At 33.6% G+C, this 230,686-nt stretch carries 218 protein-coding genes, 2 pseudogenes and 1 riboswitch (1 of these 221 cut by a window edge); of the genes and pseudogenes, 149 read left to right on the top strand and 71 right to left on the bottom strand.

Going from position 1 to position 230,686, the window contains the following annotated elements; all coding sequences use genetic code 11:
• The 17 genes from FS935_RS15920 to FS935_RS15840 all read left to right on the top strand — a co-directional run.
• Nucleotides 1–1,074: the 3' portion of a cache domain-containing sensor histidine kinase gene (locus FS935_RS15920; RefSeq protein WP_146949640.1), read on the top strand. 693 nt of this gene lie to the left of the window's left edge; only the last 1,074 of its 1,767 coding nucleotides appear in the window; its start codon lies beyond the left edge, outside the window; the stop codon is at nucleotides 1,072–1,074.
• 303 nt (nucleotides 1,075–1,377) lie between these two features.
• Nucleotides 1,378–2,673, top strand: a complete 1,296-nt coding sequence (locus FS935_RS15915) for an ABC transporter substrate-binding protein (protein ID WP_146949639.1) — start codon at nucleotides 1,378–1,380, stop codon at nucleotides 2,671–2,673.
• Nucleotides 2,674–2,825: 152 nt separating this feature from the next.
• Entirely contained in the window at nucleotides 2,826–3,749 is a 924-nt protein-coding gene (locus FS935_RS15910; protein ID WP_146949638.1) for a carbohydrate ABC transporter permease, read from the top strand.
• The gene (locus tag FS935_RS15905) at nucleotides 3,742–4,566 is read left to right on the top strand and encodes a carbohydrate ABC transporter permease (protein WP_146949637.1); all 825 of its coding nucleotides are present in this window, start codon (nucleotides 3,742–3,744) and stop codon (nucleotides 4,564–4,566) included. The genes FS935_RS15910 and FS935_RS15905 overlap by 8 nt, the downstream gene beginning before the upstream one ends.
• A gap of 193 nt (nucleotides 4,567–4,759) precedes the next feature.
• Nucleotides 4,760–7,807, top strand: coding sequence for a beta-galactosidase, LacZ type (lacZ, locus tag FS935_RS15900; RefSeq protein WP_146949636.1), 3,048 nt, complete (start codon nucleotides 4,760–4,762; stop codon nucleotides 7,805–7,807).
• Nucleotides 7,808–7,917: 110 nt separating this feature from the next.
• Complete coding sequence (locus FS935_RS15895; RefSeq protein WP_146949635.1) at nucleotides 7,918–10,143, top strand: alpha-galactosidase; 2,226 nt, start codon at nucleotides 7,918–7,920, stop codon at nucleotides 10,141–10,143.
• Nucleotides 10,144–10,456: 313 nt separating this feature from the next.
• Entirely contained in the window at nucleotides 10,457–12,745 is a 2,289-nt protein-coding gene (locus tag FS935_RS15890; protein WP_146949691.1) for a glycoside hydrolase family 65 protein, read from the top strand.
• Nucleotides 12,746–12,754: 9 nt separating this feature from the next.
• The gene (gene pgmB / locus FS935_RS15885) at nucleotides 12,755–13,423 is read left to right on the top strand and encodes a beta-phosphoglucomutase (RefSeq protein WP_146949634.1); all 669 of its coding nucleotides are present in this window, start codon (nucleotides 12,755–12,757) and stop codon (nucleotides 13,421–13,423) included.
• Between the two features lie 15 nt (nucleotides 13,424–13,438).
• The gene (locus FS935_RS15880; RefSeq protein WP_146949633.1) at nucleotides 13,439–14,920 is read left to right on the top strand and encodes a glycoside hydrolase family 32 protein; all 1,482 of its coding nucleotides are present in this window, start codon (nucleotides 13,439–13,441) and stop codon (nucleotides 14,918–14,920) included.
• An 840-nt stretch (nucleotides 14,921–15,760) separates the two neighbouring features.
• The gene (locus FS935_RS15875; RefSeq protein ID WP_146949632.1) at nucleotides 15,761–16,150 is read left to right on the top strand and encodes a hypothetical protein; all 390 of its coding nucleotides are present in this window, start codon (nucleotides 15,761–15,763) and stop codon (nucleotides 16,148–16,150) included.
• Nucleotides 16,151–16,306: 156 nt separating this feature from the next.
• Nucleotides 16,307–17,248 (top strand): HD-GYP domain-containing protein, encoded by a 942-nt coding sequence (locus FS935_RS15870; protein WP_146949631.1) that lies wholly within the window; start codon nucleotides 16,307–16,309, stop codon nucleotides 17,246–17,248.
• 299 nt (nucleotides 17,249–17,547) lie between these two features.
• On the top strand, nucleotides 17,548–18,498 hold the full coding sequence (locus FS935_RS15865) for an ABC transporter permease (protein WP_146949630.1): 951 nt from the start codon (nucleotides 17,548–17,550) through the stop codon (nucleotides 18,496–18,498).
• Nucleotides 18,491–19,432 (top strand): iron chelate uptake ABC transporter family permease subunit, encoded by a 942-nt coding sequence (locus FS935_RS15860; RefSeq protein ID WP_146949629.1) that lies wholly within the window; start codon nucleotides 18,491–18,493, stop codon nucleotides 19,430–19,432. Before FS935_RS15865 ends, FS935_RS15860 begins: the two co-directional genes overlap by 8 nt.
• On the top strand, nucleotides 19,426–20,184 hold the full coding sequence (locus FS935_RS15855; RefSeq protein ID WP_146949628.1) for an iron ABC transporter ATP-binding protein: 759 nt from the start codon (nucleotides 19,426–19,428) through the stop codon (nucleotides 20,182–20,184). The genes FS935_RS15860 and FS935_RS15855 overlap by 7 nt, the downstream gene beginning before the upstream one ends.
• Nucleotides 20,185–20,503: 319 nt before the next feature.
• Nucleotides 20,504–21,490: a siderophore ABC transporter substrate-binding protein gene (locus FS935_RS15850; protein ID WP_146949627.1), complete on the top strand. Its 987-nt coding sequence runs from the start codon at nucleotides 20,504–20,506 to the stop codon at nucleotides 21,488–21,490.
• A 403-nt stretch (nucleotides 21,491–21,893) separates the two neighbouring features.
• Nucleotides 21,894–23,945: a GAF domain-containing protein gene (locus FS935_RS15845; protein WP_338036931.1), complete on the top strand. Its 2,052-nt coding sequence runs from the start codon at nucleotides 21,894–21,896 to the stop codon at nucleotides 23,943–23,945.
• A gap of 354 nt (nucleotides 23,946–24,299) precedes the next feature.
• A complete protein-coding gene (locus FS935_RS15840) occupies nucleotides 24,300–27,884 on the top strand; it encodes a CheR family methyltransferase (protein WP_146949625.1) in 3,585 nt (1,194 codons plus the stop codon).
• Here FS935_RS15840 and FS935_RS15835 read toward each other — a convergent pair.
• On the bottom strand, nucleotides 27,867–28,496 hold the full coding sequence (locus FS935_RS15835; RefSeq protein ID WP_146949624.1) for a hypothetical protein: 630 nt from the start codon (nucleotides 28,494–28,496) through the stop codon (nucleotides 27,867–27,869). The genes FS935_RS15840 and FS935_RS15835 overlap by 18 nt on opposite strands.
• 228 nt (nucleotides 28,497–28,724) lie before the next feature.
• The gene (locus tag FS935_RS15830; protein WP_146949623.1) at nucleotides 28,725–29,381 is read right to left on the bottom strand and encodes a cobalamin B12-binding domain-containing protein; all 657 of its coding nucleotides are present in this window, start codon (nucleotides 29,379–29,381) and stop codon (nucleotides 28,725–28,727) included.
• 410 nt (nucleotides 29,382–29,791) lie between these two features.
• Here FS935_RS15830 and FS935_RS15825 point away from each other — a divergent pair, with 410 nt between their 5' ends.
• Together FS935_RS15825 and srtD are read left to right on the top strand one after the other, a co-directional pair.
• Nucleotides 29,792–30,370 carry an NAD(P)H-dependent oxidoreductase gene (locus tag FS935_RS15825; protein WP_158638623.1) on the top strand — a complete coding sequence of 193 codons (579 nt, stop codon included), beginning with the start codon at nucleotides 29,792–29,794 and terminating at the stop codon, nucleotides 30,368–30,370.
• Between the two features lie 180 nt (nucleotides 30,371–30,550).
• A complete protein-coding gene (gene srtD, locus FS935_RS15820) occupies nucleotides 30,551–31,129 on the top strand; it encodes a class D sortase, LPxTATN-specific (protein ID WP_146949621.1) in 579 nt (192 codons plus the stop codon).
• 64 nt (nucleotides 31,130–31,193) lie between these two features.
• Here srtD and FS935_RS15815 read toward each other — a convergent pair whose 3' ends face one another.
• Complete coding sequence (locus tag FS935_RS15815; protein ID WP_146949690.1) at nucleotides 31,194–32,093, bottom strand: RluA family pseudouridine synthase; 900 nt, start codon at nucleotides 32,091–32,093, stop codon at nucleotides 31,194–31,196.
• Between the two features lie 117 nt (nucleotides 32,094–32,210).
• Here FS935_RS15815 and FS935_RS15810 point away from each other — a divergent pair, with 117 nt between their 5' ends.
• The gene (locus FS935_RS15810; protein WP_146949620.1) at nucleotides 32,211–32,666 is read left to right on the top strand and encodes a DUF5365 family protein; all 456 of its coding nucleotides are present in this window, start codon (nucleotides 32,211–32,213) and stop codon (nucleotides 32,664–32,666) included.
• A 56-nt stretch (nucleotides 32,667–32,722) separates the two neighbouring features.
• On the opposite strand, the gene FS935_RS15805 is transcribed toward FS935_RS15810, so the two are convergent.
• On the bottom strand, nucleotides 32,723–33,190 hold the full coding sequence (locus tag FS935_RS15805) for a thioredoxin family protein (RefSeq protein WP_146949619.1): 468 nt from the start codon (nucleotides 33,188–33,190) through the stop codon (nucleotides 32,723–32,725).
• Nucleotide 33,191: 1 nt separating this feature from the next.
• Nucleotides 33,192–33,623: a disulfide oxidoreductase gene (locus FS935_RS15800; RefSeq protein ID WP_146949618.1), complete on the bottom strand. Its 432-nt coding sequence runs from the start codon at nucleotides 33,621–33,623 to the stop codon at nucleotides 33,192–33,194.
• Nucleotides 33,624–33,854: 231 nt separating this feature from the next.
• Here FS935_RS15800 and FS935_RS15795 point away from each other — a divergent pair, with 231 nt between their 5' ends.
• The 8 genes from FS935_RS15795 to FS935_RS15760 all read left to right on the top strand — a co-directional run bounded on the left by FS935_RS15795 (nucleotide 33,855) and on the right by FS935_RS15760 (nucleotide 42,229).
• Nucleotides 33,855–34,280: a CBS domain-containing protein gene (locus tag FS935_RS15795; RefSeq protein ID WP_146949617.1), complete on the top strand. Its 426-nt coding sequence runs from the start codon at nucleotides 33,855–33,857 to the stop codon at nucleotides 34,278–34,280.
• A 255-nt stretch (nucleotides 34,281–34,535) separates the two neighbouring features.
• Complete coding sequence (locus FS935_RS15790; protein WP_146949616.1) at nucleotides 34,536–35,192, top strand: HAD family hydrolase; 657 nt, start codon at nucleotides 34,536–34,538, stop codon at nucleotides 35,190–35,192.
• A 153-nt stretch (nucleotides 35,193–35,345) separates the two neighbouring features.
• Nucleotides 35,346–36,890 (top strand): bifunctional GNAT family N-acetyltransferase/carbon-nitrogen hydrolase family protein, encoded by a 1,545-nt coding sequence (locus FS935_RS15785; protein WP_146949615.1) that lies wholly within the window; start codon nucleotides 35,346–35,348, stop codon nucleotides 36,888–36,890.
• Nucleotides 36,891–37,204: 314 nt separating this feature from the next.
• Nucleotides 37,205–38,950, top strand: coding sequence for a phospho-sugar mutase (locus FS935_RS15780; protein ID WP_146949614.1), 1,746 nt, complete (start codon nucleotides 37,205–37,207; stop codon nucleotides 38,948–38,950).
• A 177-nt stretch (nucleotides 38,951–39,127) separates the two neighbouring features.
• Complete coding sequence (locus FS935_RS15775; RefSeq protein WP_146949613.1) at nucleotides 39,128–39,694, top strand: hypothetical protein; 567 nt, start codon at nucleotides 39,128–39,130, stop codon at nucleotides 39,692–39,694.
• Nucleotides 39,695–39,887: 193 nt separating this feature from the next.
• Complete coding sequence (locus tag FS935_RS15770; protein ID WP_439116664.1) at nucleotides 39,888–41,021, top strand: GAF domain-containing sensor histidine kinase; 1,134 nt, start codon at nucleotides 39,888–39,890, stop codon at nucleotides 41,019–41,021.
• A gap of 5 nt (nucleotides 41,022–41,026) precedes the next feature.
• On the top strand, nucleotides 41,027–41,677 hold the full coding sequence (locus FS935_RS15765) for a response regulator (RefSeq protein ID WP_146949611.1): 651 nt from the start codon (nucleotides 41,027–41,029) through the stop codon (nucleotides 41,675–41,677).
• Between the two features lie 21 nt (nucleotides 41,678–41,698).
• A complete protein-coding gene (locus tag FS935_RS15760; protein ID WP_146949610.1) occupies nucleotides 41,699–42,229 on the top strand; it encodes an NADPH-dependent FMN reductase in 531 nt (176 codons plus the stop codon).
• A 51-nt stretch (nucleotides 42,230–42,280) separates the two neighbouring features.
• On the opposite strand, the gene FS935_RS15755 is transcribed toward FS935_RS15760, so the two are convergent.
• Nucleotides 42,281–42,523, bottom strand: coding sequence for a YhdB family protein (locus FS935_RS15755; RefSeq protein ID WP_146949609.1), 243 nt, complete (start codon nucleotides 42,521–42,523; stop codon nucleotides 42,281–42,283).
• A gap of 161 nt (nucleotides 42,524–42,684) precedes the next feature.
• Here FS935_RS15755 and FS935_RS15750 point away from each other — a divergent pair, with 161 nt between their 5' ends.
• A complete protein-coding gene (locus tag FS935_RS15750) occupies nucleotides 42,685–43,665 on the top strand; it encodes a M14 family zinc carboxypeptidase (RefSeq protein ID WP_146949608.1) in 981 nt (326 codons plus the stop codon).
• Nucleotides 43,666–43,780: 115 nt separating this feature from the next.
• Nucleotides 43,781–44,131, top strand: a complete 351-nt coding sequence (locus FS935_RS15745; protein ID WP_158638622.1) for a DUF3889 domain-containing protein — start codon at nucleotides 43,781–43,783, stop codon at nucleotides 44,129–44,131.
• A 75-nt stretch (nucleotides 44,132–44,206) separates the two neighbouring features.
• Here FS935_RS15745 and FS935_RS15740 read toward each other — a convergent pair whose 3' ends face one another.
• Nucleotides 44,207–44,659, bottom strand: a complete 453-nt coding sequence (locus FS935_RS15740; RefSeq protein ID WP_146949606.1) for an RrF2 family transcriptional regulator — start codon at nucleotides 44,657–44,659, stop codon at nucleotides 44,207–44,209.
• A gap of 197 nt (nucleotides 44,660–44,856) precedes the next feature.
• On the opposite strand from FS935_RS15740, the gene hmpA reads away from it, so the two are divergent.
• The 7 genes from hmpA (at nucleotide 44,857) to FS935_RS15710 (ending at nucleotide 51,430) form a co-directional block, all read left to right on the top strand.
• Nucleotides 44,857–46,077 (top strand): NO-inducible flavohemoprotein, encoded by a 1,221-nt coding sequence (gene hmpA, locus FS935_RS15735; RefSeq protein WP_146949605.1) that lies wholly within the window; start codon nucleotides 44,857–44,859, stop codon nucleotides 46,075–46,077.
• Between the two features lie 97 nt (nucleotides 46,078–46,174).
• A complete protein-coding gene (locus tag FS935_RS15730; protein ID WP_146949604.1) occupies nucleotides 46,175–47,590 on the top strand; it encodes a SpoVR family protein in 1,416 nt (471 codons plus the stop codon).
• A gap of 141 nt (nucleotides 47,591–47,731) precedes the next feature.
• Nucleotides 47,732–48,709 (top strand): stage II sporulation protein P, encoded by a 978-nt coding sequence (locus FS935_RS15725; RefSeq protein WP_146949603.1) that lies wholly within the window; start codon nucleotides 47,732–47,734, stop codon nucleotides 48,707–48,709.
• Between the two features lie 114 nt (nucleotides 48,710–48,823).
• The gene (locus FS935_RS15720; protein ID WP_146949602.1) at nucleotides 48,824–49,555 is read left to right on the top strand and encodes an urease accessory protein UreH domain-containing protein; all 732 of its coding nucleotides are present in this window, start codon (nucleotides 48,824–48,826) and stop codon (nucleotides 49,553–49,555) included.
• A gap of 227 nt (nucleotides 49,556–49,782) precedes the next feature.
• Nucleotides 49,783–49,911 (top strand): hypothetical protein, encoded by a 129-nt coding sequence (locus tag FS935_RS24255; RefSeq protein WP_275669620.1) that lies wholly within the window; start codon nucleotides 49,783–49,785, stop codon nucleotides 49,909–49,911.
• Complete coding sequence (locus tag FS935_RS15715) at nucleotides 49,908–50,657, top strand: multicopper oxidase family protein (protein ID WP_275669622.1); 750 nt, start codon at nucleotides 49,908–49,910, stop codon at nucleotides 50,655–50,657. Before FS935_RS24255 ends, FS935_RS15715 begins: the two co-directional genes overlap by 4 nt.
• A gap of 191 nt (nucleotides 50,658–50,848) precedes the next feature.
• Nucleotides 50,849–51,430 (top strand): YdhK family protein, encoded by a 582-nt coding sequence (locus tag FS935_RS15710; protein WP_146949600.1) that lies wholly within the window; start codon nucleotides 50,849–50,851, stop codon nucleotides 51,428–51,430.
• 66 nt (nucleotides 51,431–51,496) lie between these two features.
• On the opposite strand, the gene FS935_RS15705 is transcribed toward FS935_RS15710, so the two are convergent.
• From FS935_RS15705 to FS935_RS15695, 3 genes are read right to left on the bottom strand one after another with little or no spacing between them, the layout of a single operon-like run.
• Nucleotides 51,497–52,468: a F510_1955 family glycosylhydrolase gene (locus FS935_RS15705; protein WP_146949599.1), complete on the bottom strand. Its 972-nt coding sequence runs from the start codon at nucleotides 52,466–52,468 to the stop codon at nucleotides 51,497–51,499.
• Nucleotides 52,469–52,491: 23 nt separating this feature from the next.
• Complete coding sequence (locus FS935_RS15700) at nucleotides 52,492–53,178, bottom strand: response regulator transcription factor (protein ID WP_146949598.1); 687 nt, start codon at nucleotides 53,176–53,178, stop codon at nucleotides 52,492–52,494.
• Nucleotide 53,179: 1 nt separating this feature from the next.
• A complete protein-coding gene (locus FS935_RS15695; RefSeq protein ID WP_146949597.1) occupies nucleotides 53,180–54,553 on the bottom strand; it encodes a sensor histidine kinase in 1,374 nt (457 codons plus the stop codon).
• 157 nt (nucleotides 54,554–54,710) lie between these two features.
• On the opposite strand from FS935_RS15695, the gene FS935_RS15690 reads away from it, so the two are divergent.
• Nucleotides 54,711–54,995 carry an AbrB/MazE/SpoVT family DNA-binding domain-containing protein gene (locus FS935_RS15690; RefSeq protein ID WP_146949596.1) on the top strand — a complete coding sequence of 95 codons (285 nt, stop codon included), beginning with the start codon at nucleotides 54,711–54,713 and terminating at the stop codon, nucleotides 54,993–54,995.
• Between the two features lie 276 nt (nucleotides 54,996–55,271).
• On the opposite strand, the gene FS935_RS15685 is transcribed toward FS935_RS15690, so the two are convergent.
• Complete coding sequence (locus FS935_RS15685; protein ID WP_338036928.1) at nucleotides 55,272–55,580, bottom strand: DUF305 domain-containing protein; 309 nt, start codon at nucleotides 55,578–55,580, stop codon at nucleotides 55,272–55,274.
• Between the two features lie 297 nt (nucleotides 55,581–55,877).
• On the bottom strand, nucleotides 55,878–56,207 hold the full coding sequence (locus FS935_RS15680; RefSeq protein WP_146949595.1) for a four-helix bundle copper-binding protein: 330 nt from the start codon (nucleotides 56,205–56,207) through the stop codon (nucleotides 55,878–55,880).
• 152 nt (nucleotides 56,208–56,359) lie between these two features.
• On the opposite strand from FS935_RS15680, the pseudogene FS935_RS23965 reads away from it, so the two are divergent.
• Nucleotides 56,360–56,557, top strand: a pseudogene (locus FS935_RS23965) (stage V sporulation protein R); the annotation flags it as partial.
• 298 nt (nucleotides 56,558–56,855) lie between these two features.
• Here FS935_RS23965 and FS935_RS24250 read toward each other — a convergent pair.
• From FS935_RS24250 to sigZ, 4 genes are all read right to left on the bottom strand, one after another.
• Nucleotides 56,856–57,035, bottom strand: coding sequence for a YjcZ family sporulation protein (locus FS935_RS24250; protein ID WP_146949594.1), 180 nt, complete (start codon nucleotides 57,033–57,035; stop codon nucleotides 56,856–56,858).
• A 165-nt stretch (nucleotides 57,036–57,200) separates the two neighbouring features.
• On the bottom strand, nucleotides 57,201–58,496 hold the full coding sequence (locus FS935_RS15665; protein ID WP_146949593.1) for an APC family permease: 1,296 nt from the start codon (nucleotides 58,494–58,496) through the stop codon (nucleotides 57,201–57,203).
• Between the two features lie 192 nt (nucleotides 58,497–58,688).
• Nucleotides 58,689–59,945, bottom strand: a complete 1,257-nt coding sequence (locus tag FS935_RS15660; protein ID WP_146949592.1) for a voltage-gated chloride channel family protein — start codon at nucleotides 59,943–59,945, stop codon at nucleotides 58,689–58,691.
• Nucleotides 59,946–60,076: 131 nt separating this feature from the next.
• On the bottom strand, nucleotides 60,077–60,649 hold the full coding sequence (gene sigZ / locus FS935_RS15655) for an RNA polymerase sigma factor SigZ (protein WP_158638620.1): 573 nt from the start codon (nucleotides 60,647–60,649) through the stop codon (nucleotides 60,077–60,079).
• Nucleotides 60,650–60,954: 305 nt separating this feature from the next.
• On the opposite strand from sigZ, the gene FS935_RS15650 reads away from it, so the two are divergent.
• The 11 genes from FS935_RS15650 (at nucleotide 60,955) to FS935_RS15600 (ending at nucleotide 70,157) form a co-directional block, all read left to right on the top strand.
• Nucleotides 60,955–62,361: an NAD(P)-binding domain-containing protein gene (locus FS935_RS15650; protein WP_146949590.1), complete on the top strand. Its 1,407-nt coding sequence runs from the start codon at nucleotides 60,955–60,957 to the stop codon at nucleotides 62,359–62,361.
• A 167-nt stretch (nucleotides 62,362–62,528) separates the two neighbouring features.
• The gene (locus tag FS935_RS15645; protein WP_146949589.1) at nucleotides 62,529–62,780 is read left to right on the top strand and encodes a helix-turn-helix domain-containing protein; all 252 of its coding nucleotides are present in this window, start codon (nucleotides 62,529–62,531) and stop codon (nucleotides 62,778–62,780) included.
• Nucleotides 62,781–62,916: 136 nt separating this feature from the next.
• Nucleotides 62,917–63,261 (top strand): ArsR/SmtB family transcription factor, encoded by a 345-nt coding sequence (locus FS935_RS15640; RefSeq protein ID WP_146949588.1) that lies wholly within the window; start codon nucleotides 62,917–62,919, stop codon nucleotides 63,259–63,261.
• 14 nt (nucleotides 63,262–63,275) lie between these two features.
• Complete coding sequence (locus tag FS935_RS15635; protein ID WP_146949587.1) at nucleotides 63,276–64,574, top strand: arsenic transporter; 1,299 nt, start codon at nucleotides 63,276–63,278, stop codon at nucleotides 64,572–64,574.
• 24 nt (nucleotides 64,575–64,598) lie between these two features.
• Entirely contained in the window at nucleotides 64,599–65,018 is a 420-nt protein-coding gene (gene arsC, locus FS935_RS15630; protein WP_146949586.1) for an arsenate reductase (thioredoxin), read from the top strand.
• Between the two features lie 176 nt (nucleotides 65,019–65,194).
• On the top strand, nucleotides 65,195–65,554 hold the full coding sequence (arsD, locus tag FS935_RS15625) for an arsenite efflux transporter metallochaperone ArsD (RefSeq protein WP_146949585.1): 360 nt from the start codon (nucleotides 65,195–65,197) through the stop codon (nucleotides 65,552–65,554).
• A 50-nt stretch (nucleotides 65,555–65,604) separates the two neighbouring features.
• Nucleotides 65,605–67,377, top strand: a complete 1,773-nt coding sequence (gene arsA, locus FS935_RS15620) for an arsenical pump-driving ATPase (protein ID WP_146949584.1) — start codon at nucleotides 65,605–65,607, stop codon at nucleotides 67,375–67,377.
• 40 nt (nucleotides 67,378–67,417) lie between these two features.
• Nucleotides 67,418–67,846, top strand: a complete 429-nt coding sequence (locus tag FS935_RS15615) for a dual specificity protein phosphatase family protein (protein WP_146949583.1) — start codon at nucleotides 67,418–67,420, stop codon at nucleotides 67,844–67,846.
• Nucleotides 67,847–67,864: 18 nt separating this feature from the next.
• Nucleotides 67,865–68,140, top strand: a complete 276-nt coding sequence (locus FS935_RS15610) for an adhesin (RefSeq protein ID WP_146949582.1) — start codon at nucleotides 67,865–67,867, stop codon at nucleotides 68,138–68,140.
• 493 nt (nucleotides 68,141–68,633) lie between these two features.
• A complete protein-coding gene (locus FS935_RS15605; RefSeq protein ID WP_146949581.1) occupies nucleotides 68,634–69,509 on the top strand; it encodes a pirin family protein in 876 nt (291 codons plus the stop codon).
• 57 nt (nucleotides 69,510–69,566) lie between these two features.
• Nucleotides 69,567–70,157: a nitroreductase family protein gene (locus FS935_RS15600; RefSeq protein ID WP_146949580.1), complete on the top strand. Its 591-nt coding sequence runs from the start codon at nucleotides 69,567–69,569 to the stop codon at nucleotides 70,155–70,157.
• A gap of 259 nt (nucleotides 70,158–70,416) precedes the next feature.
• On the opposite strand, the gene FS935_RS15595 is transcribed toward FS935_RS15600, so the two are convergent.
• Nucleotides 70,417–71,049, bottom strand: a complete 633-nt coding sequence (locus tag FS935_RS15595) for a helix-turn-helix transcriptional regulator (RefSeq protein WP_146949579.1) — start codon at nucleotides 71,047–71,049, stop codon at nucleotides 70,417–70,419.
• Between the two features lie 222 nt (nucleotides 71,050–71,271).
• On the opposite strand from FS935_RS15595, the gene FS935_RS15590 reads away from it, so the two are divergent.
• The 3 genes from FS935_RS15590 (at nucleotide 71,272) to FS935_RS15580 (ending at nucleotide 73,517) form a co-directional block, all read left to right on the top strand.
• The gene (locus FS935_RS15590) at nucleotides 71,272–71,889 is read left to right on the top strand and encodes a superoxide dismutase (RefSeq protein WP_146949578.1); all 618 of its coding nucleotides are present in this window, start codon (nucleotides 71,272–71,274) and stop codon (nucleotides 71,887–71,889) included.
• 83 nt (nucleotides 71,890–71,972) lie between these two features.
• The gene (locus tag FS935_RS15585) at nucleotides 71,973–72,956 is read left to right on the top strand and encodes an NAD(P)/FAD-dependent oxidoreductase (protein ID WP_146949577.1); all 984 of its coding nucleotides are present in this window, start codon (nucleotides 71,973–71,975) and stop codon (nucleotides 72,954–72,956) included.
• 12 nt (nucleotides 72,957–72,968) lie between these two features.
• Complete coding sequence (locus tag FS935_RS15580) at nucleotides 72,969–73,517, top strand: NADPH-dependent FMN reductase (RefSeq protein WP_146949576.1); 549 nt, start codon at nucleotides 72,969–72,971, stop codon at nucleotides 73,515–73,517.
• A gap of 495 nt (nucleotides 73,518–74,012) precedes the next feature.
• Here FS935_RS15580 and FS935_RS15575 read toward each other — a convergent pair whose 3' ends face one another.
• Together FS935_RS15575 and FS935_RS15570 are read right to left on the bottom strand one after the other, a co-directional pair.
• On the bottom strand, nucleotides 74,013–74,639 hold the full coding sequence (locus FS935_RS15575; RefSeq protein WP_146949575.1) for an FMN-dependent NADH-azoreductase: 627 nt from the start codon (nucleotides 74,637–74,639) through the stop codon (nucleotides 74,013–74,015).
• A 135-nt stretch (nucleotides 74,640–74,774) separates the two neighbouring features.
• The gene (locus FS935_RS15570) at nucleotides 74,775–75,200 is read right to left on the bottom strand and encodes a MarR family winged helix-turn-helix transcriptional regulator (RefSeq protein WP_146949574.1); all 426 of its coding nucleotides are present in this window, start codon (nucleotides 75,198–75,200) and stop codon (nucleotides 74,775–74,777) included.
• 247 nt (nucleotides 75,201–75,447) lie between these two features.
• Here FS935_RS15570 and wrbA point away from each other — a divergent pair, with 247 nt between their 5' ends.
• The 4 genes from wrbA (at nucleotide 75,448) to FS935_RS15550 (ending at nucleotide 78,715) form a co-directional block, all read left to right on the top strand.
• A complete protein-coding gene (gene wrbA, locus FS935_RS15565) occupies nucleotides 75,448–76,047 on the top strand; it encodes an NAD(P)H:quinone oxidoreductase (RefSeq protein WP_146949573.1) in 600 nt (199 codons plus the stop codon).
• Nucleotides 76,048–76,230: 183 nt separating this feature from the next.
• Complete coding sequence (locus tag FS935_RS15560; RefSeq protein ID WP_146949572.1) at nucleotides 76,231–76,722, top strand: PCYCGC motif-containing (lipo)protein; 492 nt, start codon at nucleotides 76,231–76,233, stop codon at nucleotides 76,720–76,722.
• 187 nt (nucleotides 76,723–76,909) lie between these two features.
• On the top strand, nucleotides 76,910–77,419 hold the full coding sequence (locus tag FS935_RS15555) for a hypothetical protein (RefSeq protein ID WP_146949571.1): 510 nt from the start codon (nucleotides 76,910–76,912) through the stop codon (nucleotides 77,417–77,419).
• Between the two features lie 204 nt (nucleotides 77,420–77,623).
• Nucleotides 77,624–78,715: a GGDEF domain-containing protein gene (locus FS935_RS15550; protein ID WP_146949570.1), complete on the top strand. Its 1,092-nt coding sequence runs from the start codon at nucleotides 77,624–77,626 to the stop codon at nucleotides 78,713–78,715.
• Between the two features lie 63 nt (nucleotides 78,716–78,778).
• Here FS935_RS15550 and FS935_RS15545 read toward each other — a convergent pair whose 3' ends face one another.
• Entirely contained in the window at nucleotides 78,779–79,636 is an 858-nt protein-coding gene (locus tag FS935_RS15545; protein WP_146949569.1) for a Cof-type HAD-IIB family hydrolase, read from the bottom strand.
• A 201-nt stretch (nucleotides 79,637–79,837) separates the two neighbouring features.
• Here FS935_RS15545 and FS935_RS15540 point away from each other — a divergent pair, with 201 nt between their 5' ends.
• Complete coding sequence (locus tag FS935_RS15540) at nucleotides 79,838–80,821, top strand: Gfo/Idh/MocA family protein (protein WP_146949568.1); 984 nt, start codon at nucleotides 79,838–79,840, stop codon at nucleotides 80,819–80,821.
• Between the two features lie 52 nt (nucleotides 80,822–80,873).
• Here the strand turns inward: FS935_RS15540 and FS935_RS15535 are convergent, their stop codons facing one another.
• A complete protein-coding gene (locus tag FS935_RS15535; protein ID WP_275669621.1) occupies nucleotides 80,874–82,454 on the bottom strand; it encodes a catalase in 1,581 nt (526 codons plus the stop codon).
• 244 nt (nucleotides 82,455–82,698) lie between these two features.
• Here FS935_RS15535 and FS935_RS15530 point away from each other — a divergent pair, with 244 nt between their 5' ends.
• The 6 genes from FS935_RS15530 to FS935_RS15510 all read left to right on the top strand — a co-directional run bounded on the left by FS935_RS15530 (nucleotide 82,699) and on the right by FS935_RS15510 (nucleotide 87,869).
• A complete protein-coding gene (locus FS935_RS15530; protein WP_146949567.1) occupies nucleotides 82,699–83,262 on the top strand; it encodes an RNA polymerase sigma factor in 564 nt (187 codons plus the stop codon).
• Nucleotides 83,255–84,007: an anti-sigma factor gene (locus FS935_RS15525; RefSeq protein WP_146949566.1), complete on the top strand. Its 753-nt coding sequence runs from the start codon at nucleotides 83,255–83,257 to the stop codon at nucleotides 84,005–84,007. The genes FS935_RS15530 and FS935_RS15525 overlap by 8 nt, the downstream gene beginning before the upstream one ends.
• An 86-nt stretch (nucleotides 84,008–84,093) precedes the next feature.
• Nucleotides 84,094–84,222 (top strand): hypothetical protein, encoded by a 129-nt coding sequence (locus tag FS935_RS24245; RefSeq protein ID WP_275580300.1) that lies wholly within the window; start codon nucleotides 84,094–84,096, stop codon nucleotides 84,220–84,222.
• Nucleotides 84,223–84,571: 349 nt separating this feature from the next.
• A complete protein-coding gene (locus FS935_RS15520) occupies nucleotides 84,572–85,927 on the top strand; it encodes a copper amine oxidase (protein WP_146949565.1) in 1,356 nt (451 codons plus the stop codon).
• A gap of 15 nt (nucleotides 85,928–85,942) precedes the next feature.
• Nucleotides 85,943–86,590 carry a class F sortase gene (locus tag FS935_RS15515; protein ID WP_158638619.1) on the top strand — a complete coding sequence of 216 codons (648 nt, stop codon included), beginning with the start codon at nucleotides 85,943–85,945 and terminating at the stop codon, nucleotides 86,588–86,590.
• A 199-nt stretch (nucleotides 86,591–86,789) separates the two neighbouring features.
• Nucleotides 86,790–87,869 (top strand): DUF3231 family protein, encoded by a 1,080-nt coding sequence (locus FS935_RS15510; RefSeq protein WP_146949563.1) that lies wholly within the window; start codon nucleotides 86,790–86,792, stop codon nucleotides 87,867–87,869.
• 320 nt (nucleotides 87,870–88,189) lie between these two features.
• Here FS935_RS15510 and FS935_RS15505 read toward each other — a convergent pair whose 3' ends face one another.
• On the bottom strand, nucleotides 88,190–88,939 hold the full coding sequence (locus FS935_RS15505; protein ID WP_146949562.1) for an STAS domain-containing protein: 750 nt from the start codon (nucleotides 88,937–88,939) through the stop codon (nucleotides 88,190–88,192).
• A 5-nt stretch (nucleotides 88,940–88,944) separates the two neighbouring features.
• A complete protein-coding gene (locus FS935_RS15500) occupies nucleotides 88,945–89,598 on the bottom strand; it encodes a cobalamin B12-binding domain-containing protein (RefSeq protein ID WP_146949561.1) in 654 nt (217 codons plus the stop codon).
• 349 nt (nucleotides 89,599–89,947) lie between these two features.
• Between FS935_RS15500 and FS935_RS15495 the strand changes: the two genes are divergently transcribed.
• The 6 genes from FS935_RS15495 to FS935_RS15470 all read left to right on the top strand — a co-directional run bounded on the left by FS935_RS15495 (nucleotide 89,948) and on the right by FS935_RS15470 (nucleotide 95,817).
• Nucleotides 89,948–90,823: a YitT family protein gene (locus FS935_RS15495; RefSeq protein WP_146949687.1), complete on the top strand. Its 876-nt coding sequence runs from the start codon at nucleotides 89,948–89,950 to the stop codon at nucleotides 90,821–90,823.
• A gap of 144 nt (nucleotides 90,824–90,967) precedes the next feature.
• A complete protein-coding gene (gene uptA / locus FS935_RS15490) occupies nucleotides 90,968–91,561 on the top strand; it encodes an undecaprenyl phosphate transporter UptA (protein ID WP_146949560.1) in 594 nt (197 codons plus the stop codon).
• Nucleotides 91,562–91,844: 283 nt separating this feature from the next.
• Nucleotides 91,845–93,473 carry an MDR family MFS transporter gene (locus FS935_RS15485; protein WP_146949559.1) on the top strand — a complete coding sequence of 543 codons (1,629 nt, stop codon included), beginning with the start codon at nucleotides 91,845–91,847 and terminating at the stop codon, nucleotides 93,471–93,473.
• Nucleotides 93,474–93,927: 454 nt separating this feature from the next.
• Nucleotides 93,928–94,089 (top strand): transcriptional regulator SplA domain-containing protein, encoded by a 162-nt coding sequence (locus FS935_RS15480; RefSeq protein ID WP_158638618.1) that lies wholly within the window; start codon nucleotides 93,928–93,930, stop codon nucleotides 94,087–94,089.
• Between the two features lie 104 nt (nucleotides 94,090–94,193).
• A complete protein-coding gene (locus tag FS935_RS15475; RefSeq protein WP_146949557.1) occupies nucleotides 94,194–94,871 on the top strand; it encodes an HAD family hydrolase in 678 nt (225 codons plus the stop codon).
• 526 nt (nucleotides 94,872–95,397) lie between these two features.
• Nucleotides 95,398–95,817: a universal stress protein gene (locus FS935_RS15470; protein WP_146949556.1), complete on the top strand. Its 420-nt coding sequence runs from the start codon at nucleotides 95,398–95,400 to the stop codon at nucleotides 95,815–95,817.
• 214 nt (nucleotides 95,818–96,031) lie between these two features.
• Here the strand turns inward: FS935_RS15470 and sda are convergent, their stop codons facing one another.
• Nucleotides 96,032–96,196 carry a sporulation histidine kinase inhibitor Sda gene (gene sda / locus FS935_RS15465; protein ID WP_146949555.1) on the bottom strand — a complete coding sequence of 55 codons (165 nt, stop codon included), beginning with the start codon at nucleotides 96,194–96,196 and terminating at the stop codon, nucleotides 96,032–96,034.
• Nucleotides 96,197–96,430: 234 nt separating this feature from the next.
• Here sda and FS935_RS15460 point away from each other — a divergent pair, with 234 nt between their 5' ends.
• Complete coding sequence (locus FS935_RS15460) at nucleotides 96,431–96,526, top strand: YhdX family protein (protein ID WP_146949554.1); 96 nt, start codon at nucleotides 96,431–96,433, stop codon at nucleotides 96,524–96,526.
• Nucleotides 96,527–96,656: 130 nt separating this feature from the next.
• On the opposite strand, the gene FS935_RS15455 is transcribed toward FS935_RS15460, so the two are convergent.
• The 6 genes from FS935_RS15455 to FS935_RS15430 all read right to left on the bottom strand — a co-directional run bounded on the left by FS935_RS15455 (nucleotide 96,657) and on the right by FS935_RS15430 (nucleotide 105,205).
• A complete protein-coding gene (locus FS935_RS15455) occupies nucleotides 96,657–97,703 on the bottom strand; it encodes a ribonucleotide-diphosphate reductase subunit beta (RefSeq protein WP_193559367.1) in 1,047 nt (348 codons plus the stop codon).
• Between the two features lie 66 nt (nucleotides 97,704–97,769).
• Nucleotides 97,770–100,055, bottom strand: a complete 2,286-nt coding sequence (locus FS935_RS15450) for a ribonucleoside-diphosphate reductase subunit alpha (RefSeq protein ID WP_146949553.1) — start codon at nucleotides 100,053–100,055, stop codon at nucleotides 97,770–97,772.
• Between the two features lie 136 nt (nucleotides 100,056–100,191).
• A riboswitch (cobalamin riboswitch) is annotated at nucleotides 100,192–100,367 on the bottom strand.
• A gap of 253 nt (nucleotides 100,368–100,620) precedes the next feature.
• Nucleotides 100,621–101,991 (bottom strand): Na+/H+ antiporter NhaC, encoded by a 1,371-nt coding sequence (gene nhaC, locus FS935_RS15445; RefSeq protein ID WP_146949552.1) that lies wholly within the window; start codon nucleotides 101,989–101,991, stop codon nucleotides 100,621–100,623.
• A gap of 693 nt (nucleotides 101,992–102,684) precedes the next feature.
• The gene (locus FS935_RS15440; RefSeq protein WP_146949551.1) at nucleotides 102,685–103,995 is read right to left on the bottom strand and encodes a globin-coupled sensor protein; all 1,311 of its coding nucleotides are present in this window, start codon (nucleotides 103,993–103,995) and stop codon (nucleotides 102,685–102,687) included.
• A 188-nt stretch (nucleotides 103,996–104,183) separates the two neighbouring features.
• A complete protein-coding gene (locus FS935_RS15435; RefSeq protein ID WP_146949550.1) occupies nucleotides 104,184–104,696 on the bottom strand; it encodes a universal stress protein in 513 nt (170 codons plus the stop codon).
• Nucleotides 104,697–104,887: 191 nt separating this feature from the next.
• Nucleotides 104,888–105,205, bottom strand: coding sequence for a hypothetical protein (locus FS935_RS15430; RefSeq protein WP_146949549.1), 318 nt, complete (start codon nucleotides 105,203–105,205; stop codon nucleotides 104,888–104,890).
• 205 nt (nucleotides 105,206–105,410) lie between these two features.
• Between FS935_RS15430 and FS935_RS15425 the strand changes: the two genes are divergently transcribed.
• Nucleotides 105,411–105,614, top strand: coding sequence for a hypothetical protein (locus tag FS935_RS15425; RefSeq protein WP_146949548.1), 204 nt, complete (start codon nucleotides 105,411–105,413; stop codon nucleotides 105,612–105,614).
• Nucleotides 105,595–105,912 (top strand): YbjQ family protein, encoded by a 318-nt coding sequence (locus FS935_RS15420; RefSeq protein ID WP_146949547.1) that lies wholly within the window; start codon nucleotides 105,595–105,597, stop codon nucleotides 105,910–105,912. The genes FS935_RS15425 and FS935_RS15420 overlap by 20 nt, the downstream gene beginning before the upstream one ends.
• A 567-nt stretch (nucleotides 105,913–106,479) precedes the next feature.
• Here the strand turns inward: FS935_RS15420 and FS935_RS15415 are convergent.
• From FS935_RS15415 to FS935_RS15410, 3 genes are all read right to left on the bottom strand, one after another.
• Nucleotides 106,480–107,100 (bottom strand): NAD(P)-dependent oxidoreductase, encoded by a 621-nt coding sequence (locus tag FS935_RS15415; protein ID WP_146949546.1) that lies wholly within the window; start codon nucleotides 107,098–107,100, stop codon nucleotides 106,480–106,482.
• A 532-nt stretch (nucleotides 107,101–107,632) separates the two neighbouring features.
• Nucleotides 107,633–107,755 (bottom strand): hypothetical protein, encoded by a 123-nt coding sequence (locus FS935_RS24240; RefSeq protein WP_275580299.1) that lies wholly within the window; start codon nucleotides 107,753–107,755, stop codon nucleotides 107,633–107,635.
• Nucleotides 107,756–107,937: 182 nt separating this feature from the next.
• Complete coding sequence (locus tag FS935_RS15410) at nucleotides 107,938–108,159, bottom strand: alpha/beta-type small acid-soluble spore protein (RefSeq protein WP_146949545.1); 222 nt, start codon at nucleotides 108,157–108,159, stop codon at nucleotides 107,938–107,940.
• 512 nt (nucleotides 108,160–108,671) lie between these two features.
• Between FS935_RS15410 and FS935_RS15405 the strand changes: the two genes are divergently transcribed.
• On the top strand, nucleotides 108,672–108,914 hold the full coding sequence (locus FS935_RS15405; protein ID WP_146949544.1) for a hypothetical protein: 243 nt from the start codon (nucleotides 108,672–108,674) through the stop codon (nucleotides 108,912–108,914).
• A 42-nt stretch (nucleotides 108,915–108,956) separates the two neighbouring features.
• On the opposite strand, the gene FS935_RS15400 is transcribed toward FS935_RS15405, so the two are convergent.
• Together FS935_RS15400 and FS935_RS15395 are read right to left on the bottom strand one after the other, a co-directional pair.
• Nucleotides 108,957–110,069 (bottom strand): ABC transporter ATP-binding protein, encoded by a 1,113-nt coding sequence (locus FS935_RS15400; protein ID WP_146949543.1) that lies wholly within the window; start codon nucleotides 110,067–110,069, stop codon nucleotides 108,957–108,959.
• 138 nt (nucleotides 110,070–110,207) lie between these two features.
• The gene (locus FS935_RS15395) at nucleotides 110,208–111,110 is read right to left on the bottom strand and encodes a PucR family transcriptional regulator (protein WP_146949542.1); all 903 of its coding nucleotides are present in this window, start codon (nucleotides 111,108–111,110) and stop codon (nucleotides 110,208–110,210) included.
• A gap of 147 nt (nucleotides 111,111–111,257) precedes the next feature.
• Between FS935_RS15395 and FS935_RS15390 the strand changes: the two genes are divergently transcribed.
• From FS935_RS15390 to FS935_RS15380, 3 genes are all read left to right on the top strand, one after another.
• Nucleotides 111,258–111,446: a hypothetical protein gene (locus tag FS935_RS15390; RefSeq protein ID WP_146949541.1), complete on the top strand. Its 189-nt coding sequence runs from the start codon at nucleotides 111,258–111,260 to the stop codon at nucleotides 111,444–111,446.
• A gap of 297 nt (nucleotides 111,447–111,743) precedes the next feature.
• The gene (locus tag FS935_RS15385; RefSeq protein ID WP_146949540.1) at nucleotides 111,744–113,075 is read left to right on the top strand and encodes an FAD-dependent oxidoreductase; all 1,332 of its coding nucleotides are present in this window, start codon (nucleotides 111,744–111,746) and stop codon (nucleotides 113,073–113,075) included.
• The gene (locus FS935_RS15380; protein ID WP_146949539.1) at nucleotides 113,065–114,051 is read left to right on the top strand and encodes a class I SAM-dependent methyltransferase; all 987 of its coding nucleotides are present in this window, start codon (nucleotides 113,065–113,067) and stop codon (nucleotides 114,049–114,051) included. Before FS935_RS15385 ends, FS935_RS15380 begins: the two co-directional genes overlap by 11 nt.
• An 84-nt stretch (nucleotides 114,052–114,135) precedes the next feature.
• Here FS935_RS15380 and FS935_RS15375 read toward each other — a convergent pair whose 3' ends face one another.
• The 6 genes from FS935_RS15375 to FS935_RS15350 form a co-directional block, all read right to left on the bottom strand.
• Nucleotides 114,136–114,324 (bottom strand): hypothetical protein, encoded by a 189-nt coding sequence (locus FS935_RS15375; RefSeq protein WP_146949538.1) that lies wholly within the window; start codon nucleotides 114,322–114,324, stop codon nucleotides 114,136–114,138.
• Between the two features lie 48 nt (nucleotides 114,325–114,372).
• Nucleotides 114,373–114,582: a YheE family protein gene (locus FS935_RS15370; RefSeq protein WP_146949537.1), complete on the bottom strand. Its 210-nt coding sequence runs from the start codon at nucleotides 114,580–114,582 to the stop codon at nucleotides 114,373–114,375.
• A gap of 65 nt (nucleotides 114,583–114,647) precedes the next feature.
• Entirely contained in the window at nucleotides 114,648–115,685 is a 1,038-nt protein-coding gene (locus FS935_RS15365; protein WP_146949536.1) for a YheC/YheD family endospore coat-associated protein, read from the bottom strand.
• Nucleotides 115,672–117,045 (bottom strand): YheC/YheD family endospore coat-associated protein, encoded by a 1,374-nt coding sequence (locus tag FS935_RS15360; protein ID WP_146949535.1) that lies wholly within the window; start codon nucleotides 117,043–117,045, stop codon nucleotides 115,672–115,674. Before FS935_RS15360 ends, FS935_RS15365 begins: the two co-directional genes overlap by 14 nt.
• Entirely contained in the window at nucleotides 117,038–118,135 is a 1,098-nt protein-coding gene (locus FS935_RS15355) for a YheC/YheD family endospore coat-associated protein (protein ID WP_146949534.1), read from the bottom strand. Before FS935_RS15355 ends, FS935_RS15360 begins: the two co-directional genes overlap by 8 nt.
• Before the next feature lie 45 nt (nucleotides 118,136–118,180).
• Nucleotides 118,181–119,536, bottom strand: coding sequence for a YheC/YheD family endospore coat-associated protein (locus tag FS935_RS15350; RefSeq protein ID WP_158638617.1), 1,356 nt, complete (start codon nucleotides 119,534–119,536; stop codon nucleotides 118,181–118,183).
• A 119-nt stretch (nucleotides 119,537–119,655) separates the two neighbouring features.
• On the opposite strand from FS935_RS15350, the gene FS935_RS15345 reads away from it, so the two are divergent.
• The 3 genes from FS935_RS15345 (at nucleotide 119,656) to FS935_RS15335 (ending at nucleotide 122,648) form a co-directional block, all read left to right on the top strand.
• A complete protein-coding gene (locus tag FS935_RS15345) occupies nucleotides 119,656–120,789 on the top strand; it encodes a DUF445 domain-containing protein (protein ID WP_439116663.1) in 1,134 nt (377 codons plus the stop codon).
• 401 nt (nucleotides 120,790–121,190) lie between these two features.
• Nucleotides 121,191–121,544, top strand: coding sequence for a YlbF/YmcA family competence regulator (locus FS935_RS15340; protein WP_146949531.1), 354 nt, complete (start codon nucleotides 121,191–121,193; stop codon nucleotides 121,542–121,544).
• Between the two features lie 234 nt (nucleotides 121,545–121,778).
• Nucleotides 121,779–122,648: a Cof-type HAD-IIB family hydrolase gene (locus FS935_RS15335; protein ID WP_146949530.1), complete on the top strand. Its 870-nt coding sequence runs from the start codon at nucleotides 121,779–121,781 to the stop codon at nucleotides 122,646–122,648.
• Between the two features lie 391 nt (nucleotides 122,649–123,039).
• On the opposite strand, the gene FS935_RS15330 is transcribed toward FS935_RS15335, so the two are convergent.
• Complete coding sequence (locus FS935_RS15330) at nucleotides 123,040–123,588, bottom strand: C40 family peptidase (RefSeq protein ID WP_146949529.1); 549 nt, start codon at nucleotides 123,586–123,588, stop codon at nucleotides 123,040–123,042.
• Nucleotides 123,589–123,925: 337 nt separating this feature from the next.
• Here FS935_RS15330 and FS935_RS15325 point away from each other — a divergent pair, with 337 nt between their 5' ends.
• Nucleotides 123,926–124,768 (top strand): phosphatidate cytidylyltransferase, encoded by an 843-nt coding sequence (locus tag FS935_RS15325; RefSeq protein ID WP_439116662.1) that lies wholly within the window; start codon nucleotides 123,926–123,928, stop codon nucleotides 124,766–124,768.
• Between the two features lie 86 nt (nucleotides 124,769–124,854).
• Here FS935_RS15325 and FS935_RS15320 read toward each other — a convergent pair whose 3' ends face one another.
• Nucleotides 124,855–125,172, bottom strand: coding sequence for a hypothetical protein (locus tag FS935_RS15320; protein ID WP_146949527.1), 318 nt, complete (start codon nucleotides 125,170–125,172; stop codon nucleotides 124,855–124,857).
• A gap of 370 nt (nucleotides 125,173–125,542) precedes the next feature.
• Between FS935_RS15320 and FS935_RS15315 the strand changes: the two genes are divergently transcribed.
• Together FS935_RS15315 and FS935_RS15310 are read left to right on the top strand one after the other, a co-directional pair.
• On the top strand, nucleotides 125,543–126,001 hold the full coding sequence (locus FS935_RS15315) for an STAS domain-containing protein (protein WP_146949526.1): 459 nt from the start codon (nucleotides 125,543–125,545) through the stop codon (nucleotides 125,999–126,001).
• Nucleotides 126,002–126,100: 99 nt separating this feature from the next.
• Nucleotides 126,101–127,606: a coproporphyrinogen III oxidase gene (locus tag FS935_RS15310; RefSeq protein ID WP_146949525.1), complete on the top strand. Its 1,506-nt coding sequence runs from the start codon at nucleotides 126,101–126,103 to the stop codon at nucleotides 127,604–127,606.
• Between the two features lie 411 nt (nucleotides 127,607–128,017).
• Here the strand turns inward: FS935_RS15310 and FS935_RS24550 are convergent.
• Nucleotides 128,018–128,328, bottom strand: a pseudogene (locus tag FS935_RS24550) (ATP-binding protein); the annotation flags it as partial.
• Between the two features lie 348 nt (nucleotides 128,329–128,676).
• Between FS935_RS24550 and FS935_RS15300 the strand changes: the two are divergent.
• Complete coding sequence (locus FS935_RS15300) at nucleotides 128,677–129,459, top strand: enoyl-CoA hydratase (protein ID WP_146949524.1); 783 nt, start codon at nucleotides 128,677–128,679, stop codon at nucleotides 129,457–129,459.
• A gap of 216 nt (nucleotides 129,460–129,675) precedes the next feature.
• Here the strand turns inward: FS935_RS15300 and FS935_RS15295 are convergent, their stop codons facing one another.
• Entirely contained in the window at nucleotides 129,676–129,861 is a 186-nt protein-coding gene (locus FS935_RS15295; RefSeq protein ID WP_146949523.1) for a YhzD family protein, read from the bottom strand.
• A gap of 126 nt (nucleotides 129,862–129,987) precedes the next feature.
• Here FS935_RS15295 and FS935_RS15290 point away from each other — a divergent pair, with 126 nt between their 5' ends.
• The 6 genes from FS935_RS15290 (at nucleotide 129,988) to FS935_RS15265 (ending at nucleotide 138,220) form a co-directional block, all read left to right on the top strand.
• Nucleotides 129,988–130,887 carry an ABC transporter ATP-binding protein gene (locus tag FS935_RS15290; RefSeq protein ID WP_146949522.1) on the top strand — a complete coding sequence of 300 codons (900 nt, stop codon included), beginning with the start codon at nucleotides 129,988–129,990 and terminating at the stop codon, nucleotides 130,885–130,887.
• Nucleotides 130,880–132,133: an ABC transporter permease gene (locus tag FS935_RS15285; protein WP_146949521.1), complete on the top strand. Its 1,254-nt coding sequence runs from the start codon at nucleotides 130,880–130,882 to the stop codon at nucleotides 132,131–132,133. Before FS935_RS15290 ends, FS935_RS15285 begins: the two co-directional genes overlap by 8 nt.
• A 449-nt stretch (nucleotides 132,134–132,582) precedes the next feature.
• Nucleotides 132,583–133,821, top strand: a complete 1,239-nt coding sequence (locus tag FS935_RS15280; RefSeq protein WP_146949520.1) for a metallophosphoesterase family protein — start codon at nucleotides 132,583–132,585, stop codon at nucleotides 133,819–133,821.
• Nucleotides 133,822–133,832: 11 nt separating this feature from the next.
• Nucleotides 133,833–136,811, top strand: a complete 2,979-nt coding sequence (locus FS935_RS15275; RefSeq protein ID WP_146949519.1) for an ATP-binding protein — start codon at nucleotides 133,833–133,835, stop codon at nucleotides 136,809–136,811.
• 116 nt (nucleotides 136,812–136,927) lie between these two features.
• A complete protein-coding gene (yhaM, locus tag FS935_RS15270) occupies nucleotides 136,928–137,872 on the top strand; it encodes a 3'-5' exoribonuclease YhaM (protein ID WP_146949518.1) in 945 nt (314 codons plus the stop codon).
• A 129-nt stretch (nucleotides 137,873–138,001) separates the two neighbouring features.
• Nucleotides 138,002–138,220, top strand: a complete 219-nt coding sequence (locus tag FS935_RS15265) for a sporulation YhaL family protein (RefSeq protein WP_146949517.1) — start codon at nucleotides 138,002–138,004, stop codon at nucleotides 138,218–138,220.
• A gap of 55 nt (nucleotides 138,221–138,275) precedes the next feature.
• Here the strand turns inward: FS935_RS15265 and FS935_RS15260 are convergent, their stop codons facing one another.
• Nucleotides 138,276–139,127, bottom strand: a complete 852-nt coding sequence (locus tag FS935_RS15260) for a peptidylprolyl isomerase (protein ID WP_146949516.1) — start codon at nucleotides 139,125–139,127, stop codon at nucleotides 138,276–138,278.
• A 528-nt stretch (nucleotides 139,128–139,655) separates the two neighbouring features.
• On the opposite strand from FS935_RS15260, the gene FS935_RS15255 reads away from it, so the two are divergent.
• The 4 genes from FS935_RS15255 to FS935_RS15240 all read left to right on the top strand — a co-directional run bounded on the left by FS935_RS15255 (nucleotide 139,656) and on the right by FS935_RS15240 (nucleotide 140,363).
• Nucleotides 139,656–139,739 (top strand): YjcZ family sporulation protein, encoded by an 84-nt coding sequence (locus FS935_RS15255; protein ID WP_146949685.1) that lies wholly within the window; start codon nucleotides 139,656–139,658, stop codon nucleotides 139,737–139,739.
• 109 nt (nucleotides 139,740–139,848) lie between these two features.
• Nucleotides 139,849–139,932 carry a YjcZ family sporulation protein gene (locus FS935_RS15250; RefSeq protein ID WP_146949684.1) on the top strand — a complete coding sequence of 28 codons (84 nt, stop codon included), beginning with the start codon at nucleotides 139,849–139,851 and terminating at the stop codon, nucleotides 139,930–139,932.
• Between the two features lie 175 nt (nucleotides 139,933–140,107).
• Nucleotides 140,108–140,194 carry a YjcZ family sporulation protein gene (locus tag FS935_RS15245; protein WP_146949683.1) on the top strand — a complete coding sequence of 29 codons (87 nt, stop codon included), beginning with the start codon at nucleotides 140,108–140,110 and terminating at the stop codon, nucleotides 140,192–140,194.
• An 85-nt stretch (nucleotides 140,195–140,279) separates the two neighbouring features.
• Nucleotides 140,280–140,363, top strand: a complete 84-nt coding sequence (locus tag FS935_RS15240) for a YjcZ family sporulation protein (protein ID WP_146949682.1) — start codon at nucleotides 140,280–140,282, stop codon at nucleotides 140,361–140,363.
• A gap of 195 nt (nucleotides 140,364–140,558) precedes the next feature.
• On the opposite strand, the gene FS935_RS23950 is transcribed toward FS935_RS15240, so the two are convergent.
• Nucleotides 140,559–140,738, bottom strand: a complete 180-nt coding sequence (locus tag FS935_RS23950) for a hypothetical protein (RefSeq protein ID WP_146949515.1) — start codon at nucleotides 140,736–140,738, stop codon at nucleotides 140,559–140,561.
• Nucleotides 140,739–140,934: 196 nt separating this feature from the next.
• On the bottom strand, nucleotides 140,935–141,471 hold the full coding sequence (locus FS935_RS15230; protein ID WP_158638616.1) for a DUF3267 domain-containing protein: 537 nt from the start codon (nucleotides 141,469–141,471) through the stop codon (nucleotides 140,935–140,937).
• Between the two features lie 270 nt (nucleotides 141,472–141,741).
• On the opposite strand from FS935_RS15230, the gene FS935_RS15225 reads away from it, so the two are divergent.
• Complete coding sequence (locus FS935_RS15225) at nucleotides 141,742–142,083, top strand: DUF1878 family protein (protein WP_146949513.1); 342 nt, start codon at nucleotides 141,742–141,744, stop codon at nucleotides 142,081–142,083.
• 4 nt (nucleotides 142,084–142,087) lie between these two features.
• Here FS935_RS15225 and FS935_RS15220 read toward each other — a convergent pair whose 3' ends face one another.
• Entirely contained in the window at nucleotides 142,088–142,675 is a 588-nt protein-coding gene (locus FS935_RS15220; protein WP_146949512.1) for an HTH-type transcriptional regulator Hpr, read from the bottom strand.
• Between the two features lie 248 nt (nucleotides 142,676–142,923).
• A complete protein-coding gene (locus tag FS935_RS15215; protein ID WP_146949511.1) occupies nucleotides 142,924–143,277 on the bottom strand; it encodes a YtxH domain-containing protein in 354 nt (117 codons plus the stop codon).
• Nucleotides 143,278–143,575: 298 nt separating this feature from the next.
• Between FS935_RS15215 and yhzF the strand changes: the two genes are divergently transcribed.
• Nucleotides 143,576–143,767: a membrane protein YhzF gene (gene yhzF / locus FS935_RS15210; RefSeq protein WP_146949510.1), complete on the top strand. Its 192-nt coding sequence runs from the start codon at nucleotides 143,576–143,578 to the stop codon at nucleotides 143,765–143,767.
• Nucleotides 143,768–143,930: 163 nt separating this feature from the next.
• Here the strand turns inward: yhzF and FS935_RS15205 are convergent, their stop codons facing one another.
• The 3 genes from FS935_RS15205 to FS935_RS15195 form a co-directional block, all read right to left on the bottom strand.
• A complete protein-coding gene (locus tag FS935_RS15205; protein WP_146949509.1) occupies nucleotides 143,931–144,452 on the bottom strand; it encodes a tryptophan transporter in 522 nt (173 codons plus the stop codon).
• Nucleotides 144,453–145,165: 713 nt separating this feature from the next.
• Entirely contained in the window at nucleotides 145,166–146,245 is a 1,080-nt protein-coding gene (gene serC, locus FS935_RS15200) for a 3-phosphoserine/phosphohydroxythreonine transaminase (RefSeq protein ID WP_146949508.1), read from the bottom strand.
• A 364-nt stretch (nucleotides 146,246–146,609) separates the two neighbouring features.
• Complete coding sequence (locus FS935_RS15195) at nucleotides 146,610–147,032, bottom strand: HIT family protein (protein ID WP_146949681.1); 423 nt, start codon at nucleotides 147,030–147,032, stop codon at nucleotides 146,610–146,612.
• 1,065 nt (nucleotides 147,033–148,097) lie between these two features.
• Here FS935_RS15195 and FS935_RS15190 point away from each other — a divergent pair.
• From FS935_RS15190 to FS935_RS15180, 3 genes are read left to right on the top strand one after another with little or no spacing between them, the layout of a single operon-like run.
• Nucleotides 148,098–148,844 (top strand): ABC transporter ATP-binding protein, encoded by a 747-nt coding sequence (locus FS935_RS15190; protein WP_146949507.1) that lies wholly within the window; start codon nucleotides 148,098–148,100, stop codon nucleotides 148,842–148,844.
• The gene (locus tag FS935_RS15185; RefSeq protein WP_146949506.1) at nucleotides 148,831–150,060 is read left to right on the top strand and encodes an ABC transporter permease; all 1,230 of its coding nucleotides are present in this window, start codon (nucleotides 148,831–148,833) and stop codon (nucleotides 150,058–150,060) included. The genes FS935_RS15190 and FS935_RS15185 overlap by 14 nt, the downstream gene beginning before the upstream one ends.
• The gene (locus tag FS935_RS15180) at nucleotides 150,057–150,773 is read left to right on the top strand and encodes an EcsC family protein (RefSeq protein WP_146949505.1); all 717 of its coding nucleotides are present in this window, start codon (nucleotides 150,057–150,059) and stop codon (nucleotides 150,771–150,773) included. Before FS935_RS15185 ends, FS935_RS15180 begins: the two co-directional genes overlap by 4 nt.
• Nucleotides 150,774–151,120: 347 nt before the next feature.
• Here the strand turns inward: FS935_RS15180 and FS935_RS15175 are convergent, their stop codons facing one another.
• Nucleotides 151,121–152,329 carry an amidohydrolase gene (locus tag FS935_RS15175; RefSeq protein WP_146949504.1) on the bottom strand — a complete coding sequence of 403 codons (1,209 nt, stop codon included), beginning with the start codon at nucleotides 152,327–152,329 and terminating at the stop codon, nucleotides 151,121–151,123.
• Between the two features lie 202 nt (nucleotides 152,330–152,531).
• On the opposite strand from FS935_RS15175, the gene FS935_RS15170 reads away from it, so the two are divergent.
• From FS935_RS15170 to FS935_RS15145, 6 genes are all read left to right on the top strand, one after another.
• Nucleotides 152,532–153,173, top strand: a complete 642-nt coding sequence (locus FS935_RS15170; protein ID WP_240050926.1) for a phosphatase PAP2 family protein — start codon at nucleotides 152,532–152,534, stop codon at nucleotides 153,171–153,173.
• 74 nt (nucleotides 153,174–153,247) lie between these two features.
• Nucleotides 153,248–154,108, top strand: a complete 861-nt coding sequence (locus FS935_RS15165; RefSeq protein ID WP_146949502.1) for a hypothetical protein — start codon at nucleotides 153,248–153,250, stop codon at nucleotides 154,106–154,108.
• A gap of 143 nt (nucleotides 154,109–154,251) precedes the next feature.
• Nucleotides 154,252–154,638 carry a GntR family transcriptional regulator gene (locus tag FS935_RS15160; RefSeq protein ID WP_205124304.1) on the top strand — a complete coding sequence of 129 codons (387 nt, stop codon included), beginning with the start codon at nucleotides 154,252–154,254 and terminating at the stop codon, nucleotides 154,636–154,638.
• Complete coding sequence (locus tag FS935_RS15155) at nucleotides 154,635–155,537, top strand: ABC transporter ATP-binding protein (protein WP_146949500.1); 903 nt, start codon at nucleotides 154,635–154,637, stop codon at nucleotides 155,535–155,537. Before FS935_RS15160 ends, FS935_RS15155 begins: the two co-directional genes overlap by 4 nt.
• The gene (locus FS935_RS15150; protein WP_146949499.1) at nucleotides 155,518–156,264 is read left to right on the top strand and encodes a hypothetical protein; all 747 of its coding nucleotides are present in this window, start codon (nucleotides 155,518–155,520) and stop codon (nucleotides 156,262–156,264) included. The genes FS935_RS15155 and FS935_RS15150 overlap by 20 nt, the downstream gene beginning before the upstream one ends.
• Nucleotides 156,261–156,986, top strand: a complete 726-nt coding sequence (locus FS935_RS15145; protein WP_146949498.1) for a hypothetical protein — start codon at nucleotides 156,261–156,263, stop codon at nucleotides 156,984–156,986. Before FS935_RS15150 ends, FS935_RS15145 begins: the two co-directional genes overlap by 4 nt.
• Before the next feature lie 189 nt (nucleotides 156,987–157,175).
• Here FS935_RS15145 and FS935_RS15140 read toward each other — a convergent pair whose 3' ends face one another.
• Nucleotides 157,176–157,730, bottom strand: a complete 555-nt coding sequence (locus tag FS935_RS15140) for a DUF3231 family protein (protein ID WP_146949497.1) — start codon at nucleotides 157,728–157,730, stop codon at nucleotides 157,176–157,178.
• Nucleotides 157,731–157,898: 168 nt separating this feature from the next.
• Between FS935_RS15140 and FS935_RS15135 the strand changes: the two genes are divergently transcribed.
• Complete coding sequence (locus FS935_RS15135) at nucleotides 157,899–158,882, top strand: aldo/keto reductase (RefSeq protein ID WP_146949496.1); 984 nt, start codon at nucleotides 157,899–157,901, stop codon at nucleotides 158,880–158,882.
• 54 nt (nucleotides 158,883–158,936) lie between these two features.
• Nucleotides 158,937–159,929, top strand: a complete 993-nt coding sequence (gene mgrA / locus FS935_RS15130) for an L-glyceraldehyde 3-phosphate reductase (RefSeq protein WP_146949495.1) — start codon at nucleotides 158,937–158,939, stop codon at nucleotides 159,927–159,929.
• Between the two features lie 619 nt (nucleotides 159,930–160,548).
• Here the strand turns inward: mgrA and FS935_RS15125 are convergent.
• On the bottom strand, nucleotides 160,549–161,058 hold the full coding sequence (locus tag FS935_RS15125) for an antibiotic biosynthesis monooxygenase family protein (RefSeq protein ID WP_146949494.1): 510 nt from the start codon (nucleotides 161,056–161,058) through the stop codon (nucleotides 160,549–160,551).
• Nucleotides 161,059–161,203: 145 nt separating this feature from the next.
• On the opposite strand from FS935_RS15125, the gene FS935_RS15120 reads away from it, so the two are divergent.
• The 8 genes from FS935_RS15120 (at nucleotide 161,204) to FS935_RS15085 (ending at nucleotide 174,037) form a co-directional block, all read left to right on the top strand.
• Nucleotides 161,204–163,348, top strand: coding sequence for a transglycosylase domain-containing protein (locus FS935_RS15120; protein WP_146949493.1), 2,145 nt, complete (start codon nucleotides 161,204–161,206; stop codon nucleotides 163,346–163,348).
• 190 nt (nucleotides 163,349–163,538) lie between these two features.
• Complete coding sequence (gene hemE / locus FS935_RS15115) at nucleotides 163,539–164,588, top strand: uroporphyrinogen decarboxylase (RefSeq protein ID WP_146949492.1); 1,050 nt, start codon at nucleotides 163,539–163,541, stop codon at nucleotides 164,586–164,588.
• 87 nt (nucleotides 164,589–164,675) lie between these two features.
• A complete protein-coding gene (gene hemH / locus FS935_RS15110) occupies nucleotides 164,676–165,614 on the top strand; it encodes a ferrochelatase (protein ID WP_146949491.1) in 939 nt (312 codons plus the stop codon).
• Nucleotides 165,615–165,776: 162 nt separating this feature from the next.
• Nucleotides 165,777–167,243: an amidase gene (locus tag FS935_RS15105; protein ID WP_146949490.1), complete on the top strand. Its 1,467-nt coding sequence runs from the start codon at nucleotides 165,777–165,779 to the stop codon at nucleotides 167,241–167,243.
• A 344-nt stretch (nucleotides 167,244–167,587) separates the two neighbouring features.
• On the top strand, nucleotides 167,588–168,337 hold the full coding sequence (locus tag FS935_RS15100; RefSeq protein ID WP_146949489.1) for a DeoR/GlpR family DNA-binding transcription regulator: 750 nt from the start codon (nucleotides 167,588–167,590) through the stop codon (nucleotides 168,335–168,337).
• Nucleotides 168,338–168,541: 204 nt separating this feature from the next.
• Nucleotides 168,542–170,839 (top strand): ammonium transporter, encoded by a 2,298-nt coding sequence (gene amt, locus FS935_RS15095; RefSeq protein WP_146949488.1) that lies wholly within the window; start codon nucleotides 168,542–168,544, stop codon nucleotides 170,837–170,839.
• 739 nt (nucleotides 170,840–171,578) lie between these two features.
• Nucleotides 171,579–172,562 (top strand): GMP reductase, encoded by a 984-nt coding sequence (gene guaC, locus FS935_RS15090; protein WP_146949487.1) that lies wholly within the window; start codon nucleotides 171,579–171,581, stop codon nucleotides 172,560–172,562.
• A 455-nt stretch (nucleotides 172,563–173,017) separates the two neighbouring features.
• The gene (locus FS935_RS15085) at nucleotides 173,018–174,037 is read left to right on the top strand and encodes a LacI family DNA-binding transcriptional regulator (protein WP_146949486.1); all 1,020 of its coding nucleotides are present in this window, start codon (nucleotides 173,018–173,020) and stop codon (nucleotides 174,035–174,037) included.
• Between the two features lie 241 nt (nucleotides 174,038–174,278).
• Here the strand turns inward: FS935_RS15085 and yhfH are convergent, their stop codons facing one another.
• On the bottom strand, nucleotides 174,279–174,413 hold the full coding sequence (yhfH, locus tag FS935_RS15080) for a protein YhfH (RefSeq protein ID WP_146949485.1): 135 nt from the start codon (nucleotides 174,411–174,413) through the stop codon (nucleotides 174,279–174,281).
• A gap of 241 nt (nucleotides 174,414–174,654) precedes the next feature.
• On the opposite strand from yhfH, the gene FS935_RS15075 reads away from it, so the two are divergent.
• The 6 genes from FS935_RS15075 to FS935_RS15050 all read left to right on the top strand — a co-directional run bounded on the left by FS935_RS15075 (nucleotide 174,655) and on the right by FS935_RS15050 (nucleotide 181,634).
• Nucleotides 174,655–175,392, top strand: a complete 738-nt coding sequence (locus tag FS935_RS15075) for an MBL fold metallo-hydrolase (protein WP_146949484.1) — start codon at nucleotides 174,655–174,657, stop codon at nucleotides 175,390–175,392.
• A 13-nt stretch (nucleotides 175,393–175,405) separates the two neighbouring features.
• Nucleotides 175,406–176,398, top strand: a complete 993-nt coding sequence (gene lplA, locus FS935_RS15070) for a lipoate--protein ligase (protein WP_146949483.1) — start codon at nucleotides 175,406–175,408, stop codon at nucleotides 176,396–176,398.
• A 595-nt stretch (nucleotides 176,399–176,993) separates the two neighbouring features.
• Nucleotides 176,994–178,550 (top strand): fatty acid--CoA ligase family protein, encoded by a 1,557-nt coding sequence (locus FS935_RS15065; protein ID WP_146949482.1) that lies wholly within the window; start codon nucleotides 176,994–176,996, stop codon nucleotides 178,548–178,550.
• Between the two features lie 296 nt (nucleotides 178,551–178,846).
• Nucleotides 178,847–179,857, top strand: a complete 1,011-nt coding sequence (locus tag FS935_RS15060) for an ABC transporter substrate-binding protein (RefSeq protein WP_146949481.1) — start codon at nucleotides 178,847–178,849, stop codon at nucleotides 179,855–179,857.
• 12 nt (nucleotides 179,858–179,869) lie between these two features.
• Entirely contained in the window at nucleotides 179,870–180,865 is a 996-nt protein-coding gene (locus FS935_RS15055) for an ABC transporter permease (protein ID WP_146949480.1), read from the top strand.
• Nucleotides 180,840–181,634, top strand: a complete 795-nt coding sequence (locus FS935_RS15050) for an ABC transporter ATP-binding protein (protein ID WP_146949479.1) — start codon at nucleotides 180,840–180,842, stop codon at nucleotides 181,632–181,634. Before FS935_RS15055 ends, FS935_RS15050 begins: the two co-directional genes overlap by 26 nt.
• 466 nt (nucleotides 181,635–182,100) lie before the next feature.
• Here FS935_RS15050 and nagB read toward each other — a convergent pair whose 3' ends face one another.
• Nucleotides 182,101–182,847, bottom strand: a complete 747-nt coding sequence (gene nagB, locus FS935_RS15045) for a glucosamine-6-phosphate deaminase (RefSeq protein ID WP_146949478.1) — start codon at nucleotides 182,845–182,847, stop codon at nucleotides 182,101–182,103.
• Nucleotides 182,848–182,906: 59 nt separating this feature from the next.
• Entirely contained in the window at nucleotides 182,907–184,115 is a 1,209-nt protein-coding gene (gene nagA / locus FS935_RS15040; protein ID WP_146949477.1) for an N-acetylglucosamine-6-phosphate deacetylase, read from the bottom strand.
• A 296-nt stretch (nucleotides 184,116–184,411) separates the two neighbouring features.
• Here nagA and nagE point away from each other — a divergent pair, with 296 nt between their 5' ends.
• Nucleotides 184,412–185,863: an N-acetylglucosamine-specific PTS transporter subunit IIBC gene (nagE, locus tag FS935_RS15035; protein WP_146949476.1), complete on the top strand. Its 1,452-nt coding sequence runs from the start codon at nucleotides 184,412–184,414 to the stop codon at nucleotides 185,861–185,863.
• A 223-nt stretch (nucleotides 185,864–186,086) separates the two neighbouring features.
• Entirely contained in the window at nucleotides 186,087–186,812 is a 726-nt protein-coding gene (locus FS935_RS15030) for a GntR family transcriptional regulator (RefSeq protein ID WP_146949475.1), read from the top strand.
• Between the two features lie 276 nt (nucleotides 186,813–187,088).
• On the opposite strand, the gene FS935_RS15025 is transcribed toward FS935_RS15030, so the two are convergent.
• On the bottom strand, nucleotides 187,089–187,841 hold the full coding sequence (locus FS935_RS15025; protein WP_146949474.1) for an SIS domain-containing protein: 753 nt from the start codon (nucleotides 187,839–187,841) through the stop codon (nucleotides 187,089–187,091).
• 150 nt (nucleotides 187,842–187,991) lie between these two features.
• Between FS935_RS15025 and FS935_RS15020 the strand changes: the two genes are divergently transcribed.
• The 6 genes from FS935_RS15020 (at nucleotide 187,992) to aceA (ending at nucleotide 194,238) form a co-directional block, all read left to right on the top strand.
• On the top strand, nucleotides 187,992–188,543 hold the full coding sequence (locus tag FS935_RS15020) for a helix-turn-helix domain-containing protein (protein ID WP_146949473.1): 552 nt from the start codon (nucleotides 187,992–187,994) through the stop codon (nucleotides 188,541–188,543).
• A gap of 51 nt (nucleotides 188,544–188,594) precedes the next feature.
• Entirely contained in the window at nucleotides 188,595–189,326 is a 732-nt protein-coding gene (locus FS935_RS15015) for an AzlC family ABC transporter permease (protein WP_146949472.1), read from the top strand.
• Entirely contained in the window at nucleotides 189,319–189,624 is a 306-nt protein-coding gene (locus FS935_RS15010) for an AzlD domain-containing protein (RefSeq protein WP_146949471.1), read from the top strand. Before FS935_RS15015 ends, FS935_RS15010 begins: the two co-directional genes overlap by 8 nt.
• A 93-nt stretch (nucleotides 189,625–189,717) precedes the next feature.
• A complete protein-coding gene (locus FS935_RS15005; RefSeq protein ID WP_146949470.1) occupies nucleotides 189,718–190,986 on the top strand; it encodes a M48 family metallopeptidase in 1,269 nt (422 codons plus the stop codon).
• A 282-nt stretch (nucleotides 190,987–191,268) separates the two neighbouring features.
• Nucleotides 191,269–192,858 carry a malate synthase A gene (aceB, locus tag FS935_RS15000; RefSeq protein ID WP_146949469.1) on the top strand — a complete coding sequence of 530 codons (1,590 nt, stop codon included), beginning with the start codon at nucleotides 191,269–191,271 and terminating at the stop codon, nucleotides 192,856–192,858.
• A 99-nt stretch (nucleotides 192,859–192,957) separates the two neighbouring features.
• Nucleotides 192,958–194,238, top strand: coding sequence for an isocitrate lyase (gene aceA, locus FS935_RS14995; RefSeq protein ID WP_146949468.1), 1,281 nt, complete (start codon nucleotides 192,958–192,960; stop codon nucleotides 194,236–194,238).
• A gap of 430 nt (nucleotides 194,239–194,668) precedes the next feature.
• Here aceA and FS935_RS14990 read toward each other — a convergent pair whose 3' ends face one another.
• On the bottom strand, nucleotides 194,669–194,905 hold the full coding sequence (locus tag FS935_RS14990) for an IDEAL domain-containing protein (protein ID WP_146949467.1): 237 nt from the start codon (nucleotides 194,903–194,905) through the stop codon (nucleotides 194,669–194,671).
• Nucleotides 194,906–195,060: 155 nt separating this feature from the next.
• Between FS935_RS14990 and FS935_RS24235 the strand changes: the two genes are divergently transcribed.
• The 3 genes from FS935_RS24235 (at nucleotide 195,061) to FS935_RS23675 (ending at nucleotide 196,663) form a co-directional block, all read left to right on the top strand.
• Complete coding sequence (locus FS935_RS24235; RefSeq protein WP_275669619.1) at nucleotides 195,061–195,183, top strand: hypothetical protein; 123 nt, start codon at nucleotides 195,061–195,063, stop codon at nucleotides 195,181–195,183.
• 129 nt (nucleotides 195,184–195,312) lie between these two features.
• Nucleotides 195,313–195,885, top strand: coding sequence for a competence protein ComK (locus FS935_RS14985; protein WP_240050922.1), 573 nt, complete (start codon nucleotides 195,313–195,315; stop codon nucleotides 195,883–195,885).
• A 607-nt stretch (nucleotides 195,886–196,492) separates the two neighbouring features.
• Nucleotides 196,493–196,663, top strand: a complete 171-nt coding sequence (locus FS935_RS23675; RefSeq protein WP_168714489.1) for a hypothetical protein — start codon at nucleotides 196,493–196,495, stop codon at nucleotides 196,661–196,663.
• Between the two features lie 75 nt (nucleotides 196,664–196,738).
• On the opposite strand, the gene FS935_RS14980 is transcribed toward FS935_RS23675, so the two are convergent.
• Nucleotides 196,739–197,098, bottom strand: a complete 360-nt coding sequence (locus FS935_RS14980) for a YhjD family protein (protein WP_146949465.1) — start codon at nucleotides 197,096–197,098, stop codon at nucleotides 196,739–196,741.
• Nucleotides 197,099–197,260: 162 nt separating this feature from the next.
• On the opposite strand from FS935_RS14980, the gene FS935_RS14975 reads away from it, so the two are divergent.
• The 3 genes from FS935_RS14975 (at nucleotide 197,261) to FS935_RS14960 (ending at nucleotide 200,294) form a co-directional block, all read left to right on the top strand.
• Nucleotides 197,261–197,872, top strand: a complete 612-nt coding sequence (locus FS935_RS14975) for a TVP38/TMEM64 family protein (RefSeq protein ID WP_420828025.1) — start codon at nucleotides 197,261–197,263, stop codon at nucleotides 197,870–197,872.
• 14 nt (nucleotides 197,873–197,886) lie between these two features.
• Nucleotides 197,887–198,390 (top strand): signal peptidase I, encoded by a 504-nt coding sequence (gene lepB, locus FS935_RS14970; RefSeq protein ID WP_146949463.1) that lies wholly within the window; start codon nucleotides 197,887–197,889, stop codon nucleotides 198,388–198,390.
• 734 nt (nucleotides 198,391–199,124) lie between these two features.
• The gene (locus tag FS935_RS14960; RefSeq protein ID WP_146949462.1) at nucleotides 199,125–200,294 is read left to right on the top strand and encodes a thiolase family protein; all 1,170 of its coding nucleotides are present in this window, start codon (nucleotides 199,125–199,127) and stop codon (nucleotides 200,292–200,294) included.
• A 287-nt stretch (nucleotides 200,295–200,581) separates the two neighbouring features.
• On the opposite strand, the gene FS935_RS14955 is transcribed toward FS935_RS14960, so the two are convergent.
• Nucleotides 200,582–201,736 carry an MFS transporter gene (locus FS935_RS14955; protein WP_146949461.1) on the bottom strand — a complete coding sequence of 385 codons (1,155 nt, stop codon included), beginning with the start codon at nucleotides 201,734–201,736 and terminating at the stop codon, nucleotides 200,582–200,584.
• A 367-nt stretch (nucleotides 201,737–202,103) separates the two neighbouring features.
• Here FS935_RS14955 and addB point away from each other — a divergent pair, with 367 nt between their 5' ends.
• From addB to hlpB, 5 genes are all read left to right on the top strand, one after another.
• Nucleotides 202,104–205,592 carry a helicase-exonuclease AddAB subunit AddB gene (gene addB, locus FS935_RS14950; RefSeq protein WP_146949460.1) on the top strand — a complete coding sequence of 1,163 codons (3,489 nt, stop codon included), beginning with the start codon at nucleotides 202,104–202,106 and terminating at the stop codon, nucleotides 205,590–205,592.
• Nucleotides 205,585–209,304, top strand: a complete 3,720-nt coding sequence (addA, locus tag FS935_RS14945) for a helicase-exonuclease AddAB subunit AddA (RefSeq protein ID WP_146949459.1) — start codon at nucleotides 205,585–205,587, stop codon at nucleotides 209,302–209,304. Before addB ends, addA begins: the two co-directional genes overlap by 8 nt.
• 348 nt (nucleotides 209,305–209,652) lie before the next feature.
• The gene (locus FS935_RS14940) at nucleotides 209,653–210,834 is read left to right on the top strand and encodes an exonuclease SbcCD subunit D (protein ID WP_146949458.1); all 1,182 of its coding nucleotides are present in this window, start codon (nucleotides 209,653–209,655) and stop codon (nucleotides 210,832–210,834) included.
• On the top strand, nucleotides 210,831–214,238 hold the full coding sequence (locus tag FS935_RS14935) for an SbcC/MukB-like Walker B domain-containing protein (protein ID WP_146949457.1): 3,408 nt from the start codon (nucleotides 210,831–210,833) through the stop codon (nucleotides 214,236–214,238). Before FS935_RS14940 ends, FS935_RS14935 begins: the two co-directional genes overlap by 4 nt.
• An 86-nt stretch (nucleotides 214,239–214,324) precedes the next feature.
• A complete protein-coding gene (hlpB, locus tag FS935_RS14930; RefSeq protein WP_146949456.1) occupies nucleotides 214,325–214,630 on the top strand; it encodes an HNH nuclease-like protein HlpB in 306 nt (101 codons plus the stop codon).
• Between the two features lie 558 nt (nucleotides 214,631–215,188).
• On the opposite strand, the gene FS935_RS14925 is transcribed toward hlpB, so the two are convergent.
• The 7 genes from FS935_RS14925 to FS935_RS14895 form a co-directional block, all read right to left on the bottom strand.
• Nucleotides 215,189–215,407 (bottom strand): spore germination protein, encoded by a 219-nt coding sequence (locus FS935_RS14925; RefSeq protein ID WP_146949455.1) that lies wholly within the window; start codon nucleotides 215,405–215,407, stop codon nucleotides 215,189–215,191.
• 108 nt (nucleotides 215,408–215,515) lie between these two features.
• Nucleotides 215,516–215,881: a spore germination protein GerPE gene (locus FS935_RS14920; RefSeq protein ID WP_146949454.1), complete on the bottom strand. Its 366-nt coding sequence runs from the start codon at nucleotides 215,879–215,881 to the stop codon at nucleotides 215,516–215,518.
• On the bottom strand, nucleotides 215,878–216,054 hold the full coding sequence (locus FS935_RS14915; RefSeq protein WP_146949453.1) for a spore germination protein GerPD: 177 nt from the start codon (nucleotides 216,052–216,054) through the stop codon (nucleotides 215,878–215,880). The genes FS935_RS14920 and FS935_RS14915 overlap by 4 nt, the downstream gene beginning before the upstream one ends.
• A gap of 23 nt (nucleotides 216,055–216,077) precedes the next feature.
• Nucleotides 216,078–216,683 carry a spore germination protein GerPC gene (gerPC, locus tag FS935_RS14910; protein WP_146949452.1) on the bottom strand — a complete coding sequence of 202 codons (606 nt, stop codon included), beginning with the start codon at nucleotides 216,681–216,683 and terminating at the stop codon, nucleotides 216,078–216,080.
• An 81-nt stretch (nucleotides 216,684–216,764) separates the two neighbouring features.
• Nucleotides 216,765–216,998: a spore germination protein GerPB gene (locus FS935_RS14905; RefSeq protein WP_146949451.1), complete on the bottom strand. Its 234-nt coding sequence runs from the start codon at nucleotides 216,996–216,998 to the stop codon at nucleotides 216,765–216,767.
• Nucleotides 216,999–217,129: 131 nt separating this feature from the next.
• A complete protein-coding gene (locus tag FS935_RS14900) occupies nucleotides 217,130–217,351 on the bottom strand; it encodes a spore germination protein (RefSeq protein WP_121664681.1) in 222 nt (73 codons plus the stop codon).
• Nucleotides 217,352–217,546: 195 nt separating this feature from the next.
• Nucleotides 217,547–217,696 carry an aspartyl-phosphate phosphatase Spo0E family protein gene (locus tag FS935_RS14895; RefSeq protein ID WP_146949450.1) on the bottom strand — a complete coding sequence of 50 codons (150 nt, stop codon included), beginning with the start codon at nucleotides 217,694–217,696 and terminating at the stop codon, nucleotides 217,547–217,549.
• A 570-nt stretch (nucleotides 217,697–218,266) separates the two neighbouring features.
• Here FS935_RS14895 and FS935_RS14890 point away from each other — a divergent pair.
• From FS935_RS14890 to FS935_RS14870, 5 genes are all read left to right on the top strand, one after another.
• On the top strand, nucleotides 218,267–219,046 hold the full coding sequence (locus FS935_RS14890; RefSeq protein ID WP_146949449.1) for a TatD family hydrolase: 780 nt from the start codon (nucleotides 218,267–218,269) through the stop codon (nucleotides 219,044–219,046).
• Between the two features lie 99 nt (nucleotides 219,047–219,145).
• Nucleotides 219,146–220,045 (top strand): fumarylacetoacetate hydrolase family protein, encoded by a 900-nt coding sequence (locus FS935_RS14885; protein ID WP_146949448.1) that lies wholly within the window; start codon nucleotides 219,146–219,148, stop codon nucleotides 220,043–220,045.
• Between the two features lie 419 nt (nucleotides 220,046–220,464).
• Nucleotides 220,465–221,403 carry an ABC transporter ATP-binding protein gene (locus tag FS935_RS14880; RefSeq protein ID WP_146949447.1) on the top strand — a complete coding sequence of 313 codons (939 nt, stop codon included), beginning with the start codon at nucleotides 220,465–220,467 and terminating at the stop codon, nucleotides 221,401–221,403.
• Between the two features lie 39 nt (nucleotides 221,404–221,442).
• The gene (locus tag FS935_RS14875; RefSeq protein ID WP_146949446.1) at nucleotides 221,443–222,801 is read left to right on the top strand and encodes an ABC transporter permease; all 1,359 of its coding nucleotides are present in this window, start codon (nucleotides 221,443–221,445) and stop codon (nucleotides 222,799–222,801) included.
• 229 nt (nucleotides 222,802–223,030) lie between these two features.
• Nucleotides 223,031–223,387, top strand: coding sequence for a YisL family protein (locus FS935_RS14870; protein WP_146949445.1), 357 nt, complete (start codon nucleotides 223,031–223,033; stop codon nucleotides 223,385–223,387).
• Nucleotides 223,388–223,907: 520 nt separating this feature from the next.
• Here FS935_RS14870 and FS935_RS14865 read toward each other — a convergent pair.
• Nucleotides 223,908–224,468 (bottom strand): DUF2777 family protein, encoded by a 561-nt coding sequence (locus FS935_RS14865; protein ID WP_146949444.1) that lies wholly within the window; start codon nucleotides 224,466–224,468, stop codon nucleotides 223,908–223,910.
• Nucleotides 224,469–224,677: 209 nt separating this feature from the next.
• Between FS935_RS14865 and asnB the strand changes: the two genes are divergently transcribed.
• The 4 genes from asnB to FS935_RS14845 all read left to right on the top strand — a co-directional run bounded on the left by asnB (nucleotide 224,678) and on the right by FS935_RS14845 (nucleotide 230,598).
• Nucleotides 224,678–226,528 (top strand): asparagine synthase (glutamine-hydrolyzing), encoded by a 1,851-nt coding sequence (gene asnB, locus FS935_RS14860; protein ID WP_146949443.1) that lies wholly within the window; start codon nucleotides 224,678–224,680, stop codon nucleotides 226,526–226,528.
• A gap of 247 nt (nucleotides 226,529–226,775) precedes the next feature.
• Complete coding sequence (locus tag FS935_RS14855) at nucleotides 226,776–228,302, top strand: phytoene desaturase family protein (protein ID WP_193559366.1); 1,527 nt, start codon at nucleotides 226,776–226,778, stop codon at nucleotides 228,300–228,302.
• On the top strand, nucleotides 228,299–229,765 hold the full coding sequence (locus FS935_RS14850) for a phytoene desaturase family protein (RefSeq protein WP_146949441.1): 1,467 nt from the start codon (nucleotides 228,299–228,301) through the stop codon (nucleotides 229,763–229,765). Before FS935_RS14855 ends, FS935_RS14850 begins: the two co-directional genes overlap by 4 nt.
• Nucleotides 229,753–230,598, top strand: coding sequence for a phytoene/squalene synthase family protein (locus FS935_RS14845; protein ID WP_146949440.1), 846 nt, complete (start codon nucleotides 229,753–229,755; stop codon nucleotides 230,596–230,598). Before FS935_RS14850 ends, FS935_RS14845 begins: the two co-directional genes overlap by 13 nt.
• The last annotated feature ends 88 nt before the right edge of the window (nucleotides 230,599–230,686 follow it).

Below are 230,686 nucleotides of genomic sequence, written 5' to 3'. Positions count from 1 at the left end.
GTATCAAGTAATCAGTCTGGTTTAATTGGTGATAAAGCTGAGGACCTATTGAGTTACACAAAAGAAAAAAACGATGATCGATACCTTATTGGAAATTTCATGGGTACAGACCAAATCATTTTTATGGAATACTTACCTTCTCTTGATATGTACCTATTTAACTTAATTGATAGAGAATCAGCTATAGGTGATTTAATAAATAAAAAACAAATTGTATTAATTTGTATATGTATCGTTGTAGTTGCACTTATTATAGTGTTTCTAATTTCAAGAAGAATGACGAATTCACTATCTAAGTTGGTTAAACAAATTGCAGATGCGTCCAAATATAACTTTGGTCAATATGTATCTGTAACAGGAACTTATGAAACAAGACAAATAGGGAAAGCATTTAATTCTATGCTTGACGAACTGAATGATTATTTAGAGCAACTCGTATTATTTCAAAAGCAAAAACGTAATGCAGAACTTGCTGCTCTGCAACAACAAATTAATCCACATTTTCTTTATAACACATTAACATCAATTAAATTTATGGTACAGCAGGGAGGAAGAGAAGAGGCGGAAGAGACGATTAATTCCCTCATCTCATTGCTTCAAAATACAATCGGTAATGTTAGTGAGACAATCACTGTTGAACAAGAAATAACAAACTTAAAAAATTATGTTCTTATTAATCAAAAAAGATACGGTGATCGAATTAAAGTAAATTATTTACTTGCACCGGATTGTTTGCACTATGAAATTCCGAAACTTATTTTACAACCGTTTATTGAAAACTCATTTTTTCATGGATTTAACCATAAAACCAATGGTTTTATAAATGTAATGGTATGGAAAGAACAAGATACGTTAATTTGTGAGGTTATGGATAATGGCGATGGAATGGATATTGGGTCAAAAAGCAAGCTTCCTAAAACAAAACGTAAAAAGCAACATTTCACAGGTATAGGTGTTAGAAATGTGAATGAAAGGATACAAATTTTATTCGGTCATAATTACGGAGTTTCAATAGACAGCAAACTAGGAGAAGGTACAAGAATAAAAATAACACTTCCTATTAATGTAAAATAATTGCTCTTGTAACAGAAATTTTATTTTGAATAACTGCCAAGCTTCCACGCTAATTGACATATTGGAGGCTTGGCATCCTGTTTTTTCAAAGCCTTTTTAGTTTGTAATTGACCAATAAAATAAAGAAAATACTATTATCTAAAATAAATACAAATCAAAAATGTTGAAAGCGTATACATCTATAAAAATATCACAAGTTTTTAAAAATATTGTCCTAAAGAAAATAGACATATAGATGCTAACATTATACCTGTAAGTAAGATAACGCTTACAAAAAAACACAGACAAAATGGGGGTATTTTTATGAAAAAGCTACTCGTATTACTGATGGCATGTATGATGGTTTTGGCAGCATGTTCTTCAGGATCAAAAGAGACTGTAGAATCTGAAGGAGAGAACACATCAGACTCAAAAGAAATTACAATTTGGGCATGGGACCCTAACTTTAATATTAAAGCTTTGAATATTGCAAAAGAAGCTTATCAAGCTGAAAATCCAGACTTAAAAATTAAAATTGTAGAGAATGCACAAGCTGATATAATCCAAAAATTAAATACCAGCTTAAGCTCTGGAACAACAAAAGGATTACCAAATATCGTGTTAATTGAAGATTATCGTGCGCAAAGTTTCCTACAAGCATATCCTGATTCTTTCCACGAAATTACAGGATCATATGTAGTGGATGATTTTGCATCATATAAAATTGCACCTACTAGTTTAGATGGGAAAAATTATGGTTTACCATTTGATACTGGTGTAACAGGCTTATATGTTAGAACGGACTATTTAGAAGAAGCAGGATATACGCTTGATGATTTAAAGGGTATCGACTGGAACCAATACATTGAAATTGGTAAAAAAGTCAAAGAAGTAACTGGTAAAAACATGTTATCACTTGATCCAAACGACCAAGGTTTAATTCGTATGATGATGCAATCTGCTGGCGCTTGGTATTTAAAAGAAGATGGTGTAACACCAATTATTGCTGGTAACGAAGCTCTTAAAAGATCTTTCGAAATGTATAAAGCATTGTTAGATGCTGACATTGTAAACCCAATCTCTGATTGGAGCCAATTCTTAGCAGGATTTAATAGTGGTGAGGTTGCATCGGTTCCAACAGGAAACTGGATCACTCCTTCAATTAAGGCTGAAGCATCACAATCAGGTAAATGGGCAGTAGTACCACAACCTAAACTTCCAGACGTAGAAGGTTCTGTAAATGCTTCTAACTTAGGTGGTAGTTCATGGTATGTACTTAATGTTGATGGTAAAGAAGAAGCGACTGATTTCTTAGCGAAAACATTTGGTTCAAATGTAGATTTCTACCAAGATTTAGTAACAGAAATAGGTGCAATTGGAACTTACATCCCTGCATCTGGTGGAGAAGAATATAAAGCAGCAGATGAATTCTTTGCAGGTCAAACAATTATCTCGGATTTCTCGCAATGGGTAGAAGAAATTCCACAAGTTAATTATGGTCTGCACACATATGCAATCGATGATATTTTAATTGTTGAAATGCAAAACTACCTTAACGGTAAGGACCTTGATAAAGTGCTAGAAGATGCACAACAACAAGCTGAAGCACAACTTCAGTAATATTTCCTACTAATCTTCTCATCTTAGAAATAGTATGAGAAGCAAAGCCTTGGAACCACATCTGCTTCTGAAAATAAGGATTACTTATTGAAGTAGCAATGTGTCTCCAAGGCTCTTATCTTATATTGACCAAGTTAAGGAGTTGACTTGAAATGATATCGGCAAAAACGAATCAAAATGCACCTTTTTCTTATACCAAGAGGAAAGTCTTTAATAAAAGTACAATAATTGGCTGGTCTTTTATTACTATAGCGTCACTATTAATTTTCTTATTTTATTTCTATCCAATGGCGCATGCACTAATTATGTCTTTCCAATCAGGCACCGGTACAAATTTAACGTTTACAGGATTTGATAACTATGCTCGGTTAATCAAAGATCCAACTTTTATAACAGCAGTTAAGAATACAGTTATTTATCTACTTATTCAAGTACCAGTCATGATTTTATTAGCTCTATTTTTATCAGTACTTTTAAATAATAAAAGCTTAAAATTTAAAGGGTTTTTCCGTACAGCAATTTTCTTACCATGTGTAACATCTCTTGTAGCATACTCGGTTATTTTCAAATACTTATTTGGATTAGATGGAATTATTAACATGATGTTAATGAAACTCTCTTTAATTGCCGAGCCAATACAATGGCTTACTGATCCGTTTTGGGCCAAGATGGCGATCGTAATTGCAATTACTTGGCGTTGGACTGGATATAATATGATTTTCTATCTTTCTTCACTTCAAAACATTGATCATTCAATCTATGAAGCCGCAAAAATGGATGGAGCATCTGCTTTTCAGCAATTCTTTAAAATTACAATACCTATGTTAAAGCCTATTATTTTATTTACGTCAATCACTTCTACAATTGGTACGCTTCAATTATTTGATGAAGTTATGAATATAACAAGAGGTGGTCCTGGTAATGCAACCATGACAATTTCACAATATATCTACAACCTTTCATTTAAATATACACCAGACTTTGGGTATGCAGCGACCGTATCCTATGCAATTGTAATTATGATCGTTATTTTCTCTATTATTCAGTTTAAAGTGGCAGGTGATCGAAATGACTAAAATGAAAAGCATATTTAGCTATAGTGTGTTAATTATTGCGAGTATTGTATCAATTTTTCCGTTTTTGTGGATGATTATATCAGCAACAAATAAGTCAGTCGATGTTACAAAAGGAAGATTATTGCCAGGGACCAACTTCATTGAAAATTTTAATAACCTAATGAATACAGTTGACATTGTGCCAGCGTTAATGAACTCGGCCAAGATTTCAATTTCTACAACACTGTTATCGCTATTAATTGCCTCACTAGCAGGATATGGATTTGAGATTTATAAAAGTAAAGCAAAAGATGTTGTTTTTAATATTTTACTTTTATCGATGATGATTCCATTTGCTGCACTTATGGTTCCATTATTCCGCATGTTCGGTACTATTTCTCAAACTGTTCCTTTCATGGGGATTGATACATTAACGGCAGCAGTATTACCAACATTAACAACAGCATTTCTTATCTTTTTTTTCCGTCAAAGCACAAAAATGTTTCCGAAGGATATTCTTGAAGCAGGTCGAATTGATGGATTAAGTGAGTTAGGTGTTTTCTTTAGAATATATGTCCCTACTATGAAAACAACATATGCAGCAGCTGCAATTATTACCTTTATGGCTAGTTGGAACAATTATTTATGGCCGCTAGTTGTATTGCAATCTCCTGAAAATCAAACAATTCCATTGCTAATTTCAAACCTTGGATCAAGCTATGCTCCTGATTTTGGTGTAATCATGACGGCGATTGTTATCGCGACTTTACCAGCGGCTATTATTTTCTTCATTATGCAAAAGCATTTCGTTGCAGGAATGATGGGGTCAGTGAAGTAATTAATATAATAGGATCTTAGAAAATAATAAAAGTATTATCTGAGGATCGATAGCCTAAAAAGATATTTTTACAAGACAAAGGTATCTAAATACTATAGGTCCTCGTTTTTTTATTAATAAGCAATTATGAAATTTATTCGATTAATGATTAACCCAGAACAAAATCAGAACAATGAGAGGAAGCGTGATCTTGATGACAACTAACCTTAATCCAACTACTGATTGGCTAACAGATGTGAATGTGTTTGCAGTAAACCGTCTTCCTGCACATTCAGATCACTTTTATTATGAAACTTTAGCAGAGGCAAAGTCAGCTTCTTCTATGAAAATGCGATATGACTTGAATGGACAATGGAAATTTAATTATGCGATTAATCCTGTAAATCGACCAGTGTCATTTTATCAGGAAGATTTTGATTGTGCTGGTTGGGGTGATATTCGTGTTCCTGGACATATTCAATTACAGGGTCATGGCAAACCACAATATGCGAATACAATGTATCCTTGGGATGGTCATAATGATATCCGTCCACCTGAAATTCCTACTGATCAAAACCCTGTTGGGAGTTATGTAAAGTATTTTAATGTTCCTGAAAATATGAAGGAAAAGCCTGTTTTTATATCTTTTCAAGGTGTTGAATCAGCATTCTACGTTTGGCTGAATGGTCAATTTATTGGTTATAGTGAGGATAGCTTTACACCAGCAGAGTTTGAGCTTACTCCTTTTTTAAAGGAAGGAGAAAATAAGTTAGCGGTGGAAGTGTATCAACGAAGCACTGGCAGCTGGCTTGAAGATCAAGATTTCTGGCGTTTTTCAGGGATTTTTAGAGATGTATACCTATATACTGTTCCAGAGATTCACGTATTTGATACGAATGTAAAAGCAACGTTAGATGAAACATTTACGGATGGGACACTTAAAGCTGACCTGAAACTATTGTCTGCAAATAGTGGATCTAAAGTCGTTGCTGAATTATTTGATCATAAGGGAAATTTGATAGAATCTGCAACAGCTTCAATTGAAGGGGAAGAATCTAGCTTCTCTATGACAGTTAACAAACCAAAGCTATGGAGTGCAGAAGAGCCTACACTTTATCAATTATATATCCAATTATTCAATGAATCTGGTGCATTAGTAGAGGTTATTCCTCAAAAGGTTGGTTTTAGAAGGTTTGAAATGGTAGATAAGATTATGAAATTAAATGGTGAACGAATTGTTTTCAAAGGTGTCAATCGTCATGAATTCAATTGTCGAAGCGGACGTGCGATTACTAAAGAAGATATGCTATGGGATATTAAAACATTAAAACAAAACAATATTAATGCTGTTCGTACTTCTCATTATCCAAATCAAAGCTATTGGTATGAGTTATGTGATGAATATGGAATTTATGTGATAGATGAAATGAACCTAGAAACACATGGTTCATGGCAAAAGATGGGTGCTGTTGAGCCTTCTTGGAATATTCCAGGTAATAAGCCAGAGTGGCAGGATATTGTTCTAGATCGTGCTATATCTATGTTTGAACGAGATAAAAACCATCCATCTATTTTGATTTGGTCTTGTGGAAATGAATCATATGCAGGAGAAGTTATTTTGAATGTGACAAAATACTTTAAATCAGTTGATGATAGTCGCCTTGTGCATTATGAAGGAGTGTTTTATGACCGAAACTATAATGACACAAGTGATATGGAAAGTAGAATGTATGCCAAGCCTGCTGATATAGAAAAGTATTTAAATGATGATCCTGAAAAGCCTTATTTAAGTTGTGAATATATGCATGCGATGGGAAATTCTTTAGGTGGAATGAATTATTACACAGAACTTGAAGATAAGTACCCAATGTATCAAGGTGGATTTATTTGGGATTATATTGATCAATCACTTATAAAAGAAGATCGTTATGGTAAAGAGTTTTTAGCATATGGTGGAGATTTTGAGGATCGACCAACAGATTATGGCTTCTGTACAAATGGAATTGTTTATGCGAATCGAGAAGTTTCTCCAAAAATGCAGGAAGTGAAATTCTTATATCAAAATGTAAAGCTTGATGTAAATCAATCTGGTGTCTTGATTACCAATGATAATCTTTTTATTGATACATCAGATTATTATTTAGAGTATAAATTGTTGCTTAATGGAAAAGAAATTTATCAAAATAGAAGTAATGTAGTTGTTCAGCCTCAAAGTAAAGAGAGAGTTGAATTTGAGTTACCAGAAAAGGTATTACAAAACTCTGGTGAATTTTGCTTACATGCTGCACTTAAATTGCAGGAAAATCCGCTTTGGGCACAATCTGGACATGAAGTTGCTTTCGGTCAGTTTATTATGGAAAAACAAAAAGTAGAAAATCCAATCGCTTCATCTAGTGACCAATTTAGAGTTGTTGAAGGTGATGTAAATATTGGAGTACATGGTAGAGATTTCACGATTATGTTTTCAAAGCAAGTAGGTAGCTTAGTTTCTGTTAACTATTCAGGCAAAGAAATGATCGCATATCCACCTGTACCACTATTTTGGAGAGCAACTACTGATAATGATCGTGGCTTTGCTCAAACATTTAACTCAGGAAGCTGGTATGCTGCAAGTTTAGCGAGAAAATGTACAAATATTGAGTTAAAGCAAGAAGCTAATAAAGTACAGGTTATATTTACGTATAAATTTTCTGTTTCTGCAAAATTAGAGGTGAAAACGAATTATACAGTTACCTCTGATGGAAGCATACATGTTAAATCATCTTATTATGGTGCAGAAGATTTGCCACAATTACCGATCTTTGCGTTATCCTTTAAAGTTCCAGCAAAATATGATCAGCTAGAATGGTATGCAATGGGGCCAGAGGAAAACTATTCTGATCGTTCGATGGGAGCGCGTCTTGGTATCTTTAAGAATACTGTTACAGATAATCTTTCTGGCTACTTGAATCCACAAGAATCAGGAAATCGTACAGGTGTCCGTCAACTAAGTGTGACAAGCAAGTATGGAGATGGAATAAAAGTATCATCTGTCGGAGATCCAGTTGAGTGTAATGTTTCTCCTTACACAGCTTTTGAATTAGAAAATGCTACACATCATTATGAGTTACCAAATGTTCATTACACTGTAATAACTGTTGCAGGAAAGCAAATGGGTGTAGGTGGCGATGATAGCTGGGGTGCTCCAGTACATGACGAGCATTTGCTTAAAGCGAATGAAGATATGGAGTTTGAGTTCTTAATCCAGCGCGTTAATTGTTGATTAGTAGAAAGTTACAGAAGGATTAAAAAAACAATAGAAAAGAGCTTGGTTTGTTCAAGCTCTTTATTTTTTGTTAGTAGAATTTTTAGATCACAAAGGAGTTGGATAAAGTGTATTTACATATTAATGAAGAGAAACAACAATTTCATTTAACAAATGGAGAAATCAGTTATCTGTTTCATGTTTTGAAAAATGGCAGCTTAGGTCAGTTATATTATGGTAAGGCAATTAGACATCGAGAGGATTTTTCTCATTTTCAGGTTAATTCTATTCCAACTCCAGCTAGCTGTCATTATTACAAAGAAGATCCGGCATTTTCACTAGAAACAACAAGACAAGAGTTTCCTGTTGCAGGAAAAGGAGATTTTCGAGAAGCGGCAATTGAAGTTGAAACACGTGATGGTCGAATTGGAAATGAATTTACCTACCAAGGGTATGAAGTGACTAGTGGAAAGCCTAAATTGAAGGGACTTCCAGCAACATATGCTAATGAAGAAGAAGCAACAACTCTAACAATAACGTTAGTAGATAAAAAGATAATGGCGAAGGTTTATTTATCATATACAATTTTTCATCATTATCCAGTGATAACAAGAAATGTGAAAATGCAAAATATCGGTGATGACCCAATCTTTATTAAAAAGTTAATGAGTGCCTCGATTGATTTACCTGATGATGATTATTCTATGATTCATTTATCAGGAACTTGGTCAAGAGAACGACATATTAAAGAACGTCAGCTTGTTCAAGGAATTCAATCGATTTCTAGTATTAGAGGAGCAAGTTCACATCATGATAATCCGTTTATTGCATTAAAAGGAAAAGAAACAACAGAGCATGAAAATGAAGTATATGGTTTTAATTTTGTTTATAGTAGCAATTTTTTAGCTCAAGTCCAGGTTGATCATTATCAAACATCAAGAGTAATGATGGGAATACATCCACATCAATTCAAATGGAAGCTATCAGAGCAAGAAAGCTTTCAAGCTCCTGAAGTAGTGATGGTGTATTCAGATAAAGGGTTAAATGGAATGAGTCAAGCATTCCATGATTTATATCGTAATCACTTAATACGTGATCCGTGGAAAACTGAGGAAAGACCTGTTTTAATAAATAACTGGGAAGCAACTTACTTCGATTTTGACGAAGAAAAGCTAGTGAATATAGCGAAAAGTGCTAAAGAATTAGGAATTGAGTTATTTGTATTAGATGATGGCTGGTTTGGAGCTAGAAATGATGATACTTCATCACTTGGTGATTGGTTTGAAAACAAAGCTAAATTACCAAATGGACTAGAATCATTATCAAATAAAATTGATTTATTGAATATGAAATTCGGTTTGTGGTTTGAGCCTGAAATGATCAATCCAATCAGTCAATTATATAATGATCACCCAGACTGGGTTGTAGGTAGACAAGGAGAGCATTTGACTCTTGGTCGAAATCAATTAGTTTTAGATTTTTCTAGACACGAAGTAGTAGATTTTATATATGAAAAGATGGCGGGCATTATTAAGAAAACAAAGCTCTCATATATAAAGTGGGATATGAATCGAAACATTACGGATGCTTTTTCACAAGCACTTAGTCAAGATCAACAAGGAGAGTTTTTCCATCGATATATATTAGGGGTGTATTCTCTATATGAGAAGCTAACTGAGGAATTCCCAGATGTTCTATTTGAATCATGTGCAGGTGGTGGTGGTCGTTTTGATCCAGGTATGTTCTATTATGCACCACAAGCCTGGACAAGTGATGATACAGATGCAGTTGAACGATTAAAAATCCAGTATGGAACTTCATTAGTGTATCCAATTTATAGTATGGGTTCACATGTTTCAGCTGTACCAAACCATCAAACATTACGCAACACACCTATTGAGACAAGAGCGAATACAGCATATTTCGGAACATTTGGTTATGAATTAAATCCTCTCGAATTAAGTGATGAAGAAAGAAGTGTCATTAAGAAGCAAGTTCAATTTTATAAGAAGCATCGTAAGCTGATTAGAGATGGAGATTTTATTAGATTAAAAAATCCGTTTGAAAATAATGAAACAGCTTGGATGATTACTTCAAAGAATAAAAAAGAGGCATTGGTTGGCTGGTATAAAGTACTTGCAGATGCAAATCCAAAGAAAGAACAAGTGCTTCTTTTAAAAGGATTAAATGAGAATTTACTTTATCAAGTTAATGAAGAAAAAGAGGGCTTCTATGGTGATGAATTAATGTATCGTGGATTGCCTTTACCAACAGAATTTAACGGAGCAAATGGATCATTTGCAAAACGTGGAGGAGATTATCAATCTGAAGTCTTTTATTTAGTAGGCAAGTAATAAGTGAAAAGAGGGTCGGCTCAAATGAGTCGATCCTCTTCTTTATCTTTTTCAAAGTGTAAGAAAATGCAAGGATATAGTACATAAATCATTTTAATTAAACGTTTGTTTAAGTATTTTTAAGCTCAACTTTTCTTAGAATTTAATTTAATGAATAAAATGAGGCGTTTCTCTAAAACTATTGATGTTAATATCTGCATTTTATATCAAGTGTAAAGCTATAATAAGGACTGTTTATTTTAGAGGTTTTAAAACAATTAACATTACAATAATGGATATCGTTATTCGTTTTTACGAAGAGGAGTTGAATGAAGTGACATGGACAATTAGTAGAAATGAGTTGTCTCAGCAAGAGCTTTTGAATTTAGAGAGTTTATTTTCATTAGCTAATGGCTATATCGGTGTACGTGGTAATTTTGAAGAAGGTTATGGTAGTGAGATGAATTCCATTCGTGGAACATATTTAAACGCGTTTCATGATATTACTGAAATTAATTATGGAGAGAAGTTATACGCTTTTCCTGAAACACAGCAAAAGTTGGTGAATAATATTGATGCCCAAACTATTGAAATCTACTTTGAAGGAGAACGTTTTTCCCTCTTTGAAGGTGAAGTTATTTCCTTTGAGCGATTTCTTTATTTGGACAAAGGCTATACAGAAAGAGTGATTACTTATAAAACAAAAAAAGGACAGCAAGTTAAATTACGTTTTAGGCGTCTTGTATCTTTTCACATAAGAGAGCTGTTTGCCATTGAATTGTTGATTGAGCCTGTTGATTTTACAGGTACAGTTAAGATTGTCTCTAAAGTAGATGGTGATGTATCAAATTATGTTAGTCGGAACGATCCACGTGTTTCTGCAGGACATGCAAAGTTATTGTCTGTTGGAAATGTAGGATATGACGAAAATATGATGTTTGTAGTAGATAAAACAGGAACATCTAATTTAGAAACAGCATGTGCAACAAAACACCAACTATCAATTGGATCAAATAAGGTTGTTGGGGAAGTTGATGTAAAGGAAAAATCTATTGATGTTACATACTCATTTGAGCTAACAGAATCTATCACTTTAACTAAGTACAATGTATATACAGATACATTAAGACATGAAAATGACTTAATTAAAAAAGGAAAAGCTATTCATGAGAGCCTAGCAACAATAGATTTTAATACGTTGATTGATGAGCAAAAGCAATATCTTGATGAATACTGGCAGGTTGCAGACATAAAAATTGGTGGAGAAGAAAAGCTTCAAGAAGGAATTAGGTTTAATCTTTATCACTTATTGCAATCAGCAGGAAGAGATAAATATAGTAATATTGCTGCCAAAGGTCTTTCTGGTGAAGGTTATGAAGGGCATTTCTTCTGGGATACTGAAATTTACATGATTCCTGTTTTTTTATTAACAAAACCTGATTTAGCGAAAAGCTTGATTGTTTATCGTTATTCGATTCTTGATGGTGCAAAAGAGCGTGCAAAAGAAATGGGTCATAAAAAAGGAGCACTATTTCCATGGAGAACAATTTCTGGTTCGGAATGCTCTGCTTATTTTCCCGCAGGAACAGCACAATATCATATAAGTGCTGATATTGCTTACAGCACAATTCAATATTACTTAGCTACAAAAGATGAACAATTTATGATTGAATACGGTGCAGAGCTATTAATTGAAACTGCAAGACTTTGGATCGATACTGGACATTATTATCATGATACATTCCGTATCGATGATGTAACAGGTCCTGATGAGTATACGTGTCTTGTTAATAATAACTATTATACAAATGTTATGGCAAAGCATAATTTAAAATGGGCGGAAATTGCCTGGAATCTTGTAAAAGAAAAAGATAAAGCTGTTCTAGAAGAACTGAAGGAACGAATAAATGTGTTGGATACTGAGCCAGACCAATGGAAGCAGGCAGCAGAAAAAATGTATCTTCCCTTTGATACTGATTTAGGAATTAATCCACAGGATGATACATTTTTACAAAAAGATGTATGGGATCTAAAGAATACACCAAAAGATAAGTTTCCATTATTACTACATTTTCATCCTTTAACTTTATATCGTTATCAAGTTTGCAAGCAAGCGGATACAGTTCTTGGGCACTTTCTTTTAGAGGATGAACAATCATATGACACAATTAAGAACTCGTATGATTATTATGAAAAAATAACAACGCATGACTCATCACTATCATCTGCAATCTTTAGTATTATGGCAGCGAAGGTAGGCTATAAAGAGAAAGCATATGATTACTTTATGGAATCTGCCAGACTTGACTTAGATAATACTCACGGTAATACAAAGGATGGCTTGCATATGGCCAATATGGGTGGAACGTGGATGTCAATTATCCATGGCTTTGGAGGAGTGAGAATCAAGGAAACAGGATTATCGTTAAGTCCATCGTTGCCAGCTCAGTGGTCACACTATGAATTTACACTGTTCTACTTACAAAGGAGAATTTCTGTAAAGGTAAATAAGGAAGATGTTACTTTGACACTTCTTGAAGGACAAGATCTAAAGGTAAAACTTTTTAATGATGAGCTTTTGTTAAATAAGGGAAAAGACAAAACAGTAAAAATATCAAATTAGGGGGTTGTGATGAGTACTCTTAAAGCATTTATTTTTGATTTGGATGGTGTAATTACAGATTCTGCCGAATATCATTATTTGGCTTGGAAAACACTTGCTGATGAATTAGGGATAACTTTTTCTAGAGAATTAAATGAGGAGTTAAAAGGTGTATCAAGAATGGATTCTCTTGAAAAAATCCTTGAATTTGGAAATAAGGAAACAGAGTTTACCAATGAAGAAAAAGAAGAGTTAGCTAAGAAAAAAAATGAGCATTATGTACAATTAATAAAGAAAATCTCACCGGCTGATATCTTACCAGGAATTGAGGAGCTACTTATTGAAATAAAGTCAGCTGGTTTAGGTTTAGGGTTAGCTTCTGCTAGTAAAAATGCATCTGCAGTTTTAGAATCACTTAATTTAAAGAAGAATTTTGATGTCATAGTAGATGTTAATGCTTTAAAGAAGGGTAAGCCTGATCCTGAAATATTCTTAAAAGCAGCAGAGTTACTAAATGTTCAACCGGATAATTGTATAGGTGTTGAAGACGCTATTGCTGGAGTGGAATCCATAAAATCTGCAGGGATGTTTGCGGTTGCGATTGGACCAAAGAATCAATTTTCAACAGCAGATATCGTTTATCAAACAACAGCAGAGCTGTCGTATAATGAGATCACAGAAAGATTTATAAATAGATAATGGATGTGTTTATGTATGGTTGAAGAAATCAGAATACGTGCTGCCCAACAAGAGTTAAATAAGCTCAAGCAAAAGGTTCATGAACATGAATGGCGTTTACAGTATCATGTGGCACCAATTGCGAACTGGATGAACGATCCAAACGGTTTTTGCTATTTTAAAGGAGAATATCACTTGTTTTATCAGCATCATCCTTATGTTCCTAAATGGGATACAATGTACTGGGGACATGTTAAAAGTAAGGATCTAGTGAATTGGGAACATCTTCCTCCTGCTTTAGCTCCAGGAGAAACATATGATAAAGATGGTTGTTTTTCAGGAAGTGCAATTGAGAAAGATGGAAAGCTCTACTTAATGTATACAGGAAATGTATGGACTGGTGAGAATTATGACGAAGATCTAAAACAAGTTCAAGCACTTGCTGTAAGTGAGGATGCTGTACGGTTTGAAAAATTAGAAGAAAATCCTGTTATTTCAGAGGCTCCTAAGGGAGAAGATATTCATCCATTTCATTTTCGTGATCCGAAGGTCTGGAAGCATGAAGAAAACTATTATTGTGTCCTAGGCTCCAAAACACATGATAATATTGGACAGGTTTTATTATATCGTTCAAAAGATTTATTGAATTGGGAGTTTATAAATATTATTGCTAAAGGTGAAGGAAACTTTGGGTATATGTGGGAATGTCCAGATTTATTTGAATTAAATGATAAGGATATTTTGATTATGTCACCTCAAGGTGTAAAGCCTGAAGGGAATTTATATCAAAACCTGCATCAAGCTGGATATGTTGTTGGAGAGCTAGATTATGTTAAAGGTAATCTTTCATATGGTGAATTCGAATTACTTGACTATGGCTTTGATTATTATGCACCACAAACAATGCTCGATAACAAGGATAGAAGAATTGTGATAGCATGGATGGACATGTGGGAAAGCAAAATGCCAACACAAGAGCACGGTTACTCAGGAGCAATGACTTTACCTCGTGTATTAGAACTGAAAAATAACAAGCTTATTACAAGTCCTGTTAAAGAAATAGAACAGCTAAGAACAAATGAGGTTTCATATGAGCAGCTTAAATTAATTAATGAAATGTCTTTAACTGATGTTGAAGGAGATTGTATAGAGCTTGATGTTACCTTTAAAATGAAGCAGCCAGCAACATTTGGTGTCAGACTTCGTGTTGATGATTCATTAGGTGAAGAAACAGTTTTCACTTATTACGGTCAAAAAGGCATTTTGGAGTTTGATCGTAATGAGTCAGGAAAAGGTCCTGGTGGAGTTCGCAAAACGAAGATTATGCTAGAAGAGAACAAATTACATTTAAGAATTTTTATTGATAAATCATCTATTGAAGTGTTTATTAATGAAGGAGAACAGGTGATGACTGGGAGGATTTATCCGAGTATAAATAGTAATAAAATCAGCTTTTTTTCTGATGAAGAAATTGAGATTAGTGAATTGAAAAAATGGGAGTTAAAACGATCGATTTAAGGTGTACTTGCTTTGAAAGTAAGATTTTAATTAGCAGACCAATCTAATATGGATTTGTCTGTTTTTTCTTTAATTTCGCTTTAGACATAAGATACAACAGTGTTTATGGTCATATAAGAAAAGGCAAGACAAGTAATTAATAAATTTTCAGATAGTAATAAATCCGTTTCATTTCGCTGCAGACACTCGCTTTCCACGGGGAGGAAGCTGAGCCTCCTCGCTACGCTTGCGGGGTCTCAGCCTTTCCTCTATTCCCGTAGGAGTCGAGTGTCTTCCGCTCCATTTCACTATAGGTTACTTCATATAGTTATAAACTTGAAAGAACAATTCTCATTTTATTAGTTACTTGTTTATTACTGTTTTTTAATTATTGTTAGATTAGGATAAAGACAAAACAAGATATGTAATTAATGAATTGTCAGGTAGCGATAAATCCGTTTCATTGCACTCAGAAAAATTACTTTTGCGCGGGGAAGAAGTCAAGCGTCTTCACCATATTACATTAGAAAAAATCAACAGCATTAATCTTTACTAAAATAACCTTACTAAAAGGAAAGCTGGTAATTTACTTTTTTTATCTAGTAAAAAACAATATTTTGATACAAGATATTGCTGTCAAAATTTTTATAAAGGATTTTTTCCTTAGTACGTTATTAACAACAAAAATTCACTGAAACATCCTAACCAAAACATAAATCTAGTTTAAACAGAGCTATATATAAATTATAATTACATAGGGTAACGACATTTAGAAAGATTTGTATTATAGCTTGCTACATTTATAACATCAATGATACATAACATAATTCCTACTAATAATTTCAGGGAAGGTAGAATGATATGAAAGAATTGAAATTTAAATCATACAAACAGTTTCAGCAGTTTATTGAGCACAAAGCAATGGAAAAGGCTGTAATGAAGGAATTACAAAATGAAGAGCTCTCAGATTTTGTTAAAGATTTTAGTGATAAATCAAACAAAATGTGGCGGGAAAATGAGTGTGACGCAGCAATAGAAAAGCAAGGCTATGTTGTGATTAGTGTTTGGAAAGATGAAGTTGGAAAGCGAAAAGTAGGCAGAGGTCGTCCGAAAAAACCAGAATCAGAAAAATATAATCATACGATTCATGTAAGATTAGATGATAGTACATATTCAACACTTACTAATTTTTGTAAGGAACATAATTTAGAAGTTTCAGAAGCAATTAGAGATATGATTAAGAAATTATGATAGTGATAGAGTCAAACTGTAGTGGCAGGATATACAGTTGATATTTTGAAGGATCTTTAGCTAATAACATATTCCTACAAAAGAAACAATCGGCAATTTATGACAAAAAACGATTCCTATGTTACAATTTTTTAAAAATTAATAATAGGAGTAACTATGAATATTTATCACGATGTACATCAGTCAGATCCTTGGATTAAGTTTTTTATTAAATTCAGATGGTTGTTCTATTTGTTAGCAGTTATTCTTATATTAATAGGGGGATTTTTACATTTTCATAGAAGCTTAGTAGTTGTTTATACCTTAGTTATGCTTTTATTAGGCCTTATTTATAACAGTAAAATCATCTTACTTATGCAAAGTGTTTTAGTAACAACAGCTAGATATATTTTTGTTCCTGAAAGTGTTCCTTACATAGAATCTTTTATTATTCTCTCTTTAACATATTTTGTAACTGGGTTAGTTGTATCGATATTAGTCAGTAATAATATAAATCAAAAGAAAATAAATATGGACTTAACAGTAAGTTTTTCAAAGCTGTTAGATTCAAGAGATAAATATACGGCTTTACATTCAGAAAATGTTGCAAGATATTCACGGATGATTGCAGAGGAATTGAAATTACCGAAACAAACGTGTGAGACAATTTACTTGGGTGGGCTCTTACATGATATTGGGAAAATTTCGATACCTGAAGCAATCTTAAATAAGCCTGCAAAATTAACTCAAGATGAATATGAAATTGTTAAACAACATCCTTCAACAGGCTATTCTATCATTAAAGATATCCCAAGTATGATGAAAACAGGGGTGTTGGATATCGTTTTATATCATCATGAAAGGTTCGATGGCACCGGATATCCTAAAGGACTAAAGGGTGAGAATATCCCTTATTTAGCAAGGATAACTGCTGTAGCCGATGCCTTTGATGCGATGATTTCTAGACGTGTTTATAGAGATGGAAAAGAAATGATCTTTGTTTTAGAAGAATTAAAGAAAAACAGAGGAATCCAGTTTGATCCAGAGATCACTGATATCTTTATAACATGTGTTGAAAAAATGAAGGATACATTTATTAATCCTAAGGAAATTAAGTAATAATATTATCAGATATTTTCTAGCAAAGATAGATATAAAGTTAGTTGTATATCTATCTTTTACATATTAGTAAAAATGTGGATTTCGTGTGAAAACTACATAGTTGATAAAAAAATCTGAAAATAAACCTTTTCACTTTTTATTTTTTGTGTTACATTAATTACTGTAGTTGATAATCAATCTCACTGATAGTGAAAAAGAAAAACTTGAGTAATTTACAAGCTATTTTTTTTGATTACTATTGATAATGATTATCAAAATTAATTACATAACCTATTTTAAGGGAAGTTAGGATATAAATGGCAAAAATAATTTTAAGCATTGCTTTGATCCTTCTATCATGCTGCTCGATTTTTATAGGTGTTTTAGATTTAACACCAAAGGATTTATTTCAATTGACTGATGAAAAAACACAAATTCTTTTGTTAAGTCGAATACCTAGATTAATCAGTCTTATTATTGCAGGTGTAAGCATGAGTATATGTGGTCTGATCATGCAGCAGCTTACAAGAAATAAGTTTGTTTCACCGACAACAGCAGGAACAATGGATTCGGCTAGATTAGGTATCTTAGTTTCAATGTTAGTATTTACCTCTGCTAGTCCTATCGAAAAAATGATTGTAGCCTTTATATTTGCGCTAGCGGGTACATTTATTTTTATGAAGATACTAGACAGAATTAAATTCAAGGATACAATTTTCATTCCACTTGTTGGACTTATGTTTGGTAGCATTATAGGCTCAATTACAACATTCTTTGCGTACAGATATGACTTAATTCAAAATATTGGATCATGGTTACATGGAGATTTTTCTCTCATTATGAAAGGCAGATATGAACTTTTATACATAACGATTCCATTTGTCATTCTAGCTTATGTATTTGCTAATAAATTCACAGTGGCTGGAATGGGTGAAGATTTTTCGAAAAATTTAGGTCTGCACTATCGAAAAATTGTGAATGTTGGTCTTGTAATTGTTGCTCTAATAACAACAAGTGTTGTTCTAACTGTTGGAGTCATTCCTTTTCTCGGATTAATCATCCCGAATATTGTTAGTATCTATCGAGGTGATCATTTGAGAAAGAGCTTGCCTGAAACAGCGCTGCTAGGAGCAGTATTTGTTCTACTATGTGATATTATCGGTCGAATTATTATATTCCCTTACGAAATATCTGTTAGTGTCATTGTTGGAGTAATTGGAAGTGTGATTTTTGTGTACTTGTTAATGAGGAGAAGGGCATATGCGTAGGAAATCTTTAATACTACTAGGAATGGTCATGATCGCAGTAGCGTGCTTTATTTTTTACGATATCGGACCAAATGTAGATTATGTCCTTCCTAGAAGAATAACAAAGGTTGCAGCGATTATTGTTACAGGTGCAGCGATTGCCTTTGCAACTGTTATCTTCCAGACGATAACAAATAATAGAATATTAACACCAAGTATTATTGGACTTGATGCCTTATATATTCTGCTACAAACAGTTATTATCTTTGTTGCTGGATCGATGTCATTTTTCATTTTAAATGATTATGTGAATTTCTTACTTGGCGTCGTGTTAATGGTTATCTTTTCAACATTGCTGTTTGGTTTCTTATTTAAAAGAGAACAAAATATTTATTTTCTGTTATTAATTGGAATTATTGTTGGTACTTTATTCGGAAGTTTGTCTACATTCATGCAAATATTAATTGATCCAAATGAATTTTTAATGGTTCAAGCTAGAATGTTTGCTAGCTTTAATAACATTCAAACAGATTTATTATTGATTTCTTTATTATTAATAGGAGTTGCACTCATATTTTATTGGCCGAATCATAAGTATTTAGATGTTCTGTCATTAGGCAGAGAACATGCAATCAACTTAGGTGTAGATTATGATTTAGTTGTAAAAAAGCTATTAATTGTTGTATCAATTTTAATTGCTGTTTCAACTGCATTAGTTGGACCGATTACGTTTTTAGGATTACTTGTAGTAAATGTAACTCATGAATTTTATAAAACGTATAAACATAAGCATTTAATTGTTGGCTCCATCTTAATTAGTGTTATAGCTTTAGTAGGTGGTCAATTCATTGTAGAAAAGATCTTTACGTTTTCAACAACTGTTAGTGTTATCGTGAACTTTGTGGGTGGCGTTTATTTTATCTATCTACTATTAAAGGAGAATCGATCATGGTAGAGGTAAAAAATATAACCAAAAGATATGGACAAAAAATAGTAGTAGATAATGTCTCACTACAGATTAAAAAAGGTAGTATTACTTCATTCATTGGACCGAATGGTGCTGGGAAAAGTACAGTGTTATCAGGTATCAGTCGCTTGATTTCAATGGATGAAGGAGAAATATATATTGGTGACCAAAATATACAGAAAACCAAAACAAATGATCTTGCCAAACAGATATCAATATTAAAGCAAACTAATTCTATTAATCTACGTTTAACAGTAAGAGAGTTAGTGAGCTTTGGGCGATTTCCCTACTCGCAAGGACGCTTAAATGATGAAGATTGGCAAGCAGTCGATGAAGCTATCTCTTATATGGGACTTAAGGACCTTCAGGAAAGGTTTTTAGATCATTTAAGTGGAGGGCAGAGACAAAGAGCTTATATTGCGATGGTCATTGCACAAAATACAGAGTATGTCTTGTTGGATGAACCACTTAACAATTTAGATATGAAACATTCTGTCCAGATTATGAAAAACTTGCGTAAGTTGGTTGAAGATCTCGGTAAGACAGTCATTATTGTTTTACATGATATCAACTTTGCTTCCTGTTATTCTGACTATATTGTTGGATTGAAAGATGGCAGGGTTGTACGAGAGGGTACAAAAGATGAAATGATGGAAACCCATGTTTTAAAAGAAATTTATGATATGGATATTCCAGTTCAAACAATTAATGGACAAAAGATTTGTGTGTATTTTACTTAATGGTAATAACGATTTTGTTCTGTAGGGGGGAAACCCCTTTATTTTAAAGATATCATTGATAATGATTATTATTATTAAAACAATGTTAAAGCTTAATGCTGATTTTTAGCACTTTGTTGATTGGAGTGAAAGGCATGAGACTCCTGCGGGAGAAGCGTGTCAAAGGGAGACCCCACAGGCGCGCAGCTTACGAGGAGGCTCCCGGACCGCCCGCGGAAAGCGAATGCCTGTAACGGAAATCAACAACAATGTTTAACAGTGCCATTATTAAAACTACAGAAACAAATCTATTATAAAAAAACTTTATGGGGTGAATTAGATGAAAAAATTATTTTCATTATTAATGGTAGCATTATTTGTATTTGTTGTAGCAGCTTGTGGTGCAGAAAAAACAAGTGAAGAACCAAAGGCAAAAGAAGAACCAGCAACAGAAACAGCTTCAGAAGAAACGACAGAAGGTGCAGAAGCAAAAAGTGAAGAAATTACAATTACTCATCAATTAGGTGAAACAACTTTAATGACAAATCCTGAAAAAGTTGTTGTGTTTGACTTTGGTATTCTTGACTCTTTAGATAAATTAGGAGTAAATGTAACTGGTCTTCCACAAGAAAATATTCCAGATTATCTATCAAAGTATGAAGGTGACGAATATACAAGTGTTGGTAGCTTAAAAGAAATTGATTATGAAAAATTAAGTGAAGTTGCACCTGACTTAATTATTATTTCTGGTAGACAAGGAGATTTCTATAAAGAATTATCAGAAATTGCTCCGACAATCTTTATGGGTGTGGACACAACAAAATATATGGAATCATTTGAAGAAAATATGAATACATTAGGTAAAATCTTTAATAAGCAAGAAGAAGTTGAAACAGAAATTGCAGCAATTAAAGAAACAATCTCTTCTGTAGGTGAAGCTGCAGCTGATAAAAAAGCTCTTGTTGTTCTTTTAAATGATGGATCTGTTAGTGCATATGGTTCAGGTTCACGTTTTGGTATTATTCATGATGTTATGGGTGTGCCTGCAGCTGATGAAAACATTGAAGCTTCAACTCATGGTCAAAAAGTAACATTTGAGTATATTGTTGAAAAAGATCCTGATTACTTATTTGTAGTAGACCGCACTGCTGTAGTTGGTGGAGAAACATCTGCTAAAGAAGCGCTAGAAAACGAATTAATTCAAGGTACAAAAGCATATAAAAATGATAATATTGTTTACTTAGATCCCGCTATATGGTATTTATCAGGTGGTGGATTAGTATCTGTAGCTGAAATGGCTAAAGAAATAGAAACAGGATTACAATAATTACAGTATGAAAAGTAAGCTGACTAAATTTCGATTTAGTTGGTTTGCTTTTTTTATTTAGGCTGTTTTCGTAAACTTTGTTGTTTTTAGTATCCTAATGGATACAACTCTGTATAAGGTCTAGTGGCATCTTTTCTTCTCCAAATTGTACCTTTTATGCGATGAAACACTTGTTGCAACAGATAAAGATGTCAATTAGCAACAATCTTTCAGAAAAGAGCCTATATTTATTTGTTTTTCATAGCATGTGTAATAGGTGTTACTTACGATCTATTTATATATCTAGAACGAGAAAATAGCATTGATTTTAGATCGATAATCACTCTATTTTGGACATTTTTGTGTTACGATAAATTTGTAAACTATCTGACATTAGGGTTAGCCTAATAAGGAGTGATTATTAATTTATAACGTAGATGAATTATTTAAAGAATTCGGAGCTTCTTTTATTGAAAGAGAAAAAAGAAGGTTAACAGAATTATATAAACTCAATCTTATATATACTCCATATGAAGATTCCTTTGATCGAATAACGGATTTAACAAGTAGACTGTTTCATGCACCTATTGCACTTTTTACTTTGATAACAGAAGAAAAGCAGTGGTTTAAGTCTTGTGTTGGTATTTCAGATGATCTAAAAGTAGAAAGGTCAACAGAACGAAGTGCAGCATTTTGTCACTATGTAGTTGTTGATAAGGAACCTCTTGTTGTGAATGATGCATTATTAGATGAGCGTTTTAGAAATAATAGGCTCGTTAAAGAAAAAGGGTTCCGTTTTTATGCAGGAGCACCAATTATTACGAAAAATGATAATGTTTTAGGATCACTTTGTATATTAGATTATAAGCCAAGGAATCTAAGTAGCGAAGAACTTAATAACTTAATAGATTTAAGTAAGTGGATCATTACTGAAATAGAACTTCGAACAGATTTAATCGAAAGAACATTAAGTGAAAAGTCAATTAGTTGCCTGTATGAAATTACGAGTAGTAATGAATATACATTTCAAGAGAAATTAAATAAATTACTGACTTTGGGATGTGAACGGTTTCAACTTCCAAATGGTCTTATTTCTTGTGTTGATGATAATAAATATAAGGTAATAAAAGAGAAATCGAAAACAGGAGTTTCACGATATGCCGGAGAGATTTTTGCATTAAATGAAATTTGTGCATTAAAAGTTGTTGAAAAATTAAAGCCAATACACCTCAAACCAGATTATTTGCAAGAAAGTAGTTATGTTGGAATAAAGGAATATGTGGGTGCACCTATATTTGTAAACAAAAAGCTGTATGGAACATTTTGTTTTTTTAGGGAGGAAGAAGAGAGGTTAAGAACAATAAACACATCAGATCTTGAATTTATTCAATTGATCACACAATGGGTTGGAAATGAGCTTGAGAGATTGCAAACTGAAAAAAGCCTCAAGGAAAGCCAAGAAAGGTTTCAGCAAATAGCAAACAATATTAATGAAGCTTTTTGGATTTATGATCTTGGTGAAATGAGACTATTATATAGTAGTAGAGTTATGGCTGAAATTTCAGGCTTGAGAGATGAAGAATTCCTTTCCCTTCAAGTATGGCATGACTTAATTCACCCAGAAGATAGAGAGTATGTTCAAAATCAAATTAAAACGATAACAAATAGTATTGAATTCGATTTTAGAATTATTAAAGGTAATGGAAAAGTTCGTTGGATACGTAGTCGTATAGTTCCTATCTATAATGAAGCTGGAAAAAAATATAGATTAGTTGGTGTAGCAGAGGATATTACAGAAGCAAAGTTAAATAGTGATCTACTACGAAAATCTGATAAACTTGCAGCAGTTGGTCAAATTGCAGCAAGTATTGCACATGAAGTAAGAAACCCATTAACAAGTATAAAAGGTTTTTTTCAGCTATTACAAGAGAATCAAATTCCATACCAGGAATTGATTTTATCAGAGTTTAATCAAATCGAAGAATTCATTAATGAAATACTCATCCTAGCTAATTCACATATGGAAACGAAGCGTGAAATAAATCATATTCCTCACCTTATCTTAGATGTTATAAATTTAATGAGAGATTCTGCAGAACATCAAAATATTTCGTTTACAATAAATGGCGATGACAACCTGCAGCCAATAAATAGTAATGAACATCAAATCAAACAGGTTTTCCAGCATATTATGAGCAATGCTATTGACGCAATGCCAGCTGGTGGAATAGTGAATGTAGAATTCGGAGAGGAAAACTCTGAATTTATTTATATTATAATTAGTGACAGTGGTGTAGGGATTCCAGAAGATCGAATTGCCAAGCTTGGTGAACCTTATTATTCAAATAAAGAAAAAGGTAGTGGGTTAGGATTAATGATAAGTTATCGGATTATTCAAAATCATAAGGGGCAAATTCATTTTAAAAGTCAATTAGATATTGGTACAAGCGTAAAGATCTTATTACCAATTTCGTAGAGCATACCATCGGGTCAGACCTCTAACTTAGAGGTTTAGGCCTTTTTGGGTTCCTTTAATTTTCCAATAACGAATTTAATATGGAGTGTACCTTGTAGAGAATGAAAGCACATATCTGAATTTTTTTCAAATAAGCCTATAAGAGATTCAGTTAAATAGTTTAATAAGTTACAATAGAAAAGGATTAAGTACAGTTTTTGTAGAATTATTACATACATTTAGCGTACTGAACATTTTGATATATAGATCCTATTGAAGTTTACTTCAATTTTTAAATATTAATCAATGAGCATTTTTATTGTGAATATCTTTCTAATATCAATGAGATAGAGAGATTGTAAAGGAGGATATAGTATGTCAAATGTAACAGAAGGGCAAGAGATTATTGAACATAATAATAAAGCTAACCATCTTGTTCCTTATATCGTTGGAATTGGTGCATCAGCAGGGGGGCTTGAACCTATTGAGCAGTTTTTTCAATCTATTAAAACTAATATAGATGCTGCATTTGTTATTGTTCAACATTTATCATCACAGTATAAAAGCTTTATGCCAGAGTTATTGAAAAAACATACCGACATGAAGGTCATTCAAGCAGAAGAAGGGATGATTTTAAAAGCGCGAACAGTTTATTTATGTCCACCTAATCATTACATTTATATTAAAGATGAGGGTGTTTTACAACTAGAAAAATACGATAAAGATAAAGCGATCAATTACCCGATCAATGGTTTTCTTACTTCTTTAGCATCATATGCTGAAGAACGGGCAATTGGGGTTATTTTTTCTGGTAAAGGATCAGATGGAACTAAAGGACTTAATGATATTCATGAAAAAAGTGGATTATGTCTTATTCAAAATAAGACTGCTAAATACTCTGATATGCCTGAAAGTGCTATAAAATCAGGAATTGCAGATTTTGTCATAAGTCCAACAGAAATGCCACAGCATATCATTAATTATATCGATGCAAAACCAGTTAGTTTTAATGAATCCACCCTGAATCAGGTATTAGTGATGATACAGAAGAAAAGTGGCATCGACTTTTCGATGTATAAAAGGAATACCGTTATACGTCGAATTGAAAGAAGAATGTCTCTGAATGAACAGTCTTTTTCAACACTAGAGGATTATAAAAACTATCTCTTAGAAAATCCACGGGAAATTAGGTATCTACAAGAAGATTTATTAATTGGAGTTACTCACTTTTTTAGAGATAGTGAGGCTTTTAACTATTTAAAACAAACATTAATACCTACAATGGTTGATGATAATTTGGTTAAAGGTCGTAAAAAAATGAGAATATGGGTAGCGGGTTGTTCAACAGGACAAGAAGCTTATTCATTAGTTATCCTATTTAATGAAGAAATTGAGAAAAGAAAAATAGATATGGATTTGCAATTATTTGCGACCGATATTGATCGTGATTCTGTAAAATTTGCAAGCCAAGGATGTTATTCAGAGCAAATCGTTACAACAATTCCTCAAGATCTTTTGTTAAAGTATTTTGATAGAGATGGTAGTGATTATCAAGTAAAACGAGAAATAAGGCAGAAGATAGTTTTTGCCCCTCATAATATGATTAAAGATTCTCCTTTTGTTAATATTGATATGATCAGTTGTCGAAATGTCATGATTTATTTTCAAGCAGAGCTACAGCAAAAGGTATTATCATTGTTTCATTTTGCACTAAAGGAAAAGGGATATTTATTTTTAGGACCTAGTGAAACAATAGGAAAGCTATCAAGCTTGTTTGGTCCAGTGAACAGTAAATGGAAGATATTCTCTAATAATTTAATGGAACAAAATCAGCATTTGCCACATGCATTAATTTCAACAAATAATTCACAGGGTGAAAATAGCAGAGATAAGTTAACGATAGAAGCATACAGAGATACTAAGCATTATCATTATGCTGATGAACTTTTCAATTCATTGATGGATGAGCTATTGCCACCTTCAATTATTATAAATGAACATAATGAAGTCGTCATTTCATCAGGAAATGCTGGAGCATACTTAAATCTTCCAAAAGGTAAACTTAACTATAATATATTTAATATGGTTCCTACCAATTTATCTGTCGCGATTGGTACTGCGATTAAAAGAGCACGTCAAGATGGAAAAGAAATTAAATACGAAAACCTTTTACTCAATAAAAGTGAAAGCAAACAGGTTCAATTGGTTGTAAAACCGTTATCTAATGTGAAAAAGGATTATATTGCTTTATTTATAGAAGAACATCGACCAGAATCTACAATTAAATTTAAAAGTGACTCTATTTTATTTGATCATGATACTGCATATAATCAACGTATTTTTGACTTAGAGCAGGAGCTATATTATACAAAGCAAGGCTTGCAAACAACAATTGAGGAATTAGAAACCTCTAATGAAGAGCTTCAAAGCACGAATGAAGAATTAATAGCTGCAAATGAAGAGCTTCAAAGCACAAACGAAGAAATGCAGTCTGTTAATGAAGAGTTAATTACAGTGAACACAGAATATGAGAAAAAGATAGCAGAACTGACAAATCTAAATAATGATATGGATAATTTATTAATCAATACTAATATTGCCACCATATTTTTAGATAAAATGTTAAATATTAAGCTATATACACCAGAGTCCACGAAAATTTTCCATCTTATTGAGCGTGATATTGGACGTCCGATTCATCATATTTCACATCGCTTAGATTATGAATATTTAATGAATGATATCCAGGATGTTTTAGTAACAGCCAAAACAATCGATAAAGAATTACCTTCAAAAGATGGAGAATGGTTTCATATCAAAATAATGCCTTATCGAACGAATCATAATTTAATAGAAGGTATTGTTATAACATTCGTAGATATTTCAGCCATTAGAAAAGTAAATCGTGAACTTCAGTTAAGTAAACAAGCAATTGAACTAAGCCCAGCGAATACAGTTGTTACAGATTTCCAAGGAAAGATCGAGTATGCTAATAGTAGATTTGCAAAGCAGCTTGGCATTAAACCACACGAGGTTATTGGAAAAAAACTAAAGGATATTTATACAGAATATTTCAAGGGTAGTGAGTTTGAATCATATTGGAAGAAGGTAAGAGCAGGAGAAGAATGGTCTGGAGAACTCTCTTATTTCGGAAAAAATGGTGAACAATTCTGGGAGAATTTAACGCTAATTCCTGTAGAAAATGAAGAAAATGAAGTTGTTCAGATTCTACGTGTTGGTGAAGATATTACCAAGAGGAAGAGCTCTGAACAGATGTTAATTAAATCTGAAATGCTTTCAGCAGTAGGTCAGCTTGCCGCAGGAATAGCACATGAAATCAGAAATCCACTAACATCACTAAAAGGTTTCTTGCAGCTAATGACACAAACGAAGTCTTACAGTGAGGAATACGCTGAGGTCATGATGTCAGAGTTTTTAAGACTAGAAGAAATTATTAATGAATTCCTTGTTCTTTCGAGATCAAAGTCAGTAACATATCATGAAGTGAATGTTAACAAGATTATTAAGGATGTTTCGAAAATTTGGGAAACCCAGGCTATTCTTAATAATGTATCAATAAAAACGAAAATTGAACCAGTTCTTTTTAAAGTTAATGGTATTGAGAATGAATTAAAGCAAGTTTTTATAAATATTGTTAAGAATGGAATAGAGTCTATGGAAGGATCAACAGGGATTTTATCTATAGAAACTCGACAAATTGAAAACGATAAAGTGTTAATTCGTTTTCAAGATCAAGGAAAGGGAATACCAAAGGAACAGTTGGAAAAAATGGGGGAACCTTTTTATACAACAAAAGAAAAGGGGACAGGCTTAGGGTTAATGGTTAGTTTAAAAATCATTGAAAGCCATAATGGGGAAATCGTCTTTTTAAGTGAACTAAATAAAGGCACAACAGTTGAAATAACATTACCTTTATCTAGCTCAATCAAAGCGGTCTAAAAGAGGCATTAGTGTAAGGTAGAAGTCAATTGAAGAACGTAAATCGTTTAGTTCATCAATAATCACTTCATAATGATCACTTTTTCCACTTTCAATAATATCAGGGCGGATTAGGCTTAAAAGATCTTCAATTTTCTCGAGCTTGTTGGGAAGAGCTTTTAAATTATCTGAAGAGCTTGTTAAATGATATAAGTCAGTATCATTTAAGAAAGGCTGAAACAAAGAAAGAATTTCCTTACGATGATGATATTCGAGCTTGTCCTTGTCAGTCACCATGAGTTGCTCACGTAGCATATGAACTTGGTGGCTGACTTTTTTTAGGTTGTCTTTCAAAGGAATACAAACAACATATAAATTCTCATCATGCGTTTTAGTTTGGTATAACTCAAAAAGCTCAATTTCATCATCACAAGTTATCAGGTTGGCCTCAAATTTTTCTTTTTCGTTCGATTGAAGAAAATAGGAAACTTTATTCTTACTATCAATGTCCACTAGTTGGAGGAAATTCCTTTGGCTTGGAAATAACTTTCTCACTACAGACGATGTTTGTAAAATATCAAGTTGTGAATTTAGTATAAAAACTGGAACTGGTACATTTTCAAGTGAGAACATTTTGTTCACCACACCTTTTTTAAAGTTGTATGTTTATGAATGGCTGTTTTCGTGAACTTTGTTGCTTTCGGTTACATTATGGATACAGCACTTTATCCAGTCTAGGAGTATTTCTTCTAATTAAACAAGCATCTTATATTCGTAAAAACACTGTTTATAACAAGTAATAAGATCAGTAACAATCTCTAGAAAAGAGCCTATAAATTGACTATTTGAAGTAAAGAAATATTAATAAGCCTTAGCAAGAACCTTTTGCTCTGTTATCCAGCTTGATAATTTCTCTAAATCTGAAATTACAATTGTATTTTTAGGTATGAACTTAGTAAGATCATATTTTTCAAAAAGTCTACTGCCTACAATAATTGTAGGTTTATGATCCAGTTCTGCTAGAGAAGTAATATAATTTGGTAAATTCTTTAATTGATTTGACATCGTAAGTGAAAGACAAATAACATCAGGTTTTGATTTGTTTGCAAAGTAAATAGCATGCTGAAGTGGTAAATTAGGTCCTAAATATTTTACATTCCAATTATGTTCTTTGAAAATGTTAGCCGCCATTTTGATTCCTATATAATGCTCTTCACCTTCAAGACAAAATAACATAGCTTGTTTTTGCTGATTGCTATGATTATCTCGTTCATTTACTAATAACTGTAGCTTCGTAAGAATAAAATCAGCAGTTCCAGTTGCTAGATGTTCATCTGCAACACCTATCTCATCAATTTCCCAAAGGTAACCTATATAATATAATGCATCTTTTATGATTTTTTCATAGATATATATAGAAGAATAACCATCTAAAAGTAACTTTTCTACTAACCTATAGGAACTAGTTGTATCAGCAAGTAAGAGGAAATGAGCAAACTTTTTTGTTAAATCAGTCACCTGATTTCACTCCTTTCTAACTTAATCTAGTACCTATTATACTAAATATCTACTAAACTTCATCAATATAAAACTTTCAAAAAACTAAAGTCTCTTTGTGCAATTATGGTTTAAACATAACATGATTTTCTTTACTTTGCTAATAAGAATACTCAAGCTGATATACTTCTACAGATATCTTAATTTCTATGTGTTAAAATGCAGGTTCCTTTGTTTATAGATTGTAAAATTGATTTTATCTGAGGAGTTACCTTCTTTGTGGATTTTTAATATCGATTTAATTAAACGTTTGTTTAAGTGAATAACGGCATTTTTTCTAGGTATACTAACTAAATCAAGATCGATATGCAGAACAGTAAATGATGTTCACAGTTTGAGTTGTAAGTGAAAATGTAGTTATGGAGGAAATAATGAAAACACTCATTATTCTAGCACACCCATGTGAGGATAGTTTTAATAGAGCAATCTGTGATGAAGTAAAACAGCATTTAGAGTATAAAAAACATGACGTGAAAATTCGTGATTTATATAAATTGAAGTTTGATCCAGTTTTAAAGGAAGATAATTATTCCAGCTTTTATCAAACTGAACTTCCAAAAGACATTAAGGAAGAGCAGGATTATATTACTTGGGCTGAAAATCTAGTTATGATCTTTCCAACTTGGTGGAATGGAATGCCAGCCATGTTAAAAGGATATATTGATCGAGTTTTTACAAATGGTTTTGCCTTTAGATTTACTAAAGGAGAATCAGAAGGTCTTCTTAAAGAAAAGAAAGCAGTCGTTTTTCAAACAACAGGTCAACCAGAGGATATAATGAAACCTAATCAGCTTGTATCTTCAATGGAGACAATAGTGGATGTGGGAATTTTAGATTATTGTGGTCTAGATGTAATCACACATAAGTTCTTCTTTTCTGTACAGCATATCAATAAAGAAGCTAGAGAAGTTATGTTAAAAGAAGTAAATGGAATAGTGGATATATTATAAATACACTTTATTAATCCAAGGTAGATTTTTTTGTCTATTATCTTTGTTGTTGAGTACTGTCATATCTTTACGAAATATTTACAATTGTTAGGTGGTTTTATCAAGATCAATAGTAAAATATAAATTTCCTCTATGTTATAATGAATGTATTAACCTTGGGGAAAGAGTGGTAGTAGATTAATGAAGAAACTATCATATTTATTAATTGTTGTAGGACTTTGTATTGTCGGATATGCAGTTTGGGAAATAGCTGATACGAAAATGCAAACAACGAACTCTTTAAATGAAGCAAAAGCTATTGTAGAAACACCACCAAGTAAGGATGTATACAAAGAAGAGGATGGTACATTCAAGCCCCCTATGGGAGAAGCTATCGGTATCTTACAAATCCCACGACTAAAGGCAGATCTACCAATTGTTGAAGGCACAGATCCTGATGATCTTGAAAAAGGTGTTGGCCATTATAAAGGCAGCTATTATCCTGAGGAAAACGGACAAATCGTTTTATCTGGACATAGAGATACTGTTTTTAGAAATGCTGGTGAACTTGAAATAGGTGATTCTCTTGAAATGGTTTTACCATATGGTAGCTTTGAATATGAAATAATTGATACGAAAATTGTAGAAGCTGATGATCTCAGCATTATTACTCTTCAAAATGAAAAAGAAGAGTTACTATTAACAACATGTTATCCTTTTAGCTATGTTGGAAATGCACCACAGCGATATATAATTTATGCGAAGAAAAAGGAAGTTTAAAATTAAAAACTAGAAGAGGTGATCAATTAGACGATCACCTCTTTATTTTCTCTTATATCGGAAATTACATAAGTATTAGCATATCCTTAGGTAATGGTGCTTCAACAGTCAATTTTTCATTTGAGAGCGGATGAGTAAGTGAAACCTTGGCAGAATGTAAAGCTTGTCTTTTCATTATATTCGTCTTTCCTCCGTATAATAAATCACCAGCAAGAGGATGACCAATGAAGCTTAAATGAACTCTTATCTGGTGTGTTCGACCTGTTTCTAATTGAAGTGAAATCGTGGATAAGTTGGTCTTTGGTTTGTATTCTTCAACCTGGTAATGAGTTATAGCTTGTTGTCCATTAGGAGAAACTCTTCGTCTTGTAGCATGATGTCGATCTTTTCCAATTGCTTTTTTAATAGTCCCTTTTGATGGGCTCACATTTCCTTCAGCAAGTGCTATATAAGTTCGTTTAATTTTTTTAGCTTGAAGAGCTTGATCTAAAAGAGAATGTGAAAGATCATGTTTAGCAAAAATGATCGCTCCTGATGTATCTTTATCAAGGCGATGAATATGTCTTACTCGTATATGTATGTTATGTTGCTGATAATGATAAGCTACAACATTTGCTAATGTACCTAGCTGATTCTCCTGATTTGGATGTGTGTCAATTCCAGCAGGTTTGTTTACAATTAACAAATGATCATCTTCATATAGAATAGAAAGAGTCTTTTTCTCTGGTAATACTCCGTATCCTTCTTCTTTAAATAAATGTAGAGAGAGGCAGTCACCAGGTTGAACTTTATGATTCACATCAGCTTTTTCATTGTTTCTTTTAATGGCTGAAGCTGAATTCCATTTCTGTATTGTTGCTTTTGAAACTCCTAAATGAGTTGTTAATGTATGGAAAACAGTTTGGTTCGCCCATTCAGTAGGTATCATTATTTCGAGCCATTCACCATTTCGTTTCAAGAATATCAATCCTTTACACACTAATTTTATCGTATAGAAAGTATACCTAACTCTGAATGGATGTACAATCTAGTTCCGGTAAGACTTACCTCTACCATGTTTAATAATCGAGTGGTATGCTTAATGAAGTTAAATATATTAGTAGTTTTAATAGGTGAAAAAAGGGTGATTTATTTGAAGGTTGTTGTTGCCTCTACAGAAGAGCAAGAAAACCATATTGCAGAGTTAGTAGATCAGATTTTTACTGAAATTCTTCCGAAATTCTTTCCAGATGATAAAATTATGGAGCTTAAAGAACAGAAAGTACTTCAGCCACAAGAAACTGATCAATTTTATAATGGTACTTTGAAGGATGCCTTCCATATCATATCAAGCTTACAAGCTGTTATTGCTGTGTTAGATTTAATTGAGGATTGCAGACATGAAAAAGAGTATCAAGAAATGTTCGAACGTAATTGTCAAACATTAAATGAATATGGATATTTCTTTCCGTTTTCTTTTACCCAATTTAGAGAAGCGGAGAGTCAAATCGGAGAATTTAGTCAATTTATAAAACCGGCTAACACATGGTTAGTTTAATTGTGAGATCAAAAAAAACGCGGATTTCCGCGTTTTTTTTTGATTTTCTTCAAATATTACTGCTTCCATTCCTCTAATAATGTACGATACGCTTCCTCTGTACTAGAGCCTTCAACACGATCAACTTCTTTTCCATCTTGATAATGAACAAGAGTAGGGGTACCAGTAATTTTATACTCATTCCATGAATCTTCAAATTCTAATAAATTTAATTGGTTAATCTCAACACCAACGTCTTCAGCGATTGGCATTAAAACAGGTGTTGTAGCAACACAATGCTCACAACGTGGGCTAAAGAAATAAACGATCGTGTCTTCTTTATTTTCAAGCTTTGTTTCAAGCTGATCTGGAAGAATAATGTTTTGATAATTCGGGTCATCTAATTGATCGATTGTAGCAGGATCTAAATTAGCTTTTCCATATACGTTGCCTTCAGCTTTTTGGCTATTTTGATACGTTGTAACAAACGCAAGACCTCCGAATAAAATTAAAATAACTGCACCAAATAGTAAGATTTTTTTCAAATTATTTACCTGCTTTCTTAAGAATTAATAAACTTGTTACAAATACAATAATGAATCCTGTTAATGCTAAGAAAGGTATTGTAATAAACCCAAGCCAATTGATATATTCACCTGAACATGGCACAATTCCACAAGAAATAGAGTTTTCTTCTACGAAATCTATCTTTTGAACTCCATAGTGGTAAAGTGAAATGCACCCACCAATTCCTGAAAGAATTAATGTATAAAGAGCAATAGAAGCATCTTTTTTGAAAATTCCTATCCCTAAGATAATCACAAGCGGGTACATAAAAATTCTTTGGTACCAGCATAAATCACACGGAGTAAATTTCATTACTTCAGAAAAATAAAGGCTTCCTAATGTTGCGATAAATGAAGCAACCCAACCAATGGATAGTAAATTTTCTATTCTTTTATTAAAAGAGACTGACATAGTATACCTCACACTTAGATTATTTCCTTAAATTATAAGCCTTCCTGAATCTCCTGTAAAATAGATAGATTGTGACAATCTTATGATGGTTTTTCATTATAATTATTTTTGGTTAAAACTTTGCTGAAATACTGATGAAGTGATTGGTAATTTTTAAACCAAATGCTTGAAATATTACATCTATAAAGTTTCCTTAACTGTTCATACTAACTATGAAAGGAGAGGATTATGTTGAATTCAATTCAAGAATGTATGACAACTAATGTTGCAACAGTATCTTCACAACAAACAATTAAAGAAGCTGCGACATTGATGGGGCAATCTAATGTAGGTTCAATTCCTGTTGTTGATAATGGGCAGCTAAGAGGAATTATTACAGACAGAGACATTACTCTTCGTACAACTGCAAAGGGGTTAGAAAATTCAACTCCTGTTTCACAGGTTATGTCAACAAACCTTGTATCAGGTCATACGTCTATGTCAGTTGAAGAAGCTGCGAAAATAATGGCACAGCATCAAATTCGTCGTCTACCAATTGTTGAAAATAATCAATTAGTAGGTATTGTTGCGTTAGGAGACTTAGCAACTAATGAAATGAGCGATCATGCTGCTGGAGTAGCATTAACAAACATTTCTGAACCGAACAAAACTTCTTAAGTAGGTTTTTGATGTTTGTCATTTAGTGTCGAAAAACTAATATATTGTTGATATTAGCAAATAAAGTAATGAAAACAGCAAATATATTAACAGTAGCAGCAAATATATAATGAAAAACAGCAAATAAACGATAACAAAGAGCAAATATCTCATTTGAGGTGTGACATTATGTCATACCTCTTTTAATTTTCAAAGGTGGAAACGTGAAAAAGAAGATCGTGTTTTGTATAATGTAGGAAGAGGAGATGATATACAATGATCAAGGCTATTATCTTTGATTTTGATGGGTTAATATTAGATACCGAAACACATGAATATGAAGTGTTATCAGAAATTTTTAAAGAGCATGATTGTGAGTTACCATTAAGTGTTTGGGGAAAAGTAATTGGGACGAAGTCTGATTTTAGTCCTTATACATATTTAGAAGAACAAGCAAACAAAGTAATTGACCATAACAGTATTAAGAAACAACTAGAAGAAAGATTTACAAAACGTATTCATCTTGAAGAAGCGAGACCAGGTGTAATAGATTATATTACTGCTGCTAAAAAGCTAGGATTGAAAATAGGTTTAGCATCCAGCTCTAGCTATAAATGGGTTTCCACACATTTAAAACGATTGAATTTGTTAGATGAGTTTGAATGCATTCGTACTTCAGATCATGTGGAGCAAGTAAAACCGAATCCTGCACTTTATGTAGAAGCAGCAAAATGCTTGAATGTTGAACCTGAGGAATGTATTGCATTTGAAGATTCAGCAAATGGGGCATTGGCGGCAAAACGAGCAGGAATGAAATGTGTGGTTGTACCGAACTCAGTAACTAAGAATTTAGATTTTTGTGAAGTTGACCATCGACTAGAAACAATGGCTCATATGGATTTAAAAGAGTTAGTTATGTTTTTAAATAAATAATAAAGGGTATTATACCTTTTTAATCAATATATTTTTGCATGAAATACCATTTAGTAAGGCGCTAGATAAAGCTGTCTCTAGAGAACTAACTAGAAAATTTAACAACATCTTTCAGAAAAGCTTTAACTATCTAGATTAAAGGAGTTAGTAAAAATGTCTGAAAAACTGGACTTATCCAAATTTGAAAAGAAAATGATTATTCGTAATATCCAAGAAAGTGATATTGATGAGATTTTAAAGCTACAATTAAAATGCTTTCCCGGAATGACACCATGGAAAAGAGAGCATTTAGAAAGTCACTTAGAACATTTTCCTGAAGGGCAATTTTGTGCAGAGTTTGAAGGAAAGATTATTGGTTCATGTTCTAGTCTTTTAGTCAATTTTGATGAATATGATGATCGACATACATGGGATGATATTACTGACAATGGTTACATCACAAACCATGATCCAGAAGGGTATAATATGTACGGTATTGAGGTTATGGTTCATCCAAATTATCGCCGAATGAAAATTGGTCACCGATTATATGAAGCAAGAAAAGACTTTGCAAGAAGAATGAATTTAAAAAGTATTATTATTGGTGGGCGTATTCCTAATTATTATAAATATGCAGATGAATTATCTCCAAGAGAATATGTACAACAGGTTTCATTACATAAAGTATATGATCCTGTTCTTTCCTTTCAGCTACTTAATGAGTTCACATTAATGAGAATAAACCCAAACTATTTAGCTGATGATATGGCTTCTTATCAATATGCGACTCTTATGGAATGGAATAATGTAGATTATCAACCAAATACAAAGCGATTTTACAAAACATCTTATCCTGTTCGTATTTGTGTTGTTCAGTATATGATGAAGCAGATTTCTTCGTTTGAAGAATTCGCTAAACAGGTGGAGTACTATACTGATGTTGCTTCTGATGCGGGCTCTGACTTTGCTGTATTTCCTGAAATTTTCACAACACAGCTTATGTCATTTCTAGATGAAAAGGTACCAAGTAAGGCTATTCAGCGATTAACAGAGTTCACTGAGGATTATATCGAATTATTTACAGAGCTAGCAGTACGTTACAATGTTAACATTATTGGTGGATCACATGTTGTTGAAGAAGAAGGGCAAATTTATAATATTGCTTATTTATTCCGAAGAGATGGAACAATTGAAAAGCAATATAAACTTCATATCACACCAAATGAAAGAAAGTGGTGGGGAATTAGTCGTGGTGATCAAGTAAAGGTATTTAATACAGATTGTGGAAAGATAGCCATCCAAATTTGTTATGATATTGAATTCCCTGAGCTTGCACGTATTGCTACAGATAAAGGTGCTAAAATTATCTTTACACCATTTTGTACAGAAGATCGTCAAGGCTACTTACGAGTTCGTTACTGTGCTCAAGCCCGTGCAGTTGAAAATCAAATTTATACTGTTATTGCTGGAACAGTTGGTAATTTACCGCAAACAGAAAATATGGATATTCAATATGCTCAATCTGCTATCTTTGCTCCATCTGATTTTGAGTTTGCAAGAGATGGAATCGTAGGAGAGTGTAATCCGAACATTGAAATGGTGATTATTGGAGATGTTGATTTAGAAATACTAAGACGTCAACGTCAATCTGGTACAGTGAATCAATTGAAGGATCGTAGAAGAGATATCTACTCTATTAGATATAAAAAGGAACAGTAATAGATCAAAGCTGACTTGGAGTTAAGAGTCAGCTTTTTTGTTTTTCTTAAAAAAAGTCATAACATCTTCACCTCTAAAGTCGAATTATGAAATATATTAAAAAAATAGTCCTATACTATCAACACAATACTTTATATGAGTATGTTAAATAAATATTGTTGTAAAATAACATTGCACGAAAATTTTGTATTAACTTGCATCAACCTTAGCTAATTTTGTAGAAAATCATTACTGTGGTAGATCCTAATATATGCTAAAATAAGGATGGTATTTATTATAGAAATTTGCTGGAAAATCACTCCTTGGAGGTAAATATGAGCTGGAAAAAAAGCTATCAACGTTGGATAAATAAACAGGATTTAGATCAAGAACTAAAAGGTTTATTAGATGAAATGGAAGGCAACGAGAAATTACTCGAAGATTGCTTTTATAAAGAATTAGAATTCGGTACAGGTGGTATGCGTGGAGAAATAGGACCAGGTACGAACCGAATGAATACATACACAGTTCGTAAAGCTTCAGAAGGACTAGCTTCATACATAGATTCTTACGGTGAAGAAGCGAAAAAACGTGGAGTTGTTATTGCTTATGATTCACGTCATAAATCACCGGAATTTGCGATGGAAGCAGCAAAAACAATTGCTTCCCATGGAATTCAGACATATGTATTTGAAGAGCTTCGTCCAACACCAGAGCTTTCATTTGCTGTTCGTCACCTAAATGGTTTTTCAGGGATTGTCATAACAGCAAGTCACAATCCTCCGGAATATAACGGTTATAAAGTATATGGAGAAGATGGAGGGCAATTGCCTCCGGCAGCAGCTGATACTGTTATATCATATGTAGGCAAGGTTGAAGACGAGCTTCTAATAGAAGTTGAAGACGAAGCTTCATTAAAAGAAAAAGGTTTAATTAAAATAATCGGTGAAGAAATTGACAAAGCATATACTGAAAAGCTAAAAACAATTTCAGTGAACCCTAATCTATCAAATGAGGTAGATATTAAGGTTGTTTTCACGCCTTTACATGGAACAGCTAACAAGCCTGTACGTTTAGGGTTAGATGCACTTGGTTATAAAAATGTAACAGTTGTTAAAGAGCAGGAGCTTCCAGATCCAAATTTCTCTACAGTCAAGTCACCTAACCCTGAGGAGCATGATGCCTTTACTTTAGCGATACGCGATGGTAAAGAAATCGATGCTGATGTGTTAATTGGAACAGATCCTGATGCAGATCGTCTTGGTGTGGCTGTGAAGAATAATGATGGAGAATATGTAGTGTTAACAGGTAATCAAACAGGTGCATTACTTCTTCATTACATTCTTTCTGAGAAGAAAGCAAAAGGAACACTACCTAAAAATGGTGTAGTACTCAAAACAATTGTTACATCAGAAATTGGTAGAGATATTGCAAGCTCATTTGACCTAGATACAATCGATACTTTAACAGGATTTAAGTTCATTGGAGAAAAAATCAATGAATACGAAAGAACTGGTCAATACGAATTCCTATTTGGTTATGAAGAGAGCTATGGTTACTTGATTGGTGATTTTGCTCGTGATAAGGATGCTGTACAAGCAGCTTTACTATCTGTTGAGGTTGCAGCTTATTATAAAAGTAAGGGTCTTACTTTGTACCAAGGCTTACTAGAAATTTTCAAAGAATATGGCTATTACAAAGAAGGCTTACAATCTTTAACATTAAAAGGAAAAGAAGGTGCTGAACAGATTCAAAGCATTCTTCAATCTTTTAGAAGTAACCCGCCGACAGATATTGCTGGTAAAAAAATCGTAGCCATTGAAGATTATCACACAAGTGAACGACAAGATATTGTTGCTGGAACAAAAGAAACAATCAATTTACCAGGATCAAATGTTTTGAAATATATCCTTGAAGATCATTCTTGGTTCTGTGTACGTCCATCTGGTACAGAACCTAAAGCAAAATTCTACTTTGGAGTTAACAGCGAGACGTTACAGCAAAGTGAAGAACAATTATCAGCATTAGAAGCTGGTGTAATGGATAAAGTAAATGAGCTAATTGCAGCTTTAAGCAAGTAAAAAATAAATAATACTAGGTCGAACAAATTAATTTGTTCGGCTTTTTTGTATTTAGGAAGAACCTTTCAATGGTCAAAGGCTCTAGAATGAAATGCTAAGCTTTACTGGTATTTGTATTGTAATGCTGTTACTGGAAATACTAACTGTGACGATGTCGAACATGTGGGAGGACGTCTTATGGAATACAGTGAATATTGGGATAAGATAGATTCTAAAAAGGAAGAATTAAATTCTTTAATTTCTTCTTACTGGGATAGTTATTCACATATGGGAACATGGCAGTTTTGGACGGTCGTTGCATTATTGCTTTTTCCGTTAGTAATTCTTTATTTTTTAGTAGATAGAAAAAGAATATTTGAACTTTTTTTCTTTGGGTACACAGTTCATGTACTATGGACGTATTTTGAAATTGCATTAGAAAGGCTTGGCTTATTTGTACATACATATTTTCTGACCCCGATATTTCCCTATGCACTTAGTATGACAGCATCTGCTTTACCTGTTGGATTTTTACTTGTGTATCAATATTGTACAAATCGTAACAAAAACTTTTATTTGTATACATTGGTACTTAGTGCAATCTTTGCATTTGGCTTTGCCTCTGTAGAAGATTATCTAGGTTTATTAAGCTTTGATAAAGGGATGAATCAATTTTATCTATTTTTAATTGATATTGTGATTGTATTTATTAGTTATAGGTTTACATTAATAGTAAAGGCGTTAAGTAATGGTAGATCTACCTAAGTTATAGAGTCTTTAGTAAAAACACTTATTTCTTAGAAGTGTTTTTTTTTGTCATACTATTGATTAGTTAAAGACCTCAATTTTCTCTAAAAGGATCTACTCCAAAAGTCGTAGAAAATTTCATTCAGATAGAGAAGGCTTTATCAAGCTTATACTTGTTATAATATGGATAAAGCTATTGTAGGGGAATGGAATAATGATGAAAGATAACCGAATTCACGAATTAACTACACTTAAAGTGATTGCAGAGAAATTAAATGAAGCCACCGATGTAAAAATAATGCTTAAAGATGTTTTGTGTGAATTATTGAAACTTACTGACCTTAACACAGGATGGGTATTTTTGATTGATAAACAAGGTGAGTATGAATTAGCTGCTGAGTATAATTTGCCAGCAGGTCTCTCTTGGAATAAAAAAATAGTTATGTGTGAAGGTGGATGCTGGTGTATTAATCGGTATTATGATGATCGATTAAATAAAGCAGCAAATATTATAAATTGCAAAAGAATAGAAGCAGCCATTAAGAATAATTGGGGAGAAACAAATGGAATTACACATCATGCTACTGTTCCTTTACAAGCTGGCAATGAAAAGTTTGGTTTGCTTAATATTGCCGCCCCAAATAAAAAGCATTTCACTGATGAAGAGCTTGCTTTATTAGAATCTGTCGCATTTCAAATTGGAACAGCTATTAACAGAATTCAACTTGTAGAAAAAGCTCGTAAACATGCATTAATAGAAGAAAGAAATAGACTTGCTCAAGATTTGCATGATTCTGTTAATCAATTGTTGTTTTCAATCATGTTAACCGCAAGAGGTACTAAGGAATTGACAATAGAAACTGAAGTGAAAGATATGCTTTCCTATATTCAGGAGCTTTCACAAGAGGCACTAACAGAGATGAAAGGTCTCATCTGGCAGCTTAGACCACAGGGCTTGGAAAATGGTATTGGCTCGGCATTATTAAATTATGCAAATGTACTTGGATTGAAAGCTGAGTTAAATATAGAAGGGGTATGTACACTTCCCTGTCATCTTGAAGAAGAGCTGTGGAGAATTGGTCAGGAAGCATTAAATAATTGCAAAAAGCATGCTGAAACAACTGAGGTTTTTCTTTCTATTACTCGTAAAAATTATACCGTTAAAATGATTATTGAGGATAAGGGGATTGGCTTTCAATATGATGAAAAAAATCACCTGCCTTCAATGGGGCTAAGGGGTATGAAGGAGCGTGCCAAGAAGATTAATGGAAACTTTAATCTAAGCAGCAGTCTTGGATCAGGTACAATTATTTCAATCACCATTCCATTACAGAAAGAAGTGTAGATAGCATGACAAAGATAAAGGTTCTAATTGCAGATGATCATCATGTTGTTCGAAGAGGCTTACTATTCTTTTTAAAAACGCAAAAGGATATTGAAATTGTTGGTGAAGCAACAAATGGCCTGGAAGCAGTAACTTTGGTTACAGAATTAAACCCTGATGTCGTGCTTATGGATTTATCCATGCCGAAAATGGATGGAGTTGAAGCTACTAAGGCAATACGAGAACTTAATGATAAAGTGAAAATCATTATTTTAACGAGTTATGCTGATCAAGATCATGTTATCCCAGCTATTCGGGCCGGTGCTTCAGGATATCAACTAAAAGATATTGAACCAGATGAATTAGTTCAAACTATTCGAGACGTTTTAAAGGGAGAAAGTAAACTACATCCGAAGGTAACTGCACATGTTATAACACATCTTTCTTTAGGTTCAAAACAAGAAACTATAAAGCTAAATGATTTGACGAAGCGTGAAAAAGAAGTTTTAAACGAGCTTGCCAAAGGGAAAAGCAATAAAGAGATAGCATCTGCGCTATTTATTACAGAAAAGACAGTGAAAACTCATGTTTCTAATATCCTTTCTAAGCTGCAACTTTCAGATCGAACACAAGCAGCATTGTTTGCAGTGAAAAATGGGTATACCGATGAGAATTAACTTATAAGGGGTAGATTTTTTATGAAAACTTTAGTTATTAATGGAAGTCCAAGAAAAACCGGACGAACGAGAATGGCTGCTTCATTTATTGCAAAAAAGCATAATGGAATTTTATTTGATCTGAGTACAAGAGAAGTTCCTTTGTTTAATGGAGAAGAAGAACAAAGTGAGTTAAAAGATGTTAAAGAATTAAAGAGATTAGTTAGTGAGTCAGATTCTGTCATTTTATTATCACCTGAATATCATAATGCTATGAGCGGTGCCTTAAAAAATGCGTTAGATTTTTTAAGTAGCAATCAATTTTCTCATAAGCCTGTAGGATTAATTGCCATTGCTGGTGGTGGTAAAGGTGGTATTAATGCTTTGAACAATATGAGAACAGTTATGCGTGGTGTTTATGCAAATACAATCGCAAAGCAGTTAATTCTTGATCCACATTGTTTCGATTATGATAAGAAAGAAGTGAAAGAAGACCCAGCTTTACTTATAGATCAATTAGTTGAAGAGCTGGCAGTTTATTCAGAAGCACTTAAGAGAATTAATCAAAACTAAGAAAAGACTGACAAGGTTTTAAGCCATTGTCAGTCTTTTTTTATGACACTTTTATATTTGTTGAACATACTCCATTTCTGGATGTTCAACAGCATGATCAATATATCGTAACAAGGAGTAAAGTTGTTTTTCTACCTCTTGATAGTCATGCTCAAAGTTATATGCATGAAGAAATTGTTCAATTTTTTTTGAAAGGAAATCGTCTTTTGTGCGAACCATTAATATGAGTAGGTTATCCCACTGAGATCGATGAGTGTAATATAAAGCTTTGTCATAATCCACACTGCTATCCATTAAAATCCCTCCTTCTTAAGGAGATATGCTTAGTGTGTGTGAAATGTTCCTGATCTTACTGTGAAAAACTTGGTTTTGTTGATATAAAAGGCTTGGAAGTGTTTACCCTTATAAAAAATAGTCTTAATGGAAACCTAAAAACAAAAAAAGGATTTTCTAATATGAAAAAAATTTCGGTAATTCTTATTGTTTTGTACATGGTTTTTATAAATCAACCAATATGTAGTAGAGCTACAATAGATATGTTTACATATGAAATAATGAAGGATCACTTGGTCATGCTTTCAGACAAACATGATTTAGAAATGAAGTCACTAGGTCAATCTGAGCTAGGTCGTGAAATTTTCGCAATAAAAATAGGGAAAGGAAAAAAGAATGTCCTAATTACAGGTAGTCATCATGGAAGAGAATGGCTAACAACACATATCATCATGGAGATGATAAAAGAGTATGCCTCTGCCTATAACAAGAAGTATTCATTATATGGACATAGCTTGAATATATTAGATCATGTTTCCATTTGGTTTGTTCCTATGGTGAATCCAGATGGAGTGACAATACAGCAAAAAGGTGTAGAACATTTGCCATTAGTATTGCAGGAAGTTTATGTGGATATGAATAATGGTGAAAGCAACTTTAAAAGGTGGAAAGCAAATGGGGTAGGTGTTGATCTTAATCGACAATACCCTGCAGGCTGGGAAGAAATACAAGGAGATTCGACTTATGCTTCTTATTCCCACTATAAAGGTGAAAAGCCCTTTGGTTCTAGTGAAACAAAATCTCTACTAACTTTTACAGAGGAAATCAAGCCTTTAGCATCAATTGCTTATCATACATCAGGTCGTGAGATTTTCTGGTATTACTATAATCAGGTAGAAAACCTATACCGTGATTATCAACTAGCTGAAATGGTATCAGACGTGACGGGCTATAAAATATCTTATCCTTCTAGCGATGCAGTAGGAGGAGGATATACAGATTGGTTTATTCAATGCTACCAGAAACCTGCCATGACAATTGAGTTAAGTTACTTGGTTGAGGAGACAAATCCACCATTATCTATTTTTGATGAAGAATGGAACAGAAATAAAACAATAGGTCTTATTTTAGCAGAGTATGCAAAAAAACATGTGGATAATTAGGATAAGCCTCATAAATTTGGGCAAGTTATAATCAATAACAAATGGCAGATATCACTGATTATGCAATCGTTAGTAGCGGAATGAAAAACCATAGGAAAAGGTAATGGAGGATTATATGAAGTTGAACTCACTATCTAAATTGATTTTCACATGTATTGCTTTTATTCTTATTTTATCAGTGGGGATAAAAGCATATGGAGAACATAATGATGATGATATAGATTACAAAAAGTGGAGTAAAATTGCTATCTCATCAGTACAAGAAAAATACCCAGAATCAGAGCTTATTGATTATAAATATGTGAAACGCGAGGAAGTTAATGAGCAAGAGGCAAAGGATATTTTTCATATTAAAGCCAGTAAACAGGGGAAAATCTTTGTTGTAAGTGTTGATGTGGTATTTAATCCAAAAACAGGAAAACTCATTACTGTGAAAATGACTGAGGGAAATGAGCGAGATTTTTAGAGCAATAAGCTAGCTGCTAGTAAAATGGCATAGCTTATTGCTTTTTTTGTAAGGCTAGGAGTATAAATCTGGTACTTAGTTTTGGTCTTTAGCTCCAATTGAGAAATAGGATAACAAAGCAGACTGGTTTTTCACTAAGTCAGCTAATGTATATTCATCTAACACAGCTAAATAAGCTTGTAAAGCTTTATTAAGAACATGCTTTAGTCCGCAAGCGGGAGATATGATACATTGGTTTCGCTCTTCATCAAAACACTCTACAATATGAAAATCTTCTTCCGTTTGGCGAACAACTTCACCAATATTAATTTCATCTGGAGAAATGGCTAAGCGGATTCCACCATTCCGTCCTCTGACTGTTTCAATAATATCCATCTTTCCTAACTCATATGTAACCTTCATTAAATGGTTCTTGGATATATTATAAATTTCAGCAATTTCTTTTATATTTGAAAGCTCTTCTTTTGGTTTAGTAGCCAAAAATACTAAAACTCGTAGAGAGTAATCTGTATATAAAGTTAGACGCATATAAAGGACCTCACATATCAATGACTTCTAATAATCGACTAGTACTTTAACTAATTTTATCATAAATTATTTTAAAATCTTAATTTCTGTTATCAAATGTGACAAATTTTTAAAGATGTATTTTAGATATTGCTTTTAGATTGTTACATACTCTATTATAAAGATGTATTTAAAATACATCTTTAGGAGATGATACAATGCTTTCTCAAAAAACAATTGATATCGTTAAATCAACTGCACCTGTTTTAGCAGAACGAGGAACAGAAATCACAACGTATTTTTACAAAACAATGTTCGAGGCACATCCTGAATTATTAAATATTTTCAATTCAGTGAATCAGAAAAAGGGCCGCCAGCAAACAGCATTGGCAAATACAGTTTATGCAGCAGCAACGTATATAGATCAATTAGAGGTTTTACTTCCTACTGTTAAACAAATTGCACATAAGCATAGAAGTTTAAATGTGAAAAAAGAACATTATCCAATTGTAGGGGAATTTCTACTTAAAGCAATTAAAGATGTACTTGGAGATGCGGCGACTCAAGATGTTCTAGAAGCTTGGGGAGAGGCTTATGGAGTGATTGCCCAAGTATTTATAGATGTTGAAGAAGAGATGTATGAAACAACTAAGGAGGTTGCATGGGAAGGCTTTAAGAACTTTAGAATTGTAAAGAAAGAAAAGGAAAGTGAAATTATTACTTCATTTTATTTAGAAGCTCAGGATGGAACAAGTATCCCATACTTTCAACCAGGACAGTATGTGACAGTTCGTCTAAATATTACAAGTGAAACACACTTATTAAATCGCCAATATAGTTTATCAGATGCACCAGGAAAGAATTATCTAAGAATTTCTGTTAAACGTGAAAGTGGTGAACATCTTGTCGAGGAAGGAATCGTATCTAATTACCTTCATAATCAATTGACCGCTGGAGATACAATAGAATTGACTGCTCCAGCTGGTGACTTTGTTATAGACAGTAGCAATGAAAATCCAGTTTATCTAATTAGTGGTGGTGTTGGTATTACTCCTATGATAAGCATGTTAAACGATATTGCTGAGAAACAGCCCAAGCGACCTGTCACTTTTATCCATGCAGCTAAAAGTGCAGATGTGCATGCTTTTAAACAAGAAATTGAAGTGAAATTGAATAAATTATTCAATGGTCGGAAGTACTACTACTACGATCAAGGTGTTAACGTTGATCTAGAAGATAATATCTTTGAAGGTAGAGTAGATCTTACTAAATTTAAGAATGAATTAATCCATAAAGAAAATTCATTTTATATATGTGGTCCAGCACCATTTATGAAAAGCATGATTGATCAATTAGAGTCACTAGGTGTAAGAGAAGAAGCAATTCGTTATGAATTCTTTGGCCCATCTATTAACTTAAAAGAAACACAAAATACTTAACATTTTATTTAGCAATTTTATAAATATAAACAAACCCTTTCATCTTTTCTCTCCTAAGCACATACATTTAGGATAACGATAGCTTAGGGGGGAGAGCATGAAAGAATCTGAACAAAAGGCTCTTGAATATGCAATTGCTGAAATAACAGAAGTAGCTACTGGCTTTGGACTTGATTTTTATCCTATGAGATATGAAATTTGTCCAGCAGATATTATCTATACATTTGGTGCTTATGGGATGCCAACAAGATTTTCACATTGGAGTTTTGGGAAGCAATTTCATAAGATGAAGCTGCAATATGATTTAGGTTTAAGTAAAATTTATGAACTTGTTATTAATTCAGATCCCTGCTACGCATTTCTTCTTGACACGAACTCTCTTATCCAAAATAAATTGATTGTAGCCCACGTTTTAGCTCACTGTGACTTCTTTAAGAATAATGCGCGTTTTGGAAATACAAAGCGTGAAATGGTTGAAAGCATGTCAGCCACTGCTGAACGAATAAAGCAATATGAAATCCAATATGGAAGACATGAAGTTGAGACATTTTTAGATGCTGTTCTTGCCATACAAGAACATATTGATCCGTCCTTGGTACGCCCAAAGCTGTCTTGGACAATTGATGATATTGAGTTTGAGGAGATGGAAGAAAAAACAAGTACTCCTTATGATGATCTTTGGAAGCTTGATGATAAACAAAAACCAAAGCACACAGTTAAAAAGAAGAAACGGAATTTTCCTCCAACACCAGAAAAGGATATTCTTTTATTTATTGAAGAATATAGTCGTGAACTAGAAGATTGGCAACGTGATATTTTAACAATGATGCGTGAAGAGATGCTATATTTCTGGCCACAGCTAGAAACGAAAATCATGAACGAAGGCTGGGCTTCGTACTGGCATCAACGAATTCTTCGTGAGCTTGATCTAACATCAGACGAATCCATTGAATTTGCTAAGCTTAATGCTGGTGTTGTACAGCCTTCAAAAACAAGTATTAACCCTTATTATTTAGGCTTGAAAATCTTCGAGGACATTGAAGAACGATATAATAACCCAACAGAAGAAATGAAAATGTTTGGAGCAACACCAGGATCTGGTCGAGAGAAAATGTTTGAGGTTCGTGAGGTTGAATCAGATATTTCCTTTATTCGTAATTATTTAACAAAAGACCTTGTTATGAGAGAAGATATGTATTTGTTTCAAAAACAAGGTAGAGATTATAAAGTAGTTGATAAGGAATGGGAAAATGTTCGAGATCAGCTTGTTAGTATGAGGGTGAATGGTGGTTTTCCTTATATTACAGTCAATGATGGAGATTACTTAAAAAACAATGAACTTTATTTAAAGCATTGGTTCGAGGATATTGAGCTTGATCTTAAATATTTAGAAAAAGTTCTTCCATATTTGTATCAGCTTTGGGGTAGACCTGTACACATGGAAAGTGTGTTGGAAGACAAAGCCGTTTTATTTTCATTTGATGGAAATAGTGTATCTAGAAAATACTTATAAAATGAGGAAGTCACTGAATATCAGTGGCTTTTTTCTTGTTTTGAAACTACATGCTTACAATAAGGTAGATCTTCACTTTAGAGTCTTTAAATGTAACCGATATATAAAGTAATAATCTATTACTTTATTAGAGGGATTAATATGAAAAGACTAAACATTAACACATTAAAAGTATTATTATTTATCGCAGTTACTTTATTCGTAGTGGTGTTAACAGTTATCTTCTTCCTTAATGGCAAAGAGGAGCTCCTAAATAAAAAAGAGAGTAATAGTGGAGAATTGAGAAATAAGGTAGATCTATCTTCAAAGCTATTAAATAATAAAAGCGATACTGAATCAGAAGTTTCAATTGAACTTGTACCAAACGAAAATTCACTTAAAATGGATGCTGAGCTAATTTTAGAAAAGGTTAATTCTTTTAATGAACAGGATATTAAAAGACCAGAAATTACTAAGAAAAACTTTCATAGCACATTTGGGAGAAAAGTGGTATTTATCTATTTTTCTCATACTAGAGAATCTTTTTTGCCTTACTTTAAAAAAGGAACTGCCCCAGAGAGTGCTTACCATTCCAAAGTAAATATATCACTGGTTGGAAACAGATTAGGAGACTCCTTGAGAAGCAATGGGATTTGGAATGAGGTTAGTCAAATCGATATAGTAAATATGTTACATGACAGAAACTTAACATTTGGTCGTTCTTATCAAATGTCTAGAGAAGTTATTGTGAATGAAATGCGTGAAAATAGAGATTTAGAAATGGCTTTTGATATTCATCGTGATTCATTACCAAGAGAACAATCAACAATTGAAATTGATGGAGAATCACTAGCTAAATTTTCATTCGTTATTGGAAGTGGACATGAAAATTATAAGGGGAATTTAGATTTTACGAATGATATTCATGAAGTTATTGAGAGGAAATATCCAGGTCTTTCTAGAGGAGTCATAATTAAAGATAAGTCTCAAGGGAATGGTGTCTATAATCAAGATGTACTACCTAATAGCGTTATTGTTGAAATAGGCGGTGTAGAAAATAGTCTGGAAGAACTTTATAGAAGTGCCGATATTTTAGGAAACGCTATAAGTGAATATTATTGGGGGAATGTCCATGACTAAAATGTTTCTGTGATATTTGTAATAATTTTTTAGCCAATCAACCCCTTTCACCTCCTTCATAAAATCTGCACATATTTGTACTAAGCTAATAAGGGTAGGAAAAGGGGGAAAGATGTGTACATTTTCATCAGCAAAATAAGCTCATGGTTAAGTCAACCATTTTTTAATATGGCAAATTCACTAGAAGGATTTCCGATTGCATTTGCATTTGTATTGGGGATTGTAGGGGCACTAGCTCCATGTCAATTTGTCGCAAATGTAAGTGCCGTTACTTTATACGGTAATCGTTCTCTGCAAAGTAGAATTGTATGGAAAGATATATTAGGTTTTATTTTGGGAAAGATTGTTGCCTTTTCTCTTTTAGGGATATTAATTTGGTTTTTAGGGAGGGAAATTGAAGGTGTTCTCACCATGTATTTTCCATGGATACGGAAACTAATGGGTTCACTGTTAATCATAGTAGGATTGGTTATGCTTGGTGTCATTAAATTAAGAGGTACTTTTAAATTGGTAAAACAAGCTGAAGATAAGCAACTCGAAAGACCATTTGCTTCCTTCCTATTAGGGTTTAGTTTTTCGCTTGCCTTTTGTCCTACAATGTTTGTATTGTATTTTGTAACCTTGATGCCAATTGTTTTATCCAGTTCCTATGGTCTTATGTTGCCAACTGTGTTTGCAATCGGCACGGTCTTACCATTAATTATTACGATTTTTCTAATATGGTATTTAGGAGGAAGTGGGGCTTTATTAAAGAAAGGTAGAAAACTTGGCACAAATATCCAAAATATTGCAGGAGTCTTAATGATTATAGTTGGGATAGTTGATACCGTTACATATTGGTCTTAATAAGTACCTTATTTAAGTTCAGGGCAAGTTGATGTAGAATTTGATCCTTCAGAAGTTCACTATTAAGGAAACAATTGATGATCAAGGTTATGATGTTGAATTAAAATAACGTACCAAGTGCTCGTTATTTTTTATTTAAGTATAAGTATTTCTATGATACTTTCTCATAATAGTTTAGTTCCTGTCATAAGTTTTAATAATGGACAAAACTAAATGGGGGAAATGTCATGAATTGGGAAAGTAGATTAATGATGCCAAATGGTTTGAAGGCACAATATCAAAAGGCTGGTAATACTAGATACTATAAATTAGTACCACAACCTTCACATCATACTATTGTTGATAAAGTAGAATAGAAGGTCTAGGATACAATAATTCTATACCTGGTCCTTTACTCGTGTTTAAACAAGGGGAAATGGTTCGGATTGAATTAGAAAATCGTCTAGATAAACCTACATCACTACATGTACATGGATTATCTAAGCTTGTTTTTCAGGACGGAATTCCTGAAATAGAACCTACTCCATCAATCAAGCCAGGCGAATCATACGTGTATCAATTTCCAGCATGGCAAGCAGGCACATTTTTTTATCATGCTGGAGATCCATCCCAAATCCCTCAAGGGTTATTGGGACCTTTTATTGTGTTGCCTAATGAAAACCAATTAACAGGTGGAGAAATTCCTTATCGTGATTATGTATTAGTTTTACAGCAATGGGATATCCCCCAAGAAAAAATAGGTGAAATTACACCAGGTGTATATAAACCTAGGAAGTTTGATACTGCCCCTAATTTTTTTACAATCAATGGAAAAGCATTTCCTGAAACTGAAGGACTTCGCACGAAATATGGGAAAAAAATTAGAATTCGCTTTATAAATAAGTCGAGTGCTTCACATTCCATGCATGTTCATGGTCATGATTTTCAAGTAGTAAGTGTCAATGGGTTTCCACGTTATAACATATACGATGACACAATTAATGTTGCTTCAGGTCAACGGATTGACATTGAATTTTTATCAATAAACCCAGGATCTTTACCAATAAACGGAACAAAAACATTTCACAAACGAATAATGGGAAAACACCAGGTGGTATGGTAACAAAATTAAATTATGAAAAATAAGGATAAACTAAGCAGTATGTAGACGAATTCTTTCTACTTACTGCTTTTTTATTTTTAAGTTAAAAATATTTACATATATGACACTAATTTTGCACACTTTCTGCAAAGTCTTTTGGTATTTTTACAGTATTAACATATCAATCATAAACAAAGAAGGAGCAGGCTGAAATGAAACATAAATTCATAATAGGTATTATGACAAGTCTATTAGCAATTTCTTTAGCTGCATGTAGTAATAATGGACAAGAGGCACAAAATGAAAACACAGACTCGAACACAAATACCGAAGAAAGTATGGAAATGGATCATTCTGAGATGAATCATTCAGGTTCTGGTGAAATTCCAGAAGGATTAAAAGAAGAAGAAAATCCAACTTATAAAGTTGGGAGTCAAGCTATTCTTGAAACAGATCACATGGAAGGTATGAAGGGTGCAGAAGCTACAATTGTTGGAGCATATTATACAAATGTTTATATGGTTTCTTATACTCCAACAACTGGAGGAGAAATGGTTGAAGATCATAAATGGGTCATCCATGAAGAAGTTGAAAATTCAGGAGATCAACCATTTGAACCAGGAACGGAGGTTGTGTTAAACGCCGATCATATGGAAGGTATGAAAGGTGCAACAGCTGTTGTTGACTCAGTCGAAGAAATGACAGTATATATGGTTGATTACACTCCGACAACTGGAGGCGAGGAAGTGAAAAACCATAAGTGGGTGACGGAAAGTGAATTGTCACCGAAATAGGAATGTGTGTGCTTAAAATAAAGAAAAGAACTTGGATTAATCCAAGTTCTTTTTTGGAGTATATAGCTATGATTGTATCTTGCCTTTCCTTACTAAATTAGTCCATGACTGACCATTATCTTTTGTTTGATAAATATCATTTTCGTAAGTAATTATAGTCATCACTTCCTCTATTTCTGGATGAGATGAAATGTACATCACAGGATTTTGCTCATTCACTTCTTTTGGAATAGGTATTGATTCCTCTTTTTCATTATTTAGTTCTTTTTTATAAAGCGATACCTTATCTCTTTTTAAAGTAAAATAGAGAAAGGAATTTTCTCTAAATACAACACTTGTAACTGGTTGAGATTGTGAGGCTAGAGCAAACGAATCACCATTATCATTTGAAGTGAATAAACCTTGATCTGTGGATATTGCCACAATATTCGCTTTGGTTGGATGAGTAGCTATATTACCAATATTATTAAATGAAAGCCCATTCATCTTACTTTTTGTCCAGTTTTCACCTTCATCTTCTGAGTAATAAAATCCGCTATTTAAACTTGAATTCTTTGCTTCATTCATTACATAGATCATATGACTCTTGTAACCTGCTGCTAAATAGTGAAAATCTGTTTCACCATAAAAATCAAGTTTGTCTAATGTTTTTCCATCGTCAGAGCTTTTGATAATCCCAAGAGGATTCTTTAAATCTGATCCCTGTTCAGGGTGTCCACTTGAATAGAAGCCTTCATCAGTAGCTTGAAAACCCATGTAATCATGTTTATTTTCAGTGATTTCAAACCATTTTTCATTTGAGAATCTTAATAATCCATCGTGTGAGGCAAGATACAATTCATCTTTATTCCCTGCATAGCCAATACCGTGTATATGCTCAATTTTTTCATCTTTTATTTCTTTATAAATGTCTACATAATCATCTTTTTCATCTGTATAAACTTCAATGTCATTTTCCGTAGTTTTTTCATTTTCTCCTTGTGAACAGGCACTCAGTAAAAAACATAACAGGAAGAATGAGCATGTTTTTTTTATCAAAATAATACCTCCTACATTATTGGTTATTTACTAGAAATCCATTTATAGCCTACTCCCCAAACTGTCTTTAAATATTTTTCTACTGGAAAGTTTGCTTGTCGTAGCTTTTCTCTCATGTTTCGTATATGCGAGTCAATGGTTCGATCTTCTGTTTCAGCCTTTAGTCCCCAAATGCTCATGAGTAAATGTTCTCGTGAAAATACTTTATTTAGGTTTTTCAAAAATAAGCTAAGCAATGCATATTCCTTTGGTGTAAGTACGATCTCTTTCTCCTGAAATGTAACCTGATACGTAGATTGATTTATTAACAAATCTCCAAATTTGATGATATCCTCAGAGTGAGATGTCCTGCTGGTTCTTCTCATAATTGCTTCTATACGTGCTAATAATTCTTCTTCATTAAATGGTTTAACGAGATAATCATCAGCCCCTTTTTTTAATCCTTTAACGATATCTTCCTTTTCACTTCTTGCTGTTAACATGATGATGGGTACATCAGAGAATTCTCTTATTTTTTCACAGGTTAACCATCCGTCCATTTCAGGCATCATAATATCCAGAATCACAAGATCGACTTTATTCTGTTGCAAAAATTCTATGCCTTCAGGACCAGAGTTCTTCTTAAAACATCTATATCCATAAGGTTCTATATATAAAGATAATAAATCGAGCATTCTTTGCTCATCATCTATTAGCAAAACTGTTTTCATCCTACTGCCCCTTCAGTGTAATCTTAAAGCATGTTCCTTTATCTATTCGGCTTTCCACCGAAATGGTTCCTCCATGAGCATCTACTATTTCTTTTACTATGGATAAACCTAATCCAAAACCTCCAGTTAACCTTGATCGTGATTTATCCACTCTATATAAACGGTCAAAGATATAAGGTAAATCTTCATCAGGTATCCCTGTTCCTTGGTCTTTAACAAATATGCTTATGAAATTCTTTTCATTTGTTATCTCAATTTTAGTCAATGAATTGATATCAGAGTATTTTAGAGCGTTATCCAATAAATTTAATAAGACTTGTTCAAACCTATTAGGATCAATATTTACAATAGCAGTGATTTTACAATCTAATACAAGGTTTACTCCTTTACTATCGAAAGCTGGTTTCATTTTATGGTAAATGGAGTGGATGAATGAGCAGATTTTTACTTTTTCCTTAGAAATGGAGAAGGTATTTTGATCCATTTTAGCTAAATCAAATAGTTCTTTTAGAAGGTCACCAACATGGTTTGATTCTTCATAAATAATATTTAAGTAGTTAAGCCGTTCTTTTTCTGATAAGCTGTCTCTTCGTGCAATATCTGTATAACCTTTAATGTAGGTAAGAGGAGTACGTATTTCATGAGAAATACTTGCTAAAAACTCGGTTCTCTCTTTTTTCAAATAATTTAAGTCATTTGCAAGTGTTTGAATAGAAGATGATAACTCGCCAATTTCATCATTTGAAGCCTTGGGTAAAGAGACTGAAAAATCCCCTTTGCTTATTCTTCTTGTTGCTTCCTTCATCGATATCAATGGTTTTGTTAGAGCTTTGGATAAAAAGAATATGGTAATCAACATGAAAAGTAGAATGAGCACTGAAGCCAGGATAAAATGTTCATTTAATCGTGAAATAAAACGTTTAATTTGGTCCGTACTTTTGAACATGTAGACATAACCAATATCTCCGTTTGGTGCTTTAAATGAGGAAACCGTAGAAATATATTGTGTGTCTTGCCAATCTGATTGTAGAATTAGTCCTTCATTAGGTGCTTCTAGATCAGCGTTATGTCTTGTTAATATCTTGTTCATCCCAGCATCTATTGGCTTAGATGATATCTTAATTTTCCCAATAGCATCTGTTACGATAACTTCTGTTTCGGTTTCTGTCTCCATAACTTGAATATGATGTAATGTCGTTTCATCATATGAAATTTCCAAAACATCACTATGACTATTTCCACGTGATTTTAATGACTCCAATTCTTCATTAACAAGAGAATGCACAACATTGCGATGTAAGAAGAACATAGAAGATGCTTCAATAATAAAAATACAGATAAAAAACCAAAGACCAAGTTTGATTGAAATTTTCATAAACTACACCTTTTTATCGTTATAAGAGTATTGTAATGGGAAATTGTTGAGAAAATATGCAGATTTGATTTGTAACTAATGAAATTCATTCAAATGCAAACTTTCTCCACAAATTTTTATTATCATAAAAAAAACCTTTGCTTTAGAGGTGGTTTCAATGCAAATAACACTAACTAAATTGGGACAAGTCTATCTTCCAAATTATATCAGAAAAGAGCTAAATCTCGAACCAGGCGACAATATCTATATTTTTGTGGATAATAAAGCAATTATTTTGGCAAAAGAAGCATGTGAGAAAGAAAATCAATGCATACTCAGCAATAGGGGGACACTCCATATTCCTGTTGAGATAAGAAGAATTTGTAAAATAACATCCGCAATGAAGTTTAACGCAATTCTAAACATAGAAGATAGGATAATTGTTTTAAGTAAAAGCGATTAGGAAATTGAAGGATAAAATAATAATTGTGGATAATACTCCTGTGAAAATTAGATTAAAGGAGTGCTTTTATATGAACAAAGTAGATCTTCTAGAATGTATTTCAGAATGCGAAAGTGCACTATCTCATCTGAAATAATGCAATTAGTAAAGCTCATGAGCAATCAAAGTAAAAAATGCAGCATGCTGTAAGAGACTTAGAAGAATGTATTGCAGAGTGTCGAAGCCTTCTATAATCAGTAAAAAACCTCCAATTGGAGGTTTTTTAGTAAGGTAGTATTATTCTTCATCTTCTAAATCCTCTATTAATTTCTTCATTTCATCAATTTCTTTACGTTGAGCTTTTATAATTTCATCTGCTAGTTCACGAACTCTTGGATCTGAAATTTTTGCACGTTCACTGGTTAGTATCGCAATAGAATGATGAGGAATCATGGCCTCCATATAGTCAGTATCATCTACGTAAGTTTGGCTTCGTAAAAGAAAAAGTGAAAGAGCAAAAACAAGAACACTTCCTACAGCAATTCCAATATTAACTTTTCGGTTTTTTAGCATACGGTACATAAACGCTAACATAATAATAGTCATTGTAGCCCCCATCAACAGAGACATATACAGCCTTGATTCACTAAAAAAGACATGGTCTAGACTGTATGTGTTTAAATATTTAAATAGAAACATGACAATAGTTGAGGTGATGATCATCCCAGCAAATTTAAGATATTGTTTAATGATAATTACTCCTTTCAAGACTAATTAAATAGTGCTTTACCCGATAATAAGGTAAGTATGCGTACTTTCTAGTAATTGAAAACTAATTGAAAGAGCAAAGTTAATTATGCTCTGCTCTTTAGAAATAAACTTTGCTAAAAATTCTTGCCCTATTTATGAAGCCATTTTGCGACATTCTTCTGCACATCTAAAGCAAGACTCGGCACATTTTTTACAATGTTCCTGATCATGTTTTTCACACTCTTTTCCACATGCCTCACATATTTCAGCACACAATTTACAAATTTGTTCAGCAAAAGGACTATTTGATTGCATAGCTTTTGCTGTAAAGCCACATATATCCGCACATTCTTTGTCAAGGCGAATACAGTATGACATCATTGCTACATCTTCTTCTTTAAGGCATGCACTATAACAAACATTACAAGCCTCCATGCATTCTAAACATGCTTGGATACATTCTTTATATTGTTGGTTTAACATTTGTGGAACCCCTCCTTATTTTATTACATTATTTATAGTACCCGTCCAATATCGAATATAACGTGGTTCTAACAAACTCCTTAGAATCTGCACAATTAATGAAAGCATACTAACATTACAAAACCACCATTACGATACGAAGGCTGGGCTATGATGGTGATTACTTAAAAAACAATGAACTTTTTTTAAAGCATCAGTTCGAGGATATTGAGCTTGATCTTAAATAATTACAAAAGGTTCTGCCTTATTTGTAATAGCTTTGGGGTAAAACCGTACACATGGAAAGTGTGCTAGAGGATAAAGTCGTTATATTTTCATTTGATGGAAAAAGTGTATCTGGAAAATACTAATAGTGTGGGAAAGTCACTGAATATCAGTGGCTTTTTTAAAGTCTCTTTTCTTAAAGAGTGTTGCTAAATGATCTTATTATCTGTTAGAAAAAGTATTTTATCGCATAAAAAGTACAATTTCTAAGAAGAAAAGATGCCACTAGACTTTATACAGTGCTGTTTACTTCAAATTCCTAAAAGCAACAACGTTTATACTAAAGCCTTTTTTCTATGTAACAAAAAGATGACTCGAAAGGGGTCTACAGAAGACCACTCTCAAGTCATCTTAAAATAATAGTCAATTGTTAGAAGCTAGCTATTAAACAAATGCTGCTCCGACAATAATTAGTAAAATGAATAGAACGACGATCAACGCGAATGATCCACCAGCGCCATAGCCACCTGCACCATAACCGCCTACACCAGCGCCATAGCCACCTGCACCATAGCCACCGAATCCTGCACCATAACCACCAAAGTTACCATATCCTAAACCCATAAATAATTCTCCTTTCATTTGTAGGATTAATAATAGAGTATTAAGGAAATGGAAAATTGACAGTACAAATGCCTAGTTATACCCAAGTTGGGTTTTCACCTAGCTATAATCTTAGTATATGCTTTGAATTATTGTTGTTCTTGAATTGTACTTTAGACATCCAAGTTAGTCAGATGTTTTTCTCAAAAAAGCATATTCTCCAATAAAAATGAAAGTAATCATAAGTATTGCCACAACTACAACAACAATATCTGATTGAAATTTCACCCAAAGAAAAGCACTAAGAACGATAAGATCTAAGACGATTGCTGAAACAACGATAAAGGGGTTTGCATTGACCTTTTTTCTTAAGTGTCTAAAAACTCCCCAGTGAATCATGATATCCATAACAAGATAGAGAATTGCACCTATTGAAGCAATCCGAGTTAAGTCAAAGGATACAGTTAAGACAATCGCTAACACAACTGTATAAACAAGAGTGTGCTTCTGAATAGAGCCTGGCATATGAAAATGTTTGTGTGGTATTAGCTTCATTTCAGTAAGCATCGCAAGCATTCGCGAAACAGCAAATACACTTGCAATAATTCCAGTTATCGTTGCGATAATGGCAAGTATAACCGTAAACCACACTCCAAAATCTCCAAATGCTGGTCTAGCAGCTTCAGCGAGTGCATAATCTTTAGCAGCAATAATTTCAGACAATGTTAAATTACTTGAAACAGCCCATGCAAGTAATAGATAAACAGATAGACTGACTAGTATGGAAATTGTAATAGCTCGTCCAACATTTTTCTTCGGCTTCGTGATTTCTTCCCCACTATTAGTGATCGTAGTAAAACCTTTAAAGGCAAGGATGGTTAATGCAATGGCAGCTACTGAACTGACAATTCCTATATCAGGTGGGTTGCTAGCTTTATTAGGAATGGTGAATGCAAAATCCGCAACTATAATTCCCGCAATTGCCATAGTAGATAATCCAATTATTTTAATCAATGAGGCAATTGAGGTAAATGTTTGAATAAAAGTGTTTCCCGATATATTGATGAGAAAAGAAACGACTATTAAACCTACACCTAGTAAAGGTACTAACCACTCCGTCTGAGCACCATCAAATAATTGAAGTGTGTATGTACCAAATGTCCTGGCGACAAGACTTTGATTAATAATCATAGATACAGCCATCATTAAAGCTGCAGATGCAGTGATCGTACCTTTTCCATAGGCTTTAACTAAAAACATTCCAATTCCACCTGCTGAAGGATATTCCTGACTCATCTTCACATAAGAATAAGCGCTAAAAGCTGTCACAATACTTCCTATAATGAAAATGAGGGGAAACCAAGAGCCTGAGAGCTCTGCTACTTGTCCAAGAAGAGCAAAAATACCAGCACTGATCATCACACCAGTCCCAAGACCTACAGCCCCAGTAAGTGAAATACTGTTTTTCTTGTAATCTGGCATTGTTTAAAACTCCTTCATTTCAATTACTTGTCCATACAATACCCGGTTCGTTAATATTTATAACATAATAGGTGGTACTTAATAATAGTCCCAAAACAAAAAACTACCTTCAACAAGATTTTGAAGGTAGTACTTATTTAGTATAAGTTTAAGTTTAGGTATAGTCGGTAAAAGGGCACCCCTGAGATTTTCTTACGGTGAGTTGTGATGTAGCTTCCCTTTTGAAATGCCAATTTGTTGAGAAGTATAAATTCCTGTGTGTCCTGAAAATAAATAGCTAATAATACAAACAAGAAATAAATATAGACTTGCCTCAGAACCAAAAAGCTCGATACCCATAATAAAGCATGCTAAAGGTGTATTTGTAGCTCCACAAAAAACACCGATAAAGCCTAAGGCGGCTAAAAAGGGAATTGATACATGAAGGTACTCACCAAGGAAACTTCCAAGTGTGGAGCCTATGGCAAATAAAGGAGTTACTTCACCACCCTGATATCCCGCACCAAGAGTTAGCGAGGTGAAAAGTAGCTTTGTGATAAAAGTTAAAGGTGAAACATTCCCTTCGAATGCATCATCAATTAGTGGAAGCCCTAAGCCAAGATATTTACGAGTGCCAATTAAGTAGACGAGGGCAATAATAACAAGTCCACCAACAAAGCTTTTAATCATAGGGTTTGGGAAAATTTTAGTGTATTGCTTTTTTAACCAATGTGTTAGCTGTGAAAATAATGTACTTGTTAAGCCGAAAAGAATGCTGGCAAGGATTATTTTTATTAACAATAGTATGGATAGTGTAGGAATTGTACCAATATCATAATGGTGATGGCCAACTCCCCATGCCGTTGTGACAAAATCTCCAACAAAAGCTGCGACAAAGGCCGGGAAAATAGCTTCATGCTTAATCAACCCTAAAGCTAAAACTTCTAATCCAAATACTGTACCTGCTAAAGGCGTACCGAAGACAGAGCCAAAGCCACTGCTGATTCCACAGATAATGATTATTTTCCGATCCACTGCGTCTAATTTAAATATCTTCCCAACTAATTCAGAAAATGCTCCACCCATTTGAACAGCTGTACCTTCTCGCCCAGCAGATCCACCAAATAAGTGTGTGACAATTGTGCCAAATAACACTAATGGAGCCATGCGAAATGGAATGCTTTCCTTTGCACCAGTTGCTTGCTCAATGATTAAATTATTTCCTTTTGCGGAGTTTAATCCATATTTCCAATAAAGAAAGCTAACAAGAATCCCACCAATTGGAAGTAAAAATAAAAACCATGAATAAGCTTCTCTTGTTTGGGCTGCCCATTCTAAACTTACTAAAAAAAGAGCTGAAGCAGATCCAGCTAGAATACCTACAAATCCAGCTAATATAATCCATTTGATCATGTATAACAATAAATGTACGTGTATCTGATTTTTAAGAACGTTTTTGATCGTGTGCATGATGTATCCTTTCAACATATACAAAACAAAAGAGAAACGATAACTAATGCGGCCACTAGATTACTAAGATAAGAAAGCAAAAAAACTGCACTTAGTTTTGGTGTCTTAGCTTAAGTCGCCTTGCACTTTTCTTAGGAATCACAGAAACAATCTCTTTTGTTTTTTGTATAGTTTATCACATTTCCTGTTTTATCTAATTCAATTGAACAGCATTCTAATAAAATATCTTTTAATTTTACTCGTCCTCGTTGAACTCGTGATTTAGCACCTGATAAAGAGATGCCTAGTTTTTCTGCCAGCTCTTTTTGAGTATGATTATGAAAATCGGTATAAAGTAATGCCTCTTTATAATGATTTGGGAGGGACTCTGTCATTTCCAACAGCCATGATGAAACAAGCAGATTTAGGTTTTCATCGTTATCGAGAGTAGGATTATCTGTGTTTCGTGAAAATTCTAAAAGGCTATTCGGGTTTTCGCGAATATCTTTTTCTCTTTTTTTATAAAAATCTACAATTTCATTTCGAGCAACTTTAAAGATCCATGCTTGAATTTTTTCTTCATCTTTCACACTCGATAGCTGTGTGTGGATTTTGATGAAGACGTTTTGGAGTATGTCTTCCGCATCCTGTGTGGTAGCGACTTTTCCTAAAATAAATCGAAATAAAGAATCATTGAATTGAGACCAAATTAAATTTTGTTCCATCATAATTCTCTCCCTATAAGTCAAATCGTGTCATTTAATTTCATTATATCGAATCTGTTTTTATTTTAGAATTTTTTGCGTCCTTTTAGAAAAAAAGAAGTCTTAATAGATAAGAGCTGTTTTTGTAAACTTTGTTGCTTTTAGTAACTTTAGGAAACAGCAGTGTATACAGCTAGTGGCATCTTTTCTTATTGTCCTAGAGACTTTTATTCGGAAAAAAACACTTTTTTAACATGTAATTGAACAAGTTAGCAACAATCTTTCAGAAAATAGCCTAGATAGATAAACAATTGGAGGGATTTATGATGGAAATTACGTTTGAAAAAGATCAAAATAAACTACCTGTTGCTATTATTGGTGGAGGACCTGTAGGTTTAGCTGCAGTGGCGCATCTTATTAGCAAAGGTGAAAAGGTACTCCTTTTTGAAGCAGGCAATTCTGTTGGTCACAGTGTACTAAAGTGGGGAAGCGTTAAAATGTTTTCGCCTTGGCAATACAATATAGATAAAGAAGCGGAAAAGCTGTTGGAGAAGAGTGGTTGGATAGCACCTGATTTAACTCAATTACCTACAGGAAGAGAATTGGTGGAAAGCTATTTAAAACCTTTAAGTGATATCCCCGAAATAAACAAGAGCTTGATTTTAAATGCAAAGGTAATTGGTGTAGGTAAAAAAGGATTGGATAAAGTAAAATCTTCAAACAGAGAAAATGTACCATTTATTATTTATGTGGAAAGTGATGAACATATATCAAACTATGAAGTTAAAGCTGTGATTGATGCTACTGGAACGTGGTCCAATCCTAATCCTGTTGCTTCTAATGGAATTTTTACAAAAAATGAAATAAATGCAAGGGAGCATATTTATTATGGTATACCTGATTTGAAAGGAGAAAAAGAAAGGTATGCAGGTAAAAAAGTTTTAGTTGTTGGAAGTGGTCATTCTTCTATAAACATTCTTCTTGAGTTAGCGAAACTAAAAGAAGAACATCCACAAACGGAAATTCTTTGGGCCATTCGAAAAGCAAATGTGGAAGAGGTATATGGAGGGAAAGAGAATGATCAATTAGCTGCAAGAGGGGAGCTAGGGAGTAGGGTTGAAAAATTAATTAACACGAATACTATTTCTACTTTTACTGAGTATCAAATTATTGATTTACACAAACATAATGAAAAAGTCAATGTTAAGGGAGTAGTAAAAGATAAGATAGTAGTGATTGAAGGTATTGATGAAGTGATTTCTGCTACGGGATCAAGACCAGATTTCTCTTTTTTGAGAGAAGTACGTTTGAACATAGATTCTGCTATTGAAAGTTCTTATGAGCTTGCACCATTAATTGATCCAAATATCCACAGCTGTGGAACAGTTCGACCTCATGGAGAAAAAGAACTAAGACATTTTGAAAAAAACTTTTACATTGTTGGAATGAAAAGCTATGGACGTGCACCAACTTTTCTACTGGCAACAGGATATGAGCAGGTTCGTTCAGTTATTGCGTATCTCACTGGAGATTTTCAAGGTGCAGTAGATGTGAAATTAGAGCTTCCGGAAACAGGTGTGTGTAGTGTTGGATTAGTCGATTGCTGTGGCGAAGAGACAGTAAATAACCGAAATAAAAGTTGTACTACAACTAAAAGTGTTGAAGCATCGGAATCAATTAGCTGTGTACAAATTAAACCAAAAGAAATTAATAATAATTCATGCTGTAGTTGAATTAATGTAAATAAGAGATGGATGATTGATGTTTATCGATCTCTTATTTTTATAGATAAGAAAGATTTACATAATCTTTACAAAAATATTCTTGAGGATTTTATATAAGTGAATTAACATATAAGCAAATAGTTATATATTAATCATATAAAGTGAGGGCGATTCTTATGTTAAAAGAACCATGTGTTGGATATGAAAATAAAATGAAAGAGTTAAGAGAAAAGATGTGTATCACAACCGAAGAATTATCTCTACTAACAGAAACAGAGCTTCGTATTATAGAGAAGCTTGAAAATGGTCAGCTTCATCCTAGTGATGATTTTATTGAACGTTTAGCCAATGCTTTTCAAATGAATCCTTTTGAGGTGAAAAAGTATATATGGTGTGAAGAAGACCAAAATGAATGTATACATAATTAAGATAAGAGTTTGGTAGTCTCCCGGATAGAATTTAAATTAGTGGGGAAATTAATAAAAGGGAATTAAAACAATTGCATTGAATATATAAGTATATTGTTATATAGTGATTTACAGATAAATAAAAGGGGGGGAACAAATGTCTGAGGCACTAATAGAGATAGAAAATGCAGCAACAATTTTAAAACTCTTAGGAGATAAAACAAGATTGACTATGGTGAAAATGCTAGATTCGAATGATTGTTGTGTGTGTGAATTTGTTGAGGTTTTTAAAGCAAGTCAGCCCGCCATTAGTCAGCATATTAGAAAATTAAAAGATGCAGGAATTGTAAAAGAAACTAGAAGGGGACAATGGATTATTTACTCGCTGAATAAAAATAGTGACTATTATCCACTTGTACAAAATTTATTACAGCATCTTCCTAATCAAGATTATCGAATCAAAGAATTGGAAGCTCAAGGTTTACGTATTTCGTGTGAATAAATGGAGGGGATAACATGACATCAGTAATACTAGCATCTGCCATCTTCATACTCACACTTACACTAGTTATTTGGCAACCTAAAGGATTGTCGATCGGTTGGTCTGCATGTGGAGGAGCAATATTAGCTCTTCTTGTAGGTGTAGTAGATTTTAATGATGTGATTGATGTAACATCAATCGTTTGGAACGCAACACTAGCTTTTATTGCCATTATTATTATTTCACTAATACTAGATGAAATTGGATTTTTTGAATGGTCTGCTTTACACATGGCACGAGCGGCAAAGGGTAATGGAGTTAAGATGTTTATTTATGTAAGTCTTTTAGGAGCGGTTGTGGCAGCATTTTTTGCAAATGATGGTGCAGCTTTAATTCTTACACCGATTGTATTGGCGATGGTAAGAAATCTTAACTTTAGTGAAAAAATGGTATTCCCATTCATTATTGCAAGTGGATTTATTGCCGATACAACATCACTACCATTAGTTGTTAGTAACCTTGTTAACATCGTTTCTGCTGACTTTTTTGGTATAGGTTTTGTTGAATTTGCATCAAGAATGATTATTCCTAACTTTTTCTCATTAGGAGCAAGTATTCTAGTTCTACTGCTCTTTTTCCGTAAAAGTATTCCGAAAAATTATGATTTATCGCAACTAAAGAAACCAGTCGAAGCAATTCGTGATGAAAAGATGTTTAAATTGTCTTGGTTTGTTTTAGGGATATTACTTATCGGTTATTTTGCTAGTGAATTTATTGGAATTCCTGTGTCAATTATTGCAGGTATTGTTGCAATCTTCTTCTTATTTATGGCGAAAAGAAGTTCTGCAGTTAACACGAAAACTGTCATAAAGGGTGCACCTTGGGCAATTGTTTTTTTCTCAATAGGTATGTATGTGGTTGTTTATAGCTTGCGAAATGTAGGGTTAACAGATGTTTTAGCAGATGTTATCCAAGCTACAGCAGATCAAGGCTTATTTGCTGCAACGATAGGAATGGGATTTATTGCAGCAATTTTATCTTCAGTGATGAATAATATGCCAACTGTTATGATCGATGCACTTGCAATTTCTGATACAAATACATCAGGAGTTATAAGAGAAGCGCTGATTTATGCTAATGTGATTGGTTCAGATTTGGGGCCGAAAATCACTCCAATCGGATCACTTGCTACATTATTATGGTTACATGTCCTTTCTTTGAAAGGTGTTAAAATTTCTTGGGGTACTTATTTTAAAACAGGTCTTGTTTTAACCATTCCGACTTTGTTTATTACACTTGTTGGTTTATATATTTGGTTACTTATTATTCATTAATTCAAATTAAAAGGAGCAATTATCATGTCTAAAAAAACAATTTATTTTCTTTGTACTGGAAACTCTTGCCGAAGCCAAATGGCAGAGGGTTGGGCTAAAAAGCATTTAGGAAGCGAATGGGAAGTGAAAAGTGCAGGACTTGAAGCACATGGTTTAAATCCTAATGCCGTAAAAGCAATGAACGAAACAGGAATTGATATTTCAAATCAAACTTCAGATGTGATTGATCAAGAAATTCTTAACAATGCAGATTTAATTGTTACGTTATGTGGCCACGCCGCAGACAATTGTCCAGTAACACCTGCTCACATTAAAAGAGTACACTGGGGCTTTGATGACCCGGCAAAAGCTGAAGGATCAGAAGAAGAAAAATGGGGATTTTTCCAACGAGTACGTGACGAAATTGGAGAGAGAATTGAACGTTTTGCTAAAACTGGAGAGTAAGTATCAGCTTTTTTAAGCACTAGATTAATAATTCACATGATGCCGTGAGAACTTCTCTCGGCTTTCTCTTTATAAAGGTGGCTTTTTCTAAGAGCTTAAGGAGAGTCTTAGAAAGCAACAAGGTTTATGAAAACTACTTTATAACAATCTAATTATTTCCTAAGGAGTTGTAACATATGAAAGTAGAAATATTTGATCCTGCCATGTGCTGTTCAACTGGTGTTTGCGGACCAAGTGTTGATCCAGAATTAACTCGTGTGGCTTCTGCGGTATATTCATTAGGAAAAAAAGGCTTTGATATTAAAAGATATAATCTTGCGAATGAACCAGATGCTTTTACCAATAATAGTGAAATAACAAAAATCCTTACTGAAAAAGGTCCAGATGCCCTACCGGTTGTTTTGGTTAATAATGAAATGAAAAAAAGCGGTACATATCCAACTAACAAAGAGTTATCAGAGTGGTTTGGGGTTAAGTCAGAAGAGTTACAGGAAAAGCCAAAGGTACGATTATCAATTGATTTAAAGCAAATGTGAAAAAAGGGAAGAGTTCACTATATTTTCTGATTTAGGAAGAAGGGATAACCATGTTTACATCCTATAATCCAACCAATTTGGTTAAAACACCATTTTTATTTTTTACTGGAAAAGGTGGGGTGGGGAAAACTTCTACTGCTTGTGCGTCTGCTGTTGCTTTAGCTGATGAAGGCAAAAAGGTGTTATTAGTCAGCACAGATCCCGCCTCTAATTTACAAGATGTGTTAGAGATGAGTTTAACAAATACACCCCAACAAGTGAAATCAGTAGAGAATCTTTATGCATGTAATTTAGATCCGAAAGAAGCTGCGAGAAAATATCGAGAAAATGTTGTTGGACCGTATCGTGGGAAACTACCTGATGCAGTTGTCGCTACAATGGAAGAACAACTTTCTGGAGCATGTACAGTTGAAATAGCTGCTTTCGATGAGTTTACAAATCTTATAGCTGATTCCTCAACTATAAGTGATTATGACACAATTATTTTTGATACGGCGCCAACAGGGCACACTTTAAGGTTACTACAACTTCCAACTGCATGGACTGGATTTTTAGAAGAAAGTACACACGGAGCTTCGTGCTTAGGACCTTTATCAGGTTTAGGAGAGAAAAAGGATTTATATTCAAGAACAGTTAAAGTGCTATCAGATCCAAAACAAACTACACTATGTTTAGTATCAAGGCCAGAGATTTCCTCAATAAATGAAGCAAATCGTGCATCTACAGAGTTGCGGGGGATTGGGATAAATAATCAAATACTGATTATGAATGGTGTACTACAAACATCAGTTTCAGATGATGCTGTATCTTCCTCATTTTTTCAGCGTCAACAATTAGCATTAAACCATTTTCCTAAGAAGCTAAAAGAGCTGCCGATATACGAAGTACCTTATGTTTCTTATTCATTAACAGGTATTGAAAATCTTCGTTATTTATTCTCTAATGAATTCTTACCAAGTGTGGAAGACGAAGTTAATGATATTCATACAGAGATTTCAATGCAAAAATTAAATGACTTAATAAATGATCTATCGACAAAAAGGATAATATTCACGATGGGCAAAGGTGGTGTAGGAAAAACAACGGTGGCATCAGCACTTGCCGTTGGACTTGTAGAGAAAGGTCATAAAGTTCATTTAACAACAACAGATCCTGCATCACATATTCAAAATATGTTTGCAGAAGATAGTTATAATAAAAATCTAACAATAAGTGCGATTAATCCAGTAGAGGTTGTTGAACAGTATAAAAAGGAAGTTCTATCAAAGGCAAGTACCGAGCTTGATGATGAAGGCTTAGCTTATTTACAAGAAGATCTAAATTCTCCTTGTACTGAGGAAATTGCTGTTTTCAGAGCATTTGCTGAAGTTGTTGCAAAATCAGAAGATGAAATTGTTGTGATTGATACAGCACCTACAGGACACACATTATTGCTATTAGATTCTGCACAAAACTATCATAAAGAGCTTGCTCGATCTACTGGTGATGTTCCTAACAGTGTTAAAGCATTACTTCCTAGATTGAGAAATCAAAATGAAACAAGTGTTGTGATTGTTACTTTAGCAGAAGCAACACCTGTCTTAGAAGCTGCTAGACTTCAAGAAGATTTAAAACGAGCTAACATAGAGCCAAAATGGTGGGTTATTAATCAAAGTCTATACGCAACTAAAACAAAAGATCAGACTCTACTGGGAAGAGCCCATGCTGAAAAAGCCTGGATAGATAAAGTGAAAAATGAATTAGCAGCACAATCTGCAATCATTCCTTGGATAGCTGAGGAGAAGATTGGTTATGAAGAAATAAAAGAGTATGTAGAGCTTTAGGATATTTTCTAATGCTAAAAAAGACTTGGAGGATAAATAAATGACAACAAAAAATTACAACGAACTAGTGAAGAACCGCATCTATATTGGTGGTGCTGACGATATTGACGAAGTGATGAAGAATGAAAAGATTGATGTTGCGTTTGATTTAAGAGCTGAGGCATCTCATGAAGATTCAGAATATAATCGTGTTCATAGCCCAATTGTTGACGATGCTGATAAACAAGATGAATCAGTGAAAAATTCAATCGACTCTGTTGTTACCGCATATAACGAGGGAGAAAATGTCTATTTTCATTGCCAGGGAGGAAGTAACCGTACAGGTACTGTAGCAATTGGCACTCTTTTAGCACTGGGACAAGCCGAAACAATTGAAGAAGCTGAAGAAATTGCAAAAAATGCACGTCCAAAAATCAAGGTGAAACCTGAAATGAAAGAAACATTAAAAAGAATCTATCCAAATGGGTAAAACATGGGGGAATTAGAAATGAAAATTACTAATGATGCAAAAGAGGTACTGGAGCAATTCCTAACTGAAAAAGGTGCTGAAGGTATTCGGCTAACATCTGTAGCTGGTTGCTGTGGACCACAATTCACAATTACTTTAGATGCACCGATTGAAACAGATAAAGTTAACACAATTAATGGAATCACAGTAGCTGTTGATGCACAAATTACAGATACAGATGAGTTAACTTTAGATATAGAAGAAGACGCAGATGGAGCTGGCTTGGTTTTATTAGGTGCGAGTAATTGCTGTTAAGAAAAGGTGTAGTGGTTGGTTATCAGGAGTGTCATTTTTTGTCGAAAAACTAATATATCTTGAGTTTTAGCAAATATATTGATCAAAATAGCAAATAAATTTAATAAAACAGCAAATATAACGAGAAAAGAGCAAATAAACGCCGTAAAATAGCAAATATCTGTATCTAATCCTATAATTCAGACAATTTAATTAGGTGTAAGCTTCTTTTAAAGGAGATTACACCTAATTAAAACAAAATACTTTTATCACATCTAAAATTCTTCCTGATATTATCTCCATTTTTGTCGTGTTTTTAATATACCTCATCTTATTACAGACGTATTTCTTGCAAATAAAAAATCAATATGTTCTAATTAAATAAGAAACTTTTTATACAAATTAGTATAAAAAGTTATTGGTGTAAAATAGTTGATATAGCAACTAAAGATGATATATAACCATAATTCTAATAAATTAACTTACCTCATAATATAGTTAAGGAGTGGTTCATGTGTCAAACGAACAACAAGACAATATAAAAAGATTAGTAAAAGATCATTGGTATGTAAAATATGAGGAAGTCGGCTTTCCATCTATTCAAAAGGGGTGGGTTTTACCTGTTGAACGCTGGGCTGATTTTGATCCGTTTATTTTAATGGCAGAAGATTGGTTTAAAAGAGGCACTTTTTCGGACCATCCTCATAGGGGCTTTCAAACAGTAACATATGTTATTGATGGGAGACTAGAGCATATAGATAATGCAGGTGGACGCGATATTCTTGAGCCTGGTGATGTTCAATATATGAACGCTGGTTGGGCCGCAAGACATGGAGAGGAAGGCGTAGGAGATGATATTGCTCACACCCTACAGCTTTGGTTGAACCTTCCAAAGCATTTAAAGAAAACAGATACTAGCTACCAAAATATTTATAGTGAAGATGCACCAACAGTTGATTTTGCAGGTGGCTCTGTCAAAGTATTTTCTGGCGATATAGCAGGAGTTAAAGGTCCGATGGAATCTGTTGTTCCTTTTACATTATCAGAAATCTCATTAAATGAAGGAGCAACATACACACACAAGCTACCAGAAACGCATAATGCATTTTTGTATGTATTATCAGGTGATATGGATTTTGGAGAAAATGAAGTGAACCTGACAAAACATGGAGTTGCTACTTTAAGTTTTAATGAGAGCGGTAATAAAGATATGATGAGTGAGTTTAGAATTAAAGCAAACAGTAGGCGCTCGAAAGTATTGATCTATTCAGGTACTCCGATCAAAGAAGAAATCGTTCCTTATGGTCCTTTTGTAATGAATACAATGGATGAAATTAAGGATGCATATCGTGACTTTCATAATGGAAAGTTCGGTCCTCCTGCAGTCTGAAAGTAAACATTTCATCTATATGAGACTCAAATTTTAAAATAAGTTGAGGTGTTTCTATTGGATATTTTTGAAGTGATTAAATCACGCAGAAGTAATGGACGTGTGACTGATGAGGCAATTCCGAAAGAAATCATTGAACAAATATTAGAAGCAGGCACTTGGGCTCCTAGCCATTTTAGAACTGAGCCTTGGCGATTTTTTGTCTTAAGAGGTGAGGGCAGAAAGAAGTTAGGTGAAGTTCTTGTGAATATTGCTCAACAGAAGATGGAAGATTACTTAAGTGAAGGAAATCAGAAAAAGCTTGAGAAGATTGCTGAGAAACCATTTAGGGCACCTGTTATCATAACCGTTGCTGTTGAGCCAAGTGAAAATCCAAAAGCAATTTCCAAAGAAGAGTATGGCGCAGTATACTCGAGTATTCAAAATATGTTATTGACTGCACATAGTTTAGGGTTAGCGGGATTCTGGAGAACAGGCGAACCTACTTATGATCCATTAATGAAAGAGTTTTTTGGTTTATCCGATAAAGGAGATGTATTAGGTTTCCTTTATTTTGGGTATCCAAAAAGATCGTTACCAGAAGGAAAAAGAAAGCTATTTTCTGAAGTGACCACATGGATAGGGGAAGATTCAGAGGAAGATAAGTAAAAATGAATTAACTCTAATTATGTAGTATTCTACAACATTAGCATTCATAATAAGCCGTAATTATACCAATTACTATATATTAGAGTTGATTTTTTGAATGGTTATGGTTAGAGCCATGTATATGCGAATACGTTATAATCATAACAAATCATTCTTGTAATTTCCGAGGGAGAAATCACAGGTTAAAAGTTGCTATAGCAACTAAAACAAAAGGAGCAAAACGTATGACGTTTTGCTCTCTCCCTAAGATGTTTCATTATTAGGAAATCTTTATTAAAAACTTACAATGACGATCTCCTTCAGTTTGACAACAAGTTCTATTAATATTATCTGTGCCAATGACTTCTTTAAACATAGCTGTTTCACATCGACATGCTACTTTGTACTCTTTGGCTACAGATAGAATTGGACAATTATATTCTGTTAGTTCATATGTGTTGTCATCTATTTTCAAGAGCTCAGCCATATAGCCTTTTTCGTTTTGGATGTTGACCATTTCATTAAGCTTTTCGAATGAATGATGTTTATTTTGCATTCGATTCTTATATTCTGTGCTTAGTCTTGCTTCTCTTTTTTTAAATAGAAGATCAATTGTTTCTTCTCCATGTAATTCTTTAATATCGTTAAGAAAATCAACACTCATTCCCTCATAGTTTTTTGGGAAATACTCTGCTGCTTTTTGTGATAAGAAGTAAATTTGGAGTGGTCTACCCATCGGCTGCTTTAGTTCAGATGACAATATAAAGCCATCTTTTTCGAGGCTTGTCAAATGCTTTCTTACAGCCATATGCGTAATATTTAGATGTGATGTTAATTCATTTACAGTTAAAGATCCTTCTTTTTTTATCAAATTAAGAATTTTATCTTTTGTACTTTTTTGTGCGACTGTCATTATAAAACCTCCTTTAGTTACAGTTAGGAGTAGGTAGAAATTTAGAATAGAGCTTTAAAAATAGTTAAATCTTATTATACCACAAGGTATAAAATGTTGAAACAAATTGGATGCTTCATATTTTCATAAGCAAATAAATTGATCATATTGAAAATTTGATTTACTATATTTTTATACTTATTATACTATAAAGTATAAAAACAATATTTGGAGGAATATCAAATGACAAAATACACTTTACCAGCTTTAAACTATGAATTTAACGCATTAGAACCTCATATCGATCAACAAACAATGGAGATTCACTACGGTAAACATCATCAAACATATGTGAATAATTTGAATGCTGCTCTAGAAGGCAAAGAAAAATTACAAGCAAAATCATTAGAAGAATTAGTGAAAAATTTAGATGATGTACCTGAGGAAATAAGAATAGCTGTAAGAAACAATGGTGGAGGTCATCTTAACCACTCTTTATTTTGGGAAGTAATCGCTCCAGCTTCAGGTCAAAACACAATCGCTACAAACTTGGAAAAAGCTATTCATGAGTCTTTTGGGAGCTTTGAAAACTTTCAAAAAGAATTTACTGCAGCAGCAACAACACGTTTTGGATCTGGATGGGCTTGGTTGATTATTAATGAAGATGGAAAGTTACAGGTAACAAGCACAGCTAATCAAGATCATCCAATTATGGAAGGAAACCAAGCAATTTTAGGCTTAGATGTTTGGGAGCATGCGTATTACCTTAATTATCAAAATAGAAGACCAGAATATATCTCAAGCTTTTTTAATATAATCAATTGGAATGTTGTATCTGAGAAATACGAGCAAAATATCTAGTATCTATCCTAAGAAGTAATAAGGTGCCATTTAGGCACCTTATTACTTCGTTAAATGTAGAAATTAACAAAGGGGTAATATATATGAATGAGCAAATAGTTGATATTACGATAATAGGTGGCGGTCCCACAGGATTATTTTCAGCTTTTTATGCAGGAATGAGAAAGATGTCAGTAAAAATAATTGATAGCTTAGGTCAATTAGGAGGACAGGTGGCAGAGCTTTATCCTGACAAATATATATATGATATAGGTGGTTTTCCTAAAGTATTAGGAAAAGACTTTGTCGAGAATTTAATCAACCAAGCTAATTATGCTTCTCCTGAGATTTGTTTGAATGAAACAGTAATAGATCTTGAAAAACATGGAGAAGTTTTCACATTAAAAACAAATAAGGGTGAACATTATACAAAGGCAATTTTAATCACTGGTGGAATTGGAGCTTTTGAACCAAGAAAATTAACTATTGATTCTGCATCTTTTTATGAAGGGAAAAATCTTCACTATTCTGTAAAAGATTTGCAAGAATTTAAGGATACTAAAGTTCTAGTTTGTGGTGGTGGAGATTCAGCTTTAGATTGGTCAATGATGTTAAACGAAATTGCAGAGACAGTTACTTTATGCCATCGACGAGGAGAATTCAAGGCACATGAAAGCAGTGTAGAGCAATTATATCAATCTGATATCAATATTAAGATTCCTTATGTTATTAAAGAGCTAATTGGAGATCAAGAGAAAATTAGCAAAGTCGTAATTGTTGATAAAGAAAATAATGAAGAAACAATAGAAGTAGATTCTGTGATTGTTAATTATGGGAATATCTCTTCACTAGGCCCAATAAAAAGCTGGGGCTTAGATATGGAGAAAAATTCAATTGTTGTGAATCCAAAAATGGAAACGAATATTGAGGGTATCTATGCTGCTGGAGATATAGCAACTTATGATGGAAAAGTAAAACTCATTGCAGTTGGATTAGGTGAAGCACCTATTGCCATTAATAATATAAAGAAATATATTGATCCAACATCAAGAGTTCAACCACTTCATAGCACAAGTGTATTTAAATAGGGGGGACAAAACATGAAGCTCGTTGGTATTTCTGGTTCAATAATAGGCTCTAAAACATCAAAAGCTGTTCATGAGGTGTTACAAACAGCAAAAGCAAAGGATGCAAGTATTATAACAGAATTAATTGATCTAAAAGATTACGAGGTTGAGTTTGTTAGCGGTAAACCATTTAATGAGTATAACAATGATACGCAAAAAGTAGTTACTGCCATTCTCTCAGCGGATTTTCTTTTGATTGGAACACCAATATATCAGGCCTCCATTCCAGGTGTGCTAAAAAATGTGTTTGATCATCTTCCGATTGATGCTTTAAAGTCTAAAGTAACAGGAATTGTCACAACAGGAGGAACTGAAAAACATTTTCTTGTAACAGAATATCAATTGAGACCAATTATAAATTATTTAAAAGGCGTTGTTCCAGTAGGAAATGTTTTTGTCCATAACAATGATTTTAGTAAAGATAATGAAATTACGAATATGGATATAAAAAACCGAATAGATAGATTGGTTGAGGAAATGATTTATCTTCAAAATGGGATAAGTAATAGAGTGGAAAATTAGTAACTAAAGTTATTTTCTTAATGAGAAGAGAGAGCTAAGATAAAAAGTAAAGGTACGTTTTGATGGTTTGTAAATTAATCGCATACGAATTCATAAGGAATTATGGTTTTTAGAGGTAGATAAACCCAAACGTATGGTCTTGCTAATAAAAGAATTCACATAAATAACCATACACTAAAACGCTGTTGATTTTGAATTCAACAGCGTTTTAAATATATTTCTTTGTAAACTTTGTTGCTTTATAACAAGTATCGCGATAGTTGATTTCCGCTACAGGTTGCTCGCTTTCCGCGGGGCGGGCGGTGAGCTTCCTCGGCGCTTAGCGCCTGTGGGATCTCACCTGTCCCGCTGCACCCGCAGGAGTCTCGCACCTTTCGCTCCAATCAACCTTAATTAGATATCTTTAAAATCTTCTAAAACAACTATCTTTTAAGAAGGCTATTTTCATAAACTAAGTGGCATAAAAGAAACATCCTTCAATATAAAAGAGCTAACTTAGAAAGTGCTTGCCGCTGTAGCTGCTTTTCTTAAGCCTTCTTCAATAATATCTTTTGCACGATCAGGATATTGATTATGACCTTCAATAATAACTTCTGTTGTATCAGTCACACCCCAGAAATTCAAAACTGTTTTCACGTAGTTTACTGACATCTCAGCTGCTTGTGCAGGACCTTCAGAATAAACTCCACCTCTTGCGTTTAACAAAGCAACTTTTTTGTCACCTTGAAGACCAATTGGGCCTTCAGCAGTATAACGGAAAGTTTTTCCTGCTTGACCTAGATAATCTAAGTAAGTGTGTAAAACAGCAGGAACAGAGAAATTCCATAATGGGAATGCAAATACTACTTTATCTACTGCTAGGAACTGCTCAAGGTATTTGTTCACTAAGTCTGTTGCTTTCTTTTCGTCAGATGTTAATTCAAGACCTTTACCTAGTTTGAACATACCGTTAATCATATCAGTGCTAAAATAAGGTAAGTTTTCTTTAAATAAATCTAGTTCAGTTATTTGATCATTTGGATTGGATTCCTTGTAACTGTCTAAAAATGCCTGATAAAGTTGAACACTAATAGCCTGTTCAATTGGTCTAGAGTTTGCTTTTATAAATAAAACATTTGCCATTTAAAAATACCTCCATATATTTTGTGTTTTAAAAGGTTGCTATAGCAACCTTTGTGCTTAGTTGAAATTTGAACATTGTTTATCTTAGCATCTATTAGTTGTTGTAGCAACTAATAAGTATTGATAATGTAAAATTTATAATACATTATCACGCATTTTAGTTAAAATTCTTTTTAATTCACATATTTCCTCTTTAGAGATACCTTGGCATACCAATTTATTAAAATCCTCAGTAATGGGCGTTATAGTAGCTCCGAGCTCTTTTCCTTTATCAGTTAGGTGTAACTGTAAAGAGCGGCGGTCACTTAGGCTAATAATTCTTTTTATAAATCCCTTATTTTCTAAATTAGAGACCATTCGAGCAATGTTCGTTTTATCCTTAACAAGCATCTCAGCTACTTCGTTTTGAGTCATTCCATCCTTTTCCCAAAGAAGCATCATAATCAAATTTTGTTCTGGAGCAAGATTAAAAGGAGCTAATTTATTTTTTACATAACTTGTTAAAGTAAGATCCGTTTTATGAATGAATATACTTATATAATCGTCCATAGAGAGTTTCATTATATCCCTCCGTTTATTATAAGGAATTTTATTTAAACATCAGCTTAATATAACTAATTGTAGGTTTATGGTAAAGAATTTTTTACATTCAATTATATTCATTATATCTATTTTCCAAAAAGATTAACAATAAGATTTGAATTACTATAATTTAAAAATGAGATGCATGATTTAACACTAGTTAAAACGGGTAAAGATTAAATAGTAGTGAAGGAATGAAAACTTTTAAAAAAGGAGATATAAATTCATGAAGAATGTTAAATTAGCCGTTATTTATTATAGCTCCACAGGTACTAATTATCAGCTAGCTCAATGGGCAGAGGCTGGTGGAAAAGAAGCTGGTGCGGATGTGAAGTTGTTAAAGGTACCAGAAACAGCACCTCAAGAAGCTATTGAATCTAATCCTGCATGGAAAGCACATTATGAGGCAACAAAGGATGTGCCTGAGGTTACTTTAGATGATCTTGAATGGGCAGATGCAATTATTTTCAGTGTACCAACTAGGTTTGGTAATATGCCATCACAAATGAAAGCCTTCTTAGATACTACCGGTGGGTTATGGTTTAATGGAAAACTTGTTAATAAGACAGTAAGTGCCATGACTTCAGCACAAAACCCACATGGTGGTCAAGAGTCGACTTTATTAGCACTTTATACAACAATGTATCATTGGGGAGCTATTGTTGCAGCACCTGGATACACAGATCCAGTTACATTTGCTGCAGGTGGAAATCCTTACGGTACAAGCGTGTCAGTTAATCAAGACGGAGAAATGGTTGAAGATGTTCAAGCTGCAGTAAAACATCAAGCCAAACGAACAATAACAATTGCAGCAAAACTAAAATAAATATACTTACTCTAAAAGATTACCAATTTAATACTTATAATAGGGATATCTCACACATATCTCAATTGGGGTCAGACCCCAATTGAGACTGTTGAGATATCCCTGTTTTATTATGGCAATTATGTTACATGTATTGTAGTAGTGGAGTGTAGAGCTTAGAATACTTATAGTGAGGTGAATGATGTGAATTACAAGAAAAAAGTAATCGTCGTGTTTACAGCTGTTGCTATTGTGAGTGGCTGTTCAAATACTAGTGGTTCTAATGATACTAGTGAGCAAGCTGAACATCATGAGCATGTGATAAATGATATTAGAGAAGAAACGACTGGAATAGATATTTTACCAACTTTTTTAAATGACAAACCTGAAAATATGCAAGTTATTTATCAAGCAGCTTCTCAGCATAAAGATCTTTTAGAAAAAATCCCTTGTTATTGTGGCTGTGGTGAGAGCGCAAATCATAAAAGTAGCTATGATTGTTTTGTGTTTGAAAATAAAAAAGACGGAAGTATTATTTGGGATGATCATGGAACAAAATGTGGAGTTTGTTTAGAAATTGCTGCTCAATCTATTGTTGATTTTCAAGAAGGAAAATCAGTGAAAGATATTCGTTCGAAAATTGATGAGATGTATAAAGAAGGATATTCAACACCAACTCCTACTCCAGAAGTCTAGAAAAAATTAAATGATGAATAAATGACTAAGTGAATGAACCTTTGAATTATCAGGTTAATTGTAACTTAGTTTTTTTTATTTGAAATGATCACTATTGAAAAATCTTATTTAGTAACTAACCGTGTTCTTAAAGCAAACTTATTTCTCATATAATCTAGAAAATGTGATTATGAGGAGAGGATATGGTTTGAGGTTACCAGCTTCAGATTTGGGTTTAATGGCAGAACATCTTGCAGCACATGAAGGAATAATAAATAAATGGAAAAGAGATTATTTAGTCATACAAAATCCTGCATTAAAACAGCTTCTTTATACTTCAATTACTATAATGAGAGATCATGTACGAGTAATGTTGGCTCTTATTGATCCACAACAGCATGGTCCTGTTCATTTGGCGCAAATTCCTATTAATCAAGAAAAGTTTGTTTATCATAACTTAACAGAACAAGAGAAACATATAGCCTTAGAAGCAAGATCAACCTCCATGTCAATGGCTAGTAATAACTTTACCTCTGCACTTAGGATGAAGGATGCCAATACAAAGCATGTGCATTTTAAAATGGCTGATCAGCAAGTTAAGCTTCAAGGGTTATATAATAACATCGTTTTGCAGACTAACAGTGACTATACACCAAAAGCAACAGAAAAGGAACAATTAAAGACACTACAGCATTACCTTCATATTCTAAATGAATAAAGGTCAAAGAGATACGCGTTGCAATTATAGCGCGTGTCTCTTTGTTTTTTTAGTTTAACTAACCATTTCACGACAATCATTAGTGAAAATTTTAAAACTTCATTGTAATGAAAATGTCCTATTTTCTACATAATCATCTATAAAATGGCATATATATCATGATAAAATAGTACTATAAAATTTCATAAATTAGGATGAAGTCAAATGCATATTGTTCGAGATTTATTCATTAATATTAATATCCTAGTAGCACTCATTTTTGTTTATAGTCAGTTGATTGATAGGAAAATATTTCGAAATTTAACACCCTTTACAAGAAAAATAGTTGGGGGAGTGGCAAGCGGAATATTAGGTGTTATACTAATGCAATTTTCTATTCAAGTAACATCAGATACAATTGTCGATTTGCGACATGTTCCCATTTTACTTTCCATGATTTACAGTGGCACCATTCCCGCTATTATTAGTGCAATTGTTATTATTATTGCGCGTTTTTTTATTGGTTTTAACTTATCTTCTATTGTTGCACTTTTATATGTAGTAGTTGTAACTATAGGATTCTATTTTATTAGAAATCATAAGATGAAAAGAGTGTATAAGGTTTTTTGGATGCTTTTTTATGCAAATACTATCTTTTCCTTTGTTATCAGTTATTTAGTACCTGAGTGGAATGTGTTAAAAACTTTGGTACCAATTTTTTGGATACTTTCTATTGTTGGTGGTTTGATAGGGTATTATTTTTCTGAACATTTACGGAAAACTCACAAGTTATTTCAACATTATAAGGCACAATCGACAAAGGATTTTTTAACTGGTTTAAGGAATGTTCGCTATTTTAATGAGAAGCTAATGTCAATAATTGAAGATGAACATGTAAAGGAACATTCACTTTTATACTTAGATATTGACCACTTTAAGAAGGTAAATGATACATATGGTCATAACGAAGGGGATGAAGTATTAAAGCAAATTAGCAATATTATGGTAAGTCTTGTAAGACCAATAGACAGCTGTTATCGTAAAGGCGGTGAGGAATTCAGTATTATCCTGCCTAATAGTCCATTAACGAAAGCAGAAGAAATTGCTGAACGAATTCGTAGAGCAGTTGAATTACATCCTTTTAAACTTACTAATGGAAAAGTGATATTTGTAACAATCTCGATTGGTATTTCCCATTTTCCATCGATATCAACAAATGGAAATGAATTAGTGGAGTTTGCGGATGAAGCATTATATTTATCAAAGAATAGTGGAAGAAATAAAGTGTCTATAGCAACAAAAAAACGACCTGCGTAGAGTAGTCAGAATCCTATAAACGGGATTCTAATTACTTCAAGGTCGTTTTTTTTTGCTAAATCATTACTGAGCTAGAACATATTTGTTAATAGCGTGTGCAACACCATTCTCATTATTTGTTAATGTGACAACATCAGCCATTTCCTTTACTGTTGGATCTGCATTCCCCATAGCAACAGAAAGACCTGCAACCTCAAGCATTGGTACATCATTAAAGTTATCTCCAATCGCAACTGTATGTTCAATCGGGATGTTGAAGTATTCAGCCATTACTTTAACACCGTTTCCTTTATGTCCATTTGTATCCATAATTTCAATATTGAATGGACCAGAAGTTGTGATCGAGATATTCTCAATAGTCTGTAGTGTTGCGATTAATTCATCTTTTCCTGAAAGTGTAGGAACAAAGAATTTTTGGATAGATAGATCCTGGTTGTTAAGTACATCATCTATTGTGGTAAATATCTTAATAGTGTCAGTTTCTTTCGGTTGCTCCGTCATAAATTTATATTCTTTTTCTGTTAATCCTGATGCGATATCAGGATTTTTTTCTAAGAAAACTAACATACGTTCAGACCAAGTTGAAGCAACATATATACCTTTACTTGTATATACTTTAAAAGGGAATTTATTTTCATTTAACGTCGTTGCAACATGCTTTGAAGTTTCTTTGTTGATTGAAACTTCACTTAATAACTTTCCATCTGCAATGACCATTGTCCCGTTGCTTCCACCAACTGGGCACTGCAGTGGAGTTTGACCAATCACTGTTTTAATATCTTCAGGAGCACGTCCTGAGCAAATCATCACGATATGACCAGCTTCTTGTGCCGCTTGTATTGCCTCAATATTTTCCTTTGAAATATCAATGTTTGAAGATAAAAGGGTTCCGTCAAGATCAATGGCGATTAATTTTTTCATTTTAGTTTCTCCTTTATATTTCATTTGAATTGTTTTATGTATGTAAGAAATGAAGAACTTAATTATCTATTATGACATATTTTTAAAAAATTATTGAGAAAAATGAATTAATGTTTTGATGAATTTTGTTGATGACTTTTGATTTCAATAAAAAAAAGATATACTTGCTAAGAAACAAGTACTAAGTAGGAGGGTTAATTTATGGTCCGTTTTGGTGTGATTGGGACGAACTGGATTACAGAGAGTTTCTTAAGTGCAGCAGGTAAGGTTGAAGACTTTGAACTTACTGCTGTTTATTCAAGAACTAGTGATAAAGCAGAAGAGTTTGCAAATAAATATGATGTACAACATACATATACAGATTTAGATGAGTTTGTTAAAAGTAATGAATATGATGCTGTTTATCTTGCAAGCCCAAATTCACTTCATGCTTCACAAGCAATTTTATGCATGAAAAATGGTAAGCATGTGATTTGTGAAAAACCAATTGCTTCTAATACAAAAGAAGTAAAAGAATTGGTTAAGGTAGCTGAGGAAAATTCAGTTGTGTTAATGGAAGCGATTAAGTCTACGCTATTACCCAATTTCCTAGCAATTCAAGAAAATCTTCATAAAATAGGGAAGGTAAGACGCTACTTTGCAAGCTATTGTCAATATTCTTCTCGCTATGATAAATATAAGCAAGGAACTGTATTGAATGCTTTTAAACCAGAGTTTTCAAACGGATCATTAATGGATATCGGCATATACTGTGTATACCCAGCAGTTACATTGTTTGGCGAACCAAAGAAAATTCAGGCATCAAGCTATATGCTTGAATCAGGTGTTGATGGTGAAGGTAGTATTCTACTTACTTATGAAGAAATGGATGCAGTTATTATGTATTCAAAAATTACAAATTCATTTGTTCCGTCTGAAATTCAAGGCGAAGATGGAAGTATCATAATTGATAAAATACATACTCCTGAAAGTGTGAAAATTCATTATAAAGATGGAACAGTTGAAGATATCTCAAGAGATCAAGACTCTGAAAGCATGTATTATGAAGCACAAGAATTTATAGAGCTTATTAAAGCTAAAAAACTGCAATCAAAACAAAACTCGCATCAAAACACACTTATTACAGCAACCATCCTAGAAACAACTCGTAAGCAAATTGGATTACATTATCCTGCAGATAAATAAAAATGGGGTCAGTCCCTCGCTACTTTAAAGTGGTGAGGGACTGACCCTTTTTTTAATAAGAATCTGTTGAGTGACCTTCATTTTCAGCTTGTTTTACTGCTGATTCTGCTTTTGTGTCAGTCATTTTTGCGTTTTTAAGACCTTGTTCTACTCTTTTGCCGTAGTCTTCGTCACATTTGTAGAACATGTCTACCATTGTATCTTTGATTTCTTGGTGACACTTTTTTAGATTTTCGACAATGTTCATAATAAGTTCGTCACGCTCTAAATCAGAGAATTCCCGGTATGTTTCACCAGCTTGTTTAAAGTTGTTTTCGCGATCGATTTTTTGACGAACTAATTTTCCTTCAACATGTGGTTGATGATCTTTTCCATCTTGTTTTGCTTCTTTTAGCCCACCAAGAATAGATGGTTCATAATTCACATGAGGATTTTGTTGTTTCCCCATATCAACTTTATATTCCATTTGACCATCACGTTGATTTGTTGCTACATGTTTTTTCGGTGAATTAATCGGCAATTGCAGATAATTTGAACCTACACGATAACGCTGAGTATCTGAATAAGAATAGGTTCTTCCTTGCAATAGCTTATCGTCTGAGAAGTCTAAGCCATCAACTAGTACACCTGTACCAAAAGCAGCTTGCTCTACTTCAGCAAAATAATTTGTTGGATTTTTATCTAAAACCATCTTACCTACAGGAACCCAAGGTATCTGATCCTTTGGCCAGATTTTAGTAGGATCTAAAGGATCAAAATCAAGTTCTGGATGATCATCATCACTTAAAATTTGTACGAACATCTCCCATTCAGGATAATCCCCGCGCTCAATTGCTTCATACAAATCCTGTGTACCATGATTGAAATTCTTTCCTTGAATTTCATCAGCTTCTTTTTGTAATAAGTTTTTAATACCTTGCTTTGGTTCAAAGTGATACTTAACTAGAACAGCTTCTCCATCTTTATTAACCCATTTGTATGTATTAACACCAGATCCTTGCATCTCACGATAATTGGCTGGAATACCCCAAGGTGAGAAAAGAAATGTTATCATATGCATTGCTTCAGGAGTTTGACTTATAAAATCAAAGATTCTTTCGCTGTCTTGAATATTTGTTACAGGATCTGGCTTAAATGCATGAACAAGATCCGGAAATTTTAGTGGATCACGAATAAAGAAAATTTTCAAGTTATTACCAACTAAATCCCAATTTCCGTCTTCTGTGTAAAATTTAACAGCAAATCCACGTGGATCACGTAATGTTTCAGGCGAATGTCCGCCATGGATGACAGAAGAAAAACGTACAAATACAGGAGTTTGCTTACCTTTTTCCTGGAAAAGCTTAGCACGAGTATATTTTGAGATAGCTTCTTCACCAAAAGATCCATAAGCTTCGAAATAACCATGTGCACCAGCACCACGAGCATGTACAACACGTTCAGGAATTCGTTCACGATCAAAATGACTGATTTTTTCTAGGAAATCATAATTCTCTAATGTTGTAGGACCACGGTTACCAACAGTACGAACATTTTGATTATCAGTTACTGGGTGTCCTTGTCTATTTGTTAATGTGTCATTACTTTCATTGCTGCTCATTCGTTTATCTAATGAATTACCAACACCTTCAATAGATGTTCCGAATTCTTCATTATTAGATTGATCCTTGTCCAATGTATTACCTCCTTATTCAAAATAAATCAACAGATACATTTATTCACTAATATAGGAAAGATTATACAGGTGCTTACCTTTTTATGATGATCTAAATTAAAGTTTAATTCGTATACTAATTAACCAGAAAACAGTTAAATCTATTATCATCAATTGGTAATGTGATATTCTTATAGAAAATATCAAGATAAAGGAGATTCATATGATCCAAAATGATGATGCATCATTATATAATAAGGCTATAAATAAAGATCGCATTGCTTTTGAAATATTATATGATCGTTATGAAAAGCTGCTTTATTCCTTTGCGTATCGACTAACAAATGATGCTTCTTTAACAGAGGAAGTTGTACAGGATGTTTTTCTGAAGCTTTGGAATGGTACAAACGTCTATGATGAAAGTAAAGGTAAATTATCTTCATGGCTATTAACGATTACAAGAAATAAAGCAATTGATGAGATACGAAAAAGGAAACGACATACTCACGAAGAAATAATTGATAAAGATTCACTTGTTCAGGATGAAGATTCGGTGGAAGATAAGATAGAATGGAATGAACAAAAAATTAACATACAACGAGCAATGAACAGCCTTAAGGAAGATCAACAACAAATAATTAATCTCTTTTATTTCAAAGGCTTGAGCCAACAAAAGATCGCAAATCAGTGTGAATTACCTTTAGGAACAGTAAAAGGCAGAATTCGAATCGCATTAAAGCATTTACGGAAAATGTTAGCTCAGGAAGGAGGGACATCAAATGAGTAACGAAAAGTGTTATCAGCTAATTGACTATTTTAATTCAACACTTACAGATGAGGAAATGGCACTTTTTGAACTCCATTTACAAACATGTGCAGAGTGTCAAAATGAATTAGAAGAGATAACTAGTTTAACGGAAGATTTACCTTACCTTTCTGAAGCGGTTGATGTACCAAAAGATATGAAAGCACGAATATTTGATGAGATTTTCAAAGAAGAGAAAGAAGATGAACCTCAGTATAATGAAAGTGAAAATAATCAACAAATAGGGATTGCTCAACCAAATAAACGAAAAACACCAAGATTTGTATTACCATCACTAGCTGCAGCATTAATACTTTCTCTTATAACAAATGCCTATTTATATAGTGAGAATAAAGAAAATCAACAAATCCAATCTGAGATAGCTGAAATAAAGCCTTCTTCACAAGTAACTTTATTACCTGTTGATGAAAGTATCGAAGCCGTTGCAATTGTTTCACTTTTATCTTCTGGCAATGAAGCATCGCTATTACTACAAGCATCCAATTTACCTAAGCTAAGTGATGAAGAGGTATATCAGGTTTGGGTGATTGAAGGAGAAAAACCTTATCCTGCTGGTGCTTTTGAACCGAATGAATCTGGTCAGGGAACGTTATCTTATTCATTAAAAGAGTTAGAAGGTAATTGGGATACAGTAGCGATCACTGTTGAAAAAGAAGCCAATTTACCGTTACCAGAAGGAAAAGTTGTTCTAGCGGGTGGAATATAAAAATACCCTTCTCGAGAATGATATTCTTCTTATTGTACAAAATAAGTTCTTGAAGAAGAATTATCAAAAGAAAAGAGGTTTTTTAAATGGCTCAAAGAGATAGTCATAAAAATCAACAATTAAAAATGAAAAAAGCAAGTGACGCAATTAATACCGATAAAGATTTCGGAAATGATTTAGCAGAAAGAAAGCATAATGAAAAAAAGGGTAAATAAATAGTAAGTAAAAGAAGCTTGAGTTGGTCTCTTTATTGAGGCAAACTCAAGCTTTTTATTTCGAAGGCCCTGTTAAACTTTGTTGTTGATTTCCGTTACAGGCATTCGCTTTCCGCGGGCGGTCCGGGAGCCTCCTCGGCGCGAGCGCCTGTGGGGTCTCCCTTTGACACGCTTCTCCCGCAGGAGTCTCATGCCTTTCACTCCAATCAACAATGTGCTAAAAATCAATATTAACCTTTAACATAGCCATTTCGAAAAATAAATTTATTAAAAATTATTTTAGAAAAAAGTGATCCAAACGAAAAACTAGTTCGTTAGCTTAATAGAAAACGTGAAAGGGGAAATTAAAATGAAACTTAACAAATCTTTATTAGCAATTCCATTAAGCTTATCGTTACTAGTACCAGTCCAAGGAGCTTTTGCACATGATCATGTAAACCATACTAAAATGAGTGGTAGTGAGGCAGTAGCTACTCCTGCTGCAGAGCTTCGCTCAACATTAGGTCATTTACTTAGTGAGCATGCTTACTTAGCTGTAGAGGTAATGAGAAACGGAGCATTAGGTGCAAAGGACTTTGAAGCATCTGTTGGGGCATTAAATGAAAACACAGTTGACTTATCAAACGCAATTACATCTGTTTATGGTGATGAGGCAGGACAACAATTTAAACAAATGTGGGAGGAACATATCGGATTTTTCGTTGATTATGTAACAGCAACAGCAGAAAATGATGAAACGAAAAAGGAAGAAGCACTTAATAATTTAGATACTTACCGTGAAAAATTTTCACAATTCTTAGAAACAGCAACAGGTGAGCGGTTAGAAGCAAGTGGTCTTGCTGAAGGATTACAAATGCATGTAAATCAACTAGTAGGAGCTTTTGATAGCTATTTAGCAAAGGATTTTAATAAAGCGTATGAATATGAAAGAGAAGCTATCCACCACATGCATATGGTAGCAAAAGGACTATCTAACGCTATTACAGATCAGTTTCCAGAGAAATTTGAAACAACAAAAGCAGTAACACCTGCTGTAGATTTGAGAGCTACATTAAATCATTTATTAACAGAGCATGCAGGGCTAGCAGTCGTAGCAATGCAACAAGGTGCTGATGGTGCAGAGGATTTTGAAGCTGCAGCAGGTGCATTAAATGCTAATACAGAGGATTTAACTGCAGCAATTGCTTCTGTGTATGGAGATGAAGCTGGCGAACAATTTAAAACAATGTGGTCAAATCACATCGGCTTCTTCGTTGATTATGTAAAAGCAACAGGAGCAAATGATGAAAATGCTAAGAAAGAGGCATTAGAGAATCTAGATGGCTATCGTGCAGAATTCTCAAAATTCCTTGAAACTGCAACAGATGGGCGCTTAAAATCAGATGCTCTTGCAGATGGTTTACAAATGCATGTTGAACAGCTAATTGCGGCTTTTGACTTCTATGTTGCTGGTGATTATGAAAAAGCATATGATTCAATTAGAGAAGCATACGGACATATGTTAAATCCTGCTAAAGGATTATCAGGAGCATTTGTTGATCAATTTCCAGAAAAGTTCACATCAATGATGCCTGACGAAATGCCGAAAACTGGTATGGGTGGCACAGATGATAGTATGATGGGGAATTATATTGTCTTTGGGTTAATTATGGCCATTTTCGCTAGTATGGGCTTAGTCATTCGTAAAAAACTTCAACAAAACTAATGAGGTGAAATGCAAATGTGGCGTGTAATCTATGCATTGGTTTTCTTGGTAGTTTTTACAGGGTGTCAGCAAAATGATTCTATCAAGAAATCCAAGACGGAAGATTCGACTGTTTTGCATGAAGCTGAAAAGACGGAGGAGCCAGCCTCGTCTGTAGTGAAGACTGAAAATACTCATGTGAAAAACGATGATCCAATTATTAAGGATATAAGGGAAAAGATAAAACCAGCCCAGATTACGATTCCTGCAATTAATGTAAAAGCTCAAATTGAAGAGGTAGGTTTACTTGATAATGGTCAAATGGGGGTACCAGAGGATATAAATCAAGTTGGTTGGTTTAAAGAAGGTGTAATGCCTGGTGAGCAAGGTAATGCAGTTTTAGCTGGTCATGTTGACAGCAAAACAGGTCCAGCTATTTTTTATCACTTAGAAAAGCTTGCTAAAGGTGATGAAATTATTGTAGCAGATAAAGATGGAAAATCTCTCACCTTTGTTGTTTATGATAAGAAAAGCTATGTAACAGAATCTGCTCCTGTAGATAAGGTTTTTGGATTTTCTTATCGAAGTCAGCTAAACCTTATTACTTGCACAGGATCATTTAATAGAGAAAAAGGAACACATGAAGAACGATTAGTTGTTTATACAGTTTTGAAAGATAATTAAAAATCATTGTTTTGGTAAAAGGATGAAATCTTATTGATTTCATCCTTTAATTTTTTTTTGAGCTATTTTTCTAAGTAAAGTTCTGTATTATTACATGCTTTGCGCAAGTCTTACTTAATAGATTTAATTTCTATACAACATATTTTATAAAAATTTATCCAATACTATTCTTAACGCTTTACAGGGAGGAAATTAATAAATGGAATCAAATACAACATCATATAGAGATAAAGAAGTTATGGAGAAAGTGAGTGAGCATCAACAAAATCAAAAGTTAATTTCATCAGAGCTAGGCGATTTATTTGCTAACTATTTGGGAGACTCTTTATCTTGTTGTATTTTCGAGCATCATCTTGAAGTAGTGAAAGATGATGAAATAAAAGAATATCTTGAATTTGCATTGAAAACAGCGAAAAAACATTTAAATAAGATGGAAGAGATTTATGAGAAAGAAAATATTGCTATTCCAGTAGGATTTGGAGACCAAGATGTAAGGAGAGGTTCTCCAAGATTGTTTAGTGATATCTTCATGATTTTTTACGTTGTAGAAATGTCACGAGCCGCTCTAGTAACATATGGTGGTGCACTATCGAGCTCATACAGACAAGACATAGTGGATTACTTCAAGATGTGTTTAGATGACACTGTTATTATATTTGAAAAGGGTCTACATTTAATGCTTCTTAAGGGGACAAATATGGTGCCGCCTACAATTCCTTATCCGAAAAAAGTGAATTTCATTGAACGGGAGTCATTTATTTCAATGATTGCTGGTAAATTCAGACCTCTTACAGCACTAGAGATTAAGCATTTACAAATAAATATCAATACAAATATATTAGGGAAATCATTGATGTTAGGATTTAGTCAAGTAGCATCATCTGAGAAGTTACGTAAGTATTTTCAGCAAGGAGCAAAGGTAGCTGATACTCAGATTAAACAACTAGGAAAGTATTTGATCAGTGATAATTTACCAGTTCCTACTTCTATGGATGCGCATATAAGTGATTCTACAACAGCACCATTTTCGGATAAATTAATGCTTTATCATGCTTCACTTGCAAACACAATTGGGATATCGAATTATGGATTAGCGGTCTCCAAGATGATGAGACATGATTTACATGCCATTATGGGTATTCTCATAGCAGATATAGGAAAATATGCAAATGAAGGAATGAATCTTATTATCGGCAATGGTTGGCTTGAAGAACCGCCTAGGGCTGCAGATAGGAAAAAGCTTTCTAAAGAAGCTACTAATATAAACTCAGGAGAATAACGGACCTACATAATCAAAATTTATCCGAATACCATAATTTGAGCTTTACTTCATTTTTAAAGTCTGTTTTCGTAATCTTTGTTGCTTTAACAACTCCAAGTAAACAGCACTATATAAAGCATAGTGGCATCTTTTCTTCATAGGATAGTACCTATTTTGCCATAACAACAATGTTGCCACTGCATAATTAGGTCAATTAGCAACAATCTATCAGAAAAGAGCCTTTTTAAAAGAAGAAGGAGCTTGGTTTCTAATTTACACAAAGTTCCTCGTTTGGTTTAATCTAATTTTCAATTTTCTTCGTTCTCTAAAGAAGATTTTCAAACAATAAATTTCCTTATTGCCTCATTTATATTTCTCATAAAATAGGATTCTGTTTTTATCCCACTTTTATGAATGAGCTGTGCATGATCTGGATGTAATCCAATGATATAAGGGAGAACACCCATAAGTGTTATTTGGGTGAGTAAGTTCCGTAATGCTACTATTCCTTCTGTTGTAATATTTCCAATTCCATGAAAATCAAATAAAATTCGTACTATTGCACTATTGTTATTAATTTGCTGTAAAATTCGCAGACTATTACTATCAATTAAATCCTTATTTAAATGGCCATAAAGTGGGATTAGGACAATGCCTTTTGTAAGGATTATATAAGGTGCAGATAATTCATTAATTAATGCAAGAGAGGTCTCAAGCTGCTCTTTTTTTTCAAGTAATTCAAAATTTGTTTCTGCTAGACGAAGTCGATGCTTGTTTACAGCTTCAATTAGCTCTTGAATACGGTCATCCTGCTCGATACAAATAACATGTCCAACTGAATCTGCCCAATTAACCTTCAACTTAAAAAGGAAATATGGGGAGGTAATTGTTTTCATAACTAACTCGGTTGTTTTCGTTTCATGTGAAGTAAGAATGCGCTCTGCTTTATCCTTACTTTCTCTATCAATGATATCTAAAAATAATGTAGCATCCCCAAAAGTTTCAATTGCAATATCTGAACACTGTAATATCGTAAGTCCTTTATCAATTAAAAAATATGGAACAGGGATAAATTTAACTGCTGACATTAGAATTACACTCCTTGTTTTGAATGTTCCATTAGCCAAGCTTTAAGTTCAATAAGAGATGGAAACAATCGGGTTTTGTCAGAACAGTATGAGGAAAAATCATAGTTTGATAATAACCTTCCACCTACTATTACTATTGGTTTGTGAGGTAGCTCTTCAAGTGCTTTTATGTAGTTTGCTAGAATCTCTGCATGGTACCAGATTGAAAAGGAAAGACCAATCACATGTGGTTCCCAAATACTTGCTGACTTTAAGGCATATTCTAGAGGTAAGTTTGCACCTAATAGTCGTGTTTTCCAACCATATTCTTCAAATAGCTGTGATGCCATTTTAAGTCCAATATCATGTTGTTCATTTTCTAAACATAAAAACAAGGCTTTCTTTTCTGAGAATTGTCGTATTTTTTGTTCTCTTTTCATATAATTATGAAATCTTGCTAAAATATATTCACATGTTGAAGTGGCAAGATGCTCATCTGCAACAGTAATTTGATCTGTTTCCCATAGATACCCTATATGTTGGAGTGATTTCGTGATTAATTCTTCGAATAATTCGGTTCTACCTTCAGCACGATTCACATTTGTTATTGTGATTTCCCAGGCAGAATCTTCATCACCATTAAGAAGAAAACGAGCAAATTCTTCAACTTCCCAAGCCATGTTATCACCTCTAGCTTCACAATTTCACAAAGGCTTCATTAATTGAATCAGAATTATTATATTTTATCATAATTTCTATTATACTATTAGATTCAAAAAGACTCTTTATTCAAAGTGAAGTGTAAGCATACTATACTGAAGCATGTCCTGAAAAGGGAAATTCGTATGAATCCACTATTGAAAAAATTTGAGTTATAATGATATAAGATAAAACAACACAGAAAATTTAAAGAAGTTATTCAACATTTAACCAACTAGGATAGGATTTTTAAAAAGACATGTATAGAGAGCTTCATATAAAAAAAGGGGGAGTTTTATGACTGAAGTTCCGTTAGAGGTTCAACAGGAAATGCAAAAGCAAATTAAAAAACATCAAGGTATGCCAAAATCTAAAATTCTAAAAAGAGTTTTATTCATTTTTATAGGCGCTGTATTGATGGCAGTTGGTCTTGAAATCTTCTTGGTACCTAATCAAGTTATCGATGGTGGAATTGTTGGTATATCGATCATACTTTCTCACTTGCTTGGTTGGAAGCTTGGTTTGTTTATCTTCTTACTTAATATTCCATTTTTCTTTATAGGGTACAAGCAAATCGGTAAAACGTTTGCTTTATCAACTGTTTTTGGGATTTCAATTTTATCAATAGCAACAGTATTATTGCATCCCGTACCAGCGTTTACTGAGGATGTGTTATTAGCAACTGTTTTTGGTGGCATTACTTTAGGTATTGGTGTGGGAATTGTCATCAGATACGGTGGTTCCCTAGATGGTACGGAAATCCTCGCTATACTTGCCAATAAAAAGCTGCCTTTCTCAGTTGGTGAAATTATCATGTTTTTTAATATTTTCATTTTGGGTAGTGCCGGCTTTGTTTTCGGATGGAATAGAGCGATGTATTCACTAATTGCTTATTTTGTTGCTTTTAAAACGATTGATATTGTGATAGAAGGTCTTGATGAATCAAAATCAGCATGGATCATAAGTGAACAATATCAAGAAATCGGTGATGCGATTATTGCTCGACTTGGAAGAGGTGTAACCTATCTAAACGGAGAAGGTGCTTATACAGGTGATGATAAAAAGGTTATATTCTGTGTAATTACCCGTTTAGAAGAAGCAAAGCTAAAATCCATTGTAGAAGATTTGGACACGTCAGCTTTCTTGGCAGTTTCAAATATTGCTGAAGTAAGGGGCGGTAGATTTAAGAAAAAAGATATTCATTAACTTTCAAACTCTGTGGAAATTTAACACAGAGTTTTTATTATGCATAAGGTTTTTCTAAGAATGGGTTAATATTATCAATAGCTTTGTCATATTCATATAGGAGATGGACAAGATTGTACATTTCTTTTAAGGATGTGAACATCGATGGAGGCAATAATTGTAGATGTATTGGAATGGCTAACAAACCTTGGTTATATAGGGATAGCAATTGGATTAATGCTCGAAGTTATTCCTAGTGAAGTTGTCTTAGGTTATGGTGGATATATGATAGTCTTAGGTAAAATTGGTTTTATTGGTGCAATTATAGCGGGAGTTATTGGGGGAACTGTTGCCCAATTAATTCTATATTGGATCGGTAGTATAGGTGGTCGTCCTTTTCTTAAGAAATATGGTAAGTTTTTATTAATTAAGAATCATCATATTGATTTATCGGAAAAATGGTTTGAAAAATATGGGTCTGGTGTGATTTTCGGAGCAAGGTTTATTCCTATAGTAAGGCATGCTATAAGTATCCCAGCGGGAATAGCAAAGATGTCTATATGGAAATTCACGCTTTATACTGTTGCAGCCATGATACCCTGGACTATTTTCTTTTTATATTTAGGAATGGAGTTAGGAAGCAACTGGATGTATATAAAAGAAGCGGCTAAACCATTTGTCATTCCTCTAATTAGTATTTCTTGCTTAATGGTTATTGCCTATTTTTTAGTGAAGAAATTTCAAATGAACAATACATAAAAGAAGCTAGCCAATTTGGTTAGTTTTTTTAGTGTTAACTATTAGTGAATGATAAGGAGGAAGGATAAAAGCTTTGGAAGTAGTATTGTGATTTGAAATATTTCTCATTGCTTTTATAAAAAGAAGAGAATATAATAACATAATGTTAACGAAGAAAAATATTAAGTTGGTAAACTATATAAGGTTTAAATCAGTGGTAAGTTAGTTAAAAGCCACTTTTTAAATGGTTATATAGTTAACTAAGTTAATTATTAATTATATATATTAATTTGAGGTGAGATAGATGGAACATTTAAGTCAAAAAGAAAAAGTAGCCATTATGATTGCAGTTATTGGTGCTATGTTTTTTGCAGCTGTAAATCAAACAATTGTAGGCAATGCCTTACCCAAAATAATCGCTGATTTAGGTGGACTGGATTATTATAGCTGGGTATTTACGATCTATATGTTAACATCTGCAATTACAACGATACTTGTAGGTAAGCTTTCTGATATTTATGGAAGAAGACCATTTATATTAATTGGTATCTTCATTTTTATGATTGGTGCATTTTTATCAGGTTTATCAAAAGACATTATACAATTGATCACATATCGAGGTATTCAAGGGTTAGGTGCTGGTATGATCATGTCAACAGCATTTACAGCTGTAGGAGATCTATTTGCTCCACGTGAAAGAGGACGTTGGCAAGGAGCGATGGCTTCAGTATTTGGTATTTCCAGTGTATTTGGTCCAACACTAGGGGGATATATTGTTGATAATCTAGAGTGGAAATGGGTTTTCTGGGTTTTTCTACCTTTAGGAATTGTTGCGGCAATCTTAATATGGAAGCTTTTCCCGAAAGCAGAGAAAAAGGCTGGCGAAACTGTAGACTATCTTGGCTCTATTTTCTTAACAACCACAATTGTACCTGCATTATTAGCGTTTTCATGGGCAGGAACAAAATATGAATGGAACTCTGCACAAATTATCGCATTATTTTCAGGAGCGATTGTTTCACTAATTTTGTTCATAGCAGCTGAAAAGAAGGCAAAAAGTCCAATTATGCCATTGAATTTGTTTAAAAATAGTATTTTTACAATCTCCAATATCATTGCATTTGCAATCGGTGTTGCTATGTTTGGCGGAGTTATGTACATTCCTTATTTTGTTCAAGGTGTATTAGGGTACTCAGCAACACATTCTAGTTTTATCACAATGACAATGACACTCGGCTTAGTCATTGCAAGTGCAATTGGTGGACAGATTATTACAAAAACAGGTAAATATAAAACTCAAGCTATTATTGGATTAATGATCACTACTATCGGTATGTTCTTATTTACAACAATGAATGCTGAAACATCTCAATGGCTTTTAGTTTTATATTTAGTGCTAGTAGGACTTGGTCTTGGTGTTGGTATGACAGTATTTACATTAACTGTTCAAAATGCAGTTGAACAAAGTTACTTGGGAGTAGCAACAGCTACATCACAGCTGTTCCGTTCTATTGGAGGTACTGTTGGTGTCGCAATAATGGGAACCGTGTTAAATCAAAGAATGGAAACTAAAATGACTGAATCATTTAAGACTGTAAGTGAACAGGCTGCTGCTGCACCAGCAGAAATGCAAGAAAAATTAACAGCATTACAAAATCCACAGTTACTATTAGATCATGAAAAATTGACTGAAATTCAGCAAAGTCTTCCTGAAAGTATGACCACTTTCTTTGGGAAAATCATTAACCTGCTTCAAGATTCCCTAAGCTTTGCTTTATCAGGAGTATTTATGACAGCAACATTAATCATGATTGTTGCTGTTTTATTAACATTCTTCTTAAAAGAAATACCGTTAAGAAGCTCTAGCGACCCAGTTAAAGAACTAGAGAAGACAGATACGAAGCAGGTAAAATTAACGAAGCAACCAGTTTAGAAAAAGAGAGCATATGCTCTCTTTTTTGGATGTTATTACAGTGTTGGACGGACTTGTATATTTGCGCGGTGGCGTGAAAGGTGCTGGTGATGATCGATAAAAATGTGGATGTGGTCGGGAAAGTAGAGAGAATGAAGTCATGCATTGTTGGAGTTGGAGTGAAAAGTAGTGGTGATGGTCGATAAAAATGAGGATGTGGTCGGGAAAGTAGCGGGAATGACATGCATTGTTGCAGTTGGCGTGAAAATTAATGATAATGGTCGATAAAAGTGAGTATATGGTCGACAAAGTAGATAGAATGACATGAAAGATAACTATGATGGTCGATAAAAAAGGAAAACATGGCATGAAGTTAGACATGGATGAGTTGTATTCAGAAAAAGCTCTACATAAAGAGAGACTAAGACGGGGAAAATAACATTGAATATAATTCGAATTTGAAAGGATGGCAATAATGAACGATAAAGATCAAGAATTTTACAATAATGAAGTTTTTGCACAAGCAGAAGTTGTTCAGCATCCAAAAGAAGAAAATAGTTCCGCACTAATTCTTAATCAGGCATTTCATTTGTTATCAAATGAAGATATTACAACTACTGAAGAAACATCAGAATAAATAGCTTGGAAACGTTCAGAAGAAACTGAACGTTTTTTTGATTCTAGATATAATAAAGGAACTTTATGGTAATATTAACTAAATTATATAGGGAGGTTGGATAAATGATAAAAGCAATTTTCTTTGATTTGGATGGAACATTATTAAATCGTGATGAATCAGTCAAGCAATTTATTCATGATCAGCATCTGCGGTTATGTTCATATTTAAGTGATATAAATATAGATGATTATGTTAAACGATTTATTCAGTTGGATGATCATGGATATGTGTGGAAGGATAAAGTATATAAACAAATAGTCGAGGAGTTTAGTATTGAAGGAATAACAGCAGAAGAACTTTTAGAGGATTATCTTACATATTTTCAATTTCATTGTATAGGTTTTGAGCATTTACATGAGCTGTTAGAAAATCTTAGGAAAGAGAATTATAAACTAGCAATCATTTCAAATGGATTTGGAACTTTTCAAATGGACAATATTAAAGCATTAAAGATAGATAATTATTTTGATAGTATTATAATTTCAGAGAATGTGGGAATTAAGAAGCCAAATCCAAACATCTTTTTACAAGGATTGTCTGATTTAAATGTATCTCCACATGAAAGTATTTTTGTTGGTGATCATCCTGAAAATGATATTCATGCACCAAGTAAGCTTGGTCTAAAAACGATTTGGAAAAAGAACCATCATTCCGATCCTGTTGCTGCTGATTATATGATTGATGATTTGTTAGAGGTTCTAGATATAGTGATGAGTAATAAAACAAAGTCTAATCAGTAACAATTAGACTTTGTTCAGACTGTTGATATGTTTTCGATTTCTTTTTTCCGATCCTTGCTACTATACTCATTACCAACAAAAGTAACTTCAATCTTCACAAGGCTTCGCGGTTATATTTTTTAATGATTAGCTATTTTAGCATGATCGTTATCATATACCGCTAACTTTTTAACTAGTGTAGAGCTTTCTTTATTTAAACCAATAATGGCTATTTCAGTTCCATTTTGCTTGTACTTTAATACAATTTTATCTACTGTGCCTACAGCAGAATCATCCCACAGATGTGCCTGCTAAAGTCGATTACGATATGTTTAACTTATGCTTAATTGTGGAATGAATCTTAGTAATAAGATTGTAGCCTACATTATTAACGGAGATGGTTATAACACTAAACCTCATTTTTATATCTATAGGAAAATGATCTTCTATTAATAATTGCTAGACTATACATAAATTTTAAAAATATATTGTATGTTAAAGTGTTTAATAATGTAAAATAATAGAAAAGATGCTGGAGGGGATATAGATGTTTAAAAAGATATTATTAGCAACTGATGGATCAGATCATGCTTTACGGGCGGCGATCAAAGCAGCTGATATTGCTAAATTAACATCAGATACCATGATTACAGTAGTATATGTTGTGGATGGTACAACATCAAAATCAGATGTTTTATCAGCTGGAGATAAAGAAGCAATTAATGAAAAGCGATCACGTAAGCTTAGACCGACTGAACAATTACTTGAAAAAGAAAATATTGCATTTAAGATAAAGATGCTAAAAGGTGAACCAGGTCCAGAAATTGTTAAATATGCAAACAAAGAAGAGTTTGATTTAGTGATAGTAGGAAGTAGAGGTTTAAATGCTTTACAAGAAATGGTGCTAGGAAGTGTTAGCCATAAGGTGGCTAAACGTGTAGAATCTCCAGTTATGATTGTAAAATAAGGCTGTTTTTGCAAACTTTGTTGCTTTAAAATCCTCGAAGAAATCAGTCTAGTGGCATCTTTTCTTCATAAATGGTAGCTTTATATACGAAAATAGACTGTTTCTAATATATATTTTGATTAGGAACAATCTTTCAGAAAAGAGCCTAAAATACCAACAAAAAGGCTGACCTAATCATAAGAAGTAATTACTTTAGGGCAGCCGTATTAATCATTCAATTAATTTTTTCTAACTGCTTCATAAGAGTGTTTGGTAGATGTAAACCTCTATCTGTTATCTCTTTTTCAAGCATCTTGATAAACTCAGGATTCATCTGTAATCTACTAGCTTCTTCAAAACTATGTAACAGTGTAGTGTCTGATAATTTGAAAAATCTCAATGTAAGACCACCTTTTTCTCCTTGACATAAATTTAGCAATTAACTATCACTTAGCTAAGCATAATCTATTAATCTTATACCCGAATGTTAGAACTCTAAACAAAAACCATGTAAAAAATTGTAGAAATTATGCGGGAAATTCTCCTTAAAGTAAGATTGGTACTTTTGATATGTTTAATTGTTAGCACAAATTTATTAAAATATAAGTAAGCTTTCAAAAGGAGGGATATCTTAATGGGAAAAGGTAGAATCCGAGTAGAAGAACGTATTAAGGTAGAAACAGATGAAGAGATTTTTGAGGCTACTCTTTTAGAAGAAGATGAAAATTAAATAGAAAACAAACAAAGGAGAACGATGATGATCGTTCTCCTTTTTATAATGTCTGATTTTAGACCGACATAGTTAATTAAACGTTTGTTTAATTTTTTTTAATAGGTTATTTTCTAGAAAACAACCTTATTTATAGATCATCAAAACCATTATCAGCATGATTAACCTTTGTATATTGTCTAGATTTTTGTTCAAAGAAATCTGATTTCCCTAAGTCTACTTCTTCATAGGCTTTAATCCATTTTAGAGGGTTTGTTCGGTAGCCTTCAAAAGGACGCTCATAACCAAGTTGATTACAGCGAACATTTGTATAAAATTTAATATAATCCTCAACATCCTGCATGTTCAGACCATCCATTTTGTTGCCGATGATAAATCTTCCCCATTCAATCTCAAGTTCTGCTGCTTGAATGAAGGTTTCTTGGACAAATGTAGCAAGTTCTTTTGTATCATATTCAGGATATTGTTTTAAAACTTCTTTAAAAATTTGTACAAATAAATCTACATGAATTTGTTCATCGCGATTTATGTAGTTAATCATTGTGCTTGTACCAACCATTTTTTGATTGCGTGCAAGGTTATAAAAGAATGCAAATCCAGAATAGAAGAATAGGCCTTCTAAAATAACATCATAAACAATTGACTTTAGTAAGTTTTCAACGGTAGGTTCTTCTGCAAATGCTTGATATCCGTTTGTAACAAATTCATTACGCTTTCGTAAAATTGATTCGTTTCTCCAATATTCAAAAACTTCATCTTGCTTTTGTTTTGGAACAATGCTTGATAAAACATAGGAATAAGAATGGTTGTGTATGACCTCTTGCTGAGCAAGAATAATCATTAACGCATTTATACTTGAATCTGTAACATAGTCAGCAACTTTACCAGCATAATCAGTTTGAATGCTATCAAGAAGTGCTAACAAACCAATGATTTTTAGAAATGCTTCTTTTTCCTCATCTGTTAAACTTGGATATTGCTTGATATCTTGTGCCATATTTATTTCAAAAGGAGTCCAAAAATTTCCTAGCATTTTCTTATATCTCGGGTATGCCCATGGAAAAGCAACATCATCCCAGTTTAAAATATTTGAGCTTGAGCCATTGATAATTCCTGTTGAACGATTTGGAGCATCCGCATCGACAATTTTACGCTTTTCTAAGATAGTATGTTTCACTATATCACACCTTTTATGTTGTTGATTTTTGTATTTTACATTGGTAAAAACTCATGTGCTGAGTTTTTAACTAGCACATGAGTCACATTCTTCAATTTCACTTGAGGTTGATCGTAAATAATACGTTGTTTTTAAGCCATTATTCCAGGCTGCTAAATGTAAATCCAATAATTCTTTCGCTTTAATTGTATTTTGTACATAAAGATTAAAAGAGATCGCTTGATCAATATGGCGTTGTCTTGCTGCATTTTGTTTGATGCTCCATTGCTGATCAATAAAGTATGCAGATTTATAGTACCATGTTGTTGTTGAATTTAAGTCAGGAACAGTCACTGGAATTTTATAGTCTTTCTTTTCTTCCGAATAGACCTTTTGGAAGATAGGATCGATACTAGCTGTACTTCCCGCGATAATAGATGTTGATGCATTAGGTGCTACTGCCATTAAATATCCATTTCTAACACCATGCTCCATCACTTCTTGTCTCAGTCCATCCCAATCTAAGGTACTAGCTTTTGATGTGTATTCTCTTTTCTCAAAATAACGACCAGTTTCCCAGTCAGAGCCTTTGAATACTGAATAAGAACCCTTTTCCTTAGAAAGCTCCATACTTGCTTGAATTGTTAGATAAGAGATCTTTTCGTATAATTCATCAGCGTAGTTAACAGCTTCATCATTTTCCCATCTCAATTCTTTAAGAGCCAATAAATGATGCCATCCAAAAGTTCCTAGCCCAATAGCTCGGTATTTTGCATTTGTTAGCTTTGCTTGAAGAACAGGAATAGTATTTAAATCAATAACATTGTCTAGCATTCTGACCTGTATTGGTATTAGCTCCTCTAAAGCATTATTTGTCACTGCTTTTGCTAGGTTAATAGAAGATAAGTTACAGACAACAAAATCACCAGGTGTTTTTACAGTGATGATTTTTCCATCTTCAGTGAACTGCTCTTCAACTGTTGTTGCACTTTGATTTTGTGTAATTTCAGTACAAAGGTTGCTGCAATAGATCATTCCTACGTGTGAGTTGGCATTCTTTCTATTGACTTCATCACGATAAAACATATATGGAGTACCAGCTTCTAATTGACTAATCATAATTCTCTTCATAATATCAATAGCTGGTAATTTCTCTTTAGAAAGCTGATCGTTTTCAACACATTCCCAGTATCTATCACGGAAGCTTCCATTTCCTTTTTCTTCATCATAGTAATCTTCTATACTATAGCCCATCACTTGACGAACTTCATGTGGATCAAATAAGTACCAATCAGCACGAGCTTCAACTTGTTCCATAAATAAATCCGGAATACAAACACCTGTAAATAAATCATGTGTTCTCATACGCTCATCACCATTATTAAGTTTTGAATCTAGGAATGAGAAGATATCTTTATGCCATACATCTAAATAAACAGCGATTGCACCTTTTCTTTGACCTAGTTGATCAACACTTACAGCTGTGTTATTCAGTTGCTTCATCCAAGGAATAACACCTGATGAAACACCTTTAAAGCCTTTAATATCACTGCCACGTGAACGTATTTTACCGAAATAAGCGCCAATTCCTCCACCTGATTTGGATAGGTTTGCAATGTCTGTATTGCTATCAAAAATTCCTTGTAAACTATCATCTATTGTATCTATAAAACAACTTGAAAGCTGTCCAATAGGTTTACCAGCGTTAGATAATGTTGGAGTTGCAACAGTCATATAAAGATTACTCATTGCCCAATAAGCTCGATTAATAAGCTCTAAACGTCTTTCTTTACTTTCATTTGCCATAAGTGTCATCGCAATAATAATAAAACGTTCCTGTGGTAGCTCATATAATTCCTTAGTGAAATCTCGTGTTAAGTAGCGGTCTGCCAAAGTGCGAAGTCCTATGTATGTAAATAATTGATCTCGTTCTGGTTTAATGTAAGATCCAATTTGTTCAATTTCTTCTTTACTATATTGCTTAAGTAATTTTGGATGATAAAGACCTTTTTCAACTAGTGTAGAAATTAAATGATATAAGCTACCATATTTATCTTCTTTGTTATAGCCTCTATTGGATGCAGCGTCTTTATATAGTTTTGATAAATAAATTTGAGCACAAAAATACGTCCAATCGGGATCTTGTTCATTGATTTGAGATAAACCTTCTAAGATTAAGAGGTTTGTTAGCTGATCAGAAGTATAAGAATCTCTTTGGGAAATTGTATTTTGAATTCGATTTAAATAATGCTCTATTTCAAGAGAGGGGAATTGTTGTTGTATATTGTGTATAAATGATGCAAGCTTGTCCATATCAAAAGCTTCATCACCATTTAGTTGATCGATGATTGTTGGGGTTGTTACAGTAGTCATAAGTATTCCTCCATCAGTTCGTATTAATCTTCTGTTAAGGAACAGACAAGATAAAACGACAGATAAGGAAGAAAAGGGTAGACATACCCGTAGTTACTTACTATCGTCCCATCCTCTCAGTCCCCGAAGAAATTGAAACATTCATAAGTAGTAGGTAGGTCTCCTGACTTATGCTCATCCTACTACGAGTCCTTCCCATACATATGTACAGTGGTTTTCTCAGTTCGTCACATTTACAGTTGCGGGGACAGCTCTGGATTTTCACCAGATTCCCATTTCAGCCACATAGGCGCCTAAAACTTAGTTTATACAATATATAGTTGTTTTCTTAATTAATTCGTCAATATATAGTGAATTAATCTTCTATATTACATAATAAAGCACCTTGGTAAATTTATCAACAAATACTTTCTAAATGTCGAAAATTATCGTGATTGATAGAATATTGGAGAAGTGCATCATAAAGAAATCATAAGGATTTTTTTGATGAAACACTGAAAGAAAGTAAGAGGGTCTTGAGGATAACCTGAATAAGTAAAAAATTTCCAATGAAAAAAACCAAGCTTTATGCCCGGTTTTTTGTTTTAAATCCAAATCCAAGTGTAAAGAAAAAAGATATATATAAGAAAAAAGCAAAAGGTAGAAACTCTAAAACAGGTACGCCAAGAGTTTGTGCAAAGAAAGCACCACTAACGCCCCATGGAATTAAAGGGTTAATTAAAGTGCCAGCATCCTCTAATGTACGAGACATATATTTCCGATCAATTTCTAATTTGTCATATAAGTCTTTAAAGGATTGACCAGGAATAAGAATGGATAAATATTGTTCACCAGTTAGTAGATTTACACCAACAGAAGAAGCAGCAGTAGAGGAGATAAGCTGTCCTTTGGTTTTAATTTTATCGATTATTCCATTTAATAGGGTAGAAATGATACTTAACGAATCTAAAAGACCTCCAAAAGCAAATGCAATCAAGATAAGGGAAATAGACCACATCATCGATTGTAAACCACCGCGGTTTAGCATATTGCTAACAACTTGATGATCAATAGGAAATGCAGTACCATTTTGAAGAACTTGAAGAAATTCACCAAGCTCAACCCCTTGAAAACCAATGGCTGTCATCCCGCCGGTCAATACACCCACAACTAATGCAGGAATAACCGGCACTTTTTTTACCGCAAGAAAAATAACTATAATAGGGGACAATAGTGTAATACTACTAATGGATACATGGTCTTTAATTAAATTCACCATATTTTTTGTTTCATTTATTGACGTAGTATCAATCACTGCTAAACGTCCAAGAATGAAAAAAATCAATGTTGTAATGATGATACTTGGAATTGTTGTGTATGTCATATGACGAATATGGGTAAACAATTTTACAGAAGAAACACCTGACGCAAAATTCGTAGTGTCTGACATTGGTGACATTTTATCACCAAAGCAAGCACCAGAAATTACTGCACCTGCAACCCATTCTACTGGCAAGCCAATTGCCATTCCTGCTCCCATTAAGGCCACTCCAACAGTACTTACAGTGGTAAAGGAACTACCAACAAGACTTGAGATAATCATGCAAGAAAATAAGGAAGTAACTAAAAGATAATTAGGATTAATAATAGTTAAGGCATATGCCATTACAGTTGGTATAGTTCCACTGCTCATCCATGCCCCAATTAAAATACCAATTAAAGAGAGAACAAGTATAGGTTGAACGCCATTTTGAATTCCTTTGACAAGCCCTACTTCTAGTTCTTTCCACTTATAACCTTTTAATAAAGCTAAAAAGCCAACAACAACTAAACAAATAAGTAATGATATATGTGGCTCTGTTTTCCAAATAAATAAGCTTGTAAAAATAATACCTAAAATTAAAAATAAAATAAAAATAGCCTCTTTAAAGCCAAATAATCTCTTGTGTTGATTCATGATTGATACTCCTTTATAACTTCAACGCTTTTTTGCTTTCTTGTATAAAAGTATTATATCAATCTAATAAATTAAGTCAATTACATTATTTAATGTATGAAAATTTCATATATTGTAGAAGTATATTAATTTTTTAATATATCAATTATTTTGAAAATATAAAAAATAATAGCAAAGAATGAAAATGATTGAAAATGTTCCTTTAATTAAGTAACAATTTTAAAAAAGGTTATTTTTGACAGTGTAAGTATTCTTCACGAATATTAATCGCTAAGTAATAGAAAATCTCAACAATACTACTTTTTTACCGAAAATAAAGAGAGGTTGGGACATAAGTATTTAAGCGAATGAAAAACCCGAATTATTAGGTGATATTTCAATTAATCATTCGCCTAATAGTTCGGGTTTTTATTTTGCTGTCTTTGATTTTGAATACTATTTTTAAGAACTAGTGAAATGGAGCGGAAGACACTCGACTCCTACGGGAATAGAGGAAAGGCTGAGGCCCCGCAGGCGTAGCTGAGGAGACTCAGCTTCCTCCCCGGAGAATGGAGTGTCTGCAGCGCAATGGAACGAACTTGTTTCTTTCAACTTAACTGAATTTAGATTTATTCGTCCTTTTGTATGATTCCTTTAATTATGTCCCAGCCTCAAAAGCTTATTAAAATATTACTTTTTAAATCCTAAATAGCTTTACATTGTTTTAGCCATTTGCTTTAAGCTATCAGAAGTATTAGCTATTTGAGAAATAGAGTTTGAGACATCATTAATGATATTAGTGAAGTTTGTTAAATCTGTTTTTGCTAGCTCACTTTGTTGTTTATTATTGTTCATAATTTCAACAATTGAATCAAAGAATGAATTCATTTCGTTCATTTGTGTTGTGCCTTTCGTTGTAAGGTCAGCCACATTGTTTATAGAGCTAGACATGCTATCTATTTGAGTATGAATATTGGTAATTAAGCTTGAGACACCTTGAACTGAGTTCTTTGTTTCTTCAGCAAGCTTTCGAACTTCACTCGCAACAACAGCAAAGCCTTTACCATATTCACCAGCACGTGCGGATTCAATAGCAGCGTTTAATGCTAATAAGTTTGTTTGTTCAGCAATTGAAGTAACGATTCCAACAACATTATTGATTTTTTCAGAAGTTTGCTCTAAAGATTTCATTTGTTGAATGATGTCTTCTGTACTTTTTTCAATAAATGTCATTAATTCATTTTGTTTTTCTAAATCTTTCTTTCCATTATGTGCTTGGTCTTCAGCTGTAGCTGCCACTTCAAAACGATCAATAGAATAGGAGGCAATTTCTTTTGATTGAGCAAGAATTTCTTGAATAAATGCATTAGTTTCTTCACTAGAATCAGCAAGTTGTTCAGCTAACGTATTCACATCTGTACGAATTTGTTCCTTTTGTAAGTCGATTTCAGCTTGAAGTTTCGCGTATTCATTATCATAAGCTTCTAACACAATTTGTTGCTCAAAGTTAAATAATTTACTTAAGCTGTGAACAGTTAAAATAACATCTTCCTTCGTTGCAAGCTTCGATTCAACAGTATTAATAACTGAAGCAAAAAGCTGTTGAAATGCGGCCATATACCATTTTGCTTCAAGACCTATTTTAACATGTATGTGGGCAATCCTTCTCATACGAATTACATCTTCATCATCTAAACGACCATTAAATATCTTTAAAATATGCTCTTTAAGTGTTCCTTTTAATTTATCGACGGAGCTATAATTATTGATTATTTCTATTAAACCTTCATTAGCTTCGAATGAAGAATAAAAAGCAGTTACTATTTGATCAATATTTTCTTGGATATAAGGCTTTAACGTAAGTGCTAGATAAAGATCATCCTTTGTTAATCCGGTCATATCTAATTGTTTACGTAGTTCTTGTTCACTAATTTTTAATGAAACCTGTGACATTAACTCACTATTATTTTTCTCTAAAGATGAAGCTGCTGTCTTTTTATCCTTTTTAAATGGAAGAATCCCCATATTTTAAATCCCCTTTACCCAATTATTCTTTATTGTCTTTACTAGGTATATCGGTTGATTTTTAGATATTTTTAGGGAATTCTGTAAATAGATGTTTTATTCTGAAATATTGTTGCTATAGTTCTATTTATTGAAGAAAAAGATTATTTTTTAGCCTAAAAAAATAAGCAGAGAATTTAATCTCTGCTTCATTTAGCAATTAACACGGGAATTGTTGAACTGTGAGATACTTTTTCACTTACACTACCAAATATAAGTCGCTTCAATCCACTTATGTCTCTACTGCCGATGATAATCAAATCACCATCATTGTTTTTTGCATAATTGACAATTTCATCTGAAGGTTCACCATATGCCACCTTAACTTCACCATCAACATTATGGTCATCTAGTATTCGCTGTGCTTCACTTCTTAAAGCTGCTTCTTTTTCTGAATACTCTCGTTCTCTCGTATCTGGTTCTTCTATTGGAACTGGTACAACTGGATAATGATTCAAGCCGCCAACTGGAGGTGTACTTGTAGGTGGAAACACGCCCGATCTGTCACTGTTTGTCACTTCAGTAAAAGTGGTTTCTTTTTGAATGTTAACAACCGAAAGAGATGATTGTAATTGTTTGCTCATATCAATTCCGAGTTCTAGTGCTTCTCTACTATCGTCAGTTCCGTCATATGCAACAACTAAATGTTGAAATTTTTTCAAGTTTCATCATCCTTTCTTATGTGATACTAGTTAATTTCCCTATATTCATAAATCTAATCATTTAATCTGAATTTGACATTAAAAGATTAAGCCAATTAAAAAGCCAATTACGACAATGGCACCGACAATCATAAAAATCGTACGTAACATTAAAACTCACCACCTTGTATATATTTATTAGACAAACTCATTTAAATCTTCATTTTCAATGCTGGCTGTAACACTCTGTGATTTTGCATTACAACTGTTGAAGAACAAATCTGTTTTAAATCATTTAATTTAAGCTGAGGATAAGGGCCATCGATTACTACGCTAAGAACCTGTCCACTTTTTACTGTTAAAAGATATGTAATTAAAGTAGGGAGGCTACCAGCGTTTATTTCACTTTTATTTTTAGTTAGTAAATAAATTTTACCGTTATATGATTTGGCAAGTTGATTGATTTTAATGACTTGATCTATACGTAATTGATTTTCTATTTGCAAGTTAATAGATAATTGCTTGTTCATCTCAAAAACCTCCATTTAAAGTTTCTGTAATTTGTTGTTAGTCGTTTAATACCTCTACTTCATAAAATAAAAACACTTACAAAATAAAATGATAAAATAGTCCTAGTCATTTTTATAAAAAAGTAGTTATTAAGATCATAAAAATAATTCAACAATTTGCTAAAAAAAGGTATAGTTAAAGTATTGTTAAGAAAGGAAGATGAAGATGGAAAAAGTAAAATACATAAGTATGATTACTGCAGTCTTCACCCAGATTATTGGCATTATTTTTTTGTTTATTAATATAACTATTGCAATTGGATTGTTTCTTGTGTATTTCCTATCATTGGCTGTCTTACTTGTTGCATTTATTAAGCTTAGACTGGATGAAAAAAAGGAGGATGATGAAAGTGATTATCGTAACTACTGAAACAGTACCAGGTAAAGTAACAAAAGAATATAAGGGGTTTGTTAGAGGAAGCACAGTTCAATCAAAGCATATAGGTAAAGATATTATGGCTGGGTTAAAAACCATTGTCGGTGGAGAATTAAAGGAATACACAGAAATGATGGAAGAAGCTAGACAAAAAGCAATCGGTCGAATGGTTGATGATGCAAAGGCAAAAGGCGCAAATGCAATTGTTTGTATGAGATTAGAATCGTCTGCGGTTATGCAAAATGCATCAGAAATAATTGCTTATGGTACAGCTGTGACAATAGAAGAGTAATCGATGAGATTGATGAGGATTTCAATAGATATATGTTGAAGAAAGAGACTGGGACATATTTAAAGAAGTCATACAAAAAGACGTATAAATCTAAATTCAGTTAAGCTGTAAAACAAGTTCGTTCCATTGTGCTGCAGACATAAGATTCGCCGGGGAGGAAGCTAAGCCTCCTCGTAAGCTGCGCACCTGTGGGGTCTCAGCCTTTCCTCTGCACCCGCAGGAGTCAAATGTCTTCCGCTCCATTCCACTAGATCTTAAAAAATAGTATGCAAAATCAAAAAATCTATTGAAGACAGGAAATAAAAACCCAAACTGTTAGGTGTATGATTAATTAAAATATCACCTAATAATTCGGATTTTTCATTAGCTTATATAATTTTGTCCCAGCCTCTTTCTTTATGCTGTTAATTGTGGAAAATCATATTAAAAATTTGAAGTTACCGTAATTGTATAGCTATAAGCAAGGCAATAGGTGTGTTAGAGGTCATCATCGAGTGGACGATGACCTTTAGCAAGCAAACAGACGAGAGAAAAGTGGATTCAATCATACGAAAGTTCGATCAAACATCAATAACTAATGCCTACTCGCTTTTTTACAAACTCCTGATTTTCTATTTGTTTAAATGCAAAATGCGCAGTATCCTGTACAGAGATTTCTCTTCCAGCTTCAGGTAGGAAATCAGCTGCATAGCGATATTTTTTTGTTAACTTACCATCTGGAAGATATGTTGGACAGACGATTGTCCAATTTAGAGAGCTGGCATTGAGCTGCTGAAACACTCTTAAATGCTCTTCGGCTGCTCTAGTTGTTTTCCTACGGGATTCACTTGATTGAAATCGAAAGACTTCTGGTTCTATTCGTGACTGTAAAATCCCAGCTGTACCAATCGTAATGATGCGATGAAGTCCTTTTTTCTTCATCGCTTTTATAAGATGTGGGGTAGTGATTGAAAGGGTATCACTTCCGTCAGTGTTTAGAGCACTAATTACAAGGTCGTTACCATCGATAACATTTTGGATATCTTCGTAATTTTTTGCATCTCCTTTTATTACAGATAGTAATGGAGAAGTAGTATGTATTTTTTCTGGTGTTCGAGTTAAAGTCGAAACTTCATATTTATCATTTAAAAGGAAAGATAAAATTTCAGTACCTACCCGACCTGTAGCTCCTAATAATGCAACTTTCATTTATTTCACCTCTAAAACAAATTTAATTTACCTGGAAAAACTTCTTATAAGGCTGTTTTCGTATACTGTTTTGCTTTTTGTAATATGAAGAAAACAGCACTGTATAAAGTCTAGAGGCATCTTTTCTTCTTGTATTCGTAACTTTTATAAGAAAACAACATTGTTTCTAACAGGAAATTACGTTAATTAACAACAATCTTTCAGAAAAGAGCCTCTTATAAAGATCATACTTTATTTAGAGAAAAATAAAAAATATTTGAATGGTAATAAAAATTAAAGGCATTAATATGGGGTTAATAAAAAGGCTATGTTAAAGGTTAATGTTGATTTTTAGCACATTGTTGATTGGAGTGAAAGGCATGAGACTCCTGCGGGAGAAGCGTGTCAAAGGGAGACCCCACAGGCGCTTGCGCCGAGGAGGCTCCCGGACCGCCCGCGGAAAGCGAATGCCTGTAACGGAAATCAACAACAAAGTTTAACAGAGCCAATAAAAAAGAGACCGACATAAAAACTGTCAGCCTTTAAGATTATATTATAGTTTCTTTTTAGCTTCTTCCCAGTAATAAACCTGGGGAAATCGTATATAAACAACATATTCATGAAATAAAGTATATCCAACAAAAGCAACTTGCTTCCAATCTACAGAGTCGAGCATAATTATCCGCTCCTTTTTGATGATTTCCTTGTTGAACGAATATCGATAGTTAAAAAGGAAGAATGGATGTTTTTATACTATATGGTTTTCAGAACTTGTTTGATACTTATTACCGTGAAAAAATCCACAAAAAGAAGAAGCTGACACAAAGTGCCAGCCTCTTAGCCAAATATATTTAATTGTTATTGTTGAGTATAACCGCTCATAGATTGTTGAGCCATTGATACTAAACGCTTAGTGATTTCTCCACCTACAGAACCGTTAGCTCTAGAAGTAGTTTCTCCACCAAGGTTAACGCCGAATTCAGAAGCGATCTCATATTTCATTTGATCAATTGCTTGAGAAGCTCCTGGTACTACTAGTTGGTTAGACGAATTGCTGTTGTTTGAACTGTTTTGTGCCATCTGTCATTCATCTCCTCATAATAGTTTTTTAATGGTTGGGTTAGTTGGATTTGCACCAAACTTATGAAGTGTTGTACTTCACCGCCTAACTCGGCGTAACCCATCAAGATAATTTGCTTTAGTTAATAATGTGTGTTGCTTTGTTGTTACTAAGTATTATGGATGATTTTTAAGTTTATATACACATTTTTTTTGGTAAATTTTTCTCATGTGAAAAAATAAAGAATCATCGTTATATTTCTGATGTTCTAACCGATGTATGAAAGCCTGTAATTCTTATCAATTTGAATAAATGACGATAAAAAAGCTTGAGTAACGTAGATTTTTACAATGATAATTTATTGATATGAGTTCTGTATAGTGAATGGAGCAAAAGTAGTGACTTTAAAATTTTATTCCAAATACAAGTATTAAAGAGGATACTAATGCATCAGCTTTTGAACATTACATAATTGAGCCACTATTGAGAGAATCTAATCGTATGAAGAGTTAGAGTTAAAGGAGATGAAAGGATGGGGTTATGTCCTTTATGTAATGGATTTGAGACGAAGTCATTTCAATGTCCTAATTGTCAAAGTTTAATGGAAGATCAAGGAAAGGTTATAGATTATTTTGATGATTATAGCGCGTATATGGATATAGATGTAATGAAATTATTTGATGGTTATGAAAAATCCTTAGAAAATCACGAGTGCATCCACTACTTTTATTGTCTTGGGTGTCAACATCAAGAAACTAAATCTATAGGTGAATAAACAAAAGCCATGTTCAAGTAGAACATGGCTTTTGTTTATTTATTATTTTTCTCCAGCTGGACGAATTCTTAAATCTGATTCAATATCGAAGAAGTGAGCTTTATTCATATCTAAAGCTAGTTCAAGTTCTTGACCAGGTTTAACATCTGTACGAGAGTCAACACGTGCTACGAAAGTTTGCCCATCGATTTCAGAGTAAAGCATTGTTTCAGCACCCATTAATTCAGCTACTTCAATTTTCGCTGTGATTTTTGATCCTTGAGAAGAATCGATGAATACTGGCTCATCATGAATTTCTTCTGGACGAACTCCCATAAGGATATCTTTGTTTACATATCCTTGCTCACGAAGGTATTTCATTTTACCTTCTGGAACATCTACAGTAGTAGTACCCATTGTGAATTTACCATCACCAAGCTTACCTTTAAAGAAGTTCATTGCAGGTGAGCCGATGAATCCACCAACAAATGAGTTTTCAGGCTTGTCATAAACTTCTTTAGGTGAACCAACTTGTTGAATCACACCATCTTTTAATACAACAAGACGTGTAGCCATTGTCATTGCTTCTGTTTGGTCATGTGTTACGTAAATTGTAGTTGTTTGTAAACGTTGGTGTAGTTTAGTGATTTCAGCACGCATCGCTACACGAAGCTTAGCATCAAGGTTAGATAAAGGCTCATCCATTAAGAATACTTTTGCATCACGAACGATTGCACGACCTAGTGCAACACGCTGACGTTGTCCACCAGATAAAGCTTTTGGTTTACGTTGTAAATATTGCTCAAGGCCAAGAATTTTAGCTGCTTCTGTTACACGACGCTCAATCTCGTCTTTAGGTAATTTACGAAGCTTTAATCCAAATGCCATATTGTCATAAACATTCATATGTGGATATAAAGCGTAGTTCTGGAATACCATTGCGATATCACGATCTTTTGGTGCAACATCATTCATACGTTTTCCATCGATGAAGAAATCTCCTTTTGAAATCTCTTCTAATCCTGCAACCATACGAAGTGTAGTTGATTTACCACAACCTGAAGGACCAACGAATACGATAAATTCTTTATCTTGAATGTGAAGGTTGAAATCCTCTACTGCTGTTACTTTATTATCATAAATTTTATAAATATTATTTAATTGAATCTCTGCCATTTTCTATTCCTCCCTATTTCTGAAAGCGTTTTAACTTGATTTCATTGTAAGGGATTTCAAAGAATAAAGTAAACGTACAAGTTGCACGAAAAAAAATCAGCCTTTTTGTGCAACTTGTAATTCAAAGAAATATAGTAATCATTTATTTTCTAATCGAGCAACCATTATTGCTAAAAATATAAATGCAGCATTAGAAAATATTCTAATATCAATACCTGTTTTTTCTAGTAGTTTTTCTAAACGATATTGAAGACTATTCCGGTGAATAAATAATCTTTTTGCCGTTGACGAAGCATTTAAGTTTGATTGAAGAAATGCTTCTATTGTATGAATAAGTTCATTATCCTCAAGAGCCTCTACCAAATGATTTGATAATAAATTCCCACTAATTTTTGAAGGTGATTTGAGCACAAGTAAGGGGAGCGCTTCATAAAAGCTTATCACTCTTTCACGGTTTGAAGTGTGATGTACAGTTTGAAAGCAGTTTTGCTCTTGCTTGAACTTTTCTCTAAGATAAGAGTCATTTTTTTGAAGTTGTCCAATGTATAAGAATGGCTCCACATAGAAGTCACTTGTTAGCGTATCACTTAAATTCTTTAAGGAGTCCATTTCTAAAATAGCAGTAGGTTTTTCTTCAATTATGATACCTTGTGAAGAGTTCAACCAAAGAATAAGATCTGAATTTAATATACCTTGAACTGCCTCCTCAAAGCTTTGCTTATCATCAATTGGTTTTGTTAAATAAAAATAGTAAAAACGAACATTACTTTGTTCAGCAGCCAATGGAGGAGTATCAATTGGTTTTTCTGAAAACAGAAAGTCGTACCATTTTTGTTGACTAACTGAAAAGTTACCTTCATTAGTTTTTTGGATTTGGTGAAAAAGGGTGACTAGTAATTCTTTCTCAGTTTCTGATAGAGAAGACTTTAGAATTCCAAAGGTTTGTCCAAGTTCAGTTTGAAACCATTCATATGTTGAGTCATTAGGAGAATAACTTGTTGTCATTGCATGTTTATAATGTTGCATTAATCTTTCTAGCATAAAATCTCCTCATTTCGCGCAATAAGTTCTATTAACATTATAGAAAAGAAATGGATTGCTTAAAAGGAAATTGAATGATTGTCACAAGTTATTCTTTTTTTAAAAAGGGTAAAGAAGAATAAAGACGAATAATAGGGAGGCTTTAATATGCTAGAAACATTTAACGAAACGGCAATAGCATCTTATGTAAAAACAATGATAAAAGAAAATTGTCAAAAGCTAGATGAGGAAAATTTAGATGAGATTACAATTGCGAAGATAGAAGGAAAGATAGAAGGATATAACGAGTTTTTAGATCAATTTAAATTAGGAAAACAATCATGTGATGAAGACTGACAAATGTCAGTCTTTTTATGTCTTAGACTATGTTAAAGGTTAATGTTGATTTTAGCACATTGTTGATTGGAGTGAAAGGCATGAGACTCCTGCGGGAGAAGCGTGTCAAAGGGAGACCCCGCAGGCGCTTGCGCCGAGGAGGCTCCCGGACCGCCCGCGGAAAGCGAATGCCTGTAACGGAAATCAACAACAAAGTTTAACAGAGCCAAGTCTTAAGAAATCTTTAGTAGAGAGTTTAGAGGTTTCGTTGAGTTTTTAGTAGGGGAAAACAAACCAAGCAATTAAAGGGGTGAAAAAATGAATACAGATGTTTTAATTATTGGTGGAGGAGTTGGTGGTTTAACGGTTGCTTTAAGGCTAGCGATGTGTGGAATCGATGTGACTGTAGTTGAACAACAAAAGGGAAGTTCCCATACGTATAAGGGGGAACTGTTACAGCCTAAGAGCTTAGAAATATTTCGAAGATTAAATATAGCAGAAGAAATTAGAAAGAATGGTCATCCACTTCACACCATTTCAGTTGAAGAAAAGAAAAATAAATCAGGCTATTATCAGCATAGAGGAAAATCAAAGATGGATTATCGCGTGATCAGTACACCGTTTAACTATGGTTTAATGATTCCTCATGAAGAGTTAAAGAAAATTATATTGAGTAATGCGATGAAATATACAACGTTTCATTATTATCAACCTGCAAGGTTTACAGAATTTGTTAATCAAGATAAAGCCTTAATTAATTATAATGGGTCAACTCTACAAATAAATGCAAAGGTTTTTGTCGGGGCAGAGGGAAGGAGATCAAAAGTAAGACAGTACATTGGAAATGATATCAAAGAGCAAATGTATGATCATCATTTCTTAACTGTAACTTTTCCTAGACCGAGTGATTTAACTGAAGGAAAAATGATTTCAACCAAAGATACATTTTTAGGTTTATTTCCATTACCTGATAATAAGGTAAGGTCAGTTTATTTGATTCCTTCGGGAGAATATAAGGCAATTAAGGAGAAGGGTATTGAAGAATTTTTTGATAGAGTTATTTCTCTTTGTCCAGAGCTAGATACTTTTATTAATCAAATTCCTTCTTGGAAGCAAATTCAATTAATGATTCCCTTTCAATATCATGCAAAAGCTTATTCTAAACACAATAAGGTGATCATCGGTGATGCAGCACATACTGTACATCCTATGGCAGGTGAAGGGATGAATTTAGCTATTCAAGATGGAGATGCTTTAGGTGATTTAATTTGCTGGATGGATGAACAAAGTGATTATTCCGAAAAGCATCTTAACTGGTTTGAAAAGGTAAGAAAACCTAGAGTTGATCATTTATTAAATCTTAGTCACTTAGCAGCACTTGCATACTCAAAGCCGTTTCGTTATTTTACAAAAATACGTGGTCGTGGGTTTAAACAGATGGAAAATGACCATATGCTTCATTACAAGCAAATGCTTAATATTTCAGGGTTAGGAATGTGGAAAGAGTCTTTATATGAAAGATTCATTCAACTTGGTTTATTACCAGCGCGTTCTTTTCAGAAGAAACATATGCTTCAATCTGATCATTTGTTCACAATGAAAGAGGATTATCCATGGAGATACAAAGGAGGAGTTGCAAATGATTGCTGAGTATATTCGAATAATCAAAGCTAGAGGTTGGATGAAACGAAATATTCCATTTCTATACAGCTGGCACGCATACATTGGGTATGAATTAAATTTATATACAGCTTTTAAAAAACCAAAAACAGTTTCTCAAGTAGCAGAACAATATAGCTTACAAGAAGATCTCCTGCAAAGATGGATTGACGTTGGTGTAGCTATTTCTTATATGAAAAAAGGATCAAAAGGAAGATTCCAAACGATAAAGAAAATGATGTTACCAGCACCAAAGAAAAATACACGCTCAACTGGGGCGATCTTAAAAGAAATGATGGAATTACATATTCCTACTCTCTTAAGTTACCCTTCAATGATGAAAACGAATAAGAAACATGTCTTTAACGAGGAATTACATGGAACGGTAGTGGCACAAACTTCCTCAATGTTAGAGCAAATAGCTTTAAGGAAAATATCAAAATTAGTGAAGAAAAATAAGATACAAGAAATTGTTGATGTAGGCTGTGGACATGGTGGATATTTACAAAGACTAGCAGATAGATATCCACAAATAAATATGCATGGGTTAGAAGTGAATGAAGAAGTTGCCTTGGAAGCACAAGCTAGGTCTGATTCATTAGATAAAGTAAACATTGAATGTAGAAATGCTTTTGACTGGATTCCTGACACAAAAGCTGACTTGGTTTTGGTTCATAATTTACTTCATTATTTATCAATGGAAGAACGACAGAAGCTTTTTAAACATATAGGGAAGTGGTTATCTGAAGGAGGTATAATATCGATCATAACTCCGATCAAAAATGGGAAGCATGGAAAGCAATTTTCGAGTATCTTTAATAGTTTTTTCTCTGCTTATGAAAACCTTTATCCTTTGCCTACAAAAAAAGAGATTAAGAAAATTGCCGGAAATGTAGACTTAGGGGTAACATCATTTTCACCTCTTGTGAAAGAAGCAGGCTGGTATCTTATTACATTGGAGAAGTGAGAGTATCATTAAAAAGCCATCCCCCTCATTGGTTTAAGGACAAGTTAGTAATAAATAATGAGGGGGATTTTTACTTGCTTTTAATCATTCCGCTTCAAATGGTGGATCCTCTTTTTTTAGATCTCTAGCTTCTTCAATATTAGTTGTTTCCTCTCTCATATGAACAGAGCCACCAGAAAGGCCTTCATTAATCATTCGATCAATATCTAGGTAGGCTTTGTTCTTTCCTTCATAATTCACATCTTGTTTTACATCGTCATGTTTGTCAGTCATCTTTTTATGCCTCCTCATACACAGTATTTTGTACGTTAGGAGTTTGTATCATTCATATACATGAAAAAGCATTAATTCGTGAATTTGTGTATGAATAGCTAATTCTTCTTCCTTTGGAGGTTGAATAGATCCCCATTCAATTTGTCCATTTTTATGATAAATTCCATCGTATTGAGTACCTCGAAAATAAAAGGAGATTCTCCAACCTGGTAAATTTGCTTGTTTAAATAAAGGTTTATATTGAAAATGTGTAATCAATTTTCTCGCTCCTTTCCTAGCTATATAAAATATACGGCATGAAAAGGAAAAATACCTTTTGGTAATTATTGTTTTTTATTTGCAAGTTCAATAAATAGCTCAGTAAGGCCAGTTATTCTTTTTTTCTGGATGTTTCCTTCATCAAATAACATAGGTTTTGAATTCACTTCAAATATGTAAGGCTTACCATGTGGCGTGATGCCGATATCCATTGAAAATTCACCAACAAATCCAAAGCTCTTACTAAGGGAATTACCCACAAGCTCTGTGAGATGATTCAGCTCGTTAATTGAAATTTTATCACCTACACTAGCAAATGAAATGATTTCTCCTCCATTGGGAACATGAGTGATAATTGAATTTTTTGCTGCCTTTCTCACACCAATACCTGTTATCTGATAGGAACCAGAAGAATATAGAGAATGAATTCTCAAATCATATTTACAGCCTTCTATAGTATCTGTTTTAATTTCCTGTTGCAAAATATAATCTTTATGGATGATGTATTCCAGTTCATCCAAGAAGGAACTTTTATGATAAGTTTTGAAGGTATCTTTAGTAAAGATATAGTACATTTTATCTTGTTCTTTTAGCTTATAAATGCCTTTACCTTTACGTCCTTTTATAGGCTTTGCATATATTGCACCGAGCTTAAGTAAGTCCAGGATAAATGAGCTGTTTAAATGAAGCCATGTTTTTGGAAGATACGTTTGAAGTTTTTGTTCTTTTGTTAAAGCCTGATAACATTGCCATTTATTAAAAAAATAAGGATTAAAAAAGGTCTTATTCTTTTGTTGATAGGATTGTTGTAATTTTATAAATTCAGTTGTTTTTTCATCCATTCTAGATGAAATTTTATTGTAGATGATAGGTGGAAAAGGGAAAGATGCCTTTCCCCATTTTTTATTTTTTTCTGAAAATACATAACCTATTATGCTGTTATCTTGTATATCATCTGTTGTAAAGACAAAGGAAAGGCCACCTTTATTCATAAGCTCCTGTTGTATTGCTTTAAACATGACAGCATCACCACGGAAGCTATTACTTTCTCTACCTTTACTAGCTAGAATTCCAACTAACGGAAAATAGTTATACTTCTTCATTTATAATATCCTCTGGGGAAAAGATCGCTTTTTTTGTCAAATAATATCCGTATTGCAGAGAGCTCTTTCTTGATAATAGGTCTGCATCTACTAGTTCTGGATGTGTAAAAATGGATCTTCCAGGCTTAGAGTTTGCTTCAAACATCCATACTCTACCTTCTTGATCTATTCCGAAATCAAAACCAATTTCTCCTATAAAACCAGGTATTGAATGATCGATACTCTCACTTAAAAGGATAGCTGCTTCAGTTAAGTCATGAAATGCTTTTAAGCGTTCTTTGGGATCATCGTAGATTTCTTCTAATGTTTTAACAACACCACCATTGTTTAAGTGAGTTGTTACACTGCCTTTTCCGGCTACCTTTGCTGCAAGAGCAGTGATTTTCCAATCGCCATGCTCATTTTTATTCGTATGAATTCTAAAATCGATGGACTTTCCATCTAAGCGAATGAGCTTAATTCCTTGCTGTGCTAAATAATTTGATAAAAGCCGATCTTTAAAAGCTATTTTTAAAAAATGTTCAATTGATGGGTATTTTCTTAAACGATTTATTTCATTTTCATCTCGATATCGTGAATAATATGTATTCTCTTCACGGGAATACATTAACTGAAAAACACCAAGTCCTAAGCTTCCGTTCTCAGGCTTTAAATAGATGCTTTGATAGATGGAAAGTAATTCTTCCATTTGGCTAATTGTAGGTTGTTGAATAGTTTCAGGTAGATATTTTGCGACTTTCATATCTTGAATAAGTAGTTGGTGAACAGACCATTTATTGAAAAATCCTGGATTATACCATGGGATAGAGTATTCCTCAGTTAATCGTTTTTTTACTAATTTAAGAGCTTGATGGTTTTCAATTCTTCTATTTGGTAATCGATCATAAACAGCATTTGGAAAGGGGAATCTACTTTTTTTCCAGCCATCTTTACCATGTGTGAACCCTTCAACAGTTCCATTTTCCCAATCAATATGATGAGCTCCAAAAACAAAAGTGAATAACCCAATTGACTGATCAATGGATAAAAACTTAGCAAAAAATAATGAACGTTCTCCAATAGGTCTTAGAGGTGAATCTGTGAAACCGGCTGTAAAAATCCCAATTAATGGTCCAAGATGGAGAGTTTGTTCATGGAAAATCAAGTGAGTTTTTCCATGGCTCGGAAGATGAAGTTCTTTGCACAGCTGTTCTGAGATAACAATTGTATCTTGGAGCTCAGGCAGATATTGTACCTCACATAAAATAGTAATTGTGCCAAAGGATATTGTGTTAATCTCATCATTTTTTTTTGAAGTTAATGGGAGATATACAATAAAATCTTCGGAGTTTGATGTATTGATAGAATAAATATCAGTCATTTATCTCGACTCCTTTAGCGGTTGTATCGTTACTAAGAAACTGACAATACTTTAATGGGGCATTATAAAGCCTCTCTTTTAATTTAGGGTTTGTTTTGGTAAATGTTTTTCTACCAGGCTTAGAATTGATATCAAGTATCCAGATTGAACCATCTTGTGCATAGCCAATATCAACACCTATTTCAAAAAGCTGTTTAAATTGCTTTTCTAGTAATGGTGGTAAAGAGTGGATAATTGTTGCTAGTTCATCTTCAAGTAGATATTTTTGCTTATATGTTAATGATTGAGACCAATCAGCAAAGCTTAAAGGATCTCCGCCACTATTTAAATTTGATAAAAATGATCCGTGGTATCCTTTGCGAATACCTTTTTCAATTAAATTCCATTCTCCATTTTGATCTTTTTGGAGAAATAACCTGATATCAAAAGGGTAATTGTTAGCATCTGTTAAGGGAAGTAAGGGTTGTAGCAAATAAGCTTGCTGAGAGATAAGCTTTTCACACCATTTTGATAAATCCTTTAGTGTTGAAAAATTCTTTGTTTTTTTATCATGGCCTTTATGATAAGTAATCGTAATATTTTCTGAGTCTTGCTTAACAGCAATAATTCCTACACCTCTTGAGCCATTTATAGGTTTAAGAATACAAGGCCCTGATACTTTTAAATGCTTAATCACTTGAATTGGATCATTTAAGAGCTCTGTTTGTGGGAGATAGGAATCTATTGTTTGTTGACCTCTTAACGAAGTATAAATCTTCCATTTATCAGGTAAACCAAATCCTAAAAAAGTGGTAGTAGGGTTTTTCTTAAGCCACTCAACAATTGGTTTGCCTTTTTTTGAGGCATGATGACTATTGTAAAAGCATCTGTCATAAATAAAAGAGGGAATTGGAAAGGATGAATTTATCCACTGCTGTGATGGTTGATCGAATTTCTCTCCGTTAATCAGTAAAGAATCAGGATCAATTGACATTGGTTCAAATCGTACACAATCTATATTAAAAAACTCACTTCTTTTTGCAATCTCAGTGATATACGTGTTTTCATGCTTTTTATTAATGATCAAAAATCCTAATGTTTGCTTTTGCATTTACGTCATTCCCTTCGTTCCTTCTTATTCCATCTAATAAGAAAATCAATTTTTGTTATACAAAAAAAGGCAGTAGTTTATAATCGCTCGTGCAGAAGGACGAACCTTGCCCTTTTTAGGATCATCCTCTGACTTAGAAGGCTTAGTATTAACCTCAATAATCCACGGTTTTCCTTCTGCATCTAATGCAAGGTCAATCCCAAATTCACCAAATTCACCACCAGCTTGGATACAGATTACTTCAACAATCTCAAGTGACAATTCCGCTAATAATTTTCGTAAATGCAAGCTATCTCTCTCACCATAAAGCTCATCTAATAAACTTTTGATTTGATGGATACTCCCACCTCTAGCAAGATTTGCAACAAATTGGTTATCACCAGAAACTCGTGCAACGCTTGAGGAAATTTTCCAATTTTGCTGATCCTTTTTATGACATAAAAATCTGAAATCTAGTGTGTGATTATTATATTTTTTTAGATTGATTGTTTCCTGCACTAAGAAACCCTCTCTTTTTAATCTAGGATAAAGAGCAGAAAAAAGTTGGTAAAAGCTATCATATTGTTTGTTTATTTCTCCAGAAAAGGTAGTGAAGTCTAATAAGTAAGAGGTATTTTCTTGTTCAATCACTCGAAAAATCCGCTTTCCTTGACTTCCGTTAATAGGCTTTATAAAAACATCCTTCTTGTCGTGAAGCATTTGTTCTAATATAGCTTTAGATTCGAGTAACTTACTATCGGGTAAATAAGGAACGAGATGTTCACTTGCTGATAATATTTGATGTACCTCCCATTTATTTAAAAAACGATCATTAAAATAAGGAGTTTTATTTTCAATAAAATCAGATGTAACGGATAAAAATGTTTTTGAGTGTTCTAGTTTTCTAGAATGAATTCGGTTGTGGACGACGTCTGGATATGGTACAGATGTTTTTACCCATTTGTCGTCAGTAAAACAGTAGCCTGTCATATGATCTTTGTTGTACATTTTTAGTGAAAAAATATATAGTAAGCATCCATTAGCATGACAATATCGTGCAAGTTCATGACAAAAATCGTGAATAGACCCAAAATTCAATCCTTGCTTTGTTGAAATCTCTGTTAACACACCAATAATTGGTCCAAGCCTAATTTGGGCAGAGTCAATCTGTTTTGCTTGCAGCTTAAAAGATTGTTTCGGTAAGTGTAATTCATCTAAAATATTATCAGTGAGAGACAAACTTAAATGATCCTCATTTATTAATACGACTGGACATGTAACAGTATGCATTCCACAGTTAATTTTCAAGGATTGAAGGTATTTAGACAAACCTAGTTGCTTGCGAAGTCCTTCAGTGATTTCACAAATATAAGGCCTGGAATTTGTTAATAATGGTGATAGTTCAATCAATTCTTGTTTCATGTGCAAATCCCTCATTTGCTCGGTGTTAAGACAAGCTCTATAATGTGTATAGGCTGATGTTTATATATCATCGTATGAAAAGGAATCAAAATCGGTGAAGTGGTGGAAGGTAGATGGTGATGAAAGATTTATTATTAGTATTAATCATGATTAGTATTGGTGCAGCAATTGGAGGAGTTACAAACTCATTGGCAATCAAGATGCTTTTTCGGCCGTATAAGCCTATTTTTGTTTTTGGAAAACGAGTACCGTTTACACCAGGACTAATTCCAAAAAGAAGACAGGAGCTTGCTAATCAGCTTGGGAAAATGGTCGTTGAGCACCTATTAACAGCAGAAGGTATTAAACGGAAATTTCTTCAATCACAATTTCAAGAGCAAATAAAATCTTGGGGAGAAATTCAAGTTAAAAAGCTTATACAGTCGGACAAAACACCAGAGCAAATAATGACAGCTTTATCTATTGAAAATTCCAACGATCTTATTAATAGTAAGCTAAAGGTGTTTGCCCAAAGTAAATATAATGAATTGATAAGAGAAAATAAGAAGAAATCCCTGCAAGAAATTGTGCCAGAGCATGTGGAAGACGATCTATATGTAGCAATTCCAAAGGTTGCTTCGTTCATTACTGAAAAAGGAATCACATACTTTGAAAGTCCTGAAGGAAAACAAAAGCTTAAAAAGATGATTGAAGATTTTTTATCAACAAGAGGAATGCTAGGTAATATGATTGGCATGTTTCTTGGAAATGATAGTCTAGTTGATAAAGTTCAACCAGAAGTCGTTAAGTTCCTGAAAAATCAAGAAACGAAAAATCTGTTAACAACACTAATTGCTCGTGAGTGGACGAGTATTAAAGAAATGACACTAGAAGAGATTGATGCAAAATGGGGAGTTATTGAAAAGGGATCAGGCCTTATTGATCGTATTGTTGAGATAGTAAATGCTAATGATTTATTAACAAAGCCCCTTTCAACGTATTTAAAACCAAATGAGGAAATATTAATTAACAAATGGCTGCCTAAAGCTATTGAATTAACAACAAATTATCTTGTATCTCATTTGGAAGAGATGATGAAAAGGCTGAAACTAGAGGATGTTGTCAAAGAACAAGTAGAAACATTTGCTGTTGATCGCTTAGAAGATATGATCCTCTCAATATCTCGCAAAGAATTTAAAATGATTACGTATTTAGGTGCTCTACTTGGTGGAATTATCGGTGGTTTTCAAGCAATTATTGTTATGTTGTTTTGATTTTAGGCTATGTTAAAGGTTAATTTTGATTTTTAGCACTTTGTTGATTGGAGGTGAATATATGAGACTCCTGCTTAGAGAAGCGTGTCAAAGGGAGACCCCACAGGCGCGCAGCTTACGAGGAGGCTCCCGGACCTAGGAAAAAAGGTACTTTTTTCCCGGGAAAGCGAATGCCTGTAACGGAAATCAACAACAAAGTTTAACAGAGCCTAATTTTAAAAAAGAAAGAGGCAATGTACATGAATGTGTATTCCTCTTTTATAGTGTTTTTTGAGATTACAATAGAAAACTTTTTTTGAAATAATCCTCTTTTCACATGCATAATATGATATTTTTCAAATAGTTTGTTATAGTGTAGGGGAGAGCCTACATGGGTCAAAACTAGAAAGGAGGCTCATCATATGCCTGAAAACTTATATGATGTTGCATACAATTTAGAAACAGCTTTACGAGAAAGCGATGAATTCAAAGCTTTACGTAAGCTTTATGATCAAGTAAACGCGGATGAATCAGCAAGCAAAATGTTTGAGAACTTCCGTAACATTCAATTGGGTCTTCAACAAAAGCAAATGTCTGGACAAGAAATTTCTGAAGAAGAAATTGAACAAGCACAAAAATCAGTTCAACTTGTTCAGCAGCATGAGACGATTTCACAACTAATGGCAGCTGAACAACGTTTAAGCATGGTAGTTACAGAGCTAAACAAAATTATCATGAAGCCACTAGAAGAATTGTACGGAAGCATGGAGCAATAATAAGTACATAAAAATGACAGAATGGATTTTTCCATTCTGTTTTTTTATTTGTCTCTTATAAACATTGGGACTGATTTCTTCTGTTACACTCATTCACTTTCCTGGGTAGTCTTTTACAAAGTGTCTTATTCATCAAGGAGTTTCCACTTTTCGTAAATACTGATTGTTCTATTTTTACTAAAAGGGACATAACCTCATAATAGGTTTTTGACATCTGTAGAAGGGGGACCCGCAATGACTAATTATAAATTACTGGCACTTAATGTAGATGGTACTTTGCTTCGTTCAAATGGTCGCCTCCAGCCGTCCACGAAAGAAGCGATCGAGTATGTGAAAGATAAAGGTGTTTATGTAACACTTGTGACGAACAGGCATTTTCAATCTGCGAAAAAGCTTGCAAAAGCATTAAAGCTAGATTCATACATTATTACACATGGTGGAGCATTTATAGCTGATAATCTTGATGAACCATTATTTGAAAAGAGAATTTCAGAAGAAATGACGTTTAATCTTGTTCAAGTACTTGAAAATTTCAAGTGTAATATTCGTCTAACTCATGAAAGATATTCAATTGGAAATAGAAAAAAAATTGCTTCAAACTTACTTAGTAAATCAATTCTTAACACATCAGATTCTATGTTTTATCCTGTACAGTTTGTTGATTCATTAGGTGATACTCTTCGTGATGAGCCTGTGTCTGCAACAAAGATTGATGTCCATTTTTCAAAGGAAGATGAAAAAGAAGAGGCAGAGCAATTAATCACAGAAGCATTCGATGGAGTAGAAGTAAAAGCGACACAACCAAAGAAGCTGGAAATCGTTCAAAAAGGTTTATCAAAGGAATATGGATTAAGAATGTTAGCAAAGCATTTAAAGATTTCATTAGAAGAAACTGTGGCAATTGGTGATGCCGAAGATGATAAGGGAATGATTACATCAGCTGGGCTAGGTGTAGCTATGTGGAATGCACCCTTTGAAGTTAAGCATGCTGCTGACTGGGTAACTAGGTCAAATAACCACGAGGGTGTAGGATACATGGTTAAAGAGCATTTTCGTAAACAACAAAGACAAGAATTTTTGCGTAAAATTAAGATAGATAGATAATATAATTAAACTAAACAATCTGAGAGGCTGTGACATAATTAAAGAAGTCATACAAAAATACGAACAAATCTAAACTCAGTTAAGCTGAAAGAAACAAGTTCGTTCCATTTCGCTGCAGACACTCGCTTTCCACGGGGAGGAAGCTGAGCCTCCTCGGCAAGCCTGCGGGGTCTCAGCCTTTCCTCAATTCCCGTAGGAGTCGAGTGTCTTCCGCTCCATTCCACTAGTTCTTAGAATTAGTATGCAATAAAAAATCTATCGATGACAGCAAATAATTACCCGAACTATTAGGCGAATGTTTAATTGACATATCACCTAATAATTCGGGTTTTTCATTAGCTTAAATACTTATGTCTCATCCTCTTTCTGTTTTGTAGTACCTCATCTTCAATCATTTATTCTTAATTGCAGGATAATCAAACAGCTTTCCTTCGTATATAAGCTCAAGTTTTTTTTGTTGTCTAAAATCATCAGGAGTAACAAGTGCTGGTAGCTTATCCCATAGTTTAATTCCTGCTCTGTGTAGTACTTCAGCAACAAATTGTGAACAAAAATAAGAATTGCTAAATTCAATAGGTTCATTTAATGAAACTCCCAAGACACCGGCGAGATTATATAGAAATTTCTTTTTGTTTTTTATAAAAACATTAAGAACTCGACGCATCTTTTCTACTTCTCGTTCTGAAACTTCTAGTCTATAAATAACACATGTTGTTTTAGGGTATTTACTATAAGTGCCAGTGAACAGATCTTCTTTGACAAAGCCACCATTAATTGGGTTACTTGGATTTTTCCTTCCGAAACTATACATTTCAGTCAACTCATGGTTAAATGCGATAGAGGCATGATTATAAGGAGCCCTGGTGTATTTTTTAATTGATTTAGTAAATAAGGTACCTGTATCGGTTAGTAAAATATATACATATGTGGTAGATTTCATATATCTTTCCCTCTTTTGGAAATTCCTAATTTATTTTATACTTTATTATAAGCTCTTTTCTGAATTATAGATGCTAAAGTACTAAAATAGTTTGCTGAAAGTGTTTTGTATTATAAGGGTAGCATTTTTATGAAGAAAAGTTGCGAACAGAATAAATAAGGAGCTACTTCCTCCATATTTAAAGAAACATGTTTGCTGGAATGAGACTTATTATAAGAAAAATCGATGAGTTGTAGTAGGATTTTAAATTTGAGTAGGTGGAAAATTGAGTACAACCTTGTGGACTTTGACGATCATTTTTATCGGTTTAATTACTGTAAATCTAGTATTTATATTTATGAGTAAACAGCAAACTGAAAAGGATTTTTCACATGTGTTTGTTAGAGTGAAAACATGGTGGGGAATGTTTGCCGTTTTTTGTATGGCAACATTATTTAATCCTATTGTGTCTTTGTTGTCTTTAATGGTTCTTTGTTTTTTTGCTTTAAAAGAATACTTCTCCATGATGAAAACTAGAAAAGCAGACAGACGTTTGTTCCTTTGGGCATATTTGGCTATTCCGGTTCAGTTTTATTGGATAATGATCGGATGGTATGGAATGTTTATCGTATTTATTCCCGTTTATGTGTTTTTATTTTTACCATTACCAAGATTGTTAGGAAAAGGTACGAGTGGTTTTCTTAGATCAGTAAGTTCAACGCAGTGGGGCTTAATGTTAATGGTGTTTGGATTAAGTCATCTCGCATATTATCAATTTGCAACACCTGAATATGGCGCAAATCTTGTGTTATTTCTTGTTTTGCTAACACAAGTAAACGATATTGTTCATTACTTGATTTCACTATACATTGGTAAGAGAAAAGTAGTACCCTCAGCAAATCCAACGATTACTTGGGAAGGATTTATTTGTGCAGCCATCGTTACAACTGTAGTTTCCTACTTTATCTATCCATATTTAACACCACTTGATATGAAGTTTGGTATTTTATCTGGCATTCTCATTAGTTTAAGTGGATTTTTTGGAAGTTTAACGATCTCAGTATTAAAGCGTGATTTGTTAATTGGTGATCAGGAGAAAATAGACACGCTTAAAGAAAGCTATATTAATCGTGTTGATAGCTTAACATATACATCACCGGTATTTTTCCATGTTATTAGATATTTCTTTGATTTTATGTAGAGCACTTTTTTGCAAGATTTAGTTTTACAATAAAAACCTCTCTCTCTCATGTTAGGGAAAACTAGCAGAGAGAGGGAACCGCAATTTTATTGCTTATAACGCAAATAGTGATAATTAGATGTTGGAACACTTTCAAGAACATTACCTTCTGCATCTTTATAAATCTCATACTCTTGATACACTTCAACGGTATATCCATCTTCTTCTGTTACTTCAACAAACTTATTTTCTAACTCTGCTGCCAATTCTATTTGTTCATTTTCCTGCGAGCTTGCTGAAGTTGTTTCATCAACTGGTAAAGGAAGGCTTGTAACAACATCTTCTTTTTCACTGAAAAGAGGGGATTCTAAATAACCAATTACTAAAACAACTGCAACAAGGAAGAAAGGGAGAAAAATTTTCACAATAAAGCCTCCTAATGATATAGTTATAAACATTGTATGATTTTAATAGGTGAAAATATTAACATTATTTAAAATTAGAATGAAAGACATATCCTAGTGTAAATCTAGAATAAACTTTGCTTGTTAGAGGTAACAGTAAATTGTTACTATTGTAATAGAGTTGATAATTAGCTTTTTTCTAAAAAGCTTGTTGTTTACACTCCTGATATGGGGTGTAAGCTGTATAAAGTGTAATATTGGATGGAAAAAAGATATTGCTAAATTTTATATATAAATTGGTTACTTATTATTTTTTATAAGAAATAATGATTGCATAAGCAGCTTGAATGAAAAAAGAGCCTAGAATTTAGATAGAAACGAGGAACAGTATATGAACCAGGAATATATTGAAAAATTAGAAAAAAAGATTAATGAATATGAGGAAGTTATATTAGATATGTCTGCACCAATTATTCCGTCTATTATTCCTAATACAATATTAGTTCCAATTACAGGTATATTAATTGAAGAACGATTTGAGAAAATTAGAATTAAGATTTTAAAGTATATACAAAGTAATCCAATTGAATCAGCTATTATTGATTTAACAGATATTACACTTGAAAAAATCGAACAAATGGAAATAGAAGAGCTTGGGAGAGAAATCCATCAACTAACAGAAGCAATTATTCTCATGGGTGTTGAGCCCTATTATGTTGGTCTTTCGCCACAGCTTATAAAAAAGATTGTAACCTCTGGAGTGCAAATAAAAGCAGAGTCTTTTGCAAGTTTTCCAGCTGCACTAAGATACTTAATGAAAAAGAAGGGGTTTGTACTAACCACTGTCTAACACTTCTAGTATCTAACATTGACTCATCAAGCAGTATTTTTGTAAACTTAAGGCTATGTTAAAGCGTAAAGAAGTTCTTGAAAAGATAAGGTGATATTATTGAAAATATATATTAAAGGTATAGATGATGAACGATTTCACCGTCCATTAACATTGATTGGGAATTTGTTTTTTGAAGAAACGGAACTCTGCTTTACTAAAGGTGATTCACCCCTTGAAGCAGAGTTTTTCATTCATGAGAAATCAAATAGTGTCTCAGTAAGAGGTTCTCTTAGATCAGAGGATGGTAAACAATACGAAGCGATGAAAGAAAAAGAAATACCTGAACATTTAGAGGGAAAAGATCGTTTAAGACAGGTGAAGAACACCCTGTCATATGTGTATTTAACAATGCTTCAGGAATATACAGGCATCATTCAAAAATGGGGAATTTTAACTGGAATTCGTCCAACCAAGCTTTATCATAAAAAACGTCAAGAGGGTTTAACTGAAGCTGAAATTCATCGTATGTTTAAAGATGAGTATTTGCTTTCGGAAGAGAAAATTGAATTGATGAAGCAAATTGTGCAACGTCAGCTAGAGGTGATCCCAGACTTAGATACACTAGCTAATGAAGTAAGTATCTATGTTGGTATTCCTTTTTGTCCAACAAAATGTGCGTACTGCACATTTCCGGCATATGCAATAAATAATCGACAAGGCTCTGTTACCTCCTTCTTAGGTGGTCTTCATTTTGAAATGAAGGAAATTGGACGTTGGTTAACAGAGAAAGGCATCAAAATCACTACCGTATATTATGGTGGCGGAACTCCAACTAGCATTACTGCTGAAGAGATGGATATGCTTTATGAGGAAATGATTACTTCTTTCCCAGATGTTAAAAACATAAGGGAAATAACTGTTGAGGCAGGAAGACCTGATACAATTACGAAGGAAAAGTTAGATGTTTTAAATAAGTATAATATAGATCGGATTAGTATTAATCCTCAATCATATATTCAAGATACATTAAAGGCAATCGGTCGACATCATACTGTAGAAGAAACAATCGATAAGTTCCATTTAGCACGAAGTATGGGAATGAATAATATCAATATGGACTTAATTATAGGATTACCTGGTGAAGGTGTTAAGGAATTTGATTATACATTATCAGAATCTGCAAAACTAATGCCAGAATCTATAACAGTTCATACTCTTTCTTTTAAAAGAGCATCTGAAATGACAAAAAATAAACATAAATATAAGGTTGCAAGTCGTGAAGAAATTGGTACTATGATGGATCATGCTGTTTCATGGACGAATGAGAATGGCTATGCACCATATTATTTATATCGACAAAAAAATATATTAGGTAATCTAGAAAACGTTGGTTATGCCTTAAAAGGTCAGGATAGTATTTATAATATTATGATCATGGAGGAGCAACAAACAATCATAGGAATTGGTTGTGGTGCTGCTAGTAAATTTGTTGATCCAATAACAAGAAGGATTACTCAATTTGCAAATCCAAAAGATCCTAAATCCTATAATGATGGTTTCAAGCATTATACAGAGGAAAAAATTAAGATCCTAGAACAATTGTTTTTCCAAACAACGAAGTAAGGTTGCAAAATGTTTAAGCAGTGAGGAATGTATGGTTGCCTCCTGCTTTTTATATTTGAAGATGAAAACAGAAGGCAAGGCAGGTAGTTGGTATTAAATAAAGGCTATGTTAAAGGTTAATTTTGGTTTTTAGCACTTTGTTGATTGGAGGTGAATATATGGAGATGAGACTCCTGCTTAGAGAAGTGTGTCAAAGGGAGAGCCCACAGGCGCGCAGCTTACGAGGGAGGCTCCCAGACCTAGGAAGAATTGTCCTTTGAAAAAGCTGGCAGTTGGGATTTTTATTAATCTTCTAGGAAATGTAAATGTCAAGGTAACGATGTACAATTTTGATCGTTTATGAATGTACAGAACTTAATCAAGATCTTCATTTTCTAAGTGATTTTTAATTCTGAAAGAAGGCCAAACATTCTATACGACTGTTGCGTGGTGTAGAACACAATTTAATAACTCATTTGACAATTTCGTATCCTGGAACACCGCATCTCATTCTTTAAAGCTAATATTTGTAGTTAAAATAGTACTTTTCTTTTCATATCTTAAATCAATTAGCTGACTAAGTAGATTGGGATCTTCTTTGTCATTTGGAAGGTAACCAATTAATAATTAATAATTTATACTTTCCGTAGTGGTTTAATCGAGATTACAACCGGTTTTCTAGCTTTGTCTTTTTAAGTTCAATAAGTCCATGAACATTTAATAAAATAGGTACTCATGTCCTTCATCAGCTTTATGACGGACTTTTGATAGGGCTTACCCAGGCTCATGTCCTTCATCGGATTTATGACAGACTTTTGATAGGGTTTTCCCCTCGCTTATTGAAAAAAAGTACTTTTTTCCCGGGAAAGCGAATGCCTCTAACGGAAATCAACAATAAAGTTTAACAGAGTCTAAATAAATTATAAGGTTGTATCTCCATGCTACTTAAAGCAACAAAGTTTACAAAATAACCATAATTAAAGACACAACAACAAGGTGTAATAAAAATACCCTTTAAAAAAGAGTTCTTAAAAAGAAGGAATTCTACTATATTAATCCGAAATGATATATTGATATATACATTAAGGGGGATGAAAATGAAATATCAAACGGTAGAGCTAGTACAAGTGGGGAAGACGGCAACATTATATTTGAATAGAGTACAATCAATGAATGCAATGGATGTGAAAATGCTTGAAGAACTATCAAATTGCTTAAAAGAAATTGCAGATTCAGATATTTTGTTATTGTTTATAACAGGAAGAGGACGTGCCTTTTCGGCTGGTGGTGACGTAAAAACAATGTTATCTAGCAATGATGAGTCACAATTTCAACCTGTTATGGAAACAATCAAAGAAATGATTATTACACTATATACATTACCTGCTGTAACAGTTAGCTTTATTAATGGAGCAGCGGCAGGGTTAGGATTAAGCTTTGCATTAGCAAGTGATATTGTATTAGCAGAAAAGCAGGCCAAAGTGGCAATGAACTTTATTAATATCGGATTGGTTCCAGATGGTGGCGGGCATTTCTTTTTAAAGAAAAGATTAGGAGAGCATGCCGCAAAGCAAGTGATTTGGGAAGGCAAAACGCTAAGTGCAGAGGATGCACTAAAAACAGGGATGATTGATTCAGTATATGAGGGTGATACTGAAGAACAGATGCTGCTTTGGAAAACAAAAATGGAAGCGCGACCATTACAAGCAATGATCGCAACGAAAACAATTTTTAGCTGCCAAGAGAAAGCTTTATTAATAGATACACTTAATGCAGAAACAGAAAATCAGCTTAACATGAGAAGAACAAGTGATCACATTGAGGGAGTTGCAGCGTTTCTAGAAAAAAGAGTTGCACAATTTACAGGACAATAAAGGTAAAAGAAGATGACTTTGGGTCACAGTTTACATTTCCCAAAAGTCATCTTTTTTTATAAAGTAAGACTTTCACTTCTTTTTCATGTCTAGCTCCAGCAGAATAATTCTTTTCAAAAATGTCATATGCAGGATCAGCTATTTCAAAGAGCAATTTTCCTTAGAGGAAAATAAAGATATAGCTCAAGAGCCAGCTATTTCAAAATACAATTTTTCCTATCTACCAAAAACAACTAGTTTTCCTGATGAAGATGTACAGCGATGTGTTTTATCTGATAAATCTTTTTCAGCTAGTTTGTTCTCTGCTATTTCTTTTGCTTCTTTTTCTGTTGGTGCTTGAAAGCTTTCGTCTAAAAGCTTTTCTCCATTTTTTTCGAATACAGTTAAATAATATGTTTCCAACCTTTTTACCCCCTTGTTGTACAATAAATACTATCAGTATATAATTCTTACTTTTCTATTGATAATCCTGCAAAAAAGTGAAACCTTCTTTTACCAATTTCGTAGATAGTAAAGAGGAGGGATATAATGAGTCTTACTATTGATAATGTAACAAAGCGTTTTGGAACTCATACAGCAGTTGATCAGTTATCGATTACAATACCTGAGAGGGAGATATTCGGATTTCTGGGTGCAAATGGTGCTGGTAAAACAACTACATTCCGAATGATTTTAGGGTTATTAAACCCATCTGATGGGGAGATCTCGTGGGATGGTAAAAGGATTTCATATAATGTTAGTGATTCTATTGGGTATTTACCAGAAGAAAGAGGGTTATATCCAAAATTAAAGGTAAAGGAACAATTAATTTATTTAGGTAGATTAAAAGGCATGACCAAGCAAGAAGTGGTAAACGAGCTACAAAGCTGGCTTAAAAGATTTAATGTTACAGAATACGAGAATAAGAAAATTGAAGAGCTCTCAAAAGGAAATCAACAAAAAATACAATTTATCGCAGCTGTTTTACATAAACCTAAACTGCTTATTTTAGACGAGCCATTTAGTGGGTTAGATCCTGTAAATGTTGAATTACTAAAAAAAGCAGTTGTTGACCTTAAAGAAGCTGGAACCTCGATCGTCTTTGCGAGTCATAGAATGGAGCATGTTGAGGAATTGTGTCAGCACCTATGTATCATGCATAAAGGAAAGCCTGTTGTTCATGGATCTTTAAGGGATATAAAAAGAGCTTTCGGCAAAAAGAATGTTTTTATACAAGGCGATTTTGATATGGACTTTTTAACTTCGATACCTGGTGTAGTAAAATGCAAGAAACTGTCTGAAGGTGTAGAGCTTCAAATCGAAAATGAAGAAGTCGCAAAGGTGATTTTTCACGAGCTACAAAATAAAGGGTTTGTTCGAAAATTTGCACTTGAAGAGCCTTCACTAAATGATATTTTCATTGAAAAGGTAGGTGCTTCTTATGAATAAATTTTGGATCATAGTAGGTCATACTTATTTCAACAAGGTAAAAACGAAATCATTTATTATTACTACTTTACTTACTTTATTAATTTTGTTTGGTATATCAAATATATCAACCATCATTCAAGCGTTTGAAAAAGATGAAGAAGCAAAAACATTTGCTGTTTTAGATCAAACGAATACATATTTTGCTTTATTTGAAGACAATGTAGAAAAATTAGGAGATCCTTTTGAAATAGAAAAATCTACATTATCTGAAACCGAATTAGATAAAAAAGTACTAGAAGAAGAATATGACGGAATGATTATTATTACTAAAGATCAAAATGACTTACCTTCAGCAACTGTAAAAACGTTGTCGATGACAGATAGTCAAATATTTGCACAAATTGAACAGGTTTTGCAACAAACGAAACAAGAAATAGGTCGAGTTCAACTTGGTCTTGATTCAAGTGATTTAAATGTATTATTTACACCTGTTGAAATAAATAAGGTGGCACTTGAAGATAATGCAAAAACGGAAGAGGAGTTAAATCAGGCAAGAGGTCTTGTTTATGTATTATTATTCGTCATCTATTTTTCTGTTATCTTTTATGCAAGTATGATTGCAACAGAGGTAGCTACAGAAAAGTCATCCCGCGTTATGGAGATACTTATTTCAAGTGTATCTCCGGTCAAGCAGATGTTTGCGAAGTTAATTGGAATCGGACTTCTAAGCTTAACGCAAATGTTTATAATCCTTGTTTTTGGTTATGCTTCCATTCAATCGAAAATTGATGAATTGAATACGATGACTGGTGGATTATTAGGTTTTTCAGATATTCCAACATCAACTTTTGTTTATGCAGGAATTTACTTTATTTTAGGTTATTTCTTATTTGCTACTCTTGCAGCATTTCTAGGTTCACTTGTTAGTAGGATTGAAGATGTACAGCAATTAATTTCACCAATGATTTTTATCATTGTCGGAGCATTTATGATTGCGATGTTTGGTCTTGGAAATCCAGAAACACCGTTTATTACAATTAGCTCGTATATCCCATTTTTTACACCGATGATTATGTTTCTACGTGTAGGGATGTTAAATATTCCATTTTGGGAAATTGCATTATCCATAGCAATTTTACTTCTTTCTATTACAGCATTAGCGATATTTGGAGCAAGAGTATATAAAGGTGGAGTTTTAATATACGGAAAATCATCATCTTTTAAAGATTTAAAACGAGCACTTATGATGTCAAAGGATAAGTAACATAATCAGGGCTTTAAAGGTAAAGGTATATTGTGCCCTAAAAGCTGGAGGCAGGGACATAAAGTTTTTAAGCTAATGATAAACCCGATACATTAGGTGATATTTCAATTAATCTATCACCTAATGTATCGGGTCTTTTTACTGTCTTCAATTAGATTTTTTGATTTTTTTAATACTATTTTTAAGAACTAGTGGAAAGCAAGTGTCTGCAGCTTAACTGATTGATAGAAACAGTATTATATATTGAATAATTTAGATTATTCTTCTTTAGGGGATGCTTTCTTTATTATGTCCAGCCTCTGTTATAGTTTGATTTTCTTTTTTTAGTTACGCTTAATAAAATAATTTAAAATAACTGTTTAGATAAGAACGTGCATTCGTATTTTAGTGATGGTAAAATGAAAGGAGGAAAATAAACAATACAGGTGTTTAAAAGGAATGAACAATTGATGAAACAAATTAAATTTATACATACAGCTGATCTCCATTTGGATAGTCCATTTGTTGGTTTAAAGCATATGCCATCACATTTGTTTGAGAAAATTAGAGAAAGCACATTTCAGGCTTTTACAAAACTTGTTACATTTGCAATTAAGGAAGAAATTGATTTTGTTTTAATAGCAGGTGATTTGTATGATGGAGAAGATCGAAGCTTAAAGGCACAATTGAAATTAAAAACAGAGTTTGAAAGGTTAGCTAAAGTTGGAATAGAAGTTTATGTTATTCATGGTAATCATGATCATATGTCCGGAAAGTGGCTTAACATTGAATGGCCCGATAATGTTCATGTCTTTTCTAGCGAGAAGGTCGAATGCAAAGAATTTATGAAGAATGGCTCTTTATTAGCTTATCTTTATGGATATAGCTATCCTACTAGAGCTGTTATGGAAAATATGACAAAACATTATGTTCGAAAAGACAATCCTTCTGTTTATCACATTGGTATGCTTCATGGATCAGTAGAAGGAAATAAAGAACACGATGTTTATTCACCTTTTAAAGTAAGTGAACTTATTTCTAAAGATTTCGATTATTGGGCTTTGGGTCATATCCATAAACGACATGTCTTACATCACTCTAACCCAATGATTGCTTATCCGGGTAATATTCAAGGAAGGCATCGAAAGGAAACAGGGGAGAAGGGCTTTTATGTTGTAGAACTAGAAGACCATGAAGTGAGGACTGAGTTTATTTCAACAGAAGAAATTATTTGGAAAGAGGTAGAAGTTTCAATCGAGGGAATAACTACGATCTCAGAGTTAATACAGAAATGTGAGCAAATAATTTTTGCCATGAAACAGACAAATAAATCAACTTGTTTAACATTCGTTTTAACAGGGATTGACTCTTTTTCAACTACAATTCATGGACAAGATGTTCAAGGAGATTTAGTCGATATTTTAAATGACCAAGCAAAAGAAACTGAGTATTTTGTTTGGGTGGTAAAGCTAATTAATCAAACAAGCCAGCCAAGAGAAAACAATCCTAAGCTTGAAGCTTTTTTGTTTGATTTACACAAAACAGTTGAAAATTATCAATCATTTGATGAAATAATGGAACCACTATCAAAACATCTAGTGTTCAGGCAATATATAGAAGGATATACAACTGATGAAAGAAAACAATTATTAAAAGACGCCGAACAGCTATTACATAGAGAACTTTTACAAAATAATGAATCGAAGTGAGGTGATAAGAATTGAAAATTAAACAGCTTATGATTTATGGATATGGCAAATTTGAAAACAAGTTTTTTGAATTTCATGAAGATCCTTTGCAAGTTATTTATGGAGAAAACGAAGCTGGTAAATCAACGATCATGTCTTTTATACATAGTATTTTATTTGGGTTTCCTACAAAACAACAAGCTGAAAATAGGTATGAGCCTAAAAAAGGAGCAGCATATGGAGGATATCTTGTTGTAGAAGACAATCACCAGCTGGTCAGAATTGAGCGTCTACCAGGTAAAAATGGAGGAAATGTCACGATAGAGTTAGATAACGGTACAAGTAAAGGAGAAGAATACCTGCAAACATTGATGAGTGGAATCGATAAGGAAACATATCGATCTATCTTTTCTTTTGATGTTCATGGTCTTCAGCAAATACAGAAAATCAACTCTGACCAAATCGGAAAATATTTATTTCTTTCAAGCATCTACGGAGCTGATACCCTTTTTTCAATAGAAGATAAGCTGATAAAACAACAAGACTTACTGTATAAACCTAGTGGTAAAAAACCTGAGCTTAATGAAGGGCTAGTCAAGCTAAAAAACAGTCACAATCAGTTGATGGATGCAAAGAGACAAAATAATGAATATCAACAACTACTAGAATTGAAGGAAGAGCTTAATGAAGAGTTAACATCTTTAACGTTGAAAAAGAATGGGAATATCAAAAAGCATAAAGAGCTTGAAAAGGTATTATCCATATTGCCACTTCTTAATGATAGAGAATGGTGTAGAAATCAATTAGCTTCTTTACAAGATACTGAAGATTTTCCAGAAGAAGGTCTTAAACAGCTTGATCAATTGGTTAGTACTCTGCAGCCAATGGAGGCACAGCTTTACTCATTAAATCGAAAAAAAGAAGATATACAGCTTGAAGAAGAATCACTTATGCTAGATGAAGATCTTATAAACATAGTACCTACAATTCAACATCTACGTGAACAGCTACCAGTTTTTGAAGAAAAGCAAAAAAGATTGATACAAATTCAGCAAAGCATCAGTAAACTGCAACATGAAATTACTTTATATAAACAAAGAGTTCTACCAACAATGAATGACGATGAATTATTGACAATCAGTACCACCATTCAAATTAAAGAATCGATAAAAAAGTCTATCACATTAGATCAAAAGCTTAAGCATCGAAAACAAATGCTTGATGAGCAATTTGATCGAACAAAACATGATCTAGAAGAAGCAGAATGGAAATTAAGTAATCTCAAAGAAAAAATTCTGCCTGATGACGAGAGATTGAAATTAGAAGAACAGGTGAAAACTCAAGAAAATTTAGATATCAAACAATTACATAGCGAAAAACAACAATTAATATCTGAAATATCTAACAGAAAAGTGCAATTTAAGCAGGATAAAAAACAACGGACAATTATTTTATCGATATTATCTTTCTTGCTATTTACAGGTTCACTATTCTTCTTGTTAGAAAGAAGTTGGCTAATCGCTGTAGTGTTAATAGTTGTTTTGTCTTTGGCACTATTTTTCTTTAAAAAGTCTGCAGATTATAAAGATCCGTTCCTTCATCATCTATCAACAAAATTAAGTAATATAGAGGAAACCTTAAATGAAGCTAATTCAGTTCAGTTAGCTTCATCATCATTGCCAGAAGCGATGATGATAGTAGAGCAAGATACTCAAATGAAACTTGCACTTCATCATGAACAACTTTTATATAAACAGTATGAAAAGCACTATGAGAAAATAGTTAAACAATATGAGGAATGGGAAGAAGAACAATTTCAAAGTACAGTCACATTATCTAAGTTAATAGCAAAGTTACAATTAGACCATAATTTCACATCAGAAACATTATTAGAAGCCTTTGAGATCATACAGAAGCTTCAACAGTTAATTTTGGAGAAAAAACAGAATGAGAAAGAATATGTTGATCTGCAAAATCAAGTCGCACACTTTAATAATAAAATATCAGAAGTAATAGACAGGTTCCAAGTCGAGGGATCAAGTGAATATAGCTTATATGAGCTTTCAAGAAGATGTCAAAGTGAAGTGGAGAAAAAGGATTTACTTCTTAAGCTCATTGACAAAAGATCTGAAACAGAAGATGCAATTGGAGAACTTCAAGAGAAAATCAAGTATTTATCAAAACAAAAGGAAGAGCTAATAAGTAAGAGCAGATGTGCAGATGAAGATGATTTTCGAAAGTTAGCGAAAATACATCAAGAAAGAGAAGAGTTATTGAAACAAAATTTATGGATTGAAAAACAGCTAGCAAGTGAAAAGAATACAATAATAGATGATAGTCAGTTAAAGTCTAAAATTGATTTAACAGAGGAATTAACTCTTGTAGCACAGCAATTAGATGTAATTGAACAATCTGAAAAAGAAACAAGACAAAGATATTCAGAAGTTGTTGTTAAAATTCAAGAAATTGAGCAAAACGGTACTTATTCAGCACTTAGACATTCCTTTGAAAATGAAAAGGCTGCAATTAGAGAAACAGCAGCTCAATGGGTAGTAAAAGCCATTGCGAATGATTTATTAAATAAAACGATTGAAAGACATCGTGAGGAAAAGCTTCCTGCACTAATTGGTTCTATTAGTTACTTTTTTGCAAAGCTAACGTCAAATTCATATAAAAAGGTAATCTTGCCAGTTGGGAAACAATCATTTATCGTAGAGCGTTATGATGGATTGAAGTTTTTAGCTGAAGAATTAAGTCAGGCAACAGCAGAACAATTATATTTGTCTATTCGCCTAGCTTTAGTGAAAAACATCAATAATCAGCTGCATCTGCCAATCATGATCGATGATAGCTTTGTTCATTTTGATAAACAAAGAACATCAAATATTTTACGATTGATGGAGGAGCTTAAACAAGATAATCAAGTGATTTATTTTACATGTCACAAACATATTTCGGCAACTTATCCTTCTGAAAATATCATTGATTTGTCTGCAGTTCAGGCGATTTAAAGACTTTTCTGAAGCCGATTTTGATCTAAATATGCTATACTTACGATACAAAATATAAAGATTATTTTACTATTAATTACTCTTAAAGAGATCACATAAATTGGAGGAGCATATTTATGGCTAAAGGCATTCTACACTACGATGTTGGGGAGCAAGTAGAGGTCCATTTACTTATAAAATCATCTGTAAAAGGAATTGCAAGTAATGGTAAAGCATTTTTAACGTTAATTTTACAAGATACTTCTGGGGAAATTGAGGCAAAGCTTTGGGATGCATCTCAAGAGGATGAAGGGATTTATTCTCCTCAAAGCATTGTGAAAATTTTAGGAGATATCCATCATTACCGAGGGCGTAATCAATTAAAGATTCGCAAAATCCGACCTAAACATGACGATGAAAAGATTAACATCTCAGATTTATTAGAAACCGCCCCACTTTCTAAGGATGTAATGAATGATAAAATTACTCAATATATATTTGAAATGAAAAATCCAAATATCCAGCGTATTACACGCCATTTACTAAAAAAGCATGGAGCAGCTTTTATTGAATATCCAGCAGCAACAAAAAATCATCATGAATTTGTTTCAGGATTAGCATACCATGTTGTATCAATGTTGGATTTAGCTAAGGCGATCTCAAATTTATATCCAAGTCTAGATACAGATCTTTTATATTCTGGTGTAATTTTACATGACTTAGGTAAAGTAATTGAGCTGTCAGGTCCAATTAGTACAACTTACACTGTAGAAGGAAATTTACTAGGACATATTTCAATCATGGTAAATGAAATTGCAAAGGCTGCAGAGCATTTACAAATTGAAGGTGAGGAAGTTGTTATCCTTCAGCATTTAGTTCTTAGCCATCACGGTAAGGCTGAGTGGGGAAGTCCAAAACCTCCTATGATCAAAGAAGCGGAAATTCTTCATTATATTGATAACCTTGATGCTAAAATGAATATGCTAGATCGTGGACTTGAGCGTGTTAAGCCTGGTGAATATACAGAAAGAATATTTGCATTAGATAACAGATCCTTTTACAAACCAACATTTCATAAATAATCATTTTTAAAAAGGCGAAGTAAGCTCACGATGATTAATAGAACAGAGTGTTCTAATTTCTAGTTCCCCCACATATGCTTGAGTAAATAGCTTGTTCAAATGGACAAGGTTTTAAAAGGGGGAGCATGGATGTTAGTATTGCCATGGTGGATATATGTATGTATTATTGGAATTCTCATAAGCGGATATATGGCCTTTAAGACACATCAACAGGATAAGGAAATTGATGATGAGTTTATTGAAAAAGAAGGACAGGTTTATATAGAAAGAATTGAGCAAGAACGCCAGAAAAAGCAAGCACTTGTTAATCAGCAACAGGATATTCAAGAGGAACAGTCTGTAAGTTAATGATTATAAAAAAAAATCGGTGAATTTCACCGATTTTTTTTTGTTAATGATTATTTTATTCTTCTGCTGGTGCTTTAAAAAGATCTTTTAAGTCTTCTTCTTTAACTTCTACATTAGAATCCTTAATTGCATTATCTAGTGCCTTTTGAATGGTATCAGGTTGTTGAACCTTTTGTTTACGAACTTCTTCTTTTAAATCTTTTTTCATTTCTTCGAAAGGTTTAACAGTTTCAGTTACTTTAATAATATGATAACCAAACTCAGATTTAACTGGCTCACTAACTTCGCCCTCTTTTAGTTTGAAAGCTGCATCTTGGAATTCCTTAACCATTGCACCTTCACCAAACCAACCTAAATCTCCACCATTTTGTGCAGAACCAGGGTCAGTTGAATATTCTTTTGCAAGATCTTCGAAGCTTTCTCCTGCTTCAAGCTTTTCTTTAACCTCTTTAGCCTTTGCTTCATCAGCAACTAATATATGACTAGCTTTTACTTGTCCTTCTAATGTATCATAATAAGCTTTTATTTCTTCATCAGTTACTTCAACTTCTTCTGCAGCAGCTTTCTTTCTTAATAGATCAACTTTAACCATTTGTTTTACAACATCTTCACCTTGCATTTGGATAACACTTTCAAATTGAGCACCATATTGTGTTTTTAAGGTTTCAAATTCAGCTTCGATATCTTTCTCAGAAACCTCGTATTTTTCACTTAATACTTTTTCATGAACAAGCTCTGTTAAAACGTCTCCTCCGAAACGATTCTTCATTGCTTCGTAAAATTCATCTTTTGTAATGTTACCAGCTTTTGTTTCTACAACAACTTCTGATTCAGTTTCAGCATTGTTACAAGCACTAAGTGCGAATAAGCTTGTTGCGGCTGCTATTGCTATTGCTACCTTTTTCATCTTCTAATACAACTCCTAGTATAATATTTAGAAATTCTTTATTAGAAAAAACGTGGCTAGGTGCCATGTTTTAACGGCGAATACTGATTGGTTTCTTTTTCTGAAAAATTGAAAGTTGCTTAGTTAGATTGTAAGCAATAATCATTTTAAAATAATCCTGTTAGAAGCCCAAATCTGACAGTACAAGAAATACTATACCATAATGTGACAAGTTCAAAAAGTTTTTTATGATTTTACTTTGCTAAACAGTGTTCCTAGATCGCCATATAGGTAATTGTTTTCTGCAGTGCTGTTAAAGCGAAAATCTCTGATGAATATCCCTGTGACACTCTTTTGAGAAAAAAACTTCATGCGTAAACACTCAAATCATACAAACTCGATAATAAGACTTGTCTGTTATAGATTAAAAGCTATAATTACAGCTTTGCAATAGTTGAATATAACAAAATCTTAAAAATTAGGCAAACGTCCAAACAAAGCTAAAGAAAGTTAATAGGATATAGAGAAAGATAAAGGAGGTATTTCAATATGAGCTTTGGTTCTTCCAACAATTTTGCATTACTTGTCGTATTGTTCATTTTGTTAATTATCATCGGAGCTTCTTATCTTTAATTATTACCCAACAAAAAAATCTTTAACTTAGATTTCTTGGGCAAACACCCAATCACATTAGAGCAAATGACCATAGGATAAAGTGAAAAGATAAAGGAGGTAATAAGTTATGAGTCATGGTTTATCTAGCAACTTCGCGTTACTTGTTGTATTGTTCATTTTGTTAATCATCATTGGTGCTTCATATCTATAAGCTATTTCTATAGATAGAAGATTATATTGTGTTATTTATATGGCTGTTTACAACATTGAAACAAAAAAGTAGAAAAAACTTTAATAAAGAAAAAGACCTAAATTGGGCAAACGTCCAATCACAATAGAGCAAATGACCATAAGATAAAGTGAAAAGATAAAGGAGGTAATAAGTTATGAGTCATGGTTACACAAATAACTTTGCGTTAATCGTTGTATTGTTCATTTTGTTAATTATCATTGGTGCTTCTTACCTTTACTAAACTCTCTATTTTAATGGGCAAATGACTAAAGCTGATTAGATTTTGCTTTGAATAATGATCTTTATTAAGAATGGGAGGTGTAATAATGAGCGGAGCATATTCAGGTGGATTTGCGTTAATCGTTGTATTATTCATCTTGTTAATCATCGTTGGTGCAGCGTGGCTATAAGATAAAAGAGAGGCTGACTCAATTGAGTCAGCCTCATTAATGTGCGCTCTTTATTTGTTATTCTTACATCAAACTATGTATCCTTGCTTTTCTATAGGCGGATAACTTTAATCAATGTAAGAGCACTTACCTGCCTATAGAATGAAGGTGAACATGGAAGTATTTCTTTTGATTTACGATCGTATAAACGAAGCTCTACGTATACAAATTTTCAATGTATGATGAGATTAACAAAATCGTAATAAGAACATTTATTGTTCTAAAAACTTTTGTTTGACGGTCTTCAGGAATCTCGCGTACTAAACATAGAGTGTTTGTAAGCTTGTTTATATAAAACAAGATAAAGACTGCAAACAAGATGAAGAAAATGACCATATGAGATCCCCCTTCTCTTTCATATACATATTAGATTACCAAACTATTTATGAAAAAGATAGCATTGACTACTAATAACAAGTTAAAAAAGTGATGTAAAATATGACATCACTTTAGACTATTTACATATGCGTAAAATCCTCGTTCAAACGGCATTACTACTATATCTATATTAACTTACTCATTTTCTTATTCACTATTTTTGGACAAGTACTTCAAATCCATCATCGAACTCTTCAACAAAGCAGGATCTAGGAGCTAGTAACAGATGTTTAATAAAAATAAAATCTGGTACACAAAGACCTATATGAAAAGCCATTGCAATACTAAAATAATGCATATACGCTGGAAAGAGGATACTTCCATATAGAAAAACTGTTGTGAAAACAATAAATGGTGTCAAAAGAGATATAAGCATATTATGTTTTTTAATTCCATTACATGCTTTTAGTTGAAAAGAAGGAAACATATAATAAAATTTTATTTTCATCTCCACACGACATCCACATAATAGTAGTGGAAGTGCATGCAATATCTTATGAATTGGAATCATGCTAACCATCAACAGTACAAACATTAAAAAATGTCCGTCTTTTAGATGAACTTTTGAAAAAAATAAATTAATAGGTAAATAGGTTAAAATAAAAACACATATCATCGTTAACATCGAAATAAATGATATTCTGTGCAGACCAACATCCTTAGAAAGGTTTATGGTTTTCCAGCAGTTCATCGTCTCACCGTCCAAACTCATGTTAAGTACTACCATACTGTACGACGGTAAGAGGAAAAAATCAATACGTAATAAGTATTTGGGTAAGAATTTGCTAAAAAATAGTTTTTTGTCAGATCTTTAGGGAATAGTCTTTATAGTAATTACCTGTTCAATAAGCTGCTGGCGCTTTTTTTGATTATATGAATAATAAAGGATTTAAACTTTCTAAAATAACGGGAATACTATACAATAAAGGACAATAATGTATGAATAGAAAGAGGGTACAGGATGGATTTTATTGAGGAGCGTTTGGAAAGACTGGAGTATTATCAAGCGCTATTATTACAAATGGTGGATACAAATCGATTTCCTTTTTATCTGTTAGTTATGGAAAAGGGATTGAGTAAATCTGAAATCGAAGAAATATATCAACTTCTTAATGGGTTAGAAGCAATTCATGAAGAACAAAAAACGCAAGGATTAGTAATCTTTACAGATCTCCTTACGCAATTTGCTGGACAGTTAAATTCTAAGCTGGATGTAAATGAAACAATTCAAGCACTATATAGACAAAATTTATATCCTATTTTAATGAGTGATTTGGTTGAGTTAATAAAATCCTCATATTAATTTCTTAGCTAGATATAAGTTGCCCATCTTGAGAATTCTTTTTTGTTAAAGTTCCATCTTCATCATTGTAGGTATCCTCAATATTATGAAATGATTGTTCAAAGATCTCCATAAAATCGTCTCCATAAATATTGCGGATAATACACATCATCTCCATCATTTCAGGGAACTTTCCGTATAAATTTTGTAGAGGAAGTGCTCCCTTTAAAACAGAGTTTCTTTCAGGACTAAAATCTTCTAACAGTTTAGACAGAACTTCTTCTCCCTGAGCAGTAAGCTTAATATATGTGTTACGCTTATCATCAGCTTTCTTAGAAAATTCTAAGTAACCTCTTTCCTCAAGTTTTTTGGAGAAATTGAAGGCAGTAGATACATGCATAACTCCGAATTTAGCAATCTCTGAAATGGAGGCTCCATTTAAATGATCAGCAATCCACAGAATATGGTGTTCATTGATATTCAAATCGTATGGCTTGATCCACTGCTGCCAATCCTTTTCTATTGATTTCCATAATGCTTTACTAAGCTGCGCAACTCGTTGACTAAATAACAAGGCTTCTTTTATTGTATATTCCTTTTCATTATGATTCATCACCGGTCACCCCTGACTCTCAATGTATTATTCTCTATTATGCCAATAAAATAAAGATTAATAAAGATATAAATTTACGAAATTTTTAAAAATTTTAATAAACCCTTATATATCAATGATTTTAGCCGAAAAAAAGTGTGTAGACAATACTTGTCCTACACACTTTTTAAAATAAGAGAAAAATAATTTACTTGTAAAAGAAAAGTTTCTTACGTAAAGCGACTTTTTTAATTATGAGCTAAAAAACATTATTGAAGTGTATTTTCAAGCTGTTTAATTTTCTTTTCTATTTCTTCTATTTCCTTTTGTAAATCTTTTTTATGTGGCTCTATATCATGTTGGAATTGATTAATTGATTTTTTTAAATCTGCAGATACTTCTTTGACAATTTCCGTACCTTCTTGAGTTGTTTTAACGATTTGTTCTTTAAGGGCTTTGCTCTCAATCTTTAATTGTTTTAAAATGTCCTCTATTTGTTCACGGCTTAGGTTAATCTTCCCACGTAGTTCTTTTCCGGAAGAAGGAGTAGAAAGTAATGTTGTGATTCCACCAATTATTCCACCTACAACAAGACCGTAAAATAAAGCATTATTTTTTGACATAAATCATCCCTCCAAAAATGATGGATATGTATTAATTTATATAGTTAATCCATTCTTTAACAATTTACCCAAAGGTGTGTCTTTATTAAACATTATACATAGTTAGAGGCTTGTTAGCATAAATATTTATAAGTACTTTTTGAATTATTTTTTATATGTAGGCTCATTTAGGCTGCAAGATGGAAAAGAGCTATAAATGTTTTCTCATTTCTGTTCTTACTAAGTGAATATATGAGTATATTTATTTACTGGTATATAAGGCTTAAGTTGTTTGACTTTTAGAGAAGGGGGGATGAGCATGTCAGGTGTTATATTTTTATTTTTTGTTATTAGTTTATTACTTTTTATCGGAGCTTTTCATTATTTCAAATTATTGCAGCAATCAGCATCTTATCCACCTAAAAAAATAGTTAAGCAAAAGGTGAATGTATTAGCTTCAGCTGGAGTTATCATGCTTTTAATAGGAATAATGTTAATTTATTTTCAATAGGAATAATGTAGTTAGGTTTGATTGTCATTAATTAGGCTTTGTTGCTGGCTGCTCTCATCATTTGGTGAGTTTCAATTCATGGGAAATTAAAAAAACTGGCATTGACCTAAAAAGAGGTTGACCTATGATGGTCAACCTCTTAAACATGTTTAAAATGAAAAACTTATACAATTGCTAAATTTGAGCGTTTGAATATCGCTTGGACAATTGGGAAAACAACAACCATTGATACTGCATTAAATATAGTAGCTGGAAGAACTACACCTATGAATAAAGCGGAAAACGCTGCTCCACCTGGTAAACCTACAATAACTAAAGCAGATGCTAAAAAGATTGTTCCAGACACAATTGTGCCAATAACAGTTAGAACTGTTGCTACTGCTACCTTTTGTGCAAATTTCTTTACTAGTAAGAACAAACCGTAAAACACGAATGCTGTGATGAATTTATCAAGAATATTTGGGATTTGTCCACCTGGGAAAGTTGTTGTTAAAGCAGATAAAATTCCTGTAACAATTCCTAGCAAAGTAACATTTTTCACACTTGGAAAAAAGATAATTCCGATAAACATCATGATTAACATCATATCTGGTTTCATTCCTTGGTAAAACGGAGGCATCACCATATTTAGTACAGCCCCAATTGCAGAAAATAAAGATAGTGTAACTAATACTCTAGTATTCATTTCTCATCTCTCCTCTTCTAATCTCTTATTAGATGTTTCCCCCCAATAGTGAACTCATTTCCTATTGCGAGAGAAGTTATGAATTATTATAGCAAGAAATGTTTTTTACGTACAGTTATTTTATTTCTTTAATAATTGGCTATGTTAAAGGTTAATGTTGATTTTTAGCACATTGTTGATTGGAGGCGAATATATGAGACTCCTGCTTAGAGAAGCGTGTCAAAGGGAGACCCCACAGGCGCGCAGCTTACGAGGAGGCTCCCGGACCTAGGAAAAAAGGTACTTTTTTCCCGGGAAAGCGAATGCCTGTAACGGAAATCAACAACAAAGTTTAACAGAGCCTAAAAATTAGATCAAAAAAAGAAAAGATAGGAAGGGACATACTTAAAGAAATCATCAAAAAAAAATAAATCTAAGTTCAGTTTAGCTGAAAAACAAGTTCGTCCCATTGCGCTTCAGACACTCAAATTCGCCTAGGGAGGAAGCTGAGCATCCGCGTGCTTAGGTCTCAGCACATTCTCTATTGCCGTAGGAGTCTTAGTGTCTACCTCTCCATTCCACTAGTTTTTAAAAATAGTATGCAAAATCAAAAAATATTTAAGACAAAAAATAAAAACCCGAACTATTAGGCAAAGATCAATTGAACAATCGCCTAATAGTTCGGGTGTATCATTAGCTTAAATAATTATGTCTCAGCACCTTAAAATTAATGTTTACTTATTATTATCTCTAAACTCATTCATGAAAGAAGCTAGTGCCTCACATGCTTCTTTTGGTACAGCATTGTAAGTAGAAGCTCGGCAGCCACCAACAGAGCGATGACCTGCAAGACCAATAAAGTTACGTTCCTTAGCTTCTTGAAGGAATTTTTTTGTTAGCTCTTCATTTGGGAGTGTGAAAGTAATGTTCATTAAAGAACGACTATCATCTGTTGCATGTGCTTTATAGAATCCGTTACTATGATCAATAGCAGAATAAATAGCACCAGCTTTTTCTTCATTAATCTGTTGTACTTTTTTAACTCCACCTTGTTCTTTTACCCATTCCAACACTAAAGAAAGCATATAGATAGCAAACGTAGGGGGTGTATTGTATAAAGAATTGTTTTTTACATGTGTAGAATAGTTTAAAATGGTTGGAACATTTTCATTCGCAGTTTCAAGGAATTCCTTTTTAGCAATCACAACAGTTACACCTGAAGGACCAAGATTTTTCTGTGCTCCAGCATAAATAAGTGAAAACTTCTCAACATCAATTTCTTTACATAAAATATCACTAGACATATCAGCAATTAATGGGATAGAGCTTGTTGGGTACTCATTCCATTGTGTACCATAAATAGTGTTATTAGATGTAATATGAAGATAAGCACCATCTTCAGTATCAGCTAAAGAATAGTCTTTAGGGATATGTTTATAATTTTCTTCTTTACTTGAAGCAAGAATTCGAGTTTCACCAAACATTTTTGCTTCTTTTAGTGCTTTTTCAGACCAAGCACCTGACATAATAAAGTGTGCTGTCTTATTTTCTTGTAAGAAATTCATAGGAATCATTGAAAATTGTAAACTAGCTCCACCTTGTAAGAATAAAACTTCATAAGTATCAGGAATTCCTAGTAATTCTCTTAACAAAGAGTTAGCTTTGTTATGGACTTCTTCATAATCTTTACTACGATGACTAAGTTCCATAACTGACATACCTGTGTTGTTGAAATTAACCAATTCTTTTTGCGCACGTTCTAATACTGGTAATGGTATTGCTGCTGGTCCTGCATTAAAATTATAAGCTCTCAATCTATTGCCCTCCTAAGATAGTACGTAAAATAATACTCATATCCTATCATGAAAAGGGCAGGAAATGTAGACTGAATATTTGTATCTTTATGAAATTTTATCAAGTAAGCGTTTTTATTTGTGATTTATAGAATTTTAACTGGTATATGTTTGAGTTAAATTTATTTTTTCGTATTGCAGAGATAACCAGTCAAAGGCTAGTTCATGTATTTTGTCATTTTATTATTAACTATAAATGATTTTGATTTTCACTTGATTTATCGATAAACATTTAAAAATCAAAAAGACCAAAATTGCGTGATCTGATCGTTGCAATTTTGGTCTTTTTTAATAAGTCTATTTTCGTTTGTTTTGTTGTTTTTAATTATGAAAGTTCACTTTTAATAGATGAAGCGATTTCTTGTAGTTGCTCTGGTGAATATTGATCAGCATGTGATTTCCATACAGCACCAAAACCATCACCTTTGCCATATCTAGGCACAATATGCATATGATAATGGAAAACAGATTGTCCTGCTTGTTCTCCATTGTTGTTCAATAAATTCAAGCCAACAGGGTTAAATTGCTTTTTAATGGCATTAGAGATCTGAGGGATAACTTCAAAAACTTTGCTTGCAATTTCAGGAGTTAATTCATAGATGTTTTCTTTATGTACTTTTGGTATAACAAGGGTGTGACCCTTCGTTACTTGGCTAATATCAAGAAAGGCAACGACATGGTCATTTTCAAAAACTTTTGCACAAGGAATTTCCTCATTAACGATTTTACAAAAAATACAATCACTCATTGTACGTACACTTCCTTTTAAAAAATATTCTAAGTCAACAAGTTTCAACAGCATTCTTCATGTATGTATGTTACTTTAAATCTTATTCTAAGGTATAAAATGTTTAGCTACAAGCTTTGGCACAATATTTTACCTTAATAAAGAAAAGTACCAGACATCAAGATGAAGTACTTGTTTAAAAATCAAATCAAAAAGAACAGGATGAATCGAATGATCATCCTGTTCCTCGAGAAAGGGTATTTTTACTCAATAAATGGGAAATTATCTTTGACAAACACCTCATTTAACATTTTATTTAAATGTTAGTTGATGTGATATTCACCATTGTTCAACGCAACCATCCCCTTGTTAATTGATAAAACAAAAGCTAACGGAGTTTGAACTGTATTTTAACAAACACCTCATTTACAAAATGATGTTAATGCGAGCTTCTAATTCAGAGAATTACGGCCCGTAGACACCTCATTTCGAAATTTTGTGTTTACTTTCAATGGTTTATAATGAAAGCTCATTATCTTTGATAAACACCTCATTTAACATTTATTTAAATGCTATCTGAATGTGAAATCACCATTGTTCAATACAACCATCCCCTTGTTAGTTGTTTATACAATCATTAACAAACGAGAGAACTGTCTTTGACAAACACCTCATTTACAAAATGATGTTATATGCGAGCTTCTAATTCAGCAGAATTACGGCCCGTAGACACCTCATTTCGAAAAGTGTTAATTCAATGGAAAAGAACTAAATCCCTTGAGTTAAAAAAGAATGTCTGGAACAAACACCTCATTTAGAAGTTTTCGTTTTGACAAGTAACCCTTCCTCACTAATTATGATGTCCGAAGATCAAAAGAATATACGAGAAAATATATTTCTTAATTAGGACATGTTATCGTGATTTTGATACTATTAAAGAAGTACTTTTAAAACATGATCGCAAATAAAATAATAAGTGATTTTGCAAAGAAATGGTTAGGAGATCGTGTGGATTAAAATAAATATTATTTCTTTTAAGTTAACTGATAAAATACATGCATTCTAAAGAAAAAGGAGATCCGCTAAATGACATTGCTTAAAGTAGAAAAATTAACGGGTGGCTATACTCGTAATCCCGTTTTAAAAGAAATATCCTTTGAAGTGAACAAAGGACAAATTGTTGGGTTAATTGGTTTAAATGGGGCCGGTAAAAGTACAACAATTAAACATATTATTGGAATAATGGAAGCACATAAAGGCGAAATCTTGATCAATGGAAATTCCTTTGCCAAAGATGCAGCAAGCTATCGATCGCAATTTAGTTTTATACCCGAAACACCTATTTTATATGAAGAACTCACTTTACATGAACACCTTGAATTAACAGCAATGGCATATGGACTTGATAAAGACACCTTTAATAAGCGGCTTCAGCCTTTATTAAAAGAATTTCGCATGGAAAAACGCTTGAAATGGTTTCCAGCTCATTTTTCTAAAGGTATGAAGCAAAAGGTCATGATTATGTGTGCCTTTTTAATTGAACCATCACTTTATATTATAGATGAACCATTCGTTGGGTTAGATCCACTTGCGATAAACTCATTGCTAGAAATGATGGAAAAAGCAAAGAATCAAGGATCAGGAATATTGATGTCTACACATATTTTAGCAACTGCTGAACGATATTGTGATTCATTTGTTATTTTACATAATGGAGAAATTCGCGCAAAAGGAACGCTCCTTGAATTAAGAAAACAGTTTGGGATGAATGATGCTACTTTAGATGATCTTTATATTCAGTTAACAAAGGAAGATCAAGATGAAGAGCATTGAGGAAATCTGGAGTACTAGAATAAATCATCATATAAATGAGACGAGAGCATATTTGAAATACATGTTAAATGATCATCTGTTATTTGTATTTATCTTTTTAGGTGCTGGTGGTGCTTTAACGTATTCCCAGTGGCTTGAAGTATTACCACCTGATTTTCCTGCTGTATTAATAATGACGCTAACGTTTACGTTTATTCTATTAACATCAAGCGTTCGAACATTGTTAAAAGAAGCAGATATTGTCTTTCTACTGCCGATGGAGCATAAGCTTGACTCCTATTTTAAAAAGGCATTTTCTTATAGTATGATATCGCAATCTTTTATTGTGATTGTATCCATGATTTTATTTGCACCATTATATTTAAAAGCAACAAACGCTAATGGAAGAGTACTGTTGCTTAGTATTGTCCTTCTTTTAGTCATAAAGTTTTGGAATTTGAGAATAAGCTGGAAAATGGGATACTTTACAGAGTCTTCATCCAAATGGAATGATCTAATTGTGAGGTTTGCCATTAATGTACTGGCAATCTTTTTCCTGCTCTCGCAGCAGTATATTTTTGTAGGCATTGTCTTTTTCATAATGTTTGCATACGATCTTTACTTCTCTAAAATTATATCTAAGAAAGCAATAAAGTGGGAGCAGTTAATCCAAAAAGAAGATAGCAAAAAGCAATCCTTTTATAAGATAGCAAACTTGTTTACTGATGTACCAAAGCTCAAAAAACAGGCAAAAAGAAGGAAGTATTTAGATTGGTTTGTTAAGCAGATAGCGTATCGTCAGGAAAATGTTTATGAGTATTTATTTATAAGAGCATTTTTGCGATCTGGGGATTATTTAGGAATTTTTGTAAGGTTAACGTTAATTGGGAGTATCATTATAACGTTTATAGAGAATCAGCTTTATGGAAATGCGATGATAGCGATTTTCTTTATCTTTTTAACAGGTATTCAAATTATGAGTCTTTACAAGCATTATGAGCTTCTGGAGCTACCAAATTTATATCCTAAAGCAGAAAAACGAAAACTTTCGAGCTTTTTAACAATAATGTTTAGAATGTTACTTATACAAGTGTGTGTTTATTCTTTAGTAACAGTATTCACTGCAAACTTAATAACGTTTGCTATAACGCTTCTGTCAGGAATAGCTTTTGTAGCCATTTTTGTTTTTGTTTATATGAATAACCGTATAAAGAAGAAAGAAAAGGTTGGATTATGATGGGGTATGAATCTCAAATGGCTGAAGAAGCTAGATTATGGAAACATAAGCTTTTAAGAAGGCCATCTCTTTTTGAACGAACATCAAAAAAAGCACAAAGTAAAATGAATACCTTCATTCCGGAAAAAGTACATCAGACAATCACAGAAAGCATTAAAAAAATGGTAGAAGCAACTCTTGTTGGTTCAAATATGACTACTTTTCCGAAGAAGATTGACAATTTAACCTTTGAAGAGCGGGAGAAATTAGTTGAAAAATCTATTGGAGCTTTCAAAAAAACAGCCGCAATAGAGGGTGCTTCTACAGGTGCTGGAGGGATCTTTCTAGGGCTTGCAGATTTTCCGTTATTGCTCGGAATCAAAATGAAATTTTTATTTGAAGTAGCAAGTATTTATGGCTACAGTACGAAGGAATATGAAGAGCGGTTATTTCTTTTATATGTTTTTCAACTAGCTTTCTCCAGTGATACACATAAAGAACAGGTACTAGAAATGATTGAAAACTGGGAAGTGAAGAAACATGAAATAAAGGATTTAGATTGGCGTGTATTTCAGCAAGAATATCGAGACTATATTGATTTAGTTAAGCTAATGCAGGTATTACCTGGTATTGGAGCAGTTGTTGGTGGGGTTGCTAACTACCAGCTGTTAAACCAATTAGGGGAATGTGCAATGAATTGTTATCGTTTAAGGCTATTTTCTAAACAGCAATAGTGGAAAAAAAGAAGCTGGGACATAAATAAATCTAAATTCAGTTAAGTTGAAAGAAACAAGTTCGTTCCATTGCGCTGCAGACATAAGATTCGCCGGGGAGGAAGCTAAGCCTCCTCGTAAGCTGCGCGCATGTGGGGTCTTGAGCCTTTCCTCTGCACCCGCAGGAGTCACAAATGTCTTCCGCTCCATTCCACTAAGTTCTTTAAAATAGTTTCCAAAATCAAAAAATCTATTAAAGTCAGCAAATAAAAACCCGAATTATTAGGCGAATGATTAATTGAAATATCACCTAATAATTCGGGTTTATCATTAGCTTAAATACTTATGTCCCAGCCTCCTGCTTTTGCCTATTTATTTAGATTAAGTCCATGTGATTCACAATAATCCAGCTGATATTGAATCGTTGCTTTGCATAATGTTTTAGCTGCTATTAGCATGCCCTTTTCATCAATATCAAATTTTGGGTGATGATGAGGGTAAACATCTTTTGAATGAGCTGGTTTAGCTCCTGTAAAAAAGAAGGTACCTTTTACATGCTGCAAATAATAAGCAAAATCCTCACCACCCATTTGAAGTGGAGTTTCTTCTACCTCATATACACCAGGAACCTGTGCTGCATGTTTCCTCAGAAATTCTGTTTCGTCGTGATGATTCACAACTGCTGGATAGCCTCTAAAGAAATCAAATTCATATTCAGCATTATGCATTAAACATGTTCCTTTTATAATATTTTCAATATCTTCCTCAATTTGTGTCCGAATGGCATCATCAAAGGTTCGAACAGTGCCAATGAGCTTTGCTGAATTAGCGATTATATTAAAGGCATTTTCTGCAACAAACGAACCTACCGATACAACTGCAGAAGAAACAGGATCTACTTTACGACTTACAATTTGCTGTAGATTTGTGACAATTTGCGAACCAATTAATATAGCATCTTTTGTTTTATGTGGCTGTGCTCCATGTCCACCTTTACCTTGAACTATAATCTCAAATCGATCTGCTGCAGCCATGATTGGACCTGAACGATATTGAATTTTACCTACCGGCTCACTTGCCCAAAGATGAGTTCCGAAAATCACATTAACACCTTCTAGGCAGCCGTCATTAATCATAGACAAAGCCCCACCTGGAGCATATTCTTCTGCATGCTGATGAATAAGCACAACATTTCCATTTAATAAGTTTTTGTGTTGATTAAGAACCTTTGCTAAAACAAGTAATGTTGCTGTATGACCGTCATGGCCACAAGCATGCATAACTCCAGGAACGGTTGATTTATACTCTACATCTTTTTCATCTTGTATGGGTAGAGCATCAAAATCAGCACGTAATGCAACTGTAGGACCAGGAAGTTCACCTATGATTTTTGCAACAAGCCCATTCCCGCCAACATTCTCTCGGATTTCAATTCCAAGATCTTGATAATATTTTTTTATAAAGGCAGCTGTTTCCACTTCTTGAAAAGATATCTCTGGGTGCATATGTAGATATCGACGAATATCGATCATGTCGTTAAAATGTTGGTCTAGATTTGACCATAGCTGATCAAGCATATTTTTCCTCCTTAAGATTTATAGATATATTTCAAAAAGCTTTTTTCAATAAAGTCTGTGTAAAAGCATATGTTTGTTAAAACAAATGTATTAAAATAGTAAGAAATTTAATCTAGTAGTCGTGATAAGCCAAATAGGTTAGATCGATTGTAGTTAAAAATTTTGAAAATTACAAGAATTATTTTTGGAGGAAAAGAGTTTGATGAAAAGAATAGTTGTAGTCTCGATTTTAGTGATTTTATTTTCTGTATTAGTGTTCCTAACGAAACTAGAGTCAATGATGGATTTGGAGCGGAAAATAGGTGAGAGACTTTACGATTTGTCTGAGCTGACATTGTTTAACGTTATTCACTGGATTGGTATGTTAGCTTCTACAGGTGGAATTGTAGCAATCTTGTTTATAAGTATGATCTTTTTTATCATCAGAGGAAAAAAGTTTATTGCGGCAGTTATGCTATTTACTTCAGTTTTAGTAGGGAACATCCTAAATAAACTTGTAAAAGAAATTATTGCAAGAGATCGTCCTAGCTTTACTGGTCATTTGGAGGAAGGATATAGCTTTCCAAGTGGTCACGTAATGGTTGGGGTAATTCTATATGGAATGATAGCTTACTATCTAATTCAAAGTAATATAACAGCCTTAAAGAAGAAATGGACAATTCTATTTACTGGTATTTTGCTTTTCTTAATTGGATTTAGTCGATTAGTAGAGGGTGAGCATTATTTCACAGATGTGATTGGCGGCTATATAGCAGGTGGAATACTGTTAGTAGCGATGATTTCCATCGATTATTTTATACATAGTAGATTTTTAATTAAGAAAGAGAAAACCATGTCAATATAAGGCTTAAACAATTCGATACTTATGTTTAGCAAAGTCAATAGTAGTGAAAATAAAAAGAAAGGAGTGAATGAAAAATGAAAAACCTTCATGGAATCATACTAATACTTTTTCTTAGCTTCTTAGTTGTTGCTTGTTCAAATACTGCTAGTGATGATAATAAACCAGAAAGTGAACAATCTGAAGCACAACAAGAAAATGATGAACCTTTGAAAGAAGAAACCCCAAACCAAACAGTAGATCCTGATGATGAACAACTACAAGAGGATAATGAAAATAGTGAAAAGACGGAATTTAATGCAGAAAAAATCATGAATGAGTATAAAACAAGCTTCTTGAGCTTAGCACAAGAAGCGGAGAATGATGGTAAGCTAACGTCTATTCAAACACAAGAGCAGTTAATGTCATATCTACAACAAAACATGTCAAAAGACCTTGCTTCATCATATGCTAACACTTATTTTCGCGTAGAAAGTGATGGAGTTTATATTAAAGCGACGGATTCTCCAACTTGGTTAGATCTAAGTCAAACCTTTGAAATAGAAAAAATAAATGAAAGTGAATATAAAGTTAGTCAAGAACGAAATAATGAATTAATAGGTCATGTGAATGTAACTTATAAAATAATATTCAAGGATGATCGTTGGATTGTAGATGGTATTCAAACAGAAAAAGTGGAAAGTAATACTAAGCCAAAAATTGATAATGAAGACAGTAAGAATAACATTAGTAAAAAAGATGCAGTAAGGCTAGTGAGAGACCATCTAAATCTAAATGGAAATAACAAAATGACCGTGAAAGTAGATCATCAGGAGAAAAATAAATATGTTGTACATGTTTTTGAAGTTGTCAAACAAGACAATCACTCACATACAGCAACATTAGGATGGTACTACGTATATAAGTCAGACGGAAGAATTGAAAATATGATGGAATAACAGTTTTAGGGTCAGTTTCCTCTTTAAAGAGGAAACTGACCCCTTTTTTATTCCTTTTTTTACTTGATAAATTATGGAAAGTAATATATAGTACATTACAACAGTAATGTACTATATATTAAACAAGTGAAGGAGGTCTGTGCTTGAAATTTGATGGAAATCAATCAATACCAATATACATTCAAATTGCCGAATGGTTAGAAACTGAAATTTTAAGAGGAAATCATAAACAAGATGAAAAGATTTATTCTCAATATCAGCTGGCAGATATGTTTAATATTAATCCGGCTACGGCTGCTAAGGGTCTAAATATTCTTGCTGATGAGGAAATTTTATATAAAAAACGAGGGCTAGGGATGTTTGTAGCTAAAGAAGCTGAACAAATTATTTTGACGAAAAGAAAAAACCAAATATTAAAGAAACTAGTCAATGATCTTGTTATCGAAGCGGAGCGCTTACACGTTAGTGAAGAAGAGCTGCTACAACTGATTAAAGCTGCAAATAAAAAAGGTGAGGGGGAAGCTAAATGAATGTAATTGAATGTAAAGAGGTATCAAAAGTTTATCATCAGAAAAAGGCACTTAGTAACCTTTCATTCTCGATTGAAGAAAATAAGATTACAGGTTTAATTGGTAGAAACGGAGCTGGAAAAACAACCCTTTTAAAAATAATTGCTGGTTTTATTCATGAAACAGAGGGCGAGACTTTTGTTTTTGGTGAAGAACCATTTAATAATTTACACGTATCAGCTAACAGAATATTTATAGATGATCAAATGATTTTTCCTCATTCATTAACATTAAAGGACATTCTTAGAACGGCGGCTAGCTTTTATCACAATTGGGATAATGACTTAGCAGAGCGCCTTGTTTCCTATTATTCTTTCAACCTGAAGCAGAGACATCATCATTTATCAAAAGGAATGAAAAGTACATTTAACAGCATAATTGGCTTGGCTGCAAGATGCCCGTTAACGATATTTGATGAACCAACAACAGGAATGGATTCATCTGTTAGAAAAGATTTTTATCGATCATTATTAAAAGAGTATCTAAATTTTCCTAGAACAATCATTTTATCTAGTCATTTATTAAATGAAATTGAAGATCTGCTAGAAGATATTCTACTTATTAAAGACGGAGAAAAATGCCTTCATGTATCTCTTGAGGAATTGAAGGAATATGCTATTGCTCTTAATGGTGATGAAGAGAAAGTAAAAGAAATCACATCAAATAGAGAGATTCTTTATGAAAAAAAGATCGGAATAAATCAACTTTACGTTGTAGTGAAAAATGATTTGTCGCTAAGAGAAAAAGAACAGACTGTTTTTAGTAATATCGAATTAAGTGCTGTACCTTCTGATGATGTTTGTTCTTATTTAACAAATAAATCGATCGGAGGGATTGATGATGTTTTTAACAGAGGTTAAGCTGTGGGATATTGTAAAAAAGCAAACACAATATAAGTTAAATGCCTATTTAAGTGTTTTTAGCTCACTATTATTTATCCAAGTTGTAGGTATACTGTTTTCAACAAATGGAAGTGGAAATACTAGTATGGGCTTTAATGGCGATTCAATAAATATCAGTTTTTTAACTGGTGATCTTATTATCATCTTTACGATCATATGGGCTTTAATAAGCGCGATTATTATCACAACAAAAGCTAGTCGTAATGATGATTTTATCTTTATATCAAATCGCTTAAGTAGCAATCTCTCTAATATACTTTTTCTTATTATAGCAAGCATTGTTGGTGGTGTTACCTCTATACTATCTGGAATATTACTAAAGGTGATTTTGTTATTTGTTTTACATGATGATTACACGTTAGGTACATTAATTAGTTTTCAAGAATTGCTTTTAGGTATGTTTGTTAGTTTTTTATATATTATTCTATTGGCTGCAATTGGTTATTTTGTCGGAATGGTAACTCAAATAAGTAAGTGGTTCGGCGTTTTAATTCCCGCATTGCTCATCGGTAATTCGATCATAAGTGCCAATCAAGGTAAAGAGGAATTTTTAGTTGCTGAAGTGGTTAAATTTTTTGCCCAAGAATCATCTTTACTTTTATTTTTTGCGAAAGTTATTTTTACATCAAGTATTTTGTTTTTCTTGTCAGTTATTCTTTCGAATAAAATGGAGGTGAGGAAATGATGTTTATATCACTTCTACCGATCGTTATTATTTTATTTTTAATATTTGTAGCTTTCCAATTAAACAAAGTTATAAGCAACACAGGTATTTATGAAAGATTGAACCTGAAATGGTTGCTGGGTTTATATGCTGTTGTTTTGATTTTATCGGTTTGTCTATTTTACCTTTTTCCTTTTGATATAGGTTCAAAAAATGTTGTGGATAATAAAAAAGAAATTCTTAATGCGCAAAACGAGAGTGATGCATTATTGACTGCTGCTCTTGAAGGTAAGAAAATAAGTGGAGAAAATCTAAAGGGAGTTTTAACGAGAGAAGAACTGAATATCCCATTTGAACATAATGAGCTTGAAATATTTGCTGAAGAGCAACATGGGAGTAATATTGTATTAGTTGAAAGGAAATCTACGAATGATCAGAAAATAAATGTTACTCAATATTATACAAGAGCAATTTTAGGTAATATTGAAGTAACAGAAGAAATAAAACCATATATAGTTGAACTAAATGAAAAAACATTATCGATTATGTATCCTGAACCATTAGATATTCAAGTCGGAAAGTTTGCCAAAGAATTTACGATAACGCAGTTTACAGGTGAAGGTGGTCTCTTTGATACTATGAACGATGATACTGATGCAAGAGGAGAAAGCGTTATTTATGTGAAAGTACCAAAAGATGTTGAAATTATCGATCCGAGTGAATCTTTAATTTATGTTAATTAGAGTAATGGAACATAACTAATTTCATAAAAGTAAGAGAAAAAACCAACTCCAGCGCTAAGAGTTGGTTTTTTTGAAATAGCTGTTTTATTATATTTTTTCTGTAATCAGTGATTTCGGATATCCGTTCAAATATTTAACTGAAATTATTACATTAAAAGCAGCATTATTAAAGTTAAGAGCTTTTAAAATTTATTGGTTAGGAAAGCCAGGTGGGTAATAATATGGCGGAACTTTAATCCATCCTCGTTTTCGCATTAATGTTTTTAAAGTAGTTCCAAAAACAACCCAATCTGTATAAAATTGAAGCCAAATCAAACCTACATCACTTCGTATCGCATCAGCTTGTCCTTTAGCACATGCTTGCATACAAACAACTAATTTAAAGGTAATTCCATTTGTAATTTCATCATCTGTTAGCTTAACACCGAGTGGAACTTCTTTTGAATCAGAATTTGGTTTTGCAGATGTTACATCAGGTAATGGAACTCCCTCCTTCTTCATAAATTGACTTAATCTTTTTACCTGTGATTCACATAATTTAATTGCATCAGTAAGCATTTCTAACACTTCATCATCTGTAGAAGTATTTAACCCTATTTCTTCATATCGAATAAACTCCTCAACCAAAGTTACATATTTCCAAAGATCCCCTACTTCAATTACATGTAAAGGAGATTTAGGTTCATCTACATTATCAATAGCAATTTTTAATGTATTCCACACTGCCTCAAAAGGGTTTGGCATATTTTCACCTCCTTCTTTATACTATTTCCTATTTGAACTAACAAATGTAAAAGATTTCTAATTGCTATAATTCTATGTAATGATCTCCTTTATTTAAAGGAATATATCAAGTATTAACGAATAGTTTAATTAGATGTAATTTTTAAACTGAACGATGGGAGAGAGAACATGGAATATAAAACTTTAGGTAAAAGTGGTTTATTAGTTTCAGAGCTTTGTTTAGGGGCGATGACGTTCGGCAATGAGGTGAATGAATCTCAATCAATAGATATGATACATAGTTTTCTTGATCAAGGCGGTAATTTCATAGATACAGCTGATGTATATGTTGGTGGTGAATCTGAACGTATTGTTGGTAAGGCAATTAAGGAACGAAGATCTGAGGTTGTTTTAGCAACAAAGGTTAGAATGCGGGTAGGTCCACAACCAAATGATTTTGGTTACTCTAGAAGACGTATACTAGAAGGAGTCGATCAAAGCTTAAAACGATTAAATACAGATTATATTGATCTTTATCAGCTTCATGTATGGGATAATATTACACCTATAGAAGAAACAATTAGAACATTAGATGATCTTGTAAGTTCTGGGAAAGTTAGATACATAGGCTGTTCAAATTTTTTAGCTTGGCAAATGATGAAGGCACTTTCTTATAGTGACTTTCATAATATGGTTCGTTTTATCTCAATACAACCACAATATAGTTTGCTAAATCGTGAAATGGATCGCGAAGTTCTTCCACTTTGTAAAGAAGAAAATGTCGGAGTGATTCCATGGGCACCAATCGGTGGTGGATTTTTAACTGGAAAGTATAAACAAGGAGAAACTCCATCTAGTGGCAGATTATCAAAAGGAATTGGAGAGTCTAGCTGGGAATATAGAGCTAATGCTAGAAACTTTGACATCCTTCATGCAGTTCAAGGAATTGCTCAATCTATCAATAAAACACCTGTACAAGTTGCATTAAATTGGCTGCATAACAAAGAGGAAATCACCTCACCAATCTTTGGTGCTAGCAGTTTAGAGCAATTTGAAGAAAACATGGGGAGTGTGGGTTGGAAGTTGAGTGATGAACATTGGAATCAGTTAGACAATATAAGTAAGCTACCAAGTGAGTATCCGACAAGGTTTTTGGAGAAGTTTAGACGTTAACAAAGATGTGATATAAAGTATAGAAATTAAAGAATTAATCGGAGGTTTCAAAAGATGAGTTATCAACCAAGTGAAAAAAGATATGATGAAATGCAATATAATCGATGTGGAAAATCAGGTATTAAACTACCAGCTCTATCTTTAGGTTTATGGCATAATTTTGGAGGGGAAGATACCTTTGAAAATGCTAGAGCATTAATTCAAAGAGCATTTGATTTGGGTATTACTCATTTTGATTTAGCAAACAACTATGGGCCACCTCCTGGTTCAGCTGAAGAAACATTTGGTCGGATCTTGAAAAAAGACTTTCAGGGCTATCGTGATGAAATGATTATTTCCACTAAAGCCGGTTATGATATGTGGCCAGGTCCTTATGGTAATTGGGGATCAAGAAAATATCTTATTTCTAGTCTTGATCAAAGCTTGAATCGAATGGGATTAGATTATGTTGATATTTTTTATCACCATAGACCAGATCCTGAAACACCTCTTGAAGAGACAATGATGGCACTTGATCAAGTTGTAAGACAAGGAAAGGCTCTGTATGTTGGCGTTTCTAATTACGGAACAGAAGAATCAAAAAAAGCCATTTCGATTTTAAGAGAACTTGGGACACCACTTGTTATTAATCAAGTTGCTTATTCCATGTTTAATCGATGGGTTGAAGATGGATTAACATCTTTATTAAGTGAAGAAGGTGTTGGATGTATTGCATTTGTACCACTAGCACAAGGTTTATTAACCAATCGTTATCTAGAAGGTATTCCTAGTGATTCTAGAGCATTAAAATCTAAAAGCTTCTTAAATAAAGATGATGTTACTGAAGAAGTTATTCAGAAAGTACAAAAACTGAATACGATTGCAAATGAGAGAGGTCAATCTTTAGCACAAATGGCATTAGCATGGGTATTGAGAGAACAAAAAGTGACCTCAGCATTAATTGGGGCAAGTAAAGTAAGCCAAATTGAAGAGAATATTGCTACTTTAAATAATCTAGAGTTTAGTAACGAAGAATTATCTTTAATTGACCAAATTCTAAAGAAATAATTTTCAGATCATATGTCTTTAGAGGGGTCTCTTAGTTTGTGTTGTTTTTTGTCGAAAATCTAATATATTACTGAAATTAGCAATTATATTATCCGAAGAAGCAAATAAATGATAACATAAAGCAAATAAGCGATAAGAAAGAGCAAATATATTATGAGATTGGGATAAAGCCCACCTCTTAGATGATAAAGCCGGTGACATTTTAAAAATGTCACCGGCTTTAATTTTTTATTTAATTAAAAAAGACCACTAATAAACAATGTTACAACATAAAAATTCTTTCTAAAAGAAGGGAACCTTTTGTTTTTAAAATTAAAACTAGTAATATCCCAGCCACTCTGTTTATATAAGCTCTATTCTGTAGTGTTGTTGTTTCTTCTAACAGACTTTATTCAGTGCTGTTTCCTTGAGGTTACTAAAAAGCAACAAAATTTTGTTAAAGTGTTTCATTGTTAAGGTATACCGGCATTCGTGAACCATGTAGAAAAATAGGGTAATGTTATGTAGAAAGATATTGTCATTTCCAAGGAAATATTGTCAGAACTGCAGAAAATGTTAGGAAATTAAAATCTGCAACTGACGCCAATAAAAAACCTCCGCAAAGGCAGAGGGATATGGTTTATTCTTCAATATTTATAAGTGAGTATGTGGTTACATATGAAGGTCGCGGGAATATGGAATGTTTATCGACTCCCTCACTTGTTCCTCTTTTTTTATGGGCATTTTCATATGCTTTTGATTCCTGCCAAGCTTTGAAGTATTGTTCATTTTCCCATAATGTTAAAATAATATATGTATCACCATTTTTAGGTCGTAATACCCGAATTGCAGAGAAGCCTGGTTCATTTTCGATTAATCGAGCTCTTTCGCTAAAACGTTTTTCAAAAAGTGGTTTTCCCTCTTCTGTAACAGGGATATTGTTTAGGACAGCATATAGGCCATTGCTTAGCTCTCCTGATGAATCTAACACTTCATACTTTTTAGGCTCATTGAAAATGGATTGTTCGGTTGTTTCATGAAAAAGTACAGTTGTATCAGCGTTTTCCATATGAAGCAGGTTCTTGTCGGGATGATCTTTTTTTATTTTTGCCAAATAGTCAGTTGTTCCGTAAGTTATGTAAAGATTCATTATTTCTTCACCTCATTAGTTAGTTTATGATCAATAGTACTAGTATTATTATAACAACTATATATTGATTTTTTCCAATTTTAGTGTTTTACACATATACCTACCTATTTTTAACAATACTAAGAAATATAAGGGGTGATTTTGAATGAAAAAGAAACTTCTTCTAACAGGACTCTCAATCGTAATGACGTTCATTATTGCTTTGTTAGGCTATTTATTCATTATATTTATGGGGAATTATGTAATAGATGAAGAAAAGCTCGTTATGAATACAGCATCGAAATTAGTCGATATGGAAGGTAATGAAATAACAAAGCTTTATTTAGAGAATAGAGAATTGGTCGATATATCTGAGGTGCCTGAGTATGTACAGCAATCCTTTGTTGCTGTTGAAGATCAAAGGTTTTATGAGCATCACGGAATTGATATGAGATCTATTGGTCGCGCACTTTATAAAGATATACTAGCTGGTGGGAAGGTTGAAGGTGGCAGTACAATTACACAACAACTAGCGAAAAACATATTTTTAACAAATGATAAAACACTTCTTCGAAAAACGAAAGAAGCGATAATTGCAGTCAATCTTGAAAGACGTTATAGCAAGAAAAAATTATTAGAAATGTATTTAAACCAAGTTTATTTTGGACATGGTGCTTATGGAATTAAGTCTGCTGCTGAATTTTATTTTGGTAAAGATGTTTCAGAGCTAACATTAGAAGAAGGTGCAGTTCTAGCCGGTATACCTAAGGCACCTACTAATTATTCTCCGATTAATAATCTTGCTAAAAGCAAAGAGCGTAGAGATATTATCTTAAGTTTAATGGGAGATCAAGATTATATTTCTTATGATGAGGTTGTTAGAACACAAGGGAAAACTGTGAAGCTCCAAGTTAGTGAAAAACATGAAAGTCCTTGGCTAACCACATATATTGATATGGTATTTGATGAGGCAAAGGAAAAATATGCAATTTCTAATGAAGAATTGTTAAGAGGTGGTTATACAATAACTGTTCCACTTCAATCAACGTTACAAAAATCAGCTTATGATCTTTTTCAAAAAAATGAGTATTTTCCTGGTACCGATGATCAAGCACAAGGTGCATTTATATTGTTAGACAACGATACAGGGGGGGTATTAGCAGCTGTTGGTGGCCGTAATTATGTTCCAAAAGGATTAAATAGAATCAAGATTCAAAGACAACCAGGATCCACGTTTAAACCTGTTGCGGTATACGCACCTGTTCTTGAGAATGGTTTATATAAACCTTATTCCTTATTAAAGGATGAGAAGGAAACATATGGTGATTATTCTCCTGAGAATTATGATAAACAATATTCAGGAGAAGTATCAATGTTTGATGCTATTATATCATCAAAAAATGCTGCCGCAGTCTGGACATTATCTGAATTAGGAATTAAAGAAAGTAAAAAATATTTACAAAGTCTAGACATTGGAATTAAAGATGATGGATTAGCTATTGCTTTAGGTGGATTATCAGAGGGAGTTACTCCAATTCAAATGGCTAATGCATATCGAACTTTTGCAAAAGGTGGAAGTTATAGTGAGCACCATCTTATTAATGAAATAAAAAGTGATGATGGGAAGGTAATAGCTGAACATTATGGTGAATTACAACAGGTTTTTTCTCCACAAACTTCATGGGATATGACAAGAATGCTGCAGCATGTTGTTAGTGAAGGAACAGCGAAAAGTGGAGAATTCAAAGGTGAACTTGCCGGGAAAACTGGCACAACTTCTTATCCAAATGTTGATGGTGCTTCAAAAGATGCATGGTTTGTTGGATATACAGAGAATGTTGTTGGTGCACTTTGGATGGGATATGATAAAACAGATGAAAACCATTACTTAAAGCATGGTAGCTCATATCCTACTAAGCTGTTTAAAGATATCTTAACAGATGCTAGCTGGGATCAAAACGTCGCTTTTTCAGTTCCAGATGGTGTGAATGATCTTGATAGCCCAATTCGAATACAGGAAATCAACCGGGTTGATGCTAGATATACATTCAAACCACTGGGCTTAATTACATTAACACTTGAATGGGATGCTCAGCAGGATGATCGTGTTGAGTACCGAGTTTATGAGAAAACACAAACTGGTACTACAAAGCTTGTTGGAAAAGTTAAAGGTGAAGGACATTATGAGATTCCTTATATTAATGTGTTTTCAGAAAGTACTTATTCTGTAGCTCCTTATAATGTACAAACAGATAAAGAAGGTATGCTCACAAAATCGATTAAACCTAGTCTTTTCAGTTCAAATGAATAAGTAATAAAAACAGTTTCATTGATTTATTCGTCTATTTTTTGACATTTGTATATCAAAGCTATACAACATGAAATGAAACCGTTATAGTTGAAAGGGCAGAGAGAATAATATAGAATTAGTATTAGATTATAATAAGTATTATTTAATAAAGGGGTTTTCCCCTTTTACATAGAAAGGTGGCCTTTTTAGAATGGCAGAAAAAAGATTCAATGATACGTTTTTAAAGGCGTGTCGAGGAGAAAAAACAGATCATGTGCCAGTTTGGTATATGAGGCAGGCGGGTCGCTCACAGCCTGAATACCGTGCAATTAAAGAAAAATATAGTCTTTTTGAAATAACGCATCAACCGGAGCTATGTGCTTATGTAACAAGGCTGCCTGTTGAACAATATGGTGTAGATGCTGCCATTCTTTATAAAGACATTATGACGCCACTTCCTGCTATTGGAGTAGACGTTGAAATTAAATCAGGAATAGGTCCTGTAATTGATGATCCAATTCGTTCACTAAGTGATGTAGAAAAATTGGGAGAAATTGATCCTGAAAGTGATGTTCCTTATGTATTGGATACAATTAAATTACTTACACAAGAACAGTTAGATGTTCCGCTTATTGGCTTTACAGGTGCTCCTTTTACATTAGCAAGTTATATGATCGAAGGAGGACCATCGAAAAGTTATAACAAAACAAAAGCATTTATGTACTCTGAACCGAAAGCTTGGTTTGCATTAATGGATAAATTAGCAGAGATGAGTATTGTGTATGTAAAAGCACAAATCAAGGCTGGAGCTAAAGCAATTCAAGTTTTTGATTCTTGGGTAGGAGCACTTAATGTGGCAGACTACCGTTATTATATAAAGCCGACAATGGAACGCATTTTCAGTGAATTAAGAGAAGAAAATGTACCTTTAATTATGTTTGGTGTTGGTGCAAGTCATTTAGCCCGTGAATGGCATGATCTCCCATTAGATGTTGTTGGTCTTGATTGGAGACTTCAAGTTCAAGAAGCTCGAGGTATGGGATTAACGAAAACGCTGCAAGGAAACCTTGACCCAGCTATTTTACTTTCTCCTTGGGAAGTAATTGAAGAAAGAGCTAAAGCTATACTAGATCAAGGTATGCAGCAGGACGGCTATATTTTTAATTTAGGTCATGGTGTATTCCCACAGGTAAATCCAGAATCTTTGAAGAAGTTAACAGCTTTTGTTCATGATTATTCTAAGCAGGTTAAAAGTAAGTAAGAAATAAATTATTAAACACATTCAAAATGGATGAGATCGATAAATGATGAGAAAATAAGCTGACGAATTGAATTAGAGGTGAATGACGTGAGTAAGAAAAAAATGGGTCTATTAGTTATGGCTTATGGTACACCATATAAAGAAGAAGATATTGAGCGTTATTATACACATATCCGCCACGGTCGTAAGCCAGCGCCAGAAGCACTACAAGATCTAAAAGACCGTTATGAAGCTATTGGAGGGATTTCTCCCTTAGCAAAAATCACATTAGATCAAGCGGAAAACCTTGAAAAGAATCTAAATGACATTCAAGATGATATTGAATTTAAAATGTATCTAGGTTTAAAGCATATTGAACCATTTGTGGAAGATGCTGTTAAACAGATGCATGAAGATGGGATCACAGAGGCAGTTAGTATAGTACTCGCTCCACATTTTTCAACATTTAGTGTGAAATCTTATAATGGACGAGCAAAAGAAGAGGCTGAAAAACTTGGAGGATTAACAATCACTTCAGTTGAAAGCTGGTATACTGAGCCAAAGTTCATTACCTATTGGGCAGACCGCTTAAAAGAGACATTTGAAAAAATGACTCAGCAAGAAAAAGATTCAGCCATTCTTGTTGTATCAGCGCACAGTTTACCAGAGAAGATCATTGCAAATGGAGATCCTTATCCACAGCAGCTTCAAGAAACAGCTGATTTAATTGCTGAAGCAGCAGGTGTTAAAAAATATGTAACAGGATGGCAAAGTGCAGGAAATACACCTGAGCCTTGGTTAGGTCCTGATGTTCAAGATTTAACACGAGACCTTTTTGAAGAAGAAGGATATAGAACATTTGTTTACATTCCTGTAGGCTTTGTAGCTGATCACTTAGAAGTACTTTTCGATAATGATTATGAATGTAAAGTGATCACAGATGAACTAGGTGCAAGCTATTATCGTCCAGAAATGCCAAATGCTAAGCCTGAATTTATTGATTGTCTTTCAACCGTTGTGTTGAAGCATTTAAAGGAAAATAAATAATAGACGTTTAAAAAGCAGTGGAAGCTCCATTGCTTTTTTACTTTGGTTTTTAAAGATAATAAAAATACTATTTATGATTTAATGTTTATATACTTTATTCGGTTACCGAAATAATGTATTCTAAAATAAAAGTCAATGTTAGTTAAAATAGGGGGTCTACCATTGAAAGATGAACAGTTGGAGCAACTAAAGAATGAATGGATTGTTGAGGCTACAATTAGTGAAATTCAAGAAAAACTAGAAAATAAAGAAATTACATCAAAAGAGCTAGTACTTATCTATTTATCCAGAATATCAGAGATCGACCAATCAGGTGCTTCTATTAACTCAATGATAGAAGTGAACCCAGAAGCATTACAAATTGCAGCAGCACTTGATTATGAAAGAAAAACGAAAGGTAGCCGGGGCGCATTACATGGAATTCCTGTTGTCATAAAGGATAATATTGATACAGGAGATAAAATGCATACAAGTGCAGGTTCACTTGTTTTGGCAGATTCATACGCGCAAGAAGATGCGGCTGTTGTAAAAAGGTTGCGTGAAGCTGGTGCAATAATTTTAGGGAAAACAAACTTAACAGAGTGGGCTAATTTTATAGCCGAAGATATGCCTACTGGCTACAGCTCAAGAGGTGGACAAACATTAAATCCTTATGGAAAGGAATTTATTGTTGGTGGATCAAGTGCAGGTTCTGGAGCAGCAATTGCAGCAAATTTAGCGACTATTTCGGTAGGGACGGAAACATGTGGATCAATTTTAAGTCCTGCAAGTCAAAACTCTATTGTGGGAATTAAGCCTACTGTTGGTTTAATTAGCAGAACAGGTATTATACCAATTTCTCATACTCAAGATACAGCAGGTCCAATGGCGAGAACAGTAGAAGATGCAGCGATTCTTCTTAATGCTTTACAAGGAACAGACGATAAAGATCCGATTACTCTTAGTAATGAACTTCTTTCTGTAGATTTCACAGAGTTTCTTAAATCAGGAGGATTAAAAGGTAAAAAGATTGGTATAGCTCGTGAAACGTATTTTGATGAGTTAAGCCAATCACAGCTTACTGTTATGAATACAGCAATTGATAAACTCACAGAGCTTGGAGCAGAGGTTATTGATCCAATTGTTATTCCTTCAACAAATGAAGAGTGGGATATAAATGTTCTTTTATATGAGTTTAAAGCAGATATAGAGGCGTATTTAAAAAATGTAGATTCTTCCATAGGAGTTCGTACACTTTCAGATGTGATACAAAGGAATGAACAAATTGGTGAGAAAGCATTGAAATATGGTCAAAAGCTCTTTCTTGATTCAAACAAAACAAGTGGAAGTTTAACAGATCCAACTTACCTAAATAGTCTAGAAAAGGATTATTATTTGGCTAGAAAGCAGGGTATTGATGCTGTCATGAACCAACATCACTTAGACGCTATTGTCTTTCCAAATAACATAGGTGCACTTCTACCTGCAGTAGCGGGATATCCGTCGATAACTGTACCTGCTGGCTACACGAACGAGGGAGAGCCAGTAGGAATAACGTTTTCAGGTCTAGCTTATAGTGAGCCAACCTTGATTGAGATAGCTTATTCCTATGAGCAAGGAACAAAACATAGAGTAGCGCCAAAATTATAGGATAAAGATTTTAAAAGCTGGTCATCTTTTAATTAGGGTGATCTGTTTTTCGTATGGATGATTAAATGAAGATTTAAGCCGGATGGAAATTTGAGATAGAGGTCGACGTAAAGGTGATGAGGACCAAAGATAGAGGAAAAACAGGTAAAGGTCGTTATCAAGGGAATGAATGAAGATCAAAAGGCAGTGGGAAAGCTGAGGTAAAGGTCGTCATAAAGGAGATAAAGACCTAAACCCAAGAAAGAGCCATTAATTACAAAACTTACTGTGTATTTTCTCACATATACTATTAGAATGAAGATTAGAACTACATAAGTCATACATTGTGTTTTGGAGGTTAGATTATGCTTATAACTGAAAGGCATCAAATTATATTAAACCTATTAAAAGAGAAAAAAAACGTCAAGCTCCAGGAACTAGTGGATTTAACGAATACATCTGAATCAACGTTAAGACGTGATCTTGATCAATTAGAGAAACAAAATTATTTAAAAAGAGTTCATGGAGGAGCTTCTTTAATTCAAAGTAAACGAGAAGAACCAAGCGTTAATGAAAGAACTACTAAAAACTTTGATGAGAAAGGAATGATTGCTAAATATGCGGCAAATTTAATTCAAGATGGAGATTGTATTTATTTGGATGCAGGAACAACTACTTATAAATTGATTACCTATTTGAATCAAAAAGATATTGTTGTTGTAACGAACGGTGTTGACCATCTAGAAGCGTTACTCGAAAAAGATATTGTGACTTATATTATCGGTGGTTATGTGAAAAAAGTAACGAAAGCAACAATCGGACGTGATGCATACACAAGTATTAAGAATTACCGTTTTGATAAGTGTTTTATGGGAACAAACGCAGTTCATCATGATCTTGGTTTAACAACTCCAGATCCTGAAGAAGCTCAAATAAAAGAAAGGGCTATATCATTATCACGAGAAGCCTTTATTCTTGCTGATAGTAGCAAATTTGGGGAAGTGTCATTTTCTAAATTTGCGAAATTAGATGAGGTGAAAATAATCACAAATAGTGAACCTGCGACTCAATTAAACAAATATGAAGAAAAAACTGAGATTATTCTTGTAAATTAAATCTTTCGCTTAGCTGTTCCTTGAGTTGACATAAGGAACAGCTTTTTTTGATTTAATAAATTGTTCATTATTAATTAATTAAGTAGGGTTTTCATAAAAAAATGTAAAAAAAAATAATTTTTTGTCAGAAAATTCCCCTTATTCACACTAGATGGTATATTATATAACATTATAGGTAATATTACTTATCATCAGGAGGGAAAAATGGAGACTATCATACTTAATGTAAATGTTTTATGGATTGTTATTGCTACTTTTTTAGTGTTTTTTATGCAGGCAGGATTTACTTTACTTGAAGCAGGACTTGTCCGGGCTAAAAACTCAATTAATGTGGCTTTAAAGAATGTGATTGATTTATTAATCACCACAGTTGTATTTGCTTTAGTAGGCTTTGCCCTTATGTTTGGTGATTCGTTATCAGGTTGGTTTGGAACAGAAGGGTTTTTGTTACGTGGTTTAGAGGATGATCCATACAATTGGGCCTTTCTTTTATTTCAAATTGTTTTTGCTGGAACTGCTGCAACAATTGTTTCGGGGGCCATAGCTGAGCGAGTAAAGTTTAGTGCATACATAGTAGGTACAATTATGATAAGTGGTCTAATATACCCTGTATTTGGTCATTGGGCTTGGGGCAGTTTATGGAACGGAGAAAGTAAAGGCTGGTTAGAGAATTTAGGTTTCATCGATTTTGCTGGCTCTACAGTTGTACATTCAATTGGTGGGTGGGTCGCTTTAGCAGCAGCAATTATTGTTGGTCCGAGAATTGGTAAATACACATCTGATGGTAAAAGTCGAAAATTTGCAATGTCTAACGCTGTTTTGGCTGTAACAGGAGTATTTATTTTATGGCTTGGCTGGTTCGGATTTAATGCAGGCTCAACAGGTGTGGCAGATATAAATATTGCACTCATTTCATTAAATACACATTTTGGTGCTGTAAGTGGTGGATTAGCAGCATTAATGATTAGTTGGATGTTAGATAAAAGACCTCAGGTTGAGGATATACTTAATGGTATTTTAGCAGGCTTAGTATCGGTAACAGCTGGAGCAAATATTCTCACGCCGGAGTTTGCTTTAATAATTGGAGCGATGGGTGGAATCATTGTTGTCTTTTCTATAAGAACGATAGATTCAGTGTTTAAGATTGATGATGCAATTGGATCAATTGCTGTACATGGTGTTTGTGGAGCATGGGGTACACTCTCATTGGCGTTATTTGCTCCTTTGGAAAATCTTGTTCGAGCTACAAGACTGGAACAGATTGGTGTACAGCTTCTTGGGATAGGAACAGCATTTGTATGGGCTTTTGGGATGGGACTTCTGATCTATGGAGTAATGAAATTTTTAATGAACATAAGAGTGGGGAAAGAAGATGAGGAAATTGGTTTAAACGTTAGTGAACATGGTGCATCTATTTCAGTTTTAGATACTATTGTTGCCATGAATGAAATTGCTGCTGCAAAAGGTGATTTGACTAAGAAAATTAAGTATGAACCTGGAGAAGATATGGCAGAGTTAAATGAAGCCTTCAATACAGTCTTAGGTACATTAAATGAGCTTGTTCATAAGGTGAAAACCCAAACATCCTCAGTTCTTAATACAACATCTTCTGTGTTATCACTAAGTGAGAAATCAAAGGAGAATGCAAGTCTGCAAATGATAGAAATAGAAGAAACTTATTCGTTTGTAGAGGAATCTGAAAAATGGCTAGAAAAAGAGATTGAAGTTGAAAATCAAGTAATAGCTGAAATTCAACAAGCATTTTCTTCAATTGAACAAATAGGGAAGCAACTAAGTTGGATTCAGGAGGAAATGACCAATATTTCCACATTTGTCCATGAAGTGGGTGATATAAATCAAGAAGTAAATTTCAAAATGAATAACTTCAATAAAAACATCGAAAAAATCACAAGTGATGCAAATGAGAGTAAACAAATGGTTGATATTATTTCAGAGGTATCGGAACAAATTAATTTATTATCACTGAATGCAAGTATTGAAGCAGCAAGAGCGGGTGAATCTGGAAGAGGATTTACAATTGTAGCTAATGAAATTAAAAAACTAGCACTAAAATCTAAACTTGCAACAGAAGACATTCGTGAAATGATTACATCAACAACAGAAGAAACAACACAGGGGTTTGCAGAGGTTATTGAGTTATCAGGTAAAATTGAGCTATTAAGTAATGAATTAATTAAAATGCCAAAGAGATTTAAGTTAATTGATGAAAAAGTATATACTGTTACTACATTTATGAAGGAATTCCTAGTTACATTAGAAAGAGTAAATAAAGATACAGCGACAATTCAAGAAAAAAGATATGAACAACAAGATAGCTTTAAAGAGATGTCAGGTAGAATGAATCAAGTGTATCAAAATATGAAAATAAATCTTGAATCAACGTTTGAAATGGTAGAAAAAATAAATACGATGAAGAAGCAAAATGAAAAATTAAATCAATCTGTTATCAAATTTAGAACAGCTGAATCGATGTCATCGTAAAATTATATAGACTTAAAAAAGATACTTTCAAAATCGAAAGTATCTTTTTTAGTTTTATGCTGTGGGGGTCTGTCCCTCAGCGTGCTAAAGGACTATTGTATAGTGCAGTGCTGATTTGTCGAATTTTGAAGAATGGAAGATAAATCCGCATAATCGAAGATAAATCTTAAAAATCGAAGATAAATAGCCGGAATCGATGATAAATTTAAAAAATCGACGATAAATTAAACAATGGAGAAAAATTCACTAACATCGTGTACAAATTTAAATAAAAGTTAGCTATTTTAGTAGTCTCTTAGTGTATGAATCAAAATTTTCACCTCCATTTCTACATTTTTCATAAAAACAACGGAGATTTGTATTATTTTGTTAGAAAGAAGAACAACTTGGGGTCTGACCCCCAGTTGCACCAAGTTGCCAGTTGCGAGGGCACTGAAAATGAAAACAGTTTTATTTATTGAATATATTAGATTTATTCGTCTTTATGGATATTTTCTTTAATTATGTCCCAACCTCATCTTTTTTAGTTTTATAGAAAAAGAATGATTTATAACTATAAAAGAAATAATATCAAGATCAGATTGTTTAAGTGTAATGATGATTAAATAAGAATCTCATAAGCTTTAACCAAAAAATATGTAAAACCTTTGACATAAGGGAAAAATTAATGTAAATTACCTAATGTACGAACAATATATAATAATAACCTTTTAAATATTCGTTTTTAGGAGTGCTAGATATGGAAAATGTATTTGATTATGAAGATATTCAATTAATTCCGGCAAAATGTGTTGTGAACAGTCGATCAGAATGTGATACAAGTATTACTCTTGGTGGACATCAATTTAAACTACCAGTAGTGCCTGCTAATATGCAGACTATAATAGATGAGAAGATCGCCATTTACTTAGCGGAAAATGGTTATTTCTATGTAATGCATCGTTTTGAACCTGAAAAAAGAGAAGAATTTATTAAAGATATGAATGCTCGAGGTTTAATCGCTTCAATAAGTGTTGGTGTTAAAGAAGAAGAATATAGATTTGTCGAGCAATTATCAGAGAAACAACTTACACCTGAATTTATTACAATAGATATTGCACATGGACATTCCAAAGCAGTTATCGAAATGATTCAACATATCAAAAAGCACTTACCGCAGAGTTTTGTAATAGCAGGAAATGTAGGAACGCCTGAAGCGGTAAGAGAACTGGAACATGCTGGTGCTGATGCAACAAAGGTTGGAATTGGACCAGGAAAGGTTTGCATTACAAAAATAAAAACTGGTTTTGGAACTGGTGGCTGGCAGCTTGCAGCACTTCGCTGGTGTGCAAAAGCAGCAAGCAAACCTATTATTGCAGATGGTGGAATTCGTACACATGGCGATATTGCTAAATCTATTCGTTTTGGTGCCTCAATGGTCATGATTGGTTCTTTATTTGCTGGACATGAGGAATCTCCAGGTCAAACAACTGAAAAAGATGGCAAGCTATATAAAGAATATTTCGGCTCTGCTTCAGAGTTCCAAAAAGGTGAAAAGAAAAATGTAGAAGGTAAAAAAATGTTTGTTGAGCATAAGGGCTCCTTGCAGGACACATTAACTGAAATGGAACAGGACTTACAATCTTCAATTTCATATGCAGGTGGAACACATTTAGATGCCATTCGTCATGTTGATTATGTTGTTGTTAAAAACTCAATTTTTAATGGTGATAAAGTTTATTAAACAGCCTTTTGTGCTAATTGATCAAATTAAAAAAAGATGAGCATGCTGTCATTAAAGTGACAATATGTTCATCTTTTTTTATGGCTGTTTTCGTAAACTTTGTTGGTTTTTAGAATCATGGTGGAAACAACTCTGTATAAAGTCTAGAGGCATCTTTTCTTCTACAAATCTCACCTTTTAATCGATAACACACTGGTTGCAAGAGATAATGACGTCTATTAGTAACAATCTTTCAGAAAAGAGCCTTTTTTATTTGTTTTTTTATCAAGAGGTGTTTCTTTTGTATGTAATATTGCAGTGAGAATAGTTATTTCTAAAATAAGCTTTACAATAAATTAACATTTGATGTAAAAAACCATTGAAATTAAAATGATATTTTCATATAATGAAGTATGAAAACGTTTCCAAGTGTCAAGCAAGGTGGGCAACATAGAGCCTATGGGGAGGGAGAAATTTTGTCTACCATTGAAGATGTCGCAAGGTTAGCCGGTTTATCGAGAACAACAGTATCAAGAGTATTAAATGACCATCCATATGTTTCTGATGAAAAGAAAAAGCTTGTTCAGCAGGCAATGGAACATTTGGGGTATGTTCCGAATTCGGCTGCAAGAAGCTTAAGAAATCAAAAGTCTCAGATTATTGCTGTATTGATTCCAAAAATATCAACACCTTTTTTTAGTCAGCTCATAGAAATATTAGAAATGGCAGCTTCTGCAAAGGGTTACCAATTAATTATTTGTCAAACACAATTCTCAAAACAAAAAGAGAGAAGTTATTTAAACCTTCTCAAAACGAAACAGGTTGATGGGGTTATCATGACATCAATTGAAAACGATTGGTCAATCATTGATTCTTATTTGAATTATGGTCCAATTGTTCTTTGTAATGAGGTTGTAGAGCAAGCTGAGATTCCGATGGTGTTTATTAATCAAACAAAAAGTGGATATATGATAGCAAAGCATCTACTTGAAAGAGGACATAAACATATAGCTTATTGTTCAAATGGTTATATAAGTGAGGGAATGACTGCTAGAAAAGAAGGCTTTATAAAAGCTCTAGCTGAGGCAGGTATTCATTTTCAAAGTAAACTTCATTTTGAAAGGGTTTCCACAGTTAATGATGGAAAACACATATTTAGAGAAATGGAGAATTTGAACATATGTCCAACTGCTATTTTCACTGGAAGTGATGCTGTTGCAGCTGGAATCATTTCTGAGGCGAAGAAGGCTGGATGGAGTTTACCAGATGATTTAGCAATTGTAGGTTATGACAATATGGAATTAACCGAAATTATCGAGCCTATGGTTACAACAGTTATATTGCCAGTTGAAGAAATGGCATCGAAAGCTATGGATGTAATTTATGAAAAAATACATAAAAAACAATTTCGTTCTTTCGAAAAACATGAGTTTGCCTCAAAACTAGCTTTACGAGATTCCACAATGTTTCGTAGAAATCTAGTTGCGACATCATAAAGAAAAGGATGCCGATTAAATACAATCGCATCCTTTTCTTGTTTTAAATTTCATTACCTATAGAAATTTTAAGAGAATACTTATCTTCTAGATTGTACTGTTTCTAGCAGTAAAGACGCTGAGAATTCAATTGGCTTATTTAGTGAGACTAGGGGCAATAATTATATTAACAGTATTTTATTTGAAGAAATAAGATCGATGCTTCATTGATATGAGATTTTATAAAACATAAACTTTGGAACTATAAATCGCTTACATGAAGACACTCATTACATGTATTACCATAACATTCATGCTGTTCCTCAATTTCATTTCCACATTCCTTGCATTGTTTTTTTGGTAAGTTTCTGAAAAATTCAGTTAATTTAATCATCATTTATAACCCCTCCATGTCATTTGTTACTGTCATTGTATTATAACAGTTAACGAAGTGTCAACAACTGTTTTGTAACAACTTGTTACGGATTGTGCTAAATATTGATATATCAAGGATAGTTCGTTGAAAAAAAGGCTATTAACCAGATATTTTTTTGATTATTGACTCATAATGGGGAATACGTGAAGAATAGATAACAAGCTTGTATAATGATAGGGAAGAAATAGGAGGATGATGTTTCGTGAAATTAAAGGTTATTGGCTATTGGGGTGGATATCCAGAAGCAAATGAAGCAACCTCTGGATATTTAATTGAATCAAATGGTTTTAACTTATTAATCGATTGTGGCAGTGCAGTATTATCTAAGCTCCAAGAAAGTATTTCAATTGATCAATTAGATGCTGTTGTATTGTCTCATTATCATCATGATCACATTGCAGATATAGGACCATTGCAATATGCATGTTATGTCACATCTCTCATCCATAATAAAGAAAAAACATTACCAATTTATGCACATGCTTTAGATCAGGAAGCTTATAAAAAATTAACTTATAAACAAGCAACTAAAGGAATTGAATATGATCATACAAAACAACTAGTAGTTGGTCCTTTTACTATATTTTTTTTACCAACGATCCATCCTGCACCTTGCTTTGCTATGAAAATATCTGATGGAAACTCAAGCCTGGTATATACTGCTGATTCAAGCTATCAAGACGAATTTATATCATTTTCATCTTCGGCTGATTTGCTTATCGCAGAATGTAGCTTATATGGAAATCAGGATGGAACAGCAGCTGGTCATATGAACAGTACAGAGGTTGGTAGAATAGCCAAATTAGCAAATGTTAAGAATCTCTTATTAACACATTTACCTCATTTTGGTGATCATCAAGATCTTATTAAAGAAGCTAAAAATGAATATACAGGTGAAATTTCTCTTGCAACAACTGGATTTACTTGGAGTAGCAATTAAAGGAGGAAAATGAATGTTATTTATTGATAATCAAGGAATTACAGATCCAAAAATTAATTTAGCAATAGAAGAATACGCGGTTAAACATTTAGATCCTAAAGAATCCTATTTATTATTTTACATAAATGAGCCATCAATCATAATTGGTAAAAATCAAAACACAATTGAAGAAATTAATACCAATTATGTAGAAGATCATTCTATCCATGTTGTTAGAAGACTTTCTGGTGGAGGTGCTGTTTACCATGATGAAGGAAATTTGAACTTTAGTTTTATTACTAAAGATGATGGTGAAAGCTTTCACAATTTCAAAAAGTTTACAGAGCCTGTGGTACAAGCTTTAGGGAAAATGGGTGTAAAAGCAGAGCTAAGCGGTAGAAATGATATTATCGCTAATGATGGACGAAAGATCTCTGGAAATGCTCAGTTTTCAACAAAGGGAAGAATGTTTTCACATGGTACATTATTATTTGATTCTGAAATTGAAAATGTCGTATCAGCACTGAAGGTTAAAAAAGATAAAATTGAATCTAAAGGGATAAAATCTATTAGAAGTAGGGTTGCAAATATAAGTGAATATTTGGATGAGAAAGTGTCAATAAAGCAGTTTAAAGAGCTGTTGCTTCACCAAATTTTTAGTGATTATGATACGATCCCACAATATGAACTAACAGAAGATGATTGGAAGAAAATAAACGAAATTTCTCAAAATCGTTATCAAAATTGGAATTGGAATTATGGTAAATCACCAAAATTTAATTATCAGCATTCTCACCGTTTTCCTGTTGGGTCAATTGATGTTCGTTTTGAGGTTCAAAAGGGAATCATCGAGAATTGTAAAATCTACGGTGACTTTTTTGGAGTAGGTGATGTGGAAGAAGTTGAACATTCTTTAACTGGCATAAAATATGAACGAGCAGCTATTGAAACAGCTTTGAGTGAAATTGATGTGAAAAAATATTTTGGAAATATTGATAAAGAAGAATTTATCAATTTGATTTATTAATTAATTTCCTTAAAAGATTATCTTTTAGAATGTAAAGTTAACTTCTTGTTATATGAAATAAAGATAAGCATACTAAATCTCACAATGGTTTGGTGTGCTCTATTTTATTAATGTCAGATAGTAATCAATTAAAATTTTTGTATATAACAAACCAAACACTTATAACCAAGTAGATAATAAGATATCAAGCAGAATGAAGGAATTAAGATATTGATAATAAGGCAGAGAATAGCTACTGATTAATACTAGTTTAATTCTAAATGATAGCTACAATGAGATTAGAGCCTGCTTTCTATAGCTACTTAGGGGGAAACTTTTCACATATATTTTTTCAAACTTTTACATGTGGAATCAATTCCAGGTCATTGAATATTATGAATTCTTTCAATATAATAAAGGTAGAATATTTTTTATGCTTAACGCAGTATATATTTAAAGCAATGAATAATGGAAGAATAGCTAAGGGGTAAGAGCTACGTTAAGTTGTGTTATTCTATTAGAAGTAGAAGTTCATCTAAGAAAACTGTTACGTAATTTTTTTATGACTAAAAAATGAATGGTTATTCATTCATTTTTACTACTAAGGGGTGGGAGAATGAATTTATCTTCACAGTTATCACTAACAGTAAAGGAATATAGTAATAAACCAGCAATTATTTTTGAAGGCACTGAAACATCCTATTTACAACTTGAAGGGGCAATCAATAAATTTGCGAGTAGTTTAAATGAATTAGGAATTTCCAAAGGAGATCATGTTGCAGTTGTATTAGGAAACTCACCATACTTCATTATCTCTCTTTACGGGGCTATTCGTGCAGGAGCAACCGTTATTCCGATTAATCCCATTTATACTCCAGATGAGATCGCTTATATTATTAACAATGGAGATGTTAAGGCTGTCATTACACTGGATTTACTACTTCCGTTATTTGAAAAAATGGAGGCGGTATTACCTACAGTAGGTCATATAATAATTTGTGAAACTCCACCAAATGAAAACAAAGCAGATCTTGATATTACGAAGCTAAATATCTTCACAAAATTGAAATCGTTTACAAAAATGCTCTCTGTTGGCAAAGCCCAATTTGAAGGTCCTGTGCTGAATGATGATGATGTCGCAGTTATTTTATATACATCTGGCACAACTGGTAAGCCTAAGGGGGCCATGCTCACACATCAAAATCTTTATAGTAATGCAATTGACACAGCAAATTATTTAGAGATAACTAACAGTGATATTGTTGTGACGACATTACCTATGTTTCATGTGTTTTGTTTAACAGTTTCTTTAAATGCACCATTAATGAATGGAGCGACATTACTTGTTGTACCTCGATTTAGTCCTGAGATTATATTCAATTTAGTAAAGAAATATGAAGCAACTGTTTTTGCTGGAGTACCGACTATGTATAATTTTTTACTTCAATTTGACCAAGCGAACAAAGCTGACTTAAAGTCTTTAAGAATTTGTATTTCTGGTGGAGCATCAATGCCTGTTGCGCTTTTAAATGGATTTGAGCAAAAGTTTGATGTGATGGTCTCAGAAGGATATGGTCTTTCAGAGGCTTCACCTGTTACGTGCTTTAATCCTCTTGATCGCCCAAGAAAGGCTGGTTCAATCGGAACAAGCATTGTAAATGTAGAGAATAAAGTCGTAAACGAATTAGGTGAAGAGTTACCACCTAATCAAGTTGGGGAATTAATCGTTAAAGGACCTAATGTAATGAAGGGCTATTACAAAATGCCAGAAGAAACGGCAGCTACGATCCGAGATGGTTGGCTTTATACTGGTGATTTAGCAAAAAAAGATGAGGATGGTTATTTTTATATTGTAGATCGAAAAAAAGATATGATTATTGTAGGCGGCTATAATGTTTATCCACGTGAAGTCGAAGAAGTTCTATATAATCATGAAGATGTGATCGAAGTGGCTGTTTTAGGAATTCCAGATCCGAATTTTGGTGAAGCAGTGAAATGCTTTGTTGTCGTAAAAAATAAACAAATAACTGAAGAGATACTTCTTGATTATTGTAAAGAGCATATTGCTAAATATAAAGTTCCAAATTCTATTGAATTCTTAGAAGAATTACCTAAGAATACAACAGGGAAGATTTTGAGAAGAGCATTAAAAGATCAAGTTCTTCAAAAATGATACTTTAGAAGAATACAATAAAGTAAGATGCTAGACACAAATATCGTGCAGATATTTGTGTTTTTTTGTATATGAATGACTAATGAGTAAAATCCTAAAGCTTTCTCCGGATAACATTTTATTGACTACTTTTATAATAGATTCTGCTAATAATCTTTGAAAACGAAAGAAAATTTATGAAAATATTCAAAAAATATTGAACTATTTCTCTTTTTCTGTATAATTTAATCAATGAAAGCATAAAAGCGTAAAAGGGATTATTTAAAAAATAGAAACGTAAAAAAGGGGAGTTTAACATGAATAAAGGTTGGAAAATTGGTTCAGGTCTTATGTTAGCTAGTTTTTTAGCATTAGCAGGCTGTGGTTCAAGTGAATCATCATCTGAAAGTAATAATGAAGGAAGTGGCTCTGCAGAAGGAGCAAAAACATACACAATTGGTGTTAACCAAATTGTTGAGCATCCTTCACTTGATGCGGCATTAGAAGGATTTAAAGCTGCTTTAGAGGAAAAGGGCTTAGAAGTAGAGTATGATGTGCAAATTGCTCAAGGAGATCAAAATAATAGCCAAACGATTGCTAATAATTTCGTTGGTGATAAAGTAGATTTAATATTTGCAAACTCAACACCTAGTGCACAAAGTGCTTTAAATGCAACAACTGATATACCAATCATTTTTACATCTGTAACAGATCCTATTGGTGGCGGATTGGTAACTAGCTTTGAAGAGCCAGGTGCAAATATTACAGGCACAACTGACACACATCCAGATGCGATACCTAATACTGTGAAATTCATTGATGAAAATATAGATGGAAATAAAGTCGGAATGATTTATAATTCTGGTGAACAAAACTCTGTAGCTCAAATCGAATTAGTGAAAAAAGCAATGGAAGGTACAGACTTAGAGGTTGTTGAAGCATCAGTATCAACATCTGCAGAAGTAAAGCAAGCGACAGAATCTTTAATAGGAAAAGTTGATTCTTTATACGTAATTACTGACAACACAGTTGTTTCAGCTCTTGAAAGTGTTATTGGAGTAGCCAGTGATTCTGATATCCCATTATTTGTTGGAGAATTGGATTCAGTTGAACGCGGTGGATTTGCTGCTTACGGTTTTGATTACTATGATATCGGTTTTGAAGCTGGTGAGATGGCTGTTAGTATTTTAGATGGTGAGAAGACAGCAAGTGAAATTCCTGTTCAATATCCACAAAAGCTTAAGCTACAAATTAATGCAAAAGCTGCAGAGGATATGGGAATTGAAATAAAAGAAGAATGGAAAGAAGAAGCAGAAATTTTAGAATAAAGGTGATGAAAGATGTTTACAGCCCTATTTGGATCAGTAGAGTCAGGATTAATTTATGCGATTATGGCTCTTGGAGTATACCTATCATTTCGAATATTAGACTTCCCAGATTTAACAGTTGACGGTAGCTTTGTTACTGGTGCAGCAGTAAGTGCTGTTTTAATTGTTAATGGTGTTAATCCTTTCCTTGCCACTTTTGTCGCATTAATCGTAGGCTTTTTAGCAGGCTGTATCACTGGGGTGCTGCATACAAAAGGAAACATCAATCCACTTCTATCGGGAATTTTGATGATGATTGCACTATATTCTATTAACCTTAGAATTATGGGAAAATCAAACGTACCATTATTACAAGAAGAAACCGTGTTTACTCAGCTTTTGGAGGGATGGAATAAGCTTGGAATTGACGCTGCCCTCCAACAGCTTTTCATTTCAATTGGACTTGAAGGGTTTGTTCCTAAAACATGGTCTGTTGTTATTATCATGCTTATTTTGATTTTTGTTATAAAATATGTCTTAGATTATTTCTTGAAAACTGAGCTGGGACTTGCAATTAGAGCTGTTGGTGATAATCAAAATATGATTACAAGCTTCTCTGCTAATACTGATATGCTTAAAATTGTAGGCTTAGGATTATCAAATGCTCTTGTAGCATTCTCTGGAGCATTTATTGCTCAATACAATGGATTTAGTGATGTCGGTATGGGGATCGGAATGATCATTATTGGCTTGGCATCTGTTATTATTGGAGAAGCAATAGTTGGAACAAAAACGATTGTAAAAGCAACAATTGCTGTTATTATCGGTGCAATATTATATCGTATTATTGTTGCTATGGCATTAAGAGTAAACTTCTTTGAAACTGGTGATATGAAGCTTATTACTGCATGTATTGTTATTGGGGCACTTGTTATTCCACAAATTATTGATAAGCAAAAGGATAAGCGGAAAAAAGGCTTACGCAGAAAGCGAGGTGTAGGCGATGCTACAATTAAATCAAATATATAAAGTATTTAATGAGGGCTCTGTTGATGAAAAAATAGCGTTAAATTCCCTGAATTTGTCTTTAAATGAAGGTGATTTTGTTACAGTTATCGGAAGTAATGGTGCTGGGAAATCGACATTACTAAATGTAATAGCAGGACGAATCACTCCTGATGACGGTGATGTGCTTATTAAAGAAAAATCAATGATTGATGTTCAAGAGTATAAACGTTCGCGCTATATTGGTCGAGTGTTTCAGGATCCAATGGCTGGTACATCTCCAACGTTAACGATTGAAGAAAATCTTGCTATTGCATATTCTCGTGTTCATAAACGGACGTTAAAGCCTGGTGTAACTTCAAAACGCAGATTGTATTTTAAAGAACAGCTAGAAATGCTAGGATTAGGCTTAGAAAACAGATTATCTGCTAAAGTAGGCTTACTATCTGGAGGAGAACGTCAAGCATTGTCGCTATTGATGGCAACATTCACAAAGCCTGATATTTTGCTGCTAGATGAGCATACTGCAGCACTTGATCCATCTCGAGCAGAGTTGATAACTAATTTAACAAAAAAACTTGTTGAAAAAGGTAATCTGACGACTTTGATGATTACACATAATATGCAACAAGCTGTTGATTTAGGAAACCGATTGATTATGATGGATAGTGGTAATATTGTTTTCCAAGCTGAAGGAAAACAGAAAGAGGGCTTAACAGTAAGTTCATTACTGGAGGAGTTCTCCAAAATTAAATCAGATAGTTCATTATCTGATAAAGCATTACTAATTTAAAAAGGTACATGTCCCACATTGGTTGAGGGACATGTACCTTTTTATTTGAGTTCTTGGGCTAGAGGCTGTTTTACAGATGAGCATACTTTGTGTTTTAAATAAGTTCTAAACTTGTAACTAGTTCGTTGCATTTCGCTGCAGACACTTGCTTTCCTCTGCACCCGCAGGAGTCAAGTGTCTTCCGCTCCATTCCACTAAAATGCTATAAAAGTAATTTTAAAACTACGATCTTTATGAGAGTTTTTCTTCAGCAAGATTGTTGTTTTGGCCTTAGTACCTATTACCTTATACCTGGTGTATTTTTAGGTATAATAGGTAATAGTCTAATAAGAAAGGTAGCTAATAACCTTATATCATTGCTGTTTGCTTCAAGTTACTAACAGTAACATTAATTGATGAAAACAGAAACAGCCTGAATTTTAACGTAACGTAACTTAACTGTGAAACATCAGTTTGCATCTTTCAATTAGCGTACATAATTCATATTTTTAACAAGTTCCATTGCTTCTTCGTCAGCAATGACTGTTGCATTATGGTGCTGATTTAAAATGGACGCTGGAAAGTCTTCTGTCACAACACCGCTTAGTAGTTTAACCATTGCATCTTGTTTAGCTTTTCCTGAAACAATAAGAAGAATTTCTTTGCTTTCCATAATTGTTTGAATTCCCATTGTGATTGCTTGTGACGGAACTTCATTCATATTATTAAAAAATCGTGCATTTGCTTTCTTAGTTGAAGAAGCTAGATCAACGACATGTGTTTTCGTTTTAAAGGGTGTACCTGGTTCGTTGAAGCCAATATGACCATTGCTTCCTATACCTAGAAGCTGTAAATCAATTCCTCCTGCGTCAACAATTTTCCTTTCGTATTGAGTGCATTCAGCTTGATTGTTTTCATTTAAACCTGAAGGAATATGAGTTTGTTTTAAAGAGATATTTATATGCTTAAATAAATTTTCATACATATACTGATAATAGCTATTTGAATCATCTTGTTTAAGTCCAATATATTCGTCCAAGTTAAAGGTTTTCACATGTTCGTAGGATGTATGATTCTGCTTGTGATCTTCTATGATGTTTTTGTATACACCTTTAGGAGTTCCACCCGTTGCTAAACCAAGATTTAGGTTAGGCTTTATTTTTATTTTATTTATGATAAAATCAGCAGCTCTTCGGCTCATTTCATGATAATTTTTTACTTCAATGATTTTCAAATATCATCATCTCCTTAAGATACCATTCACATAATTAGTCATGGCAAGTATTAATTTGCTTATAGAGTGTATTCATTTTCCTCTTGTTTTGTATAAGCAATCTTTCCTTTACAAATTGTCATAAAAACATCCATCTTCTCATCAAGGATAACAAGATCAGCATCTTTACCTGTTGAAATACTTCCTTTACGATCAAACATATTTAATTGTTTTGCTGGATTTTCTGAAGTCATTTTAATCGCACTTATAATTGAACATCCGGTGTAGAGTTGTATATTTTTAAAGGCATCAATCATTTTTAAAACACTACCTGCTAATGTATCTTCTTCTAATAACGCTTTTCCATCTGTTACTGTTACTAATTGACCACCTAAATCATATTTTCCATTCTCAAGCCATTTGGCTCTCATAGAATCTGTTATTAAGATCATTCTGTCATCTGATAGTTGTTTGTAAGCAAGCTTAACAATTTCTGGACGAATATGAATTCCATCTGAAATTAACTCGACCATTAATTCATCTCTTAAAAATGCAGCCCCAACAATTCCAGGCTCACGATGATGAAGGCCTGTCATTTGATTAAATAAGTGGGTAACATGTGATGTACCATGTTGTATTGCATGAACGACTTCATCATATGTTGCTTGTGAGTGTGCGATAGAAGATATAACATTCTGTTGTTTTAAATATTTTATTAAATCTATTCCACCAGTAAGCTCAGGTGCAAGTGAAACAAGTTTAATTTGATTGCTAGATATTTCTTGCCATCGTTTAAATGTTGAGATGTTAGGAGGTAATATATGTTTAACAGGCTGAGCGCCAGCTTTATTTTCATGAATAAACGGACCTTCTAAATGAATACCTAACACCTCTGCAAAGCCTTGAGTCTGAGAGTTTTGGATATATGTCCCCGTATTGTGTAATGCCTTTTCAATAGCAATTGAGTCTTCTGTTATTGTCGTAGCCAAAAAACTTGTTGTTCCTTCTTTCGGAAGTGTTGAAGCTATAACATCAAGGCTCTCTTTTGTAGCATCCATAGTATCTGCACCATTAGCTCCGTGAATATGAATATCGATCATACCCGGGATTATTCTGTAATTACTAGGTAAATTAATCACATGATAATCTTCTGATTTCGGAAGCTTATCAATAGTGCCTATAGAACTGATTTTGTCATCATCTATCATAAGAAATCCATTATCTATAACTTTATCTTCAGAGTAAATTGTTCCATTTTTAACTATTATTTTTGATGGATAAGAGTGCATTGGGTTTACTCCTTTGTTTTACATATTCTTGTATTTAGAATAACATTTCAATTTTTAGTTGTCTATACCAGTTAAAATTATGTATGATTATATAACAAAAATAATGACAAATAACTCTATTAATTATATAAAATTGGTATAGACATCTAGATTAATAGGTGTTAATATAGTTTTGTAAAACGCTTTCATCTATACAATTAGATGTTAGTGAGTATTATTACGGGATAACAGAACTATTTATTGTTATTTAATTTTTTACCTTTTTTACCTTTTTTATCTGATAGGAGGAGAATTCTATGATGAATTATTTACAAAAGATTGGTCGGTCTCTAATGTTACCAGTAGCAGTTTTACCAGCAGCCGCGATCTTAATGGGGATAGGCTACTGGATTGATCCTGCTGGCTGGGGTGCTGGAAGTCCGATTGCAGCTTTTTTGATTAAAGCAGGATCTTCAATTATTGACAATATGTCGATTTTATTCGCAGTCGGTGTTGCATTAGGGATGTCGAAAAATAAAGATGGATCTGCTGCATTAAGTGGGTTAGTTGCTTATCTAGTTATAACAACTTTACTGTCAACTAATTCAGTAGCAATGCTTCAAGGAATTGATCCAGAAGCAGTTAATCCAGCGTTCGCTAAAATAGGAAACCAATTTGTAGGTATTTTATCAGGAATTGTTGCTGCGATTATGTACAATCGTTTTAGTGAAGTTCAATTACCAGCTGCACTAGCATTTTTTAGTGGAAAGCGTCTAGTTCCAATAATGACTGCTGTTTCGATGTTGATTGCATCATTAGTATTGTTCTTTGCATGGCCTGTTATTTTCACTGGTTTAGTATCTTTTGGTACAGCTATTAGTAAGTTAGATTTTATTGGGGCTGGTTTATACGGTTTCTTCAATCGATTACTTATTCCAACAGGCTTACATCATGCTCTAAATTCAGTATTTTGGTTTGATGTTGCAGGTATAAATGATATTGGTAACTTCTGGGCAGGTACTGGAACAAAAGGTGTAACAGGAATGTATCAAGCTGGCTTCTTCCCAATTATGATGTTTGGCTTACCAGCAGCTGCATTAGCTATGTATCATACTGCGAAAACAAAAAGGAAGAAACAAGCTGCTTCACTAATGATAGCTGCAGGGTTTGCATCATTTTTCACAGGGGTAACAGAGCCACTTGAATTTTCATTTATGTTTTTAGCTCCTGCTTTATATGTTGTTCATGCAGCATTAACAGGATTGTCATTGGCAATTGCTTCATTATTTAATTGGACAGCAGGATTTGGTTTTAGTGCAGGCTTTGTAGACTTTGTCTTAAGTTCAAGATTACCATTGGCAAATCAACCATATATGTTATTAATACAAGGTTTATTTTTCGCAGTAATCTACTATATTCTATTCCGTTTCTTAATTACAAAATTCAATTTAGCTACTCCAGGTAGAGAAGCAGATAATGAAGAAACTGTTGAAGAAGTTCAAGATAACACATCGACTTCTGAAAATAAGTTTGAGAATATGGCGAAAACAATTTATGAAGGATTAGGCGGAGATGAAAATGTTTCATCTGTTGATAATTGCGTAACTCGCTTAAGAATTGAAGTGAAAAACATGGATGCTGTTGATCAAAACAAAATCAAATCAACAGGAATACCTGGAATAAATATTGTGGGTCAACAAAGTATCCAAGTTATTGTCGGAACACAGGTACAATTTGTTGCTGATGAGATTGAAAAATTAAGAAAATAGACAGACTAGCTAGACTACCTGTGAATGTATGCAGGTAGTTTTTTGTTTTTAGAAATATTATGCTTTTGAATGGTATCATAGCTTCTATGTTTAACAGTAATGAACCTGAATGAATAGTAATGTAAAGGTTATCATATGTGTGAATATATCCTTTCTTTATAATTGTAAAATGCTACTAGTATTAATATAATAATGAATAGTGATGTTGAAAGGAGATTTTTATGTGATTGACAAACATTCTCCTCTTCCTTTGTATTTTCAGTTAGAAGAGCAAATAAAAAAAACGATAGAATCTAAAGAGTTAGTTCCAGGAGATGCTTTGCCATCAGAACGTGAGCTTTCAGAGAATTATCAAATAAGCCGTATGACAGTTAGGCAGGCGATAACAAACCTAGTGAATAAAGGCTACCTGTTCAGAGAGAAAGGAAAAGGAACCTTTGTATCAAGTCAAAAATTTGAACAAAGTTTACAAGGCCTTACTAGCTTTACAGAAGATATGCTGGCACGGAACTTAAAGCCAGGTAGTAAATTACTGCATTTTGAAATATATCCCGCTGACGAAGACATTAAAGAGAGTTTGAATCTACAGGATGATGAACTTATTTATAAAATCAAAAGGCTACGACTAGCTAATGAGGAACCAATTGCAATTGAAACTAGTTACCTCCCTGTAAAGCTTGTACCTGGTGTAACCCCTGATATCCTTGAGAAATCTTTATACAAATATATCGAAAACAACCTACATTTAAGTATTGGGCACGCAACACAAACTGTTGAGGCAGCCATTGTGAATGAAGAAGATAGTAAGCATTTAAAGGTCAATAAAGGAGTTCCAATTTTACTCATACAGAGGGAAACCTACTTAGAAAATGGAACGCCATTAGAAATAGTAAAGTCTTCTTATCGTGCAGATCGATATAAGTTTAAAATAGGGATTGAGCGGAAATGATACGGTGTTTTATCCTTGCATAATAAAAATAATCCCCTTTCAAGTAGCCATGCTTAGATCTACTTGAAAGGGGATGATTTATATATTGGCTCTGTTAAACTTTGTTGTTGATTTCCGTTACAGGCATTCGCTTTCCGCGGGCGGTCCGGGAGCCTCCTCGGCGCAAGCGCCTGTGGGGTCTCCCTTTGACACGCTTCTCCCGCAGGAGTCTCATGCCTTTCACTCCAATCAACAATGTGTTAAAAATCAACATTAACCTTTAACATAGCCTATATATTAAAGAATTTTGTTGTTAAACCTTAGTAAATCGATGCGATGGCTATATTTGCTTAGTAGTGTTTTATTATGATCATCAGCTCCAGCGACATTACCACTGATAAAAACAGGAGGTTTCATTCCACTATTAATCATAAGCTTTATTGCCTCAGCTAATATTCCGTTTAATATTGCTGCACCTATGACTGTAGATGTAGGCCCAAAGGCTACTTCAAAGTCCTTATAATGTAATGCACCATCACCAAGTTTTGAATGATTGTTGAGTGGTAGGTCAACAACATCAGCAAGATATTGTCCACTTTTATGTCGAGATGATTGACTTTTATGATACTCAAACGAACTCAAACCAACAATATATGCACCAGTTTTCTTGGCGTGAATTGCAACATCAATTGGCACTGGATTAAGCCCTGATGTAGAAATAACAATGACTAGATCATGTTTTTGAATGTCTTGTTTTTTTATGAATTCTTCTGCATAGTCGTTTTGTCTTTCTAATTGCGAGGATTTAATAGCACCTTCATGTAGCATTAAGGGCTCAATTAAAATAGGTTTAATTGGGGCTAGCCCTCCTGCGCGATAAAAAACCTCCTCAGTAAGGATATGAGAGTGACCACATCCGAAAAGCTGGATAATTCCATCATTTTGAATCGTTTCAACTACTTTATCTGCAACAAATTCCATTTTCTCTTTTTCATGTTTCAGCACGAACTTTAATTTTTGTTGTATCTCTTCAAAGTAAGCTGTTAGCATTGTCATCACCTTCAAAATAGTTAGTAGATAGCTTGAATATAGATTTGTAGGAAATAAGTAAGATTTAGAAACTAATTTTTTAGTAATTGTTGTTTATTATAAAATACAAACGTATAATATATTATACAATAACAAATTATGGGAGATTATATGAATTCAATTCAATCACAAATTGCAGAAAACTTAAAAAATATTCGGAAGCTTAGAGGTTATAGCTATGATCAACTCGCACAGATAACAGGTGTAAGCAAAGGAATGCTTTCGCAAATTGAAAAAGGAGAATCAAGTCCAACTGTTAATACATTATGGAAAATAGCAAATGGATTGCAGGTGTCTTTTTCATCATTAGTCGAAGAAAAAGAACCAACTGTTTCGGTTGTAAGACTGTCAGAAAAAACAGCTGTAACAGAAAATAATGAATTGTTACAAGTATATCCTTATTTCCCTTTTGATTCCTCAAAAAAGTTTGAAATCTATTTTATGGAGATTATGCCTGGCTGTGTTCATACATCTGATCGTCATCATGGAAGTGTTGAGGAGTATGTTTTAGTTTGTGACGGAGAAGCAACTGTGGTCATTCAAGAAGTGGAATATGTTATGAAAAAGGGAGACTCAATGAGATTTGAGGCAACTCAAACCCATACATATGCTAATTTTACAGATAGAAAAACAAGTTGTTATTTATTAATTTATTATGCTTGAGTTGTTTATATCAATAGTTATATCAGTTTTCTAGAAAAGGAGTTAACGAAGATGACAACAATCACTTCATTAGGAAAGAAACAATCTAGCTTCCTACAAGGTACACAAGGAGGTTTAAGTATTGCGATTGGATATTTACCGGTTGCTATAACATTTGGTCTTCTAGCAAAATCAACTGGATTATCTCTCTCTGAAACAGTCATGATGAGTTTAATTGTTTTTGCTGGTGCTTCACAATACATATCTCTAAGTTTAATTGCTGTTGGAACGGGAGTAATTGAAATTATATTCACAACATTTATTGTGAATATCCGTCATTTCTTAATGTCAGCATCTTTAAGTGAAAAAGTGGAAGATGATCCCTTATGGAAAAAAGCTCTTTATTCATTCGGATTAACAGATGAAACATTTACAGTGGCTTCTACAAAGGAGGGAACTGTAAATGCGAGTTATTTATTTGGGTTAATGCTTATTTCTTATGCTAGCTGGGTTGTAAATTCAGGAATTGGTTATGTAATAGGAGCAAGTCTTCCGACAACTGTTCAAGAAAGTATGGGAATTGCTCTTTATGCTATGTTTATTGGCTTACTCATTCCATCTTTAAAAAAGCATCGTAAAGTCCTTTTCTTAGCAGTTCTAGCGGCAATCTTAAACTCGTTATGCTATGCTTCACAAGCAATCTCAACGGGCTGGGCAATTGTTTTATCAACGATTGTTTCTGCTGTTCTTGTTGAGCTTTTTTATCTTAAGGTTGAAAGTAAAGAGGTGAATCACAATGGATAACACAATCCTTATGATGATTATTGGAATGGGAATTGTCACATATATTCCAAGAATGATTCCACTTGTTGCATTAAGTTCGTTAAAATTACCATTATTTGTCCAAAATGTATTAAAGAATGTACCATATGCTACATTAGGTGCATTAATCGTGCCGGGTATATTTCTTATAAGTGATGATATAGTGTTTGGGATTATTGGTGCACTTGCTGCAACACTAATTGCCTTTACGGGTGCTAATGTGATTGTTGTTGTTATGGGGTCAATAGGGACACTGGTTTTGTATAGTATGTTCTTGTAGGTTACGATAACAATTATAGACCTTTTTCAAGTTCTAAAGTAATTCAGTACTTACTAAACTATAATAAGAGCTTGTTCGAGGGGGAATGACTACTTGAGAAAATGGCTAACGCGATCGATATTTGCTTATTTTATTTATGGGTTACTCGTTTATTGGTATCTGTTTGTGTTTTCTGATACTGGAATACCAGCTCCTTACATAGGAACTCAGGCAGATCCAGAGACCTTTATGACAGGAAGAGAACAGCTGTTATCACAGGAATATTCAACAATACGAAACTTTCTTTATTTAGTTACAGTCCCATTTGAATGGTTTTTATTGTTTGTCTTTTTGATTACAGGTTTGTCAAGAAAAACACAAGAGTGGTCACAAGCCACTTCAAGATTTTCTTTCTTACAATCAGCTGTTTATTTCTTTTGGTTATCGTTATTTATCTCATTCTTGTCATTACCAGTAAATTTAATTGGTTATAAAATTTCTACAACCTATCATATTACAACCCAATCCTTTCCTGCATGGATGAAGGATCAGCTTATCGATTTTTGGGTTAATTATTTGCTAATGGCTACGATTATCATTGTAGTATTTTGGTTAATTAGGCGGTTTGAGAAAAAGTGGTGGCTTTATGCATGGTTTTTATCTATACCATTTTCAATGTTTTTAATGTTTGTACAACCAGTTTTAATTGATCCTTTATACAATGATTTTACACCTTTAAAAAACAAAGAGTTAGAGACGAAGATCTTAGAGCTAGCTGATAAAGCAGACATTCCGGCTGAGCATGTATATGAAGTCAATATGTCTGAAAAAACAAATGCACTAAATGCTTATGTCACAGGAATAGGGTCGAATTCAAGGATCGTTTTATGGGATACAACATTAAACAGACTAAATGATGATGAAATCTTATTCATCATGGCTCATGAAATGGCTCATTATGTTAAGAAACATATTTATGTTGGAATTGCAGGGTATTTACTGTTAAGTTTGTTCGGTCTATTTTTTATACATTTGCTCATGAAATTCTGTATCAATCGTTTTGGCTCATTGCTTAAAATTCATTCAATGAAGGAGTTAACAGCTTTTCCATTGTTTTTACTGTTGTTAGGAATTTTAACATTTGCTTCAAATCCTTTGTCCAACACGGTTGCCAGATATCAGGAAAAATCAGCTGACATGTATGCGATTGAGATGACAAACAACCATGAAGCAGCAATAAGCTCTTTTCAGGAACTATCAAAAGCTGGCTTAAGTCAGGTAAATCCACCAACATTAATAAAAATTTTCCGTTATACACATCCAACCATGCTTGAACGTATTATCTACCTTGAGGAGCATGGAAAAGGAAATGTGGAGAAATAATAAGCATAAGAAGTAGATATTGATTTTTAGTTTCAAAAGTTTATCTTACATTTTCCATTAATGTTTAACCTGTGTTATAACAGATTCTCTAGACCTAGTGTATTTCGCACTAGGTATTTTTTATGGCTATATAGGAAGCTAAATACAGTCCCAATTAGCCTATTTTGATTTTTTTTACTTTTTTTTAAGAAAATTGTTCCATTTTTACTCAAACTGTTATATATTAGTTTTAGTTACAACAAACTGTATTATAACAATAAAAAGTGAGGTGTTCTTTCTACGATGGCAACCCAAATGACAGGATGTAAAGTTGTTGGAGAGATGCAAGAACCATTTCATCAAGTACTTACACAAGAGGCATTATATTTTCTTGAAAAGCTGGAAAGAAAGTTTGGTAATCGAAGACAAGAGCTAATGCAGCAAAGAAAGAAAGTACAACAAGAGCTTGATTCAGGTAAGCTTCCTGACTTTTTGAAGGAAACAGAGGATATTAGAAATGGAAATTGGACTGTTGCTCCAATTCCAGAAGATCTGATGGATCGCCGTGTTGAAATTACAGGTCCTGTTGATCGAAAAATGGTTATTAATGCTTTAAATTCAGGTGCAAAAGTATTTATGGCAGACTTTGAAGATGCAACATCTCCTAGCTTTGAAAATGCAATGAATGGTCAAATCAACCTTCGGGATGCTGTTCGTAGATCTATTTCATTTCAAAATGAAAGCGGTAAAGTATACCAGTTGAATGATAATATAGCGACGTTGAAGGTAAGGCCAAGAGGCTGGCATCTTGAGGAAAAGCATATCGAACTAGATGGTAAGCGGATGTCTGCAAGTTTGGTAGACTTCGGACTATTCTTTTATCACAACGCCCATGAGCTTGTTAAAAGAGGAAGTGGTCCATATTTTTACTTACCAAAAATAGAAAATCATCTTGAGGCAAGACTTTGGAATGATGTATTTATCTTTGCTCAGGAAGAGTTAAATATTGCTAGGGGTACAATAAAGGCAACAGTTCTAATTGAAACGATAATGGCTGCATTTGAAATGGATGAAATTTTGTATGAGTTAAAAGAACATTCAGCTGGCTTAAACTGTGGAAGATGGGATTATATATTTAGCTATCTAAAGAAACTTAGACATTGTGAATCTGTTATTCTTCCAGATCGTGCTCAAGTAACAATGACTGTTCATTTTATGAGATCATATTCGCTGCTTGCCATCAAAACATGTCATAAGCGAAATGCACATGCGATGGGCGGAATGGCTGCACAAATTCCTATAAAAAATAACCCTGAAGAAAATGAGAAAGCATTTAATAAGGTACGTGCTGATAAAGAAAGAGAAGCAACTGATGGTCATGATGGAACATGGGTAGCACATCCAGCACTCGTACAGGTGGCAAAAGAAGTTTTTAATCAGCATATGAAAACTCCGAACCAAATTCATCGAAAGCGAGTGGATGTAGCTGTAACTGCTAAGGATCTTCTAGAGGTACCTGATGGAACGATCACAGAAGAGGGGGTAAGAACAAATATTGATGTAGGAATAAGGTACCTAGCTTCTTGGCTTAGTGGAAGAGGTGCGGCTCCAATACACAATTTAATGGAGGATGCTGCAACAGCTGAAATTTCTAGAGCGCAAGTATGGCAATGGATTCGTCATCCACGTGGAATTTTAGAGGATGGAAGAAAGCTGACTTTCGAACTTTATGACCAATTAAGAGATGAAGAGATTAGTAACATTAAAGAAACAATTGGTGAAATTGCATTTAAAAAGGGGTATTTTGAAGAAGCAATTTCAGTATTTGATGAACTTGTAAAGCAGGATGATTTTACTGAGTTTCTTACAATTCCGAGTTATGAAAAACTATAGTTTGCAATTATAGATTTCATACAGGAGATCTATAAATATAAACCTGATTTTTCTTATGTGAATAGTTAAATATAACACAACAAAATGGGGGAATGGGAAATGAATAATCAAAGAATTGAGTCACTACAAAATAGCTGGAACTTAGATAAACGCTGGGAAGGCATTACTCGTCCTTATAGTGCTGAAGAAGTTATTCGTTTAAGAGGTTCAATTGATATTGAACACACGCTTGCAAGAAGAGGAGCAGAAAAGCTGTGGAATTACCTTCAAACAGAAGATTATATTCATGCTTTAGGCGCACTAACAGGCAATCAAGCTGTTCAACAAGTTAAAGCTGGATTAAAGGCAATCTACTTAAGTGGCTGGCAGGTAGCGGCAGATGCTAATCTTTCAGGAAACATGTATCCTGATCAAAGCTTGTATCCTGCAAACAGTGTACCGAATGTAGTAAAACGTATAAATCAAGCTCTTCAGCGAGCAGATCAAATTCAGCATCTTGAGGATGAGGGTGATATCGATTGGTTTGCTCCAATTGTGGCAGATGCAGAAGCAGGCTTTGGAGGACAATTAAATGTTTTTGAGCTTATGAAATCGATGATCGAATCAGGTGCATCAGGTGTTCATTTTGAGGATCAATTATCTTCTGAAAAAAAATGTGGTCATCTTGGTGGAAAAGTTTTATTACCAACACAGACAGCTGTGAAAAATCTTATTTCTGCTCGCTTAGCTGCAGATGTAATGGGCACGCCTACAATTATCATTGCTCGAACTGATGCAGATGCAGCAGATTTAATCACAAGTGATATTGATCCTGCTGATCACGAATTTATTACAGGGGAACGTACAGTTGAAGGGTTTTTCCGTACTCGTTCTGGTATAGATCAAGCAATAAGTAGAGGTCTTTCGTATGCACCATATGCTGACTTAATTTGGTGTGAAACATCTGAGCCAAATTTAGAGCAAGCGCAAAAATTTGCTGATGCAATTCATGAGAAGTTTCCAGGAAAATTATTAGCGTACAATTGTTCACCTTCATTCAATTGGAAAAAGAAACTTGATGATGAGACAATCGCTAATTTCCAAAAAGAAATTGCAAAAATGGGCTACAAATTCCAATTTGTTACACTAGCTGGCTTCCACGCACTTAATCATAGTATGTTTGAGCTTGCACGAGGCTACCGTGATCGTGGGATGGCGGCATATTCTGAGCTACAACAAGCAGAATTTGGTAGTGAGGTACATGGCTATACAGCTACTAGACACCAGCGGGAGGTTGGAACAGGGTACTTCGATGAAGTTGCTCAAACAATTTCTAGTGGAACATCATCAACAACAGCATTGAGGGGCTCAACTGAAGCAGAGCAATTTACAAAAGCTTAAAGAAGAGGTAGAAGCTCTTATTAAGGTGAAAAGTGGCTGGGACATAAGTATTTAAGCTAATAATAAACCCGAATTATTAGGTGATCGTTCAATTGATCTTTCGCCTGATAGTTTGGGTCTTTTTACTGTGGACTTTTAATATTGCATACTATTTTTAAGAACGAGTGGAATACAGCGGAAGACACTTAACTCCTATGGGAGAAGTGCTGACACATAAGCAGGCGTAGCCGAGCGAGGAGTCTCAGCTTCACCCCCCGGGAATTCTATGTTTGCAGCGCAATGGAACGAACATTTCTTTAAATGTTAGTATGTTTTTTCTTTAGCTTAGAATACAAAAAAGATCCACTAACCTCTTTTAAAGATAAAGATCGAAATGCTAACGACCTTCATACTTCATCCGAGGATACTGGATCTTTTTAGATAAATCTACTTATCCTAACTTACGCAATACGCTGTATTCTTTAGATAATGTCATAAATACTGTTTTGTTTTTTGTGTCAAGTGCATCATTAATACGTTCTTCTAGCAATGCTTTTTTTCGGATAAACAAAGCTTCATCAACAACCATTTGAATATACATGTCTAATACAGGATGTTCTGATGGAACGTTTTTCATTGTGTTACGGGACTTCATGATCTCAGTGTAAGACGACTTTTTATTTTTCATGAAAGATCACCCCTGATGCCTTTTTTATATTGTATGGAATTCGAGCGTGAAAATCAACTAAATATTAAAAATTTTTAAAAAATTTAACAGGAATATTTTTAAGCTGTATGAAATAGGAGTGGTTGGAAAAGCTAGTGCAAAGGATGTGAATGATAATGGCAAAGGAAAGGGAAATTGAAATTTCTCCGACAGCTTTAAATCCTCTAGTTGGGTTGGAAATTAATGAGAAACCAAATTTTATAAATGAAGAAGGCGAAAAAGAAATTGATGACGAGTGACTTCTTTTACTTAATTGTAAAAGAAGTCACTTTTTTGTTGTTTTTTTGTAAATATATAGAAATTTAAGCTTTTACATGCTAGATTGTTTATGGGAGTTATTACCTAAAAAAAGTGAGAGGTGTAGTGGAGTGAGTAAAAAAATAAACAGGGTAGAAGATTATACTATTAATCGTTTTACAATGGCGGTTTTGCCAGATAGCTCAAATAAGATGTTCTCAGAAGTACTCGAGATTGAGGAGAATCTTGTAGTAGAAAAACGGCCAATGGAACTAATCAGTGGCAGCTGCTCATACTATGGTAGTAGTTATATGGGTAGGAAGGACGGGACAAGGGACGTGATGGGTGTAACACATAAGCCACCGATTGCTATTGACCCAACGAACTCCTTATATTTTTTCCCCACGACATCCTCAACAAGGCCGCAATGTGCATGGCTATCACATAGCTATGTAAAGAGCTATTCAGAAGCAGAACATGATAATACAAAAGTGACATTTACAAACGATAAGGAAGTTATTCTTTGTATTTCGATTGGGTCATTTGAAAATCAGCTTTTCCGAACAGCACAGCTTCGAACAATTATGTCTTCTAGAATTGAACAGGAACAAAAAAAGATGAACATGCTATTATTTCCAAAAGGTCAGGGAGAAGTTAATACATTTTATGAGCAGATAATTAGGGAATTAAACCGCTATAATTAATGCTTACATTCAGATACTACTAAACTTACAAAATGATTTTGAATCAGATTTGAATTATTTTAGGTAGTCAATATGGGTGCTCCTTTGTTTCAGGTACGTTTGTGGAGTGCTCTTATTGACATTCTTTTTTTAATGGCTATGTTAAACTTTGCTGTTGATTTCCGTTACAGGCATTCGCTTTCCCAGGGGAAAATCCAGTTCATTTTTTTCTAGGGAAGAATAATGAAAAAGCCCAACTACCGACTTTTTCATTATTCTTCCTAGGTCTGGGAGCCTCCTCGGCGCAAGCACCTGTGGGGTCTCTCTTTGACACGCTTCTCTAAGCAGGAGTCTCATATATTCACCTCTAATCAACAAAGTGCTAAAAATCAGCATTAAGCTCTAACATAGTCTTTTTAATAAGGGTTTATAGTTCATCTATGTATTTGGAATACAATGATGCTCCTAAGCAAAGGTTAATTTGGAATATGACTTACTTAGCTAGAATTTAAATTTTATCCTTACCTATGGAAAGATTAAGAAAGGATTGAAACTTTACTAAAATGAAATCGTAATATCTAATTAAGGATTGCTTACATCTTTTAAAAATGGATAAGGAGCATGAGCTATGATGATAAATAAAAGAAGAAAAAAGTTTAGAAAGACCAATCAAGATCGTTATACATTTATAGACGGTGTTATTGATATTGCCGTGTACATTCCTGAATTGATCTTCTTGCCATTTAGATTAATGTGGTATTTATTAAGGTTCTTAGTGAGGATCTTTGATTGGACATGAATTTTATTTGCACGAAAAAATGTCCTAAAGAAATGTCGCTATAAACCGATCTTATAAGTATAAAGTTATATTTGTCTATTTTCTTAATTTAAAAAGATACATTTCCATAAGCTCTGCAACTTTATTACGAATTCTCGGATTAAAGTAGTTGTGTTTTTCTTCATATCCATTATAAATAAAAGAATAGAGAGTAAAAGCTTCATCTCGTTCGACTTGATGTACTTTAATTTTATGTTTTTGCAAGTGGCGTTTTACATCAGCTAAGTCCTTTTGTGCGAGCTTTAATGCTTCTTCTACTACTGTAAGATATGGACGATGAAGCTTAAACGGACTATTCTCAATAACTGTTAAGTCACGGTTGAAGATGGCCACAGCCATGGGTATATAAATAGATTGTTCAATGATGTCACGGATATCGTTTGGAATCCTAGTCATGATAAATGCCCCTTTCGAAACAGAACACTTGTTCTTATTTAATTATAAATGAATGCTTTCAGCTAAGCAAGCAAAATTATTACGTATTGTTTTCTTTAAAGTTTTGATACTAATGTGTAAAATAGATAATAAAGGTACTATTTTGAGGAGCATAAGATGAATTTGGAGACATTACAGGAACTATTCACAATCGATCAATTAATGGAGCTATTTGAAACATATCGTTCATTTGGTCCCTTTTTTGCTATATTATTGCCATTATTAGAAGCTTTTTTACCTTTTTTACCTCTTGTTGTTCTTATTGTTGCAAATGTAAATTCCTTTGGGTTATGGATGGGGTTTTTCCTATCATGGATTGGAGCTTCTTTAGGAAGTATTCTTGTATTTTTTATTATGAGAAAGCTTGGTCAATTTACGATCTTTAAAAAGCTTCGGGAGAAAAAGGGAATTAGAAAATTACTTACCTGGATTGAACGTAGAGGATTTAGTCCACTTTTTCTTATACTGTGTTTTCCATTTACGCCTTCTGCGGCAATAAATGTTGTTGCAGGACTTTCGCGAATAAGTTACTGGCAATTTATCTTAGCAGTACTTTCCGGTAAGTTTGTGATGATTTTTATGGTAAGCTTTGTGGGACAGGATCTTCAGGCACTTATTACTCAGCCTATCCGCTCAATCATAGCAGGGGTAGTTATCTTTTTGTTATGGTATATTGGTAAAAAGGTTGAACATCGCTTAAATAGGACGGTAACTGTTAAAAACAGAGACCATTGAGGCAGGTGTGTTGTATGAAAAAAAGAGGAATTGCTTTTTCAGCAGTTGGTATTTGCTTTGTTACTATATTTGTTAAATCTTATATTTTTGTTGAGTACAAAGTAGAAGGAGTTTCTATGCAACCTACTTATGAAGAGGGACGGCTGCTTTCAATTAACAAATTAGGAATGTATTTTGATTCACTCAAAAGATTTGATGTTGTACTCTTTCAATTATCAGGTACGGAAGAAATATATGTGAAAAGGGTCATTGGATTACCAGGTGATGAGATTCACTATCAAGATGATCAATTATTTATAAATGGCAAAAAGGTTAATGAACCATTTTTAGATGATGAAAAAGATAAGGTGAACAAGCAAACGGGTAATTTCACATTAGAAGAAATTACAAATAAAACAAGAATTCCAAAAGGGCATATTTTTGTCATTGGAGACAATCGTATTCAAAGTCGTGATAGTCGTCATTTTGGACTTGTTAAAATTGTAGATGTTATTGGAACGGTGAAAAACAAAGAATAGTGCTAACTCTCTGGGTGTAAAGATTCCTTGAAGAGTTGGCATTTTTTTATTTTTGAATATACAAGGCGGGGAGATAGGAAAGGTTTGTTTTCATGTAAATGATGATAAAAGGTTATTTGAATGTCATGATCAGAATCGGAGGTCCTGTCAAAAGGTCGTCAATAGGTGAATGAAGGACAAAATTGACGGTATCCCCAAGCAAAAAGGTCGTCATTGAGCCAAAGAAGGACATAAGCAAGAGGCAAGCCCGAGAAAAAGTCCGTCATTGAGCCAAAGAAGGACATAAGCAAGAGGCAAGCCCGAGAAAAAGTCCGTCATAGAGCTAATGAAGGACATAAGCAAGAGGCAAGCTCGAGAAAAAGTCCGTCATAGAGCTGATGAAGGACCTAAGTAAAGAGATGCTGTGTTCCTGGCAACTAAATTAGGAAATGCAATATTAGATTGTGTTCTACACAACGCAACAGTCGTGAATATTGTTGGGTCTCCTTTCAAATTAAAGATCACTTAGAAAAAGAAGATGTACATTAATAAACGATCAAAATTGTACATCGCTAGCTTGACATATACAGTCAACAGGCGAATGAAGCCCATAATCGAGCCAAGGCCTCAGTCAAAGGTTCCAAACAAAATCAAGAAAGTTTTATAAAATGGTAAAAATCTATATTATAATAATACATGGGTATATACCCAATAAATGACTATTTTACGAGTTTACTAACTAAGGGGGATGGGAAATGCGTGAGGTTGTTATCACAGCTGCTGTAAGGACACCTATCGGATCTTTTGGAGGCGCTTTCAAGAATCTTTTGCCTACAGAGCTAGCCGTACCTGTGTTGAATGAGGTTGTGAAAAGAAGTAAGTTAGAAAAACAAGATGTAGAAGAAGTAATTCTAGGCCACTGTATTCAAAGAACAGATGAACCAAATACAGCGAGGACATCTGCGTTAATTGCTGGTTTTCCTGATGCAACAACTGGTTATACAATTCAAAGACAATGTGCGTCGGGAATGCAGGCAATCATATCTGCTGCTATGCAAATTCAAACAGGTCACTCTAACATCGTTATTGCTGGTGGAGTTGAGACCATGAGTTCAAGTCCTTACTTACTTAAGCAGCATCGCTGGGGGAGTCGTCTTCAGCACAGTCAGGTAACAGATAGTGTTTGGGAGATATTGGAGGATCCGATTCATCATATTATGATGGGGGAAACAGCGGAGAATGTTGCACAAGAATATAATATATCACGTGAAGAACAAGATGAGCTTGCCCTATCAAGTCATACTCGCGCTTTAGCTGCAATTGAGAGTGGAAAGTTTTCTGAAGAAATTATTCCAATAAACATAGTAACAAGAAAGGGAGAAACAACCGTATCTCAAGATGAAGGACCAAGACAGGTTACAAGTGAAAAGTTAGCTTCATTAGCACCGATTTTTAGAGAAGATGGATCAGTAACAGCGGGCAATGCCTCATCATTAAATGATGGCGCAGCTGCACTAGTATTGATGTCAAGAGAAGAAGCGGAACAGAGGGGCTTACCTATTTTGGCAAAAATATCTCATTATTCAGTTGCCGGTGTAAATCCATTGGTGATGGGGATAGGACCAGTTCCAGCAGTGAAAAAGGGGTTAGCTGCTTTGAATTGGTCGATAAACGATATAGATGTTGTTGAGATTAACGAGGCTTTTGCAGCACAATATTTAGCCGTTGAAAAACAACTTGAGTTAAATCGAGATAAGGTGAACGTTAATGGAAGTGGCATAAGTTTAGGTCACCCAATAGGCTGTACAGGTTCACGTATTGTTGTTAGTCTTTTACATGAAATGAAACGGAAAAATGCTAGTAAAGGTTTAGCAACATTGTGTGTTGGTGGAGGTATTGGTGTAGCTTTATTTTTAGAAATGTAATCATACTATAAATATGAGGTTGGGACATAAGTAATTAAGCTAATGATAAACCCGAAATATTAGGAGATATTTCAATTAATTATTCGCCTAATATTTCGGGTTTTTATTTGCTGTCTTCAATTAGATTTTTTGATTTTGAATTCTATTTTTAAGAACTAGTGGAATGGAGCGGAAGACACTCGGGCACCTACGGGAATTGAGGAGGCTCAGCTTCCTTCCGGTGGAAAGCCGAGTGTTTGCAGCGCAATGGAACGAACTTGTTTCTTTCAGCTTAACTGAATTTAGATTTATTCTTCTTTTTGTATGACTTCTTTAATTATGTCCCAGCCTCTTTTTTGAAAAATAAGTAAAGAAAAGCATACCAAGAAGATTGTGATGAATAGATAAAGAATACCTTGAAAGGGTAAAAGGCTTGCAAAGATCGGTCCCACACTTGCACCAGTTAACAAAGTGAAAGAATATAATGAGATAGCTGTTGCTCGCTTTTCGCTAGCTGCTTCACCAATAAAAGTGATCAGGCTTGGTATCAATACGGCTATGGCTGATACAAATAAAATAGATAAACAGGTAATGAAAAAAAGCTGTTTTGAAAAAAGCATCAAAGCGAAAGAGCAAATCATAAGGAACAAACACAATAGGATGATATTTAAAGGAGGATGTTTTTTTAACCACTTTCCACTGAAAAGTGAGAGAGGTGTTCCAATTAAGCCAATACATCGGCTATAAAAAAGCACTGTCTCTTGATTAACGAAATGCTGAGCAAGCTCCTCGTAAAACGCAACAAACGACATTAATGTGAAAAAGGTAAGAAATAAACCAATTATTATTTGTGGTTGTAGGAGGTTCTTAGTGTGTGTTGCAAGTTGACGTGGAGACTTCATTCTATTTTTAGGTACATTAGGAAGAGCAAACAGAGAAAAAAGTGAAAGCAGAAAGTACATAGCACCAAAGAAATAAAAAACTGATTTCCAATTATATATTGATACAAGTGAAGAGCTGAGTAATTGTCCAATAATTCCTGCCATTAGAAATCCTGTATTAATTACAGCAATTATAAAGGTGCGCATTCTTGGCAAAAACCCCTCAAAGCAATAAGCATATGCTACAGGTGCAAAGCTACCTAAAACAAATCCTTGTAAACCTCGTAACGTGTAAAAGCTTATTAACGATGAAGAAAAGGAGAGACATAGTGTAACGAGGCAAGAAAGGACCATACCGAAAACTAATACATACTTCTTGTTGAATTTCTCTGAAATTGGTCCAAAGCTTAAAAGTCCTAAGGCGTAGCAAAAAATAAATATTGTACTGGAAAATACAGCATCATCATATGTAATCGATAATCCATCAGCAAGTGCAGAGTAAATGGGAATAAGTAAATAAATATTACTCGCAACACAAACGGCAGTAATCCACATAAAAACGGCAATAATATGCTCCCTCATCTTTTCACCCCCTTATTTATAATTATGAAATTTCTAATCCATCTGTGATGTATAGTTAGCAGAAATTCAAGGGTAAAGTTGGTAGTGATGAAAAATGGAATTTGCTTGTAAAGTAAAGTAAAATAGAGAGAGATTCATATAACGACAATATGCAACTTTCTTTTTAAAATATCATGATATGATTTTATTACCACGCTATTGTAGAGTGGTATTTATTTTTGGCTCGCATAATGATTTTTCGTGTGTGGATATTGCAATCCACAGAGGATCGGGAGCCTTTATAAGCAAACAAGCACTATTTTTTTATAGATTAAGAGATACATTCATTTAAAAGGATGAAAAACCTTAACGATAGTGAGGAATAAACATGAGCATTCAATTTATTCTAGGTCGCTCAGGCAGTGGTAAAACTGAGACGATATTAAATGAAATTAGAAATAGACTTAAACAGGAGCCTATTGGCAAACCAATTATTTATCTTGTTCCTGATCAAATGACGTTTGGTGCTGAGTATGAGCTTATTCGCACCCCGAATTTAGGAGGAATGATTCGAGCTCAAACGTTCAGCTTTAGTCGCTTAGCGTGGCGTGTATTACAGGAAACAGGTGGTATGACGCGTCATCATCTTTCAAGTACGGGCATTCAGATGATGCTAAGAAAATTAGTTGAGCAATATAAACAAGAATTCAAGGTTTTTGCTAAAGCAAGTGATAAAAACGGGTTTATTGAACAGCTCGAAGCAATGCTTACTGAATTTAAACGCTATTGTTTGTCTCCACAAGAGCTTGAGGATTATTTAGCAAAAGCTACTACAGAGCATGATAAAAAAACGTTAACAGATAAATTGCATGATATGGCGATTCTTTATAAACAGCTTGAAATTCACTTAAGTCATAAATATGTAGATTCAGAGGATTATTTAAAATTATTAGCTGAAAAGGTAGAAGAATCGAGTTTTTTACAATCAGCAGATATTTATATTGATGGATTTCATAGCTTCACACCACAGGAGTATGAAGTGATAGCATCATTAATGAAACATACTAAAAATGTGAAAATTGCTCTTACTGCTGATAAGGCATATGAAGAACATCTTCCTCATGAACTACATCTTTATCAAATGACAGGAAGAACGTATCATAAAATTCTTCAGCTTGCCGGTGAGATGGGCAAAGAATTGGAGCAGCCAATCCTGCTCAATGAACAGCATCGATTTGCCAGAAGTCCCTCTTTAAGTCACTTGGAAGCAAATTATGATGCACGACCAACTAGTGTGTATGATAAAAAAACAAATATAACATTGTTTCAAGCATCGAATCGACGCTCTGAAATAGAAGGAATTGCAAGAGAAATTCAGGATCTTGTCAGAAATTCACAGTATCGTTATCGTGATATGGCTTTGCTTATTAGAAATGCTAATGAATATCGTGATGTGATACAGCAAGTTTTTAGAGATTATGAAATTCCGTTTTTTATCGATCAAAAACGTTCGATGTTAAACCATCCTTTAGTGGAATTAATTCGTTCAACATTAGAGATGATTAATGGTTACTGGAGATATGAAGCTGTTTTTAGAGGAATAAAAACAGAAATGCTATTTCCTGTTGATATGGATAAACGTGTAATGCGCGAGGATATGGACTTATTAGAAAACTATGTCCTTTCATATGGTATTCAAGGATCACGATGGACAAAGGATCAGCGCTGGAAATATCGCCGCTTTTATTCATTAGATGATGAATTTGTTGTAACAGACGAGGAAAAGCAAATAGAGGAAAAGCTAAATTCCCTTCGTGCTATTGTCACAGAACCGATTTTAAATCTGCAGAAAAGATTTAAGCGAAGTAAAACAGGAAGAGCACTTGCTGAAGCTTTGTATATGTATTTAGACGAACTGCACATTCCTGAGAAAATAGAAAAGCTACGTATTGAAGCAGAAGAAAAAGGACAGCTATTAGAAGCAAGAGAGCATGCTCAAGTTTGGCAGGCTGTAATCAACTTATTAGATGAATTTGTAGAAATGCTATCAGCTGAAGATATTTCCTTAAAGCTATTTTCAGAGATGCTTGAAACAGGATTAGAATCGATGAAATTTTCTCTTGTACCCCCAGCTATTGATCAGGTTTTAATTGCAGACCTTGAAAAGTCGAGATTTTTTAATGTGAAATGTTCTTTTATCGTAGGAGTAAATGATGGGATTATCCCAGCAAGACCTAAAGAAGAAGGAATACTAACAGAGGATGAAAGAGAGGCTCTGCATTATCACGGAATTGATTTAGCGGCAACAGCTAGACAGCAGCTACTGGATGAGAACTTTATTATCTATATGTCGTTGTCAAGTCCATCAGATAAGTTGTATTTATCATATCCAATGGCTGATGAAGAGGGAAAAGCATTGCTTCCTTCTGTTATTTTGAAGAGAATTGAGGAGATGTTTCCGCTTGTTAGTAAGCGACGTTTAATGAACGAACCAGAACAGTTAGCTCTAGAAGAACAGCTAAGCTTTATGGTTAATCAAAATGTTACATTAGCTTATATTACATCACAGCTCCAGGCTTGGAAAAGAGGCTACCCAATTCAGCCGATATGGTGGGATGCCTATAATCATTTCATAGCAACTGAGAAAAACATTACTCAAAGAGTCTTAAGCAGCTTAACTTATGAAAATAAACCGAAAAAGCTTGATACAGCAGTGAGTCGAGAGTTATATAGTGATCATATTCAGGGAAGTGTGTCTCGAATGGAGCAATTTAATAGCTGTCCATTTTCACATTTTGCTTCACATGGATTGAAATTAAAAGAACGACAATTCTTTAAGCTTGAAGCACCTGATATTGGACAAATGTTTCATTCAGCACTTAAGTTAATTTCAGATCGACTACAGCAGTTGAACATGGATTGGCAGGAGCTAACGAAAGATCAGTGTGAACGATTATCAAATGATGCTGTTGAAAAGCTAGCACCACGGTTACAAAAAGAGATCTTACTAAGCTCGAACCGCTATCATTATATAAAGCGAAAGCTACAGAAAATCCTTACACGTGCTTCTTCCATTTTAAGTGAGCATGCGAAGGCAAGTGGATTTGCACCAATTGGTTTGGAGCTTGGATTTGGTAAAGGTGGGGAGCTGCCACCCATTCGTTTTACATTGCCTAATGGCTGTACGATGGAGGTTGCAGGTCGAATTGATCGAGTTGATAAAGCTACCGGGAAAAATGGTGTGTTGCTCAGAATTGTCGACTATAAATCTAGTGAGAAAAATGTGCAGTTATCAGAGGTTTATTATGGTTTAGCTTTACAAATGCTCACTTATCTAGATGTTATTATCTCAAATTCTACTAAGTGGTTAGGTGTACAAGCAACTCCAGCTGGTGTTTTATATTTCCATGTACATGACCCAATGATTCAAGCATCAACTATGTTGCCAGAAGATAAATTAGATGATGAGATTTTTAAGAAATTTAAAATGAAGGGCTTATTACTTGGAGATGAAGAAGCCGTTCGTTTAATGGACAATTCCTTAACAGAAGGTAGCTCCTCAAATATTATTGCAGCCGGATTGAAAAAAGAAGGTGGCTTCCGTTCTACATCATCAATTGCAAGTGAAGAAGAATTTCAGCTGTTAAGAAATCATGTTCGTACTACCTTTGAGCAAATCGGGACAAATATTACTGATGGTGTTATCGATATTAGTCCTTATAAGCTTAAAGATAAAATGCCTTGCACATATTGTGCATATAAATCAGTTTGTCAATTTGATGATTCTTTAGAAGAAAATAATTATCGTGTGTTAAAAAGCGAAAAAAATGATGCTGTGTTAAAACGAATGAGAGAGGAGGGAAAAGGATATGAGTGAAATAATCGCTAAGCCAGAGAATAGTCAGTGGACTGATGATCAGTGGAAAGCAATTGTTGCAAGTGGACAAGACATTTTAGTAGCGGCTGCTGCTGGTTCAGGAAAAACGGCTGTACTTGTTGAGCGAATCATTAGAAAAATTCTTTCGCGGGAAAATCCAGTTGATGTTGATTCATTACTTGTTGTGACATTTACAAATGCTTCAGCTGCAGAGATGAGAAGTCGTGTTGGAGAGGCGCTTGAAAAGGCGTTAAAGGAAAATCCTTCTTCCCTGCATTTGCGTAGACAGCTTACATTACTCAACAAAGCATCAATTTCAACTTTACATTCATTTTGTCTTCAGGTTGTAAGAAAATATTATTATTTAATCAATATTGACCCTAGCTTTAGAATTGCTGATCAAACTGAAGGGCAGTTATTAATTGATGAAGTATTAGATGACATGTTTGAAGAGGAATATAGTCTCGAAAATAATGAAGAGTTTTTTGATTTAGTTGATCGCTATACATCTGATCGAAGTGATTTGGAGCTTCAAACGTTAATTCGTGAGTTGTATTTCTTTTCAAGATCACACCCAACACCAACAGTTTGGCTTGATGAGTTAGTATCGATGTATTTAAATCATGAAGGAAAAGATATCGACTCCCTACCCTTTGTTTCCTTTCTTCTTCAAGATATTGAGATGCAGCTGTTGGGTGCTAGAGATCAGCTTTTACAGGCTATGGAGCTTACAAAGCTTCCAGCGGGTCCTGCCCCAAGAGCTGAAAATTTGGATGATGATTTAAAACAAATGTCAGAAATTATTGCAAGTAAGCATTCATGGGATCTCTTAGGAGAGCAACTTAAAAAATTTAAACTAACTAGAGCGAAGATTGTTAAAGGTGACCAGTATGATAAAGCTTTAACTGATCAAGTTACAGCATTACGTAATACAGCTAAGAAACAAGTTGAGCAGCTTAGGGATGAGTTATTTTCCCGTTCCTTGGACAATTATTTGCAGGATTTTACCCATTTAAATCCAGTTGTTTCAAAGCTTGTTGATTTAGTAAAGCAATTTGCGAAACGATATGAAGAAATGAAAAAGGAAAAGGGAATTGTTGATTTTGCTGATTTAGAACATTATTGTTTACAAATCCTTAGTACAGAAAATCAAGAACCTAGTGAAGCAGCTTCTTATTATAAACAACAGTTTGTTGAAGTACTTGTTGATGAATATCAGGATACGAACCTTGTTCAGGAATCGATTTTAAAACTTGTCACAAAGGACAATGAAGCAGCTGGTAATTTGTTTATGGTTGGTGATGTAAAGCAATCGATTTATCGTTTCAGATTAGCAGAGCCATTTCTTTTCCTAAGTAAATATAAACGATTTAACCAAACAGCAGATCAAACTGGAATGCGAATTGATTTATCCAAAAACTTCAGAAGTCGTTCAGAGGTATTAGACGGAACAAACTATTTGTTTAAGCAAATTATGGGGGAAAAGGTTGGAGAAATTGAGTATGATCATGATGCAGAATTAAAGCTTGGTGCAACTTATCCGAACAGTGAACTAATGAAAACTGAGCTTTTATTAGTTGAACGCGGAGGGAAGGATCAAGAATCTGATTATGGTGAAGCAGAGCCAGAAGGTGTTTTTGATGAGCAGGAGCTAGAAACTGTTCAATTAGAAGCTAGATTAATGGCGAAAAAGATAAAAGCATTAATCGATCAGCAGTTTCAAATATATGACAGAGGTATTGATGATACTCGGTCAATTACGTATCGTGATGTTGTTATCCTCCTACGCTCTATGCCTTGGGCTCCACAAATTATGGAGGAATTTAAACAGGCAGGAATACCTGTTTATGCCAATTTATCAAATGGATATTTTGAAGCAACAGAGGTAGCGATTATGATGTCGTTGCTCAGGATTATCGATAATCCGTTTCAGGATATACCATTAGCGGCTGTACTTCGATCACCGATAGTTGGATTAAATGAAAATGAACTTGCTTTAATTCGTACGTTTGATCGTAAAGGAACATTTTACGATGCAGTAAAAGCATTTATGTCTACTAATGAAAATCATCAAGAGTTATACAAAAAACTTGAACCATTTGTGATCGTTTTACAACAATGGCGTGATCTTGCAAGACAGGGATCTGTTTCAGATTTAATTTGGCAGCTTTATCGAGATACAAAGTTTTTTGACTTTGTTGGAGGTATGCCAGGTGGCAAGCAAAGACAAGCCAATCTTAGAGCACTATATGACAGAGCACGTCAATATGAAGCAACATCTTTTAGAGGATTATTCCGTTTTCTACGCTTTATTGAACGAATGCAGGATCGTGGAGATGATTTAGGTGCAGCACGTGCATTGGGAGAGCAAGAGGATGTTGTCAGATTAATGACAATTCATAGTAGTAAAGGATTAGAATTTCCAGTTGTTTTTGTAGCAGGACTTTCTAAACAATTTAATATGATGGATCTTAATAAAAAATACTTACTTGATAAGGAATTAGGATTTGGTACAAAGCTTATTAATCCTAACTTACGAGTAAGCTATCCAACATTACCATATATTGCTTTAAAGAAAAAAATGAGAATGGAGCTTCTTGCTGAAGAAATGCGTGTGTTATATGTAGCCCTAACACGTGCAAAAGAAAAGCTATATCTTATCGGAACATTAAAGGATGCGGAAAAAACGATAACAGATTGGAAAAATCACCTTACACATACTGACTGGCTTTTACCAGACTTTGAACGTGCTAAGGCGAAAAGCTATTTAGATTGGGTTGGACCAGCATTAATTCGTCATCAAGATTGCACAATTTTAACAGAAGGTCAGATTTCTCACCAAGAAGAAATTGCCCAGCATCCATCAAGGTGGATCATCGAAAAAGTAAAAGGTGAAGAACTTGTAGAGCCATTTAAGGAAGAACAGGAATTAAATGCTGACCTTCTTGCATCTATTAGTTCTGGTGAAGCTGTTTCAATTGAAAGTGAACAAAAGCAATCTGTTCTTGAGCATCTTTCATGGATGTATCCATTTATGGATGAAACAAAAAAACGTTCAAAACAATCGGTGACAGAGCTTAAACGTCAGCGGGAGATTCAAGATGAATACAGTGATCAACAGCTGATAAAACAACAATTATCACAATCCTTCTTATATAATCGTCCGAGCTTTATGCAAAGTAAGTCTGTTACTGCTGCTGAGCGTGGAACGGCCATGCATACGGTTATGCAGCATATTGATTTAGAAAATTCTCTAACAGAAACTAGTGTAAAAAGCTTAATAGACGAGCTTGTTAAAAAAGAAATTTTATCAGCAGAACTGGCAGACGTAATAAATATTGAGCAAATTATTAACTTTTTTGCTACCCCTCTTGGAGAAAGATTGTTAAAAGCTGAAAATGTGTATCGTGAAGTACCATTTAGTTATGCTTATGATGAACAAAGTAATGATAAATTCAATGATGAGCCAATATTAGTACAAGGTGTTATTGACCTTCTATTTGAAGATGACTTAGGTATTGTGTTGCTAGATTATAAAACAGATACTATTAAAGGCAAATTTGCTAACTTTGCAGAAGCAGAAAACACTTTAAAAAATCGCTATAGAGTTCAAATTGATTTATATAGTAAAGCGATAGAGGATATTATTCAAAAACCACTGCATGAGAAATACTTATTTTTCTTTGATGGTGGTCATTTAGTGGAAATGTAGAAAGAAAGATTCAAGGGAAGTGAGCAAGACATAGACACTATGTTTGTGAGCTTCCCTTATTTTATTAAGACTCTTTTCTGAAAGATTGTTGCTAATAGACGTCATTATCTGTTGTAATCAGTGATCAGTGTGTTATCTCATAAAAGGTGCAATTTTCAGAAGAAAAGATGCCACTAGACTTGATACAGAGGTGTTTCTATCATAATTATAAAGACAACAAAGTTTACGAAAACAACCTTTATTAAAGGTTCCATGCCAGTAACGCAAAAGCAACTACTAAGTTTAAGAACGCTTATTAAAATATAATGTGTACAAAACAAAGATTCAGTTTGAAAGGAAGTCGATAACATGCGAATATTGCATACAGCTGATTGGCACCTCGGTAGATCTCTAGAGGGACGTAGTCGTTTAGCCGAACAAGCTCAATTTATAGATGAACTTGTTAAAATAGTAGAAGAAGAAAAAGTTGATGCAATCTTAATGGCTGGAGATGCGTTTGATACGGTGAATCCACCTGCTGCCGCTGAACAATTATTTTATGAAGGTCTTTCACGGTTATCTGATCATGGAAAACGCCCTATTATTGTGATTGCTGGAAACCATGATAATCCAGATCGTCTTTCCGCAGCATCGCCTTTAGCTGGCAATCATTCTATCCATTTAATTGGTTACCCAATAATTGATACGATAAAAGTGGATATCCCAAGACTTGGACAACAAATGAAGGTAGCCGCACTTGCTTATCCTTCAGAAGCGAGGCTTGAACAAGTTTTATCAGAAGAACATGATGAGATCTTATTAAGAAACAAATATGATGAAAAAATTCGAGAGCTTTTTGCGATGATGAGTAAGCAATTCAGGTCTGACACTGTAAATATTGCAATGAGTCATATTCATGTGGCAGGAGGCAGCTCAACAGATTCAGAAAGACCTATTGAAGTAGGTGGTGCATATACAGTTGCAGCAACAAGTATGCCAGAAGCTGCACAATATGTAGCATTAGGTCATTTACATCGACCACAAAATATTAACCGAGCGAAAACCCTAACACGATATTCTGGATCACCTCTTGCCTATAGTTTCTCAGAGATAGGTTATGCAAAGTCAGTGACAATTATTGACGCTGAGCCAAATAAGCCTGTTGAAATGAAAGAAATATCGTTATCATCTGGAAGACCACTTGTGAAATGGAAGGCAACAGAAGGGATAAGTCAAGTTCATAGCTGGCTTGATGAAGGAAGAGATGCTTCTGCATGGATTGACTTAGAAATTCATTTAACATCAACACTGTCAATTGAGGAAATTCATCGCTTACGTAAATGGCATTCAGGGTTTATTCACATTCGTCCTGTTTTTCAAAAAGAGTTAGAGGTAGCTGCTACACGACAAGCAAATTTACCTATTGATCAATTATTCTCGCAATTTTATGAAAAGCAAACAGGTGGAGCAAAGCCTGAAGATGAGTTAGTGAAATTATTTTTGGAGCTTATTCAACAGGATGAAGATTCAGAGGAAGGTGATGACGTATGAAGCCAATCCAATTAACTGTATCTGGTTTGCATAGCTTTAGAGAGAAACAGACAATCGATTTTGACTCTCTTTGTGATGGTGGAATTTTTGGGATCTTTGGACCTACTGGAAGTGGAAAGTCATCAATTTTAGATGCTATGACTCTTGCTTTATATGGAAAAGTGGAGCGAGCAATGAATAATACACATGGCATTTTAAATCATGCAGAAGACCAGCTTACCGTTTCATTTTCATTTGAACTTGAAAATGCTTCAGCTAAAAAAAGATATGTTGTTGAACGTGTGTTCAAAAGGACAGATGATGTACGTGTGAAAACTGCGATATGTAGGTTAATAGAAGCTGGAGAAGAACATGTCGTATTAGCGGATAAGGCTGTTGATGTTAATGAAAAGGTATACGGACTTCTTGGTTTGACAATTGATGATTTTACACGTGCTGTAGTGCTTCCACAAGGTAAATTTGCTGAGTTTCTATCATTAAAAGGTGCAGAAAGAAGACAAATGCTTCAGCGGTTATTTCATTTAGAGCAATACGGTGATCAGCTTATGAAAAAATTAAAGAAGCGAGTTACAGCAACAAGAATTGCACGTAATGAGCTTGAAGCTGAGAAAACGGGTTTAGGAAATGCATCTTCTACAGCCGTAGAGGAAGCAAAGAAACAATTAGAAGTTGCAGAATTGTTATTACAAAAACGTAATAAAGAATTTGAGAGTGTAATAAAGGAATTCGAAGATAAAAAAGTGTTATGGGACCTCCAACAGCAGAAGGTAGAATTTAAAAAGGAAAAAGTGAATTTAATAAAAGAAGAAGATAGAATTGAAGATTTGCAAAAGCAGCTAAAAAAGGCAGATGAAGCAGAAACATTACGACCTTACGCTGAAGCATTACAAGAGCTTAGAAAAGAAAAACAAGAAGCTGAGGTTAATCTTGAGGTAGTAAAGAAGAAATATAGTGAAATAAAACAGCAATATGATCAAATAAGCCAAGATTATGAAAAGATACGGAAAGATAAAGCAGAGCAAGAGCCAAATTTAGTAGCGAAGCGTGAGAAGCTTGTTTCATTGCAAAAGGTGGAAATTGACTTACAAAATGATCAGAAGCTGCTAGAGGAGCTTCAAAATAAACATTACCAACTACAAAAAAAGCGTGAAGAAAGTCAATCTTTGTTAAAGAAGGCACAGCAGTTCGTTGAAAAAGCAGTAAGCAAGCAGCAGCTTCTACAAGAAGAACAAAAAACAAAGCTTGTAACAGCAAAAGAACGTGAACAATTACGTGCTGCAATTGAAGCGAAGCAAAATGTACTTCAAAGTAAACAACAATATAATGAAACAACAGAATTTTTACACTCAAAATCAAAAACATTGGATAACGAAAAACATAAAAAACAGCATATTGAAGCTGAACTAATAAAAAGCCAAAATCAGCTCAAAATTGAATATAAAAGGCTAAATAATCTTTACTTTCAAGTAGCAGAATATGAAAAACAGTATAAGCAATATATTTCTTTTGCAAAAAAACAAATTGAAGAAGCTGTAGAAAAAGAAGAAATTGAAAAAAGTAAAAAACTTGCTTTTGAGCTTGTGAAGCAGCTAGAGGATGGGGCACCATGTCCAGTGTGTGGATCATGCAATCACCCTAGTCCAATTCATTTTGATGAACAAGAGCAGAATACTAATGAAGTAACAGCTTCACAACTTAAACAACAACTAGAACAACTACAAAGCATGAGTAATGAAACACAAACAATTCAATTGAAGGCAGAAAGCTTATCACAGCAGCTTGTATCTGACTTTACTTTTGTAGAGAACATACAGCAAGAGGAAATTCATGTTAAAGAGCTTGTGTCAAATGAAAATGATTCCACAATAATTGGGATCTATCAGATATTTAAGTCTGAATTTAAAGCTTTGACTCAAGACTTTCTTGAAATTAAAGTAGCTATTGAAAGAGTTGTTAAGCAGTTAAGAGAGTTAAAACAGGAAGAGTTAAAAGTCAGTAATTTTATTTCTACAGCTAGTGTTGATGTTAACGAGTGGACTGATAAACAAAAACATAATAAACAAAAATATGAACAATTCAAGACGTACTATGAAGATCATTTTTCTTCAATTCCTATTGATAACCTTGAGAAGTACCAAAAGGAAATCACAACGAAAGATGAAGAATTTGAACAATTAAATGAACGAATTCAAAAAAGCTTTGCGTTTATTGAAGAGCAACAAGCAATGGTTAAAGCTCAAGAAAAATCGGGTCAGCAGCTTTCAGAAGAACAAATCGGGTTAAAAACAACGATTGATAATCGGAAGCTTTTAATAAACGAAAAACATGAAAAGCTTAAAGAATTTATAACAGATAATGCTAACACCTCAATATCTACGCTAATTGAGTCTATAAATACAAAGATTAAAAACTTAACAGATAGTGAAAATAATCTGTATCAGGAAATGCAGAAGATCACTAATATGCTACATCATGTTCAAAGTGAGCTTGCAACAAATGAAAAAACATATGAACGAGCAACTAGTAAGACTCTAGAAGCTGAACAAAAGTGGACAACATTCTGTGCAAAAACATCTTTTAATACGATTGAAGAAACATTAACCTCTCTTTTAACAGAAACTAATAGGCAACAAATGAAGGCTGAGATTGAATCATATCTGGATAAAATGAAGCAGCTTAACACAGACTTAAATCGTATAATTGAAAAGCTTTCTAATAAAGAAGTCACATTAGAAGATTGGAATACAATTCAGCAAGTTAAGTCTGAATCTAAAACAATGGTTGAGGAAGCTGTTGCAAATAAAGGTGCTGCTACTAACGCATTACAAGAGCTGTTAGACAAGCATGAACGCTTCACTGCGATTGAAACAGCACAAAAAGAATTAGATGATATGCTGCAAAAATTAGAAAAATTAACAACGGTCTTTAAAGGTAATAGTTTTGTTGAATATGTAGCAGAAGAACAATTGCAGCAAGTGAGCAGAGATGCTTCAGAACGATTAAGCTTGTTAACAAGAGGAAGATATGCGATAGAAGTTGACTCACAGGGTGGATTTATTATGAGAGATGATGCAAACGGAGGAGTTAGAAGACCTGTTTCTTCATTGTCAGGTGGAGAGACATTTTTAACATCACTTGCATTAGCATTGTCTTTATCAACACAAATCCAACTTCGCGGCGAGTATCCACTTCAATTTTTCTTCTTAGACGAAGGTTTTGGAACATTGGATGTAGAACTGTTGGACACAGTGATCACTGCTCTTGAGAAACTTCAGGCACAAAATCTATCTGTAGGAATCATCAGTCATGTTCAAGAATTAAGAGCAAGATTACAAAGAAAATTAATTGTTGAACCAGCTGAGCCATCTGGAAAAGGATCATCTGTTTACTTAGAATCCTTGTAATAGTATGATTCCTGAAGAGTTAAGTAACAAAAACACTTAAAAAGAAACCTGTAAGGTACTATATAACAAACTAGAGGATTGTCACAATGTCAAAAAAACAAATCGGTAGCTGTGAGCTTTGTGGAAGAGAGGAAGTTGAAACAACAATTCATCACCTAACACCAAAAGAAATGGGTGGGGCATTTTTACCAACTGCCAAGCTATGTATTCCTTGTCATAAACAAATTCATGCTCTATATATGAATGATGAATTAGCTGCAAGACTGTCCACAATTCATGAGTTAAAACAAGATGAAAAACTTAAAAGCTTCGTGAAATGGATTCGCAAGCAGCCCTCAAGTAAATTGGTTCAAATAAGGAAATCTAAAGAACGAAAACAAAGAGGTCGATAAAATGATCTTTTGATATGTGTAAAAAATTTTAGTGTGATTCATTATGAGTGCTGTTTATGATTATAGTGTAGAACAAGACACTTAACGCCTATGAGCGCATTAGGAATTGACTAAAAATCAGATCATAGGTTATCTTGCTTGATGAATTTTGTGAATAGAGAATAATATGGAATGGTTTTGAACTAACTAAAAAGAAAAACAAGAGGCTGGGACATAAGTATTTAAGCTAAAGATAAACCCGAGTTATTAGGTGATATGTCAATTAAACATTCGCCTAATATCTCGGTTTTTTATTTGCTGTCTTCAATAGATTTTTTGATTTTGCATACTTTTTTTAAGAACTAGTGGAATGGAGCGGAAGACATTTGACTCCTGCGGGTGCAGAGGAAAGGCTGAGACCCCACAGGCGCTTGCGCCGAGGAGGCTTAGCTTCCTCCCCGCGGAAAGCAAATGTCTGCAGCGCAATGGAACGAACTTATTTTTTTCAACTTAACTGAATTTAGATTTATTCGCCTTTTTGTATGACATCTTTATATGTCCCAGCCCCTTGTTACTGTTTTAATTATTTCCAATCATATTTTGATCTGTTACATCAGGATCGATCAAATTTGTTGCACTAACACCGTTGTTAATAATATGGAAGTCTCCTGTGCTTCCACCACCAGAGCCTGAGGCACTTTTTGATTGACTTTTCGGAGATAAATAAAAGGTATCTCCAAAATTAACGACGCCTCCACCTACACTGTTAATTTTTATTGGACCTACAATAGCTGGCATAAAAAACATCCTTTTTAATTCTCTAGTACTTTACTTTATGCGAAGGAATTTACGATTGTTCGTCATTTATAGGAAAATAGACAATCCATATAAATTTCATTAGTATTACTACTTTTTTAGCTGACGTATATTTTTTACACGAGTTTCACAAATAATATCCTTTGTTGACCCAATTTGAAAAACAGAGGAACTCGATATGGCGATAACCTTTACATTAGAAACCCTTATTCGTGGATTTTCATGAAAAAAGTTCGTTACAACTTCTTCATAGAATTGAGGTTGTGGAATTTCCTCTTCAAATATAGGATACTCAGAAAGATCTCCTTCGTCTCCCAAAAAGCGTTCTTCCTCACGTTGTATGGCTAAAACCTTTGCAGTTGGAGTAATCTGCTGTGAATCCCCGATATTAAAAACAGAACTAATTCCGATCGTATTGACATATGCAGATGTTACTTGTGAGTATCGACTGATCATTGAGAAGCCAGCGGTACTAAAGGACCAATGATTAGGGATTCAGGTGGTGTATCAAATACAGAGGAAAGCGAAATTGTATTTGTATCACCAATTAAAAAAACCGATGAACTAGATACCCCAGTAACTCGAATAGCACCTACTTGAATGTCCTTATTTACAACTGTGAAATTCACGTATATCACCCTTGTGGAAAGTTTTATTTCGTATCCTTAGGAAAGTGTTGCAAAAAGTGTTGAATCGAATTTTCAACATCTTGTTTTACTTTAGAAAGAATTTCCTGTTTTTTCTCTAGTAACGAATCTTGTTCTGTAAGTGGTTGACCATTAATGTAATATTGGATACGACTATCAATCTGTTTTCTAATATCCTCAATAATATGTTTACGATGTGGATCATCTAAGCTTAAACCATAATGTTTTTCCGCTTGTTGAATAAATCCAGCACATTCTTGATTCAAGAATTGATTAACATCCTGGCTACATTGCTTGAATAGTTGATCTCTTAATTGTTGTTGAACTCCATTAACATTTATTCCTTTTTGCTGAACATCAAAGTTATCAATTTGTTCTGGATCTGTTGGATTTAAACCTATATTTAATGTTCCATCCAGCTGTTCGACTTTTAATTGATCAAATTTATATTCAATTCGTTCAATATTAGTGACGGGTTTATTTTTAATCCGCTCAACATCTGTACGTAACTCTTGTATGATATTCGTTAATTGTTGAATTTTTTTATCCTGATGTTGAACATATTGATGAAGTTGTTGGATATATTGCATAGTGTCAGCATTATAATACATATATTCACCCACCTTTATTCCTCGCTCAAAGTACTTTATTTCATAATATGCAGAAGAAATAGATGGGTGAATGCCCAAGACTTAAGCAGTCGGGGCAGCAAGAGGCACTAGTGGGTCTTCGGTGCCTTCAGTGACTACGCCTGTTGGTGTTTCTGATTCAATTTGTGGGGCTGCTTGAATAAAGCCGCCCGTATTATACAAATTTGATAGTGGTTTTATCATGCCTGCACTGCCAATTTGTAAAACAGAAGAGTTATTAACTGAGCCCACTCTTAAATAGTTAATACAGATTGATTGATTAATATAGAAATTCATTAAATAACACTCCCTTAATCCATTAAAAGGGTTAATGGTCGAAACAAGCTAGATAAATAGCACTGCAAAAACTCATGTGCGATTTTTTTGCTTAAAATGTACCCTAGGTAAAAGATTTAGCAATAAATAGGTTATAAATTGCCTGCCATAGGTTGATCAACAACATCATTATCATACGTATTTGTTACAGAATTTTGATTATATATGTTTAGACCGTCTCCAGTGTTAAAAGAACCTGCACCTGCGAATGTTTTAACTTCACTGTAAGGTGATATTGTAATAACATCTCCAACATGAACAATGCTACTTGTTCCGACAGAATTAACCTTAAAAGCACCGACGATAGCTGGCATGTAAAACATCCTTTTGTTTTTGGATTTAAAGCACTTTATTGTATTTTATGAAATTAAAGTGAAATTGTGTGATAATCGCTGAAAGTTGGAGTGGTTTATTGAAGTTAATAGTAAAATTAAGTGATTAAAAATGCATGCTGAGAGAGTAGGAAATGGCTATTGCCTTATAGTAGAGCTAAATGATTAATCATCATGTCATTTTTTAGCGTTTATTTGTTTAATTTGTTTGAGTAGTAAAACATCTAGCTCTTGACTACAGCGAACAGTTTCCTTTGAGTTAAGTCCATATCTTTTTGCCATTCTTAATAGTGTTTTTCGTTTTTGTTCAATTTCATTGACAATCATCGCAATCCTTCTCTCAATTTTTAAAATTAGCTAACTTGGAATATGGAACCTAATCAATTTGCTACTGCCTTTTACTTAAATTTTAAAAAGTTTTAATATTCAGTTTTTAAATTGTTTAAAATGATTTCACATGTTGATTTTTATTGCACATTTCATTCATCGTCGAGGAAGTTTTCCAAGAATGATGCTTTACTTGAGGTACAATATAAAAAGTTAATTTATATAAATCTATAAAAATAGATATGTCCAAATCAAAGTAAACAAGCCTATTATACAATGGAATTTAAACAAAAACTTACATTCGCTAAAATAACAAAAATAATAACAAAATTCTACAAAATTCAATGTGTTTCATCGAGAATATTGCCATTTAAAACACTAGTGAAATGTAGCGGGAAGACGATTGACATGCTTGACAGGAATACGATAGTATCCTTTGAGATAAGGTGGATATTGTCTATTTAAATAATATCCATTTTTGAGAAATGATGAGCAAGATTGGAAAAATAAATAATAAATATAAATAATGGAAATGGTATTTATATACTTCAATTTGTGGGGTAGAGAAACATGACGATTGATGCTCATATTCATCTTGATCAATATTCAGAAGAACTTGTAGAAAGATACATCCAAACTTGGATAGAAAGTGGGGTACAAAGTGTTGTAGCTGTTTCAACAAACCTCAAATCTAGCTACAAAACTTTAAAGCTAAAGCAAAAGTATCCAACATTTATTCGGGCAGCTATTGGACATCATCCAGAAGATGCTCCACCTTTGCAAAGAGAACTACATGAATTGCTGAATCTAATAAAGAAGGAAAAGCATTTAATATCAGCAATAGGTGAGATTGGATTACCTACATATAATAAAAAAGAGTTGTATGAACTTTATCATGAAGAGGTATTTGTAGAAACAATAGAGCAGTTTATACAGGTTGCAAAAACAGAAGCTCTACCAGTTTCTTTGCATGCTGTTCATGAAGAGTCTGAAAAGGTGCTTAATCTTCTAAAAAAGCATTATATAAGAAAAGCTCATTTTCATTGGTTGAAAACATCACAAGAGACAGCAAATGAAATCATTTGCTGTGGATATTATGTTTCTGTTACACCTGAGGTTTGCTACCGGAAGCGTGATCAAAAATTGGTTCAATTAATTCCTGTGGATCAGCTCCTAATAGAAACAGATGGACCTTGGCAGTTTAATGAAATGTTCATGGGGAGGGAAACAACTCCATTGTTTTTAGAGGATATCTTAACCTGTTTATCGAATATACTATCTACCCCAAGAGAAGGATTAAGGAAAAAGATCCTAGAAAATACTGAACAGCTGTACATAAATAAGAGCTAGCTATCTAACTATTCATATTTAAAAGTGTTACCTTCTCTTTTTAAATAATTGGCTATGTTAGAGCATTATTACTGAACCAAAAATTAAGGAGGGTCTCATATGAAATTTGTATCAGCAACAATTCATAATGAGCCATTTATTGGCTTGCTATATGAAAATAAGGTCATTGATTTACACAAAGCCGAAAAAGATATATTTGAAATAACATCTTTTCCTGAGACACTTTTTGAGTGTGTTGCATTAGGCGATAAATTTATCCAGGATGTTCAGCAAATAGTTGATAAAATTAAAGAAGATGGATCAGAGGGTTATCTTTATCCATTGCAGGATATAAAAATTAATGCGCCAATAACAAAGCCTACAAAGAACATATACTGTGTAGGAAAAAACTATCGAGAACATGCCATTGAAATGGGGAGTGTGGAGGATATCCCTAAACATGTTATGTTGTTCTCAAAATCACCTACAACCATCATTGGTCATGATGAGGAAATTGATCCACATCTACATATAACAAATGAACTTGATTATGAAGGAGAGCTTGCTGTTGTAATAGGCAAGAAAGGGAAGCGTATTAATGAAGAAGATGCAATGGATTATGTTTTTGGATATACAATTGTTAATGACGTGACAGCAAGGAATTTACAAGCACAGCACAAGCAATTTTTATTAGGGAAAAGCTTAGATACTTCTTGTCCGATGGGTCCATATCTTGTTCATAAATCTACGATCAAAAATCCATATCAGCTTTCAATTAAAACGAAGGTAAATGATGAATTAAGACAAAATGGTAACACGAAGGATATGATATTTTCTATTGAACATATTATTTCGACAATATCACAGGGAACAACTTTAGAGCCTGGTGATATTATTGCAACAGGTACACCATCTGGAGTTGGAAAAGGCTTTAATCCACCGAAGTTTCTAACCCCTGGAGATATAGTGGAAATTGAGATTGAGGAAATTGGTATTTTGAAAAATAAAATAATGGTTTAAGAAGAAGGACTGATTTTTTTGGTCCTTTTTTATTAGCTCTATTTAAACTAAAGGATTTGAGGAAAATAAACTAAAACCTAATTAATGTCTAAATTCACTAAATATTCTTTACGAAGAAAAATAATTGTGTTAGTTTTTAATATGGTGGTAATTGGAAAAAACTATTGTGATACTTACCTACTTCTTCATAAAATTCTACCTCACAGACCATCACTTGAACAAAAGCTCCTAGAAAGAATTCATATGCACATCATCTAATAATAAGAGCTGCTTGCAGTGGTTTTTAAAAAACAGCTTTAACTTATGAGAAGCTCCTAAGGATAAATTCATATACTAGTAATAAATCTTTTAAAATGAATATTTGCAAAAATCTTAAAGTTAAGGAATGAAAATGAATAAAACGGAGGAAGTAAAAATATATGGCTATGATTTTATGTGACAAAGTGAATAAACACTATGAAAACAATCATGTAGTAAATGATTTGGATTTGACGATAAACAAAGGAGAAATTTTTGGATTATTAGGTCCAAACGGAGCTGGGAAAACAACATCAATCTCAATGATGACCTCACAAATATTACCGAGTAACGGAACAATTAAAATCAATGATTTGGATGGTATAACAAAAAGAAAAGAAATCAAAAAGATTGTTGGAATTGTTCCGCAGGATATTGCTCTTTATCCAATGTTGAATGCTATTGATAATTTAAAATTTTTCGGTGAGCTATATGGGATCAAGGGGCAAATACTAAAGGATAGGGTAAATGAATTACTTTCTTTAGTAGGTCTGGCAGATCGAGCCAAGGAACCAATAAAAAACTATTCTGGTGGTATGAAAAGAAGAATTAATATCGCAGCTGCATTAATACATCAGCCATTAGTTGTGTTTATGGATGAACCGACAGTAGGTATAGATCCGCAATCAAGAAACCAGATTTTTGATTTAATTAAACTTCTTAAAAGCCAAGGAATTACGATTGTTTATACAACACATTACATGGAAGAAGCAACAGCACTATGTGATCGAGTAGCTATAATAGATGATGGAAGTATTATTGCCTTAGGAACAGTCGAAGAGCTTGTTTCAGATGTTTATGGTGGAGTTGTTGAATTATCAGGAGATAATCAAGAAGAAGTTAGAAAATTTGTTGATCTATTTCAACAAGAGTCCTTTACAAAAGATATTAGATTATCAGGTAGTAAGATTGAAATGGTTGTGGAAGACATAAATAAGAATGTTGCGGAAATGCTTGAAGCTCTTAATCAGAATGACAGCAATTTAAAGATTATTAATATGATGCATCCTTCCTTAGAGACATTGTTTTTATATAAAACAGGCAAAAAGCTAAGAGACTAATAACTTAGTTAAATTATAGAAAAAGGAGATTTTTCTACTATGCAATGGTGGGCAATCGCTAAAAAAGATATAAGGATCATGTTAAAGGATCCAGGTGCAATTGTTGTTTTGTTTATGCTACCCTTAATGCTAATTACAATTATGAGCTTTGCTTTAATGCCAGTTTTTCAAGGTGGTGGTGGTGACGAAGCAATAGCTTTACCAATTGTTGATCAAGATCAAACAAAGGATTCTATAAAGTTTATCAATTTATTAAAAGATACAGATGGCATCAAGCTTGAAACAGAAAATAATGAGGAAGATTTTACAGAAAAACAAATTAGAAAATTGGTTAGTGATGGAGAGTATCCATTTGCTTTAGTTATTCCAAAAGAATTTGGAGAGAAAATTAAAGATGGAGAAAAAATTGAGTTGATATCCTATGAAGATCCTGCTCAAGCAAATATGACTTCTATTATAGGAAGAGCAATTGAAGGTGTTGCACAAGCCTTTGAAGTTGAATACATTGTCACTCGAATGGTTGAAAATCAAGTAACAAACATTAAAGAAAATGTAACAAATGAAATTAGTAAAGTAGAAGATGGATATAAGAAATATATAGCTAACCTTACCAATCAACTAAACTCTCTTACAAACAATCAATTTGAACCTGTATCAATTGAAGTAGATGCACAGCAAGGTGAAGAACCTGATCTAACTCTTTTAAAAGATGAGTTAGTTAACACTGCAAAGCTTTCTTTGAATGATCCAAAAGTTACAATTGGAACATACTCTGCTTCAGAAGGAGATGTAGTGGAACGCCCAGACGCTTTTCAACAAAATGTACCAGGCTATACAGTTATGTATGCTTTTTTCATTATTATGTATGCTGGACGATCTTTTTTAAATGAAAGAAATGATGGCACTTTTAGAAGAGTTTTATCAGCGCCTGTAGATCATTGGCAACTATTTATTGGGAAAATGATACCAAACTATTTTATTGGAATACTTCAAGTTGTCGTGCTTTTTGCGTTTGGACACTTTGTGTTTGGTATGTCACTAGGTTCATCATTTTCAGGGTTGATTTTGATAACATTAGCTCTTGTATGGGCAAGCTCCTGCTTAGGAATGTTAATTGCTGCGATATTTAAAACAGATTCTCAAATATCTGGTTGGTCCGTCTTACTTGCTCTAACCCTAGCAGCATTAGGTGGGACAATGGTTCCTTTATTTATCATGCCTGATATTATGCAGAATATCGCATTAATCACACCTCATGCATGGGCATTAACGGGGTATCAGGATATTTTAGTAAGAGGTTTAGGATTTAAGGATGTCATACTTGATGGTCTCGTTTTGTTTGGATTTGGTTTTGTTTTTCTTTTCGTATCTTTATGGAAAATGAATTACGAGAAGTGATATCAACCAAAAATGCGCTTTAAATAGTCTATTTAGGAATGTTGTATCCATTGTTATAATACTAGTGCTTTTAGTCTGAGTATTCCTTTTTTAAATGAAGGGTAGCTAATCTTATTGAAACTTCAACAAAATAGACACAACAACAAAGCATTTTATTACACTTTCTTTAAATTTATTATAAAATCATGCTAAAATAGGGTTGGTTAAGAGAATGAAGGAGGAAGAAAATTTGATACATGCACATATTACTACATGGGTACTAGGAATTATACTGTTCTTTGTAGCATTCTCATTCTTTAAGTCTGGGAAAGAAAAGCCATTTAAAATTATCCACATGGTTTTACGATTATTCTATGTATTGATCCTTATTACGGGAATTGTTATCGTTTTAGGTGTCTATTCATTGGATGGTGAGTATATTGCTAAAATTATTTTAGGAATATGGACAATTGCTACTATGGAAATGGTCTTAGTCAAATCGAAAAAAGGGAAGCCAACAAGAATTTATTGGATTCAATTTGTTGTCGTTCTTGTACTAACAATCCTATTAGGAATGAGACTTCCATTAGGGATTTTCCATTTCTAAAGATATTGCTAGTTAACAATAATGCCTGCTCTAGCTATTTAGAGAAGGCATTTTTTTATTTGGACAGTAAATTGTTGATAAGTAACTTTAATGAATCACCATGCTGCTAAGCATTATGATATCTTCTTCTGATAAAGTACTTTTTATTAGATAAAAATAGAGTTTCTTCCAAATAATTATGTTAAATACAATAATCATTAAGATAAGATTCAACTTTAAGGGCCAAGAAAGGTGATTAAAAGATCATATAATTCTCCTTTAGAATATCGTGTATCGTGTTGATTTAAAGATATTTTGAAAGGAAACTACTTTAGGTTGAATGGAGCGGAAGTGCGAGACTCCTGTGGGAGCAGCGGGAAGGTGAGACCCCACAGGCGTTTGCGCCGAGGAGGCTCACCTCACGCCCCACGGAAAGCGAGCAACTGAAGCGGAATTCAACGATGCAGCACACTTGGTAAATAGCCATGAATTTAAGGAAGCAGAAAGTTTAAAATGTTAGCCAGAAACGTTCATGGCTAAATCAAAATAATCCACTAATTATACTTCTTTTGCCTAAGCTTGTGGTGATTTCAAAGCGATCGGAAGAATGAACACCTCTTTTAAAATGGTGCTGAATGGCACAAATTTCTTCTTCATTATCAAATTGATAAAAAGATACACCTTTTTTATGTACTTGATTATCTAAAAATAATAACTGGTTGTAAGAATAGATACAGTCGAAGGGTGAAAACCCTTTTGAATTAAGGTGTTTTAGTAGTTTTATAAATGTTTCATCTTGAAGCTCCTTAAGCATTTCATCTAATGCAAACGGAAGACTTTTTTGTATACGAACAGTGTCTCCACAGCTTATTGAGAAAACCCCTGCCTCCGTTTTTACCTTACCTAAACCTAACCATTTACAAGATTTCCAACCAATCGGACTAAGTATTTCTAAATGTGGCTCCTTAATTTCTTCTAATAAATGAAGCTCATCACTCATATCATCATAAATGACGTACTGATTGTTCGTTACTTCAATCAGTCCAGTTAAGTACGAACGTTCTTGATTTAATAATAGATCTGTTCGTTTATATGGACTCATGCAATTACCCTCCAGTTGAAAGTGAAAATATGTGTAAAAAAATGCGCTATCATCCGTTTTAGACAAAACAACAGAAAAATATGCATTAAAAATGATATTGGACAATTCAACATTGAGTGAAAGTGGGCATAAGATACCTACATCTGTTAAAGGACATAGGCGGATAGGTAAGTATAGAAGGAAATTTATGCTAGGGAGATGATGCTTAAATGTGTGGAATTACAGGTTGGATTAATTTTAAAGGAAATTTAAGCAAAGAACAAAGTACAATCAAAAAAATGGCAGAAACTTTAGCAAAAAGAGGTCCTGACGATACAAACATTTGGGGAGAGAATCATGTATTGTTTGGGCATAAACGCCTAGTAGTTGTAGATCCTTCTGGTGGAGTTCAGCCTATGACTCGCTCAAAGGAAGGTCATACTTATACTATTTGCTACAATGGAGAGCTTTATAATACAGAAGATATTCGTAAAGAGCTGCTTTCACGTGGATATACATTTAAAGGTCATTCTGATACTGAGGTTTTATTACAAGCTTATATTGAATGGGAAGAGGAATGTGTTCATCACTTGAATGGTATTTTTGCATTTGCTGTCTGGGATTCAACCAAAGAGAAATTGTTTATTGGAAGAGACCGTTTAGGAGTGAAACCATTATTTTATAAAGAAGAAAATGGATCATTAATCTTTGGTTCAGAGTTAAAGGCAATTTTAGCGCATCCTTCAGTTTCGGCTGTGATCGATAAAAATGGATTATCAGAAATCTTCGGTGTAGGTCCTTCACGAACTCCTGGAGTTGGCGTGTTTAAAGGAATTGATGAACTGCGTCCAGCACATGCTTTAATTTATACAAAGGATGGACTGAAGAAGTGGAGATATTGGGATGTAGAGAGTAAGCCTCATGAAGAAAATGTTGATGAAACAGCAGAAAAGGTTCGTTATTTATTTACGGATGCAGTAAAGCGTCAACTAGTATCAGATGTTCCGTTATGTACATTCCTTTCTGGTGGTGTTGATTCAAGTGCAATAACTGCAATTGCTGCTGAGCATTATAAAAATGAGGGTAAAGGAAGACTTCATACCTATTCAATAGATTATGAGGATAATGAGCAATTCTTTAAGGCGAATGAATTTCAACCAAATTCTGATGGTCCATGGATCAAAAAAATGAGTGATACATTTAACACTGTTCATCATAGTAGCGTAATAAAGCAACAAGAACTTGTTGATCACTTAATTGAGGCAACGTCTGTTCGAGATTTACCAGGGATGGCAGATGTTGATTCTTCTCTTCTGTGGTTTTGCAGAGAAATTAAAAAGGAGTTTGTTGTTGGTTTATCAGGTGAGTGTGCTGATGAAATATTTGGAGGATACCCATGGTTCCATCGACCAGAGGATCTTGCAAACAAAGCATTTCCGTGGATGCGATCAACGGATGAAAGAAATAGCTTGTTAAAACCTGAATGGCAAGATAAATTAAAGCTAAATGAATATGTGCAAGCTCGTTATCAAGACACAGTCAATGAGACACCAATTCTAGAAGGTGAATCAAAATTAGAAACGCAAAGACGTCAACTTTTCTATTTAAATATGCATTGGTTTATGACTAATTTACTTGATCGAAAAGATCGAATGAGTATGGGAGCAAGTCTTGAGGTTCGTGTACCATTTGCTGATCATCGTCTTGTAGAATATGCTTGGAATATTCCATGGGATATGAAGATGCATGGAAACCGTGAAAAAGGAATCTTAAGAAAAGCCTTAGAAGGTATATTACCAGACGAAGTATTATACCGTAAGAAGAGTCCGTATCCTAAAACACATAATCCTGAGTATACAAGACTAGTAAAAGAATGGCTACAATCACTTGTGAATAAAAAGGATTCTATTTTGCATGTATTATTAAATGAACAAAAGTTAAACGACATTATCCAGTCAGAAGGTAAAGCTTTTCAAGTACCATGGTTTGGCCAATTAATGTCAGGACCACAGTTACTTGCTCATCTTGCACAAATTCATGTATGGTTTGATAGTTATTCTATTAATTTAGATGAAAGATAAAATAGATCATAAAAAGAACTGCTCTTTAAAGGAGCGGTTCTTTTTGCTTTCATAAGAACTGGAGGGAATTATCTAAAATACAGGCTTAAAGAATTCATAAAACTTGTACTTCTTACATATAAGGACATAAGTGAAATTATTGATAATAGTGGTTAGCAGATTAACAGGTTATTAATGTTTGAGTTTTGTATAGTAACTGTGTATAATGTTTGTATAATATATGTACACTTAATGGAGGGCATTCATCATGAAAAAAATGGTTGTGATTGGAGCTGGACCTGGAGGGTTAGCAGCTGCGATGATGTTAGCTAGTAAAGGTTACGATGTAGATCTTTTTGAAAAACAATCATACATAGGTGGCCGCAACGCTTCTATTGAAGAACAGGGCTATACATTTGATATGGGTCCTACTTTTTTAAGTATGGTTCATATCGCTGAAGAAATTTTCCAATCTACAGGTAAGAAATTGCATGATTATGTAGATCTTATTGAACTTGAAGAGATGTACCAACTGATATTTGATGATGCCACCATTAATATGACAAGAAATGAACGTGAGATGATACAAAGATTAAATCGTATAGCTCCAGGTGAGGGTGATGGCTATAAACGGTTTATGGATGATACGAGAAAGAAAATGAACGCCCTAACTCCTATATTACAAAGTAAAATGGATCATTTTTATGATTATTTAAGATGGAGAGTTATTAAGGCATTACCTCAATTAACAATTTCGAAAAGTTTGTATGAAGTGTTATCGAAATATTTTAAAGATGAAAGAATGAAGCTTGCTTTTACATTTCAATCGAAATACTTGGGAATGTCACCATGGGAATGTCCAGGAGCATTTTCAATCCTCTCTTATATGGAGCATGAATATGGAATTTATCATCCTAAAGGTGGAGTGAATCAGCTATCTAAAGCAATGGCAAAAGCATTTGAAGAACTTGGAGGAAAAATTCATTTAAGTAAAGGTGTGAAAAAGCTATTACTTGAAGGTAAAACAGTTACTGGTGTCGAGCTTGAAAATGGTGAAAAAATTGAAGCTGATGAGGTAATTATTAATGGCGATTTTGCACATGTTATGACAAATCTTGTTGATGATGGTGTATTAAGAAAATACTCTAAAAAAAAGCTAAAGAAGAAAAAATATTCATGTTCCACTTTTATGATTTATTTGGGTTTAGATAAACAATATGATCTACCACATCACACAATAGTGTTTGCAGAAGACTACAAAAAGAATGTTGATGAAATAACAAAAACATTTACGATGCCAAAAGATCCATCTGTATATATTCAAAATGCCAGTGTAACAGATCCAACTCTAGCACCAAAAGGTCATTCAGCTTTATATATTTTAGCTCCTGTTCCTAGCAATTTAAGTCAGATAGATTGGGAAGCGCATAAGGACAGTTTTAGAGAATTAGTGTTAAAAACAATTCAAGAAAAAACTGAGTTTAAAGATATTGAGAGTCATATTAAAGTAGAGAAAATAATTACACCAAGAAATTGGGAAGAAGATATTTTTGTTTATGAAGGAGCTACATTTAACCTGGGTCATCAGCTAACACAAATGATGGTGCTAAGGCCACATAATGAATTTGAAGAACTAAAACGCTGTTGGTTAGTTGGTGGCGGAACACATCCAGGTAGTGGTCTTCCTACGATATTAGAATCAGCACGAATCACAACAAATGCAATTGAAAAACAAGCAAATCATAATAATATAAAGCATGTGAATATGCACGTGGATTTGAGGGATGCGAAATGAGATCAGTTGTTGTGGGCGGAGGTATTGGTGGATTAGTGTCAGCTCTCCTTTTAAATAAAAAGGGTTATGATGTTACAATATTAGAACAACGAGATCGATTAGGTGGGCGACTTTCTTATGTAGAACAAGATGGTTTTAAAATTGATGAAGGTCCAACAATTGTGCTATTACCACACATGCTTACAAGTATTTTAGAAGAAGCAGGTGTACCGCCTGAGAAGTATGAGCTCATACAAATTGATCCCTTATATTCAATCCATTTCAAAGATGGATCAACATATGAAAAATACACTGATCGCTCGAAACAGCTTAATGAGCTAGAGCGAATTTATCCTAATGAAAAGCAAGGGTTTATTAAGTTTATGAGTGATATGGATATCCGTTTTGAGCAGGGAATGTCATCATTTATTAAAAGGTCCTTTTCTAGTAAAAAAGATTTTTGGACTAAGAAAAATATTAAAACATTAGTAAAACTTAAGGCATATCGGACAGTCTATCAATCATTAAAAACATATTTTCAAGAAGAAAATATGCGCTTAGCATACTCACTGCAATCTCTTTATATAGGTGGTAATCCCTATGAGTCACCTGCTTTATATTCTCTGATTTCATATAGTGAGCATAAACATGGAATCTATTATCTAAAAGGTGGATATGCTCACTTAGTTGATGTGTTAAAGAAAGAGCTTGATAGAAGAGGTATTAAGGTACAGTTAAATTCAAAAGTAACATCACTTTCTACTGAAGGTGACAAAGCAACAGGCCTTTATGTAAATGACGAGTATGTAAGTGCCGACCAGATTATTCTAAATGGGGATTTTCCTGTTATGTCTAAATTACTAGATACAAAGAAACCACCAGAAGATAAATATACACCTTCATCAAGCTGTGTATTGCTTTATTTTGGATTAGATAAAGTCTATGAAAATACTCCTGTTCATCAATTTTTCATGAGTGGTGATTTTTCAAAGCACATGAAGGAAGTTTTTGAGAAAAAAGTGGTGCCAACAGATCCATCATTTTACTCATTCCATCCATCTGTTATTGATTCAAGTCTTGCTCCGGAGGGAAAAGGAGTATTATATACGCTCGTCCCAGTACCATCGGGTACTCATATTAACTGGTCAAATCAAGAGGACTTTATTGAGAGAATTATTGATGAGTTAGAAGAAAGAGGCTATCCGAATTTAAGAAATCATATAGTTTGGAAAAAGGTTAAAAACCCAAATATTGCTGAAAAAGAGGGACTATTTCAAGGCGGTAGTTTTGGAATTGCACCAATATTATTTCAATCAGGTGTTTTTCGTCCTCAAGCTAAACCATCTTCTTACAAAAATGTATATGCAGTAGGTGCATCTGTTCATCCCGGCGGTGGAATTCCAATTGTCATGCAAGGAGCAAAAATAATGGTTGATGCTGTACAAAATGATCATAAACAGGAGGCGGAAAAATGGTTGATATAGAAAATGCTTATAAGCAATGTGAAAAGGTAATAAAACATCACTCTAAAACTTTCTATAAGGCATTTTCCTTATTGCCAGAGAAGAAAAAGAAAGCGGTTTGGGCTGTTTATGCGTTTTGCCGAATTGTTGATGACATCGTTGATGAAGACTCTTCACCTCACAAGGAATTAGCACTTTTTGAAGAAGATTTTCATTTATTTTTAAACGGTACAATTCCACAGGGAGAATATCATTTTATGTGGCTTGCATTGCATGATGTGTCTATCCATTATAATCTTCAAAAAGATGCATTTTTAGATATGATTACTGGGCAGCGAATGGATCTTGTGAAAACACGCTATAATACAACTGATGAAGTTCTCACTTATTCCTATCATGTGGCAAGCTCAGTTGGATTAATGCTTTTACCTATATTGGCACCACAAAAAATTGAAGCTCTACGTGAAGGTGCTATTTCACTTGGACTTGGAATGCAATTAACAAATATTTTACGCGATATTGGTGATGATTTAGGACGAAATCGAATTTATTTACCGAAGGAATTAATGGATTATTATCAATATAGTGAAGAAGATCTGCGAAGTGGCCTAGTTAATTCATCATTCGTTAAGATGTGGGAACATCTTGCGAATGAAGCTGAGCTATACTATCAAAAAGCTCTCGAGACAATGAATGAATATCCATTATCATCACGCACTCCTGTTAAGGCTTCAGCTTTATTGTATGGAGAAATATTAACGAAGATTAGGAAGAAACAATATAAAGTATTTAATGAAAAGCAATACGTTAGTAATGAAGAAAAAACGATTATTCTTTCAAAGATATCAGGATGAAAAAACCTTACGCATAAAGCTCACTATGAAGTGACCCCTTAAAGTTAGACACGGTTATTTCTTTAGGCAACTTGGGTAAAATGAGTTC

Source organism: Metabacillus litoralis (genome assembly GCF_007994985.1).
Taxonomy (GTDB): Bacteria; Bacillota; Bacilli; order Bacillales; family Bacillaceae; genus Metabacillus; species Metabacillus litoralis.
This window is presented reverse-complemented; position numbering and strand designations above follow the sequence as displayed.

What these genes read in the sequence shown, in the direction of transcription:
- FS935_RS15590 (WP_146949578.1), top strand. Translation starts at nt 71,272, where the DNA reads ATGACAAAATACACTTTACCAGCTTTAAACTATGAATTTAACGCATTA.
- FS935_RS24250 (WP_146949594.1), bottom strand. Translation starts at nt 57,035, where the DNA reads ATGGGTTTAGGATATGGTAACTTTGGTGGTTATGGTGCAGGATTCGGT.
- FS935_RS15050 (WP_146949479.1), top strand. Translation starts at nt 180,840, where the DNA reads ATGCTACAATTAAATCAAATATATAAAGTATTTAATGAGGGCTCTGTT.
- hemE (WP_146949492.1), top strand. Translation starts at nt 163,539, where the DNA reads ATGGCAGAAAAAAGATTCAATGATACGTTTTTAAAGGCGTGTCGAGGA.
- lplA (WP_146949483.1), top strand. Translation starts at nt 175,406, where the DNA reads ATGTTATTTATTGATAATCAAGGAATTACAGATCCAAAAATTAATTTA.
- FS935_RS15475 (WP_146949557.1), top strand. Translation starts at nt 94,194, where the DNA reads ATGATAAAAGCAATTTTCTTTGATTTGGATGGAACATTATTAAATCGT.
- wrbA (WP_146949573.1), top strand. Translation starts at nt 75,448, where the DNA reads ATGAAGAATGTTAAATTAGCCGTTATTTATTATAGCTCCACAGGTACT.
- FS935_RS15855 (WP_146949628.1), top strand. Translation starts at nt 19,426, where the DNA reads ATGGTAGAGGTAAAAAATATAACCAAAAGATATGGACAAAAAATAGTA.
- FS935_RS15525 (WP_146949566.1), top strand. Translation starts at nt 83,255, where the DNA reads ATGAGTAACGAAAAGTGTTATCAGCTAATTGACTATTTTAATTCAACA.
- FS935_RS15100 (WP_146949489.1), top strand. Translation starts at nt 167,588, where the DNA reads ATGCTTATAACTGAAAGGCATCAAATTATATTAAACCTATTAAAAGAG.
- FS935_RS15255 (WP_146949685.1), top strand. Translation starts at nt 139,656, where the DNA reads ATGAGCTTTGGTTCTTCCAACAATTTTGCATTACTTGTCGTATTGTTC.
- FS935_RS15195 (WP_146949681.1), bottom strand. Translation starts at nt 147,032, where the DNA reads ATGAGTGATTGTATTTTTTGTAAAATCGTTAATGAGGAAATTCCTTGT.
- FS935_RS24255 (WP_275669620.1), top strand. Translation starts at nt 49,783, where the DNA reads ATGAATTGGGAAAGTAGATTAATGATGCCAAATGGTTTGAAGGCACAA.
- FS935_RS15530 (WP_146949567.1), top strand. Translation starts at nt 82,699, where the DNA reads ATGATCCAAAATGATGATGCATCATTATATAATAAGGCTATAAATAAA.
- FS935_RS15170 (WP_240050926.1), top strand. Translation starts at nt 152,532, where the DNA reads ATGAAAAGAATAGTTGTAGTCTCGATTTTAGTGATTTTATTTTCTGTA.
- FS935_RS15015 (WP_146949472.1), top strand. Translation starts at nt 188,595, where the DNA reads ATGACAACAATCACTTCATTAGGAAAGAAACAATCTAGCTTCCTACAA.
- FS935_RS14885 (WP_146949448.1), top strand. Translation starts at nt 219,146, where the DNA reads ATGAAATTTGTATCAGCAACAATTCATAATGAGCCATTTATTGGCTTG.
- FS935_RS15175 (WP_146949504.1), bottom strand. Translation starts at nt 152,329, where the DNA reads ATGCTTGATCAGCTATGGTCAAATCTAGACCAACATTTTAACGACATG.
- FS935_RS15125 (WP_146949494.1), bottom strand. Translation starts at nt 161,058, where the DNA reads ATGAATCTTTACATAACTTACGGAACAACTGACTATTTGGCAAAAATA.
- FS935_RS15870 (WP_146949631.1), top strand. Translation starts at nt 16,307, where the DNA reads ATGAATATTTATCACGATGTACATCAGTCAGATCCTTGGATTAAGTTT.
- FS935_RS15335 (WP_146949530.1), top strand. Translation starts at nt 121,779, where the DNA reads ATGACTAATTATAAATTACTGGCACTTAATGTAGATGGTACTTTGCTT.
- FS935_RS15385 (WP_146949540.1), top strand. Translation starts at nt 111,744, where the DNA reads ATGAATACAGATGTTTTAATTATTGGTGGAGGAGTTGGTGGTTTAACG.
- FS935_RS15265 (WP_146949517.1), top strand. Translation starts at nt 138,002, where the DNA reads ATGTTAGTATTGCCATGGTGGATATATGTATGTATTATTGGAATTCTC.
- FS935_RS24240 (WP_275580299.1), bottom strand. Translation starts at nt 107,755, where the DNA reads ATGCTCGACTCTGTAGATTGGAAGCAAGTTGCTTTTGTTGGATATACT.
- FS935_RS15280 (WP_146949520.1), top strand. Translation starts at nt 132,583, where the DNA reads ATGAAACAAATTAAATTTATACATACAGCTGATCTCCATTTGGATAGT.
- FS935_RS14980 (WP_146949465.1), bottom strand. Translation starts at nt 197,098, where the DNA reads ATGACTAGGATTCCAAACGATATCCGTGACATCATTGAACAATCTATT.
- FS935_RS15395 (WP_146949542.1), bottom strand. Translation starts at nt 111,110, where the DNA reads ATGCTAGAAAGATTAATGCAACATTATAAACATGCAATGACAACAAGT.
- FS935_RS15360 (WP_146949535.1), bottom strand. Translation starts at nt 117,045, where the DNA reads ATGACTGATATTTATTCTATCAATACATCAAACTCCGAAGATTTTATT.
- FS935_RS14855 (WP_193559366.1), top strand. Translation starts at nt 226,776, where the DNA reads ATGAAAAAAATGGTTGTGATTGGAGCTGGACCTGGAGGGTTAGCAGCT.
- FS935_RS15055 (WP_146949480.1), top strand. Translation starts at nt 179,870, where the DNA reads ATGTTTACAGCCCTATTTGGATCAGTAGAGTCAGGATTAATTTATGCG.
- FS935_RS15350 (WP_158638617.1), bottom strand. Translation starts at nt 119,536, where the DNA reads ATGAAACAAGAATTGATTGAACTATCACCATTATTAACAAATTCCAGG.
- FS935_RS15355 (WP_146949534.1), bottom strand. Translation starts at nt 118,135, where the DNA reads ATGCAAAAGCAAACATTAGGATTTTTGATCATTAATAAAAAGCATGAA.
- FS935_RS15765 (WP_146949611.1), top strand. Translation starts at nt 41,027, where the DNA reads ATGACAAAGATAAAGGTTCTAATTGCAGATGATCATCATGTTGTTCGA.
- FS935_RS15635 (WP_146949587.1), top strand. Translation starts at nt 63,276, where the DNA reads ATGACATCAGTAATACTAGCATCTGCCATCTTCATACTCACACTTACA.
- uptA (WP_146949560.1), top strand. Translation starts at nt 90,968, where the DNA reads ATGGAGGCAATAATTGTAGATGTATTGGAATGGCTAACAAACCTTGGT.
- FS935_RS15290 (WP_146949522.1), top strand. Translation starts at nt 129,988, where the DNA reads ATGAGTCTTACTATTGATAATGTAACAAAGCGTTTTGGAACTCATACA.
- FS935_RS15760 (WP_146949610.1), top strand. Translation starts at nt 41,699, where the DNA reads ATGAAAACTTTAGTTATTAATGGAAGTCCAAGAAAAACCGGACGAACG.
- FS935_RS15915 (WP_146949639.1), top strand. Translation starts at nt 1,378, where the DNA reads ATGAAAAAGCTACTCGTATTACTGATGGCATGTATGATGGTTTTGGCA.
- FS935_RS15880 (WP_146949633.1), top strand. Translation starts at nt 13,439, where the DNA reads ATGGTTGAAGAAATCAGAATACGTGCTGCCCAACAAGAGTTAAATAAG.
- FS935_RS15740 (WP_146949606.1), bottom strand. Translation starts at nt 44,659, where the DNA reads ATGCGTCTAACTTTATATACAGATTACTCTCTACGAGTTTTAGTATTT.
- FS935_RS15875 (WP_146949632.1), top strand. Translation starts at nt 15,761, where the DNA reads ATGAAAGAATTGAAATTTAAATCATACAAACAGTTTCAGCAGTTTATT.
- FS935_RS15285 (WP_146949521.1), top strand. Translation starts at nt 130,880, where the DNA reads ATGAATAAATTTTGGATCATAGTAGGTCATACTTATTTCAACAAGGTA.
- FS935_RS15190 (WP_146949507.1), top strand. Translation starts at nt 148,098, where the DNA reads ATGACATTGCTTAAAGTAGAAAAATTAACGGGTGGCTATACTCGTAAT.
- FS935_RS15025 (WP_146949474.1), bottom strand. Translation starts at nt 187,841, where the DNA reads ATGCTAACAGCTTACTTTGAAGAGATACAACAAAAATTAAAGTTCGTG.
- FS935_RS14850 (WP_146949441.1), top strand. Translation starts at nt 228,299, where the DNA reads ATGAGATCAGTTGTTGTGGGCGGAGGTATTGGTGGATTAGTGTCAGCT.
- FS935_RS15240 (WP_146949682.1), top strand. Translation starts at nt 140,280, where the DNA reads ATGAGCGGAGCATATTCAGGTGGATTTGCGTTAATCGTTGTATTATTC.
- FS935_RS15180 (WP_146949505.1), top strand. Translation starts at nt 150,057, where the DNA reads ATGATGGGGTATGAATCTCAAATGGCTGAAGAAGCTAGATTATGGAAA.
- FS935_RS15580 (WP_146949576.1), top strand. Translation starts at nt 72,969, where the DNA reads ATGAAGCTCGTTGGTATTTCTGGTTCAATAATAGGCTCTAAAACATCA.
- FS935_RS15365 (WP_146949536.1), bottom strand. Translation starts at nt 115,685, where the DNA reads ATGAAGAAGTATAACTATTTTCCGTTAGTTGGAATTCTAGCTAGTAAA.
- FS935_RS15545 (WP_146949569.1), bottom strand. Translation starts at nt 79,636, where the DNA reads ATGAAAAAATTAATCGCCATTGATCTTGACGGAACCCTTTTATCTTCA.
- FS935_RS15785 (WP_146949615.1), top strand. Translation starts at nt 35,346, where the DNA reads ATGTCTGAAAAACTGGACTTATCCAAATTTGAAAAGAAAATGATTATT.
- FS935_RS15810 (WP_146949620.1), top strand. Translation starts at nt 32,211, where the DNA reads ATGAAGTTAAATATATTAGTAGTTTTAATAGGTGAAAAAAGGGTGATT.
- FS935_RS14955 (WP_146949461.1), bottom strand. Translation starts at nt 201,736, where the DNA reads ATGAGGGAGCATATTATTGCCGTTTTTATGTGGATTACTGCCGTTTGT.
- FS935_RS15520 (WP_146949565.1), top strand. Translation starts at nt 84,572, where the DNA reads ATGAAACTTAACAAATCTTTATTAGCAATTCCATTAAGCTTATCGTTA.
- lepB (WP_146949463.1), top strand. Translation starts at nt 197,887, where the DNA reads ATGAAAAAAAGAGGAATTGCTTTTTCAGCAGTTGGTATTTGCTTTGTT.
- FS935_RS15495 (WP_146949687.1), top strand. Translation starts at nt 89,948, where the DNA reads ATGCAAAAGCAAATTAAAAAACATCAAGGTATGCCAAAATCTAAAATT.
- FS935_RS14845 (WP_146949440.1), top strand. Translation starts at nt 229,753, where the DNA reads ATGGTTGATATAGAAAATGCTTATAAGCAATGTGAAAAGGTAATAAAA.
- FS935_RS15315 (WP_146949526.1), top strand. Translation starts at nt 125,543, where the DNA reads ATGAACCAGGAATATATTGAAAAATTAGAAAAAAAGATTAATGAATAT.
- FS935_RS15220 (WP_146949512.1), bottom strand. Translation starts at nt 142,675, where the DNA reads ATGAATCATAATGAAAAGGAATATACAATAAAAGAAGCCTTGTTATTT.
- FS935_RS15840 (WP_146949625.1), top strand. Translation starts at nt 24,300, where the DNA reads ATGTCAAATGTAACAGAAGGGCAAGAGATTATTGAACATAATAATAAA.
- FS935_RS15910 (WP_146949638.1), top strand. Translation starts at nt 2,826, where the DNA reads ATGATATCGGCAAAAACGAATCAAAATGCACCTTTTTCTTATACCAAG.
- FS935_RS14880 (WP_146949447.1), top strand. Translation starts at nt 220,465, where the DNA reads ATGGCTATGATTTTATGTGACAAAGTGAATAAACACTATGAAAACAAT.
- FS935_RS14900 (WP_121664681.1), bottom strand. Translation starts at nt 217,351, where the DNA reads ATGCCAGCTATCGTCGGTGCTTTTAAGGTTAATTCTGTCGGAACAAGT.
- FS935_RS15730 (WP_146949604.1), top strand. Translation starts at nt 46,175, where the DNA reads ATGAAAGAATCTGAACAAAAGGCTCTTGAATATGCAATTGCTGAAATA.
- FS935_RS15330 (WP_146949529.1), bottom strand. Translation starts at nt 123,588, where the DNA reads ATGAAATCTACCACATATGTATATATTTTACTAACCGATACAGGTACC.
- aceB (WP_146949469.1), top strand. Translation starts at nt 191,269, where the DNA reads ATGGCAACCCAAATGACAGGATGTAAAGTTGTTGGAGAGATGCAAGAA.
- FS935_RS15185 (WP_146949506.1), top strand. Translation starts at nt 148,831, where the DNA reads ATGAAGAGCATTGAGGAAATCTGGAGTACTAGAATAAATCATCATATA.
- FS935_RS15540 (WP_146949568.1), top strand. Translation starts at nt 79,838, where the DNA reads ATGGTCCGTTTTGGTGTGATTGGGACGAACTGGATTACAGAGAGTTTC.
- gerPC (WP_146949452.1), bottom strand. Translation starts at nt 216,683, where the DNA reads ATGTATTATAATGCTGACACTATGCAATATATCCAACAACTTCATCAA.
- addA (WP_146949459.1), top strand. Translation starts at nt 205,585, where the DNA reads ATGAGTGAAATAATCGCTAAGCCAGAGAATAGTCAGTGGACTGATGAT.
- FS935_RS15430 (WP_146949549.1), bottom strand. Translation starts at nt 105,205, where the DNA reads ATGAACAAGCAATTATCTATTAACTTGCAAATAGAAAATCAATTACGT.
- FS935_RS15415 (WP_146949546.1), bottom strand. Translation starts at nt 107,100, where the DNA reads ATGAAAGTTGCATTATTAGGAGCTACAGGTCGGGTAGGTACTGAAATT.
- FS935_RS15905 (WP_146949637.1), top strand. Translation starts at nt 3,742, where the DNA reads ATGACTAAAATGAAAAGCATATTTAGCTATAGTGTGTTAATTATTGCG.
- FS935_RS15665 (WP_146949593.1), bottom strand. Translation starts at nt 58,496, where the DNA reads ATGCCAGATTACAAGAAAAACAGTATTTCACTTACTGGGGCTGTAGGT.
- lacZ (WP_146949636.1), top strand. Translation starts at nt 4,760, where the DNA reads ATGACAACTAACCTTAATCCAACTACTGATTGGCTAACAGATGTGAAT.
- FS935_RS15575 (WP_146949575.1), bottom strand. Translation starts at nt 74,639, where the DNA reads ATGGCAAATGTTTTATTTATAAAAGCAAACTCTAGACCAATTGAACAG.
- addB (WP_146949460.1), top strand. Translation starts at nt 202,104, where the DNA reads ATGAGCATTCAATTTATTCTAGGTCGCTCAGGCAGTGGTAAAACTGAG.
- FS935_RS15150 (WP_146949499.1), top strand. Translation starts at nt 155,518, where the DNA reads ATGTTTTTAACAGAGGTTAAGCTGTGGGATATTGTAAAAAAGCAAACA.
- srtD (WP_146949621.1), top strand. Translation starts at nt 30,551, where the DNA reads ATGAAGAAACTATCATATTTATTAATTGTTGTAGGACTTTGTATTGTC.
- FS935_RS14875 (WP_146949446.1), top strand. Translation starts at nt 221,443, where the DNA reads ATGCAATGGTGGGCAATCGCTAAAAAAGATATAAGGATCATGTTAAAG.
- sigZ (WP_158638620.1), bottom strand. Translation starts at nt 60,649, where the DNA reads ATGGAACAAAATTTAATTTGGTCTCAATTCAATGATTCTTTATTTCGA.
- FS935_RS15340 (WP_146949531.1), top strand. Translation starts at nt 121,191, where the DNA reads ATGCCTGAAAACTTATATGATGTTGCATACAATTTAGAAACAGCTTTA.
- FS935_RS14935 (WP_146949457.1), top strand. Translation starts at nt 210,831, where the DNA reads ATGAAGCCAATCCAATTAACTGTATCTGGTTTGCATAGCTTTAGAGAG.
- FS935_RS15410 (WP_146949545.1), bottom strand. Translation starts at nt 108,159, where the DNA reads ATGGCACAAAACAGTTCAAACAACAGCAATTCGTCTAACCAACTAGTA.
- FS935_RS15250 (WP_146949684.1), top strand. Translation starts at nt 139,849, where the DNA reads ATGAGTCATGGTTTATCTAGCAACTTCGCGTTACTTGTTGTATTGTTC.
- FS935_RS15710 (WP_146949600.1), top strand. Translation starts at nt 50,849, where the DNA reads ATGAAACATAAATTCATAATAGGTATTATGACAAGTCTATTAGCAATT.
- FS935_RS15695 (WP_146949597.1), bottom strand. Translation starts at nt 54,553, where the DNA reads ATGAAAATTTCAATCAAACTTGGTCTTTGGTTTTTTATCTGTATTTTT.
- FS935_RS15550 (WP_146949570.1), top strand. Translation starts at nt 77,624, where the DNA reads ATGCATATTGTTCGAGATTTATTCATTAATATTAATATCCTAGTAGCA.
- FS935_RS15680 (WP_146949595.1), bottom strand. Translation starts at nt 56,207, where the DNA reads ATGTTAAACCAACAATATAAAGAATGTATCCAAGCATGTTTAGAATGC.
- arsA (WP_146949584.1), top strand. Translation starts at nt 65,605, where the DNA reads ATGTTTACATCCTATAATCCAACCAATTTGGTTAAAACACCATTTTTA.
- FS935_RS15390 (WP_146949541.1), top strand. Translation starts at nt 111,258, where the DNA reads ATGCTAGAAACATTTAACGAAACGGCAATAGCATCTTATGTAAAAACA.
- FS935_RS15750 (WP_146949608.1), top strand. Translation starts at nt 42,685, where the DNA reads ATGAAAAAAATTTCGGTAATTCTTATTGTTTTGTACATGGTTTTTATA.
- FS935_RS15460 (WP_146949554.1), top strand. Translation starts at nt 96,431, where the DNA reads ATGGGAAAAGGTAGAATCCGAGTAGAAGAACGTATTAAGGTAGAAACA.
- asnB (WP_146949443.1), top strand. Translation starts at nt 224,678, where the DNA reads ATGTGTGGAATTACAGGTTGGATTAATTTTAAAGGAAATTTAAGCAAA.
- FS935_RS15470 (WP_146949556.1), top strand. Translation starts at nt 95,398, where the DNA reads ATGTTTAAAAAGATATTATTAGCAACTGATGGATCAGATCATGCTTTA.
- arsC (WP_146949586.1), top strand. Translation starts at nt 64,599, where the DNA reads ATGTCTAAAAAAACAATTTATTTTCTTTGTACTGGAAACTCTTGCCGA.
- FS935_RS14940 (WP_146949458.1), top strand. Translation starts at nt 209,653, where the DNA reads ATGCGAATATTGCATACAGCTGATTGGCACCTCGGTAGATCTCTAGAG.
- FS935_RS15725 (WP_146949603.1), top strand. Translation starts at nt 47,732, where the DNA reads ATGAAAAGACTAAACATTAACACATTAAAAGTATTATTATTTATCGCA.
- guaC (WP_146949487.1), top strand. Translation starts at nt 171,579, where the DNA reads ATGGAAAATGTATTTGATTATGAAGATATTCAATTAATTCCGGCAAAA.
- FS935_RS15145 (WP_146949498.1), top strand. Translation starts at nt 156,261, where the DNA reads ATGATGTTTATATCACTTCTACCGATCGTTATTATTTTATTTTTAATA.
- yhfH (WP_146949485.1), bottom strand. Translation starts at nt 174,413, where the DNA reads ATGATGATTAAATTAACTGAATTTTTCAGAAACTTACCAAAAAAACAA.
- pgmB (WP_146949634.1), top strand. Translation starts at nt 12,755, where the DNA reads ATGAGTACTCTTAAAGCATTTATTTTTGATTTGGATGGTGTAATTACA.
- FS935_RS15585 (WP_146949577.1), top strand. Translation starts at nt 71,973, where the DNA reads ATGAATGAGCAAATAGTTGATATTACGATAATAGGTGGCGGTCCCACA.
- FS935_RS15400 (WP_146949543.1), bottom strand. Translation starts at nt 110,069, where the DNA reads ATGGCAGAGATTCAATTAAATAATATTTATAAAATTTATGATAATAAA.
- FS935_RS15790 (WP_146949616.1), top strand. Translation starts at nt 34,536, where the DNA reads ATGATCAAGGCTATTATCTTTGATTTTGATGGGTTAATATTAGATACC.
- FS935_RS15700 (WP_146949598.1), bottom strand. Translation starts at nt 53,178, where the DNA reads ATGAAAACAGTTTTGCTAATAGATGATGAGCAAAGAATGCTCGATTTA.
- FS935_RS15060 (WP_146949481.1), top strand. Translation starts at nt 178,847, where the DNA reads ATGAATAAAGGTTGGAAAATTGGTTCAGGTCTTATGTTAGCTAGTTTT.
- FS935_RS15485 (WP_146949559.1), top strand. Translation starts at nt 91,845, where the DNA reads ATGGAACATTTAAGTCAAAAAGAAAAAGTAGCCATTATGATTGCAGTT.
- mgrA (WP_146949495.1), top strand. Translation starts at nt 158,937, where the DNA reads ATGAGTTATCAACCAAGTGAAAAAAGATATGATGAAATGCAATATAAT.
- FS935_RS15850 (WP_146949627.1), top strand. Translation starts at nt 20,504, where the DNA reads ATGAAAAAATTATTTTCATTATTAATGGTAGCATTATTTGTATTTGTT.
- FS935_RS23675 (WP_168714489.1), top strand. Translation starts at nt 196,493, where the DNA reads ATGATGATAAATAAAAGAAGAAAAAAGTTTAGAAAGACCAATCAAGAT.
- FS935_RS15345 (WP_439116663.1), top strand. Translation starts at nt 119,656, where the DNA reads ATGAAAGATTTATTATTAGTATTAATCATGATTAGTATTGGTGCAGCA.
- FS935_RS14905 (WP_146949451.1), bottom strand. Translation starts at nt 216,998, where the DNA reads ATGAATTTCTATATTAATCAATCAATCTGTATTAACTATTTAAGAGTG.
- FS935_RS15510 (WP_146949563.1), top strand. Translation starts at nt 86,790, where the DNA reads ATGGAATCAAATACAACATCATATAGAGATAAAGAAGTTATGGAGAAA.
- FS935_RS15300 (WP_146949524.1), top strand. Translation starts at nt 128,677, where the DNA reads ATGAAAATGAAATATCAAACGGTAGAGCTAGTACAAGTGGGGAAGACG.
- FS935_RS15165 (WP_146949502.1), top strand. Translation starts at nt 153,248, where the DNA reads ATGAAAAACCTTCATGGAATCATACTAATACTTTTTCTTAGCTTCTTA.
- FS935_RS15800 (WP_146949618.1), bottom strand. Translation starts at nt 33,623, where the DNA reads ATGTCAGTCTCTTTTAATAAAAGAATAGAAAATTTACTATCCATTGGT.
- nagE (WP_146949476.1), top strand. Translation starts at nt 184,412, where the DNA reads ATGATGAATTATTTACAAAAGATTGGTCGGTCTCTAATGTTACCAGTA.
- yhzF (WP_146949510.1), top strand. Translation starts at nt 143,576, where the DNA reads ATGTCAGGTGTTATATTTTTATTTTTTGTTATTAGTTTATTACTTTTT.
- nagA (WP_146949477.1), bottom strand. Translation starts at nt 184,115, where the DNA reads ATGCACTCTTATCCATCAAAAATAATAGTTAAAAATGGAACAATTTAC.
- FS935_RS15645 (WP_146949589.1), top strand. Translation starts at nt 62,529, where the DNA reads ATGTTAAAAGAACCATGTGTTGGATATGAAAATAAAATGAAAGAGTTA.
- FS935_RS15660 (WP_146949592.1), bottom strand. Translation starts at nt 59,945, where the DNA reads ATGCACACGATCAAAAACGTTCTTAAAAATCAGATACACGTACATTTA.
- arsD (WP_146949585.1), top strand. Translation starts at nt 65,195, where the DNA reads ATGAAAGTAGAAATATTTGATCCTGCCATGTGCTGTTCAACTGGTGTT.
- FS935_RS15010 (WP_146949471.1), top strand. Translation starts at nt 189,319, where the DNA reads ATGGATAACACAATCCTTATGATGATTATTGGAATGGGAATTGTCACA.
- aceA (WP_146949468.1), top strand. Translation starts at nt 192,958, where the DNA reads ATGAATAATCAAAGAATTGAGTCACTACAAAATAGCTGGAACTTAGAT.
- FS935_RS15135 (WP_146949496.1), top strand. Translation starts at nt 157,899, where the DNA reads ATGGAATATAAAACTTTAGGTAAAAGTGGTTTATTAGTTTCAGAGCTT.
- FS935_RS15215 (WP_146949511.1), bottom strand. Translation starts at nt 143,277, where the DNA reads ATGTCAAAAAATAATGCTTTATTTTACGGTCTTGTTGTAGGTGGAATA.
- FS935_RS23950 (WP_146949515.1), bottom strand. Translation starts at nt 140,738, where the DNA reads ATGGTCATTTTCTTCATCTTGTTTGCAGTCTTTATCTTGTTTTATATA.
- FS935_RS15650 (WP_146949590.1), top strand. Translation starts at nt 60,955, where the DNA reads ATGGAAATTACGTTTGAAAAAGATCAAAATAAACTACCTGTTGCTATT.
- hmpA (WP_146949605.1), top strand. Translation starts at nt 44,857, where the DNA reads ATGCTTTCTCAAAAAACAATTGATATCGTTAAATCAACTGCACCTGTT.
- FS935_RS15120 (WP_146949493.1), top strand. Translation starts at nt 161,204, where the DNA reads ATGAAAAAGAAACTTCTTCTAACAGGACTCTCAATCGTAATGACGTTC.
- FS935_RS15440 (WP_146949551.1), bottom strand. Translation starts at nt 103,995, where the DNA reads ATGGGGATTCTTCCATTTAAAAAGGATAAAAAGACAGCAGCTTCATCT.
- FS935_RS14925 (WP_146949455.1), bottom strand. Translation starts at nt 215,407, where the DNA reads ATGCCAGCTATTGTAGGTCCAATAAAAATTAACAGTGTAGGTGGAGGC.
- FS935_RS15225 (WP_146949513.1), top strand. Translation starts at nt 141,742, where the DNA reads ATGGATTTTATTGAGGAGCGTTTGGAAAGACTGGAGTATTATCAAGCG.
- FS935_RS15020 (WP_146949473.1), top strand. Translation starts at nt 187,992, where the DNA reads ATGAATTCAATTCAATCACAAATTGCAGAAAACTTAAAAAATATTCGG.
- FS935_RS15780 (WP_146949614.1), top strand. Translation starts at nt 37,205, where the DNA reads ATGAGCTGGAAAAAAAGCTATCAACGTTGGATAAATAAACAGGATTTA.
- FS935_RS15450 (WP_146949553.1), bottom strand. Translation starts at nt 100,055, where the DNA reads ATGACTACTGTAACAACCCCAACAATCATCGATCAACTAAATGGTGAT.
- FS935_RS15610 (WP_146949582.1), top strand. Translation starts at nt 67,865, where the DNA reads ATGAAAATTACTAATGATGCAAAAGAGGTACTGGAGCAATTCCTAACT.
- FS935_RS15615 (WP_146949583.1), top strand. Translation starts at nt 67,418, where the DNA reads ATGACAACAAAAAATTACAACGAACTAGTGAAGAACCGCATCTATATT.
- FS935_RS15140 (WP_146949497.1), bottom strand. Translation starts at nt 157,730, where the DNA reads ATGCCAAACCCTTTTGAGGCAGTGTGGAATACATTAAAAATTGCTATT.
- FS935_RS15690 (WP_146949596.1), top strand. Translation starts at nt 54,711, where the DNA reads ATGCAAATAACACTAACTAAATTGGGACAAGTCTATCTTCCAAATTAT.
- FS935_RS15685 (WP_338036928.1), bottom strand. Translation starts at nt 55,580, where the DNA reads ATGACTATTATTATGTTAGCGTTTATGTACCGTATGCTAAAAAACCGA.
- FS935_RS15260 (WP_146949516.1), bottom strand. Translation starts at nt 139,127, where the DNA reads ATGAAAAAGGTAGCAATAGCAATAGCAGCCGCAACAAGCTTATTCGCA.
- FS935_RS15775 (WP_146949613.1), top strand. Translation starts at nt 39,128, where the DNA reads ATGGAATACAGTGAATATTGGGATAAGATAGATTCTAAAAAGGAAGAA.
- FS935_RS15425 (WP_146949548.1), top strand. Translation starts at nt 105,411, where the DNA reads ATGGAAAAAGTAAAATACATAAGTATGATTACTGCAGTCTTCACCCAG.
- FS935_RS15245 (WP_146949683.1), top strand. Translation starts at nt 140,108, where the DNA reads ATGAGTCATGGTTACACAAATAACTTTGCGTTAATCGTTGTATTGTTC.
- FS935_RS15480 (WP_158638618.1), top strand. Translation starts at nt 93,928, where the DNA reads ATGAACGATAAAGATCAAGAATTTTACAATAATGAAGTTTTTGCACAA.
- FS935_RS14895 (WP_146949450.1), bottom strand. Translation starts at nt 217,696, where the DNA reads ATGATTGTCAATGAAATTGAACAAAAACGAAAAACACTATTAAGAATG.
- FS935_RS15745 (WP_158638622.1), top strand. Translation starts at nt 43,781, where the DNA reads ATGAAGTTGAACTCACTATCTAAATTGATTTTCACATGTATTGCTTTT.
- yhaM (WP_146949518.1), top strand. Translation starts at nt 136,928, where the DNA reads ATGGCTAAAGGCATTCTACACTACGATGTTGGGGAGCAAGTAGAGGTC.
- FS935_RS15515 (WP_158638619.1), top strand. Translation starts at nt 85,943, where the DNA reads ATGTGGCGTGTAATCTATGCATTGGTTTTCTTGGTAGTTTTTACAGGG.
- FS935_RS15755 (WP_146949609.1), bottom strand. Translation starts at nt 42,523, where the DNA reads ATGGATAGCAGTGTGGATTATGACAAAGCTTTATATTACACTCATCGA.
- FS935_RS14890 (WP_146949449.1), top strand. Translation starts at nt 218,267, where the DNA reads ATGACGATTGATGCTCATATTCATCTTGATCAATATTCAGAAGAACTT.
- FS935_RS15065 (WP_146949482.1), top strand. Translation starts at nt 176,994, where the DNA reads ATGAATTTATCTTCACAGTTATCACTAACAGTAAAGGAATATAGTAAT.
- FS935_RS15375 (WP_146949538.1), bottom strand. Translation starts at nt 114,324, where the DNA reads ATGACTGACAAACATGACGATGTAAAACAAGATGTGAATTATGAAGGA.
- FS935_RS15570 (WP_146949574.1), bottom strand. Translation starts at nt 75,200, where the DNA reads ATGAAACTCTCTATGGACGATTATATAAGTATATTCATTCATAAAACG.
- FS935_RS15595 (WP_146949579.1), bottom strand. Translation starts at nt 71,049, where the DNA reads ATGACAGTCGCACAAAAAAGTACAAAAGATAAAATTCTTAATTTGATA.
- FS935_RS24235 (WP_275669619.1), top strand. Translation starts at nt 195,061, where the DNA reads ATGGCAAAGGAAAGGGAAATTGAAATTTCTCCGACAGCTTTAAATCCT.
- FS935_RS15500 (WP_146949561.1), bottom strand. Translation starts at nt 89,598, where the DNA reads ATGGCTTGGGAAGTTGAAGAATTTGCTCGTTTTCTTCTTAATGGTGAT.
- FS935_RS15835 (WP_146949624.1), bottom strand. Translation starts at nt 28,496, where the DNA reads ATGTTCTCACTTGAAAATGTACCAGTTCCAGTTTTTATACTAAATTCA.
- FS935_RS15860 (WP_146949629.1), top strand. Translation starts at nt 18,491, where the DNA reads ATGCGTAGGAAATCTTTAATACTACTAGGAATGGTCATGATCGCAGTA.
- FS935_RS15865 (WP_146949630.1), top strand. Translation starts at nt 17,548, where the DNA reads ATGGCAAAAATAATTTTAAGCATTGCTTTGATCCTTCTATCATGCTGC.
- hlpB (WP_146949456.1), top strand. Translation starts at nt 214,325, where the DNA reads ATGTCAAAAAAACAAATCGGTAGCTGTGAGCTTTGTGGAAGAGAGGAA.
- FS935_RS14990 (WP_146949467.1), bottom strand. Translation starts at nt 194,905, where the DNA reads ATGAAAAATAAAAAGTCGTCTTACACTGAGATCATGAAGTCCCGTAAC.
- FS935_RS14960 (WP_146949462.1), top strand. Translation starts at nt 199,125, where the DNA reads ATGCGTGAGGTTGTTATCACAGCTGCTGTAAGGACACCTATCGGATCT.
- FS935_RS15230 (WP_158638616.1), bottom strand. Translation starts at nt 141,471, where the DNA reads ATGAACTGCTGGAAAACCATAAACCTTTCTAAGGATGTTGGTCTGCAC.
- FS935_RS14920 (WP_146949454.1), bottom strand. Translation starts at nt 215,881, where the DNA reads ATGATCAGTCGATACTCACAAGTAACATCTGCATATGTCAATACGATC.
- FS935_RS14865 (WP_146949444.1), bottom strand. Translation starts at nt 224,468, where the DNA reads ATGAGTCCATATAAACGAACAGATCTATTATTAAATCAAGAACGTTCG.
- FS935_RS24245 (WP_275580300.1), top strand. Translation starts at nt 84,094, where the DNA reads ATGGCTCAAAGAGATAGTCATAAAAATCAACAATTAAAAATGAAAAAA.
- FS935_RS15640 (WP_146949588.1), top strand. Translation starts at nt 62,917, where the DNA reads ATGTCTGAGGCACTAATAGAGATAGAAAATGCAGCAACAATTTTAAAA.
- nhaC (WP_146949552.1), bottom strand. Translation starts at nt 101,991, where the DNA reads ATGAATCAACACAAGAGATTATTTGGCTTTAAAGAGGCTATTTTTATT.
- FS935_RS15505 (WP_146949562.1), bottom strand. Translation starts at nt 88,939, where the DNA reads ATGTCAGCAGTTAAATTTATCCCTGTTCCATATTTTTTAATTGATAAA.
- FS935_RS15380 (WP_146949539.1), top strand. Translation starts at nt 113,065, where the DNA reads ATGATTGCTGAGTATATTCGAATAATCAAAGCTAGAGGTTGGATGAAA.
- FS935_RS15205 (WP_146949509.1), bottom strand. Translation starts at nt 144,452, where the DNA reads ATGAATACTAGAGTATTAGTTACACTATCTTTATTTTCTGCAATTGGG.
- amt (WP_146949488.1), top strand. Translation starts at nt 168,542, where the DNA reads ATGGAGACTATCATACTTAATGTAAATGTTTTATGGATTGTTATTGCT.
- FS935_RS15405 (WP_146949544.1), top strand. Translation starts at nt 108,672, where the DNA reads ATGGGGTTATGTCCTTTATGTAATGGATTTGAGACGAAGTCATTTCAA.
- FS935_RS15825 (WP_158638623.1), top strand. Translation starts at nt 29,792, where the DNA reads ATGAAAACACTCATTATTCTAGCACACCCATGTGAGGATAGTTTTAAT.
- FS935_RS15155 (WP_146949500.1), top strand. Translation starts at nt 154,635, where the DNA reads ATGAATGTAATTGAATGTAAAGAGGTATCAAAAGTTTATCATCAGAAA.
- FS935_RS15325 (WP_439116662.1), top strand. Translation starts at nt 123,926, where the DNA reads ATGAGTAAACAGCAAACTGAAAAGGATTTTTCACATGTGTTTGTTAGA.